Below are 230,686 nucleotides of genomic sequence, written 5' to 3'. Positions count from 1 at the left end.
CAAGATCAATAGTAAAGCAACTACGCCAAATGGCCAATAACGCTTAAGCAAAGCTAAACGCTCGGCTTTCAATTGTCGACCGGCAAGAATACCATCTATCTTGGTATTAAAAGCTTGGAGTGTTGGCGTATTATTTTTTTGACTACTCTGAACTTTCATCCAATCTTTTATATGACCACTATATAGGTTGCCATAAAAGGAAGCTTTTTGTAGATCAGACTTCAGGTAAGCCTTTTGAAGCCAATCATAAACTACGAATAAATCGGGATAACTATCGACTTTGTCAAAAGTAGATAGTGCTACCTCCCATTTACCTATGGCTTGTTCTAAATCACCTTTTTTATAGTATAATTCCCCTTGACCTAATAAGGTTCTGAATTGTGATGACTCACTTGAATGAGCTTGTTTCTTTTCTAGCGCCTGAGCAAAATACTTCTCGGATTTCTCGAAATCACTTTGAGCCAAATAAGTATCAGCCAGATTGTGCATCGCGATTGCTTGAATATATTCATCAACGCCTTCACCAAATGCTGCTATAGAGAAAAACTCTGCGGCGGCATTATACTCTTTATTTTCCTTTTTAATGATGCCTAGTTCGTTGACAACTTTGGCCAAAAGGATGGTGTCTTTTTCAAACTCTGAGTCGTCCCAAAGCTTGAGTAAAATATCTCCTGCTTCTAGGTATCTACCATCTTCCTTCAGCTCTTTGGCTTGATTATATAAGATCCCTACAGAAACATCAAGTTCACCATATTCTTCTGCGATTTCCGGAAAATTCTCTACGTAATTAGTAGCAGCTTCGTTAGAAAGGCGATAAAGGTCTGCTGAACCTCCATGGTCGCCATAGATTGATTTAATCTCAGCTAGATTGCTTAGAATAAGCATACTGTTATAGAAATCAACCGTATCGGCTATTTCTAAATATTCGAGGGCATCGGAGAAGTTAATGTATGCGGATTCGAAATCACTTTCTTGCATACCAATATCGCCCATAACACTTTTGGCCAATATCATGCCATAGCTATCTCCATTTTTGCCTGCAAGCTTAAAAGCTTCATGCGTTAAATCGATAGCTTTTTCTGGGTCTTCGCCCATTAATTCAAGCGCATCATTAAGCAGTTCATCAGCGCTATTTTGCTGACCAACAACAAAAAGTTGTGTGCAAAAAATAAGGATCAGTATGTAAACTGCTTTCAACATCTATAAACAACTGTTTTTCAAATCGTTATTGACCTTGAAAGTAAGAAAAAAAGGTGAAATGCTTAATACATTTCTCCTTTTTTGATACCTATATATTATTAGAATTAGCCTCTTACACGAGTGACTTTTCTTTTCGCATCTTTCTTAGACGTAGTTTCTGACACAGGCTCCGTAGAACTCTTATCGTCATTTAAGTTTATTTCAGGTGTTACTGGATCAGGAATTGTATCCTCCGAGTTATCTGCACATCCGAAAGTTAGAACTGAAAGGGCGAATAATAATAACATTGTCTTTTTCATAATAGTCGATTTTTTTTTGATTGAGGGGAACAATATATTGAATCCACTTTACTGATCGGCTACAATTATTGGGAAAGTCCTGATATTAAAAGGATATGCGAATTATGAAAGAAAATACTGAGAGTGTCCTATTCGACAACTTAAATTAAAAATGAGTATTCTGCAATTTGTACAAATTGCTCTATTACCAAGTCTAAAACGCTCTTGCTCAAGAATTAGGCTAAAAGTGATAAAATCTCGGCCAAATCGTGATGGATTTTTGTGTCTTTATAAGCTTTAAAGGCATCGCCAAAAAGATCCTGATCATATGCTGTATTCACTAAATGAATTGCACCACCCGATTTATCGATTGGCTCAATATTCTTGAAGCTTACTTTAGATAAATCTGGAGAACAGCCTTCAATTAAAATAATATCAACTTTAAGATTAGCCAAAGAGAAATGTGCATACTCACCAAATGTACCTATATGCAAAAGGTCAATTGTCATTTGGTCCACTTGAATAGAATCAAAGCGTTCAGGACATAGGAAAAGCTTTGTGCTAAAGGAGTTCTTGCTTGGATCTCCGTTATTCCACAAGTTACACTCCTTGATGTTATTGCCACACCCCAAATGAATGAGTTCATAAATAGGGTTGTCAGTTATTTCAATTTTATTGATGTCATTATCTCCTATTCTAAGGGAGTTTAGTTCAGTAGAATTTTTGACTATAATGCTTGAAATATCTGATTTATTAATGGCTAAACTATGGAGTTGGCATGACTCAAATTTTAGCGATTCTAATTTAGAAGATTGAATCTCTAAGTCTCCAGAAAACCGACAATTAATAAAGGTCAAGTTCTCAAGTTTGCAAGATTCGAGTGTTAAATCGTATGGAAGATGTACATCTGATATGACGACAGACTCATGTAATTTGAATGAAAATGAATTAATCCTGAACTCTAGGTCCTCGCCTTTTATGACTTTTAGGAATTGCTTTCGGTTGAGTCTTCTCATGAGCCTGATTTTGAGACAAATAGAGACTACAATTATCACACCCAATTATTGCTTCTCTATTCTGATGCATGTTAGAACTACGTGGGTTTTTATACAATACCCACTTTTGGGTATATTCTTAGTTATTGAGAAAAAATGATGGAAATCGGATCAATTAAATGACTATCTTAAGTTATGCTTAGTCGCAAGAAAACGTTTTATTCACTTTCGATTATCGAACAGGCTAAGGAGCTATACTTGGAAGGTACTTTTGTGGTATCCATAAGATACTATGGCTATAAAGTGAACTTATACTTATATGAGAACGAATACATTGAAGTATTCTACAACCATAAACTGGATTTAGTCGAGAAAATTCAGCCAATGGATTTCAGCCATAGTCGAATGAAGTTTTATGAGGATCAGATTAGTATTAAATCAGTCGCCCAATGAGGCTAAAAGTTCTTTATGAATCTTAAGAACTTGAGGTATAGCTAGTAGATCGCCATCGTTTCTTATCTCGTAATCTGACAATTTCTTTCTATTGGAATCGGTCGTTTGTTTTTCCATGATTTGTTCCACCTGTTCTTTAGACCTTTGCATATCTCTCAATAATACGCGGTCCATTCTTACATTCTTTGGTGCAAGAACACAGATAGTTTTATCTAATGCTTTGTAGGAACCAATTTCATATAAAAGCGCTGCTTCTTTTAGTAAGTAAGGTTGATCGGCATTTAGAGCTACCCATTGCTTAAAATCTTCTGCGACCGCTGGATGGACAAACGAATTGAGCTTTTGAAGTTTTTCAGCATCAGAAAACACGCTTTTTGCTAGGTACTCTCTGTTCAAAACGCCATGCTTTGAATAACTCTCTCTGCCAAATTCATTCTTTATTTGCTCTATGAGTCGTTTATCTGAAGTCATCAGGACTTTACCACGATCATCGGCATAATAAACTGGAACGCCCAATATTTGAAACACCTTGCAGATGGTGCTTTTGCCAGAACCAATTCCTCCTGTTACACCAACTAACAAGGGCTTACTCATTATTCTGCCCTTTTACTTGTTGTATGGCAAGCCTGAGCTCTTCGATATAGGCTTGATTTGTAATAGCCTGAATGGCAATTGACGAATCGCTGGGGTTCATTGATTGATAGTTTGCCACTAAACGTATACCTAAGGTATCTGCTACATCGAATTTTGTTTCTTCTATTCTGTACCTAACTTTTATAACCGAAGGGTCGACACTCCATATTGAATCAGGGAAATTTATTAATTCCACATTCAAATCTACTTCAACATCCATCATTCTCACAACCTCAAAACTTATCTCAACACTTTCAGTATTAGAATTAAAAAACTCTGGTAGATCTGGAATATTTACGGTCTCATTCACGTCTTCATCTATATTTTCAATACCTGCATTTACATATATCAATCTATCCCGAGCATTGATCAATTTCTCAGGTCCGGTCCAGATGATGGTTTTAGGATTGATTGAAATAGGAGAAACTATTCTGTAGTCAGGGTCTAAACTGATTGATTCGGGGTCTAAGGCGAGTTCAAATACTCTAGCGGCTCTTTTCTGAATATCGAAAGTGAGTGAATCTTCCAAAATATAGTTGACAATAACGGGATCTAAACCGGGAGTAAGTTGCCCTCTTAATGTTGAGGTTAATATATGATTAGATGCATCTGGATCACTTAGCCGTATGCTTATGGGATTCATATTAAACCCGAAAGAACGGGTCATTAAGTCCCAGCCACCTCCTGTAACTTCTAGTGGAATCCTATCTGGTAATTCTGATGTAGCGATATAACCTTCATCATCGAAGATTATTTCTATAGGGTAATTAATTTGACTTATATAGTCTGACTTATTGAGCGCACTAAAAAACCAAAAGGTGGTAGATATGACAATGCATACAACTACCACCTTTATTCTTTCGTCTTTTCTACTCGGTGTTTGAAAAGATCTTTTTAATTTTTCAATTATGTCTTCTGCACTTCTCAATTGAATTAGGCTTTGCCTGCTTCACGTTTACTGGCCTCGAGAGAAATTGCTGACCTCTCGAATTTAATTTTCGTGCTTTTATCAACTTCTACAGTCACAGTATCGTCATCAGAAGCATACACTTTACCATGCACGCCTCCTATAGTCACTACTGAGTCTCCTTTTGTAATTTCGCTGATAAATTTCTTCTGATCCTTCTGCTTTTTTTGCTGCGGACGAATCATAAAAAAGTAAAACACTAATGCAATACCACCAAAAAGTAGCAACTGTTGCATCCAACCGTTACCCTGCGGTACTGCTTCGGCTTGTAAAAGAATCGAATATATCATTAATATAAATTATGGTTGAGGCGCAGCGTTCACTTGAACAAAACCTCTTAAGCTTAATCTTGATTGTCTTGGGCTAGTGTTAGCCACTACGGTAATAACAGGGCTCTGCTGACCAGATTTGCCTTTGCTATCGTATCTCACAACGATTTGACCAGTTCCCCCTGGAGGGATTGGCTCTTTTGTATGTTGTGGTACTGTACAACCACAAGAGGCTGAAGTACTTTGAATTTGAAGATCTTCTGTTCCGTTATTAGTGAATTTAAAAGTATAATTAACTACTTCACCTTGTTTAATAGTACCGAAGTTATAAATAGTATTGTCCCACTTAAAGGCAGCATTTGCTGTCAAGTTGGTTTCTACTGACTGCGATGCAGTAGTTGCTGGCACTGGTGTAGTAGCATTTCTAACGACTCCTCCATTTTCCAATTGATTAATTCTTCTTTCTAGATTGGCAATACGCTTTTCCATTTCAGCGTCATTACCACAACTACTAAGCATAGCCGCAAAGACAAATGCTACAAGTACTGTTAATTTAGTTTTCATAGTTTTATTTTTTTTACTCTGAATCACCTGATTTAATCTGACCAATTAGGTCATCTACATCGCTCAAAAGCTTTTCTGCCTTTTGACGCGCCTCAGAAACTACTTTCTGCCCTTCCTCTTTGGCAGAAGAAGAAATTTCCACTTTTCCGTTAATTAAATCTTCAAGTAGAACTTCTAACTGTTTCTTATACTTATCTAATTGATAAGTCAACTTATCTCTCGTATTAGACCCTTTATCTGGCGCATATAATATGCCTAAGATAGTTCCTGTTGCTGCACCTATTACAAATGCCAATAAACTGCTTGACCCTTTACTCATATCTTATTTATTATCTAATAGTCCTCGACCAGACTTTTTCATTTTTCCAGTTTCTTTCAATTCGTTCGATATTACATCTAAAATACCATTCACAAATTGCTTACTCTTAGGAGTACTGTAATTTTTTGAGAGCTCAATATACTCATTAATGGTCACCTTAACAGGGATGTTTCTAAAATTCATCATCTCGGAAATAGCCATTTTCAGTATAATTTGATCTGTATTTGCCAAACGATCAACTTCCCAGTTCTTCGTTTTAGCAGCTATCATTTTACTATACTCCTGATCGTGCTCAATAGTTGTGTCAAAAATCTTCTCGAAGAATTCTTTATCCTCTTCCCAATTGTTAGAGAAATCCGGAAGACTGAAACTCTTCGGATCAGAATCTACTTCAACATCTCTTACTGATCGTGCTACAAGGCTTCTAACAATCGCTTTGTTTTCTTTCCAATGAATATCTTTCTCTTCGAAGTAGGATAAAATAACCTCCTCTTTGAATATGATTTGCTTAATCAGATGATCAACAATCTGATGATCTTGTTCGAAACTCGGATTGGCTGTTCTTCTATATTCACTAAAGGATTCGTTCTTTTTAATGATGTCCTTAAACCATCCTTTTAAATGATCTTCTTCCCCTTCCCAAGTGATGTCTTTTTTTACAAGTCCAACTTGCACTTTAGATGATTTTCGGAAGAATTCGATCACCTTATTTTCATAAAGGTTAAAATCTCCGACAAATAGCTTTTCCGGACTGATTTTTTTCTTTTTATCCGCTTCAGCCTTGCTCAAATCAGACCAACTAACCAAAAGGCTCATCACCCAAAGAAAGCGATCGACTAATGTCTCAGCATCTAGGATCATCTCTTTTCTTAGCCCTGTGAAATCCTTTTTAGACTTAGCTAGGTATTCTTTATAAACTGTGTTTGCGGCTTTTTGTGCTTCTGCAGAAATAGTTAGTGATTCTGGCAACGGCGTGTCGTGCACCTTTTCTGCCAATACAGCTTTAGCCTGCTGACTATTGGCTTTCAGAAGATCTTTATCCTGTACCTCCATAGAATTGAGGTCTGGCTGGAAGATTTCGTCGATTTCAGCTACACCAATATGGTAATTAGCTTGTTTACATTGGCTGTAGGCAAACATTGCCTGCATCGCCTTGACTCTTAATGATCTCCTGTTGAGCATTGCAAAAAATATAAGAACTTAAAATTAACTAGTAGTGAGCAGCTTTTCCAACTGCTCACTTAATATTACATTGAAAGTTTTACTCTTCCTATGTCTTCAATACGTTTTTCTGCCAATTTCATTGCGGCATCTTGTGTCGGAATAGATTTTTCATCTGCTAGAGAAAAGATATTTTGTGTTGTATCAAAAATTTTCTCTGTCCAACTATAAGCTTGTTGCTTGTTGTAAGCCCCAGCTAATTCCGACGATATATTGATAATCCCACCTGCATTGATCACAAAATCTGGCGCATAAATAAGTCCCGATTCTAAGATCATTTGACCATGTCGTGCCTCATCGGCCAACTGATTGTTTGCAGCTCCAGCAATCACTTTAGCTTTAAGCCTTTTAAGGGTATCATCATTTACAGTAGCACCCATTGCACATGGTGCGTAGATATCTACATCAAGATCATAGATTTCATCCATACCAACAACGGTAGCACCAGAACTCTTTGAAACCTGAGCTAAACGCTCTTGGTTAATATCAGTAATAGATATTTCGGCACCTTCTTTCGCGAGATGTTCCACCAAATACATTCCAACTTGACCAACACCTTGAACAGAAACCTTTTTTCCTGAAAGGCTATCAGTACCAAATGCTTTTTTTGCCGCAGCTTTCATACCCATGTAAACACCATAAGCAGTCACCGGAGAAGGATCTCCACTACCACCCATGTCTACTGGCAATCCTGTCACATGTTTGGTCTCCATACCGATATGTTCCATATCGCTGGTCTTCATGTTCATATCTTCGGCAGTTATATATCTTCCACCAAGACTGTTTACAAACTTGCCAAACCTTCTTAAAAAAGCTTCATTTTTTAGCTTAGTTACATCGCCAATAATCACGGCTTTGCCTCCACCTAAATTCAATCCCGAAACAGCCGCTTTATACGTCATACCTCGAGATAATCTTAACACATCAATAACAGCTTCTTCCTCATTTGCATAGTTCCAAAATCGCGTTCCTCCAAGCGCGGGACCTAGTACTGTGTTATGAATACCAATTATTGCTTTAAGACCGGTTGCCTCGTCATGGCAGTATACTAACTGCTCATGTCCCATCTTAGATGCTTGTTCAAAGATGGATATGGTTCCGGATTTTTCAGTCACATCAACTTCTTCCATTACTTTCGTATTACAGTTTACTTATATTTGTCAAGCTCGGCTGAATCAGTCTGTTTGACAGTCCGCAAAACTAATTAATAAATCGACATATTCTAAAGAATAAAGTAGGCTCGGCAACCTTTAATAGCTTGCTTGTGTTAACAATAACGTGAAAGAACTCCGACACCTCAATAAGTACTTATATAAGTACAAACATCTGCTGATACTCGGATTCATATTCCTTGTCATATCCAATTATTTTGCTGTTTGGCCCGCACGTGTTGTGCGCTATGCTATAGACTACGTAACTGACAGCTTTGCACTCTATCGTTTGTTCGAAGGTGGCGACCTAGGTGCCGATTTCTTTGATCAATTGGAAAAAGGTGTGCTTGTACTTGGAGCGCTTATGATATTAATGGCACTCTTAAGGGGTTTCTTCCTTTTCCTTGTTAGGCAAACAATCATTGTTATGTCTAGAAAAATCGAATATGACTTGAAGAATGAAATCTTCGAACAGTACCAAAACCTACCACTAAGCTTTTACCGAAGGAATAATACGGGAGATTTAATGAACAGAATCTCAGAAGATGTAAGTCGGGTAAGAATGTACCTAGGGCCCGGTATTATGTATGGAATTAACTTATTAGTACTTTTTCCTTTAGTGATTTATCAAATGCTGAGGGTAAATCCTGAGCTTACCTTTTACGCGCTTCTTCCTCTTCCCGTACTTTCTATCAGTATTTATTTTGTTAATAATATCATTAACAAGCGCTCCGAAAAGATTCAAGAAAGTCTATCCGATCTTTCTACCGGGGTACAAGAGGCTTTTTCTGGGATTCGCGTAATTAAAGCTTTTGTTCGCGAAGCAGACTCTACCCAACAATTCGAAAATGCGAGTGAAACTTATAAATACCGATCGTTAAGACTGACCTTTGTCAATGCACTTTTCTTCCCGCTCATTATGGCACTTATTGGGCTGAGTGTTATTTTAACTATTTACATAGGCGGCAACAAGGTGATTAATGGTGAAATTACTTATGGCAACATTGCTGAATTTGTGATTTATGTGAATATGCTGACATGGCCAGTAACAGCGCTGGGTTGGATTACGAGTATAAACCAACGTGCAGCAGCTTCGCAAAAAAGAATCAATGAGTTCTTAAAAGAAGAGAATCATATCCAATCTACCGAAAACCTTAAGAAAGACATTTCAGGCGATCTTGTATTTGATAATGTGAGTTTCACTTATCCAGACTCAGGAATTGAAGCATTAAAAAATGTTTCTTTCAATGTTGCAGCTGGCCAATCGATCGCGATTATTGGCACTACAGGATCTGGGAAAAGCACTATCGCTAACTTGATGTTGAGACTTTATGATACTACTTCGGGTGACGTGTCTATTGACAATAACAATATCAAGAAATACGACATTCCTAATATTCGAAGCCAAATTGGCTATGTACCCCAAGACCTTTTCCTTTTTTCTGATAGTATAAAGAATAACATCGCTTTTGGTAATAGCGATATTACGGAAGACGAGGTATTCAAAGCTGCCAAGGATGCCGATTTATACGACAACATTATCGATTTCCCGAAAGGCTTTGAAACAATGCTCGGCGAGCGGGGAATTACACTTTCTGGTGGGCAAAAGCAACGTACTTCAATTGCCAGAGCAATAGTTCGCAACCCTAATATTCTAATTCTGGACGATGCACTATCTGCAGTAGATACCAATACAGAAAACACTATTCTGAATAGTCTTTCCACCCTTATGAAAGGCCGAACTACAGTGATTATTTCTCATAGAGTTTCCTCTGCAAAACTGGCTGATAAAATCATTGTTTTAGACGAAGGAAGAATTATCGAACAAGGCACAAACGAATCTCTTTTGGCTGAAAACGGGGTATACAAAGAGCTTTACGAAAAACAGCTGAAACAGGAAGAGACTAGTGAATCTTAACGCTTAACACCTTATTTAGCCGGCACGTCAATAATCAACAAATTGGCAGAAACGTATTGTTCTATTGTGAAGTCTTGAAGCCTAATGTTAAGCTCATCGGCTCTTTTATAGAGGTTATCTTCAATCTTTCCAGGGCTTGGCATCACAGAATTGTGAGCTTCAATAGAAGCGCGAACTACACGTTTAACGGGAATCGTCATGCGTTCATAGTTTGCCGGCAAATCGGCAATTCCAGCGTCTAATTTGATACCTATAAAAAGCTTTTGTTCACCATCTGCCAAAGTGGTGTCATTATAATGAACTAGGGTTAGCGTTCCGGCAATCGATCCGCTTTCGACATACTCTTTGGCTTCAAAGTATGCTTCTTCAATCGCTTTATCTTTAGCTTTACCTTTAAATGGCACGCCAATCAGGTTGTAATCAGAAACATTTTCAACTGAATATTCTACGGAGTTCAACCCCCCTAAATAGAAATACACGGCGGTAATCACTGCAATTGCCGAAAATCCAAGTATGGTTACTGTTCTCTTTTTCATTAGACAATCTCTTTGTATTGCATTTTATACAGGTTAGCATAAAACCCGTCTTGTTCAATTAATTCTTGATGGTTACCAATTTCCTTTACCTCTCCTTTGTCCATCACTATGATTTTATCGGCGCCTTGGATAGTAGAAAGCCTATGGGCAATTACGATGGCCGTTCTGCCTTTCATAAGTACCTCTATCGCACGTTGGATAAGCTCTTCTGTTTCAGTATCAACGGAAGAAGTGGCCTCATCTAGCACTATAATTTTCGGGTCATAAACCATAGCCCTTACAAAAGAAATGAGCTGACGCTGACCTACGGAAAGGGTTGACCCACGTTCCATTACATTGTAATCATAACCTCCCGGGAGCTTTTCAATCAATTTATCAACACCGACTAGTTTTGCGGCCTCTCGCATCTTTTCATCAGGAATATCTGGATTACCTAAAGTAATATTGTACTTGATGGTATCGGAAAAAAGAAAGACATCTTGCTGAACTACTCCTATATGGCTTCGAAGCGCCCCTAAATCAAACTCTTTTAGATTCCTACTATCAATATGTATTTCTCCTTTATTAATCTCATAGAATCTAGAGAGTAGGTTAATCACAGAAGACTTACCAGCCCCTGTAGCACCAACAAGTGCTATCGTTTCTCCTTCCTTTACGTCAAAAGAAATATCCTTAAGCACATAATCCTCCTCATTGTAGGCAAACCAGACATTTTTAAAAGACACTTTGCCCAATATTTCTTCAGGCTTATATGTTCCCTGATCGGCAATATGATCTTCACTGTCTAATAAATCAAAGATTCTATTTGAGCTAACAATACCCATTTGAAGCGTATTAAATCTATCGGCGATCATTCTGATAGGCCTGAAGAACATTTGTATATAAATGATAAAGGCGATAATTACACCTGGCCCAGTGTTAATGCTTACGAGTATTCCTCTAGCCCCATACCATACTGCCATTCCAATGGCCACGGCCTGAATAATTTCTGCTACAGGAAAGTAAATAGAGTAATAGAGGACAGATTTAATATGTGCCTTTTTATGTTGCTGGTTTATCTCCTTGAACTTATCCATTTCACGATCTTCGGCATTAAAAATCTGGACAATGTTCATCCCTGTTACATGTTCTTGGACAAAGGAATTAAGGTTAGAAACCGCATTTCTTACTTGATTGAAAGTGACTTTAATTTTCTCCTTGAATATATAGGTGCTGAAAATCAAAAGTGGCAGTGTCGACAAGCTAACAAGGGTAAGTCTCCAATCAGTTATAAACATTACCACCATTAAAACAACCAACTGAAGCAAATCACCAATAAGCGCGGCAATGCCTTCGCTGAAGACATTCGAAAGCGTTTCAATGTCTGAAACGTTGCGAGTCACTAGTCTACCTATTGGGGTCTTATCAAAAAATTTGAGCTTCAGTTTTAAAAGATGCTCATATAGCTTTACTCTAACATCTTTAATAATTACTTGACCTACCCAACCAGATAAATAGGTGTGTGAATATTGAACGATTGCTGAAATTATAAGGTGTGCGATCAGAATAGTGGTCATAAAGACCAATCCGTCGTAATCGCCAGCGGGCACGTAATTATCTATAGCTCTTCTGACTAATTCAGGACGGATAGGCGCCAAAAGTGCCATAGAAACCGTCAAGAAAACCAACAAATAAAATTGTTTCTTATAGGGCTCTGCAAACTGGAACAGCCTTTTTAATACCTGGAAATCAACCAGGTTACCACTTTTTACTTTTTCTTTCTCTTGTTCCAATTGTTAGAGATAAATATGCTCAGGATAACTGACCTCTGTTAAATATAACCCATGAGGCGGCACAGCTCTGCCTGCAGCCTTTCGGTTTTTTGCTTTAATTACTTCGACAAACTCTTCGACACTAAGTTTATTTTCACCAACAAGTAAAAGCGTACCAACGAGTGCTCTTACCATGCCACGTAAAAATCTGTTTGCCCTAACGTGAAAAACAAGCTGATCGTTTTCTAAAAACCAATTTGCTTCACTGATGTTGCAAATAAAGTTATTCACTTCGGTTTTCACCTTACTAAAGCTCTCAAAGTCTTGCGAACCAATAAGTTTAGTTGCAGCTAAGTTCATTAATTCCACATCAAGGTTTTGGCTATAGTAATAGCTTCTTTTTGTTAAAAAGGGAGATTTACTTTGATGAAGGTAGTAATGATAAGCCCTTTCGTTCGCATCAAATCGGGTATGAGCCTCTGCTTTAACTGGTCTGCAGCTTTCGATCGCTATATCTTCAGGCAAGAAACTATTGAGTTTATAAATAAGGTCTTCGCAATTGACTTCTTCAGCTAAATCGAAATGGGCAACTTGTTTTTTAGCATGTACTCCTGTATCCGTACGACCGCTACCCATAATTTCAATTTCTTTTCTTAGCACAGTAGAGAGCGCCAATTGCAATTCTGCCTGAACGGTATGCGCGTTCGGTTGAATTTGCCAACCGTGGTAGTTGGTTCCCTTATAGCTCAATTGTAGGAAATAGCGAGGCACGTTTTCAGTAGGTCAGTAAGAACTTAACATTTTTCAAAAACGATAGCCGCACCCTGCCCTACTCCTATGCACATGGTCGCCAACCCGTATTTAGCATTAGGTTGTTTTTTCATTTCGTGTAAAAGTGTGGCTGCTATTCTTGTTCCACTTGCACCAAGAGGGTGACCAATTGCGATAGACCCTCCATTAACATTCACTTTTAATGGATCTAATTCTAGTTCTTGCATACATGGGATTGCTTGTGCGGCAAACGCCTCATTCAATTCAATCAAATCTAAATCACTGGTTTTCAAACCCGCTCTTTTCAATGCTTTTCTAGATGCTGGTATTGGTCCTACGCCCATAATGTCTGGCGAAACGCCTGCTATAGCCATCGACTTTACTTGAGCCATTGGCGTAAGGTTAAACTGTTTTAATGTCTTCTCGTTCACGATCAAACATGCGGCAGCACCATCATTTATTCCAGATGAATTACCTGCCGTTACACTTCCATCTTTCTTAAAAGCTGGTTTCAAACTGGCTAGTTTTTCTACAGAAGAAAGCCTCGGGTGTTCATCTTTATTAAAATGAATAGGATCTGCTTTTCTCTGCGGAATATCTACCGGAACTATCTCATCTTCGAACTTACCTGCTTCATGTGCTGCTTGGTACTTTAACTGCGTATTGTGTGCGAACTCATCTTGTGCTTCTCTACTCACATTCCATCGCTCTGAAACATTTTCTGCCGTTTCTCCCATTCCGTAAGGATAATGTAGTGCTGATAATTTCGCATTCGGAAAACGCCAGCCAATAGTCGTATCATAAATATCTGTCGCTCTACTGTAAGCCGTCTCCGACTTAGCCATTACGAAAGGCGCTCTTGTCATGCTTTCTGTACCTCCAGCAATATAAGCCTCACCATCGCCAACCATTAAGCCACGGCTAGCATCCATTATGGATTGAAGTCCAGAAGCACAGAGCCTATTCACTGTAATACCACCAACTTCTAAGGGCATACCCGCCAAAAGCGCAGCCATTCTAGCCACATTTCGGTTGTCTTCACCTGCCTGATTTGCGGCACCAAAGATCACATCTTCGACCAATGAAGGATCGAAAGTGGCGTTTCTTTGGAGCAGAGATTTTATCACATGTGCGGCAAGATCGTCAGGTCTAACTGAGGCAAGAGTGCCTCCAAATTTTCCTATTGGTGTTCTTACGATATCAACGATATAGGCAGATTCCATTGCTATTATTTAGAGTGCTAGAATAAGAAGTTACGAAGTAAAGAATTTTGGTTTAGCATTGAAAATTCCTAGCCAAAACGTAATTCTAAAATCCGAACGCTTAAATTTGTCATTCAAATAACAAAGCAATGATCCAAAGAATTCAAACTGTACTTTTATTGTGTGTAGCCGTTTGTATGGGAATGGTGCTAGCCTACTTTATATGGGCTGAGGTAAATGAAACTAATAATACTGTTGCGGTATTCACTGCTTTTAAAATGGAAGTGATTGATACTGCCGGCACACTATCTGATAAATCTGATGACAGTGTCATTTCAACCACCTCCACATGGTACGTTGGTGTATTAGCTATTGCAGCTTCTTTAGTGGCAATCTTCTCTGTATTTCAATTCAAAAATCGTTTGAACCAGATGAAACTGGGCGCATTGAATGCACTTTTAATGGCTGCTACCCTAGGCCTTTGTTTTTACAACATTTCTCAATTCGAAAAGGCACTTAGTCCTGAGGTTCAAGGAAACATTCAGGCCGGCTTTTTCTTTCCGGCAGCAGCCATGATTCTTAATATACTAGCTAATAGGTTTATTCGTAAGGATGAAAAACTAGTAAAGTCTGTCGATAGAATAAGATAGTAAGCCCTACCTTTTCTTTGAAAGCTTGATTCTGTACCCTATGGTCAATCGGAAATCAAATACCTGATTAACATTTATTCGAACATCTTTAAAAGGTTGAAAATGTGGATTAAGGCCAACCGAGGCATCCACGAAAAAAGATTTTAAGAAGCTTTTACGGTACCCGTAATAGAACCCAATCATCGGCAATGCTTTTATCTCCCGTTTTGAGGGTTCGATATCAAAACTTCTGATAGTAGAGGCATAGGTTAATAAGTTGTTTACTCTTGCTCCAAAATAGTGTCCTTGAAAAGCACCCTTTTTCAAAAAATATTTAAGATCAAGGCTTAATGAAGCGGTAATATTATGTGAGTTTCGCACATTAATACCCGTAATACTGCTCACATCTTGATGTAAACCACTTTTGTTTGCGCTTGGGGCATAAAACCCCTCTATCCCTAGTGTTAAACGATCATTAAGTGGCTTGCTATAAGTCAATGAAAAGCCACCAAAAAGTTCATTCTTTTGTGCTGAAGCTATTGGGTTGTAAGAGATATCTAGAAAACCTGCTGCTTTCTCCTTTTCCTGAGCTATTAAACTGATCGAAGCAAAAAGAGCGACTAATATTGTGTATATGTATTTTTTCATGGTGTTTTTGAATGCAAGCAATCAAAAACATATCTAAAGAACAGTTAAGCTTAGTTAAGGGATGTTTAAACTGGTTAAGAACTGTTAATGCAGTGCAGGTCTTATCTTTAAATTGGCTAAAATCTTTGCCTCTTTCTGCATCAACTCTTCCAATTTTGTATACACCAAGTCCTCATCGAAGTAATGAAGCGCCAACTTTACATAGATATTTCCATGCTTAGCTTCAGAAACCCAAAGCTCTTTATAAAACTTCTTTAAGACAGGATCCTCGATGTTATCGGCCACCAGTTTGAAACGTTCGCAGCCGCGACACTCAATGACTGAACCTAGAAGAAGCCTTATCAAAAAACGTGAATCAGATGACCCTCCTTTCGCTTCATTCATCAGCTCATGAATGTATAAATCAGGCTCCATTTTAGAAGGAAGCGGTACACTTTTCTGTTTCATTACCTCATATACTTGCTGAAAATGCTCCAGTTCTTCCAAAGCCGTATCAATCATATCAGGAATAATAAGATCTCTATCCGGATACTTGGCAATCAAACTCATGGCCATGGCTGAGGCCTTACGCTCACAATCTGCGTGATCCTGTAGAAAAGAAGGGAAGTCGGCCAAAACAGCATCAATCCATGCTTGCGGCGATGCAGTTAATACTTCTACAGAATACTTCATAAGCTTCAGGTTTAATGAAGCTCGAATTTATTGAAACCAGCTTAAATTCAACTAGTGATTACTAATGTTTAATATCAATTAATAATTTCGCTGAGCTATTACGAAGCAGTATTTTGATCCGTTTCCGTCAAAGATACTCGTGAAACAGTCTCAATAGAACTGCCTATGGACAAACTAAAGATCAACCATCGCAGGACCCAGATGTTCGCCAGTGTAAAAGGAATACATTTTATCTTGAATGGACGAGAAAATGAAGGTCAAGTAGAATTCCAAGTTTATGGTATTGAGTAACCATAAGCTTGGAATCCATTGTAGCTTAACTGGCTGGAAAGGTTTAAATCAATTTTTCAACAACATACTGACCATGTAAATTCATTAATCAAATGCTTGCATAGCCATTGTAAGCAACGAATGTCTGTAAAATCAAAGAATATCCTCTAATTGAATTTTAATCCTTAACACCTGATTAGGGCCTATATTTGATTGTCCGTAACTACGATAAGCAAGTGTTGAGGGAACATAAAATGTTCCATATGCTCCTTTATTTAAAAGTTTAGTGCCAATTTCATAACCTTCTATAACCACACCGGTTCCTATCTCGAATAAAAATGGATCGTAATCGCGACTGGTTGAATGAATTCCGTTCGCCAAAGCAACATCTTCAACTGAAGTATCCAGTAATTCTCCATCTAGAGTGTAAATTTCATAGTGAGTGAGTACTGAATCAGCTTCCGTTGGAAAAACTCCTTCACCCTCATTTTCTATAAAATACCTTATACCACTAGTATGAAGCTTTACCGCTTGTCCGGTAGATGCCAGCTCCATGTCAATCAAATTTAAATCTATCTCCAATTGAGCAATAGGATCGTACGGTTCAAGGTCATCGCCATTACAGGCATAAACTGAAACTAGTAGGGCAACTAATATTAATCTTTTCATAGTGTGTGTTTTTAATTAATGAAGTAGAGCATTTGCGACTCCTATAAAAAGACTCTCTATGTTAAAAAATTCGAATTGATTTGTTAAAAAAACTAAACATATCTTAGGGATTCAATCCAATTTGATAGGAGCGAGGAAACTTTAACTCATGAATAAACTCAAGCGGGGATACTTTGATAACTACTTTAAGAGGTTTGCGCAAAGAGTAGCGATTCTTGATGAGGCAATTCATCCGGATTGCAATATGATTATTGTGATTCCGTGCCACAACGAACCTGATTTGATCGGTACACTTGAGGCACTATTGGCGTGTAACCATCAGACTAGACCTGTAGAAGTAATCATTGTTGTAAATGAGAAATCAGAAAACGATCACCGGGAAATACATGAGCAAAACCTGAAAACTATTTTAGAATTTGATCAATGGAAATGTAATCTTAAAAACAGCCTTATAAAGTTCCGTTTAATAAAAGCACTCGATTTACCACATAAGCATGCAGGAGTTGGCTTGGCCAGAAAGATAGGCATGGACGAGGCTTTGAGACGCTTTCTATCAATTGATGTTGATGGAACCATCGTATGTTTGGATGCTGACTGTAGGGTTTCAAAGAATTATCTTTCGGCTATTGAAGAAAAATTCGGTCAATCAAACGCCAATCTTGGTGAGGTTCATTACGAACATGCTTTTCAGCATGAAAGAAATGAGGGGCTCAAAAAAGGCATTATCAATTACGAACTCTTCCTTCGATATTATGTGGAAGGCCTTAAATCTGCTGGCTTTCCGTATGCCATTCAAACTATTGGGTCTTGTATGTTGGTAAAGGCCGCCACTTATGCTAAGCATGGTGGCATGAATAAAAGAAAAGCGGGTGAAGACTTTTATTTCTTGCATAAAATCATCCCTCATGAAAAGTTCAAAGAAGTACGTGAGGCAACCGTATATCCTTCTTGTAGAACTTCAGACAGGGTGCCATTTGGAACCGGAAAGGCACAGCAAGATTGGCTAGATCAAACGAGTAATGTCTATCAATCCTACGACCCCAAAATATTTCAAGAACTAAAATCCCTACTCGATTCGGTTGACCTTTTCTATCATAACGATGTTAATGAAGTAATAGACAGACTATCCAGCATACCGAAGGCTTTTCTGTCAGAATACCCATATCATGAGAAAATCAAACTCATTAAGGCCAATTGCAAATCCCTAGATCAGTTTAAGAAACAGTTTTTTGTCTGGTTCGATGGTTTTCTATGTATGAAGTTTGTGCACTTTGTCCGAGATAAATACTACCCAAACATACCTATTCGCTGGGCGATTGAACAAGCTTCTTTTAATTGGGATAGACGAACTTTAGCACTCATACAAACAGTAAATCAGGAAGCGTAAAGTCTAGTTGGCGACTCTTGCCTTCTTTCTAGATAGGAACACGGGAAGGCAAATAAATACTGAGATCATAGAGAATACGAGTCCCCCGATAGTTCCTATGGCCAATGAGAACCAGAAAAATTCATTTTCACCTTCTAATAGAAATGGAATAAGTCCGAAACAGGTTGATAAAACGGTTAAAAGAATAGGCTGGGCTTTACCCATTAAAGCTTTAATAATCGCTCTGTTATGATTTCTCTTATCACTATTGTTAAAATCATTGACCACGAAAATAGAGGCATTGACTACTAAACCACCTAGAAGAATAAATGCGGCATAGCCACCTGAGTCCATTGGAAAGTCGAATAGCGTGAAAATTAAGAATAAGCCGATAAAAGATATCGGTATTGTTACAATAATATGTAGCGGTTGCTTCAGGCTTTCGAATAAAACGGCGCAAATAAAGAAAATACCAATAAGTAGGATAGGTAGTAAATTATACTTTCTATTCTCTGACGATTGACTCCAGCCATATCCTGTAGTAGCTTCAACAGAATACCCAACTGGTAATTCCGCTCTCATTTCTTCGATAGTAGCCTCTCTATGGCGAGTTGCAAATTTTGGCGCTCCGTTATACTGGTATGCCAACTGCCTAATGTATTGTCGATCTTCTTTATAAATTCTATTAACCGTTCTCTCAAAAGTCAATGTCGCATAGTCTTGAATCTTGATAAATCTCGCAGTATCTAAAGGAAGAGTTTGTTCTGTTAAATCGTATTTCGAAAATTTATCCGCGCTACTAGCTTTTACAAAAACCTGTAAGAGTTCATCATTATAGTTTGCTGATAAAGATGCTCCATTATCTGGAGTCAAGTCTTGCAGCATTCGAACTATATCTCCTCGGTTAATTCCCGCAGCTGCCAGCCGTGCTACATCAAAGTCGAGCACATATTCACTGATGGCTTTCCTATTCCATCCCCCCTCAGCATTGACATTAACTTCACTTACTCGGATATGTTTCTTGAGCTTTTCGCCCAACACCTTTGCCTGAGCCTCAAGTTCATCAAAGTTATACCCTTTCATCTTTATGGATAATTGAGGTGAAGATCCGCTTTCACCACCTGCTCTAAAACCTTGCCCATAACCAGTTATACTCCAAGTTACCCCTGTCAAATCTACAGACCTAGATTGCAACCTAGCCTTTAATTGATAAGGTAAAGCAGAATTCTCATAGGCCGTTTTGAACATAATCGAAACATCAGCTGAGCCATTCCTAACATTTGTAATGTATTTGTCAATACCTTCAATCCCGTCTATATACTCCTCAATTCTAGCGATTACGAAATTTGCATCGTCCAGAGTGGTTCCGAAAGGTAGCGTAGCTCTAACGGACAACCTTGTTCTTTCGGGTGAGCCAAATCTATAACCTGAGTACGTTTCGTTAACGAACTTCCTCAATGCACCGCCTAAAACTTTATCAGTTACCGGGCGGATATCATCTTGATATTTATCACTTCCTATTGTTTTATTATACCATTCTTGCCCCTCCCATTGTACCGGTAATTTAAAGACTGGCAATCCGAAAGCGAGTATCACCACAAGTATAAAGGTCTTCCTAAACCTGAGTATAAATCCGATCGTTGCCGAATAAGCTCTAAAAGCTCTGACACGCCTCCTCAGGCCCTTTATACTTAATTGCTTTCTAAGCGCTATTTGCTCTTTAAACAACAAGGTATAAAGCGCAGGAGTAAAGAAAAGGGCGATTAGCAGTGAAACGCCTAGATTAATGGCCACAACGATTGAGAAATCGGTCAAGTCTCTTCGCTCTTCCTCTGGCAAAAGAAGGACAATCAGTAATGCCATAATTGTGGTGAGAGATGCGGCTAAAAGGGCTAAGAAAATTTTAGCATTCTTCTTTCTATGCATATGATCTAGCATAACAATCGCATTATCCACGATTAAACCAAACGAAATGGTGACACCGGCAATCGAGTAAATATTCAATTCTACTTTGAGCAGAAAAATGAGAATAGCAGTGATACAGAGGTTCACAATAATACCCAAGAATAGCGTAAACAGGTATTTGGGACTCCTATTGATAAGTAAAATAAATACGATCAGAATAGAGATAGACAAGGCCGTTCTGATATAAATCTTGTCCATTTCTTTTGCCAGGTACTCAGTATCATCTTGCTCTAGGGTAATGCCTATATCATTGTTCAAATTCAATTGGAGCCGAGCAATTTCATCCTTAACCTGTTCAGCAAGTACTATCTTGTTCACTCCCTTTCGAGCATAAATGCTCATATAAACGGCATTCTTACCATCTATTCTTCTATAAGAAGTTGGTTTTCTTTCTTCTATATAGAGTTCTGCCACATCCTTTAAGCGGAGCGCCTTTCCATCTATGACGGCAATCTCTACCTCTCGTAGATTATGCAAATCCAATAATCGAGAAGATGTCTTCAAAAAGAATTGCTGACCACTACTTAGCTTCGCCATACCTGCGAATACATCATTGTTATTCGCATTCAGTGCACTTACAATTTGCGCCTTTGTTAAATCATACCTAACAAGGGTAGGCAAGTCAAAATCTACAGTGATTTGGAGTGGGTTTCCGCCGGTAACACTAACCTCTTTTACCTCTTTTATCTGAGACAAAGGTTTCTTGATAAATTCATCTACCTCTTGTTGAAGTTTATGTGAAGCAAATGGACCATTTATAGAATATGATAAAATGGGTGTTTCTTGTATTCTGTTGTCTTCACCACTGCTCTGCTCAACTCTCGGATAAGAAAGGTTCTCTGGTAACTTTTTGTATATGTTTCGTATGATCGTATTTACCTCAAACTTTCTAAAATCGATATCATCATCTTTATCGAAATCTAAAGTGATCCGACCCACATCATAACTAGAAACACTATTAAGGCCATTTAATCCCTCAAGTTGCGATAAAGCGTTCTCTATAGGAGAAGTCGCTAATCGCTCCACAATATCTGGTGATGAATTTGGTAAACTATATGAAACTGTGAGTGCAGGAACTTCGTGATTAGGTGTGAAATTAATATTCAGACGTGGCACAGTAGCTATGCCAATTACGGCCAGAACTATAAATACAATAATGAGTCTGAAAGGTTTCTGTACGAACTGCACAGTGTAATTTTACGCAAAATTTTATTTTTAATTCATTTGTTTCGTACTATTTTTAACAAATATGTTTAAAAAAATAATTTACCTTCTCTTGATCACCTGTGTTTTTAGTTGTAAACCAGAAAAGGTGGAAACAGAAATACCGGATACTCAGTCTCTCAAAAAAGATGTTGAGCCAACAATGGTATCCATAGCACAGGCACAATACCGGCCTTTCGAGTTCTTAATCAACTCGTCAGGAACAATTGCTTCGGGTAACGAACTATCCATTACTTTTCAGGCAAGTGGTGTTCTTAAGCAATTGAATATTAAGAATGGACAAATGGTAAGAAAAGGTCAAGTCATTGGCCAACTTGAAAATACGCAACAACAATTCGCTGTAGAAAAAGCAGAGGCAAGTCTAGAAGATGCTAAAGTCCGGTACACTGACGCCATGTTAAGCTATGGTGCAGGTATCACAGAACTCCAGAAAAAGAATCTTCTTGTTCAGAATGGAGTACCCTCTGCAGAAATTAACCTGAAAGAAGCTAAAATGAATATGGCAAGGACTCAAATCCTGGCTCCTATCAGTGGCATAATTGCTGAACTCGAAGAAAAACAAGGGAATATCATTTCAGGCGGCAGCAAATTAGCCGCCATCTATGAGCCAAAAAACTTAACACTTTCAGCGAAGATTTTAGAAACGGATTTCAAGCACATTAAGCTTGGCCAACGCGCCGATATTTATACCCTGTCTTTTAAAGACAAGATTTTCGAGGCCTACGTTAGCGAAATCAATCCCAAAGTCGATAAAAATGGAATGGTCGAACTAAAGCTTCAGCTAAAAGAAACCGAAGGTTTACTGCCCGGTATGAATGCCAATGCCGTAATCAGGGTACCGCAATCAGATAACATTATCGTCCCTAGAGATGCCTTAGTCATAAAATCAGGACGTCAAGTAGTATTCACCTTTGAAAATGGGCTGGCCATTTGGAAATACGTAAAAGTAGGTTTGGATAATGGTGTGGATATTGAAATTCTTGAAGGCTTAGAAGAAGGCGACCAAGTGATTGTTTCGGACAATCTTTTGCAAATTGGACATGAAGCAAAAGTGGCTATAGGCTCAGACCTCAATAATAATTAAGCCCCATGGTAAGATTTCTAATAAATCGACCTATTGCGGTTTTTCTTTCTTTCATAGGCATACTATTCTTTAGTGTACTTGCTATTAGGGACTTACCCATTTCTCTCCTTCCCAGTATAGAAGTACCATCGGTAGTTATAAAAGTAGACTACCCGAATAACTCAGCCCAAGTTGTAGAAAACAGCATTCTTGATCGGATTAGAGCGGAATTGAATTCCTTGAATAATCTCAAGTCAATTGAGAGTACCGCCAGTAGCGAAACAGGCTTAATCAAGCTGGAATTTAATTATGGCACTAGAATGGATCTTGCCTACATTGAAATCAACGAAAAGGTAGATCGACTTCAAGAAGGATTGCCGCGAGATGTGGATAGGCCCAGAATTATTAGAATTAATACCTCCGACATCCCAATCGTTAGGCTCCAGGTAATTCCAAAAGACCCTGATAACTTTATTGGCCTTTCGGAACTAGCAGAACGAGTCTTAAAGAAAAGGCTAGAACAGATTGAAGGCATATCCATAGTCGATATTAATGGCGCCCGTGAACAGTTTATCGCCATTAAACCTGATAAAGCTCAGATAGAAGCACTTAATATACCTGAGTCTCAAATCGAAGCCGTACTTAATAGTGCCAATAGAAGTTTCGGTAGTCTTTCTATCAAAGATGGTCAGTACCGATACTTCGTTAGAATGGCCAATAGGCTTGATGATATTGACGAAATCAAAAAACTACCACTGTCCACTCCAAATGGAGAAGTCATCAGTCTCAATCAAATTGCAGATGTCGAGTTTGAAACAGAAAAAGTACTAAGCTACCACCTCTTTGGTCAAGAAGAAGGACTCGTCATTACCGTGCATAAACAGAACAGTGCAAAAATGACAGAACTAGTTCCGCTAGTTTATGAGGCTATTGAAAGGTTTAAAATTGATTATCCAGATGCAGAATTTGACCTTACACAGGATCAGTCTACCTTACTCAATGCAGGTATAGATAACTTGACAACAAGTTTGATTTACGGTGGTGTTTTCGCATTTCTAGTGTTATTCCTGTTTATGGGAAATTTCAAAATGCCAATTATCATGGGCATTACACTTCCCATTTCACTTCTCATTAGCTTTATTTTATTCCGAGCTGTTGGTCTTTCAATCAATATTATTTCCTTAAGCGGACTAGCGCTCGGATTGGGAATGCTCATTGACAATGCCATAATTGTCATCGATAATATCACAAGGAAAAGAAAAGACGGATTAGACATCATTGAAGCTTGTATTCAAGGTGTAAATGAGGTCATGGCGCCTTTAATTAGCTCAGTGCTAACGACGCTGGCCGTTTTTGTACCGCTTGTTTTTCTAAATGGACTAACGGGCTCACTCTTTTACGATCAAGCCGTTTCTGTAGCTATCATACTAGGTACCTCATTGTTAGTTGCCTTTATTCTTTTACCGCTACTCTACCGAGTATTTTTTCAAAAGTCAAAGCGTCAAATCAAGGAAGACAGTATATTCTTTGTGCTTATTCTCAAGCTTTATAAAGCCATTTACAAAGTGATTTGGCGGTTTAAAGGGTTGAGTTTTGCAATTCTCCTGTTGCTTATTCCTTTATCATATTTTGGTGTTAAAGATTTCGAAAAAAGTGGGCTTCCAGATATTGAGAAAACCGAAAGTTTAATTTCAATTAATTGGAATGAACCTATTGATGCGGCAGCGAATAAAAGTCGCATAAAAGAACTACTTACTAAACTACCAGTCGACCCTATAACTGAAACTGACATCGGTATTAGTCAATTTCTTTTAGCCATTGAAGATGGAAGGGTCGAGAGCGCCGATCTTTACCTAAAGTTCGAAACCAAACAAGAGAAACTAGAAACTGAAAATTGGTTTAGTAGCTACTTTAAAACCAAGCACCCAAATGCCTCATTGAAAATTGAGGACGCTCCCAATGCATTCGATCAGATATTTGAAAGTGATAAACGCTATTTCATTACCAAATGGAAAAACTTAGGGCGAAGTGAGTTATTGAATGAAGATGCCCTTACCAAACTGTTGACAGACATTTCAGAATATACGAATTCGCCTACACAAAATGGGAAAGGCTTTCTCTTTGAAGAATCACTCCAAGCAGTTATTGACAACAAGGCTTTAGCATTTTATGGCATCACCGAAAGCTCATTTAAAAGTGCCCTTTCAAAATCCCTAGATGGATTCTTGGTAACAGAAATACGAAGATTTGGAGAGGTTACACCTATCAAAATAAACCGGTCTCAAGGAGATCTAAAATCTAAACTGGCTAGCGCTACTGTACAAGGAAGAGATGGACAACAATACCAGCTGGACCAATTCCTGAACTTGGAATTCATCAATTCGGAAAAGAATATTACCGCAGACAGAACTGGGCCTTATCAATCGATAGAATGGGAAACGATAACAGATAAGGATATTGAAGGTCTCACCAATTCCTTACCAAAAATTGGCGCTAAATATGGCCTCAATGTAGACTTTAGTGGTAGCTACTTTGAAAGCAAAGAAAACCTAAAACAGTTAGTGTTTATTCTAATCATATCCGTGTCGCTGCTCTATTTCATTCTTGCAGCACAATTCGAATCTCTTGTCCAGCCTCTTATCGTAATATTTACGCTTCCATTAGGGATTCTCGGTGCTTTAATCGTGTTGAAACTAACGGGAATTACTTTGAATGTTATGTCTGCCATTGGCATAATCGTTATGCTGGGAATTATGGTAAATGATGCCATCTTGAAAATAGATACGATCAATAGATTCAAGGCTGAAATCAAATCTGACAATCTAAAAGAGCGAAAGAATTTAATTGCCGAAGCAATTGCCAAAACAGGTCAAATACGGCTAAAGCCTATTTTAATGACCTCAATAACAACCATTCTTGCTTTACTACCCGTTGTTTTTTCTACAGGAATTGGCGCTGATCTACAAAGACCTTTGGTGTTTTCAGTCATTGGTGGTCTTACTATTGGAACTTTCACCGCACTGTACTTTGTACCGCTAGCTTATTGGTTCGTGAGTAAGAAACGATAATAAACCATTTCTAATTATTTAATATCGAAAAGATCTATTGTTCCATTTTCTCTGTCAAATGCAACGATTTTGCTGCCATCCGGTAAAAAATCAAACGTACTGTATGAGTTTTCTTGAGGAAGTATGATCTTTCCAGAAGGGCTCCAGGACTTGTTTTTGAAGGTATACTTTAGAATTACATTCGCTCTACTCTTAAGTGCTTTATCACGAGAATAAGCCAACAGATATAAGTCATCTCCATCAAGCCTCATACTACTGATTGTAGATTTACCGGATTTCACATTAATCTGGTTCTTGCCACTTCCACTAATAGAGACACCGCTCGCCCTATTCATACTCAAGCGCTTCTTTACAATGGGCAATGTGGATAGGTCTTTTGTATCAATTAGTTTCCACTCTTTGTTAAATGTGTCAACCACTAATCCATCGTATGGTGATACAACGACAAAACGGTCATTACTAGAAAGAATATATCGACCCATAAATGATTCCACTGAACTCTTATCCAAATCAATACCAGAAAGCTGCTTTCTTTCTTTGATATCGTATCTAAGCACATCAACCTCAGGCCTAGAAATGCTTGTGAAATAAACCAAAGAGTTTTTAATTGCAACTGTTTGGTATACCATCATAAATTCAAAAGAAAAGCCCTTCTCCAATTCCAAATTGGTCATATCTATTGGCCAGATTCTAAACTTTTGATTGTCGTATATGTATAGCTTCTGATCTTCTATATCATTTAAAAGCATATAAGGTCGACCAAACTCTTGTGGTCCTGCACCTAGAGTTCCAAAGGTTTGAAATTCATCAAGGTTCAGATCACTAAGGACAATCTTACCTGCCTTGTCATCAACAATCACAATTCGATCATCAACAATAGTGATATCGGTAACATTAACAACAAATTCCTTCTCATTATAAACATCTGTGCTTTTGATCCTTTTCGCAACAATACCTTCGGACTCTTGGGAGAATGAGGTGCTACTGAAAAACATAAGAATGACTACTGCACTGAAACTGTTAATGAACCACATAATCTTGTTGTGTTTATTTACAAGATGAACGTCAAGGGTGATTGATTGTTCAGTTGTGGCGTATCAAACGGAATAGATCTCCATTAAATCCAATGGGTCTTTTATTTCGGATTAATCGGAATGATAACTCGAAAGAGCTCTTATTCATTCAAAAGGATTATTGGCACATAAATTCCTTGCAAAATTAGTCCCAAATACCTCTGTTATTTTTACATGACCCTTGTTATGAATTCTTCCGTATATTTCAAATCTTCTTTGATCGGAATATGTGCATCGACAACTTTTCCAAATTTATCGACAACAAAAAAGTAAGGTATATTTAAACTATCTAAAGGAAATAACTCCTGACTCAATGGCACATTATAAACAACTTGCTCAATACCATTCATACGCTTAAAGGTGTTCAGATATGTTTTGCTCTGATATGTAGATAAATACTCTAATTCCAAATTAGAAGAATTAAGAAGCTTAATAACCTCCTCAGTACAAGTATTGCAGCCAAGTTCTGTGTATCTAAAAAAAATCGTATAATCTCTCTTTAAAACACTTTTCATAGTTAGTGGCATACCGTTCTCTCCGAGAAGTTCAATATTTCCAAAGTCAGGGTTTGATGTATAAAAATCCTTACTTCTGATTAAGTTATTCGAAAGTTTACTGTTTATAAAAGAACCGACCATATGCTCATATTTTAATAAGTCATAATCCTCGCTGATCCTAGTTTTATTAGATTGCTCAAACATGAATAGAACCAAAAAGGACAACGCCAAAGCCAGCATCAATATTGACATAAATTTATTTTTCATCTCTAACTTTTATCTTTACTAGTATCGGGTTATCAGTTTCATTTACTTTTTGAAGTTTTTGCAAAGGATATTTTTTCAAAATAACCTCTTCATTTTCATCATTTGCTGCAATAAATTCATCAGCATCATAAAACCCATAAAAATATTTATCATCTGAGGCTATAATCGAAGGTAACATCACCCCTGTTGAATCTGGTTTATTCGTGGGTATATACAAAAAACCTTCACCCTTGTTTTTTGGAATTATAGCCTGCATATGAATTTGTAGCCCATTCATTTTTACAGGGTTTGTATAGCCTAGAGCATAGCTTGAACTAGTTGAGTAAGCATTTCTGAGTTGAGCGAAAGGACTTTCATTCTCAAAAACGCGATAATTATTAACTTTTAGTTCTCTATAGTCTTTCTCGATCCCTAAGTGTCCAAAATCAACTTTTGCAACTGAAACTAACTCACTATTTTTATTCATTGAATAAATATTCTCGTCAAACTTTTTAGTAAAAAGAACTTCTTGCCCATTGTGCGACAAATGAAACCTCTCAACAATTGTCATATTCGCTTGTCGGCTATCGATTTTGAAATACTCATCAGATGCTCTTCCGTCAATACCTCCTAATACGACAAGAGGACCAATATCTCCATTGTTCTCATCTACACTGTAATGACTCAAATAGTATAAGAACAAACCTTTGTTAATCCATTCTAGTGACGTATACCAAAGATCATTTCGTTCCACTCTGAGTAGATCGCCGGCAAAATTATATACATATATCCTTCGCTTTCCTAAATCACTTATTAGAATCTCTTCCTCCTCTCGATTTATAGTGAAATCATTGATTCTATTCACTTCCTCAGGGCCTTGTCCGCTAGCAGCTATCTTGTTTACAAAACTTCCATCAATCCGATAAATGAGTAATGCTTTGGCAACATTTTTATCCAATACAAAAACCAAATCATCAACCACTTTTAGTTCATCAATTGTACCTATTAAAGCTTGACTATTTGTTTCTAACGGAATGTACTGTACATCCTGACCTTGAAAATCCTTCGGAGGTTCAAACCAACTTGCGTCTATAGAAATAAGCTTTGAACCATTTTCAACTTCTACAATCCCAATGTTTGCGCCGTCCTTGCAAGAATTAATCAAACATAAAATTAAGAGCAGTGTTAATATTTTTTTTATCATATAATTTATCATCAGAGTAGGTCAAAAAAAAGTTCCGGATTGACTGATATTATCCAGAACTCTTACTTTTTTCAGAAGGTTAATCTTGAAGAACCTCCTTAATAGCTTCAGTCAACGACCGAAGATTTACACTTTTACAAGGGTTTGCGGTACAACCAGAATTAATCGACTCTATACAATTATTCTTCGATCCAGTTATTTCAAACCTATTCGAAACACCTTCAACCGTAAGAGTAACTTTCACTTTACATTCTTGATGAAAATCTCTGAATCCATATGTGATTTTCTGGGCTTCGCTGATATTTGGTAAGCACAAAAAAAGGCTTGCAGCAAAAACTATTATTAAATTATTTTTTTTCATATCTCTAATCTTAGTGTGGTTTTTCTATGTTCTCAATTATGTAGGCAGCTGCACTACTAATACAAGCAAAACTTTCGCAAACATTATCTTCCGACTTTAAACAATTATTCTTCGAGCCTGAAGCTTCTAACAGGACATTAATGTTCAAAAGGTTAGCTCTTAAACTAATAGTACAATCCTCATAGTAGTCTCTGAAACCTTCATTCCCACAAGTTGTAACTTGCCCGTTGGTTGTCTTACCAAAAAACAGCAAAGCGGCAACCACTATTATTACTCCAAAAAACCTAGGTATTAAATTTTTCATATTTTCATTCATGTTCTTATTGCATTAAGTAGTGCCTCCTTCATTGCAGCCTTAGTGACCAAGCATGGAAATGTCCAAAAACAGGACGATCGTATTTTAGAATTAATACAATTTCCCTTAACCCCATCCACTGTGACATCAACATTAACACCTCCAAATTCACCTGTTATAGTAATTCCACAACTAAGAGTCTGGGATTTCATATAATTATTTGAGTACTGAGCATTGGTCGTATTAAGCCCAATCAGACTTAATATCAACACAATTGTTATTGCAGAAATTCGATATTTCTTATTCATACTTTTTCCGTTAATTCCCACCTACTCTATTCTAGGGTTTTCGGTAATCCCCTGTCGGCAGTATTCTCACTATGTACACTCGTGATTCCTGCCTTATTTTTCCTACTCTATTTCAGGGTTTTCGGAACGCCCTTGATTAACTATTTGTTGCAATGAAGAAATATTTATTAAAATATAAAATGTTTTATCTGCATTTTTTATAGTATTAATTTTTCAATATGTTTAATAGAATAATTAAAAATACTTTTAATATTTTCACTCAAGAAAGAAAAAATACGGGTTAACCAATATTTTGACATTGGTTATTAGATAGAACACTAAAACAGATTCTCAAGAAAAATTGATATTAACCTGTTTTTTTGACAGGCTTAATCAAGAAAATATCTTTAGAACTTGACCAATAACTAGAAGCCGTTCGCTGGTGATGTCAAGGTATTAACTCAAATCATTATGACATCCTGTCACTATACTTTGCTTGGTATGGCATTTGATATTGTGCGCTCAGAATTAAACAATGACAAAATTTAGCTATGCAGGAAAAAGGTAAAATTTCGATCCACACCGAGAATATCTTCCCAATCATTAAGAAGTTTCTCTACTCCGATCATGAAATCTTTTTAAGAGAGTTAGTTTCTAACTCGGTAGATGCGACACAAAAAATTAAAAGATTAGCCTCATTAGGCGAATACTCCGGTGACCTTGGCGATCCTAGAGTAGAAGTCTCTGTCAATAAGAAGAAGAAGACTATCACCATCGAAGATGGTGGTATCGGTATGACAGCTGAGGAAATAAAAAAATACATTAACCAGATTGCCTTCTCTGGTGCTACTGAATTCATGGAGAAATTCAAGGATGCTGGAGACGCTAAAGAGATCATAGGTAAGTTTGGACTCGGTTTCTATTCTGCCTTTATGGTAGCTGGTAAAGTAGAAATTGACAGTTTGTCTTACCAAGACGGTTCAGAACCTGCCAAATGGATATGCGATGGCAGTACTGAATTCGAAATCAAAGCAGGTAAAAGAAAGAAACGTGGTACAACAATTACGTTACACATTAATGAAGATTCTGAAGAGTTCCTTGAGGAAAGTAGAATCCAAAATGTCTTAGATAAATACGCTAAGTTTTTACCGGTAGAAGTACAGTTCGGGCAGAAGGATGAGTCTGTTGAAGACGGCGAAGACAAAGAAGGTAAGAAGAAATGGAAAACGGTAAAAGTTGATAACATCATCAATAATACTGCTCCAATTTGGACAAAATCACCTTCTGAATTAACAGATGAAGATTACTTAAGCTTTTACAAAGAGCTTTACCCAATGACGGAAGATCCATTATTCTGGATCCACCTCAACGTAGATTTCCCTTTTGAATTAACCGGTATTCTGTATTTCCCTAAAGTCAAGAATGACTTTGAAATGCAACGAAACAAAATTCAGCTTTACTCTCGCCAGGTATTTATTACCGACGAAGTGAAAGATGTTGTACCAGAATTCTTGATGCTATTGCACGGTATAATTGATTCTCCGGATATTCCGCTAAACGTTTCTAGAAGTTACTTACAGTCTGACGGAAATGTAAAGAAAATCAACTCTTACATTACTAAAAAAGTAGCCGATAAGCTTGGTGACTTATTCAAGAAAGAGCGTGAGTCATACGAAAGCAAGTGGGATGATATCGGACTATTTGTGAAGTATGGGATGCTTTCTGAAGAGAAATTCTACGACAAGGCCAAGGATTTCGGTTTAGTGAAAAACACCGAAGGAAAATTCTTTACGCTTGACGAATATGCTAAGCATATCGAAACAAACCAAACGGACAAAGACGGTAATAAAATCTGGCTTTATTCTTCAGAACCAGCCAAACAAGATAGTTTTATCGCTACCGCTGTTGATAAAGGATACGATGTATTAGTGTTCGATACACCAATCGATAGTCACTTCATAAACCATATGGAAACTAAGTTGGAGAAAACACAAATCAAACGTGTTGATGCTGATAATGTTGACAAACTAATTGATAAAGACGAGAAACGTGAGTTAGTGCTTTCCGAAGAAGATAAAACGAGTCTTCAGGGAGTTTTCGAGAAATCTATCGGTAACCCGACCTATAAAGTATCTATTGAGCCCTTAGCTCCAACTGATGCACCTGTAACAGTAACCATGCCTGAATTCATGAGAAGAATGAAGGAAATGCAGGCTACTGGCGGCGGAGGCGGTTTCAATATGTTTGGAGCAATGCCTGATAGTTATGATGTTTCAGTTAATGGAAACCATGCCCTAGCCGACAAGATCATTAAAGCTAAAACTGATAAGACAAAAGAGAAAGTAGCAAAACAAGCATTTGACCTTGCTTTGTTATCTCAAGGTCTATTAGACGGTAAGGACTTAACAGATTTTATAAAAAGAAGTACAGAAATTTTGAGTAAATAATTTTCACTCAAAAAACATTTAATAAAGCGCTCTGAAGGATTTTCAGGGCGCTTTTTTTTATACCAAAGCATAGTTGATCAATTGAGCTATGCTGTACTTGAAGAATAAAGAACTTTTAGTTTAGCCGTCCGCTGACGGGCAACAGTGTTCTTAGGAGGACATCAGTTTACAAAACAAAAGTAAAAAACCCCTTCTAATGCACTATATAGACCATTTAGGTCTGGCACCCTATTTGGCTTAGTGCATTTCTAAATTCGTTACTATGTTATCTAACATGTTCACCATTGCTTGGAGAAATGCGATACGCCACAAGCAGTTTTCCTTACTTAACATTCTGGGTTTATCAATAGGTATTACTGCATCCCTGCTTATTGGACTTTACGTGATGAATCAGATGTCTTATGACAATTTTCATGAGAAAGGAGATCGGATCTATCGCATTAATCAACCTATGATTTGGGGAAACTGGGAAGATCAGTTTGCCTCTACCGGACCAAACGTGGCGGTTGCACTAAGAGCAGATGTTCCCGAGTTTGAAGAAGTAACGAGACTACAGGCCCCAGGAAGGCATGTAGTTAGCTATCAACCAGACGGCGACTCGCCAAAATCGTTCGGCGAGAATAGTTTGTTCATTGCCGAAGGAAACTTCTTCAATGTATTTACATTCCCTCTGATCGAAGGAGACCCGAATACGGCACTTGTCGAACCTTTTAGCATTGTCATTACAGAAGAAATGGCGCTTAAGTATTTCGGTAAAGAAGAAGCCCTCGGAAAAACATTAAAAGTAGATCAAGGCGGTAATTCAAATGCATTTAGAGTAAGTGGAATTGCTCAAAGCCTCCCTACGAATTCTCATATCCAGTTCGATATGTTGACATCCATGAGTTCTTACCAGAACATAAAGCAAAGAGAGCAGCAGTGGATCTGGACTACTTTCGTAACCTACGGACTGGTAAAACCAAACACAGATATTGCCAGACTTGAAGCAAAAATTCAAGCAATACCTCCTAAGTGGGCAGAAGGGGAAACTCAACGTGTTTTTGGGCAAACTTTCGAAGACTATGTTCAGGGTAAAAAGTGGACCTTATACTTGCAACCAGTAAAGGATGCTTATATTCATTCTCCTTCCAGCGGTAACCGATTAGGGCCTTTTGGCAACTATGTATATGTACAAATATTCAGTGCTGTAGGTCTATTGATATTATTACTATCCAGTATAAATTTCATGAACCTGTCCACGGCCCGATCAGCCAACAGGGCTAAAGAAGTGGGCATTCGAAAGACACTTGGCTCGCCTAAAAACATACTTATCCGGCAGTTTATCTTTGAGTCAATTCTGTTCGTAATGGTAAGTACTGTCATTGCATTAGTAACAACCGAAATATCGATCAATGCATTCAATACACTGGCCAACACTGAATTGTCACTCTACCAGAAATTATCAGAACCCGTATTCCTTACCAGCCTAGTCTCATTCGTATTTATTCTGGGTTTAGCAGCTGGCAGTTACCCAGCCTTCTATCTTTCCTCTTTCAATCCAATAGAAGTGCTTAAAGGGAAACTGAGCGCTGGTTTTAAAGGTAAAAAAGTCAGAAACGGACTCGTTATTTTTCAGTTCACTATCTCCATTGCATTAATCATCAGTACCATGTTCGTTCAAAAACAACTGGACTTTGCATCTAATGCTAACCTTGGATTTGACAATGACAATGTGATTCAAATCCATAATATGGCACTGCTAAATGACAATAATAAAGAGACCTTTCAAACCTTATTAAAGTCCAATGCTGCATTTGAAGAAGTAGGCCTTTCAGATCTAATACCGCCAAATATTTGGAATGAAGATAAATATAAAGCCTACGGTCCTGACAATGACATTATAACACTTAATCGTTTGAGGGCCGATCAAGGATACCTAAGCCTTCTTGACTTAGAGTTTTTAGAAGGGCGTGTTTTTGACGAAACAAGAGGTACGGACAAATACAAAATCATCTTGAATGAATCTGCCGTAAAAGAATTGGGCTGGGGAGTAGCCGAAGACTACTCAGTGAATTCCATTGTAGGAAAACACGTGACATACCCCAACAGTCAGGATGCGCTATTCGAGGTAATTGGGGTAGTAAAAGACTTTAATTTCAACAGTGTAAAATATCAGATAAGTCCTTTAATGATCATCCATGAAGATAATGATCAAATGTTTGAGAGTGGTACAGATTTTATTTCAATCAGGGTGAATAGTGATGTAGTTCAGAATACATCAGACCTTACCAACCTTTTAAATGATGTTGAATCAAAACTATCCGAAGTAAATTCAGGGATTCCTTTTGAATATTCACTGATGGATCAAGACTTTGAAGGCTACTTCAGAAGCGAGCAGCAGATGAGTCAGGTATTAAATGTCTTTACCGTAATGGCTTTGAGTATTGCCTGTCTTGGCCTATTTGGATTAGCTGCCTTCTCTGCTGAGCAACGTAAAAAAGAACTTGGTGTAAGAAAAGTATTAGGCGCTTCAGTGTATAAACTGATGTATCTGTTTACCGCAGAATTCACAGTGCTCATTATTGTCTCACTACTCATAGCAAGTCCGCTTGCCTATCTATTCGTAGATAGTTGGTTGGGTAATTTTGCTTACAAAACACCAATTAGCCCTGTAGTATTTATTGCTGCGGCCTTGGGTTCCATAGTAGTCGCTTGGCTCACCATTGGTTTCCAATCTTTAAGGGCGGCAAGCCGAAACCCAGTTGAAGTATTAAGGGATGAATAAGGCCTATTAAAGCAAGGTTTCAACGCAACAAAAACATTACACCATTTCATAACCGATAAATTGATCACTATGCTACTTAACATGTTTACCATAGCTTGGAGAAACGCAAATAGGCACAAGCAATTTACTTTATTAAACGTTTTGGGTTTGTCCATTGGGATTACCGCCTCTCTTCTTATTGGACTCTATGTGATGAACGAGATGTCTTATGATAATTTTCATGAGAAAGGAGATCGGGTTTATCGTATTCACCAACCGATGGTTTGGGGTGACTGGGATGAGGAATTTGCCTCGACAGGGCCAAACTTAGCCGTTGCTTTAAGATCTGACGTACCGGAGTTTGAAGAAGTAACACGTCTACAAGCACCCGGCAGATATTTTGTTTCCTACCAAACGGATGAGGGTAACCAAGTATCATTTAGAGAAAATAAAGTCTTTATTGCGGAGGGTAACTTTTTCAAAATCTTCTCTTTTCCATTGTTAAAAGGAAACTTGGAAGAGGCATTAACTTCTCCATTAAGCGTGGTGATCACAGAAGAAATGGCCATAAAGTACTTCGGTGATAAAGACCCAATAGGTAAAACCCTAAAACTTGAAGACGAAAGAAGAGAGTCAAAATCCTTCAACGTCACTGGAGTTGCAGCTAACCTTCCAGCCAATTCACATATTCAATTCGATATGCTCACTTCTATGAATAGTTACCCTAACATAAAAAAAAGGGAGTTTCAATGGATGTGGACAACCTTCGGCACCTACGGACTGGTACAACCAGACACTGACATGTCGGCTTTAAATGCAAAAATTCAGGCAATCCCTCCAAAGTGGGCTGGTGTTCGAGCACTAGGCAAAAGCTACGATGATTTTGTCGATGGTAAAGCATGGACATTATCACTGCAACCCATTAAGGATGCATACATCTATGCCCCTACATCAGGTATTCGATTCGGTCCTTCAGGGAATTTTACATATGTTCAAATATTAGGGTTAATTGGCTTAATGATTTTAATACTCTCCAGTATTAATTTCATGAATTTATCAACAGCACGATCCGCAAATCGTGCTAAAGAAGTGGGTATCCGTAAGACATTGGGTTCTCCAAAAATGGCACTCATAAAACAGTTCATCCTTGAGTCGGTCTTGTTTGTTCTAGTGAGCACCATCATTGCCTTAGTGGTAACGGAAGTTTCTTTGAATGCCTTTAACACACTAGCCAATACCAGTCTTTCGCTTACTGATAAACTTACCGATCCCGCTTTCATAGCCCTTTTAGCTGGATTTTTGTTACTACTAGGAGTGGCTGCCGGAAGTTACCCTTCTTTTTATCTCTCCTCATTCAATCCTATCCAAGTGCTTAAAGGCAAATTAAGCACTGGTTTTAAAGGAAAATCAGTAAGAAACGGGTTGGTAGTCTTTCAATTCACAATTACAATTGCCTTGATCATTTCTGCCATGTTTGTACAGAAGCAATTAGACTATGCCTCTAGAGCCAATCTAGGGTTTGACAACGAGAACATTGTGCAAATCCATAATATGCACCTGCTCAATGATGCCAATAAAGAGACTTTTCAAACCTTATTGAAGTCGAATCCTGCTTTTGAAGCAGTTGGGCTTTCGGATGCAGTTCCTCCCAATGTATGGGGAGAGGATTCATATAAGACCTCTGATGATATGGAAAGCGATGGCATAAACCTTAGTAGGCTAAGGGCTACCGTAGAATATTTAGACATTTTAAATTTAGATTTTTCTACTGGCCGTACATTTGATGAAAATCGAGCAACGGATAAGTACAAAGTCATTCTTAATGAAGCCGCTGTGAAAGATTTTGGATGGGGTATTCCTGAAAATTATAGTGCAGATTCGCCTATAGGGAAACAACTGACATGGGCTTGGGCAAATGGTGATGAAGTAATCCTTTTCGAGGTAATTGGTGTTGTGAAAAATTTCAACTTTAATAGCGTCAAGTACGAAATTGGTCCACTAATGATCGTCCACGAAGAAAACGATAGCATGTGGGAAAGTGGACGAGATTTTATTTCTGTTCGACTGAACAATGACTTTGTTGAAAAAGCGTCAGATCTATCTGTGCTCTTAAACGATATTGAAAACAAGCTGACGGAAGTAAACCCAGGAGTTCCATTCGAATATTCGTTGATGGATCAAGACTTTGAAGGTTTTTTCAGAACTGAACAACAAATGGGACAAGTACTCAATGTTTTCACCGCAATGGCCTTAAGCATAGCATGCCTCGGACTGTTTGGTTTGGCTGCCTTTTCAGCTGAGCAAAGAAAAAAGGAGTTAGGGGTTAGAAAAATTCTTGGCGCATCAGTGATTAAGTTGATGTATGTTTTCACAGGAGAATTCACGGTACTAATTATTATTTCTTTGCTGATCGCCAGTCCACTGGCCTATTGGTTCGTTGACAGTTGGTTAGCAGATTTCCCTTATAAAACACCCATGAGTCCTGCCGTATTTTTAGCAGCTGCCATAGGTTCTTTATTAGTCGCTTGGCTTACTATTGGTTTCCAATCTTTACGGGCGGCAAACCGAAATCCAGTTGAAGTATTAAGGGATGAATAACTTAAGTATTACCACTTAAAGCGGCCTCTTCTTGGGCTTTTGTATACTTCCACCGTTTATGAGACCATAAATAATCTGAAGGATTTCGTTGAATAGATTCCTCGAGACAGGCAGCATATTTTTCAATTACACCTGTAAACTCTTTACGATAAGGTGGCTTGGCTATTTCCTTAAGAGTCGCTTCGTATTTACCTAAACCATTGCGCTTTATGTCGGCATAAAAAACCACATACTGTGTTAACTTGGCTATCCTTTCGGCACCCACATAAAATGCGGTCTCCTGATTTAAAAAATTTAACCACTGTTTTTCAGTTCCCTTAGCAGGTAATTGATCTCCGATAATTCCGATTATTCGTGGTTGTTTTCTGCGTTTCACTATTTCTCTGAGCGCATCATCTTTTGGAATGGGAATACCTCCATGCCGAGTTCTTAATTGATGCATAATTTTTTCAAAACCCTTTTTATCTACAGGTTTATGAAGAAACTCAACGGTATATTCTAACTGTCGGCCAAATGAGAAGGCTGGCCACTCCCAATTTGCTACATGCCCGGACATTAATATGGCTGGTACGCCGTTGTCCAAGTATTTCAATAAATCTTGCGGATTAGTAATGGGCATACGTTTCTGCCAATCTTTTTTTGTATAGCTATAGGCTAAAATCATTTCTATAAACACTTGGCAAAAATGACGATAGAACTGACGTGCAATCTTCTTGACTTCAGTATCAGATTTTTCCGGGAAAGCGGCACTTATATTATTCAATATTACTTCTTTCCGATAGCGCAGTATATGATAACCCAAAAATGCTCCTGCTTCAGCGAAAGGATAAAGGCACCACGAGGGTAAATAAGAAAGCAGTTTGACGAAAAACATGGTGTGTGTTGCTAGTGTGTTTTAAACCTACGGCAAAAGTAAAGTTTTGGCTAAGAAAAGGCATAAAAAAGGCACCGCTGCAGGTGCCTTTTTTTCGATTGCACTTAATATCAAGCATGGTAGAAACGCTCTGACACAATTTTGCCATTCTCCCACTTGTCTACTACGGTTTGTTCCACTTTTACATGTACTCCATCTTTTTGTATGTATTCCATTACACCTTCATAAAAACTGACATTTCCATTAACTGCCGTGTTGCTTGCTTCATAGCGAATGAACTCACCTACACCAGAAAGCACTTCTTTCTCTTGTGCAATAACGTTGGCCTTACCTGCTTTCGGTGTATCGTTCCCTTCTGTAAGCGTAACATCATCAGACAAGTATTTCTCTTGTGCCTCAATGAATTGTCCTTTGCTTAAAAGTGATAATAAGTCTTTTAGATTCTCTTCAATATTTGATTGCTGTGACATGATTTTGATTGTTTTAATTTTCAATGTTACAACATTGATATGATTAAAATAAGTTCATTAACGTAACAAATAAATTATAATCAACTGATTATCAATCTTTAAAAAGCCAAAGAATAGCTTCTTGAAATTCGGCCCTCCACAACTTCTCATTGTGTTCACCCTCTGGGTTAATTTTTGAAGTGAGGTTATGTTCTGGGTGACCTTTCGCCAATACCTTGGCAACCATTTGCTCCATGGGTCTTACCATATTCTCTCCCTCTTTACCTCCCATTAGAAAATTAAGGCGAGTATCAGTAGGCAGTTGAATGTTTTCAACCTGATCGAAAGGGCCTTTTCCCCACCAGTAGGATGGCGAGAAAATGCCAGCTTTGCTGAAGGTACCTGCGTATTCGTATATGGCATAATGAGAAATAAGTCCGCCAAGGGAACTTCCCATTATTGCAGTATTTGCTCTTTCTGGTTTTGTTCTAAACTTTGCATCGATAAATGGTTTCACCGTTTCCACCACAAACTTCATATACTCCTTCCCTTCGGCCTTCCCATATCTTTCATGATCCCAAGCGGTTAGTTCGTGTATACGATTATCTCCACCATTATCAATCCCAACTACGATAAGATTTAGTCCATTGTTTTTGCTCAACGAATCCATGTTTTCATCAACACCCCATTCACCAACGTAAGATGTTGAATCTTCAAACAGGTTCTGACCATCATGCATATAGAGTACCGGATAAGTTTGGTCACTTTCGGCATAACCTGGAGGTGTATATACACGGATAGTTCTAGCTCTATCCAAGCCTTCAATCGTCAACTCGTTCTCAAAAATTGTTATCTGACTTGATGATATTCCAGCTTTATCTTGTCTTACCGTTTGACAAGAAAACAATAGTAAAATGGCCCAAAATAGTGTCAGCGTCCTCATATATCCTCTTTGTCAGAAAGATAAAAGAATTAAGAGGACATTAGCCACCTAATACTCACTAATCAGATAAAGGTTAGTCTTGTTTTAAAGGCTCAACTAAGTTTATTCGAGTAGTTCGATAAGATTGTGTCAATACGCCAAACAGCATGATCGAGAGCCCCAAACCACCAATCACCAACAATACCCAAAGTTCGGTATCGATGTGAAAAGCGAAATTATCTAACCACAAGTTTATGGCATAGATGGTCAATGGTAGCGCGGCCACAAGTGCTATAAGGCCAATGCGGAAAAAGTCTTGGGACATAAGCTTTAAAATGTGACGTGTGTCGGCACCAAGCACCTTTCTGATGGCAATCTCCCTTTGTTTCATTTTCGCATTATAGTAGGTCAAACCGATCAGACCGGCAGAAGCCAACACCACTGATAGAATACTTAATATCTTAACGATGAGCCCAACTTTACTTTCTTCGGCATAAAGAGATTGAAGTTTATCGTCTAAAAATTTATAGTTGAATGGTCTCTCTTTCTCCACTTCTGCATAAGCCTCTCTGATAAAACTCATAGTTTCAAATAGGTTCTCGGTATCCATTTTGACATTTAAGCCGTAGCCCCATGGCAAATCGTTATAGACTTGAATAAACAGCGGACTGAAGGACTCTCTTTTTGAAAAATAATGGAAGTCCTCAATGAAGCCATCTATAAATTCTGGATCACCTACAGTTCCGTCATCTTGCGTCCATTCTGGTTCTTGGATTAAGTTTTGTCCTATTAAATTCTCCATCGGCTCGCCTGTTAGTCTTTCATAGTTCCTTCCAGCGGCCCTATTTAGTAGCACAACCTTTTCTTTACCCTCATCCAACGAAGTAAATGCCGCCGAATTCAACCCCAACATCTTCACCGTGGCATAATCCATAAAGACCTGATTCGCATCGTCAAAAACTTCATCGTTATTCTCAAATTTGTAGGTGACCGTATTAAAAGGCAGGTTAGCCGGTGTCCCTCCTCGCCCGACTTCTTTTATGTTTGGATTGGCTAGTAGCTTCGCGGTAATTGGTCTGATTTTATCTAAACCGCTCAGGTAAAAACTCATTATCCCTTCTTTTTCAAAGCCTAGATCGGTTTCGGTCACAAATTTCAATTGTCTATTAACATAAAACCCAAACCCAGTCATCAACACAAGTAGGAAAAATTGCATACCTAGTAAAATCTTTCTGAGGCTCATTTTACCGATACTCAAATTCCTATGCTTTCCTAATAACCCAAGTAACGGTCTGGAAGAGAGTAAAACCGAAGGGTAAATTCCACTGATGATTCCCACCAACAAACTGAAAAGAACATAAAGCAGCAGATGGCTTGGTGCAACCATGATAGACCAAGCTAAATTCACTGATAAAAGCTGATTAAACTGAGGCAATAAGGTGTAGACAATAAGAATGGCGAATGAAAGGCCAATTAAAGTGGATAATACCGCTTCGAACATGAATTGGGTAAAAACGTCTTTTCTCTTGGCGCCAATAACTTTCCTGACTCCAACCTCTTTTAAACGATTGGCGTTGATGGCCACGGCTAGGTTAACGTAATTGGTAATTGTAATAATCAGTACCAGCAAACCCACCACACCAAACAAATACAGGTAAACGGGCTTTACATTTGGTTCTATCTCATATAAATATTCTGACCCTAAGTGTATATCTTTCAACGGTTGCAACGCTAGCCCTTTTTCTAATGGATCTGTTTCTGCATCAGGATCTGATAAGTAGCTGGCCTTAGTAATCTTGTCTCCTACTGCCTCAATGTCTTTTGTGCTTTCTTCTAGTTTTGCATAGGTATAGGCTCCCCAGCTATACGGTATACTATCTACCACGGCAATCAAGTTAAAATCGAAGTGAGAGTTTTCTGGAATGTGTTTAACTACACCATTCACTACGTATGCCTTCTCATCTATTTTTATGCTTTTACCTACAGCCTCGTTCGCCGATTCTCCAAAATAACGTCTGGCAACTTTATCAGTCAGAATTACACCTTCTTTATTAGTGGGCATGCTTCCACGAAGAAAATTCCACCCAAAAATATTCTGGAGCGATTCCGGTGTATTGGTATAAAGAATTGGCCCACCACGAAACCTCCTTTCATTGGCACGTACAAAGAATCCACGCCCCATTACGTCACTATTGGAAATAACAAACTGGCCCACCTCTTCAACTTCTGGTAGCTCACCGAACGATTGCATATTTACTAATTGGCCCTGTCTGCTAGTACCAAACTGACCAGGAAAGCCAAGGTTAGCATAAGTCTGAGAACGATAATTTCTAACGATTCTATAAATCCGATCGGAATCAGCCATGTATTGATCAGAAGTTAACTGATGCCTTAAATATTCTGCAGAGAATATCATCACAGCAAGACCTAAGGTTAATCCAACAAGGTTTATACCAGCTACTAACTTATGTCGACTGACATTACGGACGGCTACCTTAAAGTAGTTCCCAAACTTCGGTGTAAAATCTTGAGTCCTTTTAATCTTTTGCATGAATTGTGGTTTTAAAAATTTTAGTACGTTGATGAAATACCACCTATTCGCAGCGCGCCGACCTGCATTCTCACTTTTATAGCGATAGCCTTCATACAAATCACCAGAAATACCTTCTGCCAATTCATCATCGCAGAACCAGTTGAGAAAATTCTGTAAATGCTGAGGAGGTTGATTGTTTTCCATAGCGTTAGATTCCTTGAATTTGACTCCAAAGCTTCATTCTGTTCTCTTTCAAAGACTGAATAACCGACCGACCAAGTCCAGTCACCTCGCATACTCGTTTACGTCTACCCCCTCGGCTTTCCGTTGAACCTTCCATTTTCGAGGTTAATAAACCTTTTTTTTCTAAGCGCATGAGCACCGTATGTATAGCACTTATTGAGATCTGCTGACCTGTCTGATCTCGATATTCATCCGCAATGGCATAACCATAAGGCTCTTCCATAATCATAACCAGTAACAGGACTGTCTCTTCAAGGTTTCCAAGGTTTTTCATGTGAGTACAATTATTACATCAACTTTTGTAGAACATAAAGGTTAGTATATTTTTCTATTATATCAACTTTTGTAGAATATAAACTTGAAGACAACCCAGAATTATTAATTCACAACTCACCAGTATGATCATACAGTTCAGCTAAAAACGATAGTCTCTAGGTCTTTAAAAGCGTCAATTAGAGCAAACAAACAACTATGAAAAAACTCTCAATCACACTAATGCTTCTAACGATAGTTGGACTTAGTTCTTCATTTGCACAAAACTTAACGAAGCCTAAAAAAGGCAATGCTATTCGGCTTAAAGAATACACTCTAACGATAAAACAGGGTGAAGAAATGAATATTGACATGTGGGTGGTAAAGGCCAAGAAATACAAATTGAACCTTGGTGCACCTGAAGCCAAAGGGAAAGATGGTGTCAATTTTTGGTTTAACTCAAAATCTGAGAACCCGATTACTTACGGTGTCAAAATTAAAGTTGATCAAAATACGCCACTTGGAGATCATATGTACATTTTGAAAGTAGATGGCAATGGTCGCAATGCTGTAAAAGGTGCTACTATTCTGGTTAAAGTAGTCTCAGCAGAAGAATAACGATAAAACTAAATTGGGTTTGGCTAACCTTCAAAGCCATTGTTTTCAATTCTAATTGATACAATGGCTTTTCTTTTTTCTCCTTAATAAATTAAAGTCAATCATTAGCCAAAGGAGAATTCTAATATCAAGACCGCTTCTTTTGTATATTCGAAAATGTCTAAGGGAAAAATCTATTCCATAAGGATTACCATCGGACTCTCAGTCTTCCTTTTTTATAAGGTTACTTCAGGTCACTTTTTAGAATGGGAACCGGCGAGTTTTATTTCTGCTGGCTTTACTTTACTTGTTGTATTAGCCGTATTTGAAGTATTAGATTATAGCGCAAGGCACCTTATAAAGCATTACAAGACTCGCCTTACTGAACATAAAACCTTATTAAAATTCTTTTGGGGAAACTGCTTTGTTACGGCACCCATCATAGTTTTAGCGTCATTTTTTCATACAGAGATCTTAATCCCTGAATTTTCTTGTTGCCCAGAAGATTGGGAACCGGGCCTAATCACAACGATAGCGCAAGGAATTGTTCTTTCGTGGCTCATCATTCTTTCAAAGACCTTCATGATCTATTTCGAGTACAGTCGAATTTCAGAACGTGAAAAAGCATTAATCCAAAAAGAGCTCGCTCAATCTAAATTTGAAAGTTTAAAAGATCAGATTAAACCCCATTTTCTATTCAATAGCTTCAGCGTTTTGAGTACAGTCATTGAAGACGACCCTAAGCTAGCCGTTGAATTTGTATCAAAGCTTTCAAAAATCTATCGATATGTGCTTGATACGAGTAGTCAGTTGGTGTCATTGAATAAAGAATTAGAATATTTAGACCATTACACATTCCTATTGAAAGTTAGACACGTCGACAGCCTTGTCGTAAATATCAATATAGCTACAGATCGAGAAAAGTTTAAGATCCCGATCCTTTCCATGCAAATGCTTATTGAAAATGCTTTAAAGCACAATTACTTTTCGAAGGAACAACCCTTGGTCATCGATGTCTACAGTGAGGATGAAGAATACTTGATTGTTCGTAATAATATCAATAAGAGATCGGTGACAGAGAAGCCAACCAAAATAGGTATCGAAAACATTAATAATCGTTATTTAATGCTGATCGATAAGCCTATTATCGTCGACCAAGAAAATGGATTCTTTACGGTGAAACTCCCTCTGATACATCAAGACCTATCGACTTTATGAAAGCAATCATTATAGAAGATGAAGCCCTTTCGGCAAAACGGTTGGCCAAGCTGATCCGAGAATCATTACCTCATATTGAAGTACTTTCAATACTTGGTTCTGTTAATGAATCTCTGGCTTGGTTTAGCGAAAATGAGTATCCAGATCTTATATTTCTAGATATTCAATTAGGTGATGGTACTGGCTTCGAAATACTTAAGAAGTTAAAAGGCTACCCTCACATAATTTTCACCACCGCCTACGAAGAATATGCCCTAGATGCTTTTAAATATAACAGCATCGACTACCTACTTAAACCTATCGACAGCAAGGAGCTTGTAAGGGCGATAAATAAACTGGAGGAAATTCATAAAACGGAACAAGGCGTTTATCAAGATAAAATTGAGGCTTTGAGCAAACATTTCATGCCTTCTTTTCGGGAACGATTTTTAGTGAAAGTGGGTATGCAATTTAAAAGCGTACTCACCCAAGATGTAGCATATTTCTACTATCATGATGGATTAAGTTATTTGCAAACAAAAGATCAATGCCTTCCGATAGATTATACCCTCGATCAACTGATCAATGAACTAAATCCCAAAGACTTTTTTAGAATCAACCGTCAATTTATAGTTAGCCTAAATGCTGTTCAAGAAATACATGCTTATTTCAACAGCAGGCTACTGCTTAACTTATCGCCATCAACGGAAACTGAGGTAATAGTAAGTAGAGAAAGGGTATTGAGTTTTAAACTTTGGGCGGGGCAATAAGCTACAGCTTTAGGCCTCCATATTTCGATAAAGTTTTGGCTGTAGCTACTATAGCATCGCTATTCGATCGAGGTGTCCACCCCAGAAGTTGAAAGCCTTTTTTACTGACGTTCTCGCGTTTTTTATCCAATTCAAAGCTTACTGACTTCACCTCTCGATCAAAATTAGCCAACACCTTCATCAGCCATACTGGAAGGTTTTTTTCAGTAACTTTTCGTGCAAGGTTAGGCACTTTTTCCTTGAGCACTTTTGCGATATCCTTCACCCACATAAAATCATTCGCAGCCATAAAACGCTCGCCTTTGGCTTTTGGGTGAGTCATTGCCATAATGTGTAAAGCCGCTACATCACGTACATCTACAACAGACCATCCTAATTTCGGATTCCCAGGAAATGCGCCATCAAGTAATTTTTTAATAACTATAGCAGAGGTACCATAATCTGACTCTAAAACAGGACCAAGCACCATTCCCGGATTAATAACTGACAATTCTAGGCCAGACTTATCTTTTTCAATAAAGTCCCAAGCTGCTTTTTCGGCCAAAGTTTTACTTTTTGTATAAGCAGACTTATCTTTTCTGTGGTTCGGGTTAGACCAATCTTCTTCGGTAAACTGAGACTTACCTTCCTCATGCCCATACATTATAGCCGCAATCGAAGAGGTTAACACTAGTCTTTTTACTCCCTCTTCCGCCGCAAATTTCAAAATACGTTTTGTCCCTTCTACGGCTGGTTCTATTACATCTTTTTCTCTTCTTGGTAAGCGAGAAGGAAATGGTGATGCCGTATGGATCACATATTCAACATCTTGAAATGCATCCTTCCAACCTTCATCACTCAATAGTTGTAGCGAAACAAAAGACAGCTTACTTAAGTCGTGAACGTGCTCTGCATAAACTTCTCGCATCCTATCCGCTCGCTTTAAGTCTCGCATAGAACCAACTACTTCATGGCCTGTATTTAACAATTGCACCACGATATGCGAACCTATAAAACCAGTGGCTCCGGTAACTAAAATCTTGCTCATGAATTAGAAGTAGAAAAGTCTGATATTGGTCAAAACTACTGAAAGGATTTAATATTTACGCTTATTTCTAAAGATACCAGACCGATGGCACTAAAAGCCTCTCTCCCACCGACTTGCCTCTTGCTTTCGCTTAAGCTCACCTGAGTCAATCATTTCTTGAAGCTTAGTGTTTCTATTAGCGGTTTTACTAGTAAGATGCCATGCCCCACAATGATTGCACTCGTAAACATTTTGAGGCCCTTGATGTGGTTCAAACCCCTTATAGATATGCTGGTCAATCATGGCCATTTCGGCTAGTTCTTGATTGTAGTATTCATATTTATGGGTAGGACAAGACATTACTTTGCAATACTATTCAGATGTTTTGCGCGAGACAAGTGTTCAATGTGATTATTCAATTGAAAATCTCATCTTTGAACCACAATTAGCATACTATGTCTTTTGAGCTTAGCGAACTGGCAAAAATCACAGCCAATTATATTAATACTACTGACAGACACATTTTTCTGACTGGAAAAGCAGGTACAGGCAAGACAACTTTTTTAAAATATATAGTAGCCCATACTCATAAGAAAACAGTGGTTGCTGCGCCAACTGGAATAGCGGCCATCAATGCTGAAGGTGTTACACTTCACTCACTTTTACAACTCCCATTTGGAGCATTTATTCCACAACACATTCAGCCGCCTAATGTAAATAGTCAGTTTACTACCCTAGCCACATTGTTTTCGAATGTGCGATTCAATGCCTCAAAAAGAAACCTGATCAATGAAATAGAATTATTGATTATTGATGAAGTGAGTATGCTGCGTGCCGACCTCCTAGACTGCATTGACCATACGCTTCGCTTTTTAAGACGTAGACGAAATGAGCCTTTTGGAGGCGTGCAAATACTATTTATTGGCGACTTGCTACAGCTCCCTCCAGTAGTTAAAGACAGCGAGTGGCAGATACTATCACAGTATTATAGCAGCAGCTATTTTTTCGATGCGCTAGGTTTGAAAGGAAACCCTCCGCTTAATGTAGAATTAGACAAAATCTATAGACAAAGCGATCAGCGATTTATCACTATCCTTAATAGGTTTAGAGAAAATCAACAAACGCGAGAAGATATTGGGGTTCTCAATCAGCACTATCGATCGGACTATCAAAAATTAACGGGACAAGGTTACATTCACTTAACGACACACAATAAAAAAGCCGACGAAATTAACGCAGAACGACTCGCTGATTTGTCAGGTAAAACATTTACATATCGCGCAAAAATTCAGGGTGATTTCCCTGAAAACCTTCAGGCTACAAGTCCTGACATGAAACTGAAGGAAGGCGCTCAGGTTATGTTTATTAAAAACGACCCTAATGGAGAAGGACGTTTCTTCAATGGTAAGATAGGACATATCACAAAGATCAACTCTGAAGATATATGGGTCACTTTTGATGATGGTTTGGCCGTGCAAGTCCCTTTTTATCTCTGGGAAAACAAGCGCTATAGCCTTAATAAAGAAACAAATGAGATAGAAGAGAAAGTCCTCGGTAGTTTTGAACAATACCCTTTAAAATTGGCTTGGGCCGTCACAGTGCACAAAAGCCAAGGTCTTACTTTCGACAAGGCAATTCTTGATTTGACCGATTCATTCGCACAAGGGCAAGTGTATGTAGCACTTTCAAGACTTACTTCGATGGAAGGTTTGGTATTGTCCTCCAAAATTCCAGAATCGAATTTCGAACTGAGTGATTCTATGAAAGAATTCTCTAGATCAAAAGCCTCCCTTGATCAGTTATCAGAAAGTTTGTTAGCCGATAGAAAGAATTACCTAGTGAAACTACTCACCGAAACATTCAATTTTGCTTCCATCGATTTTGCCCTTCAGACGCACGTCAAAAGTTTCAATAAGCAGGAAAACAGATCGATTAAGCAACAGCATTTGCCATGGACTATTGGGCTAGCGAAAGAAGTTCAGCCTATTAAAGGCATTGGTGATAATTTCTTAAGACAGATTCGAAAAATAACCTCTACGGAAAGTAATTATCTTGAAATAGCCACTGAACGTGTGGCAAAAGCATCTGAATACTTTATTCCAATTCTTAAGAAAGCGTCAAAAGACATTAAGCTTCATGATGCTAACCTTACGGATAAAACGAAGCTAAAGACCTACCGAAAAGAGCTGAAAGAATTGGAACAGCAGTTTTTCAACAAATGGCAAGTAATCCATAAGACTAACCTTCTAATCCAGTTTACACTGGAAGACAAAATACTGTCAAGAGAAGATCTAGAACTGACGGAACTACATGAATCGAGAAAATCAGAAACTAAAAAGGTAAAAAGGCGGGTTAAAACGCCTACGGCAGAAGTCTCCTTCAAGCTTTATCAATCGGGTAAGTCAATCGAAGAAATTGCAGAAGAAAGAAGCCTTGTTCCCGGAACTATTGGCGGGCATTTATGCCAGTATATTGAATTAGGAGATGTTGATGCGTATAGGATAGTGGACATGGAGAAGCTAGATAATATGCTCAAGCTGATCAACGATGAAACCACCAGCTCGAGTGAAGTAAAAGCCAAGTTAGGCGACGAGTATACCTATACCGATGTTAAAGTAGCCATGGCGCATTATCGATTTTTGAGTAAAACAAAGGCTTAAAAGAGGTATAAATCATATATAAACGTTTAAATCCAAAATAGAGTCCCTCAATCCAACTTCTTTGCACTCCTTTATTTCTCCAAATAATACAATGCTTTTTATTGCAATCATTACTTTCTCATTTCTATTTTAGTTCTTTCGTAAATTATGCAGAGAACGGACACAGGAACAGTTACAGGTATTGAGTCTTCCACGGACATAAGCCTAAGCCCTCTAATATGGTTATTGATTATATCTATCTTAATCGCCATAGTATCTTATATCAATTATCTTAGGCATAAGAAGAAATCTTAAAACAAGAGTAGCAATTACAGGCTTTCCAGGAGGCTCAATACTAAAAAAGCCCACCGTAGTTCTCTCGAACTTTAGTGGGCTAATGTGGAGCCGGAGGGGATCGAACCCTCGTCCAGATAAGGAACACAAAGCGCCTTCTACATGTTTATTTGCTGATTAGTTTTCGAATTTAATAAGGACAGCAGCCATCCTGATTTAAACCTTAGTTGCGATTAATCTTACTACTTCCGTCACAACCCCGGAGTAGCCAGTTCTGCAGTTGATGCCTCTGGTGCCGGCCCGGCAGAACAGGGGGCCAGCGAGACACATTGCTATCTAATACTAATTAGGCAGCAAGGGCGTATTGTCTTTCGCCAATTATAAAGTGTGATCGTTTGATTTACAGGAAATACGAACAACTCCCGACATGCTTACACTTGCATTTCACCTACTGTCAATTCCAGTCGGCCCCATGTTTCAATGCTTTGGCCATATGCCAAAATGGGTTATAAAGGTAATCTCTTTTTAGTTCTGAACCCTACTCTTAAAAACTTTGATCAAAGAACTTTAAACATCTTCGCTAAGATTTATATCTTGCGGCAATGGAAAACTTCGTTGTCTCGGCTAGGAAATACAGACCGGTTGGCTTTGAGGAAGTTGTAGGTCAAGAGCATATTACTACAACCCTTAAAAACGCCATTGACAACAACCAATTGGCCCAAGCATTGCTTTTCTGCGGACCAAGAGGTGTTGGTAAAACTACTTGTGCCAGAATTGTAGCAAGACTTATTAACGATCAGTCCATTGACAACCCTTTAATGGGTAACGACACTTTTAATATCTATGAGCTTGATGCAGCTTCTAATAACTCAGTAGACGATATTAGAAACCTTATTGAGCAAGTACGCTACCCTCCTCAACAAGGGAAATTTAAGGTCTATATCATAGATGAGGTACACATGCTTTCTAACCAAGCCTTCAACGCGTTTTTGAAGACCTTGGAAGAACCACCTTCCTATGCCATCTTCATTTTGGCGACTACGGAAAAGCATAAAGTCATACCTACAATCCTTTCTAGGTGTCAAATATTCGATTTCAACCGCATAGAGATTGGGAATATTACGGAGCAATTGCAAATGATTGCTACCAAAGAAAATATAGAGGTTGAAGAAGAGGCATTAAATCTAATTGCCCAAAAAGCCGATGGCGCCATGCGTGATGCTTTATCTCTTTTCGACCTAATCGTAACTTTTTCTAAGGGACAAAAAGTTACTTATAAGGACACCATTGACAACCTTCACATTCTGGACTATGATTATTATTTCAGGATGACGGAGGCGCTGTTAAGCGAGAAGACTTCCGAAACGCTGCTCATCTTCGACGAAATTTTAAAGAAAGGTTTCGATGGACACAACTTCATCGTTGGTCTGAGCAGTCATTTACGAGACTTGATGGTTTGTAAGGATAACGCAACCATAGAGCTTTTAGAAGTTTCAGATGCGATTAAAGCGCGCTATGCTGAGCAAGCCAACACTACTCCGATGTCCTTTTTACTTACCGCAATGAATATTGCGAGTCAATGTGACATCAACTACAAAGGAAGTAAGAATCAACGCTTACATGTTGAATTAGCCTTAGTAAAAATGGCTCACTTGACTGCTGCCATCTCTCTTGCTCAAACTGGTGGAAACGGCGAAGCGTCAAAAAAAAAAGCTTAACGGAGGATAAACCTGCTTCAAAACAGGAAGAAACTCCAGCGAAAGCGGCTCCCACTCCACGGACAGAGCAAGCACCTCCACCGACGGCAGCTGATGCACCAAAAATAGAGTCCACCACAGAAATCACGAGTTCTCCTGAACCACCCAAAATTGAAGCTAAGCCCGCACCTGAACCAACTCCGGTAAACAGACCTACGGTTAGACGTTCGTCTTCAAAAACAGTTGATATTCCAACTGATTTAAATGCGCTTCAGGCTACTATTAATAAGCCAAAAGTTGAGAAGGAAAAAAAGGATGCTCTAGAAGAGGAAAAGAAGGATTTAAGAAATAATGACTTTACGCCTGAAGACGTAAAACGTGTTTGGCAAGAATTTATAGATCAAGGAGATTTTCAAGTACTCGATTTAGAAGTGCTCAATCAATCTTATGAATTATCAGGCACTAAAGTTACCGTAACCGTACCAAACGAGGCATTAGTACCAGGTTTTGAGAAGATTAGAGTAGAACTTTTAAGGCACCTTAAATCAACTTTGAAAAACGATCATATTTCGTTGCAATCAGTAGTGGTAGAACTCGATCGTGAGAAGATGCGATATACGGATCGTGAAAAATTTGAATTTCTTAAAGAGAAATACCCTGCCTTAAAAGACCTACAGGATAAACTCGGCCTAGACCCCGAATTTTAAGACTCTTCTTTCAAAGAGGCGCTAAAAACCTAACGTAAAACCTACATTAATTACATTCTTTATTTGCAGATCTCGTCCACGCGAACCATCGGAGCGGGTAATGATTACATCATCATCGTAAATCAATTGAGAGCTAATATTCGATTGAATGTAATTATTCACTTTCAAGTTTAACCCCGCTTCAACATTGACAACAGTATTTGGAAACTTATCGTAATTCGAGAATAAATTGAAGTTCATTTGTAGTTTCACATTCTCCATAACGCTTCGCTGAACACCTCCTGTTAAACTTATTCCTGCTTCCGATCTAATCTTTTCACCTGGATCGACACCAAAAGATCCGGCTGTTGAAAGCGAATCATTCAAAACAAATGTAAATCGCCCCGTAAAAGGAGAAAGTGTAACTGAATAACCTTGTTTTGTCTCTCTATAAGTAAGTCCCAAAGAGGCCTGCAAATAGCCGGGAGACATAAAATCGGAAATCAACGTTCGTCTAGTATCACCAGTACCTGCAATGTTTTCAATCTTAACGCCATCGTCCATTTGGGTACGGAAATTAACTGCGGAAGTCATCAATACCTTCTCACTAAACTTTTGGCTGTATTTGGAAGATAAATCAACCACATCATTCGTTTTCTCGAATCGATTTCCGCCTCCACCATTACGAATTACACCATAGGCAACGCGTCCTTTGTTTTCCCAAACAACATCATCTTTTTCATAATTGATAAAACCTTCAACGGCGGCACCAATGGCTACGGAAGACTCACCACCTGCCGCCCAGTTGGTAAGACCAACTTGCTGAATATTTAGGTTAAATCGACCGCCATCTTTCCAATAGATCAGGCTATCGGGCAAAGCTGTTGTACTATCTGTTTGTACAGGCTTTTCTTGAAATGCCGAAACAGTATAGGATGTAACAAATGCCAATAAAAGTGTAAGTAGAGTTCGCAGTGTCTTATTAAAAAATAGTCGTGACAAAATTAAATTTTATTCTCAATCTCAATTACTGTTTTAGGATCTTTAATTTCTCTCCTGGCGACAGGTCATTGTTGGTTTTATTATTCCAACCTCTCAAATCTTCAAGACTCACATCATACAGCTTGGAAATAGACCATAAGGTTTCACCAGGCTTCACCACATGAAGAACTTCTTCAATTTTTCGCTCTTCCTTCTTGGCCTTAGGCACCATAAGTTTTATAACTTGGCCTACTCCCAAACCATCTTCAAGCTTAAGGTTATTCCAGAATAGTATATCGTCGATTTCCACATTGTATTGCGTCGATAGGGCAAAAAATGTTTCTTGTTTCTTCACCAAGTGTGTAATTATTGTGTCAGTTGCTGAATTCACCAATGCTCTTCTCGGTTTTGGTTTATTAAATATTTCTACCTTTTCTTCCTCAGGATCTTTCTTAACCGGAATTTCGACTTTAGGCCTTTTCTCTTTACTCAACAATGTTGTAGCCAAAGTAACCTCATTGATCAGTCTATCTTCGGCAGGTTCTTCTTTACGTTCAACCTTTACATTACTATACTCAATTGGTGTTTTTTCTGGTCTTATAAACCTTAACCAGAGTACTCTTCCTACCTTTAAAACCTCTCCAGATTTTATTCTATTCTTTTGCTGAAGTTTCTTGAGTCTCACGCCATAATCTTGTGCAATGGACCAAAGTGTTTCTCCTTGTAACACTACATGATAATGCACCCTGCCTTTCGTTTTTTTATTCTTCAAGTAATAATATTGGTTTCCTTGAATTCTTCTTTGTCCTAAATCATTATAGCGCCTTAGTTTTGCAGTACTTATTCCTGTTCGTGCAGATAGGCTTTGTAAAGTCTCATTCGGTCTCGCTTTTATGGCCCAAATCTTATTCATTTTGATTTGCCTTGGCTGATAGGCCGCATCAATATTTCCTGTGACTTGCGGATAGATGCCAACGTTACCTTCAAGCGGCTTTATGCCCGAAGTTACACGAACAGTTGGGTTCCTTCTTTTTGGAGGATTCGAGTTGGTCTGAGTCTTTGGGTTCTTTTTTACTGTATTCGTCTTAGGCTTTGTTACTGACTGTGCAACAGGTCGTTTATTTCCTTTCAGTGGATAAATCACTTTATAAGACTTATCATCAGGAATCTTCGATTGATTAAGCCATTTATTAAAGCGTTTTAGTTCATCGTAATCAACTTTTACTTCCTTACTAACCTGCCTTAATGTCTTCCCTTTACCTTCATAATCGGCCAACTGAATTTCAGGGTTCTTTCTTCCATTTCCCACAAAATCTTGAAAGGCCAATTTATGTGCAATGAACTTCTTGATATACCAGTGCGATTTACCCGTAATATTCATGGTTTTTGCCCCATAGAGTTTATCGCTGGCTGTTCTTTGTGTACCTGTGAGCCCTTGAAGATATGATTGCATGCTGAGTACCCAGTTATCGAATACAAAGTTTGATCGCTTAAAGTATTTCGTCGCTCCAATGGTAGAGGCAATAATGTGCTTTCGTTCATCTACTACGTTGTCTACACGAACGCCTAATTCTTGTGCCGATGCCTTCTTGAATTGCCAAAAACCAACAGCGTTCGAAGTTGAAACGGCATCGGATATGAATTCACCTTCCTGTATGGCCAAATACTTAAAATCTTCGGGTATACCTTCTTTCTTCAGAATCTCCTCAACAAAGTGCATGTAAAGATTAGAGCGATCTGCTTTTAACTGGAAATGATATTGGCTGCGAACTAATAAATCGAGTGTCTCTTCAACGTCGCGTTTTGCTTCGGCGTTGAGCTTAAGTTTTACGCCAGCAACTTCTACAACAGAGGGGACATTAATAGGGGCTTGCGCTGAAAGATTCAACGAAGCCATCATGATTATGATGATTGACACGAGTGTATGCCTCACTACTTTTTTCTTATTGTCATTAAGCCATCCCTAATGGGAAGCAACACGTTCTCTACGCGCTCTTCTTCTTGAACCAAACGGTTAAAATCAAGAATAGCTTGTGTCTCTTTGTCAGTTTTCTTCAATTGAGCGACAACCTTGCCACTCCAGAGGACATTATCGGCGATAATAAATCCTCCCGGTCTTACTTTATCGATTACTAAGTTATAGTAATTGATGTAATTCTTCTTGTCGGCATCGATGAAGACTAGATCTAGTGTTTCAGTCACTTCCGGAACTAATTCCAGGGCATTTCCAATCCGGTAATCAACCTCTTGACTGATGCCTGCCTTTTCAAAATAACTTCTAGTTAAACCTTCTAATTCCTCATTTACATCGATGGTGATTAGTTTACCTCCTTCTGCCAAACCTTCCGCCATACAAATAGCCGAATAGCCTGTATAGGTGCCTATTTCTAGTATACATTTAGGCTGAATCATGTGAGAAATCATAGCAAGCGTTCGGCCTTGCAAATGCCCTGAAAGCATACGTGGTTTCAATACCTTCCGATGTGTATCGCGGTTGAGCGCATTTAAGATTTCTGACTCTTGATCAGAATGAGCCTCAACGTACTTTTGAATGTCAAGCGGTAAGAAATCCATCAGTTCTTAGGCAAAAAGGTTAAATAACTCATTTCTTCTTCCTGGAGCGCCTCATTGGCAATGTCTTGTAATTCTGCACTCGTGATAGACCTAATTCGCTTAAAAATACCTTCTAAACTATGTACTTTATTCAGGTCTAGAATGCTTTTACCCATCATCAACATTAGGCTAGCATTATTCTCTTCTGCCATCGCCAATTGGCCAATCAGCTGTTCTTTCCCCTTATGAAGCTGAAGCGTACCTAGTGATTTATCGCGAAGCAGTTTTAACTCTTTTGCTATGAGTTTCTTGCTGCGGGCAACTTGGCTGAGTTCAGTCCCATAGAAAATGGCAAATAAACCAGTATCGGAATAAGGATGATACGAAGCTTCGATGTTGTAGACGAATCCATACTTTTCCCTGAGCGCCAAATTCAATCTAGAATTCATACCTGGGCCACCAAGAATGTTCATTAGCATAAAAAACGGAAGTCGTTTTTTGTCACCAAGTGCATAAGCCGTGGTACCGATGGCACAATGGGCTTGCGTAATATTCCTTTTAATGATTTCTGTTTTTGGTTCGTACAAACCAAAAGACAGTCTATTTCTTTCTGCTTTTAGGTATGGAATATCTCCGAAATACTTGTCAGCCAGTCTTTTTACTTTTTTTAGTGGAACATTGCCCACACAGGAGAAGACAACACCTTCGGTATTGAGATTCTCTTTTAAGAATTCTTTAAAATCATTTCTATGAAAAGACTTTACACTGGATGTTGTCCCTAGAATGTTCTTTCCTAGCGGATGATCTTTGAATACCACATTGTCAAATTCGTCTTGGATGGCGTCTTCAGGACTATCATGATAAAGGGACATTTCTTCTAAGATGACGCCACGCTCGTTTTCAATTTGTTTTTCGGGGAAAATTGAATCGAAGGTTATATCCTGAAGTAATTCGAAGGCACTTTCCATATGCTTTTCTAGTGCTGAGGCGTAAAAGCATATTTTCTCTTTTGTAGTGTAGGCATTTAACTCACCACCTACAGAATCTAATCGATTTAAGATATGGAATGCTTTTCTCTTCTTAGTGCCCTTAAAAGCCATATGTTCCCAGAAATGGGCAATTCCAAGCTGATCTTCTCGCTCGTCCCTACTTCCGATATCAAGCACAAAACCGCAATGAACGATTTTTGTGCTCGGTACTTCTTTATGAATTATTCTGATGCCGTTAGGCAGTGTAAATAAATTATAATCCACCATCTCCGATTTCTCCTGAATCGGGCAAAGATACTGATTTATAACGCATTATTGATGATGAAGGCAGTTCATTGAATGAATTATTTTTTATAAATATACATTTTGATATATGCATTTTATTCATATTTTTATTTTTTCAAATGTATAATTTAATATATTATTAATCATGAAAAACAAATTTAAACGGAAAATAACCTTCGCCTTTATGATCATGGGAGTGACAATGCTCTCTATTCAATCAATTGGAATAAATTTTAGCAATGTAGCTAATGCTGAATGGATCTGGTGGGCAGATGAAAACGGAAAAGATGAATTGTGTGTTACAACGATTACAGAGGAAGAAGCCGCTAAATTAGAAACTGATGGCAAAAAACTTAGTTTCTCTTACTCCTTGAAAAACGTACTGTTTGGCGGGACTCAAGACGCTTGCGATGATGCAGGAATACTTTATGTATGTAGACAAAATTGCTCAATTACAAGCTTAACACCTATAAGAACCTAAATAACCCATCTGGTTCCTTGGAGTCATGTTCACCTCCAAGGAACCAGTAACTCTTGTTAATTATGTCCAGAAAGATAATTATCTATTTCCTAAGTATTGCTTGCATAGCCTGCCAAACAAAGCAAGATTCAAAAGTCACATTTGAATTAGAATTAAATAATATTAGCGAAAACCATTATGATGATATTTTTCACCATGACCTTACCACAATACCAAACCTATATACCAATAAAAAAATAGAAAGTAGCGACCTCTACAAACACAATATTACCTATATACCATTGGAAACAAATGATGAATCCCTTTTTGCAGATATATATCAGCTATTAATAACTGATAAAGCGTTCATTATTCTTGACAAGAAGTCTAAGGCAATCCTTGTCTTTTCCCATAGCGGAAAGTTTAAATTCAAAATTCAACGTATTGGTGGTGGACCTGAGGAGTATAAAATTCCAAAAATCGTTGCATTTAACAAATTCTCAAACTCCATTGAGGTTTTAGATAATACAAGGGGTGTAATACAAAGATATAATGCAGACACTGGTGCTTACAAATCAACCTTGAGAGCAGGTTTTACCATGAATTCTTTCTTTCCTATTGCGGCAGATAAATATTTGTTCCATATCGACTCATACCTTTTCAATGATGCACGCTATGGTCAAGTAAATGGTCTTGAGAAACAACTACTAATTGCTCATGAAACAGACAAGAATGGCATAAAAATAATTTCCCAACATGTCAACCATATCAAAAATAGTGGATTATTAAACTTTGGGAGCAGAAACTATTTAAGGTATGGCGCAGACAATGATATATTAATTAGTTCTACTTTTAACGACACCATTTACTCTTTCTCTCAAGCCGGTGTTCGAGCTAAATTTGTATTGGATTTTGGTAAGGATCGCATACCTAGTAATTTCTTTCCTAAGAGTGACTTTAATAAAATAAAAAAGAGGAAAGACTTTGATGAACTTCCTACTCCTGATTCATTTTGGGAAACTAGGGACTTTACCTATAATTGGGGGACACATCAGAATAGAATAGTACACTCCTTTTATTCTAAAAAACGAACAAAATCAATCACAGTATTTAACTCTGACTTCATGCAAGCGGCCAAGGCCGTTGGCTATAGACCAATTGGGGCGAATGATACAGCACTGGTGTTCAAAATGGAACCTCAAGAAGTCCACATTCTAAACAATGATATTCTTCAGAACATTGATAAATTTCTAGAAAGACAAGATATCGTAGCAAACAATTCAACGAGAGACTCTCTATATAGAAAATTTATTGACGAAAATGGTTATCATTTTCTATTCCTTTCTGATAGAGTAGACGAAGAGGATAATCAAATCTTAGCCTTCATTCAACCTAACTTTGAAATATTAGACAATGAAGACTAGCCCCACTTTACTTCTTACAACTTTCTTAGTTGTATCCTCATGTGTTAGTTGTAACAACCAGAGCTCTGATTCTGCAAAACTCTCTGAAAATGGATTGGTGGACATCTTTGCTCAGGATTTATATATTGAACAAAAAACAAATGATCTTAAGATAAACCCTCTAGTCGAGGGAAAAGCCATCAATCAAGAGATTCTACTTTCAAACTTGCTTAAGCAAGAACATAAGATTTCTATATTGAGAATAAACGATAGCAATTGCACACTTTGTATCGAAGCAGAACTAGAGGATGTAATCTTTTTTAAATCGATTCTAAACGATTCTAAAATAGCAATATTCGCTACTTTTAACAGTAAGAGGAGTCTAAACCTAATGCTCAAAGGTTTAGCGGAATTGAATATTCCTGTATTCCTCATAAAAGATAGGGAATTGAATCTTCCAATTGAACAGATAAATGCCCCATATTATTTTTCATTAAATCAAGAATACATTATTAACAATAGTTTCATTCCAATCAAGGGACTCGAAGCCATTAGCAAATCTTACTTTAAAGCAATGGCTGACGCTTATAATTCAAGATAAACACTATTGACATATTAGATTTTTTTCCAGATAACTTTTTAGGCTTAAAAGTGTATGCTTTGTTTGGTCATAAATTATTTCGGCATAAGGTGCAGGAATTATCTCTCTATCTCCAGTAAGTGCCCTAAAAGAAACCAGTGTAGCATTCTCACTTGTCTTTTTCAATTCAAAGTAAGTCAGCATGGTCATACCTGTATTAATCGAATGAGCTTTTTCAATATATACTAGCAAATCTTTTTCGTCGATATTCTGAAGCGTTTTAATGTCGAAACTATCTCCGTCGAACTCACAAATATGAGTACTGCCTACTCGATTAATTTCCGAATCAGCTTTTACATCAATCAAACCTTCCACAAAATTGGCTTTCTCATTATTATCGGTGAGTGCGGTGTGAACTCTTTTAATTGGCGCATTTATTTCAAGATCCATCACTTGCGCCAAACCAAAAAGGCTAGAATAATCTTCGGCAGTTTCTGGTTGAAGTACTTCTTTTTTAAGGTGATCTATTAAGGCATATTGATAGTGAATATCTTCAAGCACCTCGTAATTGTCTTTTCCTTTTTGCCATTCAAAAGCAGATGAAGCAGTATCAATCGTGAAAGAATCTGTGACTAAAATGTACTCCTTTGAAGGAATCGTATTCTTCATCAACCGATGGGCAATAATCATATCCAGCCCGGATAGCTTCGTAAATTGAGAAATCTTTACCTCATCAAACTTGCCATAATGAACGATAAACTTCAGTTTCAAACTACTCGTGTTATTACAGGCACCGCACTTACAAACGCTATCTCTCTCAACAATTTTCAGGAAGTAGTTAAAATTTTTAAAAGCTTCAGTACAGACTTCTTCGATTTCGGCTTGACTTAGTTTGCCTTCCGCATAGGTTAACAATGCATCTCCTTCTATTTCGGCCAAAGTAAACTTAGGCTGAAGCGTATCTGCAACAACTTGAAGTAACTCATTTATAATATGTGTACTATGACTCAATTCCGTCTTGTGCAGAAACTTAGTATAACCGCTGATATCTGGTATCAATATAGTCGCGAACTTCATTTGTATTTTTATCTAAAAGCATGAACACATATTTTGGAAAATCAATTCCTTTATATTTGTTCCAATTCATTATCTATGGCTTTTCGTCAAATTTTAGTAGTTCAAACTGCCTTTATCGGAGACGTTATTCTGGCCACAGGGTTATTGGAAAAACTCCACAAGCATTACCCAGAATCTGCTATTGATTTTTTGGTCAGAAAGGGAAACCATAGCCTATTAGATAACCATCCGTTTGTAAGGGAAACTATTATTTGGGATAAAAACGGCGGAAAATACAAGAACCTTTTCAAGCTCATTGGAAAAGTCAGAAAATCGAAATATGACCTTGTCGTGAATATTCAGCGGTTCGCCAATTCGGGTATGCTAACCGCTTTTTCTAAAGGGGCAATGAAAATAGGCTTCGACAAAAACCCGTTTTCTTGGGCATTCGATAAGAAAATAACTCACCGTATTGAGCCTGGTATTCATGAAGTAATTAGAAATCATGAATTGATCAAGGCTTTGACGGATGGTACACATGAATTACCAAAGCTACACCCAACTACCGAAGATTTCAGTGCCATAGCCGAATACAAAAAGAAACCTTATCTGTGCATGGCACCAGCATCAGTATGGTTTACAAAACAGTTTCCTAAAGAGAAATGGATAGGGCTCATTAGAGCCATGAAGTTCAATGGAAGTATCTATTTATTAGGTGCCCCTGGCGATGCCTCGCTTTGTGAAGAAATATTAGAGCAATCACAAAGTGGACGGGTTATAAATCTGGCTGGAAAACTTTCTTTACTTCAATCAGCTGCACTGATGAAAACAGCTGAAATGAACTATGTAAATGATAGCGCCCCTATGCACTTAGCCTCGGCTGTTAACGCAAAAACCTGCGCGATTTTCTGTTCGACTATTCCTGATTTTGGTTTTGGCCCACTTGCCGCTGAAAGCCATATTATTCAAGTGAATGAAGCATTGAAATGCAGACCTTGCGGTTTACACGGAAAAAAATCTTGCCCTGAAGTTCACTTTAAATGTGGCTTTGATATTGACGTTCAAAAAATGGTTGCCTTGGTTAACTAAATAGTCTTACTGGAAGGTAAAATCGTATACATGAAATATCATCTTGTCTTCTTCCAAGTAAGGATACTCCTTAAACGAAGCATTTAGAAACAAGCCCTCTGGACCAACAAAGGCTGTATATTGACTATAGGTGTTTTTAGGGATTTCAAGCTCTTTTATAAAATTCATCTCCTTGCCAAATACCGATACAAAGAACCTTGTATCCTGAATTGTATTCCGAACACCAGGGTTATAAGGCTTCCCTGTTCTGTGTAGCCTGTAGAATAGTTGTCGATAAGGATCATATAGAATGTTATAAAATACAGGCGTCTCGAACCGATAGTCATTAATAAATGCCTGAGTCGGGGCATTCTTAAATTCAGGTGCCTGATCTGGAATGGAACTTACACTGCCATTGAATGATTTATTCCCATCAGTTCGCAAGTTGTAACTAAAAACCGTTGATGAAACAGGGTAATTGTAATAGACTAACTCTCCGTAGTGCGTAAATGAAATACCTTGATAGGTACCATAACCCACTTTAGCATTCTTCATCAGTGGTGCGTGTTGCGGGCCAATGAATTCAAACTCCTTAGTATTTAAGTCTATAGCAATAAGAAATGGACTGTTTTTCTCTTCTAGAGACGCATTCCTGCGAATTGAGTTTTCAAGAATAACCCTTTTCAATGTAGCGCTATAAAAAGGTTTGGATTCTGGGCTTGCAAAATCGATTAATACTCCTTCTGGGGCTTCACTAAATAAATTCATTCTGAAAAAGACCTCACCATTGTCGTTAATGAGCTTCATATTTCCTTCATCAAACACAAAAATGGAATCGAGGTTATGAACTTGGAAGTTCTGTATGTTCCCTATTCCATTTGGCCCTCCTTTTTCAAGAGACACCGTTTTGGACAATCGTTTTTTGGCGACATCATAGAACAAAAGGGCATGTTGGGAGCTATGATATTTAATGAAGTAGAACTCACCCCCCTTTTCATAGGTATCGAATCGGAAATAGGTGTAACTGCTTTCATCATCGATTTCGATTTTTAAAGTATCTACTTTAAAAACCAGTTCACCTTTTTGATTCAACGATGTTATAGTACGCTGACTTTCTTTTTCGCCACAAGACAATAATAACAGCGAAAGCTGTAAAAAGAAGAAACACACAATCGTTTTGGACATAGAGATAAGGCTACAGTTGCTATAACGGCTCCATTGATTTATAAGTTAGATTTTAAACTCACATGCATGGCCTTCATTCTGTAAGCTTTATATAATACCCTTCTTTTTCTCAGCAAATCCTGTTTATTTTAGACTCAATCCTATGAATTAAAGCACTATGAGATACGAACACATCGGGAAAGCACTTTTCATCAAAAATCGAGAAAAGCTCAAGGCGAAAATGAAGCCAAATTCGGTTGCCATCATTTGTTCAAATGATATTATGCCTACCAATGCCGATGGCACCATGAGTTTCCGTCAGAATAGTAATTTGCTTTATTTCTCAGGCATAGATCAGGAAGAATCAGTGCTCCTGATAGCCCCTGACTTTCCAAATCCAAAAATGCGTGAAGTTCTATTTGTGCGTGAAACTAATGAACTCATAGCGGTTTGGGAAGGTCACAAATACACCATGGAAGAAGCTACCGAAACCTCTGGTGTAGATACTGTTATGTGGGTTGATAAGTTTGAGAGTACGCTAAATACAATTCTTGCCGAAACAGAAAACATCTACCTCTATAACAATGAGCATATCCGTAACGGATCTGAAGTAGAAACAAGATCTGATCGCTTCAATAAATGGTGCCAAGCGAAATACAGTAATTACACTTATGAAAGGCTCGCTCCTATCGCTTATGACTTACGGACTGTAAAAGAAGCTAGGGAGATTGAGCTCATGCAAACAGCTTGCGATTTAACCGATAGTGGATTTAGAAGGATATTGGAATATGTAAAACCCGGCGTTTGGGAATTTGAAGTAGAAGCCGAATATCTGCATGAATTTGTACGTCAAAGATCAAAAGGATTTGCATACACACCAATTATAGCTGGCGGTGGAAACGCTTGCGTTTTGCACTATATAGAAAATAAAGATCAACTGAAAGATGGCGATTTGTTATTGATGGACGTAGGTGCAGAATATGCCAATTATAATGCTGACATGACACGAGTTATCCCGGTAAACGGAAGATTTACTCAAAGACAAAAGGATGTTTATAATGCCGTTTTAAGGGTTAAAAATGAAGCGACAGCGCTTTTGCGACCTGGAAACAGCATACCAGACTACCATCAGGCAGTTGGCGAAATTATGTCAAAAGAATTAGTCGATTTAGGGCTAATCTCTACCGAAGATATTAAAAATGAAAACGCAGACTGGCCGGCATACAAAAAGTACTTTATGCATGGCACATCACACCATATTGGTTTAGACGTCCACGATGTCGCGAGCATTTATACTGACTTTAAACCAGGCATGGTTTTCACGGTAGAACCGGGCATCTACATCCCTGAAGAGGGAATTGGAATCCGATTAGAAGATGATATTGTCATCACAGAGGAAGGTCATTTAAATCTTATGGCAAACATTCCTATTGAAACTGAGGAAATAGAGGATATCATGAACGCCTAAAATGGATTATGATGTTGTTGAAGGCTCTATTCAAGAGGCATTAATCGTACTGAAAGACTTGCCAGAATTTGACAAATTAAAGGCAGCGGAATATTATATAAACAAGATTGGTCACAAACCCAATCTTGTTTTGTTGGCTAAGCAAGACGAGCAAATCATCGGATGTAAAGTAGGCTACGATCGGTTTGACGATGGCTCTTTTTACAGCAGCTTGGGAGGAGTATTGCCACGTTGCAGAAAGTTAGGTATCGCCAAAAAATTGGCAGACTGTCAAGAACAATGGGCAAGAAAAAAAGGTTATCAGTCCATCAAGTTTAAAACCTTGAATCGTCATAAAAGCATGATCATTTTTGCCATAAAAAATGGTTTTGAGATATACAACATCAAACCAAAAGACGAACTTGAGAATTATCGAATTGAAATGATTAAATACTTACCATGAGCCAAGAGTTTAATAGCGAAAAAGCACCAGAACCAGTAGGACTTTATCCTCACGCCCGAAAAGTAGGCGACCTTCTCTTTCTTTCTGGAGTAGGGCCTCGCGAAAGAAATACCACAAAGATACCCGGCGTAACTCTTGATGATAATAGAGAAATTGTTTCTTATGACATAGAAGAGCAATGCAGGTCAGTATTTAAAAACGTACGACTCATTCTTGAAGCTTCTGGGAGTAGCTGGGATAAACTTGTAGATGTAACGGTTTTTCTAACGAATATGAAAGACGATTTCGCCACGTACAATCGTATCTATGCCGAATATTTTGCCGATAATCAGCCGTGTAGAACTACCGTAGAAATTAATTGCTTACCAACACCAATCGCTATAGAGCTAAAGTGTGTAGCAACACTCTAACATCTTTCCTTTCCATTTTGGTTATATTGAGCTTTTCGTTTTATAAGAAAACGCTCAACAACAAAATCTTTTAGCAATAATTATGGCATGTCTATTGAGCGTAAATCAATACCAACCAAAACATTATGATCAAATTTTTTAAGCGAATCTGGAAGGCAATTACTAATTTTCTCAGGAAGCTAAAACCTGGCGATGTCGCATGGAAAGGCGCTAATAAAGCCATTGCAACCACTGCAGCTATCATTTGGATTATAGGCTCTGCCATGATGTTCGTCATCCAACCTTCAACTTATTTCGGAATCGCGATGATTGCATTAGGCCTCATCATCGCTTTTTTAATGGGTTTATCAGGGATTCTCGCAAGGCTATTGATCAAATCTATGAACAAAGGCCTATTTTGGGTAATTCCCGGGGTATTCTTTTTAATGTCATTTGTTTTCGGTGCTGGAAGCCTTAGCTGGAAATTCCCAGTATTTGTGATTGTTTTTGCCGGTGCATTGGGAGCGGGAATCTTTACTTTAATAAAACCCACACGCAGTAATAATACACTTATACAAAAAATTGTAGCACTTACAGGAAGCCTTATCGGTGTAGCTGGGCTCGTTTGGGGACTTATTTGGTTAATGGACACTGGCTTCAAGCCGGAAGTAGAACATATCAATGCCGCCCAAAAAGCCGAATACAAACCTGCTCATATCCAAATGCCTAACCCTAGCGAACCGGGTGATTATGAAGTTGAATTTTTGACTTACGGCAGCGGGAAGGATAAACACAGAGATGAATTTGGTAAAGACGTGGCCATAGTCACTGACTCGATTGACGGTTCTCGACTATTGGGAAACTGGAAAGGTACCACAGGTAAATTACGTACCTGGTACTGGGGATTTGACGATGAAGCCTTACCCATCAATGGTCGGGTGTGGTATCCTAAAGGAGAAGGCCCATTCCCAATTGCCTTAATCGTTCACGGAAATCACAGCATGTTCGACTTTTCAGATGGCGGTTATGAATACCTAGGTAAATTATTGGCGAGTCAAGGAATTATCACCGTAAGCGTAGATGAAAATTTTATTAATAGTGGTTGGACAGATTTTATAGGCAGCGGTTTGAGCCAAGAAAACGACGCTAGAGGATGGCTTCTGCTTGAACATTTAAGGTACTGGAGAAAATGGAATGATACTGATGGTGGCATTTTCAATAAGAAAGTCGACTTTGAAAATGTAGCTGTTATGGGTCACTCCCGTGGTGGTGAAGCGGCAGCAGTAGCGGGCTTCTTTAACCGTTTGACCTACTACCCAGACAACGCAAAACAGGAATTCGATTTCAACTTTAATATTAAGGCAGTGGTGGCCATTGCCCCGGTAGATGGACAATATAAACCTGCCAATATCCCAACACCACTAGAGAACGTAAACTACTTGGTGATTCATGGTGCCAATGACGGCGATGTTCAATCATTTGCCGGATTACGACAATACGAACGTGTCGCTTTTACCGACTCTACCGAGTATTTTAAATCAGCGGTATATGTTTATGGTGCCAATCACGGACAATTCAATACCTCCTGGGGCAACCGGGATGCTGGTTTTCCATTTGGTGCATTACTAAATGTAGATGCACTCATGCCGATGGAAGAGCAACTAACGGTTGGAAAAACTTACATCAGTGCCTTTCTGCAAACTACGCTACAAGGAAAAAAGGAATATCAGCCATTCTTTAAAGATTATCGTGCCGGAGAAGATTGGCTACCCGAAACTATCTATCTAAACCAATATCAAGCTTCAGATTGGAAAGTACTTGTCGACTTTGAAGAAGACTTGGACCTAACAACTACTTCTTCACAAGGAACTGTCGAAACAGAAAATCTCACGGTTTGGAAAGAGAAAATTGTTGGAATGAAATGGGGAAACCGAGGCACTCGTGCTGCTTATATCGGGTGGGATAGTTTAGCCTACGAAGCCGATACAGCTCGCTATAAGATTTCGTTTGCGGAAGAAATTGATGCCAGTGTTATGACTTTTGAGCTTTCTGAAGCTAAAGGCAGTACTTATCCCGACAAAAGCAGAGACAAAAAGAAAAAAGAAGCTGATGAGAAAAACGAGGAAGAGAATGAAGCTAATAACAATGCTGACGAGGAAGAAAATAATAATTCTGACAGCAATGATAACGAAGACGCTGAAAAGGAGGGTAATGAGAATGGCGAAGACAAAGATGAGGATGAGGAAAAAGATGAAGATGAGGAAAAGAAAGCTCCAGAACCTCTCGACTTTTCAATCACATTTACTGATAACAATGGCGAACAATCCACAATTAAATTAAGTGACTATAGCTACCTCCAACGTCAATTGTCAGTAGATGTATTAAAAAACACGGAATTACAGGGTACCGGAAAATCTGAGGCGGTATATAATACCTTCTTTGTGGATTTAGCTAAGCTGAAAGAAACAAATATGAACTTCGATACGGCGAGCATCAAATCAGTTGAATTTGTATTTGATCAAATAAAAAAGGGCGTCATTATTCTGGATAAAATTGCCGTTCACTAGCCTTTAACTTTTCCAAAAAACAAGTACTTACTCCCATATTGGGAATAAAGAAACACAGCCTATTTCGCCTAAATGCCTTTTTTGGGCGATAAAGTAGGGTACAGCACATGTAGAGCGTATTGGTATATGAATTGTAACTGGTAGCGCATACCAAACGATTTAGCAATGACTACCTCGACCAAAAGCATAGAAAAAAGAATTTTTAATTCAATGTCCAATTTGGGCAGCGGACTTCTTTTGAAAATTTTGAGTCCTTTTACTGAGGGAGACTTCATAGAAATTGATGACGAACTAGGGTCTGTCAAAAAAAGTGGATGGAAATTTACCACCATCGAAAAGATTAGTGGTGGTGAGTTGAAACTTCAGAATACTGTTTTCTTCAAAAAACAGGTAAAAAATCTAACTGACAAAAATATTACTTGCTTGGAGCTTTCTATTGGTATAGGCTACGAAAGCAATATGAAAAAAGCGAAAGAAGAGATCTTGAATTTCTTCTCACACCAGGAGCGTTTACTTGATCTACCTAAACCCAAAATTCACGTTTCTAAAATCAACTCTAATTTCGTTGAGCTTACCATTAAACCTTGGTGCGCTCAAGAAGACTTCCTTTCACTAGATATGACTTTACAATCTGATTTGAAGCAATACCTTGTTTCGAAGAGTTTTGTCATTGAGAATCAAGAATCGGTTTACGATGAGACCAAAATGTTGGCCTAAAATCAGTCATTTTTTACTTACGTAACCGATAGGATATATTTGTAGAAATACAAAATCCTAATGGAACTCCTTTGGCTTGCTTGCGGCGTATTACTTGGTATCATCATCGGTTGGTTACTGGCTCAAATACGGGTTAAAAAGTCAGGCACATTTGAGTTACAAAACAAACTACAATTTGCAGAAGAACGTCTTCTAAGCAATTCTACTGAGCTTTCCGAGAAAAAATCTGAACTTTCACAAGAAAGAGAAAAGAACCAAGATTTAAGTAATGAACTCACCAGGGTAAATACAGAATACAAGAACCTGGAGGCAAAGTTGATCGATCAGAAAGATGAGCTGAACAGATTGAATGATAAATTTGCTTTAGCATTTAAAAATTTAGCTAACGATATTTTCGAAGAGAATAGCAAGAAATTTACTACTCAAAATAAAGCTAACCTTCAAGACATCTTAAGCCCCTTAAAGGAAAAGATTGGTGAATTTCAAAAGCGTGTTGAAGAAAACAGTAAGGATGGCGCGGAAAGAAACACCAAACTTTCTGAACAGATTAAACATTTGAGTGAACTCAATAAGCGAATTACCAAGGAAGCTGAAAATTTAACAAAAGCACTCAAAGGTGATGCTAAAACCCAAGGCAATTGGGGTGAAGTAATCTTAGAGAGAATATTAGAAAAATCGGGGTTAGAAAAGGGGCGAGAATACGAAACGCAGTCATCGAATTTAGGAGATGATGGTAGAAGATATCAGCCCGATGTTGTGATTTTACTCCCCGAGGAAAGACATATAATTATTGATTCGAAAGTTTCATTAACAGCATATGAGCGATTTACCCGTGCTTTAGACGAAGAGGAAAAAGCTCTTCAATTAAAACTTCACATCGGTTCGATAAAGTCTCATATTAAAGGTTTAAGCGACAAGAACTATCAGAACTTGTACGGTCTTGATGGTTTAGATTTCGTTTTTCTATTTATACCAATAGAACCTGCCTTTATGGTTGCCGTTCAAGAAGAGCCAGATTTATTTAATGAAGCTTTTTCCAAAAACATCGTCATAATAAGCCCGACAACGCTAATGGCTACGCTTAGAACCATATCCTCCATTTGGAAACAGGAGTATCAAAGTAAAAATGCCATTGAAATTGCGAGACAAAGTGGGGCGCTTTACGACAAATTTGTAGGCTTTACGGAAGACTTACTTAAAGTGGGCGATAATTTGAGTTCTACACAAAAGAACTATGATGCAGCATTGAATAAACTCACCGATGGCAAGGATAATCTAATCCGTAAAACTGAGAAGATTAAGAAGCTAGGAGCAAAAACAAGTAAACAAATAGATCAAACGTTATTTAAGAAAAGTATAGAAGAGTAAGATGGAATTAACTGCTGACAATAAACTTAAGAAACTCATAGTAGTTGGCGATAGGCTTTTGATAAGGCCGAAAAAAAACGTCGAAAAGACAGAAAGTGGTCTTTATTTACCTCCTGGGGTTCAAGAAAGAGAAAAAGTGCAAACCGGCTATGTTATAAAAGTGGGCCCTGGCTACCCTATTCCCTTACCAACTGAGGAAGACGAGCATTGGAAAAACAACGATGAAAAGGTGAAATATGTCCCTCTACAGGCCCAAGAGGGTGACCTTGCTATATTCTTACAGAAAAGCGCAGTAGAGATTATATATCAGGGTGAAAAGCTCTTTATCGTGCCACAAGCATCGGTTTTAATGCTTGAGCGAGAACAAGATCTGTGAATGGCTTCCATTCGCATCGAATAATGATTAATTTTGCAACATTATTCAGGGATGCAATGTCTTACAGAGAAATGTACCTGATGAAAGAACCAAAGCTTCAAAAAAGTTATTGGCAATAATTGAAACCATTTACAGAAACAAAGTATTTCATTAAACAAGAACAGGTCAATCTAGCATATGAATTACAAAGCCATAAAATTCTCACGTTCGAATCAAGCCGAATTCATTAGTGATCTTCGAAAACGCGTGAAGACTTATTTCGACTCAAACGAAATTTCAGTATATGGGAATACGACAATGGTAATGAAAACCGTTGCCATGTTCTTGATGTACTTTGGTCCTTACATTTTAATGCTTACAGGCGTTGTTACCCAACCTTGGTTAATCTTGGTAATGTGGGGTATAATGGGCTTTGGCATGTCTGGTATAGGCCTTTCTATTATGCATGATGCTAATCATGGTTCTTACTCCAAAAACAAGAACGTAAATAAAGTTTTGAGTTATGTAATGAATCTTATCGGTGCTAGTTCTTTTAACTGGAAAATTCAACATAACGTACTACATCACTCATACACAAATATTGAAGGGGTAGATGAAGATATTGATCCGGGAATTTTAATGAGGCTTTCACCTCATGCCAAGCACTATAGACTTCATAAATTTCAACATATATATGGCTGGGGTTTTTACGCTATTATGACTTTCCTTTGGTTAACCTCCAAAGATTTTGTACAACTAAACAGGTACAAAAAAATGGATCTTATTAAAGGCCAGAAAAGAACTTATAGAAGTGTTCTTATGGAAACCATATTCTCTAAAGTTGCCTATTATGCCTATGCACTGATCATTCCATTGATCTTTATTCAAGCATCATGGTGGCTAATTGTTATCGGCTTTTTATTAATGCATGTTATTACCGGCCTTTGGATTGCGTTAATCTTTCAGCCAGCGCATGTTATGCCGCACTCGGACTACCCTATTCCAGATAATGTTGGGAATATGGAAAACAACTGGGCAGTTCATCAGCTATTTACTACCACTAATTTTTCACCCAAGAGTAAGCTCTTCTTCTGGTACGTGGGTGGTTTAAATTACCAAATAGAGCACCATTTGTTTCCAAACATTTGCCATGTGCACTATAAAAGAATCTCGAAAATTGTAAAAGAGACTGCCAAAGAATACGGCCTTCCTTACAACCTTGAACCAACGTTCGTTTCAGCTATTGCGAGTCATGCAAGAATGCTCAAGAGTTTGGGTCAAGTAAAAACAGCCTAAATTATTTAACCTTAAGATACCGCAAATGAAGCTCAAGTTATTAACGGTCTCATTTGCGGTTTTTTTATGCCTATTCGCCTGCGCGGAAGGAACTGATAACCAAACCCAAGAAACAAAAGCTGAACTGCTTCAACATACCGTTTTAGTTGATGGGCATCCGATAGCCCTATGGGAAAAATCAGATCCTAATGCTAGCCAGTCAATCCTTTTAGTACACGGTAGAACTTGGAGTGCCATTCCGGATTTTGACTTACAAGTAGAAGGCGAAGACTTATCCTTATTGGATGGTTTAGTGGCTAAAGGCTATTCCGTTTTTGCCATAGACCTGAGAGGTTACGGTGCAACACCAAGGGATAGCAGTGGATGGCAAACACCAAACAAAGGTGCCAACGATGTAGCTGCAGCTTTGGAATGGATTATGATGCATAGGAATACGAGTACCAAACCTCATTTATTTGGATGGTCGATGGGTTCAACCATTTCTCATTTAGCTGCACAAAGACATCCCGAACTCTTATCTTCTTTAACGCTCTTTGGATACTGGAGAGATAGTGACCAGATATTTCCAATAGAAGAAAGTATTGGTACGCCTGAAGAAGCACCAACTACAGCTGAAGGTGCGGCAAGCGACTTCATCATCCCCGGCTCAATAAGTCAAAAAGCAATTGATGCTTATGTAAAATCTGCACTAGCATCTGATCCCATTAGAGTAGACTTGAATCGTTACGACCAATTCAATGAACTAGATCCAAATAAAGTAACTATACCAACATTAATTCTTCAAGGTGAGTTTGACCCAATTGGCCCTACACCAATTCAAGCCAAATTATTTGAGAGACTTGGAACAGCCCATAAACAATGGACAGTAGTGAAAGATGGTGATCATGCGGCTTTCATGGAAAGTCCAAGGGCATTTTTTATTCACGCCTTAGTGAACTTTATGGAAGGCGTTTCCATTAAGTAATGCATGCAACCAGTCATCATTATTGGCGCAGGTCTTTCAGGGCTTACTACTGCTTATCAACTAAATAAGGCAGGATATAAATGTCTTGTCCTAGAAGCAAGAGCACTTCCTGGAGGGCGAATTAAAACGCTGGATGGGCCAATTGAAATGGGTGCTACTTGGCTGGGTAATCAACACGAGCATTTAAGAAGGCTTCTTCAAGAAATGAAAGTTGAACTTTTTGAGCAATTTACCGATGGAAAAATCTCCTATGAGGTAGCACATGATCAACCCGTTCAAGTATTTGATATGCCACAAGGTCAAGCACCATCTTACCGGATAAAAGGCGGAACAAGTACTATAATTCAAGAATTAATTAATCGACTTTCTGGTTCCGAAATAATGTATAATTGCCTTGTCGATCAGATTAATGAAGAGGACTTTGGGGTAAGTGTTGTTTTGAAAGATGATAGACGTTTTTCTTCAAAGTATGCTGTAATAACAACCCCTCCGCAACTTACTGAAGCTAAAATCAATTTCGAGCCTGCCCTATCAGATTCAAAGCGTGATATAATGAAGAACACGCACACTTGGATGGGGGAATCAATCAAATATGCAGTGCGCTATAAAAACCCTTTCTGGAAGGAAAAAGGATTCTCAGGAATGGGATTCTCTCAGGCTGGAATACTTCAAGAGGTACATGATCATTGTGATTATGACGAAAAGATATTTGTATTGAAAGGCTTTTTGAACCCTAACCTTCGTGCTTTTAGAAAAGACGATAGAGAAAAGATGGTTGTCGGTACATTGACTAAACTTTTTGGGGAAAAAGCGACACAATTCATCGGCTACCATGAACATGTTTGGCAACATGATCATTATACATCAATCCGCAATCCTACCAGTGTAGTTCCACATCAAAATAATGGACATTCTAACTTAAGAGATTCCATGTATAATGGGAAATTGATTTTCTCAGGCACCGAATCATCACCAGTTTACGCCGGGTATATGGATGGCGCTGTATATAGTGGTTTCCTGAGTGCGAAAACAATTATTGAGCAAGAGGAAAACTATAATACTTAGAGTTTAGCAAACTCCTTAGCATGATAAGTCAAAATGATATCAGCTCCCGCTCTTTTTATACTCAAAAGGGTTTCAGACATAACGGCATCATAATCTAACCAACCCTTTTCTGCCGCAGCTTTCAGCATGGCATACTCACCGCTAACATTGTAAGCAGCAATAGGCTGAGCATAATTATCTTTTAGCAATTTTATTACATCTAAATAGGCTAAAGCAGGCTTAACCATCAAGAAATCTGCCCCTTCATCAACATCCAAATCAGCCTCAATCAATGCTTCTCTTTGGTTGGCAGGATTCATTTGATACGTCTTTTTATCACCACTTTTCGGAGCTGAGTCCAAAGCATCTCTAAAGGGTCCGTAAAATGCACTAGCATATTTAGCAGTATAAGACATTATGGAAACATCTGTAAAGCCAGCATCGTCCAACACCTCACGTATATATCCTACACGACCATCCATCATATCAGACGGTCCAATGATATCTATACCACATTCGGCTTGAGATAAAGCCTGTTTTCCAAGAACTTCAAGGGTTTCATCATTCAAAATTTTACCATCCTGAACAATTCCATCATGACCATCAGAACTGTAAGGATCTAAGGCTACATCTGTCATGATAGCAGCTTCAGGAAATTCTTGTTTGATTTTCTTTAATGCTTGGTGATAAAAGAAGTTGGTATCGTAGCTTCTCGTCGCCAACTTGTCTTTGTATTGATCGTTTACTACGGGAAAAACATCGAAGGATTTGATTCCCAATTTCATGCAATCCTCAATTTCTTGGAGCATTGCCTCTAATCCGAGTCGATAAATACCAGGCATAGAATCCACCTCTACTTTGCTCCGAGGTTCTTCCAATAAAAATAGTGGGAAGATAAAATCGCTTGTTTTCACTTGCGTTTCCTCCACCATACTTCTAATAGCAGCAGATTTTCTATTTCTTCTTGGTCTGATATCCATCATCTAATAATTATTCGATAAAGATACGGCTAAAAGAGGAATTGAGAATAGTCGTAGCGGTCAGTTATTCATCGTCCTTTCGGTATTCAAGAATATCGCCGGGTTGACATTCTAAGGCATCGCAAATAGCCTGCAGCGTACTGAACCTAATGGCCTTAGCTTTGCCAGTTTTTAGAATGGAAAGGTTGGCAAGCGTTATGCCAACAGTTTCAGCCAACTCCTTACTCTGCATTTTGCGCTTGGCTAACATCACATCTAGATTTACAATGATGGCCATAATTATATTGTTAGGTCCTGTTCCTTTTTCAAATTAAGACCATGTTCAAAAGCATTTGCAATCAGGAGTATCATTAAACCCAAAAAGAAGTAAGAGAATAATAAATCTAAACTAAAAGAGAAACCACCCGACCTTGTCAGCCCTTCTATGATAAGGTTATTCTCTAAGAACATTATGAGAAGTTGTCGATGAGCCCAACCCAATACTTCACTAATCATCATGATTAGGCCAATATACCGGAGCCGCTTAACATTTGCCTGACTAAAAAAGTCACGCTCTTCAATAGACCTCAATAATTTCACGAGTAAATGTATAAATAAGAGAACTATTAGACCAATCACTATTGAAGGTAATACAGCTAGATAAAATGGCATGTCTTCGTTTTGTAAAGAGAAATAATATGAACGGGGTTCCATGCTCGCCTCCGTGAATGGTTGGCCTTTGTAAAATCCAGAAACGTTTATGCTATTGGACTTCATAGCGTTTAGCTGATAGTTTTCTCCAATATCTAAGGAAAGTGGAGCTTCTAAATTGCCAGTTAAGGAGGTAATAATCAAAAGACAACAGACTACAATCAGCAAAATTTTACTGATCTCAAGTAAAAAAATGCATACCGATGTTATTAATCTATTCCATCTCATACCCTTAATTATCTGTGTTTATTAATTGTAAAATCTCATCTCTACTTACCAACCTAACCATGTAAACGCCTCCTAAAGCAATAAAACCAAACAGTCCTAATGTCAATAGCGTCCCAATCCAATCTGTACCAGTACTAGCTACTTGAGTAACAATTTCTTCGGTTTCGGGCCTAAGTATATCTTTTCCAAAACCAACATTGATCAAAAAATGAATAAGTACAGGGAAGAGTATATTCTTTGTTCTCAGCATAAGCCCTCCGAGAAATATTCCAATGGCTATGGCAAAAATGACCTGACTCGTAATACCAGAAAAATTATCCGGCTCTCTAAAAAGATTGAGATAGTGGAGCACGCCAAATATCAAGGCGGTAAGACTGACGCTCGTTAGCATTAATCTTTTCTTTTCCGACCGAATCTTAAGAATTAATGGAAGCACTAAGCCCCTAAAAGCAAACTCTTCTATTAAAGCGACTAATATATTGTTGAATAGAAATAATGTCAGCAAACTTAAACCGGCCTTCTTATAAGTTTCCAAATCGCCAAAAATGGCCATTGAAACAATGAGCATAGGAATAATGATTGGCAATAGGTACTGTCTATCGAACTTCCAACCTAGCCCTAAATAACGTTGAAACTTAAACTTGCGAACGAGAATAATGGAAGCCACTAATATGATTAGCCTTGTACCAATACCAGCAATGAGTTTGACTTCTTTTTCATTTTCCAAGTATTGACCAAGGGCTAATCTGAATGGAACGGCAAAGGCTAGCAGCGCGGCAAAGCCTACGCTAATAATTACTATCCAATACAAATTCCTATTGCGCTCCATTTTAGGTTCCTTCTATGCTAAATCTTAGCGCAGTTCATTAATATAACCAACTCCAAAAGGCACTTTAACGCCCTGATCGAAATTTCTAAAAAAGCCAAAAGGCTTTGATCCCAATGATGACCTATCAGCCTTACCTGAAAAACCATCTTTACAGTCCACTTCAAATGAAATAGACTTTAGTCTGTGGTTATTATCGAAAGAGAGGTTCGAATAGTCTAGGTCAATGCCTTTCTTTTTTAAATCCGACCTAATTTCAACAAGTTCTTCAAAGGTCATTTTCCTATCAAAGATTACTTCAATATTCTCTTCCAAGTGACCTTTCTCAGATATTTCCACAGGCATTTGGCTAGACATTAAGCCGACGATTATGAATAATGTATAAATTGTTGTTTTCATGATTTTTGAGTTGTTAATGTTCTAAATAGTTAATTCCTGTTCTTTTCTAAGTTTTAAGCCCTGTTTGAACGCTTGAGAAATAAGCAGAAGCATAAGACCCACAAAAAGGTATTGATATTGAAAACCAGAGTCTTTGGTTACAATTTGATAGCCATCTGGTAATGACAGCCCATCTGGCATAATAAGGTTATACACAAAACCATCGACCACGACTATTACAATCGGTAAAGCGATATAAAGGATAGCCAATTTTGTGAAGACACCGACGTTGGCTTTCTCGAAAAATTTCCCATCAACCGTATTTTTTATGAGTTTGCGCAACCAGACCAACTGGATAAAGAAGAACAACCACGAAGCAAACATGAGCAGACGAGCGAGGTTATTAAAGAAACCAATTCTCTCAACTGTAATAGGTACCGAAAACGTTTCTGAAACATTGGGCATAAACACTTCACCGTTCGCCGTTTTAACTTCTAGAAAGTTCGCTTTGGTTGCATTGACATAATCAAAGCGCTTTTGAATTTTCTCAGTACTGATCATGTAACCATCAATCAATACTTCTCCTTCCTTATAGATAAAAAAATAATTAAGGTCGTAAAATCTACTGCTCAGCGTACGATACTCTGTCATACTGAGTGCACCTTCCAGGTTCCGGTCTCTTTGAGACTTTTCAATCGGCGCATAAACTTCTTGAACAATTATGAACGATATGAATATCACAACGCTTACAAGCATTGCAATATTTACTATCCATAGGAGTACTTTCGAGATTTTCATTCTGAGTAATTTTTTGAAAGTTAATAATTATTTATTGATAAACAATAATTACTTATTGTATTACGAAAGAATTAAACTTTCATGGATAATCAGTGTCTAAAACCCAAATCTCAAAAACATGCGTAATTTTTTTACTGTAATTCTGCTCTCAATATCGTTTTCTGCATCCGCCCAATTCTGGGTTGTAAAGGGTAACGTTTTAGACAGCGCTCAAAACAAACCACTGAAATTTGCTACTGTAGTCTTCATCGATTTATCTGATTCTACAGCAAAAGCCTACTCTACCAATGACCTTGGTGGCTTTAGAATCTCTAGTGTTGAAAATGGCAGGTACCAGCTTTCAATATCCTATGTGGGTTTTAAAAAGTACGCTAAGAATTTTGAAATAAAGGACGGATCGTTGAACCTCGGAAATATTCAATTGGGATTAGATGCCAAAAATCTTCAGGAGGTGACCGTTGAAGGTCTAACGGAACGAATACGTCAAAATGGTGATACTACAGAAATGAATGCAGCAGCCTATAAAGTAAACCCTGATGCTACTGCTGAAGATTTGGTGGAAAAAATGCCTGGCGTAGTTTTCTCCAATGGTCAAGTTCAAGCGCAAGGCGAAAATGTCGCCCGAGTTTTAGTTGACGGCAGAGAGTTCTTTGGTGATGACCCAAATGCGGCTTTGAAGAACCTACCTGCCGAAATGATCGAAAAAATACAGATCTACGATCAGGCAAGTGATCAGGCACAATTCACTGGTTTTGAAGATGGGGAAACATCAAAAACTATGAACATCATTACTAAAGTAAGTATGCGAAATGGTGAATTCGGAAAGGTTTACGCAGGAGCAGGCACTGATGAAACTTATAATATTGGTGGTAGCATTAATTTATTTAGACCCAAAGCCCGTACAACCATTCTGGCACAAACCAACAATATCAATATTCAAAACTTCTCTACAAGTGACTTACTTGGCATTACTTCTGGTGGTGGAAGACGAGGCGGAGGCGGAAGAGGCGGCAGAGGTGGCGGAGGCGGAGGCGCTGGTGGTGGAGGCGGTTTTGCGAATGGTGGCAATGCAAGCAACTTTCAAGTAGGCCAACAGGGCGGAATTAATGAGACTAGAGCTTTCGGAATTAACTATTCTTATGAGGATGCCAAACGAATAAAGTTTAGTGGTAGTTATTTTTTCAATCAGTCTGACAACTCTTCTGATGAGTCAATTTTCAGACAATTCACACTTCCAGAAAATGAAGGTCAGACTTATGCTGAGAATAGCTTTTCTCCTAGTAGAAATACAAACCATCGTTTTAATGGACAATTAGAATATAAGATTGATGACAAAAACTCCATCATCATGCGACCTAGATTTACATTTCAAGATAATTCAGGTTCAGCTTTGGTAACCGGATCAACGTCGCTTGGAGAAGAATTATTAAACCAAGTCAATACTGAAAACACATCTGCCCTTGAAGCTTTTAGTTTCAGCAACAATATTTTATTCAGACATGCTTTTGCAAAAAGAGGCAGAACATTTTCTATTAACTTAAATACAGGATTGAATAACAATAATGGTGAGAGCTTTCTTCTATCCGATACAGACTTCTTTGTAGGAACTGGCAGATCTAATGATCTCAATCAATTTTCCGACTCGAATACAGATGGCTTTAATATGCGCGTGAACGCTACGTATACTGAGCCTTTAGCAGATCGAAATTCCATCTTGTTCACTTATGCCTATAGTTACCAGTTTAATGATACTGATACGGAAACATTTGATTTCAATGAAGGAAATGATGGTTTCACAGACTTAAACATTCCTTTGAGTAACACTTTTGAAAATGACTATTACACACATCGTGGAACAGTAGGTTATAACCTAAGAGGCGAAAAGGGTACACTTACTGTAAGAGGTACGCTACAACATGCCATTTTGGACAACGATCAGACATTCCCTTTTGAGGACAATGTCGATCGCGAATTCAACAATTTTGTTCCAAATGTAAACTATCGATACAGAGTAGGCAGAGGGAGTAGCTTTAGCTTCAACTACCGGGCATCAACAAATGCACCTTCGGTAAACCAACTACAAAGTGTGATTGACAATACCGATCCGCTAAATATCTCATCTGGAAACCCAGAACTAGATCAGCGCTACCAGCATTCTGCTACAATTAGGTATAATAAAGTAAATGCAGAAACATCACATAGTTTCTTCACACTATTGAGTAGTACTTTTTCTGACAACTACATTGGTAATAGTACAACCATAGCGTCTAGAGCAAATACAGTTGTAGATGGCATTAACCTGCAGCCTGGTGCCACTTTTAGTAAACCGGTAAACCTTACAGGTTACTGGAATGTGAGAAGTTTTATTTCTTACGGTATGCCTTTAGGCTTTATTAAGTCGAACTTAAACTTTACAGGTTCTCTATCTTACACACAAACTCCAGAATTAATCAATGATGAGTTGAATAATGCCCAAACGCCAGCTGTAGGTGTAGGCATAGTGCTTAGTAGCAACATCAGCGAGAAAGTGGATTTCACTATTTCAAGTAATTCTACATTCAGTACCGTTTCTAATACACTTCAAACAACGGCAGATACTGATTTCTTTAGTCAAGCGACAAGACTTAGACTCAACTGGATTTTCGGACCAAGTTTCGTGTTTAGGTCTACAATTGCTCACACTGCAAACTCAGGATTATCCGATGGATTCAATCAGAACTTTATTCTTTGGAATATGGAAGCGGGTAAAAAATTACTGAAAGATAAGGCAGAACTAAAATTGACAATATTCGATTTACTTAAGCAAAATCAGAACATTAGAAGGTCTATTACAGGTTCTTATATAGAGGATAATCAAACTCAGATTCTTACGCAGTACTTCATGCTGTCATTTGTGTACAACATCCGATCGTTTGGTCAAGGACAAACACTTCCGCAAAACGACAGACTCCAACAGCTTAGACAACGTTTTGGAAATGGTCAAGGTGGATTTGGTGGACGTGGTGGGCGCGGCGGTGGAAATGGAAATATAGAGTGGTAGGCAGTTCACACCACAATAGATACCATTAACAAAAATTATCACCCATTTAAGATTAATTTACAATTAAGCCATATAAATAGCCGTTTTTACAACTACCTTCATAGGTATACACACGGCTTTGAGACTTTTTGCACTTTTACTCATATTTTTTTCGGTGTCTTTCGCCTTTACGGCGAAAGGCCAAAAATATTCGATATCGGCCGAAGTAATTGATAGTACCTACAAAGAACCTCTTTTCTTGGCCAATGTGGCCCTTAGAAACGCAAAGGACTCTTTGCTAAAGGCTACAGTAACTGATGAAAAAGGTCGTTTCCTATTAGAGAATGTAGCCAATGGTACTTATAAACTCAATATTTCTTTTGTTGGCTTTAAGTTATTTCAACAGCAAATAACCATTAAAGATGCCCCACTCAAACTCGGCCTTATTACACTTGCCGAAGACCCTACAAACCTAGATTCCGTTTCTGTAGTCGCTGAAGCAGAAGCAGTGATACTTAAGAAAGATACTGTAGAATTTAACGCTTCTGCCTTTAAAACTACAGACGAAGCTAGCCTTGAAGACTTAATTAAGAAACTGCCAGGTATGGAAGTTGAAGAAGGCAAAGTCAAGACGCAAGGCAAAGAAATCACGAAAATTATTGTGGATGGAAAACCTTTCTTTGAAGGAAGCCCAGACATGGCATTGAAGAATATTCCTGCTGATATGGTAAAAAAAGTACAAATAATCGATGAAAAGAGTGAAGAGACACAATTTACAGGGCACGATGATGGCGTAAGAACCAAAATCATTAATGTGGTAACAAAACCAGAAAAGAAAAAGGGATATTTTGGTCGCTCTGGACTCACATATAGTCATCCAGATCGGTATAACTTAAACGGAAACATCAATTTCCTAAAGGGAAATAATCGCTTTTCAGTTAGTGGTGGCTACAATAATTTAGGAGGAGGCGCAGGTGGGTCTCGCGAAGTAATGATGATATCAAATGGGGTTGCTATTCCACAAAATATTGGAGGAGGAGGTAATGGCGGTATATCTGAGAACAAATCACTTAGCACTTACTATTACTCTGAGATTAACAAAAAGCTAGAAGTGACTCTTTCATATAGATACAGTGACTCTCAAACAGAATCCTTTCGTGATATATCGAGACAATTTATTCAAGCGTCAGATGAGGGCAGGATTTATAACGAAAAGTCTGAAAATTCATCCAATGGCAACAATCATAGTGGAAGTATCAAAGTCACCTATAAACCAACCAAAAACGACGAAATAAGAATTACTCAATCTCTTTCTCAAAGAACAAGCAATAATACCTCTTCTTTAGAAGGGGAAACATTACTTACTGACGAACTTCTTAATTCAACCGATAACTTTAACTTCTCTGAAAGCCTCAACAACAGTTGGTCGAATAATCTTTCGTGGCGGCATAAATTCAAAAAGAAAGGCCGAACACTATCCATTTCTGCGGCCAATTCGGTTTCAAATAGCGCTGGAACTGATACAGTAAGGTCTACTAATATTTTTACTTCTGGAGATGTTGAGAATCAAATTTTCAACCAAATCAGTGATCCAGATGGTAAAACAAAAAGTAATAGAGCTACAATCTCTTACACAGAACCATTAGCTGAAAAAAGTAGTCTAAGAGTATCCTATACAGGTTCAAGAAATATTAATGATCGGCAACGACTATTGCTCGATTTTAATGAATCAGATCAAGATTATACTGATCTTGACCCGCTGAGATCAAGTGACTTTGAATTGACTAATACATCGCATAGGGTGTATGCAGGGGTCGGTTTTAAGATCAAAGAAATCAATTTTTCAGCTAACACTACTTATCAAAGCCAAATCATAGAAAATAGTCAGGTTTACCCTAACAATGTCAATACAAGGAATACTTTCAACGGTCATTTACCGAGTCTTACTTTGCGCAAAAGCACTAAAGATGGTAAGCAGTCGAGCATAAGTTTTAGAAGGTCAATGAGAGCACCTTCAGCCAATCAATTACAGGATGTAATTGACAACAGGAACCCTCTTTTTATTAGGCAAGGAAATCCAAATTTAAATGCCAGCTTCTCGAATGGAATTACCATTGGGCATTACAGCTACAATGAAAAAAGTCTATCATTCTTACAAATTTCAGGATCAGTCACATTCACCGAAAATTCCATTGTAAACAGAACTATTGTGGGAAATGGAAGCAACAGTCCTGACGGGATTATATTACCAATTGGTGCACGGTTTACAGCGCCTGTCAATTTACCGGGAAGAATGGCAGCCAATGCATATGCTCAAGTTTCACGTCCATTGAAAGGCAAAAAACTTAGAATGGGAATCAGTGGGTCAGCTGGTTTTAGCAAAAACCCACAGATTCTTAATGGAATCAACCAAGTAGCAAGATCAATAAACTACGGTCTTTCCCTTAGTCTGAATAGCAATTTCAATGACAAACTCGACATGTCGTTACGAATGGCTCCGAATTATTCAATTGTTAAAAACTCCAATCAAGAACAAGGTGATAGAAGTTTTTCTACTTTGAGCAATAGCTTTAGAGCGACATGGAAATTTATTGAAGGTTTTTCAGCCACCACATCCATTTCTAACATAGTACAGGGTGAAGTTGAGGGGATTGCCGGTACTAGTCAGTGGCTATGGAATTTCTCACTTAGTAAGAAGATGTTAAAGAAGAAACTTGACTTCAGAATATCTGCTACTGATATTTTGAGGCAAAATGCTTTAATCAACAGAAATATCACTGCTGAATACATCCAGAATTCGGAGACAAATGTACTTGTCCAAATAGTGCGCTTTAGCCTCGCTTATAAATTCACCAAAATGGGCGGGAAGTAACGCTACCTTAAATTCACGATAGCTATCCTCCAAACTTCCTAATTACAAATACTAAATTAAGGCTGCTGTCACATAGCTGTCATAATTAAGTGAAGTAGTACTCCTTCGTGAAAAGTCCGTGACATTTCTGTGAGATCATTCTATGAGTTTTGAAATCGAAAACATTAAAACATAGACATGAGAAAATTACTCACATTACTACTCATCCCAGCCTTTCTATTTAGCTGCGGTGACGATGATAGCGCTCCGACTACTGCAGCGCTCAACTTGAACATTAATGGCCTAGAAGATCTTGGTGCTACGGCACAATACGAAGGTTGGCTTATCGTAGGAGGTAACCCGGTTAGTACTGGTACTTTCACTGTAGACGCTAACGGAACTCTCTCTACTACCTCCTTTTCGGTAAATAATGAAGATGCAGATGCGGCTACAAAATTTGTACTGACTATTGAGCCTATTCCAGATCCAGACCCGGCACCAGCTGCGGCTAAACTAGTAGCCGGAGATTTCAATGGTACAACGAGCGCTACACTATCTACGGGAACCGCCCCTGCACTTGGTGATTTTTCAAATGCAGCCGGAACACTCTTCCTAAGAACTCCAACGGATGAAACGGGAACAAATAATGGCAATGATATTTATGGTGTTTGGTTTGGAACACCTGGCACGCCTCCTACCCCAAATTTCACACTACCTGTCCTTGATGAAGGTTGGGTTTACGAAGGTTGGGTAATTGGCGATGCAGGACCAATTTCTACAGGTACATTTACTGACTTTGGTGCTGTAGATTCTGGAAATCCATTCAGTGGAACAGAAAACAATGCAGGCCCTCCTGTACCAGGTGAAGACTTTTTCAATGCCGCTCCTGCAGGGGAAACTTTCCCGCTTGATATTAGAGGTAGAAGGATTGTAATTTCTGTTGAACCTGTTCCGGACAATTCTCCAGCTCCATTCCTGTTAAAACCACTGCTTGTCGATTTAGCAATAGACGCTGCAACGGCTCCTACATCTCACGACTTCGGTCAGAACCTAGGTTCGGTACCTACAGGTACAGTCACTAGACAGTAGAACTTTAGGATTATTGGTGAATTATTTAAAAAAGCTAATGCCATTTGCGCTGCAAGTGGCATTAGCCTTTTTCATTTCTAGACCTTCTTAAGCATAAAAAAAGACCAACAAGTGGTCTTAAATTTTTTTATGAAATTTTGAATCAATTATCTGGTTCAGTAACTGGATTGCTAACACTCAGAATTGTCGGTATTTCAGTTGTCGCTTTACGTTGTTCTTCAAACTGAGACTTAACAGCAAGATCCTGTGTTTCTGAAGTGTTACCATATTTCAATACTAAGCCGTATGCAACAGACGCGATGGCCATCGATACAGATAGAATATGAAGTAATCTTCGTTTGGTAGAAGTAAGCATACTAGCGTTTTGGTTCTATTAATAGGTGCATCTTTCGAAATACCCTACCACAAAACTCACAATTAAGAGAAAAGGAACAAAAAATTGTACATTATTCTAATGTTACTTTTCTGAGAATGGTATATAATACAGTTAAACGGCTTTGAAATCAGTAATCGTAGATTCAATTATATCACAACATGTATGTAACTCTTCTTCCGTCATTACCAACGGAGGTGCAAAACGAATAATATTTCCATGCGTTGGTTTAGCTAGTAAACCGTTTTCTTTTAAAGCAACGCATATATCCCAAGCTGTTGAACTGTCTTCAGAATCGTTGATTACAATGGCGTTCAACAACCCCTTACCTCTAACTAGCGTCACCAAGTCAGTTCGTTCAATAAATTTGTTCATCCTAGCTCTAAAAACTTCACCTAGTTTACGTGCATTTTGTGTTAGCTTTTCATCACGAATCACCTCTAGTGCCGCAAGTGCCACAGCACCCGCAATTGGGTTACCACCAAAAGTGGAACCGTGTGTACCAGGAGTTATCACTTCCATAATATCATCATTAGCCAAAACAGCAGACACAGGGTAAACCCCTCCTGAAATAGCTTTACCTAAAATAAGTACATCAGGAATGGCATAAGTATTTTGCTTTTCACAATGTCCTGCACATGTACAGTTACCACAAATGGCCAAAAGACCACCGGTTCTTCCTATACCCGTTTGAATCTCATCCGCCATAAAAAGAACGTTATGACTTTTACAAAGACTTGCTACTTCTTTTAAGAACCCTTCATCTGGCACAAAAACACCAGCTTCGCCTTGAATAGGTTCGATTAATACACCAACAACGCCAGCCTCTTTAAGTGCTTCGGCCAAAGCATTGGTATCGTTGTAAGGAATTTTAATAAACCCATCAGTATAAGGACCAAAATTTTTCCTTGCATCAGGATCACTCGAAAAAGAAATAATTGTGGTAGTTCTACCATGAAAGTTCTGATCGAAAACAATGATCTTTCCTTCATTCTCTTTAACTCCCTTTTTCTCATAGCCCCATTTCCTACAAACTTTTATAGCTGTTTCAACGGCCTCTGCACCTGTATTCATGGGTAATACTTTGTCGAAACCGAAATATTCAGTGACGAATTTTTCGTAAGGTCCTAGCACATCATTATAAAAAGCCCTTGACGTTAAGGTTAACTGTTCTGCTTGCTTTTTTAATGCACCGACAATTCTTGGGTGACAATGTCCTTGATTAACAGCACTATAGGCTGATAGAAAGTCGAAATATTTCTTTCCTTCCACATCCCATACATAAACTCCCTCACCTTTTGACAGAACTACCGGTAGTGGGTGGTAATTATGTGCCCCATACTTGTTCTCAAGCGTGATTGCATCTTTGCTTGCCTGTACTAATTCCATAATCGTCTACTTTATTTACTTTTGTTTTGAACAATTTCCCTACACCAAAGGTATCAAATCTATCTACGGGAGAAAAGTTGATGAAAGAATCAAAGCAGAAGGAATACGTTGCCAGTAAAACAGAAGATTACTACATTGGAAAAGATGGTAAGCTAGTCTTCACGGCCCTCTATCTGCAAAAACGCGGATATTGTTGTCAGAATGGCTGCCGACACTGCCCATACGGTTTCAAAAAATGACAAACGACTTTCAGAATTTATCAATTCAACCCACTGATCTACCACAAGTAAAAGCCGCAGAATTCAATCAAATAGAAAAAGGATATTTAAAAGTAACCTTGCTTTCAAGCGCTATATTCTTTTTGATTCTTATGATTGCTGGTTTTTGTATCATCTTTTTTAACGATGATATAGAAGGCACTGTCATTGAATATGGCATCACGCTTGGATCAATATTATTTTTATGGCTTCTAAACACATTGGTTATCGTGAAGGCATTTCCTAGGAAAAAATATGCGATTCGCGAAAGAGATATTCTATACACCAAGGGTTTGTTATGGTTTGTACGAACTAGTGTTCCATTCAATAGAATTCAGCATGCCGAACTTAAACAAGGGCCAATGGAAAGAATGTTTAAACTCCATAGTCTAAAGATATTCACTGCTGGCGGACATAGTAGCGATTTGGTTATCCCGGGCCTACCAGAAGATACGGCCACTCGACTTAAAGACTTTGTTCTAGGTAAAACTGCATTAGATGGAGACGATAGCGAGTAGATTTTCAACTCCTCAAAGACAGTCACGGGTTGCTATCGGTATTATTCTAATTAAATTCATTAGAATCACGATTAAGTCATTCTGGCCCATTGCACTAAGTTTCTTAGTTGGTGGAAGAAACAATGACACCTTTACTCAGATCATTGGCTATGTAGCTATAGGCTTTGCAGCTTTCAATTTAATAGGTTCTATTCTTACCTATTTTAGGTTTTACTTTCACCTAGAAGAAGGCGCTATTATAATAGATAAGGGAATTCTCCAAAGACTTAAAACCAATATTCCATTCGAGAGAATTCAAACCATCAACTTTAAGCAAAACATCTTACACCAAATATTTGGTGTTGTCAGTCTTGAGATAGATACGGCAGGTGCTAAAAAATCTGAACTTACCATTGACGCCCTGAATAAGGAAGACGCCGAAACACTTCGTAATTTTATTTTAGCTGAAAAAGCGCAGATCGTTGTACAAGAATCTGATTCAGAAGAAACAGTAGTTTCTGAAATAGAGGAAACTGAAGAAGTAATTTTGCATTTATCGGTGCCCGACCTCTTTAAAGTAGGCATTAGTCAGAATCATTTAAGATCGATGGGGCTACTCTTCGCTTTTGTATTTTCTATCCTAAACGAAATTACCGAAGACATCCCTGAGTTAGTGGCAGACGAAATATCTGCTTATGACAATGAAATTCTAAATACTGGCTGGATAGTATTTCTACTTACCGCTGTCCTTGTCATTATTATCTCGTTTATCTATTCATTAGTAACAACGATCTTGGGTAACTACGACCTTAAATTATCCATCCGCAAGAGTGGTCTCAAACTCGTGAAGGGATTATTAAATAGAGAAGAGACATCCATTAATAAAAAGAAGGTGCAAGTTATCTCTTGGTCTGACAATCCAATTAGAATGCTTTTCAAGATGTTTACCCTGCAGATTGAACAGGCGAGTAGTGCAGAAGCCGATCAATTAAAATCTAAAATTAGAGTACCAGGTAGTTATCAGAAACAAGTCGATGCGGTTATTAAGACTGTTTTTCCAGAGGAATATTATAGAGAAGAAGAAAAGCACTCGGTAAGTAAACTATTGAAATATCGAATCTTCTTTTTTATTGGTTTGTTGCCATCACTTGTCCTGGGGGTAATTGCCGCTTTCTCTGTCGACTGGGAGGCTCTCTACTTACTAATTTGGCCGGTGGCAATTTGGTTTATCACTCACTTATACTACCGAAAAAGGTCATTTGAAGTAAATCATGAACTTCTAAAAAATAATCGAGGTACGTTCGGGCATCACTATGAAGTAATTCAACTTTACAAAATTCAAGCAGTAGAAGTAAAACAGAGTTGGTATCAACGCAGGAAAAAGATCGCCAATCTTAGTTTATATACAGCGGCAGGTTCTGTGAAAATTCCATTTATAAGCATAGAGCAAGCCGAAGCACTGGAAAACTTCATTCTTTTCAGGATTGAATCAGATAAGAGAGAGTGGATGTAGATTTTTCTTAGAGATTTCTTTAGCAAAGTTGGTCGGTTCAGGAATTATTCAGATATTTGCATTCCGTTTACAAAAAGCGGTCAATTCAGACGTTATGGCAAGAGTTTGTGATATTACAGGAAAGAAAGTTCAAGTAGGAAACAATGTTTCGCACGCGAACAATAGAACAAGAAGAAAATTCTACCCGAATCTTCAGAAAAAGCGCTTCTTTATACCAGAAGAAGATAAGTGGGTTACCTTAAAGGTTTCTACTTCAGCTTTAAGAACCATCAATAAAAATGGTATCTCCGCTGTTCTAAAAAAAGCAAGAGAAAACGGTAACATTTTAGTATAATAGCGTTTCCATACGTTATTATGCTTCTATGAAACTATTCAATAAAAGACTTACTCTCCTGATAGTATGCTTACTATCAGGATTTTTTATGGCCAATGGTCAAGACGCCCCAGCTGATGTCTTAACCTCCGGATTCCACAAAGGCCGAAGAGATGCTGTTCGAGAGAAACTACCAAATAACAGTGTCGCCGTATTTTTTTCCAACCCAGTAAGGAATCGTGCCAATGATGTTGATTACATCTATCATCAAGATCCAGATCTTTATTATTTAACAGGGTATAGAGAACCACACGCCGTTTTACTAGTCTTTAAAAATGAGCAATCAGGCCAAAACGAAGAGAAATACAACGAAATCTTCTTTGTTCAAGAAAAAAATGCCAGAGCCGAAATGTGGACCGGCAGGAGACTTGGCGATCAAGGCGTAAAGGATAAACTGGCTATTCAAAACACATTCAACGGAAGCGAATTCGAAAAATACCAAGTCGACTTTCAGAAGTTTGATAAGGTTTTATTCTTTGACTTCCAGAATGATGTTAGAGACAACCCACAAGACCCCGCCGACCTTTTTAGTTTGATAAGTCAGTTCAAAACAAAAACAGGATACCAATCAAACACAGCTAACTTGGGGACTGAACCACAGAAAAACAATCTCGACGTTAGGGGCCTTAACCAAATTATGAGCGAGCTACGAGGGATCAAAACGCCAGAAGAACTAGATCTAATTAGGAAAGCTGTCTTTATTTCAACCGTCGGCCAAGTGGAAGTAATGAAAGCTATGAAACCTGGTCTTTCGGAGACTGAAATTCAAGGTATACACGAGTTCGTTTTCAAAAAATATGGCTCGGAATATGAAGGCTACCCTTCTATAGTAGGAGCAGGAAACAACGGATGCATCTTACACTACATTGAGAACCACAAACCGGAGATTCAAAGTGACGAAATGATATTGATGGACCTGGGAGCCGAATATCATGGGTATACTGCCGATGTGACAAGAACTATTCCTATAGATGGCAAATTCTCTCCGGAAGAGAAGGCGATTTATGACTTAGTATATAAGGCGCAAGAAGAAGCTATTCAAATGTCGAAACCCGGCGTTTCGTTCGGCCAACTTGGTAAGCTAGCCAAAGACATTATTAATCAAGGTTTAGTTGACCTTGGAATAATCGAAAGTGCAGACACTAGACATCTTTATTACCCACATGGGCTTTCTCATCATATTGGACTCGATGTGCATGATAAAGGCACTTATGCGAACTTGGAAGAAAACATGGTGATCACGATTGAACCAGGGATTTATATACCTGAAGGTTCGAAGTGCGACAAAAAATGGTGGGGAATTGCTGTAAGAATAGAAGATGACATTTTAATTACTCAGGATGGTTTTGAACTTCTTTCTTCTTTTGCACCCCGAACCACAGAAGGAATTGAAGCAATGATGACCCAACCAAGCCCATTAGACCAGTTTAGATTACCTACTTTACAAGGTAGAAAGAGAAAGTAAAAGAGAACAGCGAGCTTGGTAAGCCGATGTGAACTTCTATTACTTGATAATAAGTGAATTAATTTTAATCTAGCAGTTTCAAAATCTAAACTAGGTTCGTATATTTGCAGTCCGAATTTTAGAAGTAGAGAAAAATGGCTAAAAGTAAAGGCAATAGAGTTCAGGTAATCATGGAGTGCACAGAGCACAAAGAAAGCGGCATGCCTGGCACATCTCGTTACATTACCACTAAGAATAGAAAGAATACGACAGAAAGGTTGGAATTGAAAAAATACAACCCGATTCTTAAGAAATATACAGTTCACAAAGAAATTAAATAATCATGGCTAAGAAGGTAGTTGCAACCCTAAAGAAAGAAGGCGGAGTTAAATACGCCAAAGTGATTAAAGCGGTAAGATCTCCTAAAACTGGTGCTTATACTTTTAAGGAAGAGATGGTTACCGAAGACATGGTTAAATCTGTCTTAGCTGACAAGTAATAATCAGATATAATATTATAAATTAAAGTCCCCTTGTGGGACTTTTTTGTTTCATCTTAATTCAATTTCACAACATGGCATTATTTGGACTATTCTCGAAAGACAAAAAACAGTCTCTTGATAAAGGTTTAGAGAAAACCAAAGAGAATTTATTCTCGAAGATTGGACGTGCGGTAGCCGGAAAATCAAAAGTTGATGATGAAGTTTTAGATGAACTAGAGGAGATTCTAATCACCTCAGATGTTGGCGTTGAAACGACTGTCAAGATTATTAAAAGAATAGAAGATAGAGTCGCTCAAGATAAGTTTATGAACACGGCCGAACTCGACCAAATTCTTAGGGACGAGATTGCCGCATTGCTATCTGAAAATAATACGGAAGATCTAGCTGATTTTGAGCTTCCTGAAAACCATAAACCACATGTAATATTAGTCGTTGGGGTAAATGGAGTTGGAAAAACGACTACTATCGGTAAACTATCAGCCCAATTTAAAGCCAAAGGAAAATCAGTGGTACTTGGTGCTGCCGATACATTTAGAGCCGCCGCAGTTGATCAGCTCATCTTATGGGGCGAACGCGTTGGCGTACCTGTTGTTTCCCATGGCATGAATACCGATCCAAGTGCCGTTGCATTTGACACCATAAAGCAAGGTGTAGACACAGGTGCCGATCTAGTCATAATTGATACTGCAGGTAGACTTCACACGAAGGTAAACTTGATGAATGAGCTTTCGAAAATCAAACGCGTAATGCAAAAGTTTATACCCGAAGCACCACATGAAATTATGCTTGTTCTGGATGGTTCAACAGGTCAAAACGCATTTATACAGGCGCAGGAGTTCACAAAAGCTACAGAAGTTAGTGCCCTAGCCATTACAAAACTTGACGGCACGGCTAAGGGCGGAGTGGTCATAGGTATTTCAGACCAATTCAAAATTCCAGTAAAATATATTGGTGTAGGAGAACAAGTGGATGATCTACAAGTCTTTAATAAAGCTGAATTTGTAGACTCTCTTTTTAAGAAGTAAGCCTACCTCCGTACCTGACTGATCACTTATCCATAGAAATAGATGATTCTTTTGGATTTGTACTACTTCTGGAAGTGATATCTCTTGGCATAACATTCCCTATTAAATAAAAAGCATGAGGACTATTACGGCTATTGGAGTTAAACGTCACGATTCTATTGATGAGACCTATTTTATTTGTGTCGTATTCAATAAGAACACTGTCAATTGCACCTGAAGAAATTTCACCTTCACCCCAATCAACAACTGTACATCCACAATCAGCAGATACGTCATTTAATTTAAGAGACATTAAACCCGCGTTCTTAAACCTTATATAGTATCGAGCCTTAGAACCCTCCTCTATATCTCCAAAATCGTACATGTCATTTTCCAATACTAAGTTAGAACCTATCCAATTACGGTAATTGGACTTGACAAAGAAACCAGTAAAACCTGCTAACACAATAATGGCAATGAATTTGATATTCTTCATAAGCTTATTTGAACATTTTACTTATGTCATATCTCATAAACCTTTCCTCTGATATATCGTGACCATAAAGCCAACCTCTTTCTTCATCTACAGACAATGATACTAGATCGTCTGGGCATTCTAATAAAAATTTGGGGTTACCATCCCAATCAAACACTCTGATCTGAGATGGACGCTTCTCAATGAATTCAATACCTCCCCTTTCAACCTTACGATTATAATAAAGCGCGTAGATGTAGTTATCTGTAACATCGAGAGTCTTGTAATATTGTCTTAACCCCGTTATCCTTCGATTCGCGTCCAAGATTTCATTGGCATCATAAAGGGAATAATTATCAGAATGTTTAATTGATCGGGTCAAAGAACCATCATTATCGAATAAATCCAATTGATCATAATATCGCATAGCAACCACAAATGATTGTTGATCAGGTTTCATTCTGAGCGCTATACGTCTAAGGTTTCTAAATGACTCTCCTCCACCTGAAACACTTCCCTCATTCTTCACACGAGGATATTCACCAAAACCCTCAATCACTCCCCGTTTAACAATATTCAGGGGTGTTATGTTAGTTCCAGGAACATAACCAGGTTGATAACCAGCAAGATCTGATGAACCCAAAACAAATAAGTTATTCTGGAGATTGTGCTTAGGATGATGCTTCAACGACTTCTCAATTTTGGTCACTCCTGAAGAAATGCTTTCATGCAAATTAATTGCCCTGATAGCATACTTTGGAGCGTCATTCACCCAAATTACAGTCTGATCCCCCACATTATAAAATTGTCCTGAGTATTGTGCTCCAGTAAATTCATTAGGACCCTGCCCTCTAAGCCCTGCGGTACCTAGAAAATCAAGAGTCTCTGAATCAAAAACATGATAGACACTATTATCATTGTCGGTTACTTCCTGTTCACAAATCAAATAAGAACCTACAACATTGATCTGCCAACCCAGTTCATCATTAAGAACGCGCTCACCCTGAATATTTAGAGTTATTTCAAATGATTCAAATTCATCACTCTCATGCGTCACATCAGTGACACATGCACAGCAAGCGAAGACAATCAATATCAAATAAATCAGTCTGTATCTCTTCATTAATTGACTAATTAAATTGGTGTTTGAACACATTCAGATTGAAGATGGTATGGGTCTCTGTTCTCCACCCAATAGCACCATTTATCTTCATTCATGCACCTGTAATAGCCGCCACTCCCAGAATCATCCGCACTCCAGCAATTAAATGACAGATGAGTATTTTCTGCTGTCAGCGAAAAGGAACTCACGAAAACAAGCAAAGAAACTAGTAGAACATATATCGGTTTAACTTTCATTTTTTTATTGTTTTTATTATATTTGTTTGCCGACTTTATAGACGGCATTAATAAGGATTATTACATCGCTCTAACAAGCCTCTTGGGTCACGGTTCTCTGTCCATTCACCACATTCCTCTACAGCACATCGAATATACCCCCCATCACCTGGCACATCTTGGCTCCAACATAAGGGACCGTACAGGATAGATTCATTGGCTTTGACATTTCGACCTCCAGGTGGAATGACCATAACGACTATAACAATGGCCATCAAAAATTTAAAAACGATTTTCTTCATATTTCTAATTTAAAACGTTATTGCACAAACTCTACCCTCATCAAACTCACTGGGCTGGAAATCATCAATCCATTGACAACCTCCTTTAAGTTTGCATTCTTGCATACCTCCTTCGTCAGGAACCTTAGTACTGTAGCAATTGGGAGGTATAAAAAACATCCCGTCAACTTCGGAATAAAATCCAGCAGAAAAGACTATCGCAACAAAAAAAACTTTAACTATCTTATTTTTCATATTTCAAAGTTTAGATTCTTACTACTCAACAGTACTATTGCAATATTCACTTAAGGAATTATCAGGGGTCCTGTTATCGATATATTTACATCTATCCGGACCCATACACCTCCAATAGCCCGCTCCATCAAGTTCATCATCTGAAGAGAAGCAATCGACTGCCAGACTCTCATAGGCCAAAACCTTACTTGGAGCCATGAAGCCCAAGGAAAACCCAAATAAAACTACCAATATAGATAAGCTCAATTTCTTAATGGTCTTATTTTCTAACATTTCAAAATATTTCATTATTACGGAATGTGTTTAAATTTAAAAATGATGTATAAATTACTTATTTCTTATGTTATAAATATATTTAATACTATTTAAAAAAAAATAGAAATACGCAATCATTCTGATAATTCCGTTTTATTCTTAATAAAATTGACTGAACGCTTGCGTACATTTTGCTGCACTTTATCGGTCAACCAGGGAGGCTTATAAATTTTATATACCTCATTTTCAGTTACTTACAACAATGGCACTTATATTGTAAGTACTTACGCGGATAGAAAACATTTGTACATTAACGAACAGATTTATGAGCGCAATCGCCATTCAAATTCCACAAATAACTGGAGAACAAGATATTGAGGTAGAAGTAAAAGTTAACGGTAAGAAAATGTCTTACAATTATCGAGTGGAGGTTTTCCATTGGGCAGATTGTGACAACCCAAGTGATGATAGAGTAGACTGCATCAGACAGATCCTCGCTAAATATGACGCTGACTGGGAACTCTATACCATTGGCATGCCTACTGATACGCTTGTTCCGATTACCTTCCGAAGGAAAAGAGTTTAGTCCAATTACGCCTTAGTTACCCTGCTTTTATTTCGTAAATTTGCCTCACTAAATTGTAGTATGAAGGCGAAGGGACTGAAAAAAGATAAGGTTAACATTGTAACACTAGGCTGTTCTAAAAATCTAGTAGATTCTGAGGTGATGCTAACCCAACTCAAAGGGAATGGCATTGACACAACACATGAATCTTCAAATGATGATGCCAATATCGTCGTGATTAATACTTGTGGCTTTATAGACAATGCCAAGCAAGAATCAGTCGATACTATCCTTAGATACGTCGACGCCAAGGAAGAAGGCATCGTGGATAAGGTATACGTGACAGGATGTCTATCGCACCGATACAAAGACGACCTTGAAAAAGAAATTCCCCAAGTAGACGCTTTCTTCGGCACCATGGAGTTGCCTGCCCTGCTTAAAAAATTTAAGGCTGATTATAAACACGAATTAGTAGGTGAAAGAATAACAACCACTACTAATCACTATGCCTACCTAAAAATATCCGAAGGTTGTGACAGACCTTGCTCATTTTGTGCCATTCCTCTTATGCGAGGAAAACATCGTTCGCGCCCGATAGAGGAACTCGTTACCGAAGCAAAAAATCTAGCTAGAAACGGTACTAAAGAACTGCTTTTAATTGCTCAAGACTCTACTTACTATGGCCTTGATATCTATAAAAAGAGGAATCTGGCAGAATTACTAAGGAAATTATCTGATGTAGAAGGAATTGAATGGATAAGGCTGCATTATGCATTTCCCACTGGCTTCCCAATGGAGGTGTTAGATGTGATGGCAGAAAGAGATAACATCTGTAATTATTTAGATATTCCACTGCAGCATGGTTCTACCAATGTTTTGAAGTTGATGCGTCGTGGGACAACCCGAGAAAAAACCGAGAAACTGTTAGCAGAAATGCGCAAAAGGGTTCCAGGTATTGCCATTCGTACCACACTGATCGCTGGGCACCCTGGTGAAACTGAAGAGGAGTTTGAGGAAATGATGACTTTTGTAAAAGAGTCTAGATTCGATCGACTTGGGATATTCACATATTCCCACGAGGAAAACACCCACGCCTACACTATGGATGACAATATTCCTGAAGAGGTGAAACAAGAACGAGCCAACCGCGTAATGCAATTACAGGAAGAAATCTCGATGGAGATTAATCAAGAAAAAATAGGTAAGACTTTCAAGGTCTTAATTGATAGAAAGGAAAGCGGCAGCTTTATAGGTAGAACCGAACATGATTCGCCAGAGGTAGACAATGAGGTTTATATAGATGCCAAAAAGCACTATTTAAGAATAGGTGACTTTGCCAATATAAAAATTACTGATGCCACAGAATTTGATTTATACGGAGAGCCCGTTTTATAATCAATTTGGTTATTAATCTTTAGATTGAGAAGACGCCCAAGGGGTATAACAATATGGAAACTACGGAAGAAATAGACTGTTTACTGGCTAAAATACCATTTGAAAAGACCAATAGCTTTTCAAATTTCTTTCTAGATTACATTAAAGGCGACGAACAACTAAGCCAATACCACAACGGACTTCCTACAGCAGAAAACTTATTAAACCAGATTGAATCTAGAAACTTCCCTAGCGCTAATCGAGCAATTATGGCGGAAGTACTCAAAAATCAGCATGCCGATTCTATTCTTTCAGATGAAACGAAGAAGAATCTTGATGAACTTTCTGCAGAAAATACTTACACCATAACTACAGGGCACCAGCTCAATATATTCACCGGGCCTTTATATGTGATCTATAAAATAGTCTCGGTTATAAAAACTTGTGAGGAATTAAAAAGACTTAGGCCGGACTGCAATTTCGTTCCAGTTTATTGGATGGCCAGTGAAGACCATGATTTTGAGGAGATTAATCATTTCAGGTATAATGCCAAGAAATTCTCATGGAATACTGACCAAACAGGAGCCGTAGGCAAGTTTGACACGAGTACCATCAAGTCAATTTTTGACGAACTACCTGGGCTTCCAGAATTCTTTTCAGAAGCGTATTTAAAACATAGCGATCTTGCTAGCTCAGTTAGACACTATATGAACCATTTATTTGGGGAATATGGCTTGGTGATCATAGATGCTGATGATCGATCACTTAAAACCTTATTTAAAGAGGTCATGGTGGGTGACATCATTGATCATTCACCTCAACAGAAAGTTGAAGCAACATCAAGTCAGCTGAACCAACTTGGTTACAAAACCCAGGTCAACCCGAGGGAGATTAATTTCTTCTATATGGAAGGCGATGTGCGGTCCAGAATCGTAAGGACTGAGACTGGCTTCGAAGTGCTCGACACTGACATATCGTTTTCTGAGGAAGAAATCAGAATGGCCATAGATAAGCAGCCCGAACTTTTTAGTCCAAATGTAGTCCTCAGGCCACTTTATCAGGAATACTTATTACCAAACTTGGCTTATGTTGGTGGTCCTTCAGAGCTCGTTTATTGGTTGCAATTAAAAGATGTGTTTGAGCATTTCAATACAACTTTCCCTTTATTGATGCCTAGAAATTTTGCAGGTGTTATTTCACATCCTAAAGTTGAGAAAATCAAAAAGGCAGGATTAAGCTTCGAAGATCTTTTTAAAGACGAAAGTGCCTTGGTGAAAGAAAAGGTAATTGAAAACACTGCCTTTAAGCTTGATTTAGATGAACAACGGGAAAGGCTAAGGAGTATTTTTTCAGAAGCTCATGTACAGGCCATCCAAATCGATAAAACCCTGGAAAAACTGGTTCTCGCTGAGCACAGAAAAGCAGAAAAATCTATCGAGAAAATAGAGTTTAAAATACTAAAGGCAGAAAGAAAGAATCAAGAAGTTTTAGTCAACAGAATCTATAACCTAAAGGAATCACTTTTTCCAGGAGGCGCTCCTCAAGAAAGGAAAGACAATTTTTTAAACTTCTACTTGAGCAACCCTTCATTTATTGAAGACTGTTTAAAGTCTTTTGACCCTTTAGACTTTCAGTTCCACTTGATAAGTACTAATGAATAAAGAGGTTCTTAGATCCTTATATCTAGAAAAAAGACAAACCCTTACCTCTAAAGAATTTGAGCGTCGGAACAGCCTCCTGTTTCAACATGTGACTAATTTCCTAAAACATCATCAAGACCTCACTAACTGCCATTTATTTCTTTCTATCGAGAAGTTTCAAGAGCCTAATACCTGGCCAATTCTTGATTGGCTGATCAAATCACAAGACCATTCTGCATTCGCTTCTAAGACAAACTTTAAAGAGAAACTCCTCTCCCACTATGAGGTGAATACAGATACGGAAATAGCTACTTCCAAATTTGGAATTCCTGAGCCGGTTGATGCTCAGGAGATAGAGTCAAAAATTCTGGATGTCGTATTCATTCCATTAATCAGCTTTGACTTAACTGGAAACAGAATTGGGTTTGGAGCAGGTATCTACGATCGCTTTTTAACGAAACTACCATCGAAGACAAAAAAAATAGGACTAGCGATCACCCCTCCTCTTGACAATATCGATTATAATAATGCTTTAGACATTCCATTAGACGCTTGCATTAGCCATCTTGGGATTGATCATTTCAATGTTAAATAAAAATGCCACCTCAAAAAAATGAGATGGCATTCATGGATTATCTTTTTACTCTCGGGTTACCTTGAGCCTTCACTTTTTAGTAGCTTAATCGTTGATCTTACAGAACCATTAGAAGCTGCCAAAATATAAACACCATCTGGGGAGTTGGTCAGATTTATCTCAACTTGATCTCCTGTGTTATAGTTTTTAACTCCTCTTACCAATACTTTTCTTCCTTGTGAGTCAACAATTTGCATTTCAAAGTTCCCGATATATGCAGGAGGAAATGCTAAATTGAACACACCTGAAGAAGGGTTAGCATCTACTATAATTCGCTCTGCCGCCCTAGCCAGAGGATCATCAATGGATGTAATTACATTTTCAATGGTATAAGTCTCATCCGTTACAGCTACACCGTCAAAAGCATTACCTGCTTTATCAACAATATCTTGTCCCGCAGCAAAGTCTAAACCTAAAGTACCATCTGCCAAAATATCAGTAACTACTACCTGATAACTTATCGCATTTACTTCTGTTACTGCTCCTAGCGTAGCTGTCGGCGATCCGGCAGCCAAAGCGAAATCCGTTACATCCACATTATCTACTGCTTCTGAAAAAGTAACCAAGAATGTCACTTCGTTTTGGTCTGTTACCTGAGTTGTTGGAACACTCCTATTAATACTTCCTGTTGGATCAGTATTATCGGTAATAGTATAAGTCTCTTCTGATAATACGGTGCCACTGAATGCATTACCTACTTCATCAGTAATATCCGTACTAGCAGCAATATCTAAATTCAATTCACCAGAACCACCAATATTCGATACGGTTACATCAAACACCGTCCCAACTGTGCTTTCTACTACACTGGTGATTACACCACTTGCCGCACTTACCGTTTCGAAGTCGTCAGTACTTACGTTCAATACTGTTTCGTTAAAAGTAACTTGAAACTGAACTGTAGTTTGGTCGGTAGCTGCATCAGTCGGATCAAGGCGAGTTATAGTACTTACTTCTGGCCCTTGCCCATCTAAATTAACATTAACCGTATTCGACAATCCTGTGCCACTTGTGCCTTCTATGGCAAGTCTTACTTGATAAGCTCCTCCATCGGTAACTGTCAAAATTTCTCCAGTCTCTCCTTCAATATCTTCACCATCCTTAATCCACTGATAAGACAGCGGGCTTGGGGTTACAGCGGCACCATTTGCGCGAAGTTCATATTCTCTACCGTCTGTACTGATTGAATAATTAATATTGGCATTTATTCCAACATCATAACCACCCAAAAACACACCATTTCCATGAGTAGCTGCCATCACAATGCCATCTATAGGTCTAACGCGTACATTAGACACTACAACGTTTCCAATTACATCTGCGGCTTGTTGTTCCCAGTTTGTTTCATCTCCTTTTAGCTCTTTAGTCATGAAAAGACCAACAGAAGTCGCGGCAAAATAATAATTACCACCATTGCCATCAGGCATAACTTCAATTCCTCTAACTGAAGGTCCAGCGCCAGATCCATCGGCATTCTCTTCTAGGTTACCTGATATTGATGACCATGTTTCGCCTCCATCAGAAGTCATCCAGACACTCACAACGTTATAGTTGGAAAACGAAACGAATACTCTATCTGTATCATTCGGATCGATTGCAATTCCAGAAACATTTCCACCTGGCATATTACCCGTATCAACGGTGATAATTTCAGTACTCTCAGTCATACCTCTTGTATCCGCTATTTTAAACAATCCGCCTGACCTTGTACCAAAATACAAAACAGCTTCAGGATCAACTGAACCAGTAATTGCAGAAACAAATTGATTGGTAAGCGATGCTGGACCACTTAATTCTAACCACTCATTACCTGATGGATTTTGACGTATATCATTTGTAGCAAACAATTTACCTTGGCCAGCAATAAAAAACTGATCTTGATTTACAGGGTTATAATTAAAAGGGTTAACAAATAAGAAAGTCTCATTTTCTCCTGGCGTAATTCCTATCCCATTTTGGTATTGGTTACCAACAAGTGCATATCTACCAACGCTTCCTCTTTGGGAAGAAGCATAAAGGGCATTATAAGTAATAGCAGCAAAAGCCCCATCTCCACCTCTAATAAAGTCCCAATCTCCTTCATCCTCGCCATTAAAACTGGCATAAGTACTATTATCCTGTGTACCGCCTACTACTTGTACGTCACCAAAATTAGTAGGGTGAATATTAGCATGATAGAATTGTGAAACGACGTAACCATTATTTAGGTCTTCCCAAACAACAGAAACGGAGGAAGTTGAACTACCGATTTGTTGATTATTTCTTGTCAAATGAACGCCTCCATCTGAACCTGTCAACATAATATCAGCATCGGAGTCAAAGAATATAATTTCATGTAAATCTGGGTGGTGATTCGGATAAGAAGGAAAACTATTAGAGTTACCATCTGCTCTATATCCACCAATCTGATCGTTTGTAGCAGAAGTTCCAAATCCATTGGTAGACCTCAATAAGTTGGTACCAGCAACAAAGACAATACTCCCATCATCTGGGTGAACTGCAGTAATAACATCATAAGCACCTTGAGAATTATAACCTTCCCCAGAGTCATCTGACACTTCAATAGAAGAAGTCAAATCAGTAGAGCTATCCGTTAAATCATTGAACAGTATAAGTTGATCTTCTGTAAGGAAGTAAACATTGTTTTCATCCGAAGGATCAATAGCGATTTCTATTCTCGTAGAAACATTATCACGACCTTCCAAATCAATCTCTGTCCATGTAATGCCATCATCAGACATAAAAACACCTTGCTCAGCATTTGATCCATTATTGCTCGAGTTAGCGATTGTAGCAAATACTTTACCGGTTGAAGTAATGGCCACATCGCACATATTACTTCCTGTATTAGTTTCTCCGAGCACTATATCGAAAGTCTCAAAACCATCTACACTTCGAATAATTTGACTACCACCAGCAGCGTAAATTTCAGTTCCAGTGTCATTAGAATAATCAATTGCTAATTGCTCTGTTCGCGTGAAGTCTCCTAAATCTGTAATAACATCTGTACCGGAAGTTCCTGGTACGGCAGTGGAAGAAATAAGTGTCCAGCTATCACCGTTATTGGTCGATTTATAAATCCCATTCCCTAAATATGTAGCACCAGAAGCACCTGCAGAATTACCTCTGATTTCTCCTGTGGCATAGTACCATTCATCAGTCATACCAGACCTGCGGTCTTGGACCAATGTTGTAGTAGCAGGATGTTGTTGTAAAGACGTCGTTCTTGTCCACGACTGACCTTGGTCTGTGGATTTCCAAACACCTCCAGAAACACCTCCGGCCAAGATGATGTTCTCATCGTCTACATCAAGACCTAGTGCTCTAGTTCTTCCGCCCACATTAAAAGGACCAATATTTCTAAAAGGTGCATCTTCCTGAGTTCCGGCAGCAGCGGATGGAATCCCTAATGGACTACCAGCATCTTTGATTTTATTCAATGATTTTTTGGCATAAGCCACTTCTCGGTTCTGAATACCCATAGGTACTTTTCCAGTTGCCGGATCTATTAATAGGCTCGCCTCATACTCCGCTCTATCAATCGGATTTTCTAATTCATTTTCCTCTTCATCCTCGCCAAGGTCTGTACTTTTCAGGGACTCAGAACTCAATCCAAACGTTATCAATTCACGTTTGATTTCTTCTTTATTTCCTCTTCCTGTGTAAATAAAGGCAACCGTAACGATCAGTACGATGACTGTAAGTAGTAATCTCTTCTTCATAAATAGGTGTTAATCGATAACCATGTTAATTTTTAGCTTACCCTCAACTCTATTGATTGGAGTAAATGCATCTAGAACGACCGTGCTGTTTTTCTTGAATTTGATCTCTTCTGGTGAGTAAAGTATAACTTCTTCACCAACCTTTGGTTGAACGGTGGAGAATGTATCACCATAATTTAAAATTTCATTAACCTTGAATAGGTATTCCCAACGATCGCCAACTTGCTTTCCTTTTGTAAGTAATTCTCCTTTTAATCGGACAACATCCTTATTCATGTTGGGTTTATAAGCTTGTATTGCTCCATCTGAATCAATCGAGTAGTTCTCTAGGCCTTTTGTTGAAGAACATCCAACGGCTAAGAAGAGGCCTAAACACACGGCTAAAGAGAACTTAGTAGTCTTTGAAAAATATCTATTCATTTAGTAATTAATTAGTCTTGAAATATACAATATATCTCGGGTTTTCAGAATTAAGAAGAGCAGGAGAATGACAAAGTAGATACATTATTACGATTAGACTCACTCTGCAAGGTCTACCACTCAGGAATTTATTAAGCCAAGCAAAGACAATTGCAACCGATAATAAATCATCCGCAACGTCGCTTAAATTACAATTCAATACTTGAAGTGATCCTACACAGTGCTTCTCCTCATATAACTTCCCATTCCAGTTAATTTCAAACTAGCCTTAGAATCAGTTAAAAACTATAACTGAAATTTGTTGAAAAGAAACGCTAAAAATAGAATCACAAATCTGACTTAACCTAGCCACGATATACACCGCGAACCATCTCTTTTTTCCCAGGAGGGCCCGCCAAGGTTTCCACCTTCATTTGAATAGATGCTAAATCACGTTTGAATTGCCCCCTAGCACAATAAGTTACCAAAACAGTTTCTTTTCCAAAGTGTGATTTAAGCTTCTCTAAAAGGCTCAACTCCCACATTTCAGCCTGTTTGCTCGGTGCAAAGGCATCGTAAAAGATCAGATCATACTGGTGATTCGTCTCAAACTCTTGAAGTGTGGTCTGATGTTTTGTGAATTTGAAATTAGGTTGAAGCTCATGACAAACACCCCAACTACACTGATGAAATCGAAAGAAATCCTCTTTAGAAACCTGATCACTTAACTGTTCATGGTATTTGAGTTTTTGTATCAGGTTTTCATCTAAAGGATAGGGCTCTAGCGTGGTATAATTTAAGTGAACTCTTTGATTGTTATTGGCAAAACCTAAGGCCAATAAAGCATTTAGCCCCGTGCCAAATCCTACCTCTAGTATATTGATACTTTCCTTACTGGAATTTAGAAGAAACTCAAGCCCATGTTTAATAAAAACATGCTGTGACTCTGTGATAGCACCATGAGTAGAATGATATGTTTCATTTAAACCTTCATGATACAAGGATTGTGATCCATCACTTGTCTCAATGATTTTGATTTCGCTCATCCTTTTTGAATCAAAACAGTAGCATGTGCAGAAACACCCTCTTTCTTTCCCACAAAACCAAGTTTTTCAGTAGTAGTGGCTTTAATTGAAATATCTTCAACTGGAATGGACATTACTTCACTTAAGCATGCTTTCATTTCTGGAATATGCGGGTTGATTTTAGGTTGTTGAAGGCAAATTGTAGAATCAATATTACCAATTTCATAACCTTCGTTTCTTAAGAGTGTCATTACATCGCGAAGCAATATTTTACTATCGATGCCTTTAAACTTTGGATCCTGATCAGAAAAATGAAAACCAATGTCGCGCATATTGGCTGCGCCTAATAATGCATCGCAAATCACATGAATTAGAACATCGGCATCCGAATGCCCAACAGCTCCATGGGTATGTGGTACTTTTATGCCTCCAAGCCAAAAATCCTCGCCTTCAGCCAATTGATGAACGTCGTAACCGTATCCAACTCTTATTTTCATCTTTTTTTATTTAAAGTTTAGCGTTTGGCTTTATACCTCAATACAGAAGCGTTTGATCTTTGAAGGATCCTTTCAGCGGCACTAAAAACATCTTTTGACGTAACTGCCTCAAGTTTCTCAAGTTCAGAATTTACAAGACTCAAATCACCAAGCATTTCTGCATAAGCTAGATTCATAGCTCTATTTAGTAATTCCATTTCCGAAAATACAATTGTTGATTCAGCCTTATTCTTCACTTTTTTAAGTTCAAGATCGTCAACTCCTTTCAGCTTGAAATTTTCTAATACCTGCCAAACAGCTTCCTCTGCTTCCTGAAGATCAAAACTATCATTCAATTTACCTTGAATAACTAATAGTCCGGGATCAATAGACCCCATTACATAAGCACTTAAGGAATTAAAAACACCTTTTTCTTCGACTAGCGACTGATAAAGACGACTTGACTTACCTCTTCCGAGCACATCACTCAGAAGGTCTTCCGCATGATAAGTTTCACCTGATCTACCCGACATATGAAAAGTCATATAGAGCGCATCCACAGGAACATCTTCCTCAACTTCTAAGAGTCGGTAGTCATCTTGTGCCGGTTCTTCAGGAATACTCCTTTCGACAGGGCTGCCTGCAGGTATAGGAGCAAACCATTTCTCAGACATCGTTTTTACCTGATCCAAAGTAACATCTCCTGCCACAACCAAAATTGCGTTATTTGGCACATAGTATCGATAGAAAAATGCTTTAACATCATCCATCGTGGCCTCTTCTATATGCTCTATTTTCTCTCCAATAGTTGCCCACTGGTAAGAATGCTTTTGGTAAGCAAGAGGTCTTAGTTTCAACCAGACATCACCATAAGGCTGGTTCAAATACCTTTGCTTAAACTCCTCTATAACTACAGAACGCTGCACCTCAAGAACTTTTGGGTCGAATGACAAACTCATCATTCTATCTGATTCTAACCAAAAAGCAGTCTCAAGGTTTGCCGATGGAACTGTGATATAGTAATTGGTTATATCGTTTGACGTAAAGGCGTTATTATCTCCACCGACGAATTGCAAAGGCTCATCGAAGGAGGAAACATTCTTTGAACCTCCGAACATTAAATGTTCGAATAAATGAGCAAAACCCGTTTTACCTGGTTGCTCATCCCGTGCACCTACTTTATAAAGGAGGTTTACAACGGCCATTGGCGAGGAGTGATCTTCGTGAACCACTACCTTCAACCCATTTTCTAAAACAAAGCTTTCGTATGTTATCATTGCTGGAAGGTGAGCGAAATTAAAAATATGATCTATAATTTTTGCAATGCGAGCATTACTTTAATTTTACCCCATCTTAATCAACAATATGAGATTCAACAAAGCGGGATACTCCAATCAAGAGCTTCTTCACCTTTACGAGCAAATTCTAAGACCTCGAATGATCGAAGAAAAGATGCTCATTCTACTTAGACAAGGAAAGATCAGTAAGTGGTTTTCTGGAATAGGCCAAGAGGCAGTGTCCGTTGGCGCAGTTAATGCGATAGATCAGGAGGAATTTATACTTCCTATGCATAGAAACTTAGGTGTTTTTACTGGAAGGAACATTCCTTACCAGAGATTATTCGCTCAGTTTCAAGGAAAGATGAGTGGCTTTACGAAAGGCAGAGACCGGTCGTTCCATTTTGGAACTAGGGAACATCATATTGTAGGAATGATCTCTCACCTAGGCCCTCAAATGGCTCTTGCCGATGGTATTGCGCTAGCGAATAAACTAAAAGAAGAAAAGAAGGCTACACTCGTTTTTACGGGTGATGGAGCTAGCTCGGAAGGAGATTTTCATGAAGCGCTAAATGTAGCTGCCGTTTGGGACTTACCTGTCATTTTCGTTATTGAGAATAACGGCTATGGCCTGTCTACACCGAGTGAAGAACAATTCAGGTTTAAACACTTTATAGATAAAGGCCCTGCATATGGCATAAAAGCCGTACAAGTAGATGGCAATAACTTACTGCAAGTTCATAGGACGATTAAAGAATTGGCGGCAGAAATCCGAGAAAACCCTAAGCCTATAATTCTTGAAGCCATGACTTTTAGAATGAGGGGTCATGAAGAAGCCAGTGGAACGAAGTATGTCCCAAAAAAATTAATGGAAAGCTGGGCAAAAAAGGACCCAGTCGAAAACTACGAACAGTATTTAATCAAGCAAGGCGTACTTACCGAAGCCGTTATTACTGAGATAAGGGCTAAGATTAAAGCAGATATTGAAGAAGGATTAGAATTGGCTTATGCCGAACCACTTCCTGATGCATTAACGACAACAGAGACTACCGATCTCTTCTACCCTTTTAAGCAAGAAATACAAACTCCTAATTCGAAGGAAAGAACAGAAAGAAGGTTTGTAGATGCTATTTCTGACGGGCTACGCCAAAGTATGGAACGATACCAGAACCTTGTAATTATGGGTCAGGACATCGGAGATTACGGAGGAGTCTTTAAGATAACCGAAGGTTTTGTGGAAGCTTTCGGAAAAGATAGGGTTAGAAACACACCGCTCTGCGAATCAGCGATTATAGGAACTGGACTAGGCCTTTGCATTAATGGCTATAAAGCCGTTGTCGAAATGCAGTTTGGTGATTTTGTAACCTGCGGATTTAATCAAATCGTAAATAACCTCGCGAAGATTCATTACAGATGGGGTCAGCATGCTGATGTCGTGGTTAGAATGCCTACTGGAGCCGGTGTTGGCGCAGGACCATTCCATTCACAATCGAATGAAGCATGGTTCTTTCATACTCCGGGATTAAAAATAGTATACCCTTCAAATGCAGAAGATGCCAAAGGATTATTAAATGCCGCCATTGAAGACCCAAATCCATATTTGTTCTTCGAACATAAGGCGCTTTACAGATCACATAGCCAAGAAATTCCAGCCGATTACTACACTACAGAAGTTGGTAAAGCGGTATACGCGAGTACAGGTGAAGACTTGACCATTGTTACTTATGGTATGGGTGTGCATTGGGCACTAGAAGCGATGAAATCATTTGAAGGTAAATCTGCCGATGTAATTGATCTAAGAACGCTACTTCCATGGGATAAAGAAACCGTTGAAGCTTCTGTAAAAAAGACAAACAAAGTATTAGTCTTACATGAAGACACCCTAATTGGTGGAATTGGCGCAGAAATTTCCGCTTGGATCAGCGAGTATTGCTTTGAATTCTTAGATGCGCCAGTGTTGCGTGAAGCAAGCTTAGATACACCCGTTCCTTTTAGTCAACCACTTGAATCGAACTTTTTACCTCAAAAAAGACTTCTTGAGAAGTTGAACCAGTTAATTACATATTAATATGTTTTGGAAAAGAAATAAATCGGCACATGAAGGGATAGCTTGGATTGAATTATCCGATATCGGCCAAATTGATTCCTTAATCGAAGAAAGTAAAACCCAAACCGTATTAATCTACAAGCACAGTACACGTTGCAGTATCTCCAGCATGGTATTGGAAAGACTTGACAGAACTTGGACAAGTGAAGGTCATGACATTAAACCGTATTATTTGGACCTAATTACTTTTAGAGATATTTCTAATGCTGTAGCTGACCGATTTGGCATTTATCATGAATCGCCACAAGTAATCATGCTGAAAGATGGTAAAGCAACTTATGATGCATCGCATATGAGTATCTCCTTTGCTGCAATAAAAGATCAAGCATAAAAAAAGTCCCAAAGTTTCCCTTGGGACAGTTCATTTTTAGAGTCTGATGGTCCAACATCCGTCGATCCATACTCTTAAACCATTTACTCTTTGGTAATGGCCTGCAATCCATCTGTGATTCGCTCTTCTGATAGTCCATCGACCATCAATCCAAACATCACGGCCTATTCGAGGATTGTAGCTCCAATACCCAGCGAGCCAGATATGTCTATTAGAAGGCCTGTAGCCTCTATTGACTAATATTCTTCTACCTCTTCTAGAGTCAAAATCGTAGTATCTACGACTATTTCTATCAGTACTCGAGTAACCGTAATTTCTCCAACCCCTATCTCTCGATACCCTTCTGTCAACTACACGGACAACTCGGTTATCACGACGGTTATTTTTTACATAAACCCTGTTATTACGCTTATCCCTCGAGTTAGACACTTTGTTCTTTCTCGAGTCACGATTATTCGCGTTTCTATTTTTATTATTCAAGGTTGCTTCCTTTCTCGGCTTCCGATCATCAGATCTTTTGCGCTGCGCCAGTACATCAACTGACAAACCAGTGAATAATAGTATCGCTATTGTTAGTAAAGCTTTTTTCATAACCTTGATATTTAAGTTTCTAAATAATTTCAAGATCCGGATCATTAATAATGCATTGACAAGTACTATTCCATTACCATGCCAGAAATGAATTAGGCTCATAGAAATGATCAAATTCCACTTAGGCCTTAATTAAAAGGAACTATATTAACAGACTGGAATCAACGCAACCAAAAGACTGTTATCGTGAGCAAAAGAATACTAACTAGGAGTTCATACCTTCTAATCCTCGCTACTTTAATTTCACTCGAAGGCCTTTCGCAATCGAGTTACAATGACTATTCCGAAAGCCAAAAAACTGAGTACTACAGAGAAGATTTTAATAATCCAAGCTCACAATGGGAGTCCTATTCGAGCGGAAAAGTATTGGGAAAGATTCACGAAGGCTATTTTGATTGGATTTCCATGAATGACAAAGCACACGTAAGATATACTAGTATCGCTTACATGGACTGGGATTTAGATTGGCAAATAGAAGTTCGTATGAAACAAGTCAATGGCAAGACAACTTCCTCTAATGATGTCGTATGGGATAGAGAGGTTGGAAATTCTAACAAATATCATTTTGGTTTTACAAGCGCTGGTAAATACAATATCTCAGAATATAACGATGGCTATCAACCTATTGTAGACTTTACCGAGGCTGAATTTGTAAACAAGAGAGACTTCAATAAAATTACAGTTCGGAAAGTAAGAGATACTTATTACTATTTCTTTAACGAACGCTTCATTACACGTTCTGCTTACAAACCAGTGAAAGATGATTACTTAGGTATTGTAGTTCCTCCGAACTCTACCTTGCAGGTAGACTACATAGATGTATCCTACCTTGACAAGAAAACCAATAACCCCTACCTGAAGACTGGTTATCATGCGGTAATGACAAAAAGAAATGGATACTCTATCCAACGTTGGAAAACAAGGGACATATTTCCCAAAGAAGAAATCAAAACCGATTGGAATGAAGGCTACTCGATTTCCAATTTGAGTTACATTAATGAAAAATGGACACTAGTGACATCCAAAGGAACTGGGTTTTCAAACCAACAATGGAAGACAAGAATTGAATTTCCAAAAGCAGAAATTAAAGAGTTATGGGGCGATGGATTAAAAGTGACAGAGCTCAATTACGGAAATGGCTTATGGGCACTTGTGATGTCAAAAACCAGTAATTATGGCTCACAACGCTGGTCTACGTCATACAATTTTCCAATCAATAAAATTAAGGAATTCAGAGAAGGTGGATATTATATATCGGAGCTTATTTACGGAAATGATAGATGGGCATTAGTCGGTTCTAAAGATGCTAGAATTAAAGATCAAGAATGGTTTAGAAGCACTGAATTCCCTAGAGATAAAATCGAATCTTTGACCAATCAAGGCTTTACTATTGGACAATTGGAATATCATTATGACTCTTGGGTTTTGGTTATGAATAGAGTGACTGATGAAGTAAGCAATATTTGGTTTTCAGATGCGAATTTCCCTAAAGAGAAGATTCGGACTTATTGGGATCAAGGCTACTATTTAACCGACATTACCTACCTCGAGGAAAGCACTCAAGTTATTCAAACAAAAGAACTCCTAGCAGACATTTTGGTAGGCACTTGGTACGGAGGAGGGGCAGCCGGTGAGCCTGAACAAGGTGAGCTTATATTCGGTCGAGATAGAATGGTTACCATGATAGCTGAAGGCGACACCCTTGGCGGGGCAAATTACTACCAAGAAAACATCAAGATTGATTTAAAATATGAAGTCATTGAAACCTCTTCACCGAAAGGTTTCGACTTAATTTTCTCTTCATCCGGAACAGACTATGGAAGAATAAAAGGTATTATTCGAATGATCGACGATGATGAATTCGAAATGAAACTAGCCAACGATATGACCGACGCAAGACCTACCGAGATGAGAAACGAATCGGACATTAAAATTGCAATATTTAAAAGAGTAAAGTAGTTACTGTTTAGTCCAAATTTCTCGAATTGGGTTACCTGTAGAACTCTTACCACTGTGATCCCATTTATCCCCATTTACCTTATAATCGAATGATAAATCAGCGCCGACACGGTCTGGGTTCTTAGAGAAATACTCGATATGTTCATTGTACTTTCCGTCTTTTAAAATCACAGTTCCTCCCCCGGTACCAGAAAATTGTTTCGACTCAGGGTTAAATGCCACCCATTGGAATCTTGATCCAGTAATCATTTTAATTGTCTTACGTGCTCCAAGTCGCATAGCCTGCATTTCTCCATTACGCATTCTGTCGGTAATTCTCCAAGAACCTGCCAAGTCACCCTGACCATTGTCAATTCTCACTAACACCATTTGAAATGAATCTTCAGAAGAAGAAAAATCCAGGGTCACACGATTAGAATTTAAAGTTGCAGTTATTTCATAGGCCGTTCCTACATTCTCTTTATCCCAAGTATCAAACTCCACGGTATAAGAAGCCTTATTACCCATAATTTCTATGGCTCCTCCTCTGCTACCCACAAATTTTTTGGAGTCAACATCAAATTCACTATAAAAAGCATAGGGAGATTCGAGTAAAAAAACAGCTCGATGCCCCAATGATTTCCCGTCAATCTTTTCAATTTCCCAAGCGCCTTCAAGCGCATTGGCCAAATTCACATCTGATTCTTTATTCGATCCAACAAATAAAAGAGCAAAGCTCAAAAGGTATGATAGTGCTTTCATAATTATTTCTTTGAAGTAAAATAGGCATTAAAGGCTAGAAATAGAACTTTGAGTTATCTGAAAGGGCTATTTTTGTGATAGAACAAAGTGAGTTGAAATGTTGAACAGAAATTAACTTGGAAATAAAATAGCAAGTTTTTGTAATTATTTGAAATACACGTATCTTTGCATCCCAATTTAGAAAGCACAGATTAAATGGCAAATCATAAGTCCGCGTTAAAAAGAATTAGATCAAACGAAGCTAAGCGTTTGAGAAATAGATATCAGAGCAAAACAACTCGTACCTTTATTAAAAGGTTAAGAGGTACATCTGATAAAAACGAAGCACAAGAGCTTTTGAAAAAAGTTATAGGTATGCTTGATAAGCTTGCGAAGAAAAATATCATTCACAAGAACAAGGCAGCTAATAACAAGTCGAAATTGACTAAAATGGTGAACAGCCTTTAGATTAAAGAAATCGAGAAGCCGAATCACGTTGTGGTTCGGCTTTTTTTATGCCTTTAAGTAATTTTTAAACATATTTAGTTATATATTATCCAAACATATTTACTGAATGGATGGAAAATTAAAAATACTTGACTGGGCACAATCCGACAGACCAAGAGAAAAACTTCAAGAAAAGGGGAAATCAGCCCTTACCGATGCTGAGTTAATTGCCATTTTACTCGGATCAGGCTCTAGAAAGCAAAGTGCTGTGGATTTAGCAAAAGAAATTCTGCTTTCCATAGACAATGATTTAAACAACCTGGCAAAACTTACTTTACCAGAGTTAGAAAAATTTAATGGCATTGGTGAAGCAAAAGCAATCGCTATCGTTAGCGCTTTAGAACTTGGCAGACGAAGAAAGCAAGTTTCACCCAACCAACGACTTCAAATAAAAAACTCTCAAACTATATATGACTTAATGATCCCAGAGTTACTCGATCAACCGACCGAACAATTTTGGATCATCAACCTGAACCGGAGTAACACGCTTATTTCAAAGAAACTAGTGAGCTTAGGTGGTATATCTGGAACTCTGGTAGACCCAAAAGTCGTATTCAAAATTGCGTTAGAAAACTTCGCTTCTAGCATCATTCTGGTGCACAATCACCCTAGTGGCAATTTAAAAGCCAGTCGATCAGACATACGAATTACTGAGAGAATCAAAGACGCGGGCAAACTCTTGGAAATATCAGTCATTGATCACATTATATTTACAGACCAAGGATACTTCAGCTTTAGCGACGAGGGCCTTCTTTGAACTTAATTGAACCTATAATTATTTCTTTTTCATCCAATCGAGGTCTAACTTCGCAGCTATTCTAATATGCCTGGAAAGGCCAAGCGCATGAAAAGAAATTCTATTTTCGGAATACTTGTAGTGGCAATAGTAGCCATTACCATCCTTAACTTTCTCACTGTCGGAGAAAGTACAGAAGACTACTTGGAACGTATCAACACCGATCGGAAAGATAAAAATGGATTCATGGTTTCAAGCATGTCCCCAATCAAGGATGAAGACAAAAGAAGTTTCAAGGGGCTTAATTATTTTCCAATCAATGAAGATTACAAGGTAACAGCTCGGCTGACAATGCTGGAAGGCAAACGCCCTATCTTTATCACTTCAACAACGGGAGAAGAATTAAAATACATTCCTTTCGCTTATGCTGAATTCGAATTAAACGGTGCTCAGCAGCGTGTATTGCTCTATCAAGACTGGGAAGAAAACGATCCTAACAAGTTATCGCTCATGTTTGCTGATGAAACGAGTGCATTCCAAACCTACGGAGGAGGTCGCTATGTCGACGTGATGTACAGGAACACGAACGCTGTTACAATCGACTTTAATATGGCCTATAATCCATATTGTCATTTTAATGAAGAATATAGCTGCCCTATTCCACCAAGAGAAAATTTGCTTAAAATTCCAATTGAGGCAGGCGAGAAGCTTTATAAAATTGATTAAACGCTCCATTGAAAAAGCTAAATCATTAATTTTGGCATTCCTTTAACAGGATCAATTAAATACCTATGAAAATATCGCTTAACTGGCTCAAGCAATACATTGACTTACCTGAATCTCCAGAAGAAATCAGTGAACAGCTAACAAGCTCGGGTTTAGAAGTAGAAGGCCTGGAAGAAATAGAAAGTATTAAAGGTGGGCTGAAAGGGCTAGTAATTGGCGAAGTATTGACCTGTGAAAAACACCCTGGCGCAGATAAACTGAGCATCACAACTGTCGACATCGGGGCAGATTCCCCGTCACCCATCGTTTGTGGTGCTCCAAATGTAGCCGCTGGCCAAAAAGTAGTAGTAGCTACTGTAAATACTATACTATACCCTTCCGAAGGGGATTCCTTTAAGATTAAAAAGGCGAAAATCCGTGGAGAAGTTTCTGAAGGAATGATATGTGCCGAAGATGAAATAGGCATTGGTAAAGGCCATGATGGCATTCTTGTTTTAGACACCAACTTACCCAATGGCACCCCAGCAAGTACTTACTTCAACATTGAGTCAGATTTTGTTTATGAAATTGGCCTAACACCAAATCGCGCTGATGCAGCCTCACATTTAGGAACCGCTCGCGATTTAAAAGCACTTTTTGGACGGGATATTGCGCTTCCATCCATTGAAGAGTTCAAAGTTGACAATACAGATGGTGGGCTCAAAGTAACTGTAGAAAACGAAGAAGCATGCCCAAGATATTCTGCATTAACCATATCAGGCGTTACAGTAACCAATTCGCCAGACTGGCTAAAAAACAGGTTAAATTCTATTGGAATTAACCCAACAAACAATATCGTAGACATTACTAACTACGTACTACATAGTCTTGGCCAGCCATTACATGCTTTCGATAGAGCAGCCATAACTGGCGATCAAGTTAGTATCAAGACCTTACCTGAAGGGAGCACCTTCACTACACTTGACGAAAAAGAGAGAAAGCTTTCTTCCAGAGATCTTATGATCTGTAATGCTGAAGAAGGTATGTGCATCGCTGGAGTTTTTGGTGGTATGAAATCTGGAGTTACAGAAAAAACCACTGATATATTCTTAGAAAGCGCCTATTTCTCACCGGACTTTATTAGGAAAACAGCTCAGAACCATCAGCTAAAAACCGATGCAAGCTTTAGATATGAAAGAGGCACAGACCCAAACATCACGGTTTATGCGTTAAAATATGCCGCTTTACTCATTCAAGAAGTAGCTGGTGGGAAAATCAGCTCTGAGGTTATCGATTTATACCCAAAATCAATTGATGATTTTAAGGTACCCGTTGCCTATAAAAACGTAGATCGATTAATAGGTAAGGCTATCGGAAATGACAGAATCAATGACATCCTAAAGTCATTGGACATTTCCATAGCTGACCATACCGAAGATGGTTTTACTGCCATAGTACCTGCCTACCGAGTAGACGTTCAGCGAGAAGCAGACATTATAGAAGAAGTACTGAGAATATATGGGTACAACAACATTGAGCTTAGCGACACGCTGAGCAGTAAATTCCTCTCAGAATTTCCTCAAAGAGATGCCGATAGTATTCAACTTGAAGTTTCTCGCCTCCTTTCAGGAGCTGGCTTTAATGAAATTGTCACTAATTCATTGACTAAGGAGTCATACGCCAAAAGTGCCGATAGCATAGCTGATGATGAAAATGTTCATATCCTGAACTATTTGAGTGAAGAGCTCACAGTAATGCGTCAATCCCTTCTTTTCAATGGTCTTGAGGTTATTGAAAGAAATATTAAAAGACGACAGACAAATCTGAATCTTTATGAGTTCGGTAGAACCTATCATAAAGTAAATGAGAAATACAAAGAAAGAGAACGTCTCGCCATTTTTATAACAGGTGAAAATCTCGAAGAAAACTGGTTAGAAAAGAAACGTCCAACCCAATACCATGATTTACTTCAAATTATAAGTCAACTCCTTAATAAATTTGGAGTTCAGCAGTATGATACAGCCACTGTTGACAACGATTTATTCTCATACGGAATTCTTATCTCTGCCCGAAAAAAGCCACTCATCTCTTTGGGAAAGGTAAATCCAAAGCTTTCTGAAAACAATGACGTGAAGCAAGAGGTGTTCATGGCAGATATAGATTGGGATTTCATGAAGACCCTATATCCTTTAAGCGTTAACTTCAAACCACTTTCAAAATTCCCAGAAGTTAAGCGTGACTTATCATTAGTAGTTGATAAAACGATAAATTTTGACCAGATTAGACGTTTAGCAATGAAGCTCGAGCGTCAGCTGATTACCAGACTAAACGTTTTCGATGTTTATGAAGGAGATAAAATCGGTGAAAACGAAAAAGCCTACGCTATAAGTTTCTTCTTACAAGACCAAGAGAAAACACTAAACGACAAGGTTATCGACAAAACTATGAGTCGCTTAATCCAAGGTTTTGAGAAAGAACTTGGGGCAATAATTAGAAAATAATGGCATCTAATGCAATTGACATAAAACTTGAAACACTTGAGAGTAATCTTAAGCGTTTAATCCAATCAGGTAAAGATGATCGGGAAGTAAGTGCTCAATTACAGATTAAAAATGAACAACTTCAATTAGAAGTTGAGACCCTTAAAGGTCAATTAGCTGATTTTCAAAATCAGTATAAAATCGCTAAAATTGCATCTAGCACAACAGTAGAAAAGGAAGAATCTACTGAGTTGAAACAAAAGTTAAACGAGTACATAAAAGAGATAGACAGATGTATAGCACATCTGAGCTAAGCCGATAAATAAATGGATCTTCTATCAGTAAAATTAAAAATAGGAGACCGCGAGTACCCAATGAAGGTGAAACCGGACGAAGAAGAACGGGTACGTAATGCAGGAAAATTTATAAATGACCAATTAAAATCTTATCGAGAAAAATTCGGTATAGATGATAAAGAAGATTTGTTAGCCATGGTCGCATTCGATTGCGTGGTTGCCAAACTTAAAAGTGATGAGTCGCATAGTGCAGTAGATGATACTACAGATGACAAAATTGATTCACTAAACAAACTGGTTAAGGAAGCACTCTCGTAACATTTTTTTAGCTCTTTCCTCCCGCTCTACATAGAACTATACCTATGGGAGAATCACTTACAATTATAATAGTAGGCGTTGCCGCCTTGGCAATTGGAGTTTTTATTGGCCGTATTGCATTGCAAAAAGTCAATAAAAAAGCCGAAGCAGATCTGGAAAAAAAGGCCAAATTAATGGTTAAGGAAGCAGAAATTACTGCTGAAAGCATTAAGAAAGATAAAATTCTTGAAGCCCGAGAGAAATATCTCAAAATCAAATCTGACTTTGATGAGGAAGCAAATAGACGCAAAAACCAAATCATTTCAAACGAGAATAAAATCAAGCAGCGCGAAGCTAAGGTGAATAAACAACAAGCCGACGCCAACAGAAAAGAAGCAGAACTTGATAGCCTAAAAGAAAACGTAACGGCTCAATTAGAAATCGTTAAAAAGCGAAAAGAAGACCTAGATAATAAGGTAGAAGAAAAAGTTAAAGCCTTAGAAAAGGTGGCCAATCTTTCTGCAAACGATGCCCGCGAACAGCTGATAGAAACGCTTAAACTTGAAGCAGAATCTAAAGCATCGGCACTCGTAAAAGATATCATTGACGAAGCGAAATTGTCTGGAGCGAAAGAGGCCAAGAAAATCGTAATCGAATCAATTCAAAGAACTGCCACAGAACATGCTATCGAAAATTGTGTTTCTATTTTCAATATTGAAAGCGACGATATAAAAGGAAAAATCATTGGTAGAGAAGGTCGAAATATCAGAGCCTTAGAAGCAGTTACCGGTGTAGAAATAATTGTAGATGATACACCTGAAGCCATTATCATTTCAGGCTTCGATCCGGTAAGAAGAGAAATCGCAAGGCTTTCACTTCATCGCTTAGTAACAGATGGCAGAATTCACCCGGCAAGAATAGAAGAAATTGTAGCGAAGACAACGAAAAACATTGAAGAGGAAATTTCTGAAATCGGAGAAAGAACTGTTATAGACCTTGGCATTCATGGGCTGCACCCAGAACTAATTAAGATGGTAGGTCGCATGCGCTTTAGATCATCTTACGGGCAGAACTTACTACAGCACTCAAGAGAAGTTGCCAACCTTTGTGCTACCATGGCTTCAGAGCTTGGTTTAAATACTAAAAGGGCAAAACGTGCAGGATTACTTCATGACATTGGCAAAGTATGGCATGAAGAGCCAGAGCTTCCGCATGCAGTACTCGGTATGGAGCTTGCTCAAAAATATAAGGAGCATCCTGAAGTTTGTAATGCCATAGGAGCCCACCACGATGAAGTCGAAATGACTTCAATGATATCTCCATTAGTACAAGCCTGTGATGCCATTTCCGGAGCACGACCAGGAGCAAGAAGAGAGGTAATGGAGTCTTATATCAAAAGACTTAAAGACCTTGAAAACCTAGCTTTAAACTTTGACGGCGTTAATAAGTGTTACGCTATTCAAGCAGGCCGAGAATTAAGAGTTATGGTGGATGCCGAATCAGTAACAGATTCAAAAGCAGGTCAATTATCTTTTGACATATCTCAGAAAATCGAAAAGGAAATGCAATACCCTGGTCAAATCAAAGTAACGGTGATACGTGAAATGAGATCAGTTAATTACGCTAAGTAATTAATTTATTGGATTAACTCAGCCTGAATATTTGTATGTACAACGATAAGTAATATCTTGGGGACAGCGTGTATATACAGATAAATTCTGAACCATTTTTATTTCCTTCTTAAGGAATAACAGCACTGAACTGACTAAACTAAGTTTTGACAGTAAGTGACTCCAACTGAGGATCACTTCATTATTAAAAAGAGCAGGGCACTATGTGTTCATAATGAAGCTATTCTATTATTAAAATTGGTATTAGTCTAAGTCTTATAAGCATCCGCCAAAACACTGATTAGACTTAAAATTTCAATGATTTTCAACCTAAGAATTGCAAAGAGTAAGCTCTTACTCCCACTGCTTATTTTATTGACGCTGCCAATCAAACAAAGCTTTGCCCAAGGAGATTTTGAAGGCCTAAAATCTGATATTTTAAACGCCGCTACAGAGCAAGAAAAACTAGAAGGTATTGTTGCGCTCGGTATAACATTGAGCAGAAATGAACCTGATAGCCTTTATTTTTATGCCGACTCTTTGTCCAGCAGTTCTTTCCAAGATAAAAAATTTGCCGAGGCAGGTAAACTCTTTTTAGAAGCAGTAGGCACCTATCATAATGGAGATATTCAACTAGCAGTAGATCAATTGGAAGTTGCCACAGCTCGATTAAAAGAAAACGCTTCTAATATGCTTTATCTGAGAGCACTAAACTTTCTCGGCATAGGCTATCAGCGCCTGAGAGATTATAAAAAGGCTATAGATATTTTCGATATTATTATTGAAAGTGATGGTGAAGAACCCGAAAACACTTTTGCAAAAGTAGGAGCCTACGGAAACCAATCAAACGCATATCGTTCACTTGGTAATTACGCAAAGGCAATTATTAATCTTGAGAAGCTATTAAAAATTTCCAAAAGTATCGAGTCTGATCAGAGCATGACTTATCTGTCGTTGGGCCAAATGCTTAACAGGCTTAGGTTGCATGAAAGAGCTATAGATGCTTTTAGAAAGTTCGACTTAGAAAATTTCCCTGTTGACCCACCAAAAATTTCGCTATATACGAATCTTGGTGATTCTTATACCGAGCTTGAGATGTATGATTCAGCATTATACAGTTACAATCAAGCATATGATATGGCGACAAAACCAAGGAATTGGCGACAAAGAATGAGTCCGGAAATGAAAATAGCTGGCATTTTTCTAAAGATCAATGAACTTGACAGTGCTTATAATAGGATAAATTCAGCATATAGTACTTCAAAGCAAAATCGCTACCCCCCTCCCGGCATTGGAAACCTCTTAAGGATAAAGTTAGACATTGAAATTGCGAAGGATGAACTAGACGCAGCACAAAAAACAGCTTCAGAGTTTGAAGAACACATGGAGCGTTTCAACATTGCGGTAATGGGAAGAGATGGCTATCGATCGATTGCCCAAATGCATGAAAAATTAGGCAACACAGAAGAAGCTCTTAAATTTCAGAAAATTGCCAATAGTCTAGAAGTGTCCGTTATCGAGGATAATGCTATGGTAATGCAAAAAGCTCAGTTGGAATTACTAGAAAAGGAAGAACAAATTGTGGAAGAAAGCGCCAACACTTCTTTCTATAAAAGCATTGGCCTTAACGCCATACTCACTGCCGCCGCTCTTCTCACCATATCTATAATCCTATTTCTATTTTATAGAAAATCGAAAAAAGAAAACTCAACCAAAGAGCAAGCCATTGACTCAATGCTAGAGGAACAACAAAAACAAGATGCGTTGGCCGAGAAAGAATTCATAACACTCAAGAGTAAGGCCTTAATCAAATTAGAAGAGATTAAATACATCAGATCGGATGGCCCATACTTGGAGTTTTTCTTGAGTAAAAAGGAAAAACCTGAAGTTGACAGAAATACGTTAAAGAGTATTTTGGAAGAGTTGCCCAATACCTCGTTTCTCCAAATTCATCGTAGTTTCATCGTCAATTTAAATCACGTAAAATCGCTCTTTAGCAACAAAATTGTGCTCAACGACGGCACTGAACTAAATGTAAGCCGAAGTTTCAAAGAGCGGGTAGAAGCTACACTGAAGAAAAAATCTTGACTTTCATGACAGTTTTCATGTCATCCGTGACAAAAAGCAGTTTTCTTTAGGTCAAATACAATATCTCAACTTTGTCATTGATGATAAGTAAACCGTCGATGGTGACTTTGACTATGATCAACTAATAATATCTCATCAATTTAAGTGGTAAGAATTGGTACCCAATTTCGGGTAGTTAAACCATTTAAATGATGCAGAAATTCCCAACAGTCACAAAAAAAGAAATCCTAAACTCTCTTTCCTCAAGAGAGCAGGAAATTCTATTGGCTTTAGCCAAAGGCTATTCAAGAAAAGACATTGCTGAAAACTTTTCCATCTCTGTACTCACATATGACGAGCACAGGAAGAACATAAAAAATAAGCTAGGCATAAAAAACAACGCCGACTGGGCCATTGTACTCACCTGCCTGCTTCCACTTACTAGAATTAATAATTGACAACTATAAGAATCGATCAAACCAAAACTTAGTACTATGAAAAAACGAATACTCTTTTTATTAAGCTTAACGCTTTGTTTTGCAAGCCTCCCCTTTTCGGTGACGGCCTTTCAAGGCGATGCAACCGAAAGCCCTTCCACTAGGAAGATGAACTTTCAAGGCACACTATACGAAAACGGAGTTCCAGTAACTGGAGAAAGATCATTTACCTTCCAAATAGACCTTGGAGAGGGGAATTCTTGGACAGAAACCCAAGCTAGTGTTCAAGTAATTGAAGGTTTATATTCCGTTGTACTAGGATCGGTCACACCAATTCCAGACAACATTTTTTTTGATGCAAACGAAAGAGAATTAACTGTAAGTATAGGAAATACAGTATTAGGTACTACCACACTATACGCTCCTTTTGCTTTAAATGACAATCAGAATTTCGGTTATGGTGACTTCCGCTTAGAAGCAGTAAACAAAGAAGATTCTGTAGCCCTCAATGTAGAAATTTATGGAAAAGGAACTGGCCCGGTAAACATGGGACTCAAAGCCTTAGCAGCAACAGACTCAGTAAATACCGGTGCAGCAGGGATTGCCTATGGCAATGAAATGAATCCAAGCTTTCAAACAGGTGTACGCGGTAATGCATTCAGTAATAACGCTGCGGCTTGGGCAACAGGCGTCTGGGGTGTTGGATATGGCGATGGCGCTGGCGTAACCTATGGCGTTAGAGGAGAAGCAAGAGGTACTGGAAATGGGTTTAGTGCGGCAATGCGCGGATTAAATCTTGTAACTCCCGGCGAAAATGGACTTCGTTACGGAGGTTTCTTCAATACATTTAGCCTTGAAGGCTCTCCTTTTACTGGGGAAAGTATAGGCGTTAGAGGAAATGGAGTTGGTTCTATTAACAATACCGGAGTAATCGGTGAAGGCGCTGGCGAAGGCAGTTTAAACATTGGTGTTCGAGGAATGGCAACTGGTGCTGAAGTAAATTGGGCCGGTTGGTTCGACGGTAATGTAGCGCTAAAAGGTGGTGGAAATCTTCAAATTTTCGATGCAGAAAATAATGTCAAAGTAGATCTCAACTACTATGAGCCTAATAACTCTGGTAGTCTAGTAACCTATGGAAATAATAATTCTAGAATGGCACTTATAGGTAGCACATCAGATTTTACTGGCGGTTTAATTAGCCTTTATGATTCAACAAATGTTAGTCGCGTACAATTGAGATCGACTTCTAGGCCAGGTGAGTGGCCAGCAGATAAAAGCCCTCACGGTCAAATGTCATTGTTAGGTCCGAAAACCCCGAATATTTACATGGGAGCACGCGTATGGGAGGAAGATGGAGCAGACGCTGCAGTTTTCCAAATGTTTGGTAAACCAGTAGCTGACCCAAATAATGAAGGCAATACTTACGGGCCAGAAGGAATTTACATGACTGTAGAAGACCTTGGAGATGAAAAACAACAAGGCGTAGTACAATTAAATAAAGAAGGTGAAAACCCTGCAAGACTAACTTATGATAACCTGACTGACCTATTAAATTTCTCAGAGAACGGAAAATTTCGTTTTGATGTCAATGAGCAAAACTCAGGTTCATTAAAAGTTTTGAGCAGCGTAGATTCTGTCAATGTATTAATAGATTCGAATGGAGAAAAGGCCGGCCTAATCCAACTAAACGATTCATTAGGCAGAAAAAATCTCTTATTAACTTCTAACCCTCAAGGCGGCGCATATTTAGAAATGAGCGCAGGTGTTCCTGCTGGTGAAGAAACTGAAGCCGGTGTAAGCACCACTTATCAGTTAGCCGGAGGGCAGTTAAATCCTTGGACTAATCTAATCTCTAGAAACGCTGATGGAACAACTCGAGGGCGTATTCTAACAGGTGCAGTTATAGCATCAAAACCAGCCGTAACAATAACAGGAGAAGACTTTAGGGCACTAGCACAACTAGGCGCTGAACCTACTAATGGTGGAGAATTAATCTTAGAAGGCCCTACAACATCTAACTTTTGGTTAGGACAAAAGAACTGGGAAAACAGTGATTTACCATTTATGGCCATGCGAGGTGCTACCCAACTTCAAGATGATGCTGGCAATAGCTATAGCCCTGATGGACTTATTCTCGAAGTATCTAGATATGATGATGGATCAGACAATGGCGTGATCAATTTTTATAATATCAACAACGGAATCTCACAAGGTGTTTCGCTAGACTACTACTCAGTTCAGAATCTTTTAAACCCACAAGATATAGCTTTAAACGGCCCAAGCGGAAACCAGATTGCAGCATTTAGAAGAAGAGGCGGTGGAGATTTTGGAATGGCAGAATTCCTTAATAACAATAACGAATTACGTGCAGAAATTGGTTCGTTCGGAGATAACTCAGGATTCATGCAGCTTTACGGTCCTAACAACAATAAGAACATCCAAATGGGTGGTTCTGATTCAAACAGAGATTTAGGCTTATTCAGAATGTCAGGCTCTACTAACAATGATTTAATTAACATGGAAGTAGGGAAAGATGATGCGGCAACTGAATATGGATTTTTAAACGTCACTAATAATTCAGGCGGCGGATATGAAATCGGATCTAGAGTTTGGGAAAACGATAACCAAGGCGGTAATAGATCATACACCGCATTAAAAGGCACAGTTGACTTGACTGATGAGAACGCCAATAATTATAGACCGTGGTTAGTAGCTCAGCAAGTACAAGAAGACGGTAATGGAGGTGAGTTTGGTGAAATAAACCTTTCAGCAACGGCTGGTGGATATGTCAACATATTCGGTCATGGTGGTGCTGATTTCAGCGGAGACATCAATGCCAACGCGTTCAATCAGAACTCTGATGCTCGTTTGAAGAAAAACGTGGAAACACTCACAAACGGATTGGCAACTATCAATCGTCTGCGTGGTGTAAGCTACAATTGGAAAGATGATAGTAAGCCAGCAAACAAAATTGGTTTCATTGCCCAAGAAGTAGAAAAGGTACTCCCTGAACTTGTAATCACAAAAGAGAACGGCTTCAAAGCAGTCAATTATGCTGAAATGACCGCCGTTTTAGTGGAAGCAGTTAAAGAGCTTTCGAAAGAGATCAGCGACTTAAAAAGAGAGAACTCTGTACTAAAAGCAGAAGCAACTAAAGTGAACGCCTTAGAAGATAGGCTTTCAAAAATTGAAGCTATGCTTATAAACAGTAGCGCAAAAGTTAACGCAAATGATAAATAATTGAGAATGATTAATCAAAAAGGAAATCATATTCGATTCCTGATTACTCTTCTGCTGCTTTTCTTTGGGGTATCAATTGAAGCCCAAGAAATAAACAAAGACAGCGTTCGCAATCAGCGAATGTCCGTCTCAAGTGGTGGTTGGCTATCAGGCGGAATTAATACCAGTCGTATTTCAGTAGGACAAAACGGTGTTAGTTCATTGCTAAACGTTACAGCGGGTGAAACCGAATACACAGGAAACTTTGGATTCATAATTCCGCTGATAGAAGAAATTGAACCAAACAATCCCCCAATTGGGATAACACCTCAAACATCTATTCTTTATGAATTGGGTGATGAATTGGTGTTAAACGGGTTTGATCCAGATGGTAATGCCATAGAATTTGTTGTAGTAGAACAACCAAAAAATGGTGAATTAACCTCTTCAAGTTTATCTTCTAACAAGTTTGAGTATACACCTAATAGGCTATTAACACCTCAAACTGGCTATAGAGATACACTTAAATTCAAAGTAGTAGAAGTGAATGGCGAAAAACTGGAATCCGAAATCGCGACTTTACCCTTTACATTCAATATTGAGGATGAAGCACACGAAGTTAGTGGACTTTCAATAACTGAAGCCGACCAAAGCAGCAAATCACTTAAGTTGGAAATAACTGACCCGAAAGTGAATAATAGCTATGGAATCATTTTCCAATACCTGGACTTAAGCAATCCTTTATCTCCTGTATTAGTAGAACTGGTAAACGACAGTTATGCCTTAAGTAGTTTTGAAATTGGTGAGAATACTTTGTCTGTAAACCTCAATGTGAGCAGAGAAGAACATCCATTTATGTTTTCGGCTGAGCAAGTTTTTCTGACAATCAATGTGACTACACCAACTGGATTTAGTGATGATGATGCCTTCATTTTAACCAATGATATCTCAGGTAATACAAACGGGAGCATTAAAGAAGTGAGTGATGGGAATTCGAATTCACTGGTCACCAAAAAGTCATTTGAAAGTAATACCTCAACTGATGGTCAGTTTTTCAATTTTGCTAGTGAACGACAAACACCAGAAAATACGGCAGTAGCCTTAAACCTATATGCAGCAGAACTAGGTGACTTTGACCTAACGTTATCGACAATCTCGATTTCCGAAGGACCAAAAAATGGAACCATTACAGATCCTATTCTTGTCAAATCAACTGCCAATATATCGCAATGGACTTTGTTTTATCAACCGCAAGGAGAAATAGGTTATTTAGATTCATTAGAATTTTCAGTAACCAATCCAGCGAGAGATTTAACCGTAAGCGCATATGCAAAAGTTGAAGTGATTGGCGTAAACGATGCCCCTAGCCTTTCGGCAATTGCTGATCAATTATTGAACGAAGAAGAGTCAAAAACTATTGATTTAAGCTTTAGTGATCTTGATAGTGAGTTGAATGTAACAGTAACATCCTCTGATGCTACTAACGTTCCAGTTTCCATCAATGGTAATACACTATCGATCAACCAAGTAGTTGACTTTAATGGTAATGCGAGTATTACTGTATTAGTCGAAGAAGAAGGTACTACTGAGCTTTACTCTAAATTCGAAACTTTCGATGTTGAGATTGCACCTGTCAACGATCAACCCGTAATGGTATTAATAGACGATCAGGCAATTGATGAAGACAATGTTTTCACATATACGTTAGCCGCAACAGATGTAGATGCGACGGTTCCATTGTTTACATATACTGTAACACCAGACATTCCAGGTGTAGCAACGGTATCAACTAACGGTAATAGCTTAAGTGTAACGCCCAACAACAATTATAGTGGAACAGTCACCTTTAGTGTAACTGCCGACGACAGATTGGGAACAAATACTTCCATTTCCGAGGTAGAGACATTCAAACTTGTTGTGAATCCAGTAAATGATGCTCCTATTTCAACGGCAAGCATACCAGCACAGAATGTTGTTGATGTTCAACCTGCTTATGTAATGGATTTAGGGGAGTATTTCGAAGACATAGAAACATCAGATGCGGAATTGGTTATTACGGAGAGCTCTAGTGGCAACCTATTTACTTTTGCCATAGAAAACGACAACTTAACCGTTACTCCTATTCAGGGACAAACCGGTACTGAAGATGTGGTATTCAATGTTAGCGATGGAGAATTTTCGGTCGAGCAAACTGTAACTTTTAGCATAAAGGCTAACAGTTCTGATATCACTGCAATCGCAATCGATGACCTCTCTCTTCAAGAGGATTTTGTTTCTACAACCATTGACTTGAGCAGTGTATTCACCGATACTGGAGATGCCAATGCAGTATTCAGTTATACCGTTGGAGGATTAAACAGTCTTTCTGCAGAAATCGTAGGTACAAACTTGGTCATCTCCTCATCTGAGAATTACAATGGAAATGAAAGTGTTTTCCTAATTGCAAGTGCTAACAACAAATCATCATTCACAACTTTCGATGTTAATGTTAGTGCTGTAAATGATGCGCCAACATTATCGGCATTAGATGCACAGAACATTCAAGAAGATGGTGTGCTTTCTGATCTCTTCATGTCTTTCACGGATATTGACACTGACCTGAATAATTTGACTTTTACAGCTACATCATCGGATGAATCAATAATTGAAGCATCTGCGATAAGTCTATCAGAAAGTCAATCAGGGGTGCTAATTAGTGCCAATACCATTGTAAATGCATCAGGCCAAGTAACAATTACAATCAATATTAATGATGGCGAATTCGATGTGAAACAGGATTTCTTAGTAAATGTATCTTCCGTAAATGACGCACCAATGGTCGTCAGTACTAGTGTTGCTTCCGCCACTGAGGATAGTGAGTATACAGAAGCAATAACTGGTTTATTTACTGATGTTGATGAAGATGAGCTGAGCTACACCTTAGACAACAATCCAGATTGGTTATCAATTGAAAATGGGAATCTAAAAGGCCAACCTGACAATAATGATGTTGGTAGCATAGAATTCTTTATTACTGCCGATGATGGAAATGGAGGTTCAGTACGACAAGGGTATAGCCTAACAGTAGTTAACATTAATGATGCACCTGTTCTAAGCTCGCCTATTTCAGATATTGAGGTGTCCGAAGACAATTTATTGAGCTCATTAGTTGATATCAGTTCCTTTACTGATGTGGACGGCGATGCACTCACCTTATCGGCTGCATTTACTGGGGCCGATTGGTTAAGCTTCAGCCCAACTACAAATCGTTTTACCGGAACTCCTTCAAATAATGATGTAGGGACTGTCGAAATTGTAGTAACAGCAACTGACCCATCTGGAGCAACAGTATCTGACAATGTATTATTGACTGTAGTCAATACGAATGACACGCCAACTGAGCTAAGCCTATCAGCAAATTCTATTAATGAGAATATAGCTTTAGGCACAACTTTAGGCACTCTTAGTACAACAGATGTAGATGCAGGTGATTCCTTTACTTATTCATTTGTTGAGGGTTCAAGTAGCACTAATAATGATCTCTTTACTATTAACGGAGATGAATTGGTGACAAACGCTACTATTAATTTTGAGGCCAATGAAACGCTAAATGTTATTATTCAAACAACCGATGGAGCAGGAGCTTCTTTAGCGAAATCATTTAGCATAACGGTCAATAATATCAATGAAGCACCTACTGATATAAGTAGTAGCGGATTGACAATTGCCGAAAATGCAGGTTCCTCTGCTGAAGTTGGAACGCTTTCAACAACCGATCCAGACGCAGATGATTCATTCACTTTGAGTTTAACATCAGGAACTGGAGACACCAACAATGATAGCTTCCAAATTACCGATGGTAAGCTCGTGGCTAAAAACAGTTTCAATTTTGAAATAACAAACAGCTATTCAGTAAGGGTAAAAACTGAAGATGCTGGCGGTTTATCGTATGAAGAAGCGCTGACTATTGCAGTTACTAATGTGAACGAGGCACCTAGCGATATTTCCATCACTTCTAGCACAATAGATGAAAACCAGCCAGTTGGCACCTTGATAGGTTCGCTTTCTAGTACTGATGAAGACGAAGGTGATACGTTCACTTATAGTTTAAAAGCGGGCGTTGATGATAATGACTCATTTGGAATTGATGCAGCAGGTTTGATAACTGCTTCGGAAATAGATTTTGAGACTAATTCAACATACACGCTTCTATTAACTTCTACGGATGCTAGTGGAGCAAGCTTTGATAAAGCTTTAACCTTAAATGTGAATAATGTAGATGAGCCAAGCATAGCTAATATTGAAGGTTTAGTATTCGACCTGATAGATATTGCAGAAACGGCTACTCAAACCTTTACAGTGGATAATAATGGAGACACGGATATTGAAGTTACCAGCATTGTATTGCCTGATGGCTATGCTGCTGATATGACCTCATTTACTGTTGCCGTAGGAAGCACTAGCGATGTTGTAGTAACATTTACACCAAGTGAGGCCCGAGTATATGCAGGAGAAATTGTGATGCAATCTACCGTAGGTGAGACTCGAATTAGTATCACTGGTGAAGCAACAATAGTTACCGCTATTGACGATGAAGTGCTTGATGAAGATGAAGTTAAACTCTATCCGAACCCAGCACAAAACTATGTCACTATTGACTTGAGCGAAATTCCTCAATCTCAACCTAATCTTACGATTGTTAATATGAATGGTAAGTCAGTTTGGCAAATGAACAACGTCCGAGTGCCAAAAGTAAGAGTAGATGTGGGTAATTACCCGGCAGGTTCTTATCTGGTAAGAGTTAGCTCTGAAAAAGGTACTGTAGTTAAAAAGTTACTCATCATTAAATAAAAGACTCATGAGAATAAAAACGGATAAAAATGCCTCAAGCAATGTTTCCATGGTTCTTTTGAGCTACCTGTTACTTGTATTCATCACCTCCTGCGGAGGTGATGATACTCCAGAGCTTACACCTCAAGAGATAGCAGAACAGCTCTTAGAAACAAGTTGGTCTATCGCCAATGGAGGGTCAATCACCCTCGATCAAGTTGATGTTTCTGATAGGTATCAAGGATTTTCTCTAACGATTGGAGACGCTACTTATACAACACTTAATGCAGGAGAATTATTTCCAGCGTCAGGTACTTGGGAATGGGTAGGAACTACCGACAATATGGTAACAACAGGTAGCGGCAAGGAAATCACCATTACTAACCTATCAGAAACTCAAATTGTATTTAGGTTTTTGAAAAACGATCAGAACAGTGCTTTCGGAATTCCTGGGAATTACACGATTACACTATCAAGGTAACAGCGTGTGAAATGAAGTGTAGATTAAAATACCCATTTCTGGGTATTGTCCACTGCACGATAAAGTCACAATTTTGAAGTGTCAGTAAGATTCAATAGTAGTCTGATTTAGTTGAGTCTCTTGGAATAGGAGGTCGTAGATGACGACCTCCAATTCTACAAAATGAAAATAAACACACACTTTTTTCAAAAAAATTGACAACCAAAACTTGCCATCATGAATCAAATTTCAAAGGCCATACAAAAGGTATCTGAACAGTTCGAACTACTACTCTTGATTGTAGTAATAAGTTTGATACTTATATTTTAAATCAAAAAAGCCCTTTCTGATTTACTCAGAAAGGGCTTTAATTTTATCTAGTATTAGATTATCCCTTCAATACGTTAGCCATTGTTTCTCCAATATCTGCAGGAGATTTAGCAACGTGAATACCACATTCGGCCATAATTCTCATTTTAGCTTCAGCAGTATCTTCAGCACCACCAATAATAGCGCCGGCATGTCCCATTCTTCTACCCGGAGGTGCAGTTTGTCCGGCAATAAACCCTACAACAGGCTTCTTATTACCCGTTTCTTGAATGTACTTTGCGGCTTGTGCCTCGTAGTTACCACCAATTTCGCCAATCATTACAATAGCATCAGTTTCAGGATCTTCCATTAATAACTGAACGGCATCTTTTGTTGGCGTACCGATGATTGGATCACCACCAATTCCGATAGCAGTAGAAATTCCTAAACCTGCTTTAGCCAGCTGATCAGCAGCCTCATATGTCAATGTTCCAGATTTAGAAACAAGTCCTACTCTACCCTTTTCGAAAACAAAACCTGGCATAATACCAACTTTAGCCTCTCCCGGAGTAATCACTCCTGGACAGTTAGGTCCCACAAGCGTAACATCCTTGTTCTTAATATATTCTTTAGCGTGAATCATATCCTTTACAGGAATTCCTTCCGTAATAGCAATGATCACCTTAATTCCCGCATCGGCTGCTTCCATGATGGCATCAGCTGCAAATGCAGGTGGTACAAATATGATAGACACATTAGCGCCAGCTTGCTCAACGGCATCTTCAACTGTATTGAAAACTGGTCTATCTAAGTGTGATTGACCTCCTTTACCTGGAGTTACGCCACCAACTACATTGGTTCCATACTCAATCATTTGACCTGCGTGAAACGTACCTTCAGAACCTGTAAATCCTTGTACAATCACCTTCGAATCCTTATTCACTAAAACACTCATGGTAGTGGGTTTAAATTTGAGGCAAAAATAGAATATAAAACGGCTTCAACAAAAGGAATAATGATCAAGAAACTGCCTTTTCCCAATCCTGAATATGCCAGAATTCTCCTAAGCCCACGTTTAACAGTTTTTAACCAAAAATATCTCAACTAAACGAAACTATTTTCTTTCACCTTGCGTCTTATAGGCAGAAGTTAATTCTAAAATTGAGGAGATTTGAGTTGTTGATCAGAATTAAATTCTACTATTAACAGATTTAAAAGTAGTTAGTTAGTTTTTAGTATTTTAAGGTTGAAGATGAAAAAGCCCCTGAATTAGGGGCTTTTTCTATTTATTGGTGGTGAAAATTTCTGCTATAAGTGGTAAATGATCACGCAATTTTATCATTTACGCCGTATCTAATACATCTGCTATTTCTGCCCAGCCTTTAATAAGCTCTTTTATTAAATATCGTATAGTCCAAACTTTCCTCAAGTCGCCACAAATGAAATTACCGTTAAAGCCAGCAGACATATGATAATTCTTTTCATTCCTTTATCTTTTGGGTAAAGTAAGCGTCTAAAAAGTTGATGACTGAAATATTACCATTAACGAACTGTAATAAAATCAAAAAGTATTGAAACAACCTGAGTTTCGTGGGGCAAAAGTCTTTGGGCTAATTACCGGGCCCTTATTATTTTTTCTAATCCTGCTTTGGAGTCCTGAAACAGCCTTGAATCCCTTGGCTTGGAAAGTAATTGCCGCTGCCGTTTGGATGGTTGTTTGGTGGGTAACTGAAGCGGCTCCTATAGCGGTTACTGCACTTCTTCCCATAATTCTATTTCCTCTTACAGGTGTCTTTACTGTTGATGAAGCTACAGCACCATATGCTAATAAGATCATCTTCCTTTTTATGGGTGGATTTCTATTGGGATTGGCCATGGAACGACACAATCTGCATAAACGAATAGCCCTTAACCTAATTAAACTTACAGGCACTAACCCTAATGGCATTGTTTTAGGGTTTATGGTTACCACCGCATTTATCTCTATGTGGATCAGCAATACGGCCACCACCGTTATGATGCTACCCATCGCCATTTCCATCACAAACCTTTTAGGTATAAATAATGACTCAGGGAAAGGTCAAAAAAGATTCGCTTTATCCTTAATGTTAGGCATAGCCTACGCCGCGAATATCGGCGGAACAGCTACCATTATAGGTACCCCACCCAATGTAGCATGGGTAGGGTTTATGAACGATATGCTCGAGGTGGAAGTCACCTTTGCTAAATATTTAACAGTAGGCTTACCAATATGCCTTATCATGCTAACGGTCACCTACCTGCTCATAACTCGGGTGATGTATCCAAGTAAACTAGACCGACTCTCTGAATCAGCACAGGTGATTGAAGACCAGCTCATCGCCCTCGGAAAAATAAGTAAGGCCGAAAAGAGAGTCGCAATCATTTTTATATCTACAGCATTGGCATGGATATTACGAGGAAGCATTAATAATTGGTTCGACACTAACTTGCTGAACGATTCAATTATAGCCATGGCGGGCGGTATTTTAATGTTTATTACCCCTTTAGATATCAAAAAAGGTCAGTACCTCATGGAATGGGAGTATACTTCGAAACTCCCTTGGGGCATACTCTTATTATTTGGTGGCGGACTTACCTTGGCCAAAGCCATGGAAAAATCTGATATAGTTCAGATCGTTGGCGAATCAATTGCCGGAAATGGAGACATAAACTCTATCCTACTGATCGCAGGACTCATCGCTTTTATGCTATTTATGACTGAACTGATGAGTAATGTAGCTTTAGCCGTGATTTTCATACCGGTGGTCATTGGAATATCTGTCAGCTTGAACATTAATCCTATGTATCTGACTATGCCCGTGACGCTAGCTGCCAGTTATGCCTTTATGATGCCTATCTCAACACCTCCAAACGCTATTGTCTTTTCCAGTGGTATGGTAAGGATAAAAGACATGATGAGAGCAGGAATTTTATTGAACGTTATAGCCATTATACTCTTGGTTATCTTGTCTCAAACGCTTATCCCTGCCATTTATTAACATGAAAGAGTCTGCCGCACAATTCGATCAATTAGTTCAAGAACGACGATCTGTCCGTATCTATGATGCAGAATTGCCATTCGATCATGATGCCGTCAAAAGGAGTATCGAGCGCGGCATATTAGCGCCCAATAGTAGTAATATGCAACTCTGGGAATTCTACCGAATTAAATCGCCTGAGGCGCTTAAAAAAGTAGCTTGGATGTGCATGAACCAAAAGGCAGCTAAAACTTCGCGAGAACTTGTGGTGGTGGTTGGCAGAAGAGATCTTTGGAAAAAAAGACAACTGGCACTTGTAGCAGAAATGAATCGCGTTTATCCCGATCCCAATTCCAAAACTGCGAAAAGGGCCATGAATTATTACAAGAACCTTATTCCTAAATATTACTGGACGGATTGGTTCGACCTTTGGGGCGTTGGAAAAAAGATTTTCTATTTTTTCGCGGGTTTAAATGGCCCAATGGTAAGGCATGGGAATAGGGCAGACATCAGAATATCGGTACATAAAAGTGCAGCACTAGCGGCTCAAAACTTCATGATGAGCATGAAAGCTGAGGGCTATGACACCTGCCCAATGGAAGGCATGGACGCCAAACGCATAAAGTCATTCTTGAACCTACCACGAAAAGCTGAAGTAGTTATGGTTATCGGCTGTGGACCTGCTGCTGAAGGCGGTATCTATTCTGAAAGATTCAGAGTACCTAATACTGAAGTTATTTTTGAAGTTTAAACTCTAAATTACTTCTTACGCATACCCATGTCCGTATCACGCTTGGCCTTAAATTCAGAACCTTCATTCCACTGAGGAAAATAAGTCTCGTTGGCCAACTTGTAACCCACATTAAATAAGAGTTTCGCATCCTGAGCAATACCTTTCAAATCCCATTCCTCTGGTAAATAATTGTCTTGAGGCTGGTGATATTTCACTGCTAAATATTCTTGAGTCTTCCCATCAATAAATTCGACGCCTTTTTCCATTGATTCATAAGAACCCGATGCATAAAGTGCAGGAATACCAATCTTCGCGAAATTGAAATGATCCGACCGGAAGAAATAACCTTTCCCTGGATCAGGATCAGGAATGACATAACGCCCTTGCTTCTTCGCTTCGGCGGTAGCGTATTTATCAAGTTCCGATTGCCCATACCCAGTTATCGTCAAGTCTTTCATTTCACCATATGCTGGTAATCCGTCAATATTGATATTTGCTACGGATTGGTTTGGTGGGAAAATTGGGTTTTGACCGTAATAAGCCGAACCAAGAAGACCTTGCTCTTCAGCCGTAACGAAAAGAAAAACGACAGAGCGTTCTGGTTTAGTTTCTAATTTTGAAAAGGTCTCAGCGATAGTCAAAATACCCGTAACACCAGTAGCATTATCATGAGCGCCATTGTAAATAGAATCTCCATCAATAGGAGAACCTACCCCAAGGTGATCCCAATGCCCGGAATAAATAATATACTCATCTGGTCGTGTACTACCTTCAATCATAGCCACCACATTTCTAGACATGTCTTTCTTAATTTCATTTACCACGCCTCCGCTGAATTTCATATTCATATCAACGGGTTTGAAATCTTTATTTCTCGCCATCTGCGCATAATTCTTAATACCAGCGCTTTGGAACAGCTGCACAGCAGAACTCCTCGTAATCCAGCCTTGTAAGGCACACATATAAGGAGGGTTAGGATCATCTAAATTTAGCTTGGCACCAGTCCAAGAACTTTCAACCACCATCCACGGATATCCTGCAGGAACTGTTTCATGAACGATCATTACAGCAGCAGCCCCCTGCCGAGCAGCTTCCTCATATTTATAAGTCCAGCGACCATAATAAGTCATCTCGTCTCCTTTAAACAAAGTACTATCTCCCGAACCAAAACCAGGGTCATTTACCAAAACAATTACGGTTTTACCCGTTACATCCATGCCCTCATAGTCATTCCAACCGTATTCTGGTGCCACAATGCCGTACCCCGCAAATACCACATTCGACTGAAATACTAGTGCAAGCTCCTCAACTTGCTGCGTATAGATTACTGCATCAGGTCCAGTTTTAAATCTAAAATCGTTTTCAGAATCATTTACGTCGAATACCACGTTAGGCGATTGCTTTCCGGTGATCTCCACCAATGGAACATCTTGAAAATAACTATCACCGTTCCCCGGCTTTAAGCCCATTGCTTTTAACTCAGATTCTAGATAATAGATCGTTTTCTCTTCCCCTTCAGTAAAAGGTTTTCGACCCATAAACTCATCAGAAGCCAAAATTTCCATATGACGAGCAATAGTTAAGGTATCTATAGACACCTCTATTCCTACTGACTCTGTATTGGGTTGGCAACTTGAGAAAACAAGCATCGCAATTAGGTACCCAAGTAAATTCTTCATAATACACGCTTTATAAGGACCGAAGATAAATATTTTTTGATCTTTAACTTAGGTATCTTCACCTAAGACTATAGTTTTATGTTATGAAGCGACGTATTAATGTCTTGAGTTTTATCCTTTTCCTTCTATTAGGTGCATTAAAAGGACAGAGCTATTCCGATATTGCTAATTTGAAGACTGGCAACTATGAAAACTCACCTGCACCAGTTGTAGGTTTATGGGAAGTAACGGAAGTAACTGTAGGTGAAGAAAAGCTTACTCCTACTGCAAAGTGGTTTCAATTACTTGCCGATGGCTCAATGACGAGCGGAAATGGTTGGGTACAGAATTTCGATGGAAGCTTCAATTATGATAGTGGCACTAAAAAACTCTTACAAGCCAGCCAAGGCATAGTTGATGAATTTGGTGCTTTTAATGTGACTATGACTAAGAATGGGATGACTTGGGAGCGGCTAGAAATGGAAACCCTGGTAAAAGTGACTCTCATAAAAGCTGATAAAAAACCACTTGCCCCATGGGACATTATCGTAGGTAACTGGGCTATTGAATCGCAAAACATAAACTCGAATAACGATGATCACCCTCCCACGGACGACTTTCTTGAGTTTGGATCAATTTATTTTGGTTGGGACCGTCGTTTCAAAAAGTATGATGAAAATGGAAAGCGAATCGAGACGGGCATATGGCATATAGAGGCACACTCTAATTGGATTTGGCTAATTAGCGATAAAGGCAACACGAAGACTGGTTTTGACTTTAAACTTTCCTCACAATCGCTCGAACTTGAGGATAAGGGTGAACTTCAAACCTTAAAAATTAAGCTGTTAAGGGGGAATTGAGGAGATCAATTAAAACCTAGTAGCCATACTTCCCTTTCCACATCGCTTTTAAGCGTTTGCGCATTTCTTCTTCTCGTGCATTTTTCCCAGGGTCGTAAAGGGTAGTTCCTTTAATCTCATTTGGTAAAAATTCTTGGCTGACAAAGTTTCCAGGAAAGTCATGCGAATATTTATAACCTTTCCCATACCCCTCTTCTTTCATCAATTTCGTTGGTGCATTTCTTATGGGTAAGGGCACTGGCAAATCACCCGTTTTCTTTACTAAGTTTTGCGCATGGTTAATCGCCATATATGCTGCATTACTCTTAGGTGAGGATGCTAAATAAGTAACGGCTTGAGAAAGAATAATTCTTCCTTCAGGGTAGCCAATCATATTAACGGCTTGAAAAGCGTTGGTCGCAATCACTAATGCAGTTGGGTTAGCATTACCAATATCTTCAGAAGCCAGAATCACCAATCGGCGTGCAATGAATTTTACATCTTCACCGCCTTCAATCATTCTCGCCAAATAATAGACTGCCGCATTGGGATCGCTACCCCGTATGGACTTTATAAATGCAGAGATTATATCGTAATGCTGATCACCGGATTTATCATAAGTAGCCACGCGTTGCTGCGCAATATTTACGACCTGATCATCGGTAATCGTGACTTCTCCTCCACCTATATTCTCAACAACTAAATCCAATAGGTTGAGTAACTTCCGAGCATCACCTCCTGAAATATTGAAGAGGGCTTGAGTTTCTTTTAAGGTTACTTTTTTCTTTTTAAGGATATCGTCTTTTTCTAAAGCCAACTCTACCAAGCGGGTAAGGTCTTCTTTCGATAGGTTTTTTAAAGTATAAACCTGCGATCTCGATAAAAGGGCTGAATTCACTTCAAAGGATGGATTCTCGGTAGTAGCCCCAATTAAAGTAATATCTCCTTTTTCTACAGCACCAAGCAGAGCATCCTGCTGACCTTTATTAAACCGATGAATCTCGTCAATAAAAAGAATGGTATTAGACTGAAATTTTGCCCTCTGTATAACCTCACGTATTTCCTTTACACCAGAACTAATAGCACTTAATGTGAAAAACGGGGCTTTTACAGCGTTGGCAATAATGTTAGCAATGGTAGTTTTTCCCACTCCAGGAGGCCCCCAAAGAATCATCGACGGAATACTTCCTGACTCTATGGCGCGGCGAAGCACACCATTTTTACCCACCAAATGTTCTTGACCTATTAAGTCATCGAGCGATTGTGGGCGGATACGTTCTGCCAGAGGTTTTGAGGAAAAGTCCATTCCATGAAATTAGGAATGTTGACGTATAAATGAAGAGCGATGAAGAAGAATTCATCGCACTGCCGCTAAAAATTTATTCTCGTTGTAAAAGTCTGATAGGATTTACTTTTGAAGCGGCAATTGTTTTGATACTAACACTAGCTATACTAATGAAAAGAATGGCTAAACTAGGCCCTAAAATCAATAGCATTCCTACCGATATTCTATATGGAAAGGATGTAAGCCAATTTTCTACCGCCCAAAGCGATAAAGGAGTAGCTACAATAGAGGCTATCAGTACAAGAATGAGGAAGTCTTTATTTAAATGATTCACAATACTCGATGCCTTTGCCCCAAGCACTTTACGTATGCCTATTTCCTTACTTCTAGACACTGTGATAAAAGAAGAAAGACTATATAAGCCTATGCTAGCAATTAGAATGGCGATGATAGCAAAAAAGCCAAACGATCTTCCAAACCGTTGCTCCTGCTCATAGTTTTCCACAAAGTGGGCATCCAGAAAGAAGTAATCGAAAGGGTTTCCTGGGAAAACTTGGTTAAAAACAATCTCAATTTCAGCAAGATTCTTTCTAAGTTCTCCACCAGATAGCTTAATCATATGGAAATCTAAGCCTCTGCTTCTCGTACTCACAATCATTGGTACCACTGCGTTTTTCAAATTAGTGTGGTGGTAATCGGAAATCACGCCAATGATATTTACCCATTCATTCCCGTCGTAAAGTCGCTGGTTTAGCGCTTCATCAGCACTCGAAAGCCCTAAAGCTGCTACTGCCGATTCATTAAGAATCACAGATTTTTCATCTGTCACAGTATTTCTAAAGTCACGTCCTGCCACAAATGGTATTTCTAACAAACTGAAGTAATCGTACTCAACATATATAGCCTTTGCCTCCACCTCATTTTCCTCAACTTCGGTAAGATTGATATCCTTACTTTTTCTAAGCACGCTTCCCGGCAAAGCATCAGTAACAGCATAATTCCTAACGGTTGACTTTTCTGACAACAGCGATTTGAAAAGCGATTTATAGTCCCTGTCGTCATCAGGCATCATGTTCAGGTTTCCCGGTTCGGCGATCACCAAAACTTGTTCAGGTTCCATACCCAAATCATTATTGATCATATAGTTTACCTGTTTTACGATCGTCAGTAAACCAGTAATTAGGAAAACTGAAATACCCGCTTGAAGTATTACGAGTCCTTTTCTTACCATAAGTCCATTGCCCGAAGTTTTGAATACGCCTTTCAATACCGTTACAGGTTTAAACCCTGACAAAACAAGCGCTGGATACACTCCTGCGAGTAACCCAGATACCAAAACAATGCTGCCAACTATTAAAACTGTAGATGGGGTTTTAAACAAATGCCATTTTTCAGAGACAGGTAAGAAATCATTGAAGTATGGAAAAGCTATATTGAAGAATACTAAACCTAGAAGGAAAGCTAAAAAGCCAATAAAAACGGACTCAAAAAGAAATTGCCAAACAAGTTGCTTACGGGTTCCACCAAGCACTTTTCTCATACCAGTTTCTTTGGCTCTTCCTAAAGCTGTTGCTGTTGTTAGGTTGATAAAGTTGACCCAAGCGAGTACCAACACAAATACACCTAAGATCAGTAAGATATTTAGTTTTTCTAATTCCGCACCTGCTTTCACTTCTTCCCTAATAGTTGGTGAAGTATGAATCTCATTAATTGGCTTCAATTCAATGCTAAAAGCATAACCTGGGTAGGTTACCAGTTCATTTATATTGGTCTCCAACATTTTTGTAATTGAAGCCTGATCAGCCCCTGGAGATAGTTTCAAATAAGTGAGGAAATCATTATTGCCACCCCAGTCTTCCTCATATCGAAACTTAGCGGACTGATCTCTTCTTACCTCGCGGGTATAAAGTGTTTTGAACGAGATTAGCATATCAAATGCTAAATGAGAGTCTCCCGGATAATCTTCGAATACCCCTGAAACTGTCAATATTTCATGGTTTCCGTCGCCATCATCATCGTCATAAACAATGGTTTTACCCATAGCAGAAGCACCTTGGAAATATTTACGTTGGAGAGATTTAGAAATGATGACTTCATTTGGCTGATCCAAAACATATGGAGCATTGCCCTCAATCAGTTTCAAATCGAGTAGTTTAGGTGCATTTTGCGTGGCATGCATAACCTTATCCTCATTAAAAGAATTTCTACCACTTTCATCTAAGCTGATCACGCAATTATTAGCGCGTCCTGCATTATAAAGCTTAAAATAGTCTACTACCTGAGGAAAACGCTCGTAGGCGCTTCGACCGACTGGCGGAACACTCTCGGCAGTTTCAAAAACCATAGTGGTATCCTTTAAGAGCGTACTATTTACCCTGAATAAATCAGCTTGGTACTGATTAAAATTGTCGTAGTTCTTTTCAAAAGACACATATTGAAAAATGGCGAGAAACACCATAAACCCACAGGCCAAGCCAAATAGGTTGGTAGCTGTTTGAAATTTGTTTCGCTTAAACGAGCGAAGCGTGACCTTTAATGAAATCATAGCTAAAAAATTAAGTTTGACCGTTGTTTTATTTTGAATTCGCATGAGTCGGAGCGCCGAAAAGGCATCCAAAAAATAGAAGAAAGTCGCTATTGACTTCCCCTTCTCTTCTACCCTCCAGCAATAGACTTCATGAATATCTCCTAGCACTTCTTCGGCATAACTTTTCCTACAAAAAAGTTTTACCAACCATTCTGCAAATTTCGAAGGTGCTATAGGATCGTTTGATGGCATTAAGACATTTTAGGAACCATATCCCAAATCTGGGTTTTAGTTTTTACTGCCTCTTCTGCACTATAATAACCCAGTTGAGTAGCCTCATACATTACTTTCCTTCGACCGCCCCGCTGGGCTGAAGGCTCTCCTGTGTATGATTTGAGCATCTTCTTTTTTTCCAGACGCTTTAGCACCATTACTACAGCGGGTAAGGTGATTGTTTTATTAGTATGACCTTCGTAAAGCTTAACCAACTCTGCGCCATAAGATTCTCGCTCTCTTAAAACAAGTAAGAGAATCAACTCTTCAAGTGCTCCCAATGTCTGATTCATGATGATAGATTTTAATTACCTTAACGCAAGTATACAAAACATTTGTTTAGGATATAAAATAATTAAGTAAATATTTGTTTAGGAAATCAATTATGAGCTAATCCTTTTTCATACCTGAGGGCTATTGACAGGTTTCCACTCCCGAGGAAATTCTTCCGCTCCCTTAAAAACACTCATTTCTAGGCTACAGGCAGCGTAAGTTTGACTAAACAAAATTCAAAAACTCATGAAAAAGAAAAGCAACAACATAACACGCTCTATAATCCTGGTCTTTACATTCTTTGCGCTAGTCGCTCCAAGTGCAAAGGCCAATCCAGTAAATGGGACTATTAAAACTAAAGTGATTGGCCAAGGTCAGGCAGTCATTATGATTCCAGGCTTGACTTGCGATGGATCTGTTTGGGATGAAACTATTGCTGAAATGGGATCAGGCTACCAGTACCATGTAATGACGCTACCTGGTTTTGCCGGAAATGCTCCGTTAGCCGATGTAGAGGCAGGGTTCTTTAAGCAAGTTGAAGCCATGGTTTTGGACTACATCGATGAAAACAACATAGATAAACCGATTATTATGGGGCATAGCCTCGGTGGATTTATGGCACTAAACATTGCCATTAAAAGACCCGATCTTCCTTTAAAGTTAGTCATAGTAGACTCTCTCCCTTATTTAACGAGCATTCAAATGCCGCAGGCACAAAATCCAGAACAGGCCAAGCAAATGGCTCAGCAAATGAAGGCCATGGTGATTGCGAGTGGAACTCAACCGAGAGCTAGTAAGGTAGCTTATCAAAAACAGATGCTTCAGAGCATGATCTTAGACGAAAAGAAGATCGAAATTGCCGCCGGATGGGGTGCCGACAGCGATAGCCCAACCGTAGCCCAGTCGATGTACGAAATGTATACTACAGACATAAGAGAAGAATTGGTGAAAATTAAAGTGCCAACCCTCGTTTTAGGCGCTTGGGTAGCCTACAAACCTTTTGGTAGTACCAGGGAAAGCACTTTAGCCATTTACGAAGGCCAATATGAAAAGCATCCGAACGTGACAGTTGACATGACAGATATTGGCAACCACTTTATAATGTGGGACGATCCTGAATTCTTCTACGGCTGGTTGAAAAAATTCCTTTAAGATAAAACTCCAGAATGGTGGATGATTAATGTTAAATTATCCACCATTCTTACGCTAATGAATAAGCAAATCATATACTGGCTTTGTCAAACCATCGGTTGGGTAGTATACACTGTATTTTCCCTATCGATGTTTGTGGTTTTTGGTGGTCCCGAAAGCCTAACAACCTCCGCCGTTTTAATTCAACTGACCATTTTTATCACGCTATTAACAGGGTCTCATTTTTTCAGACTCTTCATTAAAAAGAAAAACTGGCTTTCTCTCAAGTTACTGCCACTAACCTTACGCGTTTTGGCTAGCATATTGGTCGTGGCGATAGCTGCCCAAGCCATTATTCACTTATTAATTTATCAGCTTTTACCCATCGAAGGATTAACCGAATTCAGCTTCGTGAATTTTATTGGTTATGTCATTAGTGTGTTTGCAGTACTCATCCTTTGGTCTACCATTTATATTCTCATCAAATCCATTCAAAAAGGAAGAAAAGGAGAAATTGAAAAGCTTGAGCTCAAATCAGCACTTCAAGAAGCTGAACTGATGATTTTAAAAAATCAGATCAATCCTCACTTCTTGTTTAATGCGCTAAATAATATTCGCTCATTAATTCTTACGGACCAGGATAGAGCAAGAAGTATGGTCACTCATATTTCAGATTTATTACGCTATTCCATTCAATTCAACGCTTCTGAAAAAGTAACGCTTGAAGAAGAAATGGAAATTGTAAGAGACTATTTACAATTGGAATCTATTCAGTTCAACGATCGGCTAGCCTACGTTTTTAATATTGATGACAATACAAAATCACTGAAAATACCACCTATGGCCATTCAATTACTGGTAGAGAATGCCATCAAACACGGGCTTTCCATTCAGAAAAAAGGTGGCTTTATTCGGGTTGAATCAAGCAGAGTGGAGCAATGGCTTACCATTAAAGTGACAAACACTGGCCAGCTCGGCAACAAGAAAAAAAGGGAAGGCATTGGTATTAAAAACCTTGTTGAGAGAATGAAAATTCTTTTTGGAGAATACGCAGAGTTTCAACTCGAAAACTCCTCTACCGATACTGTGACTGCATCACTTAAAATACCGATTTCATGAAAGCCATTATTGTAGACGATTCTAAACTGGCCCGTCAGGAATTAAAACACCTATTAAAATCATTCAATGATGTGCAAATAATTGGTGAGGCTGAAAACGCAGAAGAAGCTGAACTTTTGATTGCAGAGAAAAAACCAGCGCTCGTTTTTCTAGATATTCAAATGCCTGATAAAGATGGTTTTGAACTTTTAGAGGTACTTGAGGAAGTTCCAGAGGTGATCTTTATTACAGCATATGACGAATATGCTATGAAAGCATTCGATCACAATGCATTGGATTATCTTCAGAAGCCCATCAAAGAAGATCGCCTAGCCCTCGCCTTAGAAAGAGCAGCCCAAAAACTAAAGGTTCGGCTTAATGAGAGTACAAAAAGTCAACAGCTCGGACTTCATAATCAAGTATTTGTAAAAGATGGTGAGCAGTGCTGGTTTGTTACCTTAGCCGATATCAGTGTATTCGAAATCTTAGGAAGTTATACACGCATCTATTTTAAGGAACAAAAACCCATGATTCCAAGGTCATTGAACTACATGGAGTCACGGCTAGACCCTGAAGCCTTTTTCAGAGCCAATCGCCAACAAATCATAAACCTGAAATTCGTCGAACGCATTGAACCTTGGTTTAGTGGAACATTGAAAGTTTACTTAAAAGGAGGCGAGGAAATTGAAGTTTCAAGAAGGCAAAGTATCAAATTCAGAGAAATCATGAGCTTTTAGTGCTTTGACACACAAATGAGCCCCTATGTTCTGAGCTTTAATTTTGAAAATTATTTCTTGGGATGTAACCGCATATACTCTAATTTTCACCTATGAACCGGGTAGAAATAAGAGCCAAACTTGAAGAGACTTATAAGCAATTTGGAGAATTCTTAAGCGACTTATCAGAAGATGAATTTGATTATGCACCTCCCGGTAAGTGGAATGCGGGCCAACAAGCTGAGCATTTGATTAAAAGCACCAAACCTATTCTAAATGGCCTTAGCATACCTAAAATGATGATAGGAATGCAATTTGGTAAAGCAAACCGACCAAGCAAAAGCTATCCAGAACTAGTGGAACGCTACCAAGAGCAACTCGCTAACAATACTAAACCGGCACCTTCTGCCTATGCTCCAAGTAGGGTAAACTTTTCGGATGTTGCCAAACTAGTAAATACGCAGCGTGAGATTATTCAGAAGATTATCAAAAAGCTTGATAGTTGGTCGGGGAAAGACATGGATAAATATGTTTTTCCACACCCGCTTCTAGGAAAAGTGACGGTGAGAGAAATGATGTATTTCACTATTTATCATGCGGATCACCATCAAAGCATCATAAAACTCTATCTAAGAGGCGTCTAGATCAGGATGAAACTTCGATTATGAAAAAACTAATCTTATTTATCGTCGCAATGCTTTCAATCGGAATCACAAACAGCCAAACTAAGCCAGTTCCGGTGCAAGTTGCGGTAATAGGATTGACACATACCCATGTTCATTGGGTTTTAGGTAGAGAAGCGATTGGTGATATAGAAATAGTAGGAATCGTAGAACCTAATAAAGATTTGGCCAGTCGATATGCCAAACAGCACGGTTATTCCATGAATATAGTCTTTGATTCTATGGAAGCCTTAATGGCGAATAAAACACCTGAAGCTGTGACCGCATTTGGCACCATCTACGACCATTTGGCAGTGGTAGAGTTCTTCGCACCGAAAGGCATCCACGTTATGGTTGAAAAGCCATTGGCCGTAAGCCTAAAGCACGCTCAAAAAATGCAACGATTGGCAGAAAAGCACGGCATTCATCTATTGACCAATTACGAAACCACATGGTATGGAAGCAATTTCAAGGCCTACGAAATGGTACACCAGGACAATATGATTGGCGAAATCAGAAAAATTGTGGTTCACGATGGGCATCGAGGACCTAAAGAAATTGGTGTTAACAAAGAGTTCCTTGACTGGCTAACCGATCCCGTTTTGAACGGTGGAGGAGCATTAACTGATTTCGGTTGTTATGGTGCCAATTTGGCCACTTGGCTTATGAAAGGTGAAAGGCCAATATCTGTCTTCGCCATAGCCCAAACCAATAAACCTGAGCTTTATCCAAAAGTAGATGATGAGGCAACAATTGTCTTAAAATACCCTAAAGCCCAAGTGATCATTCAAGCTTCTTGGAACTGGCCGATTAGTAGAAAAGACATGGAGGTTTATGGCGAAGAAGGTCAAATCATTGCAGATAATGGGTCGACTTTGCGATATAAGCTTGGAGATAATGAGGACGAGGTAAGCCTGACAGAGCTTAGAAAAGTAGCTCCTTTAAATGACCCTTTTAGTTTATTGGCTGCAGTAGTTCGAGGCGAGCTTAGCCCCCAACCTACCGACTTATCAGCACTTGAGAATAATCTTATTGTCATGGAGATTTTGGAGGCTGCCAAGAAAAGCGTGGCCAGCGGTAAATTGATAAAGCTAAAGCGTTAAAAACAAGGTTTCAAAAAAGCCGTTACTGATATTTCATCTTTTACCCAAATGGTGATAATAATAAGTATTTAATTCCTATTATTACCGAGCTATAAACATACCTAAATGTCAGAAAAAATTCAATTAGAAATCTATTCATTCGCAGTAAGAGAATTTGGAAGTGAGGAAAACATCAATCTTGGAAGCTTTTATAATGACCAAGACGAGAGTTTATCCTTTCTCGATACCTTTCTGAGGTTTTCAGATTCTTTGACTAACATGAAAGTAGACAACATCACTCAAAGAACCTTTGAAGTAATTAATGAAAGTATAAAAGTTAATGCTGAAAGAATCTCTGGAATTATGGAATATGGTTCTTTTGGTTACGCGGCAGACTTAAAGAATATTCGTAATCAAGAAGTCAATTATCGTAAAAAGACTACAGATACTGAACAACGCCCTTATTACTTCATGATTTGTGCACCACGTAACTACGACATTGGTTTTTTCATACTTCAAAGGACCGGTATCAATGGAATAAAAGGAGTTTTTGAACATTCAATGCGTAATTTTTACCGTGAGAGCTATAACAACCTTGTATTAGATATTCAGGCCGCAATACCGGAAGAACTAATTAATAGATATATAGACGAAGGAAATTTTGGAAGTATTTCAATCTCAAAGTATGGCCTTCCCGAGGATTTAGCTGACCGTATTTTGGATGAGGATGCAAAGGCAGAATACGATTCCGATAATATTAAAGTTGAAATTAAATTAACAAAAAGAGGTGGATTCATCCCCGCCAATAAGAAAGTGAGACGTTTCCTCAACGACCAAGAGTCCTCTTTCTTTAGTGCTCAAGAATTAGGCAAGATGGGATTTGATGAAGATTCAAGGGTACATATAGAGTCTACATTAGGAAACAAAAAAAGGGTAATAGACCTAAGTGACCACATGAGGTTTAGACCATATTATAGCATTGATAACGAATTAAATTTCGACGCCTCTGGAAACCCTACGTTTGAATCTATTGACGCAGCAGCAAACCGGCTTTTGGATGAGACTTTAGGAGTATAAAATGAAGTTTCGACCTATAAATAAACTCTTAAAGGGGCAAGGAAAAGTCAATATCCTTCGAATCATCATCGAACACTACAAAACAATAAAACATGAGGAATCTAAGAGACCGAGTACCATTGACCTAATAACCTTTTTATTTTTTCCCTTCTTAACTGCACTAGGCTTATCGGTGATTGAGATTCAACTCGATAAGAGTACAGTTAATATACTTATCACAGTCTCTTCAATTTTAATTGGACTATTACTCAACCTACTTGTCCTCTTATATAGCTTAATCCAAAAAAACAGCGATTCTCCTTTGAGAATTAAACTACTGAAAGAAGTATTTCACAACATCTCCTTTTCTATTTTGCTATCGCTAGCTATCATACTCAGCCTTTTGATTTCTCTAATTGAATTTCCAAGCATCTTTCATGAAAAATTTGATCTTGATAGATTTGTTGATTTTCTGAGTTTCCTTCTCTTGATAGAGTTTTTAATGGTATTATTAATGGTACTCAAACGCATAAACATACTTCTTACGAGTGAGTTTAATTCCCAGTCCAAAACTTCAAACAAACGGGAGTAGGTACTTCAGCAACAAACCCTGTTTCACTTAGCGCTCCTGTTTCTTGATCTATCGCGAATGTCACGATGGTATTCGTATTTTGGTTCGCTGCAAGCAGAAATCTACCTGAAGGATCTATTTCAAAGTCCCTTGGTATTTCTCCTAATGTAGATTGCCTACCCACTACTGAAAGAGTGCCGCTTTCATCAATAGCAAAAACTACAATCTCATTAATCTCACCTCTATTTGAAGCATAAAGGAATTTTCCATTAGGATGCACCTTAATTGCCGCACTTGCAGGTTCTCGCTCATCTCCTTCTACTTGCGTTGAAATCATTTGAAGACTTCGTCTGAATCTAACTTCATCATTGGTAGGGAAAACCTCAACGGTGCCAATTAGCTCATTTAGCATATAACCTATTTCCAATGTAGGGTGCAATGCCATATGCCGAGGGCCTGACATGCGAGGAGAATTTGGAAAATCACCTACATAATCCAATGTCAATGATAGTGTATCTAACTTATACTCATAGATTCTGTCTGCCCCCAGATCAACTGCAGCAACCCAATCCTTTGTAGGGTGCTGAAAAATTTGATGGGCATGTGCCGCATCTTGTCTAGGGTGCGAAGAACTTCCTTCATGTTTTTTATAACTACTATGCGGCAATAAAAGTCCGTCTTCTTGTATGGGATAAAGGACTACGCTCCCACCTACATAATTGGCCGCCATAACAAAGCCACCAGAATTGTCAATTGTAATGTAACAAGGGTATTGCCCCATGCTACTCACCTCATTTAAGTACTTTAAGCTATTATCCTCTGCTGAAAACTCTAGCGCAGTTACTGAAGCAAAACTTTCTTCGCCACCGTCATATTCATTAACAGCATAAACCCATTTACCATTTTCATGAACAGCTAGATAAGAAGGGCTTGTGATCTGATCAGACACACCTAGATAGCGTAATGCACCTGTTTTTTTATTCATTTCATACATATAGATCCCTTCGCCTTGGCCATCTACATGTCCCTCTTTCTTAGTGTAGGTTCCAACAAAGAGAATTTCCATATCTTCAGATTTCTTTACCACAACCTCTTTATTATTGGATTGGCAGCTTATTGCGAATAGCAATACTAGCGCCAACAGCATAAACCGTTTCATATTAGAGTGTTTTTAAAACTGAGATTAATTTAGTCATATGATCGTCTGTGAAGTCTAAATGAGTCACAAAACGAATTAGTTGTGGACCAAAACCAAAGGCGTGGATATTATTATCTGCTAGCTTCTTTAAAAAAGCATCATTCGTATACTGATCAGTCAGTTTAAAAATTAGAATATTAGTCTCACACGGATATACTTCCTCAACATAAGATAAATCGGTTAGTACTGAGGCAATATTTTTAGCTCTTTCATGATCATCTACTAACCTTTCAATGTTGTGGTCTAGCGCATAATGACCTGCTGCGGCTATATATCCAGCTTGCCTCCAAGCACCACCCATTACTTTTCGTATCCTTTTAGATCGTTTAATATCATCATGCCCACCAAGCAGAAGAGATCCCACTGGGGCACCTAGTCCTTTCGACAGACAAATTGAAATCGTATCGAACACTTCGCCATAAGCCTTCGGTTTCTGACCAGTTGCCACTAAAGCATTGAACAAACGAGCACCATCTAAGTGAAGTGCAAGGCCATGCTCATGACAGGTTTCTCTTATTGCCCAGATTTCTTCAAAATCATAGCAACTTCCTCCGCCCTTGTTCATGGTATTCTCTAGCGATACCACACGTGAAACGGGTGCATGAATATCATCTGGTTGAATTGCCGCTTTTACATCTTCGGCCTTAATCAAACCGTGTTCCCCTTCAAGAAGTCGCACTGAAACTCCAGAATTGGACATTAAGCCTCCGCTTTCATAAAGGTAGATATGCGAATATTTGTGACAGATAACTTCATCTTGAAGCGTAGTATGCAGTCTAATACCAATTTGATTGGTCATGGTACCCGAAGCGCAGTATAGCGCTGCTTCCATCCCAAACATATCGGCTGCACGTTTTTCCAAAGCGGTTACCGTAGGATCTTCCCCAAACATATCATCACCTACCTCAGCGGACATCATAGCATCCAGCATACCGGGACCCGGCTTCGTCAATGTATCACTTCTTAAATCAATCACTATTTGAAATATTTAGACTTTGAACTACTTATGGGCTTTAAATCCTCTAAGACTTTTGATGCCTCAATGGGCCTATCAGTGGCAAGAATATCGGCACCTCTATTTACAAAACCAGCATAAATCGAATCGCCTTTCGACATGGCTTTTCTATCCAAGTTTCCCAATACCCCTAAAATAGTATAAATACCTTTTTCATGTAAGAACTGATATAATGAAGGGTCTGGTTCGGATACACCGGTAAAGGCAATCATATTATTATCTGGTATTCCTAATTTTTTATGCGCATTGTAGGCATCCATATTTCCGATACCCACTGAAATCATTAACTCAGGTGCGAGTTCATTAACAAGTTGCGCATCATTTGCGCTATAAGTTATAATGGCAGAATAATCTTCAGCACCAACACTTCTTACTTCTTCAATCACTTTCTGAAAAGGAACTCCTCTTTTAACATCCAAAGTCAGTAAAGCTTTGCCTTTTGACCAAGCTAATACTTCTTTTAAAGTAGGAACTTCAAAATCAGTCAACACACCATCATTATCTTCAAGTTTTAAGGTTTGAATGTATTCCCAAGTCACATTTTTAACTAAGCCAGTTCCATTAGTTGTCCGGTCAAGTGAATTATCGTGCATCATAACTAGAACCGAATCAGAAGTCATTTCTATATCGCATTCGACCACAGCGGATGTATATTTTAGAACTTCATTGAAAGTGGCAATGGCATTTTCGGGAAATCCGGGGTATGGCCCTCCTCTATGAGCGCTAACCATAGGGACTCTATCTTCAGACCAAGAGTAGAAGGCTTTGACCTCTCCTTTAGGAATGGAGATAAAATTTTCTTTAGAAGCCCCATGGCTTTTTTCATCCTTTGTTTTTTTAGCAGTACAGCTAAAACATAAGGCGGTTATCAATAATAGTGTAAATCGGAATTGAATTGAAGGCATGATGATTTTGGCCTTGAAGGTATAGGGCTTATCATGGAAGTGCAAGAGATTTCTTTAAAGTCATTCCCGATGCGATAGACCTTCTGTCCATCGCATCGGTAATCTCCATTAATAACCTAAACATATGAAGATTGTGATGTCAAACATCCTAAATGACCGGACCGTCTGTCACTTTTTGGGTGTGTAATCTCCTAAGTGTGCTCGCAAATTTTGGAGCTCCTGTTTTATTTCATCATGTAAAACGCGTGGCACTTCTTGTAAGTAGCCAGCAAAGTGATTATCCAACTTAATAATCATTTCATTCTTGCTTTTTCTCCCCTTTTCAGTCAGTACTACATGAAAAGAGCGTCCATCTTCCTTATTAACAACCCTTTGTATCCATCCATTCTTTTCCATCCTCACTAGCATTCTAGAGATGGATGGCAAATCCTGGAGCGTTACACCACTTATTTCAGTTGGCGTAACGCTGCCATGATTCCATAAAATGATTAATACCTGCCACTGCTCTGGAGTAATCTGATACCCTTTGAGCGCCCGTATCAACTCCCTGTGAAAAAGCAGGTAAGCACGATATAGGTTGTAGCCTAAGTTATTATTAAGGTGAAAGAGAGCCTTACCGAAATCCATATTTGGTGGTAAATCTTCTCGAAACTAACACAAAAAACTTGTCTAGACAAGTTTTTTGATAAAATAAATGTGTTTTGAAGATCATTTTTTATGTTTTTAAAAGATTAAGAAGTTTTTAAAAGATTAGAAGCGTCGTAAAACTGCATAGATTCAACTACATAATCGCTCCATACGTTGAATAAAGAATGAAATTAATGTTAAAAGCGATTCAGGATTCTACCTTGTCTGAGGTTTTAGACTCTAAATCACTTAACTCTAAAGTTAGTGCTTTAGTGGAAATTTGAGTCTCAATAAATGAAAGAATCAAGGAACCAAGTAACAAAAAGAGGCTTGCACCGAATACATAATCGGCAATTACTTGTTTAGATAAATACATAAGTACCATACTGAGCACGCAGCAGAAAAAACTGGCTATTCCAAGTGCTTGCATATTGCGGATAAGCAGTAACCGAGTTTTTAAGTTCTTAATCTGACCCAGAACAGTCGCTTCCATGCCTGGTGTTTCTTTATAGCGTTGCCTAAGCCCTCTGGCTAGTGTAGCCAGTGCTACAAAGCGATTGGTAAATGCCAATAACAAAAGCGTAATGGCAGGAAAGAGCAGCGCGGGAGTTGTAATGTCAACTTGCATCTTTTTCGTTTTTACCCGGAAATTTATGATCAATCTTCTTCCAACCACACCACAAGGTTCCAAGACCAGATAGGTACAAGATAGTTTTTGAGATATAAAGCTCGAATTCACTCATTTCGACTTCAATAATAAATATGGCTACTACACCGACTATAGTTAGGACCAAGCCCATCCAAAAGAGCAAGTTGATTTGTTCTGACCTCATTTGGCAAAGATTAATAAAAATATCGAACCTACTAAATCATATTCGCCTCCACATTTAATCAATCTGCAACATAAAGCTATCATCTGAAATCCAAATTGACACTTGGCGTCGTATTCTTTTCAGCAATTGATCAGGACCTAGTTTGCCCTAGGTTGAAAAATGGCGTCTTGTCGTAAAAGCAAGACGCCTATTTTATGTCTTGTCCATTACAACCCAGCTAAAAAAGGTAAAATTATTAACCTTGTACGCATCCATTTTGAGAGTTTAGATCGTATAGAGGTTAGCAATTGATCAGCAGCTTAGTTTGCCCTAGGTTGCGCATTGGATGCTGTGCCAGTCGTCAAGCACGGTGTCGTTATTAATCTTAGTCTCGCCATTATTGAAAAATAGTGGCGAGACATTAAACTACTTATATCTTATTGGTTTAAAGCGTTTTACACCACCTCATTCCGAGATAAAAAATTCAATTACACCCTTCAAAAAACAAAAAGCCCATCCTTATCGCTATAAGAATGGGCTTCGATTTTAATCTTTCTTTTTTAAAGATGGATCACTTCATCGTAAGCGGCGGCGGCTGCTTCCATTACTGCTTCCGACATGGTTGGATGCGGGTGAACTGTCTTGATTATTTCGTGACCTGTTGTTTCCAGTTTTCTGGCAGCTACAACTTCTGCGATCATCTCTGTAACATTGGCTCCAATCATGTGAGCACCGAGCCATTCGCCATATTTAGCATCGAATATTACTTTCACAAATCCGTCGCTTGCTCCGGCAGCTTTTGCTTTACCTGATGCAGAGAATGGGAACTTACCCACCTTCACTTCATAGCCAGCATCCTTAGCAGCTTGTTCTGTATAGCCTACAGAAGCAATTTCTGGGCTACAATAAGTACAACCAGGTATGTTGTTGTAATCCAATGGCTCTACACTCATTCCTTGGATTTTCTCAACACAGATAATTCCTTCTGCTGATGCCACGTGAGCTAAAGCGGGTCCATGAACGATATCGCCAATGGCGTAAACACCTGGGATATTGGTTTTGTAGTAATCATCCACCAATACTTTGCCTTTATCAGTAGCAACGCCAACATCTTCAAGACCAATTCCTTCTAAGTTTGTAGACACGCCTACTGCAGAAAGTACTACATCTGCTTCAATAACTTCTTCGCCTTTCTTAGTCTTAACGTGAACTTTACATTTGGCGCCTTTTGTATCTACTGACGTAACTTCAGAGTTCGTCATGATTTTCATTTTGGCTTTTTTGTATGTTCTTTCCAATTGCTTAGAAACGTCAACATCCTCTACAGGCACAATACGATCTTGGTATTCAATCACCGTTACTTTAGTACCGATTGAGTTGTAGAAATAAGCAAACTCAACGCCAATTGCTCCAGAACCAACTATAACCATTGATTCTGGTTGTTTGTCCATTACCATCGCTTCGCGATAGCCTATTATTTTCTTACCGTCAATTGGTAGGTTCGGCAATTCTCTTGATCTACCGCCGGTAGCTACTATAATATGATCAGCAGAATAATCTACTTTAGAGCCGTCTTCAGCAGTTACTTCCACTTTTTTACCAGCCTTCAGTTTTCCAAAACCTTCAATATGATCGATTTTATTTTTCTTGAATAGAAATTGAATCCCCTTGCTCATTCCGCCTGCTACATCACGACTTCTTTTAATCATTCCATCAAAATCGACAGCGGCACCATCTATTTTAATTCCATAATCCTGAGCATGTTGCACGTATTCAAAAACCTGAGCACTCTTCAAAAGAGCTTTGGTAGGAATACACCCCCAGTTCAAACAAATTCCTCCTAATTCTGAGCGCTCTACCACTCCTACTTTTAATCCAAGCTGAGATGCTCTAATCGCTGCTACATATCCTCCAGGACCACTTCCAATGACTATTAGATCGTATTTTGTTGCCATATTTCTATTATTTTTTTCTCGTTTTGAAGAGCCGCAAAGTTAAGCCAAATACGAAGACAAAAAAATACTAGAATTGTAGGAGTTAATCCTTTTAGTTTTATTTGAATCCTGATTGTGGAGAAGTATTTCCATAATCATAGATTTTTGACTTCAAAATAATTTTTATGGGTCTTTTAGACGGAAAAACAGCTTTAGTAACTGGTGCCTCAAAAGGCATAGGCAAAGCGATAGCAACAGCATATGCTCAACAAGGTGCAAATGTTGCGTTTACCTATCTTTCAAGTGTTGAAAGAGGACAGGCATTAGAAACAGAATTGGGCCAATTTGGCACTAAAATCAAAGGTTTTAGATCGAATGCTGCAGAGTTTGCAGCTGCTGAACAACTTATAGCAGATGTAGTAGCAGAGTTTGGCGCACTGGATGTGATTGTAAACAACGCTGGTATTACTAAAGACAATCTCTTAATGAGAATGACTGAAGAAATGTGGGATGACGTAATTAACGTGAACCTGAAATCTTGTTTCAATACGGTAAAAGCTGCTACAAGAACCATGATGAAACAGCGTGCTGGTTCTATCATTAATATCACTTCGGTAGTAGGCCTAAAAGGAAACGCTGGTCAAGCTAACTATGCTGCTTCTAAAGCGGGAATCATCGGTTTCACAAAGTCAGTTGCCTTAGAGCTTGGCTCAAGAGGTATTCGTTCCAATGCGGTAGCTCCTGGATTTATTGAAACAGAAATGACAGATGCCTTAGATGAAAAAACTGTTCAAGGCTGGAGAGATGCCATTCCTTTAAAAAGAGGTGGATCTCCTGATGACGTAGCCAACGCATGCGTTTTCTTGGCTTCAGACATGTCTACGTATATGACTGGCCAAACATTGGTTGTTGATGGCGGTATGCTAACTTGATGCCACTCATAAAATTCATTTATAATTTTTGAATCGGTTAATGACCTCTTTACGTTGTAAAGCGTTATAATGTCATTATCCGGTTTTTAATTACAACTCTACGCATTGTACGGCATTTCTACTCTTATTGCTAAGCTTACATTACAAACTGAATTATCCACATGGCTAATTCCAATTTGCTTATTAGTAGGTGCTGGAATGGCGTTTCTATTGTACAGTAAAAAAACGCCTTGGTCAAAAAAGACGAATCGACTCCTTTTTGCTTTCCGGTTTATCCTGATCTCGCTGATTTGTTTTTTATTACTTGGCCCTCTTTTAAATCAAATAGATTTTTTCGATGAAAAACCGATAGTAGTGCTCGCTATCGATGACTCGGCCTCTACAAAAGATGGTTATGATTCTACGGCCTTCCTTGAGGTAAAATCTAGACTTTCTGATCTCTATTCTAGCTTAAGCCAATCAGATTTATCGGTAAAGATCCGTGGTACAGAACAGTATTACGAGAATGTAGAAGACATAAAGTTCGATCAGCAGAAAACTAATCTTCATGGAATTCTAAAAAGCGTTCGGCAAGATTTCGAGCAACAAAATTTAGTTGCTACGCTTCTTGTTAGCGATGGCATTCATAATTATGGCAGCTCTCCTCAATTTCTAACATTAAACTATCCTGTTTACAGTTTGGGAGTAGGTGACACTATACCTGCTCAAGACTTGAGTATTAAAAGACTGAATTATAATAAGGTAGTTTATCAGGGCAACAGATTCCCGCTTCAAGTTGACATATTCAATAACGGTTTTGTGGGTGAAAATGTAACTTTAGAAGTCCGAAAGAATGGCGCGCTAGTCTCTTCAGAAAGCGTCAACTTAAAAGGTGATCAGCAAGTAAATAGTTTTGAATTCATTTTAGATACTGAAGTTCTTGGGGTAGAGACCTATACAGTAAATATTGTACCTCAAGTTGGCGAGAGCACTATCATTAATAATTCTCGACGTGCTTTTATTGAAACCGTAGACAGCAAACAAAAAATACTTATTGCCGCAGCTGCACCACATCCGGATGTGAAAGCTCTAAAAGGTTTGATTGAAGAAAAAGAAGGAACAGAAGTTCAGGTATTTCTAAGTGGTATTACTGAAGAAGTTCCAGAAGGTCCTTTCGACCTTATTATAATGCACAAGCTGCCTGGAATAACGGATTTGCCTATCTGGCTGAACAAGTGGCTTGAAGAAACGAATAGCTGGTACATAACAGGAACCGGATCTCTTAACCCTATAAACACTAAAAACCCGGTGATCAGCTACCAGAGTTTCGGCCAGTCCGATCTTGTGGGTGTTAACTTGAACCCTAATTTTGAACTTTTCGAAATTGATGACATCCTATTAAGTCGCGCAGCAAATTACCCTCCACTAAGGGCTCCCTATGGGGAATTCACTTTAAAGAACAACGCGAACATTTACCTTTATCAAAAGATTGGGAGCATCCAGACAAACAGACCTCTACTGAGTATTTACAACGGTGATGAACGAAAATCCGCAGTCCTTTCAGGTAGTGGTATCTGGAAATGGAAACTTCAAGAAAGTGGCCTCCATGAAACTCCTTCACTTTTTAACGAACTTTTTGGAAAGCTAATTCAGTATTTAGCAACAAAGGATGACAAAAGAAATTTCCGTGTTAATACTACCGCGGAAAGTTATTTTGAAAGCGAATCAGTTGAATTCAATAGTGAAGTTTACAATGAGCTTTTCGAAAAAGTCTATGACTACAACATAGATTTGAAATTAACAGATGATAATAACGAGACCACAGAGTACAATTATGTAAACTCACCGGCAGAGAATTTTAAAATTAATGGTTTAGCACCAGGCGTATACAACTATAGTGCATCTACTAGTTTAGGTGGCAATCGGGAAGTGGCGTCCGGAACTTTTGCTGTACAAAAATTGGCCCTTGAGGACATCGATCTTACTGCGGATTTCCAGTTATTGAGAAATATCTCCAACAATTCTGGCGGAGAATTTAACATCATGGCGGATGCTGATAATGCTATTGACGAAATAAAGTCTCTTAATGCCAAGCCACTTGTTCGTTCCAATGAAAGACTTAACCCAATCATTCACAATCCTTGGCTTCTTTTACTGCTGGTTATACTCATTTCAACCGAATGGTTTATGAGGAAATACAATGGTAGTTATTAGAGTTTCTTAGGATCAATCAAACCTCCGCAGCTTAAAGGATAATTTTTTCAGCATAAACAACTATTTTAAACTAACTATTTAGTTTATTTGTGTATGCGCACTTATTCATTTCTTCTACTAGCCCTTTGCCTTATTATATCCTCATGCAGCATGACAGCCACAAGAGAGGAAGCGGATGAATTTATGAAAGCCGGAGACTTCGAGGCTGCTGTTGCAGCTTATGATCGTGTAATTAAACTTCAGCCTGACGATAAATATGCGCTATCAAACAGAGCCTTATCCAATGAAAAACTCGAAAACTTCGAAGCTGCTTATGACGACTATGCTAAGCTTATTCAAATGAAGTTTAACACGCGCAAGGCATACCTTGGCAGAGCCAGATGCTCTTTTGAAATGGAAAACTATGAAGGCGCCATATTTGATACTAATATCTTACTGAAAGTTGACCCAGAAAACCTAGATGCCAGTGCACTCAGAGGCCGATCCTTTGTAAAGCTTGGACAAGCCAATGATGCCATTACGGATTTGAGCAGAGTGCTGGACCAAAGACCGAATGACGTGCAACTCCTCGTCAGCAGAGGTGTTGCGTGGGTAAGAGGTGGTGCAGGCGCATCCGGAATTAAAGATTTTGATAGGGCCTTAAAAATTCAACCCAATTTACCCGTAGCCAATTTTAACAAAGGTGTAGTATTCTATATGTATGAGAATTGGGATGCTGCCATAGAATACCTCGATATTGCTATACAACAGGACCCTGATTATTATGAAGCTTTCGCGAGACGTGGAATGGCAAAAGTCGAGTCCTCATTTCATAGTGTTTCAGGCGCCTGTGCAGACTTTGAAAAGGCTAAGTCAATAGAAAAAAACGATGAGCTTACGCTAGCCTTAATAAAAAACTACTGCAAGTAGATTACTCACCCGTGGTGTCATCTATTGCTTGAATAATTGATCGAACGCTTACTAAAGCACTGTCAAACGTAGCCTTTGTCGCATTTTTATAAATCAAGCCCCATTGCACCAGGTGCTTAAACTCATCACTATTAAAAGATTTTACAAAGGCTTTCTGCTTAGCTAGAGAAAGTGTCGTAAAGTTGAGATTCGGCGCAAACGGAAAATTATTGATTGTATAGTTAATCAACTTATTCTTTACATGATCTCCATCAATATCAGACCACTCTGATATATTGGCATAGGAGCTTTCATAAAGCCCAATAATCTCTTTCGACAAGGTGTCATTCTGAATAATATATGTATTGCCTTGGCTCTTCATTTCTTCATAAGTAATGTTCTGCGGGTTGAATGGAACGTAGCTCAGAAGCGTAACTGCATAGAGGTTTAGACTGTCCAAAGGGACATCATTGGGATTAATGGTAATAATTTTCTGAGCGGCTTCTATTTGGCTTTCCATTAAATCGGTACCGAAACTCAAAACGGTACTATCCCTGATCAAATCATCTTTAAAGCTTGTCAAGAGTAATTTTTCCTGTTTTTCCTCTCTTTTACCTTGCCAATACTCATTTAAAGCAAATGAGACAGTAATTCCGATAATTAAGATGAGCAGCTCAGCAAAAAAATATCGGAGATTTCTCGAAGATTTATTCGTTTTCATATCACTTAATATAGCCAAACCTAAAAAAGAATTTTGACACTTTATATGTTTTTAGCGGTATTAAAAAGAGGTGAATTTTCGATTAATTTCGATGTAAATCATTTTTTCTATGGAAACAAATATCGCCATTCAGGAAGATTGGAGCATTTTTAGAAAAATAGGGTTCAGATTTGCGTTCCTATTTTTCGCGCTACTAATTTTACCATTCCCGTTTACAACGCCCTTAAACTTACTAAACAGTTTCTGGCTAGGTCAGGCCTTTGCCGATTTCTGGTCGTGGACAACTCAATTCGTAGGATCTAATATTCTAGGAATTGAAGGCTTCTCAAATCCAGTTACCGGTAGTGGAGATAAAACCTACGATTGGGTACAAAAATTAAGTGTTTTAGGCATTTCGGTTATCGGTACCATTATATGGTCAGCTATTGATAGAAGCCGTAAAAATTACCATCGTGTTTGGCGCTGGTTCGTTTTGCTAGTAGTCTTTTACTTGGTATACTATATGTTTTTCTATGGTTTTATAAAGGTTTATTGGTTACAAATGTCTCCACCAAGAATCGATAGACTATTGAAAACTTACGGTCAATCTTCGCCCATGGGACTGTTATGGACTTTCATGGGAGCCTCTAAAACATATTCTGTTTATGCAGGTATGAGTGAAGTAATAGCCGGTACCTTGCTGCTCTTCAGAAGAACTCGTACCCTAGGAGGAATGGTAACATTCGGTGTAATGTTTAATGTTTTCATGCTTAACCTTTCCTATGATGTGCCAGTAAAATTATTCTCCGCACAGCTTATGATTATGGGGCTCTATGTAGCCATGATTGACCGAAAAGCGATTTTTGGTCTACTTCTTTTTCAGAAGTCGGTTAACCCTACACCATGGCCACCCATGTTCAAAACACCTGTTAAGAATTACATTCTACTGCTCATCCAAGTTCTATTAGTGTTCCAATTTGTTCAAAGCAATGTAAAGAGAGGGGTCGACGGTCGATCCAGATACGGTGAATTACGGCCGAAATCTGCACTATACGGCTTGTATGATGTAGAACACTATGTAAAAAATGGTGATACTATCCCTCCTCTTATGACAGATAAAGAAAGGTGGCAGCGTGTCATATTCGATGCACCAGGTAGCACAAGGACAATATTCATGAACGATCGTAGTAGATATTTCAATAGTAAAATAGACACTGTTGAATCCACGGTTACATTTACTATTGGGAGGGATTCTTTAAGTAAAGAATACACAGTTCGCTATAAAAAACTTGAAGATGGTCTTCAAATGGAAGGTGTCCTTGAACAAGATACGCTCGCGCTGAAGTTAAAGACCTACGACCTAAAGAATTTCTATTTAACTAATCGAGACTTTCATTGGGTAAGCGAACGCCCATGGCACGTTTACGATACTTTACCAAAGCCTAATTGGTAAAAGGAAATCATTAACTGAGTAACAAAAAAACCGATTCTTAAGAGTCGGTTTTTATTTTTTTAACATTTGTTAATTATATTCGTCTTTATATTTTAAACAATTATTAATTAAATGAGCGAACAGTCACTCGGATCTCTCGAGGAAACCATCCTTGTCATCGTTTTGATGAAGGAAAAATGTCATGGTGTAGAAATTGCCAAGGTCTATGAAGCCCATGTAAAACAAAGCATCTCTTTACCGGCCATCCATATTGTACTCAAACGATTGGAAAAGAAAGGTCTTGTCAACTCCTCGTTTGGCGAACCTACCCCTGAACGTGGCGGCAAAAGAAAGAAGTATTATCAAAGTACTACAAGTGGTTACAGAATTGCCCACCATTTACAAGAGCGACGGTCTCAAATGTGGTCTTTAGTGCCAAAAACATCATTACAGTATGGCCTCTTATAAGAGCCCCCCAAAGTGGGCACTTCATTTATTACAATACATCTGTCCTACCGATTTGGTCGAAGAGGTAGAAGGTGATTTGTATGAGGCCTACCAATGGCGAATAGCTGAAAAAGGACAGGCTTACGCGCAAAGAAAATACATTTTCGAAGTACTCAGGTGCCTTCGGTACATGAGAATAAAAGTTCAAACTCAAAACAACAACATTATGCTTTTTCAAAACTATTTTAAAACCGGCTTTAGGTTTTTATGGAAGACTAGAGGGTATTCTAGCCTTAATATTGTAGGCTTAGCTCTAGGTATTTCCATATGCTGGCTCGCCTTCATCTTTGTATCAGATGAAAATTCATACGATGGTTTCTATCCTCACGGAGACAATATCTACCGACCTACCGCCACCATGTCGAACGGTGATCAATCGCAAAGTTTCGCAGGCTCATCTTACATTATGGGAGAAGAGTTCCCCAACCAAATTCCTGAAATCATAAAAGGTACGCGTTATAAAAGCGGATCGACTTTGCTAAAAGTGAATGCTGATTTTCAGGCCGAAAGCTTACACTATGCAGATCCTGATTTTTTCGACATGTTTTCTGTCGAATTCCTTTCTGGAAGCGCCAACAATTTTAAAGATCCTTTGTCTGTGGTGGTATCTAGATCAACTGCCGAAAGATTGGGAATAGGCTTAAATATTGCCAATCAAGAAATAACGATATCATCGGAGGAACAAGAAGAGCAAACGCTCAAAGTCATCGGTATTTTCAAAGACTTCCCCATAAATACGTCTATTCGCCCTAGAATTATTTTCCCATTCGCCCAATGGGCAGCACAAAATGAAAGAAGGACCAAAACCTGGTTTGATATAAACATGAATAGCTTCTTTCAATTAGACCCGACGGCTGACCCCAATGTTGTGGCTAAAAAAATGACTGACATCATGCCCAAAGATGATGAGATGGGTGAAACCGAAGTCAACCTAGGGCTACAGGCCTTAACAAATATTCATTTGAATCCAGCGTTCGACACTGGCAACGGAATAGAAGCTCGCGGCGACAATGAACTAATTACTATTGTAACTATTATAGGAATTTTCTGCTTGCTGATCGCTTGTGTAAACTATGCCAATTTCGCCGTTGGCAATTATATAGTGCGATTGAAAGAAGTGGCACTTAGAAAAGTGTTTGGTGCTGAAAAACAATCCGTTTTTAAACAGTTTGTGGTTGAGGCATTTATATCGTCTTTTCTAGCCTTAGTTTTGTCATTAGGCTTTATCGCCTTAATGCTTCCTGGCTTCTCAGAATATGCCGACAAAAGCTACACCTTTAGCACTGTTTTTAACTTTGAAGTATTAGTAGGTGGAGTAGCACTTATGCTATTTGTAGCATTATTTTCAGGTGTCTATCCTGCTTTTCTACTTTCTAGGTACAAAACCATCAGTGGGTTAAAGGGAAAATCTAAACTTGGCGGTAAAAACCACCTTTCCAGAGGCTTAATTACACTTCAATTTGCCATATCGTGTTTTCTAATTGCGGGTATGCTCACCATGAATGGCCAGCTAAATTTTCTGCTAGATCATGATTTGGGCTACTCTGGCGACAAGCTTGTTAGGGTCTTTCGACCGATGACCGATGCACAAACGAAATTGAATTTTAAAAATGAAATAAATGCGATTGCAGGGGTAGAAAGCATTAGCATAGCTTCCGGTTTTAACGGCACAAATTACAAAGATGCAGAAGACAATCGGGTAAGCGTTCGCCATGCAAGGATAGATCCAGATTACATTCGTACCATGGGCATGGAGATATTGAGCGGTCGTGATTTTGACAAAGACAGACCAAGCGATTTTACGAATGCTGCCATTGTAAATGAGGCTTTTGTCAAGATGGTAGGACTTGAAAACCCAATTGGCGAACAAATTTATTTTAACTATGGTGAATTTGATAAACCGACGATAATTGGTGTAGTCAAAAACTTCAATTTCGAATCTTTAAGGTCTAGTATTGACCCGCTGATCATGTATATGGGCGATGAACTGGTGGAGTACAATACTTTTATTAAGTTTTCAGAAATAGACCAGGAGAAAATCGCCCAATTAGAAGCAATTCACGAAAAGTATTTTTCGCCTTATCCATTGCGTTACGCTTTTGTAGAAGACGATATTGCGAATAGATATGCGCTTGAGGCCAGTATTAAGAAAATAGCACAAGTGGGTTCTATTGCGGCCATCTTCCTTTCTTGTTTGGGGCTTATGGGCTTTGTAGGCAATCAAGTGCGGCAACAAATGAAAGATGTAAGCGTGAGAAAAGTTGTTGGCGCAAATGCCAAACAAATATTCTCGCTTTACCTTAGAAAGTACATTTGGCTACTTACAATTGGTTCTGTAGCGGGTCTTGTGATTGCCATTTCCATTATGAATGACTGGCTTAATAATTACACTTATAAAATTGATTTTGGTTGGTCAATCGGAGCCACTGCTATTATCGGTGTGCTGGCAGTAGCAATTCTTACCGTGCTTTCTCAACTTTATCGTGCTTTTAAGGCCAACCCCATTCAATACTTAAAGGAAGAGTAAGAAAATAGAAAAAAAGGTCTTTTAGGACTCACACATCCTAAAAGACCTTTTACTAATCTTAAAAAGTAGTTATATTTTACTCTATTTTTTCAACTACTTCCATGACAACAGCCGGATATTCAGGCACTCCCCTTGCCAAAAAACTAGGGATTAAAGAAGATTTTAAGTGTCACTTTGTTCACATTCCCGAATACTATTTCAACTTGTTTGAAGAGCTACCTGCTATCGAAACAGTAGAAAAACCAGAAGCGGGAAGTATCGATTTTGCACATGCATTCATGATGTCTCAGGCAGAATTAAAATCGATGATACCTCAGGTGAAAGATCACCTGAAAAAGGATGGTACGCTTTGGCTTTCTTGGCCTAAGAAAGCATCGAAACTCCAAACCGACCTAGATGGTAACGTTATTCGAAACTTTGGCCTAGACATAGGTTTAGTTGATGTTAAAGTAGCTGCGATAGATGATATTTGGTCTGGCCTAAAGTTCATGTACAGAGTGAAGGATAGATAAACTTCCTTTACTAATTTTACAGCATGCAAAATGATCCGGAATTAAACGGTAAATATTTAGGCACTATTACAAAAGACTTTGTTTTAGTAGCTGATACTTTGAAAGAGGCTTCTTACCAAGTAAGAAAAAGAGGGTTTTCTGATTTCCCAATATTCCCAATTTCACAAACATCTATTCCTTTAGGGCAATTGTTGATTGAAAAACAGGAATTAGCAACTGATTTCAATTACCACATTACTTATTTGGATGAGTTTATCCAACGCCAATTAGTTGAAGATGAAGAGGCATTTAAAAAAGCATATAAGAATCCAGATGAGTTTTGCTGCCTTTTTGTTGTCGATCAGACTTTTACCAACTTTCTATTTGTACCGTACCCAGAAGATGAATAACCAAACTTGGATTATGCCGTTGTTTTAATAAATATTCACTATAATCCATCTTATGGAGGTAATCACTGAGGAAAAAAAGGCATTAGTAAGGAGTTTATTAAACAAACTTTCGGAAGTAGTTGAGGGTACTACCTGGAGAATTAACAATACCTATAGCAATGGTATTGACAATACGGTTTTAGAAATTCAGATTTTCGAAAAGAAAGTACAAACAGGGAGAATTGCCTACCAACTCGAAGACGGACACGTTATCAATTATCGATATAAAGATCTGGAAAAACGCATCCCCATTCAGATCATGGATATGCTATTAGATATTATCGGATACGAACTTGATAAAGCCTCTTAGCCTTAAGACCTCAACTTTAGGTAGTCCTCAATATACTGATCAAAAAGTGTTATTAGTTTCATAGTGTTTTCTCCTACTTGGCCATCATTTATCTCTCGATCACCAATTTTCACTATCGGTAAAACCTTCTTAGTACTGCTCGTAATAAAAACCTCATCTGCCGACCAGAGTTCTTCTAGATTTATTGGCCCTAAATTGACTTTGAAGACATTTTTAGCACATTTTAAAACATTCTTTCTAGTAACTCCTTTTAGAACTCCTTCGTCATTTGTATTTAAAACACCTGCCTTAAAGTAGTAGATATTACTTCTAGAAACTTCGGATACTAGACCATTTTGATGATATAAAACATCAATATGTCCTTCGCTTTGCCACCGTGATTGAGCGGCCAAGGCATTGGTATAATTAGTTGACTTTACTAATGGATTGTCTCGCGAGTATTCCTGCAGCATAAGACTTGCACCAGCTGCATATAAAGCGGAAGGGGGATCGGAAAACGCTGTATTTAAAACTATTATTTGTGGTTCACCGGCTGTAAAACCATCGATAGAAACGCCTCCTGTAACAATAATTTTAATGCTGCTGTATTCAAACCCGTTTTTAAGAACAAGTTCGTTGACCACTGCCTTCAGCTCATCTCTACCTAAAGGAATGGCTAAATTGATCTGTTGGGCAGAGAATTCTAAACGTGATAAATGATCATCGATGAAGATGGGTATTGTTCCTTTTACTTTAAAAAAGTCAAAAACAGCATAGCCTCGAATGAGTCCGACATCGTCAATCGAAAGCCTGACTTCCTCTTTAGGCAAATATTGTCCGTTAAAGTAATGAACAGAAGCATCCATTATTCAGCATCTGAGCTCAAGTGGTTCCAACCTTGTGCCTGCAAAGGCACTTGATTACCTTTTTTCGTTACCATCAAATTACCCTTTTCTAAATCTTGAGAGTGGCCTATAAAATGTATGTCGGCATACTTTTCCAGTTTCGCATGATCTTCTTGCTTAATCGTAAACAAGAGTTCATAATCCTCTCCTCCATTCAAGGCAGACGTTATTGGATCGAGGTTAAACTCTACGGCAGTTTCGTAAGTCTGTCTATCGATCGGGAACTGCTCTTCATAAATTGAGAAACCGACGTTAGAGGCTTTCGACATATGCAAAACTTCAGAAGCTAGCCCATCGGAAATATCTATCATGGCAGTTGGAGTTACCCCAAGTTCCTTCAATTCATGTACAACATCCATTCTAGCCCGTGGCTTCAATTGTCTTTGAACGATGTATTGATATTTATCTAATTGGGGTTGCATATCAGGGTTACCCAAGAAAGTTTGTTTCTCTCTTTCTAGTACCTGCAATCCAACAAAAGCACCTCCAAGATCGCCAGTTACACACAGAATATCATTTTTACCAGCTCCACTCCTATAAACCACGTCACCCGCATTAGCCGTGCCATATGCGGAAACAGAAATCACCAATCCACTTCTTGAAGCAGTAGTATCTCCACCAATAATATCAACATTATAATCTTCGCATGCAGCTTTCATTCCAGCGTAAAGAACTTCAATGGCTTCTACCGAAAAACGATTACTGAGGGCTAGCGAAACCACCACTTGCGAAGGCTGCCCATTCATAGCGGCTATATCAGAAACATTTACGGCTATGGCTTTATAGCCTAAGTGTTGTAATGGAACGTAGGAAAGATCGAAATGTACTCCTTCCACCAACATATCAGTAGATAGCAGAGCATAATTTTCCCCAGAGGAAATTACGGCGGCATCATCTCCAATTCCTTTAATTGTACTCTTTTGCTTTGGGGTTAATTTTTCGGCCAACCGATCGATTAATCCAAATTCTCCAAGGTCTCCTAATTCTGTTCTTTCTTCTGACATAATGCTTGAAATTTCGCTCGGCAAAGATAATGCTTTGTTTGGTTTGAGTACCGCGACGTGGTCATGAATGAAATTCTAACTTAATTTGTGGCAATGAAAGATAAAGTAGTCATCATCACGGGCGGTTCGTCAGGTATAGGCAAAGCGCTGGCCATTGAATTTGGACAACTAGGCGCTAAGGTTGTCATCACAGGACGAAATGAAGAAAGGCTGACTCAAGTAAGCCAAGAACTTGATAGTTTAAACACTCCAAATCTATGCTTAGCCTTAGATGTTTCATTAGAAAAGGACAATGCGACTTTGGTTGAAAAAACGCTTGAAAAATTCGGTGGTATTGACATTTTGATTAATAATGCCGGTATTTCCATGCGTGCATTATTAGAGGAAATTGAATTGGAGGTATTCGAAAAAGTGATGAAGATAAACTTTAATGGTACACTCTATGCAACGAAGTATTGCTTACCGCATATCTTAAAAAGTAAAGGCAGCATTGTAGGAATTTCATCCATCAATGGGTATCGTGGCACGCCGGCAAGAACAGCCTATACGGCTTCTAAATATGCGATGAATGGCTTTTTTGAGGCACTTAGAACAGAAGTTATGCATAGAGGGGTTCATGTGCTTGTGGCCTGCCCAGGTTTTACTGGAACCAACATTCGGAATGCAGCACTCACTGCTGATGGCTCTGAACAAGGAACTTCTCCGCGTAATGAAGGTAAAATGATGACTGCCGAAGCAGTGGCTCAGGGCATTATCAAAGCGATTAGAAAGAAGAAAAGAGATATTGTATTTACTTCACAAGGGAAACTCGCCGTTTTCCTCAATAAGTGGATGCCTGGCAGAATGGATAAAATAGTTTTTAACGTTTTTGCAAAAGAACCCGATTCTCCGTTTAACAAGTCTTAATTTTCGGAGTAAAAACGCGGTAGATCACAAGAATTGTGTGCTACAAAACAGGTCTGAAAGCGAAAGTCAATTATAATTATTTTGCCCGCTGATAACTGCCAAGTTATTACTAATTTCCTACATGCAACAAATACTGAAAAGCTACCAAAGGAGACTTGTCAACCTTTCGGGCAACAACAGGTCATTGTTGCTATTACGTTTAAATAAGGAGCAATTTTTAGACTTACATGATTTCGATCATGTCAATGGACTCCCTTCTTGGAACATTGTCGAGCAAGTTATTGCCAAAAAATCCAAGATTAAACTGATTCCCGTTTCAGATCCAAGAGACGAAAATTCAAATGCGCTTTCCAACCGACTGAAACGTTTAAAACGCAGGGAAGAATTTATCTTTCAAGAAACTGGTGCCAAAGACCTATACGTTGGCTGGCCTTTTGTAGAAGGAAAATTTAATGATGGTACTCCCTTAAGGGCTCCCTTATGTTTTTTCCCAATTCGGCTAACGGAGGAAGGTAATAATTGGGAAATCTCACTGAAGCAAGATGTCAATATAAGTTTCAATAAAAGTCTTCTACTGGCCTTTGCTCATTATAATGAATTGGAGTTGCTCGATGAATTGGTTGAATTTACATTTGATGGATACGAGCGAGACAGCACCCAGTTTAAAAATATGCTTTATGAGCAGCTTCGTGAAAGTCCTATTGCGCTTAGATTTAATAGAGAGTACTATGGCGAAAAACTTGAGCCCTTTAGTCAACAGCATAAAGAATCATTTGTTTACAAACAGGAGAACGGAGAGATCAGCGTTCAGATGCAAGCTGTTTTTGGTATTTTTCCGCAATCAGATTCTTACCTAGTACCAGATTATGATTTTCTGTTACAGCAATCCGAAGCACTTAATTTGGATGACTTCTTTGCTAGAAAGACCATTAATTTACCTGATAGAGCTTCGGCCGAATTCGACCCAACCAAACACTTTTTAAACCAAGCTGACGAGTCCGAAACTTATACGCCATTCGCTCTGGATGCTTACCAAGAAAATGCCTTAAATGCTGTAAAAAAAGGCAACTCCATTGTGGTGCAGGGCCCTCCAGGAACAGGAAAGTCACAACTCATCTGCAATCTTGCCTCAGATTTTATTGCCCGTGGTAAAAAAGTATTAATCGTGAGTCAGAAGCGGGCTGCGCTCGATGTGGTCCATGAAAGGTTAAAATCCATTGGCGTTCAAGATTTTACGGCTTTAGTGCATGATTTTAAAAGCGACAGAAAGGCAATTTATGATCAGGTTGCGAACCAGATAGAAAACACGCAGCAGTATGCTAAAAGCAATAGTAATTTAGATGCTTTACAATTAGACAGAAACTTTAAAAAGTCGAGTTTAACAATTGAGGACATCTCTGAGGAACTCAATGAATATAAAACGGCTCTGTTCGATCATAGCGAATGCGGCCTTTCAGTAAAAGAGCTTTATCTCACGTCTGACCCCGAAAAGGAAAACATTGCCTTAGTTCAGGAATACAATGGTTTTCACTTCGACCATTTAAAGGATTTTACCAGAAACCTTGACCTATATTTCGATTATGCGCAAAGAGTGAATGCTGCTGATCATCCATGGTCTGAAAGAGTAAGTTTTGGAGACTTAACGCGAGCGGATATGAAAAATATACTCGCTTATTTATCGGAAATACCTCATGAAACTAAAGCCTTAACGGGCGCCATTTCAGAAATTATTAAAGAGTCTGTCGATTTCGATGCTTGCAGAACGATCAGCGAAAACCTTGATAAACTAAAGGCGCTTCGTGGATATATCAAAAATCAAAAGGTATTCGAATTGTTCAGGCCAATGGTGCAGTTTGGTGCTGATAATGCTAGTTTGTTATGGCTTAAAAATACTAGAAACCTTATCAACACTTGTTTTGAAGGCGAGGGTGTTGAGCATAGTATTCCGGCAAAGGAAATCGGAGAAGTACAGTTGATTTTGAAACAGAGGAGCGATGCTAAAAACTCTTTTCTGACTTCTTTAAAATGGCGTTTCTCGAAAGAAAAACTACGCTTAGCTAGAATTCTTGTGGCTAATGACTTGAGAGACGACAAAAACGCCTTAAAAATTCTTACTGCTAGAATCGACAATCGGCTGAACCTTCAACACCAGCTTACTAAATTACGCGGTATTGGCTGGATAGGCTCAGTACCTAAAACCACGGATCAACAGGAAATCAATTTATGGCTAGATCAAATGGAATTAGCTGTGCAAGCCAAAGCACTGTTCGATTCTTTTGCGAATTTTAAAGAATTCTTCCCCTTAAAAAACTCTTCTGCTAAGATATTTAAAGATAAGCTTCAAACTATTGAAGAAACTCTAAAACTGCTTCCCGAAAAGCGTGCAGAGTGGAACAAATATATTCTTCCTAAGCAGATTGATTCCCTTTTACAAGATTCGTCATTTGGAATGCAACTCTCAGAGTCAATCAAAAAGGACTTCGATGTTTTGAAGGCGCTTGATGAGTTAAGAGATTCTTTTGATCAGAAAGCTCTAGCCACAATTGACAAGCTATTTGAGCAAGAAACTAAGAGTAAAGCAGCGTTAATTGCCCTCTTCGACAATAGCATAAGACTGGCATGGATTGATCATATTGAGAATAAATACCCTATTCTGACATCTGTTTCTACACTTAAATTTGAAAAGCTCATTGATGAATTTCAGTCTACAGTTTCGGAGAAATCTGAAGCTAGTGCTCAAATTCTAATTCAACGCGCTAGAGAAAAAACATATACTGATCTAGAATTTAATCGACTCAATAATCAAGTCACTTACCGAGACCTTTTGCATCAGGTAAGCAAGAAAAAGCGAATTTGGCCTATTCGGAGGTTAATCTCCAATTTCGAAAGTGAGTTATTTAACCTAGTTCCGTGTTGGTTGGCTTCTCCTGAATCAGTATCTGCCATTTTTCCGATGGAGCCATTTTTTGATTTGGTCATTTTTGATGAGGCTAGTCAATGCTTTGCTGAAAAAGGGATTCCAGCAATTTTCAGAGGCAAACAACTGGTTATTGCCGGTGATAGTCAACAATTACAACCCAATGATTTGTACAGAGTTCGCTGGGAAGATGAACAGGAAGAAATGGCCTTAGAAATAGATTCGCTACTGGAACTGGCTACGCGTCATTTAATGGAAATAGACCTTCAAGGACACTATAGAAGTAGGTCTTTATCGCTCATTGATTTCTCAAACCGACATTTCTACAAAGGAAGACTTAAAGTTTTACCAGAGTTTGGGAGAAACAACAATCCTGAACCCGCCATCGACTATATCAAAGTCAATGGAATTTGGGAGAAGCAGCGAAACGAAGCAGAAGCGAACGCTGTAATTTATCATGTCCGTGAATTTCTGAAAGAACATCCTAACAAAAGCATAGGTATTGTCACATTTAACGCGCAGCAGCAAACGCTCATTCTTGACACTTTAGAGGAGTCTGGACTGGACTATCCTCCAGATTTATTTGTTAAGAATATTGAAAACGTTCAAGGCGACGAACGTGATATCATAATTTTTTCTATTGGATATGCTCCCGATGCTAAGGGCAAATTCAATGTGCAGTTTGGAAGCCTTAATCAAAAAGGTGGGGAAAATAGACTCAATGTGGCTGTAAGCCGTGCTAGGGACAAAGTGTTAATTATCAGCTCTATTCTTCCAAAAGACTTAAAGGTCGATAAGACTAAAAATGAAGGTCCAAAACTCCTTAAAACTTATTTAGATTATGCGCTTGAGGTTTCTAATGGAAAATTCCAGCCAGTTATTGAGCGCGAATCACCATTTAAACAGTCGTGGTACTTGAAACATCAGATTGAAGAATGGGCAAAGGATTTGGCTGTAGATATTGAAACAAAGTCTCCGTTTGCCGATGTTGAATTATCTAAGAATGGTCAGCAGATAGGGCTGCTTTTTACCGACGATAATTACTTCTACGAGAGTCTTTCAATGAAAGAGGTATGCGTCTATCGTCCTGATCATTTACAAGAAAAGAAATGGCCTTTTAGAACGGTGCATTCACGTGAATTCTGGATAAACAAAGAGAAAATAAAGGATAATTTATTGAAGTTTGTGGAGCTCAATACACCAACTGATTAATTTAATTAATCAGTTACCCGAAGACTCTTCCACTCTCAAGCCCAAAGAATAAGTACCAATCAAGTCAGTTTTGCGCATATATTGAGTTAAACTCAAGTTGTAAGTACCGGATTCAGGGAAATTAAAACCTTCCAAAAAGACTTCTGAGTGCTGAAATACACTATTTCCGGAACCGAATGGCTTACCTGTTTTCTCATCGAACAACTCTATATTAATTAAGTCAGAAGTGAGGGTGTTGCCTAGTGTATCACTCAAATCGTATTTTACATAGCAGTTTCGAAACGGAAAATCTAAGCTGTTTCTAATCTTGAAAATAAGATCTTTGGGTGCCGTGTCTTCAACTTCGAATTGAAAGTTCGGAATGGTATCCATGTGCCAACTCAGTTCATCGAAGTCATAATCGGCTTCATACACCCTATTCGTATCACAGCCAACAAATAGCAAAAGGCAAAGCAACACAATCCAATAATTCAGCTTACTCATTCCCCTTAGTAGATTTCTTAGGTCGAAAACGTTTTTTCTTATTTCTATTGCCTCTTTTCTGACTTTCTGCGCTTGGTCCTTTAGTTGAATCTGACGGATTGGCTTTAATCTGCTGGTTACCTTGTTGATTCTGATTGCTGTTTCGATTTCTATTCTTGTTCGGTCTTCGTTTTTTAGATTTGGATGAAGCATCTTTCTTTTTGAACTTCTCGTCCATGCGCTTCAAGTCTTTGTTGATGACATTATCGGCAATTGTCACTTCAATCTGATCGACAGTTAGCGTTTCTGGCGTTTCACCATTCTTATTTAAATCAACAATTTCTTTTACTCGCGCTACAGAAATGGGGTGCCACACATTTTCTCCTTCAAAACTAAACCACATCATCTTCCTGAAAATGTCAGTTTTCTGGAGTTTGGCCTCGCCATGCTTAATTTTCAGATGCTTAACATTAGGAATATCTTCTAAAGCATCCATATAGGTTTCTAGCTCATAGTTTAAGCAGCACTTAAGCCTTCCGCATTGGCCAGAAAGTTTACTTGGGTTTAGACTAAGATTTTGATATCGTGCAGCTGATGTGGATACACTTTTAAAATCAGTAAGCCACGTAGAACAACAAAGCTCTCTTCCGCATGACCCTATACCGCCAAGCCTACTCGCTTCTTGCCTCAGACTTATCTGACGCATGTCTACCCGGATTTTAAATTCAGAAGCCAATATTTTTATCAGTTCCCGAAAATCTACTCGCTCATTAGCTGAGTAGTAAAAAGTAGCTTTAGTATTATCCGCTTGAAACTCTATGTCAGTGAGTTTCATTGCCAATTTCTGCTCGAGAATTATATTTCTTGTTCTATAAAGTGCCGGTGATTCTCGTTTTCGTACTTCTTCGAATTTATCAAGATCGGCAATTGTGGCTTTGCGATATATCTGTCGAATTTCTCTTCCATCTTCAACCCCTCGTTTCTTCATTTGCAGCCTAACGAGTTCTCCTTGCATAGAGACATGGCCCAAATGATGACCACCTTGCACGTCTACAACAATTGCTTCTCCGGTAACTAGATCGAAAGATTTTGTGTTTCTATAAAAGTCTTTTCGCCCATTTTTAAAGCGAACTTCAACCACATTGAATTTCTCTTGAACTGGCACATCCATATTGGATAGCCAATCAAACACATTGAGCTTATTGCAGCCACCAGTTGCACAACCGCCATTGTTGTTGCAACCTGCTGTTTTTCCATCTACACTTACTCCGCAGCTACAGCTCATATTTTTCTATTTACCCATGGGGTTAAGAAATTAATCGATTAGTTTCAATATATCCTGACCTATATCATTTCTATGATATTCGTCCTTCCAGGTAATATTTGCTATGCCATTATAAGAATTTTCGAGGGCATTCGCTACTGAATTACCTCTTCCGGTAATGGCCAAGACCCTACCTCCATTGGTTAACAACTCAGCATTTTCTCCAAGCTTTGTTCCTGCATGAAAAACCGTAGCTTCTGACACGCTATCCACGCCTGATATGGCAATGCCTTTATCATAACTTCCAGGGTACCCTCCTGAAACCATTACAACTGTAGTGGCGGCTTGATCCGACACTGAAAACTCTGTTTTATCGAGAGTACCATTTGCCGTAGCGGTTAATAAGTCCACTAAGTCAGAATCGATTCTAGGCAGTACAACTTGGGTTTCAGGATCACCCATTCGCACATTATATTCTATTACATAAGGCTCACCATTCATATTCATCAATCCGATAAAAATGAATCCTTTATAGTCTATTCCTTCTTTTTTCAACCCAGCAACGGTTGGTTTGACAACACGTTCTTCCACCTTACTGATAAAATCACCTTTGGCAAATGGTACAGGAGATACAGCTCCCATTCCACCAGTATTCAGCCCTTTATCATCTTCGCCTATGCGTTTATAATCTTTTGCTTCTGGTAAAATTTTATAGTTATCACCATCTGTCAATACAAAAACTGATAACTCAATACCTTCCAAGAATTGCTCTATGACCACACGGCTTGAAGCCTCTCCAAATTTTGCATCAAGTAACATCTCTTTGAGCGTTGTTCGCGCATGATCATGCGTTTCGGCAATAATTACTCCTTTACCTGCGGCAAGTCCATCTGCTTTCAAAACTATAGGCAAAGGATGACTCGTGATATAGTTCAAACCTTCTTCAAGGTTTTCTTTGGTGAAAGTTTGTGACTTGGCTGTCGGAATTTCATACCTATTCATAAACTGTTTTGAATAGTCTTTACTTCCTTCTAGCTGGGCGCCTTCTTTTGAAGGCCCTACAAGACCTACTTTTTTCAAGCGTTCATCAGCTTTAAAGTAGTCACTGATTCCATTCACTAATGGATCTTCAGGCCCAACAACGACTAAATCAACTGATTTTTCGATTACAAAAGCTGCTATAGCCTCGAAATCATTGACATTCATGTCGATATTTTGCCCTAAAGATGCAGTGCCTGCATTTCCTGGTGCTATATATAATTGATCGCATTGATTGCTTTGGGAAATCTTCCAACTGAAGGCATGCTCTCTTCCTCCACTTCCTAAGATCAGGATGTTCATTGATTCAATAATTTTGAATGATAAAGGTAATTAATTTGCGTATTCAGAAGTGAATTTGATACGCATCAATCTCAAGTCTTCTTCAGAAATATCATCGTCCTCGAATTCATCTAGCGCATCATCGATGTCATCAGAATCGGCATTAAGGAAATAATCCATTATGTCTTCTTGTTTCTCGTCATCTAAAATTTGCTCTAAATAGTAATCAAGCTTCAATTTGGTGCCCGCAAAGCAGATAATTTCCATTTCATCAATCAGCTCGGTCATTGACCAACTCTTTTGCTCAGCGACTTCTTCTAAATCAATTTTTCTATCTATTTGTTGAATGATATAAATCTTATTCTTGGATTTCGATCCAGCAGTTTTTATCACAACCACCTCGTCAATTCCGATATCATTTTCCTCAACATAGTCGCTGATAATTTTCAAGAAAGAGGCGCCAAACTTTTGGACCTTACCCATACCTATACCATTGACATTGGCTAAAGCTTCTTCCGTTGTCGGATAGGTTGTTGCCATTTCTTGCAACGAAGGGTCTTGAACAATTACATATGGAGGTAAATCCTTGTCTCGTGCTATTCGTTTCCTTTCACCTTTAAGGAGCTCAAAAAGCACTTTATCAAATGAATTTTTGGCCTGCATTGTTGGTGGAGCTTCGTTACTCTCACTTTCATTGGCATCAACATCACTGAAATCCAAGTCTTTCATCATGTCGACACTAATCGGTTTCTTAAGGAAATCGCGGCCTTTATCGGCCAGTTTCAAGAGTCCGATATTTTCAATATCCTTCTTTAAGAATTCATTGAGTAAGGTCTGTCTCACCATTGATTTCCAAAAATGGTCGTCTCTGTCTTTCCCCTTACCATAAATGGGTAATTTATCATGACCGTAACTCTTAATGTATTGGTTTTCTAACCCTCTTATTACAGCAACGATATGTGCCATCCCGAACCTACCTTCAGTCTGTTCAACGGCCTCAATAACGGCATGTATAAACTCTTTACCATCGAAAGTTTCTCTTTCATATTTACAGTTATCACAGAGGCCGGCGCTTCTACATGCTGCATCATCATACTCTTCACCGAAATAATGTAAGAGTTGTTTTCTACGACAAACTGCTGACTCTGCGTAGGACGACATTTCATCCAAAAGCACTTTGGCATTTTCCCGCTCTGTAACTGGCTTGTCCTTATTGAACTTTTCCAGCTTTAGAATATCCTCGTATTTGTAGAACATGACGCATAGCCCTTCAAGGCCGTCTCTTCCTGCCCTACCTGTTTCTTGGTAATAGCCCTCTAGAGATTTAGGGACATCATAATGGATAACGAATCGAACATCCGGCTTATCAATCCCCATTCCAAAGGCTATTGTTGCCACAATCACGTCAACTTCTTCGTTTAGAAAATCGTCTTGATTTTTCATCCTTACGGATGGTTCAAAACCTGCATGGTATGGAGCTGCTTTTATTCCATTCACCTGTAAAAAGCTCGCTATCTCTTCTACTCGTTTCCGGCTAAGACAATAGATAATTCCAGATTTACCCTGATTATCTCTTATGAATTTAACCAGCTGCGTTTTAATATTTTTTTTAGGCCTTACCTCATAGTAGAGGTTTGCTCTATTAAATGACGACTTAAATAAATCTGCTTCTTCCATATGAAGGTTCCGCTGAATATCGAGCTGTACCTTCGGAGTTGCGGTTGCAGTAAGTGCTATAATGGGCACCTTACCTATTTGGTCAATTATAGACTTTATTCTTCTGTACTCTGGCCGAAAATCATGTCCCCATTCAGAAATACAATGTGCTTCATCGATTGCGGCAAAAGATATATTGGCTGCCTTCAAAAAATCAACATTCTCTTCTTTTGTTAAAGACTCTGGAGCTACATAAAGCAGTTTAATCTCACCGGCTAGCGTGGCTTTCTTGATTTTATTTATCTCTGACTTAGAGATTGTCGAATTAAGGAACCTTGCATTTACACCGAATGCTTTTAATTGATCTACTTGGTTTTTCATCAGTGCAATCAAAGGGGAAATCACAATGGCAGTCCCTTCCTGCATAATGGCCGGTATTTGGTAGCACAATGACTTACCAGCTCCAGTAGGCATAATTACGAACGTATTTTGTCCGCTTAGAATGTTTAAAATGATCTTTTCTTGATTGCCTCTGAACTTGTCGTAGCCGAATACTCTTTTGAGAGTTGATCGGATTTCTTCTACACTTATCATATTAATCTGTGTAATCTAAAAAGGAATTGTCCCATTCCTTATCTTTGTTCACATACTGAATGCGTGACTAAATTGAAGTTACAGAAAAATATCCAAACAATAGCCAAAAACACCCTTCTGCAAGAAGCAGAGGCTGTCAAAAAAGTTGCCGACTTTATAGACGGTGATTTTGAAGATGTTGTCACTAACATATTTGGCATGAAGGGAAGATTAATCATTACCGGAATTGGCAAAAGCGCTATTGTGGCGAACAAAATTGTAGCCACTCTAAATTCAACCGGCACTCCTTCGATCTTTATGCATGCAGCCGACGCCATCCATGGCGATTTAGGAATGATTCAAGCGGATGATTACGTGCTTTGTATTTCTAAAAGCGGTAATACTGAGGAAATTAAAGTCCTAATACCTTTAATTAAAAGGCTAGGTGCCAAAGTAATTGGTATGGTTAGCAGCATAGATTGTTATGTAGCTAAACATGCCGATTTTGTTATTAAAGCCATTGTTAGTAAAGAAGCTGATCCGAATAATTTAGCGCCTACAACTAGTACTACTGTACAAATGGCTATGGGAGATGCACTTGCCATCTGTCTATTAGAAGCTAGAGGCTTTAGTGCTCAAGACTTTGCAAAATATCATCCAGGGGGAGCGCTCGGCAAGCAGTTATATTTGAAAGTGGATGACATTTATCCGAAAAACGAACTTCCTGTCATTTCTCAAGATGAGCTAGTCAAAGCAAGTATTCTTGTTATTTCAAAAAAGAGATTGGGCGCTGCCGCTATTGTTAATGACGAAAAAGAACTAGTAGGGATTTTCACTGATGGTGACTTAAGAAGGATGTTGGAGAAGCATGATGACTTTTCAAACCTAACCATTGGTGAAGTAATGACGTCTAACCCTAAGACGATTGAAAAAGGTGAATATGCAATCCGTGCATTAAATGAAATGCGCGAATACGATATCAATCAATTGATAGTGACGGAGGGAAAAAAAGTTATTGGCTTTCTCCATATAAGTGATTTAATAAACGAAGGAATAGTATAGAATGGCACAGAATTATGTAGTAATAATGGCAGGGGGAATTGGAAGTAGGTTTTGGCCATACAGCCGAGCAACTGAGCCCAAACAATTTCTTGACGTTCTTGGTACAGGGCGCTCATTACTCCAAATGACCTTTGATAGATTTCTTAATCTTGCCCCTGCTGAAAACATTTACATAGTTACCAATAAGCGTTACTATGATATTGTCAAAAGGCAGCTTCCGGAGTTAACGGATGACCAAATTCTTTTAGAACCAATTGGTAGAAATACATCTGCTGCAGTAGCATACCCTGCTTTTAAGATAAAGCAAAGAGACCCGAACGGGGTTATGATTGTTGCACCTTCTGATCATGTTGTTTTTAAAGAAAACATCTTCGAAGACAACTTGAAAACAGCCATCAAGTCTGCCAAAGGTTCTGAGAAGCTTATTACTTTAGGCATAGTGCCAACACGTCCTGAAACAGGTTATGGATATATTCAATACCACTCTAGCCCTTTAAAAAAGGTCAAAAAAGTCAAAACCTTTACCGAGAAACCAGAATTAGAACTAGCTAAGAAGTTTTATGATAGCGGTGACTTTGTATGGAATGCAGGGATATTTATTTGGTCGATTGATACAATAACAAAAGCATTCCAAAAACACCTTGAAGATATAGCCGTGATATTCGAGGAAGGTGCAGAACTATACTACACGGACAAAGAGCAGGCTTTTATAGACGAAGCTTATGCGCAATGCAAAAGCATTTCTATTGACTATGGTATTATGGAGAAAGCTTCTGATGTATACATGGTTAAAGGTAAATTTGATTGGTCGGACTTAGGAAGCTGGGATTCGCTACATGAAATCCGCGATAAAGACGAAAACGAAAACGTGGTAGACGCCAATGCTATTCTTTACAACTCAAAGAACTGCTACGTCAAAGGACCGGACGACACGCTCATTGTTGCTCAAGATTTAGACGGATATTTGGTGACTAAATCGGATAATGTGATTCTTATTTGTAAGAAAGATGCTGAGAAGAAGTTCAGGGAATTCCTTAATGATGCCAAAACGAAGGGCGAAGAATTTACTTAGTCCTTTGCCTTATTACTTCGTAACTAATTACGCCAGTAGCAACAGAAACATTAAGTGATTCAATTCTACCTTGAATGGGCAATTTCGCATGTCCATCGCATAACTTTAGGTACTCTGGCGAAATACCGTCTTCTTCAGAACCCATTAAGATAGCTACCGGATCAGTAAAATCCATTTCATAGATCGTTTGGTCTGCTTTTTCGGAGCAGGCGATCACTTGAATGCCATTTTCTTTCAGGCTCTTGATCGTCTCTTTAAGGTTATTCGCTCTACAAACAGGTATATAATTCAGCGCACCAGCCGAAGTTTTCATGGCATCGGAACCAATCTGTGCACTTCCTCTACTTGGAACAATTATACCATTGACTCCAGCACATTCTGCCGTTCTCGCAATGGCTCCAAAATTTCTAACGTCCGTAATTCTATCCAGGATTATAAAAAAAGGACTCTCCCCTTTTTGATAAGACTCCGAAATAATATTATCCACAGAAGCAAAAGAAACAGAAGAGACATAGGCTATTGCTCCCTGATGGTTCTTTCTTGTTATTCTATTGAGTTTTTCAATGGGAACACGTTGCGCTGGTATAGACAGCTCTCGGCAAAGACTCAATAATTCACCTGTGAGTTCGTTCTTCGCATCTTTCTGGATAAACAATTTATCTAATTCTTTCCCAGATTCAATGGCCTCAATTATGGCTCTTGTACCATAAATAAAGTCTGATTTTGTACTTGAATGCATTTATTCGATTATTCGGCCAGATCTCCACTGCGTAACAGCAAGCATCCAATTTTCTCGGTAGCGATTACCTCTTATCAATTTATATTTTATCAACCCATCTTCTGCGATTATATCGAAGATGAATCTTAATCTACCCCCGGTTGATGATGGAAAAACCCATAGCTCGGTACTTTCATTTCTAAATACCTGTAGTGGATTTCCAAAAACTTGAAAAACCATTCCTCTATCCGTTTTCCAGCCTTCGCGGTCTTCAGAAAACAAGCGAGCAGACTTTCTTATTCGGCGGTAATAATACTTTATAAAGTCCTTAGCTACTCTTTCGTTGGAAGAAATGGTATTGTTCACAAAGCTTTCAAATGAGCTTCTACCATCTTCACTATCTTTCATTGCTCTATACTCATCATTGGTACTAACATAGATAAGGGGGCTAACCAAATCACTATAACTTCCATAGTATGGATGATATTCATCAGATACCAAAAGTGTCAATTGTTGATTGGGGTAGTCACGTGATCGTACCTTATAAATTCCTTCGGTATATAATTGAAACCTCTCTGCGTTATTTACTCCGTAGGCAGTATCCAATGGAACTTGAGGAATCGAGTCTTTGACAGATTCATCGAATGGCGGTAGTGCTACTGGTAGGTTATTAGAGACTCCATTGACTTCATAAGTGGAGTTTTGATTGAAAGGGTTTACAATTCTAACAGGGTAATCTTTAGTGATATATTTCGCGAAGTAAGGAATGTCTTTTTCAGCTTCATAAACCAAAAATGAAGCGGGATTCCAATCTTTAATCTTTAATGGAATATCTAGATTAAAATGTTTGTTTCGGACTGTGTTAAAAATATCTACCACGACCAGTTGGTCTTCCATCGAATTATCAAATTCGAAAGCATAAACGTATTGTCTAAAATCAACATCTATGATACTAGATGAATCTAAAGGAACTGCGGAGTTAACTTCTTTTTCATCTATATAACTAGCCCTAACGTCGTAACTCAAGCGATAATCTGAGAATTTCACATTTCCACTATTCAGAATAAACTTCAAGAAAAGCTTCACTTTTGTACCATCAGTAGCAACTTTATGCTGAACAAGAAACTCATGATCTTCATTGTATAAGTAGCTCATCTCAACCGAACTCATTCTACTCTGTGCAGAGAGGGTATAAGCAAAAACCAGCAAGCAACTGAAGATAAATAAACGTTTCATATGGCTAGACACTAATCAAAGGTAGACAGAATTTGCCTGTGCTTAACAAAATTACTCAAATTCATCGATTCTAGCTCAAAAAGCTTAATTTTGGCCAAATTCTAAGTATGGCTACTTATACTACAGAGATCGCATCGGACTCTATACCATCAGATAACCCTATCCACCAGCGCTTGTTGCAGGCATATTATTTAGCTAAACCTTACATAAAAGGGTCTTTATTAGAATTGGGTTGTGGTGAAGGTCGAGGTGTAGAATTACTTGCCCCACTGGCTGGCGAATATGTAGCCTTGGACAAAATTAGTAGTGTAATCGAAGCGCTTAAAGCCAAGCATGCTGGTTTAGATTTTCGTCAAGCGGTTTTCCCTCCTTTTGATGGAATAGACGACAATTCTTTCGATACAATCGTTAGTTTTCAGGTTATTGAGCATGTTAAAGCTGATGGAGATTTCCTTTCTGAAATCCATAGGGTGCTAAAACCAGGTGGTAAAGCCATCTTAACTACGCCAAACATTAAGAAAACCCTCACTAGAAACCCTTGGCATGTACGAGAATATACTGCCCAAGAATTGACCGATCTAGCCAAAAAATATTTCGATAACGTAATAATGAAGGGTGTAGGCGGGAATAAGAAAGTAATGACTTACTATGAACAGAATAAAAAATCTGTAGAGCGCATTACTCGATTCGACATTTTCAATTTACAATACAACCTTCCTGCGCCACTCCTAAGAATCCCATATGACATCTTAAACAGGATGAATAGAAACAAGCTTAACACTTCCAATACAGGGCTAGTAGCTGAGATTGTTCACGAAGATTATATTCTAGAAGAGGACGCTGACAAAGCGCTTGATCTTTTTCTAGTGTTAGAAAAATAAAAAGGCCCATTCTTTGGAACGGGCCTTGTAAACTCCTTTACTTTTTTGCTAAAAGTCTCTGTAATTAATTTCAAACCTTACGTTTTGAGCTTCGAGCATTGCCCTAACTTTTTCAGCTTCTTCTGTTTTGCCGTTCGCTCTTAGCAAAGTCTCAATATACCTAAGTGCCTGAGTTTTACTTCGCCAATCTCTCTTGCCATACCTTAATTTGTCTTGTAAATAAGAGAGCTCAGAATTAAACTGCTCACTCATATCCAAAGCCATTTCAGTAGCTATGTCTGTTTCTCCAATGTCGAAATAGCCTTGTACAAAGCCAAGCGAAGACAAGTCAAATGGAGAAGCTTCAACAGGCATTTTCTCCATACCCATATCTAGAATTTCCTTCGCTTTTGCCGTATCACCTTCTGAAATAAATCCATCTGCTAAAGCAGTGAACATCGACCTATGGTTTTGAATAAATCCTCTATAGTCTTCATTCAAGTTAGCTTTCGGATTATCTAAACCTCGGAATTGCATTTCCTCAGTAATGTTCTTATACATTAAATCAGTATTAATCATGTCGCGACCTCCACCATTAGGATTCATGATTGGCAATAATCGATACGCCATACCTTCTTGTACCAAATAAGGATCAAGGTTAAAGTTCAGTGATGTAACTGATGTATAATTAAAGTAGATCGGCCTTTCCCAATTGTTATGAACAATCAGGTCCAGCAACATCATTTGCCCTTTGGTTAGTACCCTACTCTGTAACTCTCCATTCTGATCCTTCTTAAAAGCAAAGAACATAGTAGGTGTTACATATTCCTTCAGTTTATCTGGAATAATTCCATCCTGAAGAACAGCCGTGGTATCAATATCTAATTTCAATACTTCAGTAGGCACAGACATTAATTTATCGCCTGACTGCATCGTTAATTTGAAGCCATCGACATCACGTTTTACAATATCTAAATAGTCGTCCAAGTCAGCAATTTGACCCGCAAACTGAGCCATTTCATTAATGAAAAGTAGATCGTTTGTTCCTTCTCTATAGTTATCGATAGTTAATGAATAAGGAAAAGCTTCCGAATCATTCATTTTTGTAGCCGTCTGATCTATATACCAATCCGTTTCGTAGTAGCTCATCACCACTACACGAACATCGGTTCTGTAACCCTCCACTTCTTGTAAATACCAAAGCGGGAAAGTGTCATTATCACCACCGGTAAATAAGATCGCATTTGGTGCACAAGAGGCTAAAAAGTTTCTGGCGGAGTCTATTGAAAGGTATCTACCAGATCGATCATGATCATCCCAATTCTCTTTAGCCAAGATGACTGGTGCCAACATGCCAATTGCTATTGAGGCAATGACCATGGACTTTGCAGCTTTCTTTCTCAATAATGAATTACCAATCGCTATTACTGAGAAGCCAATCCAAAACGCAAACACATAATAAGATCCTACATAAATATAGTCTCGTTCACGAGGTTCAATTGGAGGTGAATTAAGGTAAATTACCAACGCTAAACCTGTCAGAATAAAGAACATCAAAGTAGCAGCAAAGCGTTTCGGATCTTTATTGAATTGGAAAAAGAATCCAATTAAGCCTAGAATTAATGGAATCATGAAATATTGATTCCTTCCCTTGTTTTCCAGAATTGTTTTAGGTACTCCTTCGTTAGATTCAAACGGGCCAATCCAATCAGCATCTTGAATATCACTTTCTCTACCCGCAAAATTGAACATGAAATACCTCAAGTACATATGTCCAATCTGATGGTTAAACATAAAACTCAGGTTCTGGATGAAACTTGGTTTTTCACCCGGTCTCAGACCCGTCTTGGCCATGTAAGTTTGGGGATGACCCGGGTTCGAACTCCACATTCTTGGTAAGAAAGTAGTATACTCAGGGTCCCAATCAACGATGGTTTTATAATCCTTAATCTTATAGCTACCGTCAGCTTTATAGTAAACGGGTGCACCTCTTCGAGTACCTGCTTGTGGGGCATTAAAATATTGGCCTTTCAAAAGTGGACGACTTCCATATTGCTCCCTTTTCAGGTAAGAAATAAAGGTCATCACGTCTTCTGGGTTGTTCTGATCAATTGGCGGATCAGCTCGTGATCTAATTAAAATCACGGCATAACAGGCATAACCAATTAGAATAAATGCCATCGACAAAATCAATGTATTGGCATTCACAAAGTCCTTTTTGGCCGTATATCTAAGACCTAGTATAATCGCAGCAATCACCAATATCGTTAAGAAGAGTGCTCCAGACCCAAATGGTAAACCGAAGGTGTTAACGAAGGTTATTTCGAATGCTCCTGCTAGTGTTGGTAATCCAGGAATGATAAAACTATTGATAACAACAATTAGAACAAGACTTGCTATTACGGCAAGAATGCCTCCTTTCCAAGTCGGATTTTGATACTTTTTGAAGTAATAAATCAAGCCTAAGGCTGGTAAGGTAACCAGGCCTAAAAGGTGAATACCAGTAGATAAACCGAGCATATAAGCGATAAAAACGAGCCACTTATTTGCTCTACTCTCATCACCAACTAATTCCCATTTAAGAATTGCCCAGAAGACTACCGCCGTAAAAAATGACGAAAGAGCATAAACTTCACCTTCAACAGCTGAAAACCAAAACGAATCGGTAAATGTGAAGGCTAAAGCACCCACGGCACCCGCGCCCAGGAGTAAAAGTTTTTGAAAATTGTTTGCTTCACCTTCTTTAGCATCGATCAGCTTTCTACCAAGCATTACGATAGACCAATACAAGAAAAGAATCGTAAATGCCGAGGCAACAGCACTAGACATGTTAATCCAATAAGCTACTTGGGTAACATCGCCAAATGACAAAAACGAGAATAAACGACCAATAAGCATGAAAAGCGGTGCCCCTGGCGGGTGTGATACTTCAAGCTTGTAAGCTATGGCAATGAACTCCCCACTATCCCAAAAACTAGCCGTTTCTTCAATGGTGAAAATGTATACCACCAATGAAACTAGAAAAACCGCCCAGCCTGTAAGATCATTTATCTTCTTAAAATCAGTCATTTATTCCAAGTTTGAGGCGTGAAAATAGTAAAAATATGGCTGGCAAAACGTTAATTTTTTCTAATAGAAATCAACCACCGATCAAAAGTAGGCACTTTTTATAAGCATAATATCTAATTTTAATTTATGAAACTGCCTCTTTTCAAAATTATAGCCTTTAATTCAGTCTTAATTCTTCTGATTTCCTGTTCGAATAGTGAAGGTGAGCCATCGTTCAATATTGAGGTTGAGGACCTTACGGACATGTTCGGAACTGAGAGAATTTATGGCTTTGATTATGACCTAACGACTAGAAAATATGCAATTGTAAATAGTGATAAGTACACTATATATGACAACAGTTTTAACAGTTTAGAAGAACGGAGTGGTACTTTTCAATTTGCAAGAGGCACAATTTTCATACAAGATCAGCTATTTCATGGCTTGCCCTATTACAGATCTGAAGATAAGTTAGTCAGCACTCGCTCTGGAAGAGCAATTCGCTTCAACCCCAGCGACCCCGGAGATTTTGAAACAATTTACGAAAGTGATTATACTGGCTCTGGTTTTATCCCTTTAAGAGACTTTGCCGAAAATTCGTCATTTTATGCGTTCACCATTACGGAAGAAGTTTGCTTCTTAGTTTCTAAGGCTAATCAGGAAAAAATCACTTTCGAAGATGACTTTCCTGAAAGTTTCAACATTGAAGGGTATGTCGTTGAGACTTTTGGAGATCAATTCATACTCGGCACTGGCACAGGTTTTTATGAGTTTGTAGACAATCGGTGGATAAAATTTACAGAACTAGGAATTGGCGGCACCATTTTAAAAAACACCTTTATTGACTCGAGAGGCTACTTATTCGGACATGGATTAGATGGACAGAGCGAATCTGATGTAATGGATGTTTTTGATTTAAACACTCGATCGTTTGTTCAAACCTCAGTTGACTTTAATAAGGCTATGCGAGGCGTTTCTCGAATAGTTGAAGATGAAAACGGAGACTTAATTGCAATGACAGCAGGTGGCGATAATGTCAACGAAGATGTGACAAAAATTTACAGATTGTCGATTAAATAAGACTGAAAAGGCTATTCTGAGATCCCAATATTAAACCAAATCCAAAATAAGAATAGCGGAATGTAAGTGGTCAAGACTATGGCAATGGCTACCGACTTCTTTTTCCTAGCCGCGAAATCAACACCATAAATCAGTACAACCCAATAGGCAAATTCAAACATGTTGACCAATTGATTGGGGTAAATCTTACCTTTCGACACTTCGGCATAATCATAGAAATTCATCAGTGAGAAAGGATAGAATGCCTGATACTCGAAATAGTTTGGATCAGTGCTAATAAACATAAACCAAAATATCTTGAGTATGGTCGGTAAGAAGAAAACGACTTCGGCGATCATTGCAATTTGCCAACACTTATCGTACTCGACTCGATAGCCCCATAAAAAGCACCCTACCCAAAGGATAAATCCAACGACCGTAAATTTTATTCCATAGACAATTGGAATGGCTAAAAACTTAAACCCAGAAATAATCTGAAAGATGAGCGCTTCTGGCCCTTCTAGAAATTGGAACGCAGCAATTTCACCTATAATAAAAGCTTGTTGGACGTAAAGCAGTAAAAACGCTATGACGCATAGCACAATGAAGAATAGCCTCTTATCAAAGCTTACCCACTCTCTCATACGTAGCTCCAGCGAACTAAATTCTCTCGGCATCGAAAACTATTTTGGATAAAAGTACGATTATAGGACGAAGCGCGTAATAAAAAAGTGTCAATGCATAGCGTTGTTGAAACGAACGCACTTAATTTTGCTCAACTTTAAGGCTCAAATGAAAAAGACCTTCGTCTACATATCAGTAATTCTTACAATCTGCTTAAAGAGTGCCTTTAGTCAAAGTGCTAGCAATAGTAGCGAATACCTGCTATTGAATATGCCACTTCAAATTGAAATAACTGAAGCAGTGGACGCCATGTACAATTTTGACTTCAAGGATGCCGAAGTGAAATTCAATTGGCTAAAGTATAGATACCCGGAACACCCACTTCCCTATTTCCTTTATGGCATTAGCACGTGGTGGCAAATGATGCCAAACCTGAATGCAGAAACACCACTCGGCGAAGAGTTTTTAGCCTATATGGATAGTGCTATTGTAAAAGCCAAAGTTTTACTTGACGAGGATGAGGACAATGTGGAAGCCGCCTTTTTCCTTTCAGGTTCTTACGGATTTAAAGGAAGGTATCATTCAGAAAGAAAGAGTTGGCTAAAAGCAGCTGGAGCAGGAAAAAAAGCCTTGAAAGCACTAAAAATGACGAAGGGTAATGAAAGCTTCAGCCCGGAGATCCTATTTGGAGATGCACTTTTCAATTACTACTCCATTTGGATTCGTGAGAATTATCCCTCTTTAAGGCCCGTATTATTTTTCTTTCCTAAAGGCGACAAAAGCCTTGGCGTAAAACAGTTACAAGAAGTTTCCCAAAATGCTTTTTATACGAGAATTGAAGCGATCTTTTTTTTGATGCGAATAAAAGCCTTCGAACTCAATGAAACTTACGATGCACTGAGACTTTCTAAACAAATTCATACCCAATTTCCTAACAACCCCTATTTCCATAGATTCTATGCGCGAATGCTCTATACAGTGGGGCAATACCAAAGTGCAGCCGATGTATCTACTGAAATTTTAAAACGGATAGACGAAGGTCAATTAGGCTATGAAGAAGTAAGCGGTAGATACGCGAGTTTCTTTTTAGGTCACATCAGTAAAAAGCAAGGCGATTTCGATATTGCAAAACCATTTTTCGAGAAAGTGATAGCCTTTACGGAAGAGATTGACGATGAAAAATCGGGTTATTATCTTTTTTCCCAGTTCTATTTAGCTGAAGAAGAAACAAAGTCAGCAGCTTATGACAAAGCCTTGGAAAGGATATCAATTATTCGAGATAATACACGAAGAAGGGAAGATTTAAACAAAAAGGCACGTGCCTTAAAGAAGCTCATTCGAAAGAAAAAGTAATAATCTCCCATTAAACACCCCCTAGGCTTAGAACTTTCTTCGATATTACTACATTTGTACAGAATTATATTTTGTATCTAAACAATATAGGTCTTGAATTTAAAATTAGATAAAATCGATCGGAAGATTTTGGACATCCTTCAGTCTAACGCCAAAATCACTAATGCTCAGCTGTCGAAAGAAATCGGGTTATCTCCGGCACCTACTTTAGAGCGAGTAAAAAAATTAGAAAACTCTGGAATCATTAAGAGTTATCACGCAAAACTCGATACAGATAAAATTGGCATGGGTGTAAGCACTTTTGTTTATGCTACACTTAAAGGTCACAATAAGCAGAACATCGAAATTTTCATGGATGCTATCAATAGAATAGACGAAGTCATTGAGTGTCATCATGTGACAGGCTCTGGAGATTTTGTGCTTAAGGTGATAGCGCAAGATATTTCTTCTTATCAAAAATTGATGCTTGAAAAAGTGAGTGACATTGCTGTAGTTGATAATTTACAGTCCATGGTTATACTTTCTACTTTCAAGGATAGTAAAGTAATGCCTATACCAGAGTAGTCAATGCAAGGGAAAAAAAGAATTCTTGAACATTCTCAGATTTTACAAATTATACGGAGAATGGCTTATGAAATTTATGAGCAAAACCATGATGCTCAAGAGCTCTACTTGGCTGGAATTGACAACAATGGAGAGAAAATATCCATCTCTTTGAAAGAAGAAATTGAAAAAATTTCTGATATTCGCGTCTCCCTCATCCGGATTGATATTGACAAATCGGCCAAAAGCCAACCTCAAGTTAGTTTTTCTGCGAAACCACTTCAGACCGACTTCACATTAATAGTTGTCGATGATGTGCTGAATTCAGGTGGAACAATGATTTATGCATTGGATCCATTTCTGAAAATGAATGTTGCCAAAATACAAACTGCTGTCCTGGTGAATAGAAGTCACAAAAGGTTTCCTATTGCCGTAGATTATAAAGGTTTTGAGTTAGGCACTACCATTCAAGAACACATCGACGTGCAATTAGATAGTGAGTATTCGGCCTATTTGTACTAAATTTTAGAACCAACTTTAAACTTACTAATTATGGAAACAATAGAAGCCCTTTGGGACAAGTACAGCGAGGTAATCCTCGAAAAAGGAGTCGACATCGTCATTGCCATTTTAATGCTCGTAATAGGACTCTGGATTATTAAAAGAGTCGTATCAATACTAGGAAATATTTTAACCAAAAGAGGAGTTGAAGCCACCTTATTACCTACGCTCAAAGGTGTAGCAAAAGGAATGCTTACTGTAGTTCTCCTGATTGCAGTAGTTCAGCAACTAGGTGCCGACGCAAGTGGATTTGTCGCCATTCTTGGCGCCCTTGGCCTTGCCGTAGGCTTCGCCTTACAAGGCAGTTTAGCCAACTTTGCTGGTGGTATTCTCATTTTAGTATTGAAACCATTTAAAAATGGTGATGTGATAAACGTTAACGGTGAAACAGGGTCGGTACAGGCCATTTCAATTGTTACTACAACCTTAAAAACACCAGATAACCGTGTCATCTATATGGCTAATGGTGCAGTTGCAGGAGCTACTATTACTAACATTACACAAGAATCAACCAGAAGATGGGATTTCGTTTGTGGCATTGGATACGATGATGATTTTGAGAAAGCAAAAGAAATCATACAAGGATTAATCGCTGCCGACGATAGATTTCATAAAGATCCAGCTCCTTTTGTAAGAGTAGGAAACTTAGGAGACAGCAGTGTTGACATTACCATCAGAGCATGGGTTGATACGTCTGAATACTGGAATGTACATTTCGATATGATTGAAAACATCAAAAAAGAAATGGACAAAGCAGGTATCTCTATCCCTTATCCTCAAAGAGATATTCACGTTTACAACGAAAAGTAAACGATAGCTATATATTTAAAAAAGGGAATGAAGATTATTCATTCCCTTTTTTTGTCCCTTTCAAGGTGTTATCAAATATGTATATTTACGCACCAAATTTTTTAAGACATGTCCATTCACAAGTCTGACATTAAGAAAGTCACCACACACCAGCTGCAAACCATGAAAGATCGTGGAGAAAAAATCTCCATGCTTACGGCCTATGACTATTCCATGGCACAGTTAATTGATGGAGCAGGCGTAGATATAATTCTAGTAGGAGATTCTGCCTCTAACGTTATGGCTGGCCATGAAACCACACTACCCATTACCTTAGATGAAATGATCTACCATGCTAGTGCTGTCATTAGAGCAGTATCAAGAGCATTTGTGGTAGTTGATATTCCATTCGGTTCTTATCAAGGTAATTCTTCAGAGGCCTTAAGGTCGGCGATTAGAATTATGAAAGAATCTGGCGCACACTCAGTCAAAATGGAAGGTGGGGCAGAAATTAAAGAATCAGTAATAAGAGTTTTGAGTGCAGGCGTACCTGTTATGGGCCATTTAGGCCTTACGCCTCAATCAATTTATAAATTCGGCACATACGCAGTACGCGCCAAAGAGCAAGAAGAAGCTGATAAGCTTATTGCCGATGCTAAGCTCTTAGAAGAATGTGGATGCTATGCCATTGTGTTGGAGAAAATTCCAGCTGATTTGGCCAAGAGAGTTTCCGAAGAAATTAATATTCCAACAATCGGTATTGGCGCTGGTCCACATACCGATGGACAGGTGCTGGTAATGCACGATATGCTTGGAATCACTAAAGAATTTAAACCAAGATTTTTACGACAATATGCAGATGTGGGTGGCATTATTACAGAGGCAGTTGGAAACTATATTAAAGACGTGAAGTCCAGAGACTTCCCGAACGAAAAAGAGAGCTATTAAACCAGTTTTACAAACGTTTTCATACTAAAAGAGAATTGAAGGAACTCTGAAACACGGCTAAATTGTTACATTGCGCATTGCAAACAGAATAATACTATTTCATAGACATTATGAGTGAACAAAAAATAACGATCAACAATGGTGTACTTAATGTACCCAACAACCCAACAATACCTTTCATTGAAGGTGATGGTATAGGTGTAGATATCTGGCCAGCAGCACAGCTTGTTTTCGACAATGCTGTCGAAAAGGCTTATGGAAATGATAAATCAATCAATTGGAAAGAAGTACTTGCCGGCGAAAAAGCATTTAATGCTACTGGCGAATGGATGCCAACTTCTACGTTAGATTCATTCCGATCTTACCTCGTAGGAATCAAAGGCCCTTTAACTACACCTGTAGGCGGAGGTATTAGATCTCTGAACGTAGCCTTAAGACAAGAACTAGACCTTTATGCCTGCGTTCGACCTGTAAGATGGTTCGAAGGCACTCCTTCACCGGTAAAACAACCTGGCCTTTGCGACATGGTGATTTTCCGTGAAAACACTGAAGACATTTACGCCGGTATAGAGTTTGAAAAAGGAACCGAAGATTGCGAGAAGTTCGGCCAACTTTTAAAAGAGAATTTCCCAGACCGATACGCTAAAGTAAGGTTCCCGGGAAGTGCAGGATACGGTATCAAACCAGTTTCTGAAGAAGGAACGCATAGAGTAGTCAAAAGCGCTATCGATTATGCTTTCGACCAAAAAAGAGATTCAGTTACTCTTGTGCACAAGGGTAACATCATGAAATTTACTGAAGGTGCATTTAAAGCATGGGGTTATGAACTTGCAAAAAATGAATACGGTGGTAAAGACTATGAAGGCGGACCATGGCAGATCATAGAGAAAGATGGACATCAAATCATCATTAAAGATGTAATTGCGGATGCTTTCTTACAACAAATCTTATTAAGACCTGCTGAATATTCTGTGATCGCTACTTTGAACCTAAACGGTGATTATGTTTCTGATGCCCTAGCAGCAATAGTTGGTGGTATCGGTATAGCACCAGGAGCAAACATTAATTACATTACTGGAAATGCAATTTTCGAAGCCACTCACGGTACTGCCCCTAAATATGCTGGGCAAGACAAGGTGAACCCAGGTTCGGTAATTCTTTCCGGTGCTATGATGTTTGAATATATGGGATGGCAAGAAGCTGCAGATTTAATCTATAAAGGATTAGAAGCCGCGATTGCCTCGAAAAAAGTCACCTACGACTTTGAAAGGCTCATGGAAGGAGCCACGCTCCTTAAATGTTCCGAGTTCGGACAAGAAATTGTGAAAAATATGTAAACAAAAAGCCCCGAAAGGGGCTTTTGTATTATGAGTCTGTTTTAATTAATAAATCAGACATTAAATCAATGCTCATAAAGGATGCAAACCGTCCATTTTTTTGCTAGCAGAATAATTAAGGATCATGGGTAAGCGTTATTTACCATTTTTTCCATTGAAACTTGTTGCCTTCCCAGGAGAACAACTCAACCTGCATATTTTCGAGCCGCGATATAAGCAGCTTATCAACGAATGCGTGAATGAGCAGAAAACCTTTGGAATACCCGTATTCGAAGAAGGAATGAAGGAGTTTGGAGCAGAAATGGAAGTAATGGACGTGGTAAAACGATACCCTGCTGGCGAAATGGATATTTCAACGCGATGTATTGGCACCTTTCAAGTTTTTACTTTCGATGAAAAAGCGCCTGGTAAACTATACGCAGGAGGCCAAATAGAAAGCATTGAAAGTTTTTATGATGCCGAACACGAACAATGGTCTGCATTAAAGGTATTAGCCAAGGAGTTGATTTCCATATTAAAAATGGAAGAAAAACTAGATGTAGAACTGATCTCAAGTTCTTTTGAATTAGCACATAAATTAGGCTTATCTTTAGAGCAGGAATACGACATGTTGCAAATGACACGCGAGTCGCAGCGACAACACTACATGATTAATCATTTAGAAAGAGCACTGCCACTAATTCGCGAAATGGAAGGCGCTAAAAATCGCATTAAAATGAATGGCCATTTTCAGCATCACGATCCGCTGAATTTTTAAAAATGATCCAGACCGACTTATCAGAATTCGGAACCTTATTAATATTCATCCTAGGCGCTATTGCATTCGCAGTGGTAGGTCTTACCGCATCCAAATTCTTAAGGCCAAGTCGACCAAATTTTGAGAAATTAACTACCTATGAATCTGGTGAAGATACTGTAGGTACAGCCTGGGGTCAATTCAACATAAAATTCTACATCGTTGCGCTAGTATTTCTTCTCTTTGAAGTAGAGATCATTTATCTTTTCCCTTGGGCAATCATTTTTGGTGATAAGGAATTAATAGAAAGTACTAACTGGAGTTGGGCATGGTTTGCAATTGCAGAAATGTTCATATTCATCTTTATACTAGCCTTAGGGCTGGCTTATGCATGGTGCAAAGGCTATTTAGACTGGGTAAAACCAGCACAAATAAAAACAAGCTATAAATCGAGAATACCAGATAGTGCCTACGAAAAATTTAAAGCATAAACGTTGGGTCTTTTAGATCAAAAACTTGGGAAAGGTGGTATCGTCATAACAAAATTTGACGACCTCATAAATTGGGCGAGACTGTCATCGATGTGGCCGATGGCATTTGGCACAGCCTGCTGCGCCATAGAATTTATGAGCACACAAGGCACTCCATATGATCTGGACCGATTAGGCATTGTACCACGCGCTAGCCCTAGGCAATCCGATGTGATGATCGTGGCAGGCACAGTTACTTTTAAAATGGCCGATAGAGTGCGTAGGCTCTATGAACAAATGGCCGAACCAAGGTATGTAGTATCGATGGGTTCTTGTTCCAATTGTGGCGGGCCTTACTGGGAACACGGTTATCACGTAGTAAAAGGAGTTGATAGAATTATACCCGTTGATGTCTACGTTCCGGGCTGCCCTCCACGACCAGAAGCGCTGATTGGTGGACTATTGAAACTTCAAGAGAAAATAAAAGGCGAAAGTATTGTTGCTCCTACCGCAATTGAAAAATTAATGGCCAAAGAAAACGCATGACATTCGAAGAAATCATATCGAACCTTAAAGCAGCTTTTGATAGTGATATTATCCTATCAACCGATGAATTGGCCTCTCCAAAATGCATAGAAATAAGTACTGATAATTTGGTGAAATGCATGAACCACTTGCATGCTACCGAAACACTTTATTTTGATTCGCTTTCTTGCATCACCGGTATGGATAACGGCGAAGAGAAAGACTCTATGGAAGTGATTTATAATTTATATTCAATTCCATACAACCATCATTTGATGGTGAAGGTCACTTTACCAAGAGAAAAACCATCGATTGATTCCTTAACATCAATCTGGAAAACAGCCGATTGGCAAGAGCGAGAAGTCTACGATTTGTTTGGCGTTTATTTCAATGAGCATCCAGACCTAAGAAGAATTCTGCTTCCTGAAGATTGGGAAGGTCACCCTTTGAAAAAAGACTACCAACACCAGACATATTACAGAGGCATAAAAGTTGAATATTAGTGGCAAACGAGATTCAATACATATTTGACAACGAAAACCTTCGAAAGTCTGCTCCGCAGAAATTTAAGGCCGAAAACCTCAAGCGTGAGGAAATGATTGTCAATATTGGGCCTCAACACCCGTCGACTCATGGCGTATTACGCTTGGAAGTAGTTACAAACGGAGAAGAAATAGTAGATGTAGCCCCGCACTTGGGCTACTTACATAGATGTTTCGAAAAGCACGCCGAAAGCTTACCTTATAATCAGACATTGCCTTTCGTAGATCGCATGGACTACCTAGCAGCTATGAATTCGGAACACGCCTTTGTCATGGGTGTTGAACGAATGTTAGGCATTGAAAACGAAATACATAAAAGAGTAGAATATATTCGAGTAGTCGTAGCAGAATTAAACCGATTGGCATCACACTTTATAGCCTTAGGCACTTACGCCATGGATATAGGTGCCATTACTCCTTTCCCTTGGATGCTTCGCGATCGTGAGCATATTCTTAGGTTATTGGAATGGGCTTCTGGAGCACGAATGTTATACAATTACATTTGGGTTGGTGGACTCTTTTACGATTTACCTGTAGGCTTCGAAGAAAGATGTCTAGAGTTCACAAAGTACATTAAACCAAAACTCCTTGAATTCGAAGAGGTAGTTCTGCAGAATAAAATCTTTATTGATCGAACCGCTAATGTCGGTATTCTTCCAGCTGACCTGGCCATTAATTATGGAATAACAGGTCCGATGCTTCGTGCTTCAGGTCTTTCATTTGATTTAAGAAAAGTTGATGCCTATTCCGTTTACGCCGAAATTGATTTCGATATACCGATTGGCAAAGGAGAAATGGGCAGCTTAGGAGATTGTTGGGATAGAACATCTGTTAGGGTTAAAGAATGCTACGAGTCAATCAGCATAATAGAGCAATCTTTGGCAAAATTGACCGGCGATCACAAGCGAACGCGGGATTTCGACCCACGAGCCAACGTTCCTAAAAAGATTAGACCGAAAGCTCAAGACTTCTACGTTAGAGCTGAAAACCCTAAGGGTGAAACCGGTTTCTTTTTCAGAGCAGATGGTAGGTCTGACATTCCTTATCGATGTAAAGCTAGGGGAGCAAGTTTTGTCAACCTTTCAATTCTCGGAGAGCTTTCCAAAGGTGGATTAATTGCAGATTTAGTGGCCATTCTAGGCTCTATAGATATCGTTTTAGGCGAAGTAGATCGCTAAAGCAAAGACTCAAGGTTAGTCTCTCTCACAAAAGCCCTTTTCCCTCTCCATTTAATTTGATACCAGATATCCTTTTTGTCGATGATCTCTATCTTATGACCTTGACCGACAACTTCCACTAATTCAGAGGCAGCAGAAGGCCCTGACATTACATAAGCATTATCACTGGTGACAATACCTTGTTCTTTAGGACCAGTAAAGTTTACGAAGAAGAAAGTTAAACCCAGTACAATTACTAAACCTACAGCTAGACCCGGCGATCTCTCTTGATGCTTTTTAAGCTTTCTGAAAATCATAGACAGAATCAGTAAGTTCAGCGCGATAAGCACAGCAATAATGAGTATATCATAATCTTGAATAGCCTTTACAAATTGTTGAAAGTCATTTGTATCATAGCCCTCTAAACCATTTACTTGAGCAAGGGCGTCCATCTTTTTCAATGCTTCCTTATCTGAAGTCAGTCTATAGTAATCGTGCAGATAAATTAAGGCACGACTGAGGTTTCCCATGGCTTCCTGACTATAAGCCATTTTTAATAGCATAGCAGGAGTAGCCCTCTCGCTACCCTCGTAGATACCCTCATAAATCTCTAAAGACTGCGTAAACAAACGCTCATTGAACAAAGAATCTGCCTTTTTCAGGTTAGTATCTATATCTTGACCAACACCATTCTGAAATATTGAGACCATTCCAATGGTAATGAGTAAAGCAAACCTGAAAAAACTCTTTTGCATATTATCTGAATCCTTACTTATAATCTATCGGTAAACCTTTTAAATCGGGCTTTTCGAATCACGAATATAGCTAGCACATTTTCTTCACCCATACCTTTCACAACATTTAACAGGCGAAACGATCATTTTGGATAACAAATTTTCCCTTTAAGGGGATTTACCAATTCTATAATCCCAAATACATTGAATAATTCGACGGATAAAACCCTCTATATTCTAATAACCAACCCCCTAGAATCTAGCCTTCATTCATCTATTAGACCCTTAAAAAGAGCTGATATAAGAAATCTAAAATAAATTCATATTGAGTGTTTGCATTTAATTTTGAACCTCTTACATTTGCAGTCCGAATTAAGAAAAACACTCTAAATTCGGTAACAAAAACAGGATGATCTGGTAGCTCAGCTGGTAGAGCATCTCCCTTTTAAGGAGAGGGTCCTGGGTTCGAACCCCAGCCAGATCACACCGTTAAAGACTTCATTTTTTGAAGTCTTTTTTTGTTTACACCCATCATACTTGCCCCTCTTCATATGGATCACTGCCGCAGCTAGATAGCCATCGAAGTAAAGAACATGCCGGAGAAACAAGAACTTGACTCCTTTGGTCCAGAAAACATTACCCTCACCGATGTCTGAAGTGAGGATTTAGACAACAAACTGAAATAATTACAAGCTCAACAAGAATCATTTTTCTCAGCATGCAAAAGGAGTCAATATGTTCTACAATTAGGAAATTAATAAATTGAACTCTACATTTAGGAAACTAATAATATTGAAATGAAAGGAACCTACTTAGGTGAGTTCGAAGAAATCGTACTTCTTACAATAGGCGTTCTGCAAGACGACGCCTATGGCGTAGCCATTAAGCTCGAAATTGAATCAAGAACGAGTCGAACACCAAGCATTGGCGCATTACACTCGGCATTGAGCCGATTAGAAGATAAGGGTTTCATAGACTCGCGAGAAGGCGGTGCAACCAAATCTAGAGGCGGCAGACGAAAGCGGTTTTATAACATAACTGCAGCTGGTAAGGCTACCCTTGTTAAAGCAAATTCACTGCGCAATGATCTTTTCAAGCTCATACCCAATTTATCAACTGATAGCCTAAGCTAATGGAGGAAAAATGGTCAAACCCTCCTCTATGGCCTCAGCGTTTGTTGAGGTATTTGTGTTCTGAAAAGCACTTTGAAATTTTACAAGGTGACTTACTGGAGCTGTATGAATACAGGCTACAGGCCAAAGGAACAAGAATGGCAAAACTTCATTTTATCAAAGACACTTTTGCTGAATATAACCCTGATCGTTCATTTGACGGAACTTTTTTTAGACGATAATTTTAATAGGCAATACGAAGCAGAAAATCAGTTGAGTGATATTTCTAAGATCTTCTCCATCCTTGCCATATTCATAGCATGTATTGGCCTTTTAGGGCTAGTTAGCTTCACACTAGAACAAAAGGCTAAAGAAATCAGCATCAGAAAAGTGCTTGGTGCTAGCATTGCCAGTATACTTTTAATGATCAACAAAAGTTATGCATTGCTCATACTCATTGCCTTCCTTGTAGCTATTCCTTTATCAATTTATGCCCTTGACAGTTGGTTAGGCTCTTTTGCTTATCATATCAATATCGGCATAGGTATTATTTCGGTCGCAGGCATATTAACCGGAGCTTTAGCCGTGATCACTATTTGTTCACAAGCCATGAGATTTGCCACCGCTAACCCGATTAAGATGGCTTCGGAACGACTAACTCAATATTTCCAAAAATGCACGTTTTGTATTTGATTAGTTTCAAATACCTTCGTGTCAATGAATAAACAACCTATCGGCATATTTGATAGTGGAATGGGAGGCCTTACTGTGGCTCATGCGGTAAGTAAAGCTTTACCAAATGAACAACTGATATACTTCGGTGATTCGGCGCATCTCCCCTATGGAGATAAATCAGCGGCAACCATTCAGGCCTATTCCATCAAAATATGTGATATCCTGCTAGAAAAAGGGTGTAAGGTTATTCTGATCGCGTGTAACTCGGCCTCTGCGGCGGCTTATGATTTAATCAAGGCCTATTTAGGATCAAAAGCTTTGGTTTTGAATGTTATTGATCCCGTTGTAGAATATGTCGCTAACAAGTATCCACAACAAAAAATAGGGCTTATCGGAACCAAGCAGACGGTTGGTTCTCAAGTGTATGAAAATCAGATCCATTCCAAAGACAGTAAAATCACTGTAGGTTCACTAGCCACACCGCTTTTGGTTCCTATGATCGAAGAAGGCTTCCATAAAAACGAAATCTCAGAAGCTATAATCCAAGAATACCTCTCTAATAAATCATTTGCAGATATTAAAGCACTTATTCTTGGCTGTACGCACTACCCACTTATTAAAAATAAAGTTGAGGAGTATTTTAATAACGAGATTGATGTTATAGACTCTTCAGAAATAGTTGCTGAAGCTTTAGGCAAATTACTCGATCAACATCAGCTAAAGTCTGAAGGTCGGGTAAAAAAGAATGAGTTTTTGGTTTCAGATATAACACCTTCTTTTGAAGCCGCCACGGCATTATTTTTTGGTGTAAAAGTGCCTTTACAACAACATAAACTCTGGGAGTAACCCCCCTTTATTCTTACCTTCAAGAAACAGTAAAATAAGACACGCTTTAATGTTGCGATTGCTCAACGGACTAAAGGGTGTTTGTTAACTATTTATGTGTTTTCTTTGTAGCGATAAAGGCTAATATAAGTGATTACGTTTCTCATTTTCTTAACTTTCTTTCTCGTCTACATGGTCTTTGTAGTCTATGCGGAAAGAAAGATTTCTGCCTTTATTCAAGATCGCTACGGGCCAATGGAAGTTGGCTATTACGGATTGCTACAAACTGTAGCTGACCTATTAAAACTAGTCCAAAAAGAAGACATTGTACCCTTAGCAGCTGACAAACGAATATTCAAGCCAGGTCCTGTTGTTATTTTTACCGCTGTTTTTGCAGGTTTCGCTGTTATACCCCTAACCTCCGCTTTCGGAAGCTCATCCGCTCAAGTTGGCATTTTCTATCTTTTAGCTATTGTTTCTTTAGATGTTATCGGTATTCTCATGTCGGGTTGGGGATCGAACAGTAAATATGCCCTCTTTGGGGCCATGAGATCAGTAGCGCAAGTCATTTCTTACGAAATACCACTCGGGTTAACAGTCGTGTGCGTTGTAATGATTTCCCAATCATTAGATCTTCAAGAAATTATTTATCAACAGGGTATTTGGTGGAATACACTAGATGTCGAAGCAGAAAACTACCTCTTTGGTATAAAAGCACTTGGCCTTAATACTACTGAAATTGGTGGAATCTTGACATGGAACATCTTCCGAGCTCCGATTTTTCTTTTTGCCTTTATCATTTTCTTTATCGCTTCACTAGCTGAAAGTAATAGATCGCCATTCGACATTCCTGAAGCAGAATCGGAATTGGTTGGTGGTTTTCATACTGAATATTCAGGCCTTAGATGGGGACTCGTAATGATGGGTGAATATGGACTCATGCTTCTAGTCTCGTTTTTAGCCGCCATTCTTTTCCTCGGTGGCTGGAATACACCTTTACCGAATATCGGTTCAGTTGAATTGGCCGAATGGACTAGCGGTGTTCCTGGAACAGTAGCAGGACATATTTGGGGGGCTTTCTGGATGCTTAGCAAAGCATTCTTATTGATAGGCATTCAAATGTGGATCCGATGGACTTTCCCAAGACTCCGAATTGACCAACTCATGAATTTAAGTTGGAAATATTTAACGCCTGCCTCAATACTTCTTGTATTACTAAGCGCTATTTGGAGGATGCTAATGATATGATTAGAAACAGGCAACTAAATGAGCATGGTAAGACTTTTTACTTTTTAACTTTGGTATTGCAATTGGTATAAATGTCAGATGGGATTAAATCATATTGGATACGCATAAAAACGGCAACACAGACCTTGAAAAAAGGCCTGCAAATTACCGGAAAACACATGCTAGATGCTCGGGAACAACGAGCACCCATTGGCCCAGAAGATCAGAATTATTTTGAAAAGCAAAACGGACTTTTCACGCTTCAGTATCCTCGTGAAACGATTCCAGTACCCGATCATGGAAGATACAAACTGCACAATGAGATAGATGACTGCATAGTTTGCGATAAGTGCGCGAAAGTATGCCCTGTCAACTGCATTGATATTGAACCAGTTCGCGCAACAGAAACATTTGGTAAAACATCGGATGGAACGCCACTCAGAATCTATGCCGCAAAGTTTGATATTGACATGGCCAAATGCTGTTTTTGTGGACTTTGTACAACGGTTTGCCCTACAGAATGCCTTACCATGACGAGTGAATATGACTTTAGTGCCTTTGATTTTGAGGAGCATAATGTCCCATTCGCTAATATGACTCCAATCGAAATTTTAGAGAAGAAGAAAGCATTCGAAGAATACAGCGCTAAGAAAGCTGCAGAAAAAGCCAAAGCAAGTATACCTACCACTGGCAGCGCGCCACAAGTAAAACCAACCTTCAAGCCACGGCCTATAGGCGCTGTAAAGCCTAAGGTTCCAGGCGCAAAGCCCAAAGTAGTTGTTAAACCAAAAATACAAGTAAAAAAGGCCGAGAATGACTCATCGAGTAAAGCCATTTTAAAGCCTAAAATTCCAGCTGCAAAAAGTGAAGAAGAAGGCAAAACAGTAAGACCAGTTATAAATCCTAAAGTACCTGCAAGGCCCAAGGTGCCTGCTCGTAAAAAAGACAAACCCGAAGACAGCGAATAAGAAATGGAGTTAACCAACATCATATTCTATGTTTTTATATGCATTACTGCATTGTCAGCCTTGTACATTATGTTCACAAAGAACATTTTATACGCTGCTTTTGCCTTAATCCTAACCTTCGTTGGATTGGCCGGCATATTCATCTTCTTAGGCGCCGAATTTATTGCTGTCACTCAAATACTCGTTTATGTAGGCGGAATCCTAATTTTACTGGTATTCGGCATAATGTTGACGAATAGATTATCTGGTAAAAAAGTCGTTAGTACTACCTATCACCAATGGCTTGGTTTCTTAATAGCAGCCGGATTTTTCACACTACTATTTAAAGGCATACTCGCAGCCAATTTCGGCACCCTCGGCTGGACTCAAAACTCCTCTCAAATTACGCCAAGTATTGAAGATTTTGGATTAAACCTAATGACAGACTATGTACTGGCTTTTGAGATAATAGGCATCCTTTTATTAATCGCGCTTATTGGAGCAGTTCGCATAGCAGGTAACTCAAGAAAGGAGGAAGAAAATGCCGCTTGACTATCTTTTAATCCTAGGCGCCTTTCTATTTTGTGCAGGCTTATTTGTAGTTGTCACGCGAAAAAATGCTATCATGGTATTAATCGGAATAGAGCTTATGCTCAATGCTGCCAACTTAAACTTAATCGCATTTAGCAGCTTCGATTCAATGGCGCTTCAAGGTCAGATTTTCTCAATATTTGTTATTACAGTAGCCGCCGCAGAAGCTGCCGTAGGCCTTTCAATAATTGTAAAAGTGTATAAGCACTTCCAAACAGCAGACTTGGATAAAATAAATAACCTCAAAGGGTGATCAATATTCAAGACCTCATATTGCCCAAAGGAGACCCAATCATTTACTGGCTCATCGCGCTAATGGCCATTCCCATGATTTCTTTTATCTCTACTCAAAGTTTGGGTAAAAGAGCGCCTCACTGGTCTACATTTCTTCTAGGCGTAAACACTGTTATTGCCATTTACCTTACTGCCTTAAATTGGAATGGCGAAACGATTAGTATTCGGGGTCATTGGTTTAAAATAGGAGACACTCAAATCACATACGCTTTCTTAGTCGATAGACTCACGCTGATCATGGCGGTAATCGTGAATTTTATTTCCCTATTAGTGCATCTCTTTTCGCAAGAATATATGCGCAAAGACAAAGCAAAACCAAGGTACTTTGCCTATTTAGGACTTTTTACATTTTCTATGATGGGCATAGTACTCTTCTATGACCTGCTTTTCATCTTCATCTTTTGGGAACTTGTTGGACTTTCTTCATTCCTACTTATAGGGTTTTGGTTCGAGAAGAAATCAGCCTCAATTGCTGCAAACAAGGCCTTTATCATGAACCGGATTGGAGATCTTGGATTCATTACCGCCCTAATGATTTTGTATACACAGTTTCAGTCATTCGATCTTGAAGTGATCAAAACACTTATGATTGATAGTGATATAGAAAACGGAAATTGGGTCACACATTTTATCAACAATGGACAAGAATTTATGGGTAGTCTCGATGCCCGATGGCTTAGCGCAGCCGGCATAGCCCTATTTTGCGGAGCTGTTGGTAAATCGGCACAGTTCCCACTGCAAGTTTGGCTTCCAGATGCGATGGAAGGCCCTACGCCAGTATCGGCACTTATTCATGCAGCCACTATGGTTGCCGCCGGCGTTTACTTGCTCGCCAGAGTCTTTGTAATTCTCGATGCACAAGCACTAGAAGTTGTTGCCATAGTCGGCGCAATCACAGCATTTATGGCCGCTATTGCCGCCCTATCACAGTTCGACATTAAGAAAGTATTGGCCTACAGTACCATATCACAGTTAGGCTACATGGTAATGGCCATGGGTGTAGGTGCTTATACTGCAGGACTTTTTCACTTGGTAACACATGCTTTTTTCAAAGCAGGCTTATTCTTATCTGCCGGAATCATCATTCATCAACTACATAAATTAGAATCGAAAGAGATCAGTTTCAATACGCAAGACATGCGCGTTATGGGTGGCTTAAGACAGCATATGCCTAAAACGTTTATTTGCTTTCTCATCTGCTCACTCGCCTTAGCTGGGCTCCCTGGCTTCTCAGGTTTCCTTTCTAAAGACGCTATTCTCTTGAACTTATCGGTTTGGGCCGATATCAAAGGCGGTGGTTTCTATATTCCAGAAGTATTGGCGTTTGCCACCGTGCTATTGACAGCATTTTATACCTTTAGAATGATCTGCCTGATCTTTTTTGGTAATTTCCGCCTCCCGAAAATCGTTCAAAAGGAAGGTATCGGTGCAAATCTCAAAGAAGGCAATTGGGTCATGTTATTGCCTGTGGCAATTCTAGCACTACTTTCCTTAAGTCCATTATTTGGCTTAACGCTCAATGCAGAACATACCTGGTTTGTGGAAGCATTTCCAACACCAATATATCTTGTACCTGCTTCCTATGCAGCAAAAAGTCTAGTAGATGTTCTACCTGAAACCTTTCATAATTTACATGGCCTTGTAAATGCCGTATCAATTGGTTTGGCTTTCATAGGAATTATTATCGCTTACTTTTCGTATAAACCCAATGCTAAGCTCGAGCAAACCTTTGTTGAAAGAAGAGAACCCACAGGCTTTCTAGGTCAAGTTTCCTTCTACCATTGGTATCAAGATGCTTTTTACCGAAAGTGGGTGCTGAAATTTATTATGCTGAAATCAGAAGCCTTATCTTGGTTTGATAGACGCATAATTGATGGTTTTGTGAATGGAATGGCTAAATGGCAAGTCATTTTTGCACATGTTATCAAATGGTTCGACAAGTATTTTGTTGATGGTTTTGTTCAACTGATTGCTTTTACCAGTGGCCGTGTTGGTCAGTTTACACGATCTTTCCACGGCGGAAATGTTCAGACTTACATTATGGTGAGTTTTGTATTCATCATACTATTAATGCTTTATTTGGTCTTCTAAATTATGGCGCACCTGTTATCATATATCGTTTTTATCCCTTTAGTCGCAGCACTACTCATTGTGCTTACGCCAAAGATTTACGAGAACCTTTATCGATCGGTAGGCTTACTGAGCTTAGGGTTGACACTTATGCTGACGCTTTATGCGGTAGTTAGTTTTGATACCATCAGCAAAGGAGCTATCAATAGTGAGGCTTCCTTACAGCTAGTAGAAAAGACAGAATGGTTTTCCGTATCGCTAGGTTCGTTGGGCAGGTTTTCTGTAGACTATTTTGTAGGAACGGATGGACTGAATATTAGCATGCTTCTTCTAGCAGCTGTTGTATTGTTTATCGGTATGATTGCTTCTTGGAATATCAAAGATAAAAAGAAGGGCTACTTCGGGCTTTACTTGTTATTATCATCATCAGTTTTAGGCTGTTTTGTGGCGCTGGACTTCTTTTTATTCTACCTCTTCTTCGAATTCATGCTTTTACCAATGTATTTCCTTATTGGTATTTGGGGTGGCCCAAGAAAAGAATACGCTGCCATTAAGTTCTTCCTATACACATTAGTTGGTTCAATCTTGATTCTGATTGTAATGATCGGACTTTATAACTCTGTATACGACCCTGTTAAAACCGGGATTGAAGCGGGTTACCAAGAAGCTTCCATCGAGCAGATTCAAGATATGGTTCAAAACGGAACCATCCCTACTGAAAGCATTGTGAAATCATTCAATATGATTCACATGGCGGACGCTGATAACTTTATTCCCGACTCGTTTTTGGCTACCACTAGCATTGCAAAAATCTTCGGACAACCAGCAAGGTGGATGGCTTTCTTGGCCTTACTCATTGGCTTTGCCATCAAGTTACCAGCCGTTCCTTTCCATACTTGGCTACCCGACGCACACGTTGAAGCACCTACCCCAATCTCCGTAGTTTTGGCAGGTATTCTATTGAAAATTGGCGGCTATGGTCTCATTAGAACTGCCTTTGCAATGTTCCCTGATAGTGCCTTTCATTATTCATGGCTGATCGGTTTCTTTGGTGTTTTCGCCATTATTTACGGCGCGCTCAATGCCCTCGCCCAAAAAGACCTTAAACGTTTAATTGCTTATAGCTCGGTGTCGCACATGGGCTTTGTATTACTTGGATTGGCCGCATTAACGATAGAAGGAGTCAGTGGTGCTATTTACCAAATGTTCTCTCACGGCCTTATTTCTGCACTATTATTCTTGCTAGCCGGTGTGCTTTATGATAGAACCCATAACAGGCTGATAGAAAACTATGGTGGACTAGCCCATCAAATGCCTAAGTATACAGTATTCATCACAATTGCCTTCTTTGCATCGCTTGGCTTGCCAGGATTTTCAGGTTTCATTGCAGAACTGATGGTTTTCATAGGAGCCTTTAAATCATCTGATATGATTGGTGCTATTCCAGGTTGGATGCCAGTAGTCGGCACCATAGGTCTGGTTCTTGGGGCCGGCTATTATTTATGGACACTGCAGCGCATGTTTTTTGGTCAATTCTGGGTAAAGGATAAGAATTGGGTGGCTGACTTAAAAGACTTAGACCTTAGAGAATATCTCATGCTGGTTCCTTTAGTAATCTTGATCCTATTATTCGGAATTAATCCATCGTTGTTATTAGACTTGATCAATAGTTCGGTTGAAAGTTTCACCAATCATTTATCTCTATTTGCCAAGTAATGCTGATTGCCCAAACCCAACATAATGGACTCAGTGAGCAACTAGCAAATACAAGTAGTGATTTATGGTCTTTGCTTCCCGAAATTTCCATCGTTGGTTCCCTCCTTCTTTTAATCATTTTTGATTTAATCTTCAAAAAGAATAAATCGATCGGCCTTACGGCTATCGCATTAGTTGGTCTTGCATACACCTTTGTTCTACTAATTCAGCAATGGTATGCTTTTCCTGATTCTAAAGCGCTTATGGGTGGTTTATTAGATATTAATAGACTTTCTATAATGTTAAAAGGAGGCTTTGTTGTTTGCCTTGTCGTTGCTATTGTTACAGCCCTTCGATCCGGTGATAAACGACATGATTTTTTCGAGAGCAGCGAAATACTCGTCATGCTATTTGGCTTATTACTTGGGGCTTCGTTTATGACTATGTCGAGCAATTTGCTCATCATTTATATTTCTATAGAAGTTGTATCCATTTGCTCATATGTACTTACGGCGATTATAAAAGGAAAAGATAAAGCGGAAGCAGGTTTAAAATACCTCATTTACGGAGCAGTAGCCTCTGCTATAATGCTATACGGAATGAGTTGGGTGTATGGCTTCACGGGAACGCTAGACATTACCAGTATAGGATTTGGCGCAGCCATAAGCGAAATACCAAAACTTCCCTTATACATTTCTTGCGCCATGATATTGGCCGGTTTTATCTTTAAACTTGGAGCATTTCCGCTTCATATTTGGTCACCAGATGTTTACCAAGCAGCCCCAACCCCTGTTGTTACCGTTTTTTCAGTAATTCCAAAATTAGCTGCACTCAGCATCATCTTTAAATTCGCTAACACCATCAACACCCCGACTATAGATTGGCAGTTATGGATTGGCGTATTAGCCATTGCTAGTATGACCGTTGGAAATTTCTCGGCACTCTGGCAGAAAGATATCAAACGTATGCTAGCCTACTCCTCCATAGCCCATGCGGGGTTTTTATTGGTTGGCATCTTAGCTTTTACCAGTGCTGGCAATGAATCGATGATTTTTTATGCCATCATTTATTTGGTGATGAATTGTGCAGCCTTCTTCCTTGTCCAAGTATATGAAAGACAAACAGGCACTACAGCACTGGATAGTTTTAGAGGTTTAGGGGCAAAACTGCCATACATGTCTGTTCTAGTGCTTATAGTAATGATTGCCCTAACCGGCCTACCACCCACTGCTGGGTTCAATGCAAAGCTTTATGTTTTCTCTGCACTTTGGGATGCTTATCAGACAGGAGAAAAAGACATTCTTTTTTGGGTATTTATTTTTGGATTGATGAATACGGTCGTCTCACTTTTTTATTATCTCAAACTACCATACTTCCTCTATTTCAAATCAAGCCCTAATAAGATTCAAATAAAAGACATTCGACTAATTGATAGACTCGCGGGCACTTTATTGGTAGTTCCGCTGTTACTGTTATTCTTTAGATCAGATTGGTTTGTAGGCCTAGTGAATAGTATTAATTTTGAGCTTTGGATACCTAAATGAGTGAGCAAATAAAACACGAATGTGGCATAGCCCATATTCGACTCCGAAAACCGCTTCAGTACTATATTGATAAATATGGTTCGGCTACCTACGCGGTAAACAAGCTTTACATCATGATGCAAAAACAGTCAAACCGAGGCCAAGATGGCGTGGGCGTGGCGAACATCAAAGTTGATGTAGAACCAGGTACTAGGTTTATAAGTCGTTATAGAACCATCAACCAACAACCCGTAACGGAAATTTTCGCCAAAATTGGACGCAAGTTCGAAAAAGCGAAAAAGAAGTCAGGTTATGACCCTAAAGATTCCGAATGGATGAAAAAGAACATGGGTTTTACAGGCGAGCTTTGGATGGGTCACCTTCGGTATGGTACGCATGGAAAAAATAGTATTGAAAGCTGCCACCCATTTTTAAGACAAAATAACTGGCGTAGCCGTAACCTAGTAATGGCAGGAAACTTCAACATGACAAATGTTGATGAACTCTTCGACTTGCTCGTGCAACTCGGCCAGCATCCCAAAGAAAAAACAGATACCGTGACCGTCATGGAGAAGATAGGTCACTTTATTGATGAAGAAAACCAACGTCTTTTCAATAAGTATCGAAAGAATAAAGAGAATCACGAGATCACTAAACACATTGAAAATGAAATGAATCTTCAGCGCGTGCTGAAACGTTCGTTCAAAGATTTCGATGGAGGTTATGCCATGGTCGGTCTTTTAGGTCATGGTGCCTCGTTTGTTGTTCGCGATCCAAATGGAATTCGTCCTGCCTTTAAGTATATCGACGATGAAGTGATTGTAGTAGCATCAGAAAAGCAAGCCATCAAAGCTGCTTTCAACGTCAACTACGAAGAAATTACTGAAGTAGAACCCGGACACGCCTTAATTGTCAATAAAGACGCTTCTTACAAAGAGGTGCCAATTATGGATCAGGGTGAATTGAAAGCTTGTTCTTTCGAGAGAATCTATTTCTCCAGAGGTACTGATCCCGATATTTACAACGAAAGAAAAGACTTAGGGAAACTAGTCATCCCTCAAATTCTGAAATCGATTAATCTCGACTTGAAGAACACCGTATTTTCTTACATCCCTAATACGGCCGAAATATCTTTCTTGGGTATGATGCAAGGTTTGGATCAATACATGCTCAGGCGAAGAAAAGAAGTCATTATCGACGGACAGCCTTCACTAGAATCGCATGAAGAGCTACTGAGTTTTCAGCCTAGAGTTGAAAAACTGGTAATTAAAGATGCTAAACTCAGAACTTTCATTGCCGATGATAATAGTCGTGATGATTTAGTAGCAAACATCTACGATACTACTTACGAAGTCATTAATAAAGGCGTCGATACTTTAGTGGTCATTGACGATTCGATCGTAAGAGGGACTACTTTGGAGAAGAGTATTCTTAAAATGCTCGACAAACTTGAGCCAAAGAAGATTGTTATTGTTTCTTCAGCTCCGCAGATACGCTATCCTGATTGCTACGGCATAGACATGTCGAAAATTAAGGAGTTTGTGGCGTTTAGAGCTATGCTGTCTTTATTGAAAGATCATTTCAAGGAAAACCTTTTAGAAGAAGCATATCACAAAGCCTTAGCGAATATTAATTCCGACAAACAAGAGAATTACGTTCAGGCGCTTTATAACGAGTTTTCTTACGACGAAATCTCTGAGAAAATTACAGAGATAGTAAGACCTGAAGGATTGAAAGCTGAGCTAGAAGTAGTTTATCAAACGGTGGATAATCTTCACCAAGCTTGCCCTAAAAATCTTGGCGATTGGTACTTTACTGGCGACTATCCAACACCGGGTGGAAACCGTGTTGTAAACAAAGCTTTCATCAACTTTATGGAAGGCAAAGAGGTAAGAGCTTACTAGAAAATTATACCTCCCAAGAAAGGGAAAATCGTCAGCCTTTTGTGAGATCACTTTGGAACAAGTTAAGATTTCAGGATATTTAATCCATGAAGTTTTGCCTTGCCCAAACAGAACCTGTCGCCGGAGATATAGCTGCTAATATTCAAGATCATTTGAATAAAGTAAATGACGCAATTTCGCAATCTGCCGACCTTATCATCTTTTCGGAATTGTCGATAACTGGTTACGAACCAGAATTAGCCAAAGGTTTAGCTATGGATTTAAAGGACCAAAGGCTAGACCCATTTCAAGCACTTAGTGATGGTCATGACATTATTATTTGTATTGGCGCGCCGATTAAAGTAAAAGAAGGCATAAACATTAGCCTTGTCCTGTTTCAACCTCAACAAAGTAGATCAATCTATTCGAAACAGTACTTGCACGAAGATGAGTTGCCCTATTTTGTGCCTGGACTCCAGAGCAATGGCATTATTGAAGCAGAAAAAAGAGTTGCCTTAGCTATTTGCTATGAATTGACCATTCCTGAGCATAGTGAAACGGCTAATAGCAACGACGCTGAAGTCTATATCGCCAGTGTAGCAAAAACCGTAAACGGTGTGGCTAGAAATAACCCAAGACTTGCTGAAATTGCTAAGCAGTATAGCATCCCAGTATTAATGTGTAACTGCGTTGGAGCTTTTGACGGAAACACAGGCGGAGGACAATCAGGGGCATGGAATTCAGAAGGTGAATTGGTTGAGGCGCTAGGTGAGAAGGCAAAGGGTTTCTTGCTCTTCGACTCGGAGAATTTATAACCAACTTTCTTATCTCGAGCTTGTCGAGAGATCTTTATCACTCAGAATCATAAGACCCTTCGATAAACTCAGGGTAGAAAGAAAAGACATAAAAAAAGCCCCGACAAGTCGGGGCCTTCAACTTCTTATTTCGTTTTCTCTTATACTGAGAAGCTCTCGCCACATCCGCAAGTACGGGATGCATTCGGGTTTATAAACTGAAACCCCTTTCCATTTAGTCCATCTGAGAAGTCTAGAGTAGTTCCTAATAGGTATAAAAGGCTTTTCCTGTCCACTAAAATTTTAACGCCTTTGTCTTCGAACACTTCGTCTTTTTCTTTGATTTCGGCATCAAACTCCAAGTCGTACATCAGTCCGGAACATCCACCACCTTGTACGGCCACTCTTATATTCGAATTATCAGCTTGCCCCTCTTTGGTTCTAAGCTCTACGATTTTATTTTTTGCTGTATCTGTTACTGTTATCATCAGGCTACTGGGTTAAGCACTACACTAAAAACCGTTATGGTATTAATATCTCTACTATAGTAAAGTTTGTCAAGTGCATCGTACATGTTACTTGCCGAGAAATATGAAGTATGCAATTCGCTTTCGTCTTTGGCAATCCACTGAATGGTGTAAGAATTGTATTTGTCTTTATAAGACTTTACATAGTCCAACATCTTTCTTAGAGCATCTAGCTTATCGATACCTATTTCAGAATGAAAAAGAAAAGATTGATTGTGCCTAGGGTTAATCGTGATCATATCAAGTTTCACTTTCCCCTCAGTGGCTACAAATTCAAAACTTAATTCGCTTCCCTTAATTCCTAAGTGACTTTCGATCTTCTTCTGAAGTCTTACACTTTCCACATGGATGTCTGTGCTTGCACCAGTCATATTCATTTCGGCATTTATTTCTACTCAATTCTATATATTGAGCGATAATTAAAACAGTAAAAACCGTTAATAAGTTTCCTGTTTTCATTACAAAGATAAGTAATGATTATTTACTATTACTAATAGTTATTTTAATGTAGAAGGGAATCTGATGATAGTATCCAGAGATTTTATTCACCGACACTTTGGGATACTAAAATGAGCTCATAAGCGTATTGAAATGAAAAAAATAGAACATATCGGCATTGCCGTTAAAGACTTAGATACTTCGAATAACCTTTTTGCTAAACTATTTGGCGAACCTCACTACAAAGTAGAAAGCGTAGCTTCAGAAGGAGTAAATACTTCCTTCTTTCAAGTAGGCCCGAATAAGATAGAATTGTTAGAAGCCACCAATCCCGACAGTCCGATTGCCAAATTCTTAGAAAAACGAGGCGAAGGCATTCATCACATTGCTTATGATGTGGAAGATATTCGAGCAGAGATGAAGCGGCTTGAAAGCGAGGGATTTACCCTTCTCAATAAAGAACCAAAAAAGGGAGCAGATAATAAACTCGTGTGTTTCCTTCACCCTAAAACCACTAATGGTGTTTTGATTGAGCTTTGTCAGGAAATTGGCTGATAGTCATGAGGAATTCATCGAAAAAAATTCAAAGGGTAATTGACCAAAGTCTTTCGGATATCAAGAATTTTAAGATCCTCTATGATCAAAAGTCATTAAGATTAGAGTCACAAGTCCCTGCCTATACGGATCTGTTCGTAGTTTTCATCCTTGCCCCTCCAATAACTTTACTTATTAACGAAACGGACCTTTGGAGTTTGATGATTTCATTCTTATGGTTTATTATAAACTCATTTTTTTATTTACGAATAATAAATTCTTTTAACGTCATCGACCTAAATTCTGATGACAAAACGATTAAGGTAGATTATAATCACAAAATTTTGAGATGGTTGAGAGATACAAGTAAAATAAACTTCGATGAGGTAAAGGCTATAAAAGTTGACTCAATGACAACCGGTAAGTACATGTCTATGAGCTATTTTATATCGATAGAGTCTACTCGAAAGAAGTTCAATACGGTCATTATAAATGATCAATTTAAGGTAAAACGTCTAAAATTCATCCTTGATGAATTTATCAGGTCATCCGATAACTAATTCCCAATTAACTATTTACTAATTTCGCGCCATGGGAAGAAAATTCAGGGGGAAACAAAAGGTTCTTGAACAGGTAAAAATCGAAGGCATTGCAGCAGAAGGTAAATGCATCGCTAGAGTAGATGAGCAAGTTATTTTCGTAGAAAAAGTAGCCCCAGGTGATGTGGTGGATGTTCGCGTGACACGCAAAAAATCTAACTTTATGGAAGCTACTCCTGTAAAGTTTCATTCTTATTCCGAAGACCGTGTTGAACCATTTTGCGAACACTTTGGCACCTGTGGTGGCTGTAAGTGGCAACACATTCCTTATGAGATTCAATTAAAATATAAGCATCAACAAGTAATAGATAGCTTAGAAAGAATTGCCAAAGTAGAGCTACCAGAGATTACTCCTATCCTTGGTTCCTCCAACATACAATTCTACCGAAATAAGCTAGAATACACCTTTACCAATTGGCGCTGGGTGACTAAGGAAGAAATTGACAGCGGAGAAGAATTAGATCGCCGTGGTCTTGGCTTTCACATTCCTGGACGGTTTGATAAGATCCTTGACATTGAAAAGTGCTTCCATCAACCCGATCCATCGAACAAAATTCGTAATGCTGTAAAGAATTACTGTCGGGATAATAAGCTTCCTTTTTATGACATTTCGAAAAAAACAGGATCCGTTAGGAACCTCATTATCCGCAATTCCATTTTAAATGAGTGGATGGTTATCGTACAGTTTGCCTTAGACCAACCTGAGAACGAAGGTTTAATGGAATACTTGAAAATAAATTTCCCTGAAATCACTTCTTTACAATATGTGATCAATAATAAAGCAAATGAAACCTTCCACGACCTTGATGTGAAAGTTCATCATGGCAAAGCTTATATCACGGAGGAAATGGAAGGAATTCAATTCCGTGTTGGACCAAAGTCTTTCTACCAAACTAACGCAACACAAGCTTATGAACTATACAAAATAGCGCGGGACTATGCCGAGCTTTCTGGAAACGAAGTAGTCTATGACCTGTATACTGGCACGGGTACCATCGCCAATTTCATCGCGAAAGACGCCAAAAAAGTGATCGGCATTGAATATGTCGAAGCGGCTATAGAAGATGCAAAAGTCAACTCAGAGATCAACGGCATAGACAACACCCAATTCTATGCTGGTGATATGAAAGATCTATTGAATGACGATTTCATGGCCAATCACGAGCGGCCAGATGTTATCATCACTGATCCTCCTAGGGCTGGTATGCATGCAGATGTAGTATCAATGCTATTAAAAATCCAAGCTCCTAAGATTGTCTATGTCAGCTGTAACCCTGCCACGCAAGCTAGAGATTTAGCGCTGTTGGATTCAATGTATTCAGTAGCTCGCGTTCAGCCAGTTGATATGTTCCCACAGACGCATCATGTAGAGAATGTGGTTTTATTGGAGTTGAGAAAGCTATAAACCTCTAAATTCTATAGAAAACAAACCGACTCAATACATTTGAATCTATATTTTTTACTTTTAACTAGTTCCGAAGATCATCAAATCAACAATCTCATTGAACCTAATAACATCCCGTGAATGGCTCGACTAAATTACTATCATCTTTTAGTAAAAGATTAAATGTAAGAGAAGATCTTTTTGTTCATCTTCGCAATCGGTTGATTGGATTTACTTAATCACTCTAATAATTTACGAATCGAAAGTAGCAAACTGAACAACTTGAAGACTCCTCAAAAGCCCAAGCGCCTAGCCATAATTGGTTCAGTCGGCATTCCTGCTAATTACGGTGGTTTTGAAACACTAGCTGAACAGCTTACAGTTCACCTCGGGACTCATTTGGATATTACAGTCTATTGCAGTAGCAAAGCTTATTCTCTCCAACCTAAGACCCGGAACAATGCAAGCTTAAAGTATATTCCACTTTCAGCAAATGGGTTGCAGGGAATACTCTATGATATATGGTCGGCTATTCATGCTATCAGAAAAAATGATACTTTACTCTTTCTTGGCATAACGGGAATGATCATCCTCCCATTTCTAAAAATTTTCAAGGCGAAAAAGATCGTTCATATAGATGGTTTAGAATGGAGACGTACTAAATGGAAGTTTTTAGCCAAATGGTTTCTAAAAATTTCAGAAGGGATTGCTATTCGCTTTGCAGATGAGATAGTAATAGATAACTCTGCTTTAAGAGATATGATAGCTAATATTTACCCAAAAAGAACTTACCAACTACTTACTTATGGATCTGAAATAAAGAGTGAAGGTTATGAAAAACACTTTACAAATGGCCTCATTCCAAATAAAGCTTATGCTTTAGCACTTTGCCGTATAGTCCCAGAAAATAATGTGAAGCTAATTCTGGATACTTTTAAGGAAAACACCGATTTAAATCTTGTTTTTATAGGTAACTGGCAGGTTAACTCTTATAGTAAAGAGTTACATGCATCTTATAGTTCATTACCGAATATTGATCTGCGAGAACCTATTTATGATGCAACTAAAATAGAAGCACTAAGAAAGAAATGCACTGTTTACCTGCATGGACATTCAGCTGGCGGTACTAACCCATCTTTGGTAGAAGCCATGAGATCTGGAATTCCTATTTTAGTAAAAGACGTACCATTTAACCGCGCTACTATGCATTCTCAGGGAATCTTCTTTTCAGATAAAGAAGATCTTCACGCTAAACTGAAAAATCTGGCTTCTCACAACCTTAACACCTATGGGGAAAAGTTAAAAAAAGTGGCCGAGGAGAATTATAACTGGCCTCTGGTTGCTAAAAAGTATCACGACATATTCTAGGTCTGGGTCTCGTTTTTTTGTTTTTCTAAAAAAATAGAAGTAAACAAGAGAAGGTGGTTAGAGAAGTTTGTCGTAATTATTGTTTTAAGTTATATGCGGATTTAATAAAAACTTAGCTCTTACATGTTGTATTTATATTATTGAGCTTAGCTTTTCTACAAGTCTATAGCTTTCTCCTAATCAATTATCCTTCGAATGAATTCAGAAATATGCTAAATACTTTTTGCTGCGAAGATGACTCCCTTTCTATGATCTTAAAAACAAAACAGGTTCTTTAAGAAATGAATCTACCAGACGAGAAAATATCAACCCTCAGAAAATTGAGATTCCAAAGAGTGGCGGAAGAAAATTTTCATACTGATGCATTCACTGATTTAACTAATTTCAATATTGCTGTCTCAATACCAAAAGCACCAAAAAAGTGCAAGAAAGAAAAGATATAACCTTTGTCTATAGAGCTAGTTTCTTAATCAAAACTAAATACTTGTTGCGCAATATCTTAGCGATTTATAACTTCAGCCATGACAAGAATATCAGTAAAGAGTGCAGTACTAGTAGAGTCTCTTTTGAAATCAGTCAGCTCGATAAGAATTCCTTTGAAGCCATGGCCAACCCAGTAAGTCCCCTTGAAAGAGTGACTACTTATGGGCTAAGAAAAAATACTTATTCCTTTAAAACTCTACTGCCAATAGATTTAATGTTAGCCAAGTTCCTCTAATCCAACGCCAAAATAAAAATCAGACCAGCTCTTGACGAAGAAGATCGAGTAATCAGCAAGCGACAGTGGCAATTTTGAAAACACTCATTTCAAGTTACTCTGCATTTGGAGATCAAATGACTTAAACATTCTAGTAATAATTTACTCAAGGGTAATCTTATAATATATTTGAATTCTTAGAATAGATTTTCCTTACGTTTTAAATGAAACAGCGCTCATAACGCCGACAAAACGAAGTGTTATTATATATTTGTTATTCCAAAACTGCCCAAATGATTTTTCGACAACACTTTCTTGTTTTCTTAATCGTACTTTTTCTTATACCATTACAATCGTTCTCCTTTATTCAAAAGCTTGATATCAATAATATAACAAGCGAGCAGCTTAGTATATTCGTAAATCAGGCGCAAAAAGAAGGATATAGTATAGATGAATATGCGCGATCTAAAGGATTGAGTGCAACGGATATTACCTTACTTAAAAGCCGAATTACTCAACTGAACAATCCCCAGAATGGATCAAATACATCCGTAGCAACAGTAAATGCACGTACATTGAGTACGGACCCAGCGCTGCCTATTGTCAATCGACCTGTCAATACTAGCCGATCAGACATCTTTGGGACAAATGTTTTTAACAATCCTGACCTAAATTTTGCGCCTAGTCTAAATATACCAACCCCGCAGGACTATGTACTTGGTCCAGGTGATCAAATAATTATTGAATTGTGGGGACAAACTGAACTAAGTAATACACTAACCATCAGTCCTGATGGCTATATCAAACCTAATAATTTAGGCCCTATATATCTTAATGGATACACGATAGATAAAGCAAAAAATATAATCAATCTTCAATTAGATAAAATTTATGACGGTCTTATTCCTAATGAAAATGAAGTGGCTACTGTATACTCCTTAATAACTCTAGGGCAAATAAGGTCAATCAATGTCACTATCATAGGTGAAGTAGTATCACAAGGGAATTTCAATCTCAACTCTCTGTCTACTGTTTATTCAGCTCTTCATGCAGCTGGAGGCCCGAATTCAAATGGTACTTACAGAGAAATACAGTTAGTAAGAAATAATAAACTCCATAGTACTATAGATATCTATGACTTTCTCACCAAAGGCATCAGAGCCAATGATGTCAATTTACAGCACAATGATGTCATCATGGTAAAGCCATATGGAGGGAGGGTAACCCTTAGAGGCAGGGTGAGAAGATCCGGACGTTTTGAAATAACCAAAGACGAAACTCTAAAGGATGTTTTAAGCTATGCAGGAGGTTATACTCAAAATGCTAATCGTACGAAGGCTTTGGTCACAAGATTCACGCAAGATGGCACTAAGCTTATAACGGTAACTGCTGAAGCATTAAACAACTTTAAATTACAAGATGCTGACGTTGTAAGAATCAATGCATTTAATAACCAATTTCTGAATAGAGTAGTCATAGAAGGTGCTGTTTCAAATGCTGGAACATATGAACTATCTGAAGGCCTAACATTAAAAGGCTTAATCCAAGAAGCAGGAGGTTTAAGAGGAGACGCCTACCGAGACAAAGTTTTTCTTTACAGGGTTACTAAACGGTTTGAACAAGAGATTATTTCTTATAATCTGGAAGATTTATTGAATGGAAGAACTGACGACCCTCTTTTAAAATCAGATGATATAGTAGAAATCAAATCTACATTTGGTGTAACCGAAGAAGCCTATGTGGGAATTGTTGGCGAAGTAGCCAACCCAGGATTATACCCCTTTCTAGAAAAAATAACAGCGAATGACCTTATACTACTTGCGGGAGGAATGCGCACAAACGCCAGTAGCATCATAGAAGTTTCTCATTTAAAGAAGCAAGAGGATGGCACCTTCAATAATGAAATTCGGCAGATCGATTTAGCCAATAGTCAAACGAAAAGTGAAATCACTCTATCGGCATTTGACAGAGTTTATGTAAGACAGAACGCTGGCTTCAGAGCCAACAATGAAGTACGAGTGACTGGTGAGGTTAAAAACCCTGGCCTTTTTGTTATTTCTAGTGAAAGTGAAAGAGTATCTGACATTATCAAAAGAGCGAATGGACTAATGCCCTCTGCATATGCAAAAGGTGCTATCTTAATTCGCAAGAGCGAATTATCGAGTCAAGCCACGGGCTTGATTATTGACCGAGAAGCGCTACAAGGGTTGAGGCAAAAGATTCTAGAGAGTACCGGCTTAACAATAAACGTAAGAGACTCATTGACTGACCGGCTAGATAAGATTAGTACAGAAAACTATAGCGGAGTGAACGCCAGCCTAGCTTCAGAGGTAAGGCGAAGGGCGCTTTTGTCCAACAATCCATTTTTGGGTGATTCCAGTGGTAGGTTAAATGATCTACCAGATTACGAACCAGTAGCATTGGATTTAGAGGAGATTTTAGAAAGTCCTGGGGGTGACGCTGATTTATTTTTAAGGACAGGTGATGTTATCTCAATTCCAGCACAGCTTGAGACAGTCCGTGTGACAGGGGAAGTTGTTTCCAACTTACTATTAAAACATAAAAAAGGTAAGAGGTTCAAAGATTATGTAAGTGAAACTGGCGGATATGTTAGTACTGCATTTAGAGGTAAAAGTTATGTTCAGTATCCCAATGGAGAACGGTCGAGGGTTAGAAGATTTTTATTTTTCAAATCATACCCCAAGGTTTTACCTGGCAGCACGATTGTTATTGCCAAAAAGCCGCAACGAACTCCTTTGAATCTAGCAACTACAGTATCCTCTATAGGTTCTGTTCTTACTTTAGTTTTATTAGTTGACAGATTGAACAATTAATAAAATAGAATATCAAGGTTAACAAATCACAATGAGCAAGGAAGAAAACAATATGCTTGAGTTGACCAATCTAATTAAAACGGTTTGGCTTAACAGAAAAATAATTTATCTGAGTATTGCAATCATAGTTTTAATTGGGGGAGTTTGGACTATGGCCGCTCAGAAAGAATATAAGGCGGTAACCAAAATGCTTTCCGACAGTGGAGCCCGAAACAACAAATTAAATCGGTATTCAAGCTTGGCATCTCTTGCTGGAATCAACCTGCCGAACAATAGTTCTGATGGAGATATCTCTCCTGCATCTTACTCCGAGATTTTGTCATCCCTACCTTTCCAGAGAGAACTTCTCAACACTAACATTTATTCGAAGCGCTTAGGAGGCAATACAAACCTTCAAGAGTACTTAATAGTTTTAAAAGACAATAACTGGCAATTAAAGATTCAAAAATATACTCTGAAATTGCCCTCCACTATTTTAAGAAATTTTAAAACTAAAAAGATTGCAGATCCAAATAGTGAAATTACTATACAGGACGTACTGTCACTATCAACAGAAGAATCTCAGGCCATTTCACAATTAAAAAATGTTCTAACACTAGATATAGATCAAAATACGGGAGCAATTGCGCTTGAAGTAATACTCCCAGAACCTGTACCTGCAGCACAACTTGCAAAAAATGCTCAGGAAATTCTGGAAAAACTCATTCGACAATACAAAACTAAGAAGACTGAAAATCAACTGGAATTTTTAGTAGGCCTACATGAACAGAAAAAAATTGAATTTGATAATGCAAAGAATGCGCTTGCAGAATATCAGGATGCCAATAGAATAATATCAAATTCAAAAGGCTTTTCACAACTGCAGGTTTTACAAGATCAATACAACCTTGCTTTTAGCATTTACAACCAACTATCCAGTCAACTGGAGGCAAAGAAAATTGAAGTACAGGAGAATACTCCAGTATTCAGTGTTATTCAGCCATCCATTGTTCCAAAATCAAAGATAGGCCCAAACCACTTTAAGAGTATAATAGTAGCTTTGTTTCTGGGGCTATTTGTAGGACTGATGCTGGTCTTTCTGAAAGAGCTGAAGCTGTACATAACGAGTAGGTGGTGATCAAATAAATGAAATACCTAATCAGAGGAAACGATTTTAAAGCGCGACAGTGGGCGAAAAATGCTCCAAACTCGGATATACACTGGATTAATGGGGCCCGCCTCCTTTTTGGTTTCAAAGTGATAGCGCAATCATGGAGGTTAAAAAGCAAAAGTGTAATCGTTGTCCAAAGATACCTAAACGACTATCCCTCTTACTGGAAAAGCTTTATGCTGGTTGTAACAGACCTTGTGTATTTGAGTTATTTAAAAATGAGAGGTATTGAGCTATGGTGGTTATGCCACAATATAGATCAGGAATCTGAAGTCAATCACTCAAAGTTCATTCGCTGGAGAAGACACCTGGCCCTGTCTTCTGCAAAAAAAATACTTGTCACCGATCCATTTTTTATAAAGTATGCCAGTTTATTATTCAGAAAGTACAAAGTGCCTATTGATGCAGTTTGCTTTGGGGATTACAGCAACCAAATGGACATACATGCATCCAACCTTAAGGTTACTAAACCACTCTCGGAACCTCTAAGTTTTAAATCCATCGGATTTTCAGATTTGCTTAAATTATTAAAAGAGCAAAGGAATTCATCGGAGTTCATAGGTTACTGTGGAGGGGGCGTACTTCCCAAGAAGAAGTATCTTGAGTCGGTCCCAGAGTTGATCGAAAAGTCAGCAGAAGAAGGGATTACTTTAAAACTTTTAGTGCTCTCTAACTTAAGTGAAAAAAAGAATCCTAGGCTTTATCGCTATCTCCTTAAATCCCCTCATGTGATTTTCATAAATTCGTTGATGGACCTTGATCTACATGCCATAGCCCCATATGTCGATTTTTACTGGACAGGTTATGACGATATTTCCATGCCATTCTCAATTCACGCTGCCAATACTACAGGAGTTCCTAGTATTTCATTAAATGTAGGAATTATTCCATTGCTCCTAAGACATTACCAAATTGGCTTCACACTAGCAAAAGACCTTAGCAATTTGAAAGAGACTCTATTGATACTCAAGAGATACGATTTCAAACACATGGAATTTCTAAAGCAACATGAATGGAATTCATTTGAAAAACTACTCCAAAAAAATAATAAAATAAGAAGCAATTCCACGAATTCTGAAGGTATACTTTTAGATCGATGAAAAATAGAGATCAGTGACTAAAACCATATTCATTTATATCCTATCAACCCTTCTCATTTTTATTATACTGGGCGTCCAGTATGCAGAAACCTATACAGAATATCTGGATGTATTTTTCCTTAATATTTTCTACCTATTGGCTTTCAGCGCGACAATATTAATTCTCCTGAAGTACAGTAACATAAGGCTAAGAAGTATTCTGACCATTTGTTTTTTCTTTAATCTTTTCCTAGGAACCGCTTACGTTGTTTCAATCAACAATCATACTGACCTATTTTTCCAATATGTACCCAGTGATGCTCCTTTTTATGATGAAGCCGGTAGACAAGTAGCAGAAGGCAATTTGATTGAAGGGATTCAAACACTGATAAAAGAAACTAAGTATGGGCTGGATGATATGGGAATGGTATTTTATGTCGGTATGGTTTATAAAGTCATAGATTCTCCCTTATTACTCAAATTAGTTAACTTAATAATAAATCTTTTAACTACATACCTCATATTCAAATTAGCAAGGCCCTTCATGAGTAAGCGATTTGCATTACTGGCCGCTCTAGTATTTTCTATCTCCTCCTTCAACCTGTGGTTTCTTATAGTCGGTTTAAAGGAACCTGTCGTGATTCTCCTCCTTGTCTCCTACTTCCACTTTCTTATAAAATACATGAATACCCGAAAACCGGGTTATTTTATACTTATGGTTCTAACAGGTGGAAGTTTAGCCACCTTCCGAATAGCCCTAGTGCTTTTCACTCTGGTCGCCACGGCAATAGCTTTTGTCTTTAGAAAGGGTGTAGATCTTAGGAAGGCTCTGGCCATCATTACATTATTGGGCATTCTAGGAAGCTCGCTTTATATATATCGCGATCCCGTTTCGAGCCTCATCAATCGCGAAAATGCTTCAGTTTACAAAGGAGATACAGAGACTTCCTCAAAAATCAACTTTCCAATTGTTTTCGCAGCAGGTGTTTTTGGTCCTTTTCCTACAATAATCCCAAAAACCGATAAACTGCAAGCCGATGTTTCTGTTTATGCTCCTTCACTCATTTTGAAGGTAGTTATCTCTATTTATTTCTTATATGGATTGGTATTTATGTTCAAAGAAAAACACTATTCCATGATTGCCCTTGCCGCATTTTGTTGTATCGAAATTCTTGCGCTCACTATGATTGATAGTACATTTAAACTGCGTTATTCATTTCCTCACTTCCCATTATTTTATATTATAGCATTTTATGGAATGTATTATGTCTTTGAAAAAAAATGGAACGAATCCAGGTTATTAAGGGAAGCGGCTATAGGATTTCAAATAGCCTCTTTAGGCATTGTCCTTCTTTGGAATGTACTCAGACTCTAAATAATTTTTAAATATGTTGACGCTTAAAATACTTCCCTTGTGCTTTTCATAGTAGGATCTTCTAGAACTGCCTCCAAGGCCTATATGCATCTACTCAATGTGCATACACATTTCAATATTACCAGAGAGTTGCACCTTCACAAACGTAAAGGACCCGGTTGTATTAAAGCCAAGCTAAAAGCTTTTAATAGTAATAAATTAGATCTGGGTGCTTTGGCGAATGAGTTAGGCCAACTATCAAATGCATCGTACTGGAAATCTGATGATTTTAAGCCTGATGGCTTTAAAAAATTTCTTGCTCAAAAAGATTTTAAAAAGCTGAGTTACTCACAGCTCGTTGATCTGCTTTTGGAACATGACAAATTGAACAATGAAAAGATACAAGCTGGTGCTAAATTCCCGATGCATATCAGTTTCTTTCCTATTTTAAAGAATTGGTACCCTAAAGAGAAGTTTATCTTTCTGTGCAGAAATCCAGCAGACGTAGCCTTTTCTCAATTCAATAAACATCGACTTGAAAAACCTACCGGGAGATTCATTATGCTCGTATACACCGCCATTATGTTCAATTTCACCGTGCTTTGGGGTAATTTGTTAAAACCTAAAAATTCTATATTCATTCCTTATGAATTATTTAAAAAAGATCGGCAAAATGTAATTCAACAACTCTGTGAATTTCTTGAACTACGATTTAACCCTGCGATGCTCGACCTACCTATCTTAGATAGCCGGATAGGGCAAGACAAAGTGTTATTTCGCTTAAAAAAATTAGAGAAAACCCTCCTGATTATTCTCACTTTTCCTTTCAATGTTATCTATCATAAAAGGAAAGTTTAAATTTGCCAAAACCGAACCATCAGGCCATTGAAAAACATAGTAGTCGTACTGCCCGTTCTCCCTCACTACCGCATAGACTTGCTCACTCTTCTTTCTAAAGAACTGAATAATAAAGATATAAAACTGACAGTGGTCTCAGGTACAAATGCTGGTAAGAAAAGTGTAAAAGAGATAGAAAACACTCCATTTGAGTTGATAAAGAACAAGACATCAGGTGTTACTGTGTCCAAATTTGAAATCCAATGGCAAACGGGTTTGATCCGGAGTATTCTGAAGATAAAAGCAGACAAGGTTGTAATTCTGTATCATGCTGGCAAAATTAATCACAACATCTTATTACTATCGCTTCAGTTGAGGAAAATCCCTTACGTTTTGTGGGGGTCTGGTTCAGGTGACAGAAGAACAGACCTAAGCACGCTACAGCGAAAAATGAAGAGTTTATTCAAACATCTGTTTATAAAAAACTCATCTGCATACCTCACCTATGGCACCCGCTTTAAAGAACAGTTACAATTACAAGGATACCCCAAAGAGCGCATTTTCGTAGCTCAGAACACTATCAATGTAGAACAAATTTATAAAGAGCTAAAGTCAAATAAAACATCCAATGATGGGAATAAACTTCGTTTTCTCTTCGTAGGAGTCATCTTTGCTAACAAACGGCTCGATACTGCCATTAAAGCATTTGGGAAATTAGCTTCCCAAGGTTTTCAATTCAAGTTTGATATCGTGGGAAATGGTGAAATCATTGCAGAACTCAAAGAATTGGCTACCGAAGAAGGTGTTTCAGAAATGGTGGAATTTCATGGACCCAAATATGCCGATGATCTTGCTGCATTCTTTCAATCGGCTGATGTATTCATATTACCAGGAACCGGCGGTCTTGCTATTAATGAAGCGATGGCATATAGTCTCCCGGTGATCACAACTCCTGGAGATGGCACAGCATATGACCTTGTACAAGAAAATGAAAACGGTTTCATTTTGAATTTTGACTATTCACAAGAAGAATTAGAAAAAAGGATAATGTCCTTTCTAAAATTAAACAAAACCGATTTACTAAAAATGGGACAGTTAAGCCTAGAGGTTGTGAAGCAAAAAGCCACATTGGACAATATGGTAAAACAAATCGTCAGGAGTATAGAATTTTCTGAATAGACTGTCGGTTTTTACTAGTAGCTAAATCAAAGAACATATTTATCAAAATCATGGAACCGAACGAAGAACCGATTGAAAACAGCAGCAGCAAAAACCTGTTGAACTTACAGGATTATTGTATTCAACAGCGCTATCACGGTTACTCTCTATATGATTCGCATAACTCAGTCATTCCTTTCGAAAAATTTGGACATCGAATCTCATTTTTAACTAACCAAGTCGTCAAAAGGTCTCCAATTAACCTCAGAAAAATACTTGGTGTAAAGAAAGGTGTCAATCCCAAAGGAATGGGACTCTTATTGCATAGCTATTCCTTGATAATACAACATGATTTGCCTCAGGTAGATGGGCTTCTGAAAGCATCAGAAGAAATATTTGAATGGCTTTATGAAAACTACAGCAAAGGATACAGCGGCAAATGCTGGGGCTACAATTACGATTGGCCAAGAAGTGACGGCTCTATGTTCCATGCTTATAAGCCAAGTGTAGTAGTTACAGCATTTATTGCTAGGGGACTTATAGCTTATTACAAAGTAACTGCGGAACCAAGAGTAAAAGAGTTAATTAAATCGGCGTGTGAGTTTGTAAAAAACGATATTCACTGCACAATTAAGGAAGGAGAACGATGCTATTCATATACTCCTGTTCAACGTGACCTTGTCGTGAACGCCAACCTTCTTGCTGCAGAACTTTTCGCTTATGATGACTTCCTTTCTAACCAAAGGAAGTACTTGAAAGAAGTGAAAGAAGTACTGGCTTATACTTTGTCTACCCAGAATAGTGATGGATCATGGTACTATAGCCATTCCCCGGTTACAGGCGCGCCAAAAAAGCAAATTGATTTTCATCAGGGTTATGTAGTTGATTCTATTGATATTTTAATCGACATCTACAAACTCGAAAACCCGACATACTCAGAATCGATTAAAAAAGGGGTACGTTACTACGCCGAAAAACAATTTGACAAAACTGGATTCTGTTATTGGCGATTCCCAAAAGTATGGCCTATTGACATTCATAATCAAAGTCAGGGCATAATCACTATGTCTAGATTCATGAATTTAAACAAAGGCTATCTACCTTTTGCCAATACTATTTTTAAATGGACTCTAGCTAATATGAAAGCACCGGCTGGGCATTTTTATTATCAGAAGTACCCTTGGTTTACTAATAAAACCAATTACTTCAGGTGGAACCAATGCTGGATGCTATTGGCACAAGTAAAGCTTATGATAGCCATGAACAAAGAACAATGAAAGCACTGATAGATATAGGGCATCCCGCCCATGTTCATTACTTCAGAAACTTCATTAGAATTTTCGAAGCAAAGGGGAATCAAGTAAAAGTTACTGCCAGAAAAAAAGAAATGAGTCATGAGCTACTTGACTTATACAAAATCCCGTATGTTTCCAGAGGAACCGGAAGCAACAGTATGTTAGGGAAACTAATGTATCTACCGAAAGGCAACCGTATTCTCTTGCAAACGGCACGCAAATTTAAGCCCGATATATTTCTTAGCTTTTCATCCCCTTATGCCGCTCAAGTATCGACTATTATGGGCAAACCCCATATTGCTTTTGACGATACTGAACATGCAAAGCTGGGTAGACTGTTGTATAGACCATTTACTAACTTAGTTCTAAGTCCTAAGTCCTACAATGGCAAAATCAGCTCGAAGCAAAAACTATTTGATGGATATATGGAACTACTCTATTTACATCCAAAACATTTTACACCTAGAACAAAAGTCAAAGACCTTTTAAAAGTCAAAGAAAACGAAAAATACACCATTCTTCGATTTGTGTCATGGGATGCTAACCATGATCTAGGCCATTCAGGAATCTCATTAGAAATGAAGCGCAAGATTGTAAAGGAGCTCTCTAAACAGACAAGAGTGTTTATTTCCTCTGAAGCTCCTCTACCTCCAGACCTAGAACCTTACCGCTTTAGAATATCTCCGGACTGGATGCATGACGCACTGTACTATTCAGAGCTTTTTTTTGGTGAAAGTGCTACTATGGCTTCAGAAGCTGCTATGCTAGGCACACCTGCTATCTATCTCGATGATGTAGGACGAGGATATACTGATGAGCTTGAGACACAAGGAATGGTTTTTAATTTTACAGAAAGTCAACAGGACCAACAAGCATCATTGAAGAAAGCATTGGAAATCCTTATCGATCTAACCAAAGCTAGCTTCCAGAAAGCACATCAAGCAATGCTAGCTTCAAAGATTGACGTTACAACCCTCCTTTTAGAAGAAATAGATATTATGAAAAGGGAATAGAATATTTTTCAAGAATTCAAATTAATATATCTTCAAGAACCAAAACTTTAAAAGGCCGTCTTGTGGAATCCATTGCTTTAAATTTTTTAAAGAAAAGTGAATTTATTGAATTTAAAGCAGCGAAAAACGACTACTCATTTTTCCAAAAGGATTATAGTGATATTCGCTTTTTTGAGAGGCAAACTCCCAATAGCCCTTTAAGCAAGGAAACCCTAAAAATATACAACGGATTATACTGTGACTATAAGCTCAATGACGTTCTAGACATTGATAGCCATTTTGACAGTATGCATAGTGTACTTAAGTCCCAAAATCATCTACTAATCCGATTCGAGCCACAAAATAAAAGAAGGAAAAGGCTACTAAAAACAATCCCTTTTAAGCTCGGTAAACTTTATTATTATACTTTTGATTTTCTGGCACATCGTATTTTCTCACGTTTGGCGTTGACTAAAAACTTCTATTTCAGGTTGTCGAATGGTAAAAACCAAGTGTTATCAATTCCTGAGGTTTTGGGTAGAGTTATTGCTTCGGGTTTTGAGTTAATCGACTTTGCTTCATCCGATAAAGAGACATACGTGCTAGCGATAAAGGGACAACGACAAGCTGCAAAACGCAATAAGAGTAATGGCCTACTTATTAATCTACACCGTGTTGGCTACCTTGAAAAAAGAGTGAACGTATTGAAATTTAGAACAATGCGCCCTTATTCAGAACATATTCAAGAATATGTTTTTGTTAAAAACGGAACATTAGATGGTGATAAGATTATTAATGATTTCCGAATAACCGGCTGGGGGAAAATTATGCGAAAATATTGGGTTGATGAATTGCCTATGATCGTTAACTTATTAAGGGGTCAAATCAAATTAATAGGTGTCAGACCACTTAGTGAACATAAGTTCTATAGCTATCCTAAATATCTGCAGAAAAAAAGAGTTAAGGTAAAGCCAGGGCTTCTACCACCATATTATGCCGATTTACCTAAGACACCTGAAGAGTTTCATAAGTCGGAGGTTGAATATACCGATGCTTATCTTAAATCTCCGATTAAGACCGATATAAAATATTTTTTCAAAATTATCAGGAACATCCTATTAAGAGGTGCTAGAAGTAAATGAAATTTAATAGGGCTCTTATTAAAACTTATCGCAAGAGGAATAAAAACAGTCACGGAAATATTTTTAGAAACCAAGCCTTCATATACCAAAAAAAGTACGCTAAAGTGTAATGCAACTTCACTTGTTACAACATTAAAACAACTGGGTTTACTTAAAGTGAAGAGACATAATGAAATTGATTGTTTCTATGACAGGTAAAACACAAAACCTTACGACAAATATTAGCATGACAACTCGTTACGGCTGCTGCATGATTTTCATCTTACCCATAACGAAACAGTGCCTGACCTTATTGGAAAAAAATTAACATGGGCCATTCAATGAATTTAGTAAAAAGGGCCAGACGAAAAGTCAAACAACAATATGTTCGATGGCGTTTTGCTAAGGCACAAAAAATATTTTGTATAGGCAAAAACAAAACAGGTACTTCCAGCCTTAAACACTTCTTTAAACAAGCTGGATTTGTTGTTGGTTCACAGAAAGAAGCCGAGCAATTTATTTTCGACTGGCACAAAGGTCAATATGCGAACCTAATTGAATATGTTACAAAGAATGGACAGTTCTTTCAGGATGTACCTTTTAGCTTAAGTCCTACTTACAGAATTTTAGACGAGGCTTTTCCAGACAGTAAATTTATTCTTACAATAAGAGACAATCCTCAAAAATGGTATGCATCATTAATAAATTTTCACTCTAAACTCTGGGGAAACGGTCATATACCCAGCAAGGAAGATTTACAAAAAGCAACATATAGATACCCTGGTTATGCATGGGAAGCTTTTAAATGCATAAATGAAACACCTGAAAACGACCTTTACAATAAAGAGATCATGATCGCTGGGTATGAGTCTCACAATAAACAAGTTATTGAGTATTTTCGCCAAGCTCCAGAAAAACTTCTGGTTATCAACCTTAGTGATCCCGATGCTTCAAAAAAACTAAAAGCTTTTCTCAACCTTAGTCATCTAAAAACGGAAATCCCCTGGGAAAACAAAACATTAGAAATTAAAGCACCATAGCAATGATTATCTGTAAAGACTTCATATTACTGAATAACCCTAAAACAGGGAGTACATACGCTAGGGCGATTATAAAGGAAGTGTATAAATACAAAGGGAATTTCACTTATAAGGCACTACTAAAACTAGGACTATTAAAACCTGAATATTTAGAATTAAAGCATCCTAATCTTGAATTTCCTAAACGGCCTAAAAATCAACATGGCACCTACGCTCAAATACCTGATCGACACAAAGAAAAGGACGTACTAAGTATTGTGAGAGATCCTTATGATAAGTTTGTCTCTACTTATGAATACCGTTACTGGCTTAAGAGAAGGCCTGATGAAACAATTCTAAAGGAGCTCCAGATTCAGGATCTAAGTAAAATAACAATTGACGACTTTGTACGGATACAATTAGGTCATATTAAAAGAAAACATCCCATTTTATCAGAACTACAGATCGGGGGGCAAACACTTCATTTTATACTTATGTTTTTCAAAGAGCCATATCAAGTACTTCAGAATTTGAGCGAGGATTTCTTTTACAAAGGTCATTATAAAGAGCATCTGGGAAATGTTAACTTTCTAGATCAGAGGAAACTATCAAATCAGCTCTTTCAATATCTAGAAACTAAGGACATCTCTGATCAAGCCATGAAAAGAGCAAGGGAAGTTCAACCCATCAACAAAAACAACAACAGAGCATCTATAGACAAATACCGTTGGTCTGAATTCTCACTGGACTACGTTAGTGTATACGAGCGTTTTTTATTTTTTATGCTCAAAGAGTTAGGTTTTGAATATGCGAAACCTTCATTTCATAAAGAACATGCAAAGGACCAATGATACTTGTGACAAAACCATTTTTTCCTGAAAGGGCAGAATACCAAAAGTACTTAGACCAGATATGGGACAACAAGTGGGTTACCAACAATGGCCCAATGGTTAAGGAATTGGAGTCTTCAATTGGCAGAAATTTAAAAACTACAAAGCCCAAACTAGTATCTAATGGTACACTGGCTCTACAGATTGCTATTAAAGCATTGGGACTAAAAGGAAAAATAATTACTACTCCATTTTCTTATGTAGCCACTACCAGCAGTATTGTTTGGGAAGGCTGTGAACCTGTATTTGCCGATATCGACAGCGACACACTTAACATATGTCCAAAATCAATAGAGGCATTAATGGATGACAATGTGGTGGGTATTGTTGCGACGCATTGCTTTGGAAACGCATGTGATATTGACCGCATAGATCAAATCAGCAGGCAGCATAACATTCCAGTGATATATGATGCCGCTCATTGCTTTGGTACACTATATAAAGGAGAAAGCATATTTAACTTTGGAGATTTAAGCATTTGTAGTCTTCACGCTACAAAACTGATGCACAGCGTAGAAGGAGGCTTGATCTTTTCAAAGGATCTACAAATGGATGATAAGATTTCTTATCTAAGAAATTTTGGGCATGATGGCTATGAGCACTTCCAAGGACTAGGTGTAAACGGCAAAAACTCAGAATTTCATGCTGCTATGGGGCTATGTGTACTCCATCATTTTTCTAGCCTATCAAAGAAACGAATTGAACAATGCGAGATCTATGATGAGTTGTTATTGGAGTTAAACGTAAATAGGCCAACTGTTAGTGTTGATTGTGAACCCAATAGGTCTTATTACCCCATTATCTTTGAATCTGAAGAGCTATGCGAAAGGGCCAAGTATAGTCTCGAAGAACAAGGTATTATGGCAAGAAGGTATTTTTACCCCCCTTTAAATACACTCTCTTATGTTAAAGAACAAAGCACTCCTGTTGCTAGCGATATATCTTCCCGTATATTATGCCTACCTCTTTACCATGACCTTGAATATACTCAGCAAAAGATGATTTGTAAAATACTCCTTAATGATTGACAAGAGCTTAAACAACAAAATGAGAACCCATAATTTCATAAAGTTCCTTTCATATTACGATGGTTTATGTCTCTGAAAAAAAAAGGCATTGAGGGAGTAAAATGGGCTTTTTTAGAGAGCATCTTAGCACAGGGTTTTGCCTTTGTTACTACTATTATCCTTACAAGGCTTCTGATTCCTGAAGATTTCGGATTAGTTGGTATCATTATGGTATTCCTCGCAGTAAGCAGAGCGATGGTGGAAGGGGGGCTAGGGGTCTCTCTTATACAAGATCAAAAAGCAGATCATGTTGACTATTCTACAATATTAATAGCAAATTTTGGTGTCAGCTTAATCCTTTACCCAATCCTTTACTTTATTGCCCCATTAGTAGCGGATTTTTACGAAGACGAACGAATTACATTGGTATTAAGAGTCCTGTCACTCGGAATTATCATCTCGTCAATATCCATTATTCAAGTCAAAGTCCTCATGAAGGAGTTAGCATTTAAGAAGCTTACTACCTTGCGCTTTCCTGGAGTAGTCATAGGTTCTTTGGTAGGTATTTATTGCGCCTATTCTGGTATGAGCTATTGGAGTTTAGTGGTAAAGGAACTAGTAACGCGTGTAGTAAGTGCTACCCTATTGTGGATCAAATCTGAATGGAAACCTCAGTTAATATTCAACCTGCAGAAATTCAAATATCACTTCAACTACGGTTATAAATTGATGTTAACCTCCATTATTAACTCTCTTTTTAATGAGATTCACGCACTTTTCATTGGTAAAATGTTTTCACTTGGCGTATTAGGCTATTATGACCGGGCAACCAAGTTTGTTAAGTTACCTCGCACACTTTTGGTTACTACAATTACTAAACCGACTTTCCCATTACTGTCTAAAATTAAGGAAGACAGACAAAAAGTAAACCTTCTGTATCGGCAGATGATAAGAGCAATGTTCTTTTTTGTAGCTCCCATTTTCATTATGCTAGCCATAATGGCCAAACCTTTATTTCAAATTCTTTTGACTGACAAATGGTTTGTATCTGTTGAGTATTTTCAGATCCTTTGTTTTTCTTCCATGTTTTACCCCATTCAAAACCTTAATCTAAACATATTTAAAATTTATGAGCGTACTGATATTACACTAAAATTGGCCCTTGTTAGAAAGTCCTTAACGATTATTACATTATTAGTAGGCTTTTTGGCTGGAATTAAGGCCTTACTTTGGGCCACCGTAGCTATGAATATCGTTTCATTCTTTATAAATAGTTGGCACAGTAAAAGTATGATCAACTATGCCACTTTTGCACAAATAAAAGACTTACTATTCACAATAGTTTGCATTACTATAGCAGGTCTATCGGGTCATTATGCAGTAAACTCTCTAGACAGTAGTTACCCAATTATTTCGATTCTAATCGTAGTTGTGGTAACCTCACCTATTTATTATCTATTCAGCAAGTGGCTCAAAAACCCAGGCCTAGGAGATTTTATAATTTTAACAAAGCCGTTCATTCAAAACCTTAGAAAGAAACTCTGATTGCATGACTAATAATGTTTCAATGAAGGTAGCCATAATGCAACCATATTTTTTTCCGTATATCGGATACTTTCAAATGATTGCCGCTGTGGATAAATTTATACTATACGATTTGGTCAGCTACCGAAAAGCAAGCTGGATGAATCGCAATCGCCTATTTGATATATCGAAGAAAGAAGTCTTCTATTTCCGTGCACCTATAAGAAAATTTTCCCTTGGAACGAAAATCAGAGACATTGAACTGCAAGATGTTGAGGACTGGAGAAAAAAAATATTAAGGGAAGTATACTATAATTATAAAAGATCCCGATTCTTCGATGAAATTTTCCCAAGATTAGAAAAGGTTATCCGTTTTGAAACCAATTCGCTTCATAAGTTTAATACTAATGCAATAAGTAATATTGCTGAATGGGTGGGGATAACTACTGAAATATCTTTCCAAAATGAATCATACCTTCAGATTGAGCAAGAATTATTAATTGACTACAGCGAAAGACCAGAAGAGATTAAAAACAAGCGTATTATTAGAATTTGTGAATCTGAGAATTCGACACACTATGTCAACGCCATTGGCGGGATGGAGTTGTACGACAAAAGCTACTTCGAACAGTATGGAATTAATCTATCTTTCATTAAGACCGATGAAATTAAATACGATCAAGTTGGCGAAGAATTTATACCAAATTTGTCAGTCTTAGATGTGCTGTTTCATAACGGGCTGATAAAAACCGGTGAATTGATTAAAAACTATAGATTGATTTGAAAACTCCATCACTTGTAGATGCTATAGAAGCACTCGTAACGGATAAGAAAGCCTATTACAAACAATGGGTATTTGATGAGCCCGTTGTTGTAGGCAAGTCCCATAATGAAGAGCTAAAAAAGGTACAGCAGATAATGCATCGACTAATTACACATTTCGTGATTAATTATGATCGATATGAGCACTTGATGCCTGTAAGTCCAGAGGTTAAGAGGATCTTGGAACTATCAAAACCTTATAAGTATCAAGTTGGTACTTATCGAACAGATTTTGTCTATGACCAAAATGACCAAGTAAGGTTACTCGAAATAACCTGTCGCTTTGCATTAAATGGAGTGTTCCTGCCAGCAATTATGCAAAGCATAGCAAATGACCTTAACCAAAAACAGGAACACCAGGTTAGACTGAATGACGTTTATTCTTCCATTTTCGAATATCTAGAAGAGCTTATCGGAAGTTCCGAACGCATTATCGTACTTCAAGGAGCCGACAGGCGCAATGAATCTAAACTGTTTATTCCTGTTTTTGAGAAGATGGGGTTATCAGTTGTTGTATTAGACCTTTCAGAAATTGATTCTAAAGCAGCTCTTTTTTTTAATAGCTTCATTATCAGTGAGTTAGCCCTTGATGAAATTC

Annotated in this window: 208 protein-coding genes, 1 tRNA gene and 1 other RNA gene (2 of these 210 cut by a window edge); 128 read left to right on the top strand and 82 right to left on the bottom strand. The window is 38.5% G+C overall.

Annotation, left to right across the window (positions count from 1 at the left end; translation table 11 throughout):
- From JXQ92_RS14165 to JXQ92_RS14155, 3 genes are all read right to left on the bottom strand, one after another.
- Window positions 1-1,200 carry the 5' portion of a tetratricopeptide repeat protein gene (locus JXQ92_RS14165; RefSeq protein ID WP_421987278.1) on the bottom strand. The gene continues 123 nt to the left of window position 1, outside the view, so the window shows 1,200 of its 1,323 coding nt (coding positions 1-1,200); its start codon is at window positions 1,198-1,200; its stop codon lies beyond the left edge, outside the window.
- A gap of 104 nt (window positions 1,201-1,304) precedes the next feature.
- The gene (locus JXQ92_RS14160) at window positions 1,305-1,499 is read right to left on the bottom strand and encodes a hypothetical protein (RefSeq protein ID WP_421987277.1); all 195 of its coding nucleotides are present in this window, start codon (window positions 1,497-1,499) and stop codon (window positions 1,305-1,307) included.
- Between the two features lie 215 nt (window positions 1,500-1,714).
- On the bottom strand, window positions 1,715-2,494 hold the full coding sequence (locus JXQ92_RS14155) for a hypothetical protein (RefSeq protein ID WP_421987276.1): 780 nt from the start codon (window positions 2,492-2,494) through the stop codon (window positions 1,715-1,717).
- 174 nt (window positions 2,495-2,668) lie between these two features.
- Here JXQ92_RS14155 and JXQ92_RS14150 point away from each other — a divergent pair, with 174 nt between their 5' ends.
- The gene (locus JXQ92_RS14150; RefSeq protein WP_421987275.1) at window positions 2,669-2,926 is read left to right on the top strand and encodes a hypothetical protein; all 258 of its coding nucleotides are present in this window, start codon (window positions 2,669-2,671) and stop codon (window positions 2,924-2,926) included.
- On the opposite strand, the gene coaE is transcribed toward JXQ92_RS14150, so the two are convergent.
- The 7 genes from coaE to JXQ92_RS14115 form a co-directional block, all read right to left on the bottom strand.
- Entirely contained in the window at window positions 2,912-3,520 is a 609-nt protein-coding gene (gene coaE, locus JXQ92_RS14145) for a dephospho-CoA kinase (RefSeq protein WP_421987274.1), read from the bottom strand. The two genes, JXQ92_RS14150 and coaE, sit on opposite strands and share 15 nt — an antisense overlap.
- The gene (locus tag JXQ92_RS14140) at window positions 3,513-4,487 is read right to left on the bottom strand and encodes a hypothetical protein (RefSeq protein WP_421987273.1); all 975 of its coding nucleotides are present in this window, start codon (window positions 4,485-4,487) and stop codon (window positions 3,513-3,515) included. Before JXQ92_RS14140 ends, coaE begins: the two co-directional genes overlap by 8 nt.
- A gap of 5 nt (window positions 4,488-4,492) precedes the next feature.
- Entirely contained in the window at window positions 4,493-4,816 is a 324-nt protein-coding gene (gene yajC / locus JXQ92_RS14135; RefSeq protein WP_421987272.1) for a preprotein translocase subunit YajC, read from the bottom strand.
- Window positions 4,817-4,825: 9 nt separating this feature from the next.
- The gene (locus JXQ92_RS14130) at window positions 4,826-5,359 is read right to left on the bottom strand and encodes a DUF1573 domain-containing protein (RefSeq protein ID WP_421987271.1); all 534 of its coding nucleotides are present in this window, start codon (window positions 5,357-5,359) and stop codon (window positions 4,826-4,828) included.
- A 13-nt stretch (window positions 5,360-5,372) separates the two neighbouring features.
- Window positions 5,373-5,678 (bottom strand): YtxH domain-containing protein, encoded by a 306-nt coding sequence (locus JXQ92_RS14125; RefSeq protein WP_421987270.1) that lies wholly within the window; start codon window positions 5,676-5,678, stop codon window positions 5,373-5,375.
- Window positions 5,679-5,681: 3 nt separating this feature from the next.
- Window positions 5,682-6,860: a transcription antitermination factor NusB gene (gene nusB / locus JXQ92_RS14120; protein WP_421987269.1), complete on the bottom strand. Its 1,179-nt coding sequence runs from the start codon at window positions 6,858-6,860 to the stop codon at window positions 5,682-5,684.
- Between the two features lie 65 nt (window positions 6,861-6,925).
- A complete protein-coding gene (locus JXQ92_RS14115) occupies window positions 6,926-8,029 on the bottom strand; it encodes a Glu/Leu/Phe/Val dehydrogenase dimerization domain-containing protein (protein WP_421987268.1) in 1,104 nt (367 codons plus the stop codon).
- Window positions 8,030-8,177: 148 nt separating this feature from the next.
- Between JXQ92_RS14115 and JXQ92_RS14110 the strand changes: the two genes are divergently transcribed.
- Complete coding sequence (locus JXQ92_RS14110) at window positions 8,178-9,968, top strand: ABC transporter ATP-binding protein (RefSeq protein WP_421987267.1); 1,791 nt, start codon at window positions 8,178-8,180, stop codon at window positions 9,966-9,968.
- Window positions 9,969-9,979: 11 nt separating this feature from the next.
- On the opposite strand, the gene JXQ92_RS14105 is transcribed toward JXQ92_RS14110, so the two are convergent.
- From JXQ92_RS14105 to JXQ92_RS14090, 4 genes are read right to left on the bottom strand one after another with little or no spacing between them, the layout of a single operon-like run.
- On the bottom strand, window positions 9,980-10,504 hold the full coding sequence (locus JXQ92_RS14105) for a hypothetical protein (protein ID WP_421987266.1): 525 nt from the start codon (window positions 10,502-10,504) through the stop codon (window positions 9,980-9,982).
- Window positions 10,504-12,276, bottom strand: coding sequence for an ABC transporter ATP-binding protein (locus tag JXQ92_RS14100; protein ID WP_421987265.1), 1,773 nt, complete (start codon window positions 12,274-12,276; stop codon window positions 10,504-10,506). The genes JXQ92_RS14105 and JXQ92_RS14100 overlap by 1 nt, the downstream gene beginning before the upstream one ends.
- A gap of 3 nt (window positions 12,277-12,279) precedes the next feature.
- Window positions 12,280-13,026, bottom strand: a complete 747-nt coding sequence (gene truA / locus JXQ92_RS14095; RefSeq protein ID WP_421987264.1) for a tRNA pseudouridine(38-40) synthase TruA — start codon at window positions 13,024-13,026, stop codon at window positions 12,280-12,282.
- Between the two features lie 23 nt (window positions 13,027-13,049).
- Window positions 13,050-14,249: a thiolase family protein gene (locus tag JXQ92_RS14090; RefSeq protein WP_421987263.1), complete on the bottom strand. Its 1,200-nt coding sequence runs from the start codon at window positions 14,247-14,249 to the stop codon at window positions 13,050-13,052.
- Between the two features lie 128 nt (window positions 14,250-14,377).
- On the opposite strand from JXQ92_RS14090, the gene JXQ92_RS14085 reads away from it, so the two are divergent.
- Window positions 14,378-14,878 (top strand): DUF4293 domain-containing protein, encoded by a 501-nt coding sequence (locus JXQ92_RS14085; protein WP_421987262.1) that lies wholly within the window; start codon window positions 14,378-14,380, stop codon window positions 14,876-14,878.
- Between the two features lie 6 nt (window positions 14,879-14,884).
- Here JXQ92_RS14085 and JXQ92_RS14080 read toward each other — a convergent pair whose 3' ends face one another.
- The 3 genes from JXQ92_RS14080 to JXQ92_RS14070 all read right to left on the bottom strand — a co-directional run bounded on the left by JXQ92_RS14080 (window position 14,885) and on the right by JXQ92_RS14070 (window position 17,116).
- On the bottom strand, window positions 14,885-15,505 hold the full coding sequence (locus tag JXQ92_RS14080) for a hypothetical protein (protein ID WP_421987261.1): 621 nt from the start codon (window positions 15,503-15,505) through the stop codon (window positions 14,885-14,887).
- Window positions 15,506-15,589: 84 nt separating this feature from the next.
- Window positions 15,590-16,177 carry a tRNA-(ms[2]io[6]A)-hydroxylase gene (locus JXQ92_RS14075; protein ID WP_421987260.1) on the bottom strand — a complete coding sequence of 196 codons (588 nt, stop codon included), beginning with the start codon at window positions 16,175-16,177 and terminating at the stop codon, window positions 15,590-15,592.
- Between the two features lie 423 nt (window positions 16,178-16,600).
- Entirely contained in the window at window positions 16,601-17,116 is a 516-nt protein-coding gene (locus tag JXQ92_RS14070; protein WP_421987259.1) for an FKBP-type peptidyl-prolyl cis-trans isomerase, read from the bottom strand.
- Between the two features lie 148 nt (window positions 17,117-17,264).
- Between JXQ92_RS14070 and JXQ92_RS14065 the strand changes: the two genes are divergently transcribed.
- A complete protein-coding gene (locus JXQ92_RS14065) occupies window positions 17,265-18,503 on the top strand; it encodes a glycosyltransferase (protein WP_421987258.1) in 1,239 nt (412 codons plus the stop codon).
- Between the two features lie 3 nt (window positions 18,504-18,506).
- On the opposite strand, the gene JXQ92_RS14060 is transcribed toward JXQ92_RS14065, so the two are convergent.
- Complete coding sequence (locus tag JXQ92_RS14060) at window positions 18,507-21,635, bottom strand: efflux RND transporter permease subunit (RefSeq protein ID WP_421987257.1); 3,129 nt, start codon at window positions 21,633-21,635, stop codon at window positions 18,507-18,509.
- Window positions 21,636-21,759: 124 nt separating this feature from the next.
- Between JXQ92_RS14060 and JXQ92_RS14055 the strand changes: the two genes are divergently transcribed.
- Window positions 21,760-22,755 (top strand): efflux RND transporter periplasmic adaptor subunit, encoded by a 996-nt coding sequence (locus JXQ92_RS14055; protein ID WP_421987256.1) that lies wholly within the window; start codon window positions 21,760-21,762, stop codon window positions 22,753-22,755.
- Between the two features lie 5 nt (window positions 22,756-22,760).
- The gene (locus JXQ92_RS14050; protein WP_421987255.1) at window positions 22,761-25,802 is read left to right on the top strand and encodes an efflux RND transporter permease subunit; all 3,042 of its coding nucleotides are present in this window, start codon (window positions 22,761-22,763) and stop codon (window positions 25,800-25,802) included.
- Window positions 25,803-25,816: 14 nt separating this feature from the next.
- Here JXQ92_RS14050 and JXQ92_RS14045 read toward each other — a convergent pair whose 3' ends face one another.
- The 4 genes from JXQ92_RS14045 to JXQ92_RS14030 all read right to left on the bottom strand — a co-directional run bounded on the left by JXQ92_RS14045 (window position 25,817) and on the right by JXQ92_RS14030 (window position 29,487).
- Window positions 25,817-26,836, bottom strand: a complete 1,020-nt coding sequence (locus tag JXQ92_RS14045; RefSeq protein ID WP_421987254.1) for a hypothetical protein — start codon at window positions 26,834-26,836, stop codon at window positions 25,817-25,819.
- Between the two features lie 209 nt (window positions 26,837-27,045).
- A complete protein-coding gene (locus JXQ92_RS14040) occupies window positions 27,046-27,639 on the bottom strand; it encodes a hypothetical protein (RefSeq protein WP_421987253.1) in 594 nt (197 codons plus the stop codon).
- A complete protein-coding gene (locus JXQ92_RS14035; protein ID WP_421987252.1) occupies window positions 27,629-28,783 on the bottom strand; it encodes a 6-bladed beta-propeller in 1,155 nt (384 codons plus the stop codon). The genes JXQ92_RS14040 and JXQ92_RS14035 overlap by 11 nt, the downstream gene beginning before the upstream one ends.
- Before the next feature lie 410 nt (window positions 28,784-29,193).
- Window positions 29,194-29,487, bottom strand: coding sequence for a hypothetical protein (locus JXQ92_RS14030; protein ID WP_421987251.1), 294 nt, complete (start codon window positions 29,485-29,487; stop codon window positions 29,194-29,196).
- A gap of 829 nt (window positions 29,488-30,316) precedes the next feature.
- Between JXQ92_RS14030 and htpG the strand changes: the two genes are divergently transcribed.
- The 3 genes from htpG (at window position 30,317) to JXQ92_RS14015 (ending at window position 37,553) form a co-directional block, all read left to right on the top strand.
- Window positions 30,317-32,212: a molecular chaperone HtpG gene (gene htpG / locus JXQ92_RS14025; protein WP_421987250.1), complete on the top strand. Its 1,896-nt coding sequence runs from the start codon at window positions 30,317-30,319 to the stop codon at window positions 32,210-32,212.
- A gap of 262 nt (window positions 32,213-32,474) precedes the next feature.
- A complete protein-coding gene (locus tag JXQ92_RS14020) occupies window positions 32,475-34,976 on the top strand; it encodes an ABC transporter permease (RefSeq protein ID WP_421987249.1) in 2,502 nt (833 codons plus the stop codon).
- Window positions 34,977-35,045: 69 nt separating this feature from the next.
- Window positions 35,046-37,553 carry an ABC transporter permease gene (locus JXQ92_RS14015; RefSeq protein ID WP_421987248.1) on the top strand — a complete coding sequence of 836 codons (2,508 nt, stop codon included), beginning with the start codon at window positions 35,046-35,048 and terminating at the stop codon, window positions 37,551-37,553.
- A 1-nt stretch (window position 37,554) separates the two neighbouring features.
- Here the strand turns inward: JXQ92_RS14015 and JXQ92_RS14010 are convergent, their stop codons facing one another.
- The 5 genes from JXQ92_RS14010 to JXQ92_RS13990 form a co-directional block, all read right to left on the bottom strand.
- Complete coding sequence (locus tag JXQ92_RS14010; protein ID WP_421987247.1) at window positions 37,555-38,427, bottom strand: lysophospholipid acyltransferase family protein; 873 nt, start codon at window positions 38,425-38,427, stop codon at window positions 37,555-37,557.
- Window positions 38,428-38,537: 110 nt separating this feature from the next.
- Entirely contained in the window at window positions 38,538-38,897 is a 360-nt protein-coding gene (locus JXQ92_RS14005; RefSeq protein ID WP_421987246.1) for a SnoaL-like domain-containing protein, read from the bottom strand.
- A 91-nt stretch (window positions 38,898-38,988) separates the two neighbouring features.
- On the bottom strand, window positions 38,989-39,819 hold the full coding sequence (locus JXQ92_RS14000; RefSeq protein WP_421987245.1) for an alpha/beta hydrolase: 831 nt from the start codon (window positions 39,817-39,819) through the stop codon (window positions 38,989-38,991).
- 73 nt (window positions 39,820-39,892) lie between these two features.
- Entirely contained in the window at window positions 39,893-42,535 is a 2,643-nt protein-coding gene (locus JXQ92_RS13995) for an FtsX-like permease family protein (protein WP_421987244.1), read from the bottom strand.
- A 4-nt stretch (window positions 42,536-42,539) separates the two neighbouring features.
- Window positions 42,540-42,848: a PadR family transcriptional regulator gene (locus JXQ92_RS13990; RefSeq protein WP_421987243.1), complete on the bottom strand. Its 309-nt coding sequence runs from the start codon at window positions 42,846-42,848 to the stop codon at window positions 42,540-42,542.
- Between the two features lie 197 nt (window positions 42,849-43,045).
- Here JXQ92_RS13990 and JXQ92_RS13985 point away from each other — a divergent pair, with 197 nt between their 5' ends.
- The 3 genes from JXQ92_RS13985 (at window position 43,046) to JXQ92_RS13975 (ending at window position 45,390) form a co-directional block, all read left to right on the top strand.
- Complete coding sequence (locus JXQ92_RS13985; RefSeq protein WP_421987242.1) at window positions 43,046-43,444, top strand: hypothetical protein; 399 nt, start codon at window positions 43,046-43,048, stop codon at window positions 43,442-43,444.
- Between the two features lie 156 nt (window positions 43,445-43,600).
- Entirely contained in the window at window positions 43,601-44,641 is a 1,041-nt protein-coding gene (locus tag JXQ92_RS13980; protein WP_421987241.1) for a sensor histidine kinase, read from the top strand.
- On the top strand, window positions 44,638-45,390 hold the full coding sequence (locus JXQ92_RS13975) for a LytR/AlgR family response regulator transcription factor (protein ID WP_421987240.1): 753 nt from the start codon (window positions 44,638-44,640) through the stop codon (window positions 45,388-45,390). Before JXQ92_RS13980 ends, JXQ92_RS13975 begins: the two co-directional genes overlap by 4 nt.
- A gap of 1 nt (window position 45,391) precedes the next feature.
- On the opposite strand, the gene JXQ92_RS13970 is transcribed toward JXQ92_RS13975, so the two are convergent.
- Together JXQ92_RS13970 and JXQ92_RS13965 are read right to left on the bottom strand one after the other, a co-directional pair.
- Window positions 45,392-46,417: an SDR family oxidoreductase gene (locus JXQ92_RS13970; RefSeq protein WP_421987239.1), complete on the bottom strand. Its 1,026-nt coding sequence runs from the start codon at window positions 46,415-46,417 to the stop codon at window positions 45,392-45,394.
- 90 nt (window positions 46,418-46,507) lie between these two features.
- Window positions 46,508-46,756, bottom strand: a complete 249-nt coding sequence (locus JXQ92_RS13965; protein ID WP_421987238.1) for a hypothetical protein — start codon at window positions 46,754-46,756, stop codon at window positions 46,508-46,510.
- 95 nt (window positions 46,757-46,851) lie between these two features.
- Here JXQ92_RS13965 and JXQ92_RS13960 point away from each other — a divergent pair, with 95 nt between their 5' ends.
- On the top strand, window positions 46,852-49,056 hold the full coding sequence (locus tag JXQ92_RS13960; RefSeq protein WP_421987237.1) for a helix-turn-helix domain-containing protein: 2,205 nt from the start codon (window positions 46,852-46,854) through the stop codon (window positions 49,054-49,056).
- 376 nt (window positions 49,057-49,432) lie between these two features.
- Here JXQ92_RS13960 and ssrA read toward each other — a convergent pair.
- Window positions 49,433-49,801: a transfer-messenger RNA gene (gene ssrA / locus JXQ92_RS13955) on the bottom strand.
- Between the two features lie 130 nt (window positions 49,802-49,931).
- Between ssrA and dnaX the strand changes: the two genes are divergently transcribed.
- The gene (gene dnaX, locus JXQ92_RS13950; RefSeq protein WP_421987236.1) at window positions 49,932-51,047 is read left to right on the top strand and encodes a DNA polymerase III subunit gamma/tau; all 1,116 of its coding nucleotides are present in this window, start codon (window positions 49,932-49,934) and stop codon (window positions 51,045-51,047) included.
- Window positions 51,048-51,457: 410 nt separating this feature from the next.
- Window positions 51,458-51,733, top strand: coding sequence for a hypothetical protein (locus JXQ92_RS13945; protein ID WP_421987235.1), 276 nt, complete (start codon window positions 51,458-51,460; stop codon window positions 51,731-51,733).
- Between the two features lie 21 nt (window positions 51,734-51,754).
- Here the strand turns inward: JXQ92_RS13945 and JXQ92_RS13940 are convergent, their stop codons facing one another.
- The 4 genes from JXQ92_RS13940 to JXQ92_RS13925 are packed head-to-tail and all read right to left on the bottom strand — an operon-like array spanning window position 51,755 to window position 56,502.
- Window positions 51,755-52,714 (bottom strand): DUF3078 domain-containing protein, encoded by a 960-nt coding sequence (locus tag JXQ92_RS13940; protein WP_421987234.1) that lies wholly within the window; start codon window positions 52,712-52,714, stop codon window positions 51,755-51,757.
- A gap of 25 nt (window positions 52,715-52,739) precedes the next feature.
- Window positions 52,740-54,593: a LysM peptidoglycan-binding domain-containing protein gene (locus tag JXQ92_RS13935; protein WP_421987233.1), complete on the bottom strand. Its 1,854-nt coding sequence runs from the start codon at window positions 54,591-54,593 to the stop codon at window positions 52,740-52,742.
- Between the two features lie 32 nt (window positions 54,594-54,625).
- A complete protein-coding gene (locus JXQ92_RS13930; protein WP_421987232.1) occupies window positions 54,626-55,267 on the bottom strand; it encodes an O-methyltransferase in 642 nt (213 codons plus the stop codon).
- Entirely contained in the window at window positions 55,267-56,502 is a 1,236-nt protein-coding gene (locus JXQ92_RS13925) for a M16 family metallopeptidase (protein ID WP_421987231.1), read from the bottom strand. The genes JXQ92_RS13930 and JXQ92_RS13925 overlap by 1 nt, the downstream gene beginning before the upstream one ends.
- Window positions 56,503-56,665: 163 nt before the next feature.
- On the opposite strand from JXQ92_RS13925, the gene JXQ92_RS13920 reads away from it, so the two are divergent.
- The 3 genes from JXQ92_RS13920 (at window position 56,666) to JXQ92_RS13910 (ending at window position 58,984) form a co-directional block, all read left to right on the top strand.
- Complete coding sequence (locus JXQ92_RS13920) at window positions 56,666-57,001, top strand: hypothetical protein (RefSeq protein WP_421987230.1); 336 nt, start codon at window positions 56,666-56,668, stop codon at window positions 56,999-57,001.
- Between the two features lie 62 nt (window positions 57,002-57,063).
- The gene (locus JXQ92_RS13915) at window positions 57,064-58,404 is read left to right on the top strand and encodes a 6-bladed beta-propeller (protein ID WP_421987229.1); all 1,341 of its coding nucleotides are present in this window, start codon (window positions 57,064-57,066) and stop codon (window positions 58,402-58,404) included.
- A complete protein-coding gene (locus tag JXQ92_RS13910; protein ID WP_421987228.1) occupies window positions 58,394-58,984 on the top strand; it encodes a hypothetical protein in 591 nt (196 codons plus the stop codon). The genes JXQ92_RS13915 and JXQ92_RS13910 overlap by 11 nt, the downstream gene beginning before the upstream one ends.
- 3 nt (window positions 58,985-58,987) lie before the next feature.
- Here the strand turns inward: JXQ92_RS13910 and JXQ92_RS13905 are convergent, their stop codons facing one another.
- The gene (locus JXQ92_RS13905) at window positions 58,988-60,040 is read right to left on the bottom strand and encodes a DUF2652 domain-containing protein (RefSeq protein ID WP_421987227.1); all 1,053 of its coding nucleotides are present in this window, start codon (window positions 60,038-60,040) and stop codon (window positions 58,988-58,990) included.
- 75 nt (window positions 60,041-60,115) lie between these two features.
- On the opposite strand from JXQ92_RS13905, the gene JXQ92_RS13900 reads away from it, so the two are divergent.
- Window positions 60,116-61,108, top strand: a complete 993-nt coding sequence (locus tag JXQ92_RS13900; RefSeq protein ID WP_421987226.1) for a glycosyltransferase family 9 protein — start codon at window positions 60,116-60,118, stop codon at window positions 61,106-61,108.
- 6 nt (window positions 61,109-61,114) lie between these two features.
- On the opposite strand, the gene JXQ92_RS13895 is transcribed toward JXQ92_RS13900, so the two are convergent.
- Window positions 61,115-62,272 (bottom strand): DUF4221 family protein, encoded by a 1,158-nt coding sequence (locus JXQ92_RS13895; RefSeq protein ID WP_421987225.1) that lies wholly within the window; start codon window positions 62,270-62,272, stop codon window positions 61,115-61,117.
- Window positions 62,273-62,429: 157 nt separating this feature from the next.
- Here JXQ92_RS13895 and JXQ92_RS13890 point away from each other — a divergent pair, with 157 nt between their 5' ends.
- The 10 genes from JXQ92_RS13890 to JXQ92_RS13845 all read left to right on the top strand — a co-directional run bounded on the left by JXQ92_RS13890 (window position 62,430) and on the right by JXQ92_RS13845 (window position 72,882).
- Entirely contained in the window at window positions 62,430-63,719 is a 1,290-nt protein-coding gene (locus JXQ92_RS13890; protein WP_421987224.1) for an aminopeptidase P N-terminal domain-containing protein, read from the top strand.
- Between the two features lies 1 nt (window position 63,720).
- Window positions 63,721-64,161 (top strand): GNAT family N-acetyltransferase, encoded by a 441-nt coding sequence (locus tag JXQ92_RS13885; protein WP_421987223.1) that lies wholly within the window; start codon window positions 63,721-63,723, stop codon window positions 64,159-64,161.
- Window positions 64,158-64,571 carry a RidA family protein gene (locus tag JXQ92_RS13880; protein WP_421987222.1) on the top strand — a complete coding sequence of 138 codons (414 nt, stop codon included), beginning with the start codon at window positions 64,158-64,160 and terminating at the stop codon, window positions 64,569-64,571. The genes JXQ92_RS13885 and JXQ92_RS13880 overlap by 4 nt, the downstream gene beginning before the upstream one ends.
- 125 nt (window positions 64,572-64,696) lie before the next feature.
- Window positions 64,697-67,117, top strand: coding sequence for a hypothetical protein (locus tag JXQ92_RS13875; protein WP_421987221.1), 2,421 nt, complete (start codon window positions 64,697-64,699; stop codon window positions 67,115-67,117).
- 165 nt (window positions 67,118-67,282) lie between these two features.
- Complete coding sequence (locus JXQ92_RS13870) at window positions 67,283-67,834, top strand: mechanosensitive ion channel domain-containing protein (RefSeq protein WP_421987220.1); 552 nt, start codon at window positions 67,283-67,285, stop codon at window positions 67,832-67,834.
- 60 nt (window positions 67,835-67,894) lie between these two features.
- A complete protein-coding gene (gene rmuC, locus JXQ92_RS13865; protein WP_421987219.1) occupies window positions 67,895-69,202 on the top strand; it encodes a DNA recombination protein RmuC in 1,308 nt (435 codons plus the stop codon).
- A gap of 1 nt (window position 69,203) precedes the next feature.
- Entirely contained in the window at window positions 69,204-69,578 is a 375-nt protein-coding gene (locus JXQ92_RS13860) for a co-chaperone GroES (protein WP_421987218.1), read from the top strand.
- 177 nt (window positions 69,579-69,755) lie between these two features.
- Window positions 69,756-70,853, top strand: a complete 1,098-nt coding sequence (locus JXQ92_RS13855; RefSeq protein ID WP_421987217.1) for a fatty acid desaturase family protein — start codon at window positions 69,756-69,758, stop codon at window positions 70,851-70,853.
- Window positions 70,854-70,878: 25 nt separating this feature from the next.
- Window positions 70,879-71,817 carry an alpha/beta hydrolase gene (locus tag JXQ92_RS13850; RefSeq protein ID WP_421987216.1) on the top strand — a complete coding sequence of 313 codons (939 nt, stop codon included), beginning with the start codon at window positions 70,879-70,881 and terminating at the stop codon, window positions 71,815-71,817.
- Window positions 71,818-71,820: 3 nt separating this feature from the next.
- Entirely contained in the window at window positions 71,821-72,882 is a 1,062-nt protein-coding gene (locus tag JXQ92_RS13845) for a flavin monoamine oxidase family protein (protein WP_421987215.1), read from the top strand.
- On the opposite strand, the gene hemB is transcribed toward JXQ92_RS13845, so the two are convergent.
- From hemB to JXQ92_RS13815, 6 genes are all read right to left on the bottom strand, one after another.
- Window positions 72,879-73,841, bottom strand: a complete 963-nt coding sequence (gene hemB, locus JXQ92_RS13840) for a porphobilinogen synthase (protein ID WP_421987377.1) — start codon at window positions 73,839-73,841, stop codon at window positions 72,879-72,881. The two genes, JXQ92_RS13845 and hemB, sit on opposite strands and share 4 nt — an antisense overlap.
- A 64-nt stretch (window positions 73,842-73,905) precedes the next feature.
- On the bottom strand, window positions 73,906-74,118 hold the full coding sequence (locus tag JXQ92_RS13835) for a helix-turn-helix domain-containing protein (protein WP_421987214.1): 213 nt from the start codon (window positions 74,116-74,118) through the stop codon (window positions 73,906-73,908).
- A 2-nt stretch (window positions 74,119-74,120) separates the two neighbouring features.
- Window positions 74,121-74,675 carry a DUF2975 domain-containing protein gene (locus tag JXQ92_RS13830; RefSeq protein ID WP_421987213.1) on the bottom strand — a complete coding sequence of 185 codons (555 nt, stop codon included), beginning with the start codon at window positions 74,673-74,675 and terminating at the stop codon, window positions 74,121-74,123.
- 88 nt (window positions 74,676-74,763) lie between these two features.
- The gene (locus tag JXQ92_RS13825; RefSeq protein WP_421987212.1) at window positions 74,764-75,588 is read right to left on the bottom strand and encodes a CPBP family intramembrane glutamic endopeptidase; all 825 of its coding nucleotides are present in this window, start codon (window positions 75,586-75,588) and stop codon (window positions 74,764-74,766) included.
- 24 nt (window positions 75,589-75,612) lie between these two features.
- A complete protein-coding gene (locus JXQ92_RS13820; RefSeq protein WP_421987211.1) occupies window positions 75,613-75,984 on the bottom strand; it encodes a hypothetical protein in 372 nt (123 codons plus the stop codon).
- Between the two features lie 21 nt (window positions 75,985-76,005).
- Window positions 76,006-76,761 carry a DUF2975 domain-containing protein gene (locus JXQ92_RS13815; protein WP_421987210.1) on the bottom strand — a complete coding sequence of 252 codons (756 nt, stop codon included), beginning with the start codon at window positions 76,759-76,761 and terminating at the stop codon, window positions 76,006-76,008.
- A gap of 118 nt (window positions 76,762-76,879) precedes the next feature.
- On the opposite strand from JXQ92_RS13815, the gene JXQ92_RS13810 reads away from it, so the two are divergent.
- The 3 genes from JXQ92_RS13810 to JXQ92_RS13800 all read left to right on the top strand — a co-directional run bounded on the left by JXQ92_RS13810 (window position 76,880) and on the right by JXQ92_RS13800 (window position 83,720).
- Entirely contained in the window at window positions 76,880-79,801 is a 2,922-nt protein-coding gene (locus tag JXQ92_RS13810; RefSeq protein ID WP_421987209.1) for an outer membrane beta-barrel protein, read from the top strand.
- Between the two features lie 154 nt (window positions 79,802-79,955).
- Window positions 79,956-82,652: an outer membrane beta-barrel protein gene (locus JXQ92_RS13805; protein WP_421987208.1), complete on the top strand. Its 2,697-nt coding sequence runs from the start codon at window positions 79,956-79,958 to the stop codon at window positions 82,650-82,652.
- A 177-nt stretch (window positions 82,653-82,829) separates the two neighbouring features.
- Window positions 82,830-83,720, top strand: coding sequence for a hypothetical protein (locus JXQ92_RS13800; RefSeq protein ID WP_421987207.1), 891 nt, complete (start codon window positions 82,830-82,832; stop codon window positions 83,718-83,720).
- Window positions 83,721-83,862: 142 nt separating this feature from the next.
- Here the strand turns inward: JXQ92_RS13800 and JXQ92_RS13795 are convergent, their stop codons facing one another.
- Window positions 83,863-84,075, bottom strand: a complete 213-nt coding sequence (locus JXQ92_RS13795) for a hypothetical protein (protein ID WP_421987206.1) — start codon at window positions 84,073-84,075, stop codon at window positions 83,863-83,865.
- Between the two features lie 132 nt (window positions 84,076-84,207).
- On the bottom strand, window positions 84,208-85,482 hold the full coding sequence (rocD, locus tag JXQ92_RS13790) for an ornithine--oxo-acid transaminase (RefSeq protein WP_421987205.1): 1,275 nt from the start codon (window positions 85,480-85,482) through the stop codon (window positions 84,208-84,210).
- 80 nt (window positions 85,483-85,562) lie between these two features.
- On the opposite strand from rocD, the gene JXQ92_RS13785 reads away from it, so the two are divergent.
- From JXQ92_RS13785 to ftsY, 8 genes are all read left to right on the top strand, one after another.
- Window positions 85,563-85,721, top strand: coding sequence for a DUF5522 domain-containing protein (locus JXQ92_RS13785; protein ID WP_421987376.1), 159 nt, complete (start codon window positions 85,563-85,565; stop codon window positions 85,719-85,721).
- Window positions 85,718-86,257: a PH domain-containing protein gene (locus JXQ92_RS13780; protein ID WP_421987204.1), complete on the top strand. Its 540-nt coding sequence runs from the start codon at window positions 85,718-85,720 to the stop codon at window positions 86,255-86,257. Before JXQ92_RS13785 ends, JXQ92_RS13780 begins: the two co-directional genes overlap by 4 nt.
- On the top strand, window positions 86,238-87,749 hold the full coding sequence (locus JXQ92_RS13775; protein WP_421987203.1) for a PH domain-containing protein: 1,512 nt from the start codon (window positions 86,238-86,240) through the stop codon (window positions 87,747-87,749). Before JXQ92_RS13780 ends, JXQ92_RS13775 begins: the two co-directional genes overlap by 20 nt.
- Before the next feature lie 94 nt (window positions 87,750-87,843).
- Entirely contained in the window at window positions 87,844-88,083 is a 240-nt protein-coding gene (rpmB, locus tag JXQ92_RS13770; protein ID WP_421987202.1) for a 50S ribosomal protein L28, read from the top strand.
- A 28-nt stretch (window positions 88,084-88,111) separates the two neighbouring features.
- Complete coding sequence (locus tag JXQ92_RS13765) at window positions 88,112-89,587, top strand: aminopeptidase P family protein (protein ID WP_421987201.1); 1,476 nt, start codon at window positions 88,112-88,114, stop codon at window positions 89,585-89,587.
- Window positions 89,588-89,721: 134 nt separating this feature from the next.
- Window positions 89,722-89,907, top strand: coding sequence for a 50S ribosomal protein L33 (rpmG, locus tag JXQ92_RS13760; RefSeq protein ID WP_069833707.1), 186 nt, complete (start codon window positions 89,722-89,724; stop codon window positions 89,905-89,907).
- Between the two features lie 2 nt (window positions 89,908-89,909).
- On the top strand, window positions 89,910-90,065 hold the full coding sequence (locus tag JXQ92_RS13755; RefSeq protein ID WP_083262519.1) for a DUF4295 domain-containing protein: 156 nt from the start codon (window positions 89,910-89,912) through the stop codon (window positions 90,063-90,065).
- Between the two features lie 74 nt (window positions 90,066-90,139).
- Window positions 90,140-91,093 carry a signal recognition particle-docking protein FtsY gene (gene ftsY / locus JXQ92_RS13750; RefSeq protein ID WP_421987200.1) on the top strand — a complete coding sequence of 318 codons (954 nt, stop codon included), beginning with the start codon at window positions 90,140-90,142 and terminating at the stop codon, window positions 91,091-91,093.
- A gap of 22 nt (window positions 91,094-91,115) precedes the next feature.
- Here ftsY and JXQ92_RS13745 read toward each other — a convergent pair whose 3' ends face one another.
- The 4 genes from JXQ92_RS13745 to JXQ92_RS13730 all read right to left on the bottom strand — a co-directional run bounded on the left by JXQ92_RS13745 (window position 91,116) and on the right by JXQ92_RS13730 (window position 93,421).
- Window positions 91,116-91,568 carry a DUF1573 domain-containing protein gene (locus JXQ92_RS13745; RefSeq protein ID WP_421987199.1) on the bottom strand — a complete coding sequence of 151 codons (453 nt, stop codon included), beginning with the start codon at window positions 91,566-91,568 and terminating at the stop codon, window positions 91,116-91,118.
- A 4-nt stretch (window positions 91,569-91,572) separates the two neighbouring features.
- Window positions 91,573-92,670, bottom strand: coding sequence for a BF3164 family lipoprotein (locus JXQ92_RS13740; protein ID WP_421987198.1), 1,098 nt, complete (start codon window positions 92,668-92,670; stop codon window positions 91,573-91,575).
- 283 nt (window positions 92,671-92,953) lie between these two features.
- On the bottom strand, window positions 92,954-93,187 hold the full coding sequence (locus JXQ92_RS13735) for a hypothetical protein (RefSeq protein WP_421987197.1): 234 nt from the start codon (window positions 93,185-93,187) through the stop codon (window positions 92,954-92,956).
- A gap of 9 nt (window positions 93,188-93,196) precedes the next feature.
- Complete coding sequence (locus tag JXQ92_RS13730; protein ID WP_421987196.1) at window positions 93,197-93,421, bottom strand: hypothetical protein; 225 nt, start codon at window positions 93,419-93,421, stop codon at window positions 93,197-93,199.
- Between the two features lie 580 nt (window positions 93,422-94,001).
- Between JXQ92_RS13730 and JXQ92_RS13725 the strand changes: the two genes are divergently transcribed.
- From JXQ92_RS13725 to JXQ92_RS13710, 4 genes are read left to right on the top strand one after another with little or no spacing between them, the layout of a single operon-like run.
- Window positions 94,002-94,262 (top strand): hypothetical protein, encoded by a 261-nt coding sequence (locus JXQ92_RS13725; protein WP_421987195.1) that lies wholly within the window; start codon window positions 94,002-94,004, stop codon window positions 94,260-94,262.
- Window positions 94,263-94,322: 60 nt separating this feature from the next.
- Window positions 94,323-95,636 (top strand): 30S ribosomal protein S12 methylthiotransferase RimO, encoded by a 1,314-nt coding sequence (gene rimO / locus JXQ92_RS13720; protein ID WP_421987194.1) that lies wholly within the window; start codon window positions 94,323-94,325, stop codon window positions 95,634-95,636.
- Window positions 95,637-95,689: 53 nt separating this feature from the next.
- Window positions 95,690-97,276, top strand: coding sequence for a bacillithiol biosynthesis cysteine-adding enzyme BshC (gene bshC, locus JXQ92_RS13715; RefSeq protein ID WP_421987193.1), 1,587 nt, complete (start codon window positions 95,690-95,692; stop codon window positions 97,274-97,276).
- Window positions 97,269-97,850, top strand: a complete 582-nt coding sequence (locus JXQ92_RS13710) for a 5-formyltetrahydrofolate cyclo-ligase (protein ID WP_421987192.1) — start codon at window positions 97,269-97,271, stop codon at window positions 97,848-97,850. The genes bshC and JXQ92_RS13710 overlap by 8 nt, the downstream gene beginning before the upstream one ends.
- A gap of 56 nt (window positions 97,851-97,906) precedes the next feature.
- Here the strand turns inward: JXQ92_RS13710 and JXQ92_RS13705 are convergent, their stop codons facing one another.
- The 5 genes from JXQ92_RS13705 to JXQ92_RS13685 all read right to left on the bottom strand — a co-directional run bounded on the left by JXQ92_RS13705 (window position 97,907) and on the right by JXQ92_RS13685 (window position 104,788).
- Window positions 97,907-101,611, bottom strand: coding sequence for a T9SS type A sorting domain-containing protein (locus JXQ92_RS13705; RefSeq protein WP_421987191.1), 3,705 nt, complete (start codon window positions 101,609-101,611; stop codon window positions 97,907-97,909).
- A gap of 9 nt (window positions 101,612-101,620) precedes the next feature.
- Window positions 101,621-102,031, bottom strand: coding sequence for a hypothetical protein (locus JXQ92_RS13700; RefSeq protein ID WP_421987190.1), 411 nt, complete (start codon window positions 102,029-102,031; stop codon window positions 101,621-101,623).
- Window positions 102,032-102,375: 344 nt separating this feature from the next.
- Entirely contained in the window at window positions 102,376-103,056 is a 681-nt protein-coding gene (gene mnmD / locus JXQ92_RS13695) for a tRNA (5-methylaminomethyl-2-thiouridine)(34)-methyltransferase MnmD (protein ID WP_421987189.1), read from the bottom strand.
- Complete coding sequence (ispF, locus tag JXQ92_RS13690) at window positions 103,053-103,532, bottom strand: 2-C-methyl-D-erythritol 2,4-cyclodiphosphate synthase (RefSeq protein WP_421987188.1); 480 nt, start codon at window positions 103,530-103,532, stop codon at window positions 103,053-103,055. The genes mnmD and ispF overlap by 4 nt, the downstream gene beginning before the upstream one ends.
- 17 nt (window positions 103,533-103,549) lie before the next feature.
- Window positions 103,550-104,788 (bottom strand): M16 family metallopeptidase, encoded by a 1,239-nt coding sequence (locus tag JXQ92_RS13685; protein WP_421987187.1) that lies wholly within the window; start codon window positions 104,786-104,788, stop codon window positions 103,550-103,552.
- 88 nt (window positions 104,789-104,876) lie between these two features.
- Here JXQ92_RS13685 and JXQ92_RS13680 point away from each other — a divergent pair, with 88 nt between their 5' ends.
- Window positions 104,877-106,856, top strand: coding sequence for an alpha-ketoacid dehydrogenase subunit alpha/beta (locus tag JXQ92_RS13680; protein ID WP_421987186.1), 1,980 nt, complete (start codon window positions 104,877-104,879; stop codon window positions 106,854-106,856).
- A 1-nt stretch (window position 106,857) separates the two neighbouring features.
- A complete protein-coding gene (ytxJ, locus tag JXQ92_RS13675) occupies window positions 106,858-107,226 on the top strand; it encodes a bacillithiol system redox-active protein YtxJ (RefSeq protein ID WP_421987185.1) in 369 nt (122 codons plus the stop codon).
- A gap of 36 nt (window positions 107,227-107,262) precedes the next feature.
- On the opposite strand, the gene JXQ92_RS13670 is transcribed toward ytxJ, so the two are convergent.
- Window positions 107,263-107,817: a hypothetical protein gene (locus JXQ92_RS13670; RefSeq protein WP_421987184.1), complete on the bottom strand. Its 555-nt coding sequence runs from the start codon at window positions 107,815-107,817 to the stop codon at window positions 107,263-107,265.
- Window positions 107,818-108,003: 186 nt separating this feature from the next.
- On the opposite strand from JXQ92_RS13670, the gene JXQ92_RS13665 reads away from it, so the two are divergent.
- Entirely contained in the window at window positions 108,004-109,776 is a 1,773-nt protein-coding gene (locus JXQ92_RS13665; RefSeq protein WP_421987183.1) for a DUF7477 domain-containing protein, read from the top strand.
- On the opposite strand, the gene JXQ92_RS13660 is transcribed toward JXQ92_RS13665, so the two are convergent.
- A complete protein-coding gene (locus JXQ92_RS13660; RefSeq protein WP_421987182.1) occupies window positions 109,777-110,517 on the bottom strand; it encodes a membrane or secreted protein in 741 nt (246 codons plus the stop codon).
- A gap of 195 nt (window positions 110,518-110,712) precedes the next feature.
- On the opposite strand from JXQ92_RS13660, the gene rpsT reads away from it, so the two are divergent.
- The 12 genes from rpsT (at window position 110,713) to JXQ92_RS13600 (ending at window position 128,140) form a co-directional block, all read left to right on the top strand.
- The gene (gene rpsT, locus JXQ92_RS13655; RefSeq protein ID WP_421987181.1) at window positions 110,713-110,964 is read left to right on the top strand and encodes a 30S ribosomal protein S20; all 252 of its coding nucleotides are present in this window, start codon (window positions 110,713-110,715) and stop codon (window positions 110,962-110,964) included.
- Between the two features lie 106 nt (window positions 110,965-111,070).
- Window positions 111,071-111,760: a RadC family protein gene (gene radC, locus JXQ92_RS13650; protein ID WP_421987180.1), complete on the top strand. Its 690-nt coding sequence runs from the start codon at window positions 111,071-111,073 to the stop codon at window positions 111,758-111,760.
- An 87-nt stretch (window positions 111,761-111,847) separates the two neighbouring features.
- The gene (locus tag JXQ92_RS13645; RefSeq protein ID WP_421987179.1) at window positions 111,848-112,465 is read left to right on the top strand and encodes a DUF1684 domain-containing protein; all 618 of its coding nucleotides are present in this window, start codon (window positions 111,848-111,850) and stop codon (window positions 112,463-112,465) included.
- 65 nt (window positions 112,466-112,530) lie between these two features.
- Window positions 112,531-114,945 carry a phenylalanine--tRNA ligase subunit beta gene (gene pheT / locus JXQ92_RS13640; RefSeq protein ID WP_421987178.1) on the top strand — a complete coding sequence of 805 codons (2,415 nt, stop codon included), beginning with the start codon at window positions 112,531-112,533 and terminating at the stop codon, window positions 114,943-114,945.
- Window positions 114,945-115,238: a hypothetical protein gene (locus tag JXQ92_RS13635; protein ID WP_421987177.1), complete on the top strand. Its 294-nt coding sequence runs from the start codon at window positions 114,945-114,947 to the stop codon at window positions 115,236-115,238. The genes pheT and JXQ92_RS13635 overlap by 1 nt, the downstream gene beginning before the upstream one ends.
- 12 nt (window positions 115,239-115,250) lie before the next feature.
- Window positions 115,251-115,538, top strand: coding sequence for a cell division protein ZapA (locus tag JXQ92_RS13630; RefSeq protein ID WP_421987176.1), 288 nt, complete (start codon window positions 115,251-115,253; stop codon window positions 115,536-115,538).
- 44 nt (window positions 115,539-115,582) lie between these two features.
- Entirely contained in the window at window positions 115,583-117,148 is a 1,566-nt protein-coding gene (rny, locus tag JXQ92_RS13625; RefSeq protein WP_421987175.1) for a ribonuclease Y, read from the top strand.
- A gap of 297 nt (window positions 117,149-117,445) precedes the next feature.
- Window positions 117,446-119,215, top strand: coding sequence for a LytTR family transcriptional regulator DNA-binding domain-containing protein (locus tag JXQ92_RS13620; RefSeq protein ID WP_421987174.1), 1,770 nt, complete (start codon window positions 117,446-117,448; stop codon window positions 119,213-119,215).
- A 188-nt stretch (window positions 119,216-119,403) separates the two neighbouring features.
- The gene (locus JXQ92_RS13615) at window positions 119,404-119,652 is read left to right on the top strand and encodes a response regulator transcription factor (protein WP_421987173.1); all 249 of its coding nucleotides are present in this window, start codon (window positions 119,404-119,406) and stop codon (window positions 119,650-119,652) included.
- A gap of 36 nt (window positions 119,653-119,688) precedes the next feature.
- Window positions 119,689-122,871: a tail fiber domain-containing protein gene (locus JXQ92_RS13610; RefSeq protein ID WP_421987172.1), complete on the top strand. Its 3,183-nt coding sequence runs from the start codon at window positions 119,689-119,691 to the stop codon at window positions 122,869-122,871.
- A 6-nt stretch (window positions 122,872-122,877) separates the two neighbouring features.
- Entirely contained in the window at window positions 122,878-127,680 is a 4,803-nt protein-coding gene (locus JXQ92_RS13605) for a tandem-95 repeat protein (protein WP_421987171.1), read from the top strand.
- Between the two features lie 7 nt (window positions 127,681-127,687).
- Window positions 127,688-128,140, top strand: coding sequence for a hypothetical protein (locus JXQ92_RS13600; protein ID WP_421987170.1), 453 nt, complete (start codon window positions 127,688-127,690; stop codon window positions 128,138-128,140).
- Window positions 128,141-128,507: 367 nt separating this feature from the next.
- On the opposite strand, the gene sucD is transcribed toward JXQ92_RS13600, so the two are convergent.
- Both sucD and JXQ92_RS13590 read right to left on the bottom strand, forming a co-directional pair.
- On the bottom strand, window positions 128,508-129,383 hold the full coding sequence (gene sucD / locus JXQ92_RS13595; protein ID WP_421987169.1) for a succinate--CoA ligase subunit alpha: 876 nt from the start codon (window positions 129,381-129,383) through the stop codon (window positions 128,508-128,510).
- Window positions 129,384-129,770: 387 nt separating this feature from the next.
- Window positions 129,771-129,896 (bottom strand): hypothetical protein, encoded by a 126-nt coding sequence (locus tag JXQ92_RS13590; RefSeq protein ID WP_421987168.1) that lies wholly within the window; start codon window positions 129,894-129,896, stop codon window positions 129,771-129,773.
- Between the two features lie 103 nt (window positions 129,897-129,999).
- On the opposite strand from JXQ92_RS13590, the gene JXQ92_RS13585 reads away from it, so the two are divergent.
- Both JXQ92_RS13585 and JXQ92_RS13580 read left to right on the top strand, forming a co-directional pair.
- Window positions 130,000-131,448, top strand: a complete 1,449-nt coding sequence (locus tag JXQ92_RS13585; RefSeq protein ID WP_421987167.1) for an SLC13 family permease — start codon at window positions 130,000-130,002, stop codon at window positions 131,446-131,448.
- A 1-nt stretch (window position 131,449) separates the two neighbouring features.
- Complete coding sequence (locus tag JXQ92_RS13580; RefSeq protein ID WP_421987166.1) at window positions 131,450-132,178, top strand: nitroreductase family protein; 729 nt, start codon at window positions 131,450-131,452, stop codon at window positions 132,176-132,178.
- A gap of 8 nt (window positions 132,179-132,186) precedes the next feature.
- Here the strand turns inward: JXQ92_RS13580 and JXQ92_RS13575 are convergent, their stop codons facing one another.
- The gene (locus JXQ92_RS13575; protein WP_421987165.1) at window positions 132,187-133,839 is read right to left on the bottom strand and encodes a M28 family metallopeptidase; all 1,653 of its coding nucleotides are present in this window, start codon (window positions 133,837-133,839) and stop codon (window positions 132,187-132,189) included.
- 83 nt (window positions 133,840-133,922) lie between these two features.
- Between JXQ92_RS13575 and JXQ92_RS13570 the strand changes: the two genes are divergently transcribed.
- Window positions 133,923-134,678, top strand: a complete 756-nt coding sequence (locus JXQ92_RS13570) for a hypothetical protein (protein WP_421987164.1) — start codon at window positions 133,923-133,925, stop codon at window positions 134,676-134,678.
- 16 nt (window positions 134,679-134,694) lie between these two features.
- Here the strand turns inward: JXQ92_RS13570 and JXQ92_RS13565 are convergent, their stop codons facing one another.
- From JXQ92_RS13565 to JXQ92_RS13555, 3 genes are all read right to left on the bottom strand, one after another.
- On the bottom strand, window positions 134,695-135,963 hold the full coding sequence (locus JXQ92_RS13565) for a replication-associated recombination protein A (RefSeq protein WP_421987163.1): 1,269 nt from the start codon (window positions 135,961-135,963) through the stop codon (window positions 134,695-134,697).
- Window positions 135,964-136,036: 73 nt separating this feature from the next.
- Window positions 136,037-138,721, bottom strand: coding sequence for an ABC transporter permease (locus JXQ92_RS13560; RefSeq protein WP_421987162.1), 2,685 nt, complete (start codon window positions 138,719-138,721; stop codon window positions 136,037-136,039).
- On the bottom strand, window positions 138,721-139,035 hold the full coding sequence (locus JXQ92_RS13555) for a helix-turn-helix transcriptional regulator (protein ID WP_421987161.1): 315 nt from the start codon (window positions 139,033-139,035) through the stop codon (window positions 138,721-138,723). Before JXQ92_RS13555 ends, JXQ92_RS13560 begins: the two co-directional genes overlap by 1 nt.
- A 226-nt stretch (window positions 139,036-139,261) precedes the next feature.
- Here JXQ92_RS13555 and JXQ92_RS13550 point away from each other — a divergent pair, with 226 nt between their 5' ends.
- The 6 genes from JXQ92_RS13550 (at window position 139,262) to JXQ92_RS13525 (ending at window position 144,781) form a co-directional block, all read left to right on the top strand.
- A complete protein-coding gene (locus JXQ92_RS13550; RefSeq protein WP_421987160.1) occupies window positions 139,262-140,167 on the top strand; it encodes an alpha/beta fold hydrolase in 906 nt (301 codons plus the stop codon).
- A gap of 21 nt (window positions 140,168-140,188) precedes the next feature.
- Window positions 140,189-141,265: a sensor histidine kinase gene (locus JXQ92_RS13545; protein ID WP_421987159.1), complete on the top strand. Its 1,077-nt coding sequence runs from the start codon at window positions 140,189-140,191 to the stop codon at window positions 141,263-141,265.
- Window positions 141,262-141,981: a LytR/AlgR family response regulator transcription factor gene (locus JXQ92_RS13540; RefSeq protein WP_421987158.1), complete on the top strand. Its 720-nt coding sequence runs from the start codon at window positions 141,262-141,264 to the stop codon at window positions 141,979-141,981. Before JXQ92_RS13545 ends, JXQ92_RS13540 begins: the two co-directional genes overlap by 4 nt.
- Window positions 141,982-142,073: 92 nt before the next feature.
- Window positions 142,074-142,604 (top strand): DinB family protein, encoded by a 531-nt coding sequence (locus JXQ92_RS13535; RefSeq protein ID WP_421987157.1) that lies wholly within the window; start codon window positions 142,074-142,076, stop codon window positions 142,602-142,604.
- Window positions 142,605-142,624: 20 nt separating this feature from the next.
- Window positions 142,625-143,725, top strand: coding sequence for a Gfo/Idh/MocA family protein (locus tag JXQ92_RS13530; protein ID WP_421987156.1), 1,101 nt, complete (start codon window positions 142,625-142,627; stop codon window positions 143,723-143,725).
- Between the two features lie 105 nt (window positions 143,726-143,830).
- Entirely contained in the window at window positions 143,831-144,781 is a 951-nt protein-coding gene (locus tag JXQ92_RS13525; RefSeq protein WP_421987155.1) for a hypothetical protein, read from the top strand.
- 533 nt (window positions 144,782-145,314) lie between these two features.
- On the opposite strand, the gene JXQ92_RS13520 is transcribed toward JXQ92_RS13525, so the two are convergent.
- The 7 genes from JXQ92_RS13520 to lpdA all read right to left on the bottom strand — a co-directional run bounded on the left by JXQ92_RS13520 (window position 145,315) and on the right by lpdA (window position 151,843).
- Complete coding sequence (locus JXQ92_RS13520) at window positions 145,315-146,490, bottom strand: lactonase family protein (protein WP_421987154.1); 1,176 nt, start codon at window positions 146,488-146,490, stop codon at window positions 145,315-145,317.
- A gap of 1 nt (window position 146,491) precedes the next feature.
- Complete coding sequence (locus JXQ92_RS13515; protein WP_421987375.1) at window positions 146,492-147,508, bottom strand: threonine aldolase family protein; 1,017 nt, start codon at window positions 147,506-147,508, stop codon at window positions 146,492-146,494.
- Window positions 147,505-148,449 carry a glycerophosphodiester phosphodiesterase family protein gene (locus JXQ92_RS13510; RefSeq protein WP_421987153.1) on the bottom strand — a complete coding sequence of 315 codons (945 nt, stop codon included), beginning with the start codon at window positions 148,447-148,449 and terminating at the stop codon, window positions 147,505-147,507. Before JXQ92_RS13510 ends, JXQ92_RS13515 begins: the two co-directional genes overlap by 4 nt.
- 168 nt (window positions 148,450-148,617) lie before the next feature.
- The gene (locus JXQ92_RS13505) at window positions 148,618-149,076 is read right to left on the bottom strand and encodes a MarR family winged helix-turn-helix transcriptional regulator (RefSeq protein WP_421987152.1); all 459 of its coding nucleotides are present in this window, start codon (window positions 149,074-149,076) and stop codon (window positions 148,618-148,620) included.
- Window positions 149,077-149,284: 208 nt separating this feature from the next.
- Window positions 149,285-149,704, bottom strand: coding sequence for a DUF2721 domain-containing protein (locus JXQ92_RS13500; protein ID WP_421987151.1), 420 nt, complete (start codon window positions 149,702-149,704; stop codon window positions 149,285-149,287).
- Window positions 149,694-149,909 (bottom strand): hypothetical protein, encoded by a 216-nt coding sequence (locus tag JXQ92_RS13495; RefSeq protein ID WP_421987150.1) that lies wholly within the window; start codon window positions 149,907-149,909, stop codon window positions 149,694-149,696. Before JXQ92_RS13495 ends, JXQ92_RS13500 begins: the two co-directional genes overlap by 11 nt.
- Before the next feature lie 539 nt (window positions 149,910-150,448).
- A complete protein-coding gene (lpdA, locus tag JXQ92_RS13490; RefSeq protein WP_421987149.1) occupies window positions 150,449-151,843 on the bottom strand; it encodes a dihydrolipoyl dehydrogenase in 1,395 nt (464 codons plus the stop codon).
- Between the two features lie 164 nt (window positions 151,844-152,007).
- Between lpdA and fabG the strand changes: the two genes are divergently transcribed.
- The 3 genes from fabG to JXQ92_RS13475 all read left to right on the top strand — a co-directional run bounded on the left by fabG (window position 152,008) and on the right by JXQ92_RS13475 (window position 155,856).
- On the top strand, window positions 152,008-152,754 hold the full coding sequence (gene fabG / locus JXQ92_RS13485; protein ID WP_421987148.1) for a 3-oxoacyl-[acyl-carrier-protein] reductase: 747 nt from the start codon (window positions 152,008-152,010) through the stop codon (window positions 152,752-152,754).
- Between the two features lie 198 nt (window positions 152,755-152,952).
- A complete protein-coding gene (locus JXQ92_RS13480; RefSeq protein WP_421987147.1) occupies window positions 152,953-154,947 on the top strand; it encodes a hypothetical protein in 1,995 nt (664 codons plus the stop codon).
- A 150-nt stretch (window positions 154,948-155,097) separates the two neighbouring features.
- A complete protein-coding gene (locus tag JXQ92_RS13475; RefSeq protein ID WP_421987146.1) occupies window positions 155,098-155,856 on the top strand; it encodes a tetratricopeptide repeat protein in 759 nt (252 codons plus the stop codon).
- Between the two features lies 1 nt (window position 155,857).
- Here JXQ92_RS13475 and JXQ92_RS13470 read toward each other — a convergent pair whose 3' ends face one another.
- On the bottom strand, window positions 155,858-156,556 hold the full coding sequence (locus JXQ92_RS13470; RefSeq protein WP_421987145.1) for a hypothetical protein: 699 nt from the start codon (window positions 156,554-156,556) through the stop codon (window positions 155,858-155,860).
- A gap of 109 nt (window positions 156,557-156,665) precedes the next feature.
- Here JXQ92_RS13470 and JXQ92_RS13465 point away from each other — a divergent pair, with 109 nt between their 5' ends.
- From JXQ92_RS13465 to JXQ92_RS13440, 6 genes are all read left to right on the top strand, one after another.
- On the top strand, window positions 156,666-157,988 hold the full coding sequence (locus JXQ92_RS13465; protein ID WP_421987144.1) for a hypothetical protein: 1,323 nt from the start codon (window positions 156,666-156,668) through the stop codon (window positions 157,986-157,988).
- A 111-nt stretch (window positions 157,989-158,099) separates the two neighbouring features.
- Window positions 158,100-158,435: a PadR family transcriptional regulator gene (locus JXQ92_RS13460; protein WP_421987143.1), complete on the top strand. Its 336-nt coding sequence runs from the start codon at window positions 158,100-158,102 to the stop codon at window positions 158,433-158,435.
- The gene (locus tag JXQ92_RS13455; protein ID WP_421987142.1) at window positions 158,422-161,001 is read left to right on the top strand and encodes an ABC transporter permease; all 2,580 of its coding nucleotides are present in this window, start codon (window positions 158,422-158,424) and stop codon (window positions 160,999-161,001) included. Before JXQ92_RS13460 ends, JXQ92_RS13455 begins: the two co-directional genes overlap by 14 nt.
- Before the next feature lie 101 nt (window positions 161,002-161,102).
- Window positions 161,103-161,513 (top strand): DUF3052 domain-containing protein, encoded by a 411-nt coding sequence (locus JXQ92_RS13450; RefSeq protein WP_421987141.1) that lies wholly within the window; start codon window positions 161,103-161,105, stop codon window positions 161,511-161,513.
- Window positions 161,514-161,536: 23 nt separating this feature from the next.
- Window positions 161,537-161,902 carry a hypothetical protein gene (locus JXQ92_RS13445; RefSeq protein ID WP_421987140.1) on the top strand — a complete coding sequence of 122 codons (366 nt, stop codon included), beginning with the start codon at window positions 161,537-161,539 and terminating at the stop codon, window positions 161,900-161,902.
- Between the two features lie 52 nt (window positions 161,903-161,954).
- The gene (locus tag JXQ92_RS13440) at window positions 161,955-162,251 is read left to right on the top strand and encodes a hypothetical protein (protein ID WP_421987139.1); all 297 of its coding nucleotides are present in this window, start codon (window positions 161,955-161,957) and stop codon (window positions 162,249-162,251) included.
- 2 nt (window positions 162,252-162,253) lie between these two features.
- Here the strand turns inward: JXQ92_RS13440 and JXQ92_RS13435 are convergent, their stop codons facing one another.
- A complete protein-coding gene (locus tag JXQ92_RS13435; RefSeq protein WP_421987138.1) occupies window positions 162,254-163,096 on the bottom strand; it encodes an aminotransferase class IV in 843 nt (280 codons plus the stop codon).
- A complete protein-coding gene (gene thiL, locus JXQ92_RS13430) occupies window positions 163,096-164,139 on the bottom strand; it encodes a thiamine-phosphate kinase (protein WP_421987137.1) in 1,044 nt (347 codons plus the stop codon). Before thiL ends, JXQ92_RS13435 begins: the two co-directional genes overlap by 1 nt.
- An 87-nt stretch (window positions 164,140-164,226) precedes the next feature.
- On the opposite strand from thiL, the gene JXQ92_RS13425 reads away from it, so the two are divergent.
- Together JXQ92_RS13425 and JXQ92_RS13420 are read left to right on the top strand one after the other, a co-directional pair.
- Complete coding sequence (locus tag JXQ92_RS13425) at window positions 164,227-165,045, top strand: SDR family oxidoreductase (RefSeq protein ID WP_421987136.1); 819 nt, start codon at window positions 164,227-164,229, stop codon at window positions 165,043-165,045.
- Between the two features lie 121 nt (window positions 165,046-165,166).
- Window positions 165,167-169,174: an AAA domain-containing protein gene (locus JXQ92_RS13420; RefSeq protein WP_421987135.1), complete on the top strand. Its 4,008-nt coding sequence runs from the start codon at window positions 165,167-165,169 to the stop codon at window positions 169,172-169,174.
- 9 nt (window positions 169,175-169,183) lie between these two features.
- Here JXQ92_RS13420 and JXQ92_RS13415 read toward each other — a convergent pair whose 3' ends face one another.
- Genes JXQ92_RS13415 through recQ form a run of 4 tightly spaced genes read right to left on the bottom strand, consistent with a single transcriptional unit; the run spans window position 169,184 to window position 174,470 of the window.
- Window positions 169,184-169,657, bottom strand: coding sequence for a gliding motility lipoprotein GldH (locus tag JXQ92_RS13415; protein ID WP_421987134.1), 474 nt, complete (start codon window positions 169,655-169,657; stop codon window positions 169,184-169,186).
- Window positions 169,650-170,921, bottom strand: coding sequence for a PSP1 domain-containing protein (locus JXQ92_RS13410; protein WP_421987133.1), 1,272 nt, complete (start codon window positions 170,919-170,921; stop codon window positions 169,650-169,652). Before JXQ92_RS13410 ends, JXQ92_RS13415 begins: the two co-directional genes overlap by 8 nt.
- A gap of 30 nt (window positions 170,922-170,951) precedes the next feature.
- Window positions 170,952-172,241 (bottom strand): phosphoribosylamine--glycine ligase, encoded by a 1,290-nt coding sequence (purD, locus tag JXQ92_RS13405; RefSeq protein WP_421987132.1) that lies wholly within the window; start codon window positions 172,239-172,241, stop codon window positions 170,952-170,954.
- Between the two features lie 30 nt (window positions 172,242-172,271).
- On the bottom strand, window positions 172,272-174,470 hold the full coding sequence (gene recQ / locus JXQ92_RS13400) for a DNA helicase RecQ (protein ID WP_421987131.1): 2,199 nt from the start codon (window positions 174,468-174,470) through the stop codon (window positions 172,272-172,274).
- A gap of 72 nt (window positions 174,471-174,542) precedes the next feature.
- Here recQ and JXQ92_RS13395 point away from each other — a divergent pair, with 72 nt between their 5' ends.
- Together JXQ92_RS13395 and JXQ92_RS13390 are read left to right on the top strand one after the other, a co-directional pair.
- Entirely contained in the window at window positions 174,543-175,511 is a 969-nt protein-coding gene (locus JXQ92_RS13395; RefSeq protein WP_421987130.1) for a KpsF/GutQ family sugar-phosphate isomerase, read from the top strand.
- A 1-nt stretch (window position 175,512) separates the two neighbouring features.
- Window positions 175,513-176,583: a mannose-1-phosphate guanylyltransferase gene (locus JXQ92_RS13390; RefSeq protein WP_421987129.1), complete on the top strand. Its 1,071-nt coding sequence runs from the start codon at window positions 175,513-175,515 to the stop codon at window positions 176,581-176,583.
- On the opposite strand, the gene rlmB is transcribed toward JXQ92_RS13390, so the two are convergent.
- Both rlmB and JXQ92_RS13380 read right to left on the bottom strand, forming a co-directional pair.
- Window positions 176,576-177,322 (bottom strand): 23S rRNA (guanosine(2251)-2'-O)-methyltransferase RlmB, encoded by a 747-nt coding sequence (gene rlmB / locus JXQ92_RS13385; RefSeq protein ID WP_421987128.1) that lies wholly within the window; start codon window positions 177,320-177,322, stop codon window positions 176,576-176,578. The two genes, JXQ92_RS13390 and rlmB, sit on opposite strands and share 8 nt — an antisense overlap.
- A complete protein-coding gene (locus tag JXQ92_RS13380; protein ID WP_421987127.1) occupies window positions 177,323-178,537 on the bottom strand; it encodes a GWxTD domain-containing protein in 1,215 nt (404 codons plus the stop codon). It lies immediately after the preceding gene.
- A 107-nt stretch (window positions 178,538-178,644) separates the two neighbouring features.
- Between JXQ92_RS13380 and JXQ92_RS13375 the strand changes: the two genes are divergently transcribed.
- Window positions 178,645-179,418 carry a class I SAM-dependent methyltransferase gene (locus JXQ92_RS13375; protein WP_421987126.1) on the top strand — a complete coding sequence of 258 codons (774 nt, stop codon included), beginning with the start codon at window positions 178,645-178,647 and terminating at the stop codon, window positions 179,416-179,418.
- Window positions 179,419-179,466: 48 nt separating this feature from the next.
- Here JXQ92_RS13375 and JXQ92_RS13370 read toward each other — a convergent pair whose 3' ends face one another.
- Window positions 179,467-182,466, bottom strand: a complete 3,000-nt coding sequence (locus JXQ92_RS13370; RefSeq protein WP_421987125.1) for a DUF2723 domain-containing protein — start codon at window positions 182,464-182,466, stop codon at window positions 179,467-179,469.
- Window positions 182,467-182,592: 126 nt separating this feature from the next.
- Here JXQ92_RS13370 and JXQ92_RS13365 point away from each other — a divergent pair, with 126 nt between their 5' ends.
- Window positions 182,593-183,525, top strand: a complete 933-nt coding sequence (locus tag JXQ92_RS13365; protein WP_421987124.1) for a hypothetical protein — start codon at window positions 182,593-182,595, stop codon at window positions 183,523-183,525.
- 11 nt (window positions 183,526-183,536) lie between these two features.
- Here the strand turns inward: JXQ92_RS13365 and JXQ92_RS13360 are convergent, their stop codons facing one another.
- Window positions 183,537-184,181, bottom strand: a complete 645-nt coding sequence (locus JXQ92_RS13360; RefSeq protein ID WP_421987123.1) for a hypothetical protein — start codon at window positions 184,179-184,181, stop codon at window positions 183,537-183,539.
- A gap of 115 nt (window positions 184,182-184,296) precedes the next feature.
- Between JXQ92_RS13360 and JXQ92_RS13355 the strand changes: the two genes are divergently transcribed.
- From JXQ92_RS13355 to JXQ92_RS13305, 11 genes are all read left to right on the top strand, one after another.
- Complete coding sequence (locus JXQ92_RS13355) at window positions 184,297-185,481, top strand: tetratricopeptide repeat protein (protein ID WP_421987122.1); 1,185 nt, start codon at window positions 184,297-184,299, stop codon at window positions 185,479-185,481.
- A gap of 93 nt (window positions 185,482-185,574) precedes the next feature.
- Entirely contained in the window at window positions 185,575-186,045 is a 471-nt protein-coding gene (locus tag JXQ92_RS13350; RefSeq protein WP_421987121.1) for an Lrp/AsnC family transcriptional regulator, read from the top strand.
- Window positions 186,046-186,048: 3 nt separating this feature from the next.
- A complete protein-coding gene (locus tag JXQ92_RS13345) occupies window positions 186,049-186,546 on the top strand; it encodes a phosphoribosyltransferase family protein (protein WP_421987120.1) in 498 nt (165 codons plus the stop codon).
- Between the two features lie 30 nt (window positions 186,547-186,576).
- Window positions 186,577-187,395 carry a mechanosensitive ion channel family protein gene (locus JXQ92_RS13340; protein ID WP_421987119.1) on the top strand — a complete coding sequence of 273 codons (819 nt, stop codon included), beginning with the start codon at window positions 186,577-186,579 and terminating at the stop codon, window positions 187,393-187,395.
- A 108-nt stretch (window positions 187,396-187,503) separates the two neighbouring features.
- The gene (gene panB, locus JXQ92_RS13335) at window positions 187,504-188,322 is read left to right on the top strand and encodes a 3-methyl-2-oxobutanoate hydroxymethyltransferase (protein WP_421987118.1); all 819 of its coding nucleotides are present in this window, start codon (window positions 187,504-187,506) and stop codon (window positions 188,320-188,322) included.
- A 110-nt stretch (window positions 188,323-188,432) separates the two neighbouring features.
- A complete protein-coding gene (gene icd, locus JXQ92_RS13330) occupies window positions 188,433-189,659 on the top strand; it encodes an NADP-dependent isocitrate dehydrogenase (RefSeq protein ID WP_421987117.1) in 1,227 nt (408 codons plus the stop codon).
- A gap of 124 nt (window positions 189,660-189,783) precedes the next feature.
- Window positions 189,784-190,416 (top strand): LON peptidase substrate-binding domain-containing protein, encoded by a 633-nt coding sequence (locus JXQ92_RS13325; protein WP_421987116.1) that lies wholly within the window; start codon window positions 189,784-189,786, stop codon window positions 190,414-190,416.
- 2 nt (window positions 190,417-190,418) lie between these two features.
- Complete coding sequence (locus JXQ92_RS13320) at window positions 190,419-190,886, top strand: NADH-quinone oxidoreductase subunit A (RefSeq protein WP_421987115.1); 468 nt, start codon at window positions 190,419-190,421, stop codon at window positions 190,884-190,886.
- Window positions 190,887-190,889: 3 nt separating this feature from the next.
- Entirely contained in the window at window positions 190,890-191,411 is a 522-nt protein-coding gene (gene nuoB, locus JXQ92_RS13315) for an NADH-quinone oxidoreductase subunit NuoB (protein ID WP_421987114.1), read from the top strand.
- A complete protein-coding gene (locus tag JXQ92_RS13310; protein WP_421987113.1) occupies window positions 191,408-191,893 on the top strand; it encodes an NADH-quinone oxidoreductase subunit C in 486 nt (161 codons plus the stop codon). The genes nuoB and JXQ92_RS13310 overlap by 4 nt, the downstream gene beginning before the upstream one ends.
- Complete coding sequence (locus JXQ92_RS13305; protein ID WP_421987112.1) at window positions 191,893-193,110, top strand: NADH-quinone oxidoreductase subunit D; 1,218 nt, start codon at window positions 191,893-191,895, stop codon at window positions 193,108-193,110. The genes JXQ92_RS13310 and JXQ92_RS13305 overlap by 1 nt, the downstream gene beginning before the upstream one ends.
- Here JXQ92_RS13305 and JXQ92_RS13300 read toward each other — a convergent pair.
- Window positions 193,107-193,844: an SH3 domain-containing protein gene (locus JXQ92_RS13300; protein ID WP_421987111.1), complete on the bottom strand. Its 738-nt coding sequence runs from the start codon at window positions 193,842-193,844 to the stop codon at window positions 193,107-193,109. The genes JXQ92_RS13305 and JXQ92_RS13300 overlap by 4 nt on opposite strands.
- A gap of 390 nt (window positions 193,845-194,234) precedes the next feature.
- Between JXQ92_RS13300 and JXQ92_RS13295 the strand changes: the two genes are divergently transcribed.
- The 14 genes from JXQ92_RS13295 to JXQ92_RS13230 all read left to right on the top strand — a co-directional run bounded on the left by JXQ92_RS13295 (window position 194,235) and on the right by JXQ92_RS13230 (window position 207,480).
- Window positions 194,235-194,307 (top strand) — tRNA-Lys (locus JXQ92_RS13295).
- A 313-nt stretch (window positions 194,308-194,620) separates the two neighbouring features.
- The gene (locus JXQ92_RS13290) at window positions 194,621-194,956 is read left to right on the top strand and encodes a PadR family transcriptional regulator (protein WP_421987110.1); all 336 of its coding nucleotides are present in this window, start codon (window positions 194,621-194,623) and stop codon (window positions 194,954-194,956) included.
- Entirely contained in the window at window positions 194,956-195,177 is a 222-nt protein-coding gene (locus JXQ92_RS13285) for a permease prefix domain 2-containing transporter (RefSeq protein ID WP_421987109.1), read from the top strand. The genes JXQ92_RS13290 and JXQ92_RS13285 overlap by 1 nt, the downstream gene beginning before the upstream one ends.
- Entirely contained in the window at window positions 195,125-195,628 is a 504-nt protein-coding gene (locus JXQ92_RS13280; protein ID WP_421987108.1) for an ABC transporter permease, read from the top strand. Before JXQ92_RS13285 ends, JXQ92_RS13280 begins: the two co-directional genes overlap by 53 nt.
- 24 nt (window positions 195,629-195,652) lie before the next feature.
- Entirely contained in the window at window positions 195,653-196,456 is an 804-nt protein-coding gene (gene murI / locus JXQ92_RS13275) for a glutamate racemase (RefSeq protein ID WP_421987107.1), read from the top strand.
- Between the two features lie 129 nt (window positions 196,457-196,585).
- A complete protein-coding gene (locus tag JXQ92_RS13270) occupies window positions 196,586-197,683 on the top strand; it encodes a complex I subunit 1/NuoH family protein (protein ID WP_421987106.1) in 1,098 nt (365 codons plus the stop codon).
- A gap of 71 nt (window positions 197,684-197,754) precedes the next feature.
- Window positions 197,755-198,630 (top strand): 4Fe-4S dicluster domain-containing protein, encoded by an 876-nt coding sequence (locus JXQ92_RS13265; protein WP_421987105.1) that lies wholly within the window; start codon window positions 197,755-197,757, stop codon window positions 198,628-198,630.
- A 3-nt stretch (window positions 198,631-198,633) separates the two neighbouring features.
- Window positions 198,634-199,161 carry an NADH-quinone oxidoreductase subunit J gene (locus JXQ92_RS13260; RefSeq protein WP_421987104.1) on the top strand — a complete coding sequence of 176 codons (528 nt, stop codon included), beginning with the start codon at window positions 198,634-198,636 and terminating at the stop codon, window positions 199,159-199,161.
- Window positions 199,151-199,453: an NADH-quinone oxidoreductase subunit NuoK gene (nuoK, locus tag JXQ92_RS13255; RefSeq protein WP_421987103.1), complete on the top strand. Its 303-nt coding sequence runs from the start codon at window positions 199,151-199,153 to the stop codon at window positions 199,451-199,453. Before JXQ92_RS13260 ends, nuoK begins: the two co-directional genes overlap by 11 nt.
- Window positions 199,450-201,585 (top strand): NADH-quinone oxidoreductase subunit L, encoded by a 2,136-nt coding sequence (gene nuoL, locus JXQ92_RS13250; protein ID WP_421987102.1) that lies wholly within the window; start codon window positions 199,450-199,452, stop codon window positions 201,583-201,585. Before nuoK ends, nuoL begins: the two co-directional genes overlap by 4 nt.
- Window positions 201,586-201,588: 3 nt before the next feature.
- Window positions 201,589-203,280, top strand: a complete 1,692-nt coding sequence (locus JXQ92_RS13245) for a complex I subunit 4 family protein (protein ID WP_421987101.1) — start codon at window positions 201,589-201,591, stop codon at window positions 203,278-203,280.
- On the top strand, window positions 203,280-204,803 hold the full coding sequence (locus JXQ92_RS13240; protein ID WP_421987100.1) for an NADH-quinone oxidoreductase subunit N: 1,524 nt from the start codon (window positions 203,280-203,282) through the stop codon (window positions 204,801-204,803). The genes JXQ92_RS13245 and JXQ92_RS13240 overlap by 1 nt, the downstream gene beginning before the upstream one ends.
- Window positions 204,800-206,686 (top strand): amidophosphoribosyltransferase, encoded by a 1,887-nt coding sequence (locus tag JXQ92_RS13235; RefSeq protein ID WP_421987099.1) that lies wholly within the window; start codon window positions 204,800-204,802, stop codon window positions 206,684-206,686. Before JXQ92_RS13240 ends, JXQ92_RS13235 begins: the two co-directional genes overlap by 4 nt.
- An 86-nt stretch (window positions 206,687-206,772) precedes the next feature.
- Entirely contained in the window at window positions 206,773-207,480 is a 708-nt protein-coding gene (locus JXQ92_RS13230) for a carbon-nitrogen hydrolase family protein (protein ID WP_421987098.1), read from the top strand.
- A gap of 140 nt (window positions 207,481-207,620) precedes the next feature.
- Here JXQ92_RS13230 and JXQ92_RS13225 read toward each other — a convergent pair whose 3' ends face one another.
- Together JXQ92_RS13225 and JXQ92_RS13220 are read right to left on the bottom strand one after the other, a co-directional pair.
- The gene (locus tag JXQ92_RS13225) at window positions 207,621-207,947 is read right to left on the bottom strand and encodes a HesB/IscA family protein (protein ID WP_421987097.1); all 327 of its coding nucleotides are present in this window, start codon (window positions 207,945-207,947) and stop codon (window positions 207,621-207,623) included.
- Window positions 207,947-208,363, bottom strand: a complete 417-nt coding sequence (locus tag JXQ92_RS13220; protein WP_421987096.1) for a hypothetical protein — start codon at window positions 208,361-208,363, stop codon at window positions 207,947-207,949. The genes JXQ92_RS13225 and JXQ92_RS13220 overlap by 1 nt, the downstream gene beginning before the upstream one ends.
- Window positions 208,364-208,577: 214 nt before the next feature.
- Here JXQ92_RS13220 and mce point away from each other — a divergent pair, with 214 nt between their 5' ends.
- The 20 genes from mce to JXQ92_RS13120 form a co-directional block, all read left to right on the top strand.
- The gene (gene mce, locus JXQ92_RS13215; RefSeq protein ID WP_421987095.1) at window positions 208,578-208,979 is read left to right on the top strand and encodes a methylmalonyl-CoA epimerase; all 402 of its coding nucleotides are present in this window, start codon (window positions 208,578-208,580) and stop codon (window positions 208,977-208,979) included.
- A 5-nt stretch (window positions 208,980-208,984) separates the two neighbouring features.
- Window positions 208,985-209,518, top strand: a complete 534-nt coding sequence (locus JXQ92_RS13210; protein WP_421987094.1) for a hypothetical protein — start codon at window positions 208,985-208,987, stop codon at window positions 209,516-209,518.
- Window positions 209,519-209,549: 31 nt separating this feature from the next.
- On the top strand, window positions 209,550-210,962 hold the full coding sequence (gene rlmD, locus JXQ92_RS13205; RefSeq protein WP_421987093.1) for a 23S rRNA (uracil(1939)-C(5))-methyltransferase RlmD: 1,413 nt from the start codon (window positions 209,550-209,552) through the stop codon (window positions 210,960-210,962).
- Between the two features lie 261 nt (window positions 210,963-211,223).
- A complete protein-coding gene (locus JXQ92_RS13200; protein ID WP_421987092.1) occupies window positions 211,224-212,309 on the top strand; it encodes a DUF1972 domain-containing protein in 1,086 nt (361 codons plus the stop codon).
- 421 nt (window positions 212,310-212,730) lie between these two features.
- Entirely contained in the window at window positions 212,731-213,027 is a 297-nt protein-coding gene (locus JXQ92_RS13195) for a hypothetical protein (RefSeq protein WP_421987091.1), read from the top strand.
- Between the two features lie 272 nt (window positions 213,028-213,299).
- The gene (locus JXQ92_RS13190) at window positions 213,300-215,840 is read left to right on the top strand and encodes an SLBB domain-containing protein (RefSeq protein ID WP_421987090.1); all 2,541 of its coding nucleotides are present in this window, start codon (window positions 213,300-213,302) and stop codon (window positions 215,838-215,840) included.
- Window positions 215,841-215,871: 31 nt separating this feature from the next.
- Window positions 215,872-216,957 (top strand): Wzz/FepE/Etk N-terminal domain-containing protein, encoded by a 1,086-nt coding sequence (locus tag JXQ92_RS13185; RefSeq protein ID WP_421987089.1) that lies wholly within the window; start codon window positions 215,872-215,874, stop codon window positions 216,955-216,957.
- An 8-nt stretch (window positions 216,958-216,965) separates the two neighbouring features.
- The gene (locus JXQ92_RS13180) at window positions 216,966-218,090 is read left to right on the top strand and encodes a hypothetical protein (RefSeq protein ID WP_421987088.1); all 1,125 of its coding nucleotides are present in this window, start codon (window positions 216,966-216,968) and stop codon (window positions 218,088-218,090) included.
- A gap of 13 nt (window positions 218,091-218,103) precedes the next feature.
- Window positions 218,104-219,444, top strand: coding sequence for a hypothetical protein (locus JXQ92_RS13175; RefSeq protein WP_421987087.1), 1,341 nt, complete (start codon window positions 218,104-218,106; stop codon window positions 219,442-219,444).
- A 39-nt stretch (window positions 219,445-219,483) separates the two neighbouring features.
- A complete protein-coding gene (locus tag JXQ92_RS13170; protein WP_421987086.1) occupies window positions 219,484-220,281 on the top strand; it encodes a sulfotransferase in 798 nt (265 codons plus the stop codon).
- Between the two features lie 27 nt (window positions 220,282-220,308).
- Window positions 220,309-221,439: a glycosyltransferase family 4 protein gene (locus JXQ92_RS13165; protein ID WP_421987085.1), complete on the top strand. Its 1,131-nt coding sequence runs from the start codon at window positions 220,309-220,311 to the stop codon at window positions 221,437-221,439.
- Window positions 221,440-221,489: 50 nt separating this feature from the next.
- A complete protein-coding gene (locus JXQ92_RS13160; protein WP_421987084.1) occupies window positions 221,490-222,695 on the top strand; it encodes a hypothetical protein in 1,206 nt (401 codons plus the stop codon).
- The gene (locus JXQ92_RS13155; RefSeq protein WP_421987083.1) at window positions 222,692-223,726 is read left to right on the top strand and encodes a DUF354 domain-containing protein; all 1,035 of its coding nucleotides are present in this window, start codon (window positions 222,692-222,694) and stop codon (window positions 223,724-223,726) included. Before JXQ92_RS13160 ends, JXQ92_RS13155 begins: the two co-directional genes overlap by 4 nt.
- Before the next feature lie 62 nt (window positions 223,727-223,788).
- Window positions 223,789-224,847 carry a sugar transferase gene (locus JXQ92_RS13150; protein ID WP_421987082.1) on the top strand — a complete coding sequence of 353 codons (1,059 nt, stop codon included), beginning with the start codon at window positions 223,789-223,791 and terminating at the stop codon, window positions 224,845-224,847.
- Between the two features lie 320 nt (window positions 224,848-225,167).
- Window positions 225,168-225,866 (top strand): sulfotransferase, encoded by a 699-nt coding sequence (locus JXQ92_RS13145; RefSeq protein ID WP_421987081.1) that lies wholly within the window; start codon window positions 225,168-225,170, stop codon window positions 225,864-225,866.
- Between the two features lie 2 nt (window positions 225,867-225,868).
- Window positions 225,869-226,696, top strand: a complete 828-nt coding sequence (locus tag JXQ92_RS13140; protein ID WP_421987080.1) for a hypothetical protein — start codon at window positions 225,869-225,871, stop codon at window positions 226,694-226,696.
- Window positions 226,693-227,763 carry a DegT/DnrJ/EryC1/StrS family aminotransferase gene (locus tag JXQ92_RS13135; RefSeq protein ID WP_421987079.1) on the top strand — a complete coding sequence of 357 codons (1,071 nt, stop codon included), beginning with the start codon at window positions 226,693-226,695 and terminating at the stop codon, window positions 227,761-227,763. The genes JXQ92_RS13140 and JXQ92_RS13135 overlap by 4 nt, the downstream gene beginning before the upstream one ends.
- Before the next feature lie 66 nt (window positions 227,764-227,829).
- Window positions 227,830-229,287 (top strand): lipopolysaccharide biosynthesis protein, encoded by a 1,458-nt coding sequence (locus JXQ92_RS13130; RefSeq protein WP_421987078.1) that lies wholly within the window; start codon window positions 227,830-227,832, stop codon window positions 229,285-229,287.
- Window positions 229,288-229,309: 22 nt separating this feature from the next.
- A complete protein-coding gene (locus JXQ92_RS13125; protein ID WP_421987077.1) occupies window positions 229,310-230,050 on the top strand; it encodes a WbqC family protein in 741 nt (246 codons plus the stop codon).
- Window positions 230,047-230,686: the 5' portion of a hypothetical protein gene (locus JXQ92_RS13120; protein WP_421987076.1), read on the top strand. It continues 578 nt past the right edge of the window; the window shows 640 of its 1,218 coding nt (coding positions 1-640); it begins with the start codon at window positions 230,047-230,049; the stop codon falls past the right edge of the window. Before JXQ92_RS13125 ends, JXQ92_RS13120 begins: the two co-directional genes overlap by 4 nt.

Origin of the sequence: Roseivirga sp., assembly GCF_049099775.1 — a bacterium.
Classification (GTDB): domain Bacteria; phylum Bacteroidota; class Bacteroidia; order Cytophagales; family Cyclobacteriaceae; genus Roseivirga.
The sequence above is the reverse complement of the archived record's forward strand: the minus strand, read 5'-3'. Positions and strand labels throughout refer to the sequence as shown.

Bases quoted from the DNA above. Each gene is read 5' to 3' on its own strand.
- JXQ92_RS14160 (WP_421987277.1), bottom strand. From the start codon at position 1,499: ATGAAAAAGACAATGTTATTATTATTCGCCCTTTCAGTTCTAACTTTC.
- JXQ92_RS14155 (WP_421987276.1), bottom strand. From the start codon at position 2,494: ATGAGAAGACTCAACCGAAAGCAATTCCTAAAAGTCATAAAAGGCGAG.
- JXQ92_RS14150 (WP_421987275.1), top strand. From the start codon at position 2,669: ATGCTTAGTCGCAAGAAAACGTTTTATTCACTTTCGATTATCGAACAG.
- coaE (WP_421987274.1), bottom strand. From the start codon at position 3,520: ATGAGTAAGCCCTTGTTAGTTGGTGTAACAGGAGGAATTGGTTCTGGC.
- yajC (WP_421987272.1), bottom strand. From the start codon at position 4,816: ATGATATATTCGATTCTTTTACAAGCCGAAGCAGTACCGCAGGGTAAC.
- JXQ92_RS14130 (WP_421987271.1), bottom strand. From the start codon at position 5,359: ATGAAAACTAAATTAACAGTACTTGTAGCATTTGTCTTTGCGGCTATG.
- JXQ92_RS14125 (WP_421987270.1), bottom strand. From the start codon at position 5,678: ATGAGTAAAGGGTCAAGCAGTTTATTGGCATTTGTAATAGGTGCAGCA.
- nusB (WP_421987269.1), bottom strand. From the start codon at position 6,860: ATGCTCAACAGGAGATCATTAAGAGTCAAGGCGATGCAGGCAATGTTT.
- JXQ92_RS14115 (WP_421987268.1), bottom strand. From the start codon at position 8,029: ATGGAAGAAGTTGATGTGACTGAAAAATCCGGAACCATATCCATCTTT.
- JXQ92_RS14105 (WP_421987266.1), bottom strand. From the start codon at position 10,504: ATGAAAAAGAGAACAGTAACCATACTTGGATTTTCGGCAATTGCAGTG.
- JXQ92_RS14090 (WP_421987263.1), bottom strand. From the start codon at position 14,249: ATGGAATCTGCCTATATCGTTGATATCGTAAGAACACCAATAGGAAAA.
- JXQ92_RS14085 (WP_421987262.1), top strand. From the start codon at position 14,378: ATGATCCAAAGAATTCAAACTGTACTTTTATTGTGTGTAGCCGTTTGT.
- JXQ92_RS14080 (WP_421987261.1), bottom strand. From the start codon at position 15,505: ATGAAAAAATACATATACACAATATTAGTCGCTCTTTTTGCTTCGATC.
- JXQ92_RS14075 (WP_421987260.1), bottom strand. From the start codon at position 16,177: ATGAAGTATTCTGTAGAAGTATTAACTGCATCGCCGCAAGCATGGATT.
- JXQ92_RS14070 (WP_421987259.1), bottom strand. From the start codon at position 17,116: ATGAAAAGATTAATATTAGTTGCCCTACTAGTTTCAGTTTATGCCTGT.
- JXQ92_RS14065 (WP_421987258.1), top strand. From the start codon at position 17,265: ATGAATAAACTCAAGCGGGGATACTTTGATAACTACTTTAAGAGGTTT.
- JXQ92_RS14050 (WP_421987255.1), top strand. From the start codon at position 22,761: ATGGTAAGATTTCTAATAAATCGACCTATTGCGGTTTTTCTTTCTTTC.
- JXQ92_RS14045 (WP_421987254.1), bottom strand. From the start codon at position 26,836: ATGTGGTTCATTAACAGTTTCAGTGCAGTAGTCATTCTTATGTTTTTC.
- JXQ92_RS14040 (WP_421987253.1), bottom strand. From the start codon at position 27,639: ATGAAAAATAAATTTATGTCAATATTGATGCTGGCTTTGGCGTTGTCC.
- JXQ92_RS14030 (WP_421987251.1), bottom strand. From the start codon at position 29,487: ATGAAAAATTTAATACCTAGGTTTTTTGGAGTAATAATAGTGGTTGCC.
- htpG (WP_421987250.1), top strand. From the start codon at position 30,317: ATGCAGGAAAAAGGTAAAATTTCGATCCACACCGAGAATATCTTCCCA.
- JXQ92_RS14020 (WP_421987249.1), top strand. From the start codon at position 32,475: ATGTTATCTAACATGTTCACCATTGCTTGGAGAAATGCGATACGCCAC.
- JXQ92_RS14015 (WP_421987248.1), top strand. From the start codon at position 35,046: ATGCTACTTAACATGTTTACCATAGCTTGGAGAAACGCAAATAGGCAC.
- JXQ92_RS14010 (WP_421987247.1), bottom strand. From the start codon at position 38,427: ATGTTTTTCGTCAAACTGCTTTCTTATTTACCCTCGTGGTGCCTTTAT.
- JXQ92_RS14005 (WP_421987246.1), bottom strand. From the start codon at position 38,897: ATGTCACAGCAATCAAATATTGAAGAGAATCTAAAAGACTTATTATCA.
- JXQ92_RS14000 (WP_421987245.1), bottom strand. From the start codon at position 39,819: ATGAGGACGCTGACACTATTTTGGGCCATTTTACTATTGTTTTCTTGT.
- JXQ92_RS13995 (WP_421987244.1), bottom strand. From the start codon at position 42,535: ATGGAAAACAATCAACCTCCTCAGCATTTACAGAATTTTCTCAACTGG.
- JXQ92_RS13990 (WP_421987243.1), bottom strand. From the start codon at position 42,848: ATGAAAAACCTTGGAAACCTTGAAGAGACAGTCCTGTTACTGGTTATG.
- JXQ92_RS13985 (WP_421987242.1), top strand. From the start codon at position 43,046: ATGAAAAAACTCTCAATCACACTAATGCTTCTAACGATAGTTGGACTT.
- JXQ92_RS13980 (WP_421987241.1), top strand. From the start codon at position 43,601: ATGTCTAAGGGAAAAATCTATTCCATAAGGATTACCATCGGACTCTCA.
- JXQ92_RS13975 (WP_421987240.1), top strand. From the start codon at position 44,638: ATGAAAGCAATCATTATAGAAGATGAAGCCCTTTCGGCAAAACGGTTG.
- JXQ92_RS13970 (WP_421987239.1), bottom strand. From the start codon at position 46,417: ATGAGCAAGATTTTAGTTACCGGAGCCACTGGTTTTATAGGTTCGCAT.
- JXQ92_RS13965 (WP_421987238.1), bottom strand. From the start codon at position 46,756: ATGTCTTGTCCTACCCATAAATATGAATACTACAATCAAGAACTAGCC.
- JXQ92_RS13960 (WP_421987237.1), top strand. From the start codon at position 46,852: ATGTCTTTTGAGCTTAGCGAACTGGCAAAAATCACAGCCAATTATATT.
- dnaX (WP_421987236.1), top strand. From the start codon at position 49,932: ATGGAAAACTTCGTTGTCTCGGCTAGGAAATACAGACCGGTTGGCTTT.
- JXQ92_RS13935 (WP_421987233.1), bottom strand. From the start codon at position 54,593: ATGATGGCTTCGTTGAATCTTTCAGCGCAAGCCCCTATTAATGTCCCC.
- JXQ92_RS13930 (WP_421987232.1), bottom strand. From the start codon at position 55,267: ATGGATTTCTTACCGCTTGACATTCAAAAGTACGTTGAGGCTCATTCT.
- JXQ92_RS13925 (WP_421987231.1), bottom strand. From the start codon at position 56,502: ATGGTGGATTATAATTTATTTACACTGCCTAACGGCATCAGAATAATT.
- JXQ92_RS13920 (WP_421987230.1), top strand. From the start codon at position 56,666: ATGAAAAACAAATTTAAACGGAAAATAACCTTCGCCTTTATGATCATG.
- JXQ92_RS13915 (WP_421987229.1), top strand. From the start codon at position 57,064: ATGTCCAGAAAGATAATTATCTATTTCCTAAGTATTGCTTGCATAGCC.
- JXQ92_RS13910 (WP_421987228.1), top strand. From the start codon at position 58,394: ATGAAGACTAGCCCCACTTTACTTCTTACAACTTTCTTAGTTGTATCC.
- JXQ92_RS13905 (WP_421987227.1), bottom strand. From the start codon at position 60,040: ATGAAGTTCGCGACTATATTGATACCAGATATCAGCGGTTATACTAAG.
- JXQ92_RS13900 (WP_421987226.1), top strand. From the start codon at position 60,116: ATGGCTTTTCGTCAAATTTTAGTAGTTCAAACTGCCTTTATCGGAGAC.
- JXQ92_RS13895 (WP_421987225.1), bottom strand. From the start codon at position 62,272: ATGTCCAAAACGATTGTGTGTTTCTTCTTTTTACAGCTTTCGCTGTTA.
- JXQ92_RS13890 (WP_421987224.1), top strand. From the start codon at position 62,430: ATGAGATACGAACACATCGGGAAAGCACTTTTCATCAAAAATCGAGAA.
- JXQ92_RS13885 (WP_421987223.1), top strand. From the start codon at position 63,721: ATGGATTATGATGTTGTTGAAGGCTCTATTCAAGAGGCATTAATCGTA.
- JXQ92_RS13880 (WP_421987222.1), top strand. From the start codon at position 64,158: ATGAGCCAAGAGTTTAATAGCGAAAAAGCACCAGAACCAGTAGGACTT.
- JXQ92_RS13875 (WP_421987221.1), top strand. From the start codon at position 64,697: ATGATCAAATTTTTTAAGCGAATCTGGAAGGCAATTACTAATTTTCTC.
- JXQ92_RS13870 (WP_421987220.1), top strand. From the start codon at position 67,283: ATGACTACCTCGACCAAAAGCATAGAAAAAAGAATTTTTAATTCAATG.
- rmuC (WP_421987219.1), top strand. From the start codon at position 67,895: ATGGAACTCCTTTGGCTTGCTTGCGGCGTATTACTTGGTATCATCATC.
- JXQ92_RS13860 (WP_421987218.1), top strand. From the start codon at position 69,204: ATGGAATTAACTGCTGACAATAAACTTAAGAAACTCATAGTAGTTGGC.
- JXQ92_RS13855 (WP_421987217.1), top strand. From the start codon at position 69,756: ATGAATTACAAAGCCATAAAATTCTCACGTTCGAATCAAGCCGAATTC.
- JXQ92_RS13850 (WP_421987216.1), top strand. From the start codon at position 70,879: ATGAAGCTCAAGTTATTAACGGTCTCATTTGCGGTTTTTTTATGCCTA.
- JXQ92_RS13845 (WP_421987215.1), top strand. From the start codon at position 71,821: ATGCAACCAGTCATCATTATTGGCGCAGGTCTTTCAGGGCTTACTACT.
- hemB (WP_421987377.1), bottom strand. From the start codon at position 73,841: ATGGATATCAGACCAAGAAGAAATAGAAAATCTGCTGCTATTAGAAGT.
- JXQ92_RS13835 (WP_421987214.1), bottom strand. From the start codon at position 74,118: ATGGCCATCATTGTAAATCTAGATGTGATGTTAGCCAAGCGCAAAATG.
- JXQ92_RS13825 (WP_421987212.1), bottom strand. From the start codon at position 75,588: ATGGAGCGCAATAGGAATTTGTATTGGATAGTAATTATTAGCGTAGGC.
- JXQ92_RS13820 (WP_421987211.1), bottom strand. From the start codon at position 75,984: ATGAAAACAACAATTTATACATTATTCATAATCGTCGGCTTAATGTCT.
- JXQ92_RS13815 (WP_421987210.1), bottom strand. From the start codon at position 76,761: ATGAAAATCTCGAAAGTACTCCTATGGATAGTAAATATTGCAATGCTT.
- JXQ92_RS13810 (WP_421987209.1), top strand. From the start codon at position 76,880: ATGCGTAATTTTTTTACTGTAATTCTGCTCTCAATATCGTTTTCTGCA.
- JXQ92_RS13800 (WP_421987207.1), top strand. From the start codon at position 82,830: ATGAGAAAATTACTCACATTACTACTCATCCCAGCCTTTCTATTTAGC.
- JXQ92_RS13795 (WP_421987206.1), bottom strand. From the start codon at position 84,075: ATGCTTACTTCTACCAAACGAAGATTACTTCATATTCTATCTGTATCG.
- rocD (WP_421987205.1), bottom strand. From the start codon at position 85,482: ATGGAATTAGTACAGGCAAGCAAAGATGCAATCACGCTTGAGAACAAG.
- JXQ92_RS13785 (WP_421987376.1), top strand. From the start codon at position 85,563: ATGAAAGAATCAAAGCAGAAGGAATACGTTGCCAGTAAAACAGAAGAT.
- JXQ92_RS13780 (WP_421987204.1), top strand. From the start codon at position 85,718: ATGACAAACGACTTTCAGAATTTATCAATTCAACCCACTGATCTACCA.
- JXQ92_RS13775 (WP_421987203.1), top strand. From the start codon at position 86,238: ATGGAGACGATAGCGAGTAGATTTTCAACTCCTCAAAGACAGTCACGG.
- rpmB (WP_421987202.1), top strand. From the start codon at position 87,844: ATGGCAAGAGTTTGTGATATTACAGGAAAGAAAGTTCAAGTAGGAAAC.
- JXQ92_RS13765 (WP_421987201.1), top strand. From the start codon at position 88,112: ATGAAACTATTCAATAAAAGACTTACTCTCCTGATAGTATGCTTACTA.
- rpmG (WP_069833707.1), top strand. From the start codon at position 89,722: ATGGCTAAAAGTAAAGGCAATAGAGTTCAGGTAATCATGGAGTGCACA.
- JXQ92_RS13755 (WP_083262519.1), top strand. From the start codon at position 89,910: ATGGCTAAGAAGGTAGTTGCAACCCTAAAGAAAGAAGGCGGAGTTAAA.
- ftsY (WP_421987200.1), top strand. From the start codon at position 90,140: ATGGCATTATTTGGACTATTCTCGAAAGACAAAAAACAGTCTCTTGAT.
- JXQ92_RS13745 (WP_421987199.1), bottom strand. From the start codon at position 91,568: ATGAAGAATATCAAATTCATTGCCATTATTGTGTTAGCAGGTTTTACT.
- JXQ92_RS13740 (WP_421987198.1), bottom strand. From the start codon at position 92,670: ATGAAGAGATACAGACTGATTTATTTGATATTGATTGTCTTCGCTTGC.
- JXQ92_RS13735 (WP_421987197.1), bottom strand. From the start codon at position 93,187: ATGAAGAAAATCGTTTTTAAATTTTTGATGGCCATTGTTATAGTCGTT.
- JXQ92_RS13730 (WP_421987196.1), bottom strand. From the start codon at position 93,421: ATGAAAAATAAGATAGTTAAAGTTTTTTTTGTTGCGATAGTCTTTTCT.
- JXQ92_RS13725 (WP_421987195.1), top strand. From the start codon at position 94,002: ATGAGCGCAATCGCCATTCAAATTCCACAAATAACTGGAGAACAAGAT.
- rimO (WP_421987194.1), top strand. From the start codon at position 94,323: ATGAAGGCGAAGGGACTGAAAAAAGATAAGGTTAACATTGTAACACTA.
- bshC (WP_421987193.1), top strand. From the start codon at position 95,690: ATGGAAACTACGGAAGAAATAGACTGTTTACTGGCTAAAATACCATTT.
- JXQ92_RS13710 (WP_421987192.1), top strand. From the start codon at position 97,269: ATGAATAAAGAGGTTCTTAGATCCTTATATCTAGAAAAAAGACAAACC.
- JXQ92_RS13705 (WP_421987191.1), bottom strand. From the start codon at position 101,611: ATGAAGAAGAGATTACTACTTACAGTCATCGTACTGATCGTTACGGTT.
- JXQ92_RS13700 (WP_421987190.1), bottom strand. From the start codon at position 102,031: ATGAATAGATATTTTTCAAAGACTACTAAGTTCTCTTTAGCCGTGTGT.
- mnmD (WP_421987189.1), bottom strand. From the start codon at position 103,056: ATGAGCGAAATCAAAATCATTGAGACAAGTGATGGATCACAATCCTTG.
- ispF (WP_421987188.1), bottom strand. From the start codon at position 103,532: ATGAAAATAAGAGTTGGATACGGTTACGACGTTCATCAATTGGCTGAA.
- JXQ92_RS13685 (WP_421987187.1), bottom strand. From the start codon at position 104,788: ATGATAACATACGAAAGCTTTGTTTTAGAAAATGGGTTGAAGGTAGTG.
- JXQ92_RS13680 (WP_421987186.1), top strand. From the start codon at position 104,877: ATGAGATTCAACAAAGCGGGATACTCCAATCAAGAGCTTCTTCACCTT.
- ytxJ (WP_421987185.1), top strand. From the start codon at position 106,858: ATGTTTTGGAAAAGAAATAAATCGGCACATGAAGGGATAGCTTGGATT.
- JXQ92_RS13670 (WP_421987184.1), bottom strand. From the start codon at position 107,817: ATGAAAAAAGCTTTACTAACAATAGCGATACTATTATTCACTGGTTTG.
- JXQ92_RS13660 (WP_421987182.1), bottom strand. From the start codon at position 110,517: ATGAAAGCACTATCATACCTTTTGAGCTTTGCTCTTTTATTTGTTGGA.
- rpsT (WP_421987181.1), top strand. From the start codon at position 110,713: ATGGCAAATCATAAGTCCGCGTTAAAAAGAATTAGATCAAACGAAGCT.
- radC (WP_421987180.1), top strand. From the start codon at position 111,071: ATGGATGGAAAATTAAAAATACTTGACTGGGCACAATCCGACAGACCA.
- JXQ92_RS13645 (WP_421987179.1), top strand. From the start codon at position 111,848: ATGAAAAGAAATTCTATTTTCGGAATACTTGTAGTGGCAATAGTAGCC.
- pheT (WP_421987178.1), top strand. From the start codon at position 112,531: ATGAAAATATCGCTTAACTGGCTCAAGCAATACATTGACTTACCTGAA.
- JXQ92_RS13635 (WP_421987177.1), top strand. From the start codon at position 114,945: ATGGCATCTAATGCAATTGACATAAAACTTGAAACACTTGAGAGTAAT.
- JXQ92_RS13630 (WP_421987176.1), top strand. From the start codon at position 115,251: ATGGATCTTCTATCAGTAAAATTAAAAATAGGAGACCGCGAGTACCCA.
- rny (WP_421987175.1), top strand. From the start codon at position 115,583: ATGGGAGAATCACTTACAATTATAATAGTAGGCGTTGCCGCCTTGGCA.
- JXQ92_RS13620 (WP_421987174.1), top strand. From the start codon at position 117,446: ATGATTTTCAACCTAAGAATTGCAAAGAGTAAGCTCTTACTCCCACTG.
- JXQ92_RS13615 (WP_421987173.1), top strand. From the start codon at position 119,404: ATGATGCAGAAATTCCCAACAGTCACAAAAAAAGAAATCCTAAACTCT.
- JXQ92_RS13610 (WP_421987172.1), top strand. From the start codon at position 119,689: ATGAAAAAACGAATACTCTTTTTATTAAGCTTAACGCTTTGTTTTGCA.
- JXQ92_RS13605 (WP_421987171.1), top strand. From the start codon at position 122,878: ATGATTAATCAAAAAGGAAATCATATTCGATTCCTGATTACTCTTCTG.
- JXQ92_RS13600 (WP_421987170.1), top strand. From the start codon at position 127,688: ATGAGAATAAAAACGGATAAAAATGCCTCAAGCAATGTTTCCATGGTT.
- sucD (WP_421987169.1), bottom strand. From the start codon at position 129,383: ATGAGTGTTTTAGTGAATAAGGATTCGAAGGTGATTGTACAAGGATTT.
- JXQ92_RS13590 (WP_421987168.1), bottom strand. From the start codon at position 129,896: ATGTCTGCTGGCTTTAACGGTAATTTCATTTGTGGCGACTTGAGGAAA.
- JXQ92_RS13580 (WP_421987166.1), top strand. From the start codon at position 131,450: ATGAAAGAGTCTGCCGCACAATTCGATCAATTAGTTCAAGAACGACGA.
- JXQ92_RS13575 (WP_421987165.1), bottom strand. From the start codon at position 133,839: ATGAAGAATTTACTTGGGTACCTAATTGCGATGCTTGTTTTCTCAAGT.
- JXQ92_RS13570 (WP_421987164.1), top strand. From the start codon at position 133,923: ATGAAGCGACGTATTAATGTCTTGAGTTTTATCCTTTTCCTTCTATTA.
- JXQ92_RS13565 (WP_421987163.1), bottom strand. From the start codon at position 135,963: ATGGACTTTTCCTCAAAACCTCTGGCAGAACGTATCCGCCCACAATCG.
- JXQ92_RS13560 (WP_421987162.1), bottom strand. From the start codon at position 138,721: ATGCCATCAAACGATCCTATAGCACCTTCGAAATTTGCAGAATGGTTG.
- JXQ92_RS13555 (WP_421987161.1), bottom strand. From the start codon at position 139,035: ATGAATCAGACATTGGGAGCACTTGAAGAGTTGATTCTCTTACTTGTT.
- JXQ92_RS13550 (WP_421987160.1), top strand. From the start codon at position 139,262: ATGAAAAAGAAAAGCAACAACATAACACGCTCTATAATCCTGGTCTTT.
- JXQ92_RS13545 (WP_421987159.1), top strand. From the start codon at position 140,189: ATGATTAATGTTAAATTATCCACCATTCTTACGCTAATGAATAAGCAA.
- JXQ92_RS13540 (WP_421987158.1), top strand. From the start codon at position 141,262: ATGAAAGCCATTATTGTAGACGATTCTAAACTGGCCCGTCAGGAATTA.
- JXQ92_RS13535 (WP_421987157.1), top strand. From the start codon at position 142,074: ATGAACCGGGTAGAAATAAGAGCCAAACTTGAAGAGACTTATAAGCAA.
- JXQ92_RS13530 (WP_421987156.1), top strand. From the start codon at position 142,625: ATGAAAAAACTAATCTTATTTATCGTCGCAATGCTTTCAATCGGAATC.
- JXQ92_RS13525 (WP_421987155.1), top strand. From the start codon at position 143,831: ATGTCAGAAAAAATTCAATTAGAAATCTATTCATTCGCAGTAAGAGAA.
- JXQ92_RS13520 (WP_421987154.1), bottom strand. From the start codon at position 146,490: ATGAAACGGTTTATGCTGTTGGCGCTAGTATTGCTATTCGCAATAAGC.
- JXQ92_RS13510 (WP_421987153.1), bottom strand. From the start codon at position 148,449: ATGCCTTCAATTCAATTCCGATTTACACTATTATTGATAACCGCCTTA.
- JXQ92_RS13505 (WP_421987152.1), bottom strand. From the start codon at position 149,076: ATGGATTTCGGTAAGGCTCTCTTTCACCTTAATAATAACTTAGGCTAC.
- JXQ92_RS13500 (WP_421987151.1), bottom strand. From the start codon at position 149,704: ATGCAAGTTGACATTACAACTCCCGCGCTGCTCTTTCCTGCCATTACG.
- JXQ92_RS13495 (WP_421987150.1), bottom strand. From the start codon at position 149,909: ATGAGGTCAGAACAAATCAACTTGCTCTTTTGGATGGGCTTGGTCCTA.
- lpdA (WP_421987149.1), bottom strand. From the start codon at position 151,843: ATGGCAACAAAATACGATCTAATAGTCATTGGAAGTGGTCCTGGAGGA.
- fabG (WP_421987148.1), top strand. From the start codon at position 152,008: ATGGGTCTTTTAGACGGAAAAACAGCTTTAGTAACTGGTGCCTCAAAA.
- JXQ92_RS13480 (WP_421987147.1), top strand. From the start codon at position 152,953: ATGGCGTTTCTATTGTACAGTAAAAAAACGCCTTGGTCAAAAAAGACG.
- JXQ92_RS13475 (WP_421987146.1), top strand. From the start codon at position 155,098: ATGACAGCCACAAGAGAGGAAGCGGATGAATTTATGAAAGCCGGAGAC.
- JXQ92_RS13470 (WP_421987145.1), bottom strand. From the start codon at position 156,556: ATGAAAACGAATAAATCTTCGAGAAATCTCCGATATTTTTTTGCTGAG.
- JXQ92_RS13465 (WP_421987144.1), top strand. From the start codon at position 156,666: ATGGAAACAAATATCGCCATTCAGGAAGATTGGAGCATTTTTAGAAAA.
- JXQ92_RS13460 (WP_421987143.1), top strand. From the start codon at position 158,100: ATGAGCGAACAGTCACTCGGATCTCTCGAGGAAACCATCCTTGTCATC.
- JXQ92_RS13455 (WP_421987142.1), top strand. From the start codon at position 158,422: ATGGCCTCTTATAAGAGCCCCCCAAAGTGGGCACTTCATTTATTACAA.
- JXQ92_RS13450 (WP_421987141.1), top strand. From the start codon at position 161,103: ATGACAACAGCCGGATATTCAGGCACTCCCCTTGCCAAAAAACTAGGG.
- JXQ92_RS13445 (WP_421987140.1), top strand. From the start codon at position 161,537: ATGCAAAATGATCCGGAATTAAACGGTAAATATTTAGGCACTATTACA.
- JXQ92_RS13440 (WP_421987139.1), top strand. From the start codon at position 161,955: ATGGAGGTAATCACTGAGGAAAAAAAGGCATTAGTAAGGAGTTTATTA.
- JXQ92_RS13435 (WP_421987138.1), bottom strand. From the start codon at position 163,096: ATGGATGCTTCTGTTCATTACTTTAACGGACAATATTTGCCTAAAGAG.
- thiL (WP_421987137.1), bottom strand. From the start codon at position 164,139: ATGTCAGAAGAAAGAACAGAATTAGGAGACCTTGGAGAATTTGGATTA.
- JXQ92_RS13420 (WP_421987135.1), top strand. From the start codon at position 165,167: ATGCAACAAATACTGAAAAGCTACCAAAGGAGACTTGTCAACCTTTCG.
- JXQ92_RS13415 (WP_421987134.1), bottom strand. From the start codon at position 169,657: ATGAGTAAGCTGAATTATTGGATTGTGTTGCTTTGCCTTTTGCTATTT.
- JXQ92_RS13410 (WP_421987133.1), bottom strand. From the start codon at position 170,921: ATGAGCTGTAGCTGCGGAGTAAGTGTAGATGGAAAAACAGCAGGTTGC.
- purD (WP_421987132.1), bottom strand. From the start codon at position 172,241: ATGAACATCCTGATCTTAGGAAGTGGAGGAAGAGAGCATGCCTTCAGT.
- recQ (WP_421987131.1), bottom strand. From the start codon at position 174,470: ATGATAAGTGTAGAAGAAATCCGATCAACTCTCAAAAGAGTATTCGGC.
- JXQ92_RS13390 (WP_421987129.1), top strand. From the start codon at position 175,513: ATGGCACAGAATTATGTAGTAATAATGGCAGGGGGAATTGGAAGTAGG.
- rlmB (WP_421987128.1), bottom strand. From the start codon at position 177,322: ATGCATTCAAGTACAAAATCAGACTTTATTTATGGTACAAGAGCCATA.
- JXQ92_RS13380 (WP_421987127.1), bottom strand. From the start codon at position 178,537: ATGAAACGTTTATTTATCTTCAGTTGCTTGCTGGTTTTTGCTTATACC.
- JXQ92_RS13375 (WP_421987126.1), top strand. From the start codon at position 178,645: ATGGCTACTTATACTACAGAGATCGCATCGGACTCTATACCATCAGAT.
- JXQ92_RS13370 (WP_421987125.1), bottom strand. From the start codon at position 182,466: ATGACTGATTTTAAGAAGATAAATGATCTTACAGGCTGGGCGGTTTTT.
- JXQ92_RS13365 (WP_421987124.1), top strand. From the start codon at position 182,593: ATGAAACTGCCTCTTTTCAAAATTATAGCCTTTAATTCAGTCTTAATT.
- JXQ92_RS13360 (WP_421987123.1), bottom strand. From the start codon at position 184,181: ATGCCGAGAGAATTTAGTTCGCTGGAGCTACGTATGAGAGAGTGGGTA.
- JXQ92_RS13355 (WP_421987122.1), top strand. From the start codon at position 184,297: ATGAAAAAGACCTTCGTCTACATATCAGTAATTCTTACAATCTGCTTA.
- JXQ92_RS13345 (WP_421987120.1), top strand. From the start codon at position 186,049: ATGCAAGGGAAAAAAAGAATTCTTGAACATTCTCAGATTTTACAAATT.
- JXQ92_RS13340 (WP_421987119.1), top strand. From the start codon at position 186,577: ATGGAAACAATAGAAGCCCTTTGGGACAAGTACAGCGAGGTAATCCTC.
- panB (WP_421987118.1), top strand. From the start codon at position 187,504: ATGTCCATTCACAAGTCTGACATTAAGAAAGTCACCACACACCAGCTG.
- icd (WP_421987117.1), top strand. From the start codon at position 188,433: ATGAGTGAACAAAAAATAACGATCAACAATGGTGTACTTAATGTACCC.
- JXQ92_RS13325 (WP_421987116.1), top strand. From the start codon at position 189,784: ATGGGTAAGCGTTATTTACCATTTTTTCCATTGAAACTTGTTGCCTTC.
- JXQ92_RS13320 (WP_421987115.1), top strand. From the start codon at position 190,419: ATGATCCAGACCGACTTATCAGAATTCGGAACCTTATTAATATTCATC.
- JXQ92_RS13310 (WP_421987113.1), top strand. From the start codon at position 191,408: ATGACATTCGAAGAAATCATATCGAACCTTAAAGCAGCTTTTGATAGT.
- JXQ92_RS13300 (WP_421987111.1), bottom strand. From the start codon at position 193,844: ATGCAAAAGAGTTTTTTCAGGTTTGCTTTACTCATTACCATTGGAATG.
- JXQ92_RS13290 (WP_421987110.1), top strand. From the start codon at position 194,621: ATGAAAGGAACCTACTTAGGTGAGTTCGAAGAAATCGTACTTCTTACA.
- JXQ92_RS13285 (WP_421987109.1), top strand. From the start codon at position 194,956: ATGGAGGAAAAATGGTCAAACCCTCCTCTATGGCCTCAGCGTTTGTTG.
- murI (WP_421987107.1), top strand. From the start codon at position 195,653: ATGAATAAACAACCTATCGGCATATTTGATAGTGGAATGGGAGGCCTT.
- JXQ92_RS13265 (WP_421987105.1), top strand. From the start codon at position 197,755: ATGTCAGATGGGATTAAATCATATTGGATACGCATAAAAACGGCAACA.
- JXQ92_RS13260 (WP_421987104.1), top strand. From the start codon at position 198,634: ATGGAGTTAACCAACATCATATTCTATGTTTTTATATGCATTACTGCA.
- nuoK (WP_421987103.1), top strand. From the start codon at position 199,151: ATGCCGCTTGACTATCTTTTAATCCTAGGCGCCTTTCTATTTTGTGCA.
- JXQ92_RS13245 (WP_421987101.1), top strand. From the start codon at position 201,589: ATGGCGCACCTGTTATCATATATCGTTTTTATCCCTTTAGTCGCAGCA.
- JXQ92_RS13240 (WP_421987100.1), top strand. From the start codon at position 203,280: ATGCTGATTGCCCAAACCCAACATAATGGACTCAGTGAGCAACTAGCA.
- JXQ92_RS13235 (WP_421987099.1), top strand. From the start codon at position 204,800: ATGAGTGAGCAAATAAAACACGAATGTGGCATAGCCCATATTCGACTC.
- JXQ92_RS13230 (WP_421987098.1), top strand. From the start codon at position 206,773: ATGAAGTTTTGCCTTGCCCAAACAGAACCTGTCGCCGGAGATATAGCT.
- JXQ92_RS13225 (WP_421987097.1), bottom strand. From the start codon at position 207,947: ATGATAACAGTAACAGATACAGCAAAAAATAAAATCGTAGAGCTTAGA.
- JXQ92_RS13220 (WP_421987096.1), bottom strand. From the start codon at position 208,363: ATGAATATGACTGGTGCAAGCACAGACATCCATGTGGAAAGTGTAAGA.
- mce (WP_421987095.1), top strand. From the start codon at position 208,578: ATGAAAAAAATAGAACATATCGGCATTGCCGTTAAAGACTTAGATACT.
- JXQ92_RS13210 (WP_421987094.1), top strand. From the start codon at position 208,985: ATGAGGAATTCATCGAAAAAAATTCAAAGGGTAATTGACCAAAGTCTT.
- rlmD (WP_421987093.1), top strand. From the start codon at position 209,550: ATGGGAAGAAAATTCAGGGGGAAACAAAAGGTTCTTGAACAGGTAAAA.
- JXQ92_RS13190 (WP_421987090.1), top strand. From the start codon at position 213,300: ATGATTTTTCGACAACACTTTCTTGTTTTCTTAATCGTACTTTTTCTT.
- JXQ92_RS13185 (WP_421987089.1), top strand. From the start codon at position 215,872: ATGAGCAAGGAAGAAAACAATATGCTTGAGTTGACCAATCTAATTAAA.
- JXQ92_RS13180 (WP_421987088.1), top strand. From the start codon at position 216,966: ATGAAATACCTAATCAGAGGAAACGATTTTAAAGCGCGACAGTGGGCG.
- JXQ92_RS13160 (WP_421987084.1), top strand. From the start codon at position 221,490: ATGGAACCGAACGAAGAACCGATTGAAAACAGCAGCAGCAAAAACCTG.
- JXQ92_RS13155 (WP_421987083.1), top strand. From the start codon at position 222,692: ATGAAAGCACTGATAGATATAGGGCATCCCGCCCATGTTCATTACTTC.
- JXQ92_RS13145 (WP_421987081.1), top strand. From the start codon at position 225,168: ATGAATTTAGTAAAAAGGGCCAGACGAAAAGTCAAACAACAATATGTT.
- JXQ92_RS13140 (WP_421987080.1), top strand. From the start codon at position 225,869: ATGATTATCTGTAAAGACTTCATATTACTGAATAACCCTAAAACAGGG.
- JXQ92_RS13135 (WP_421987079.1), top strand. From the start codon at position 226,693: ATGATACTTGTGACAAAACCATTTTTTCCTGAAAGGGCAGAATACCAA.
- JXQ92_RS13130 (WP_421987078.1), top strand. From the start codon at position 227,830: ATGTCTCTGAAAAAAAAAGGCATTGAGGGAGTAAAATGGGCTTTTTTA.
- JXQ92_RS13125 (WP_421987077.1), top strand. From the start codon at position 229,310: ATGAAGGTAGCCATAATGCAACCATATTTTTTTCCGTATATCGGATAC.